Consider the following 230686-nt stretch of genomic DNA (forward strand, 5'->3'; position numbering starts at 1 on the left):
CGCCGCGATGCGCAGGGCGAAGACAACCTGTTGATGATCGCTCAGGGTTACCTGAGCAATCAGGGCGATGCATGGGAGTGGACGCAGAACAACCTCGAACGGGCGTTGCGCGATGAATTGGCAGACGCCATCTCCGAGCAGGAACAGCATTACAACGCCCTCGGCGAGCTGAAGGATTTTGCCGGGATGCTCGGTCAGCGTTTGGGGGAGATGCATCAGGTATTGGCAGCGCCTACCGATGACCCGGACTTCGCGCCGCAAGTGACCTCGCAGAAAGACGCCCTGGCGTCGGCCAAGGACGTCGCGGCGCAAATGGAGCACGCGTTGAAGTTGCTCAAGCAGCATCAAGGCGAACTGAATGCGGCGGACAAAACCCTGGTCACGCGTCTGCTGGACAACAAAAAAGCCATCCTCAGCCACGTTCAGGAACTGGGCAAGAAAGCCGCCGGCGGCCTGCGGATTCGCGTGCACGGCGACTTGCACCTCGGGCAAGTGCTGGTGATCAAGGGCGATGCCTACCTGATCGACTTCGAAGGCGAACCGGCGCGGCCATTGCCTGAGCGGCGCGGCAAGCACAGCCCGTACAAAGATGTGAGTGGCGTGTTGCGTTCGTTCGACTATGCGGCCGCGATGGCGATCAACGTGCACAACGTCGACCACACTGCCGAGGCCCAAGCGGCACGCCAGCGCGTTTCCGAGCGCTATTTAAATGAAGCGAAACAGGCATTTGTCGACGCTTATCGGCTGGCGGCAGCTAGTCTTGCTCATGCGTGGCAAGATCCGGAAGGCGAGGACGCCGCGCTGGCGTTGTTCGGTCTGGAGAAGGCGGCGTATGAGGTGGCCTATGAGGCAGAGAACCGGCCAACCTGGCTGCCCGTGCCTTTGCACGGTTTATATGGATTATTGAGTGGGCTTAAACCCTTTTCCGATCTTGGTGGAGAGTAGTCATGAGTTTCTCGAACAAGGAACAGGGTCACGCTAAAGAAGCGTTACTGCCCGGATCGCGGGACATCGACGCACTGGTGCGCGCCGAACACCCGGACCCCTTTGCAATTCTCGGCCCGCACGGCGACGACGCCGGCGGTCAATTCATCCGGGCGTATCTGCCCGACGCGTTAAGTGTGCAGGTGTTGGCCAAAGACTCCGGCGAAGAACTCGGCAGCCTTGAGGCGACTGAAACGCCTGGGCTGTTTGTCGGCCATTTCGATCGTGCGCAGCCGTATGTGTTGCGCACGCGCTGGGCGGGTGGCGAGCAAACGTCGGAAGACCCCTACAGCTTTGGTCCGTTACTCGGCGAGATGGATTTGTACCTGTTCGCCGAAGGCAATCACCGTGACCTGAGCAGTTGCCTCGGCGCGCAGCTGAAAAACGTCGATGGCATCGACGGCGTGCGTTTCGCCGTGTGGGCACCGAACGCCAAACGGGTGTCGGTGGTCGGTGATTTCAACAACTGGGACGGCCGTCGTCACCCAATGCGCCTGCGTCATCCGACCGGCGTCTGGGAATTGTTCATCCCGCGCCTGCAGGCGGGCGAAGCCTACAAATACGAGATCCTCGGCGCCCACGGCATTCTGCCGCTCAAGGCGGACCCGATGGCCCTCGCCACCACGTTGCCGCCGGACACAGCCTCGAAAGTCGCGTCGCCGCTGAACATCGATTGGCAGGATCAAGAGTGGATGGCGGCGCGGGTCGAGCGTTCGCAACCCAGCGCACCGCTGTCGATCTACGAATTGCACGCCGGTTCCTGGCAATGCGAGCTGGACGATCTGGGCGAAGTCGCTCGCCAGTACACCTGGCACGAGTTGGGCGAACGCTTGATTCCGTATGTGAAGGAACTGGGCTTCACCCACATCGAACTGATGCCGATCATGGAGCATCCGTTCGGCGGTTCGTGGGGTTACCAACTGCTCTCACAGTTTGCCCCCAGCGCCCGTTACGGTTCGCCGGATGACTTCGCTGCGTTCGTCAACGCCTGCCACCTGGCCGATATCGGCGTGATCCTTGATTGGGTGCCGGCGCATTTCCCGACCGATACCCACGGCCTGGCCCAATTCGACGGCACCGCGCTGTATGAATACGGCAACCCGCAGGAAGGCTTCCACCAGGATTGGGACACGCTGATCTACAACCTTGGCCGCACCGAAGTGCACGGCTACATGCTCGCGTCGGGGTTGCACTGGCTCAAGCATTTCCACATCGACGGCCTGCGTGTCGATGCGGTGGCGTCGATGCTGTATCGCGATTATTCGCGCAAAGCGGGTGAATGGGTGCCGAACCGTCACGGCGGTCGGGAAAACCTCGAAGCCATCGACTTCCTGCGCCACCTCAACGATGTGGTCAACCTCGAAGCGCCCGGCGCACTGGTGATCGCCGAAGAATCCACCGCGTGGCCCGGCGTCAGCCAGAGCACGCAACAGGGCGGCCTGGGTTTCGATTACAAATGGAACATGGGCTGGATGCACGATTCGCTGCATTACATCCAGCAAGACCCGGTCTACCGCGGGCATCACCACAACGAGTTGAGTTTCGGTCTGGTGTATGCCTGGTCCGAGCGCTTCATCCTGCCGATCTCTCACGACGAAGTGGTCCACGGCAAACACTCGCTGATCGACAAAATGCCCGGCGACCGCTGGCAGAAGTTTGCCAACCTGCGGGCGTACCTGAGCTTCATGTGGGCGCATCCGGGCAAGAAGCTGTTGTTCATGGGTTGCGAATTTGGTCAGTGGCGCGAGTGGAATCACGATCAGCAACTGGACTGGTATCTGTTGCAGTACTCGGAACACCAGGGCGTCAAGGCATTGGTCGGCGACCTCAACCGGCTGTACCGCGAAGAGCCGGCCTTGCACGATCAGGACGACAAACCGCAAGGCTTCCAGTGGTTGATTGGCGATGATGCAATCAACAGTGTTTACGCGTTCCTGCGCTGGAGCCGGGACGGGCGACCGGTGTTGGTCGTCGCCAACTTCACCCCGGTACCACGCGAGGCCTATCGCATCGGCGTGCCGTTCGCCGGGCGGTGGGAGGAGGTGGTGAACAGTGATGCGGAGAAATATGCGGGTTCCAATTACGGCAATGGCGGCGGGGCGCTTACGGAGGAAGAGCCGAGCCATGGGCAAGCGGATTCGCTGGTGTTGAATTTGCCGCCGTTGGCGGTGTTGATGTTGCGGCCGGCGGGGTGAGTTAGAAACCGAGTTGCTGCCATCGCGGGCAAGCCCGCTCCCACAGGTTCACGCCGAACTTGTGGGAGCGGGCTTGCCCGCGATGGCTTTCTATCGACACCGAATCTCTCACGGTAAAACGCTCACCACCGCATCCGCACACCCAGACTGCCAATCAACCCATTCAGATCATTGTCATCCACGTCACTGCTGTAATCGGCGCTGACATACAGGCTGACTGCGGGCGTTACCCTGGCGACCAGTCCCAACCCCACTTCGACGGTGGAGGAATTGCGGCTGCTGCTGATCTTGTCGACCTGATCCAGGGTCACGGTATTACCGGTGTACACCGTGTGCCACAAGTTGGTCCGCACATAGGGTTCGACCCCGAAGCCGTTGATGTCGTAACTACCTTTCAAGCGCGCACCGACCCGGCCGCTCCAGGACGTGAGGTCGCTGGACGATGCCCTGCCGGAACCGGCATACGGCGTGTCGAGGGTGATGCGCTGGTTGATCAACTGCGCCTGCGGTTCAACGACCCAGTTGTCACTCAAACCGATCGGGAAGCCACCTTCCACCGAGAACCTCACCGCGCTGCCTTCGGTTGCCTGCCGTGCACCCTGTTCGTTACGGCTGAAGCCGTTGACGCGTCCGCCGCTGGCCGACAGATCCACGTGCCAGCCTTGGGGCCCGGTCAGGCTCCAGTAGGCGCCGAGGCTCTGGCCTTGCAGGTTAAGGGTGTCGGTGGTGGGGTCGGCGAGGGCGCGACTGGTGAGCAAACCGTTGCTGTTGCCCTGAATCTGGCTGTAGCCGCCGATCAGGCCGACCTGCTGGGTGTGGCCGCTGCCACTTTGCAACGTGAGGATCGCCGGGCCCTTGTTCTGGTTGGCGTCAGGCAGGGTTGATCCCTGGGTTTGATAATCGGTTTGGGCCTGGCGCGATGCCTGCCCATAGAGTTGGTCCCAGGCCGACGGTGAGGCGTCTTCGATGGTCAGGCGCGAACTTCGTACATCAGACGCGGCGCTGAACCGGCCGGCATACGTTGTCGCGAGGGCCGGCAATGTCAGCACCGGGACCTCCTGGTCGTACCAGGGGGCTGTTTCTTCCTCGGCAGGCGAGGCCTGCAGTTCCATGGAGGAGCACAGCACGAGTGAACTCGAGACAGTGCAAAAAGTGACTTTGATCTCTTGTGGGGTGAAAGAAGTTTTCATGGAGGTCTACCTTGCAGTCGCATGCGGAATCTCGCTCTGGCGTCTCTCCTACCCCGATTGAGGGGCGACCGAATGGATTGGGGCAAGCCGCTGGCCTCCCGTTCTGACGGGTGTCTGGTGGGTTGCTCCGGGTGGTACTTCCGGGGGTAGTAAGGTGTAGCTAAGAAGACCGCAGCCCCTGCGTCAAGAAAATGGCCGATAAGTGGTCGTGCTATTTCAACAACTGCAAGTGACTGATTTGTCGGCGTGATCTAAGTGTTTGTTTGTGCGAAAAAACATCCACAAAACCCTGATCCAGAGGCTTTTGGGTAGCTGGCTATCGGCTTACCAACTCATGCGCAGGCCCAGATTGCCGACCACCCCACTCATTTCATTGCTGTCGATATTGCGGCTGTAGTCGACGCTGGCGTACACGCTGACGGAACGCGCGAGGGTCGCCACAACGCCGACGCCAACCTCTGCAGACGAGGATTTTTGCCGGGTGGTGATCGGGTCGTTATCGAATTTCACGGTGTCAGTGCCCGAAAGCGTGTGCCAGAGATTGGCGCGCAACCAGGGTTCGACTGGCAGCCCCTTGATCGCATAGTTGCCTTTGAGTCGAGCGCCCAGGCGACCCGTCCACGCACCGTCGGAATCGAAGGCGACGCGGGAGATGCCGTCGTCCTGAGTGTCGAGTTTTACTTTTTGATAGATCACTTGGGCCTGGGTTTCGATCACCCAATCATCGGTCAGCGAAAACGGCTTCCCGGTTTCCGCAGACAGGCTCAAGACCTGACCGTCGTTGTCGATTTTTAACCCGCGTTCCGAGCGATTTTCGCCGTCGAGCCAGGTTTGCATTGCCACGATATCGAGGTAGCCACCGGCGCGATCAGTCAAGGTCCAGTAGGCGCCGAGACTTTGCCCTTCGAGTTCTAGCTTGCCGGCGCGCTTGCCTTTGAAACCCTGATTGAAGCCGTCGACGTCACCTTTCAAACGGCTCTGGCCGATGAACAAACCGCTGCGCTGGGTTTGCCCGCTGTCCAATTGGGAACTGAACAGATCGTGGCCGACTTGAAAGCCCTTGAGTGAACCGTCGAGTTTCGGTGAAACGGTACCTTCCCAGGTCTGCTCGAAACGCTTGCCGTAGACCCGGCCCCAGCCGGCAGAAAAGGCTCCGGTTTCCGTGAGCAGGCGTTGGTCGCCCTGGCGGTCATGAAAGGTGCCGAGCGCATCCATGGCCAACCGCGCGGCGGCGGGCGGCAGCACCGACCAGGTAGGGACCTCGGGTCGATAGAGGGGGATTGGCGCAGCACCCGGTACCGCGGCGGGCAGTGCCGGTGTGCCAACGGCGGCGACCGGCGCAGCCACAAGGGGAACCAGAATCGGCGGCAGAGTCGGGTCGGGATTGGCCATCAGAACCAGCGGCGGGGCCACCACGGATGAGCGCAGGTACCAGCTGTTTTCGCTGCCGGCTGTGACGCCGCCCTTGAACAGCCGGTAATCGTAGGCCCCGGCGGATACCTGATTTTTCAGCGAAAACGCTGTGTTGTCGCTGACAGCCGAGCCCAGAGCCTGCACTAGTTGAATACCGTTTTGCTGAGTCAGGGCGCCCGCGCCGCCGACGTTGGTCACTGTGATTAGGGTGTTGCCGGTCAAGGTGCCATTTTCCACCACCAGCTTATCGCTGGCGGAGGCGTCATCAGCCACCGCCGTTTGCAGGAACAACTGGCCGCCGCTGCCCACGTAATTACCCTGCACGGTCAGAGTGTCATTGGTTCGCGAATTGCCGCTGGCGAGGTCGATCACGCCGCTGTTGTTCAGGGTCACAGACTGGCCGGGGGTGAACGCTGCGATGCTGCCCTGAACCGACGTCAGCGTGCTGCTGCCGTCGATATTGAACACGCCCGTGCCGGTGGTGCTGTCGCCCAGGCGGAACGTGCCGTCCAGGTCCAGGCGCGATCTGTTGTTCAGGTTGACCGTTTCCCAGCCGGTATAGCGGGCAGCGCCGGCCGAGGTGCTACCGTCGAAGGTCAGCAGGTCGGTGCCGTTTCCACCGTCGACGTTCGGCGTAATGCCCAGGGTGCTTTCGCCGAGATTGTCCAGGGTAGCAGTGTCGTTGCCGTCACCCATGAGGACCGCCGAGCGGAGTGAGCCGCCGCCATTCCAGACGAACGTGTCGTTGCCGGTGCTGGCGCGAATCTCACCGACGATTTCGCCGCCGGTCACGGTGATGCTGTCGTTGCCGCCGCTGACGCTGAGGTTGCCGCCAATTTTGCCGCCGGACACGATGATCGTGTCGCGGCCGAAGCCCGTCACCAGATTGCCCAGGATGGTGCCGCCAGACAGGTCGAATCGATTATCGTCGAGCTTCATGTCGACCCGGCCGATGGTGCCGGCGGTCATTGTGGCGGTGTCGCCATCCTCGAACGCATCGGTAATCGTGCCTCCGGTCATCAGAAAAAAGTCGCGGCTGTCACCTTGCGCCAATGACTTGAGGGTACCGCCGCTCATCCTGAAATTATCGACGCCGTTGCCCTGTTCGACCGCGCCCGTAATCTGGCCGGCGCTCATGCTGAAATGGTCGGCGCCATCACCCTGAATGACAGCGCCCACGATCGTGCCGGAACTTAGATTTACTGTGTCGGTGCCGGCGCCAAAGGTGACATTGCCATTGATGACGCCGCTGCCGTTACCAGGGAAAGTCAGGGTGTTGTTGCCTGACAAGTCGGTCAGCGGCCCACTGCTGCCGCTGTCACAGGTGAAGTTATCGTTGCCGGCGGTGGGTGCAAGCGAGCAGGCCGCCTGGGCGGTCTGGGACCAGCCCACACATAACCAAAGGGAGACGGCGCAGGCCGAATAACGATACTTGGGCAACTCTGCCGAAAATGTCATTGCTCGCCACCTCGCTGTTACGGTAGACGCACCGTAACAGCAGGGATTGAGCGAGTGTCCTGTCATAAGTGACAGGTAGAGCAACTATTTTTTTACATTGGGCGAAAGGAGTCTGGCTCGCAGGTGCGTCAAATATGCACCTCGACTGCCAACGGCAAGTGATCCGACAGGTGCGTCCACGGCTTGTTGCCCAGGATCTGCGGATCATGGCTAGTGGCGTTGCGCAGGTAGATTCGGTCCAGGCGCAGTAGCGGAAACCGCGCCGGATAGGTTTTCGCCGGACGACCGTGATGGCGTTCGAAGGCTTCATGCAGGTAATCGCGGCGGGCGAGGGCGGCGTTGCCTTGCAGCTGCCAGTCGTTGAAGTCGCCGGCGATGATCACCGGGGCATCGTCGGGCAGGGATTCGAGCAGTTGGCAGAGCAGTTGCAGCTGCAGTTGGCGATGGCTTTCCAGCAGGCTCAAGTGCACGCAGATCGCGTGGACTTCGGCGTGGCCCGGCACATCCAGCACGCAATGCAACAGCCCGCGACGCTCGGGGCCGGTGATCGAGACATCGAGGTTGCGGTACTCGCGGATCGGGTACTTCGACAGCAGAGCGTTGCCGTGGTGACCATGGGGATACACCGCGTTGCGGCCGTAGGCGAAATCGCTCCACATGCTGTCGGCCAGAAATTCGTATTGCGAGGTTTGCGGCCAATCGTTGAAGCGAGAGGAATGGCGTTCGTGTTCGCCGACGACTTCCTGCAGAAATACCAGATCCGCCGAGGTACTGCGCACCGCTTCACGCAATTCCGGGAGAATGAAACGCCGGTTGAAGGCGGTAAAACCCTTGTGGGTGTTAACCGTCAGCACACGAAGGCGGTGGATCGCCGGGGGCATGCTCAAGGGTACCGACGTGAGAGGTTGGCGTTTGGGATCACTGGTCACGTTTACTCCTCTGAATCGGGTTGCTTATGCATGCGACTGATGCGGCGGCGGGCAGTTCAGCGTGATTCGTCGTCAAGCGAAAAGATCGCAGCCTTCGGCAGCTCCTACAAAGTGCGAACCCGATTTCCACGTAGGAGCTGCCGAAGGCTGCGATCTTTTGATCTTTTGATCTTTCGATCTTCAAACAAACACAATTTCATACGGCAAGCGCATCCGCTCCAACAACACCCGGGGCAAAAGAGGAGCAAGGCCGATGGCAGGTTCGCCGTCGAGCTGGCTGGCGTAGGCATGGGTGGCGTGGCTTTTGCGCGCAACGGTCCAGCTGTCGAGGCGAACCTTGCGGGCGCGGTGCCAGGGGATCAGCGCCTGATCGCGCGACGGCCAGTGCCAGGCACAGACCGGCACTTCGGTGAATGCCGCCCCGATCAATGCGGCCGCTTTCGCGCTGGCGCGGCCGACCGTGTCGTGATCGACATTGCCGTCCTCGCACCAGGTACTGAACACCACGTCTCCCGGCCGCAGGTAACGGGCAATGAATTCAGTCAGTTGAAGCTCGCGTTCGGCCAGGGCGTTGTCGGTGAAACCGCCGCGAATCCACTTCAGGCTGTGCATCGGCAAACCGAGGCGGCGCAAGGCCTCGACGCTTTCCTGCGGACGAAACACGCTCAGGCGCTTTTCCGACCATTGCTGCGACCCCGGATGACTGGCGCTGCCATCGGTGATCGAGATCAATTGCAAGGGGTGGTCCAGCGCACTGAGCAGCTGCAGCAGACCGCCGCAGGTCACGACTTCATCGCCGGGATGCGGCGCGATCACCACGGCGCGCGCGCCCGCAGGGACCAGGGCCTGAGTGTTGATGACGGGGATATTGTCCAGCTGAAGCGCGCTGTTCCAGATCTGTGCCGACGGGCTGTGGTCGTTGATGGAAACGGATTTCATCGGGCTACGTCCTTGTGCTGATTGATAGCAGTGTGGCGCTCTCCAAACCCTGGATTGCCGCGAGCATGAGTATTGCTCAAGTCACGCTATTCGTCGCGTCGATGTTCCAACCAGTTCATTTTTATCCGGCTTGCACCAGCTCCCTTAGGTAATCACCGAAGCCGCCCCGCGCCCGACTGTCCAATCGGGCGCTGGTCAACACCTGAGGGCGATGACTCCAGGCAATCGTCGCGCCGCTGCGCTCCAGTTGCCGCACCAGTTGCACGTCTTCATCGCACGCCAGCGGTTCGAAACCGCCGGCACGCTGATACGCCTCGGCACTGATGCCCAGATTGGCGCCGTGTACATGCCGGTGGCCTTCACGCGCTTGGTAATGCTGGTGATAGCGGATCTGCGCCGACTCATCGAATGACTCATGCCACGCCTCCACGGTGACCGTGCCGCACACCGCGTCCGCCTCGAGTGACAGTTGCGCCACCAGCCAGTCATGGGCGACACGGCTGTCGGCGTCGGAGCAGGAAATCCAGCGCACCCCGCGCTCCAGCAGATACCGTGCCCCGGCGGCGCGGGCCTGACCGACATTGCGCGCATCGATCTCCAGGCAATGCACCGGGTAGCTACCGACGATGTCGGAGGAGCGGTCGGTGCAACTGTCGAGCACCACCAGCACTTCGACCGTTTCACCGCCGAGCAGCTCATGTTCGGCAGCGCGCAGTGCGGCTTGCAGGCAGTCTTCGAGTAAATCTTCTTCGTTGTGCGCCGGGATCAAAATGCCAATCATCGCAAGCCCTCCAGAGCCGCCACCGAGCGCGGTTCGCGGCTCCAGAGTTCGAGCAGAAAATCGGCCTCCTGATGCAGCACCAGGCGCGGCAGATGCAAATGCTCGTGCAGCAAGTCATGGACCTGGCGGGCGTTCAGCGGGCAGCCGTCAATCGGAGGGCGCCAATGACAGGCCAGCAGCTGGCCGTCGGCGGTGAGTGATTGGCTGGCTTGCAGGATCAATTGCTTGAGGTCATCGGCGTCCAGGTAGTAGCCGACTTCGCTGAGGACGATCAGGTCGAACTGTTCGTTGGGCCAGTCGCCGGGCAAGCGGCCCTGGCGCACTTCGGCATGGTTGAACGGACTCAGTCGCGTGCGCGCCAGAGTCACGGCAGCGGCCGCGGTGTCGCAGCACAACAGGCGGTCGCAGCGGGCGGCCAGTCCGGCACTCAGTTCGCCATTCGCGCAGCCGGGCTCGAACACCGAACGGTAGCGCGGGCGGGGCAATGCGGCGAGAGTGATCGCGCGTTTGCGCTGTTCGTACCAGCGCTGACGAAACGCCCAGGGATCGTCGCTGCCGGCGAACAATCCGTCGAAATAGCGATCCTCGACGCTCATAGAAACACCACCTCAAAAGGTTGCAACAAACGGTCGAGCACGTAGGGAGCGAGCACGGGCGCCAGGCCGATCTGTGGGTCGCCTTCCAGTTGGCTGGCGAAGGCATGGATCGCGTGGCGCTTGCGGGCAACCAGCGCCGGGGTCAGGTGGATCTTCCGCGCTCGGTGCCAAGGGATGAGACTGTCTTCGGGTGTTGCCCAGTGCCAGGTCCAGACCGGTAATTCGTGCAGTGTCGCGCCGACGCGATTCGCCGCTAATGCACTCGCCCGGCCCACCGCTTCGTGATCGCAATGACCGTCTTCGCGCCACGTGGTAAAGACCACATCGGTGGGGCGCAGGTAACGCTCAATGAACTGGGCTAATTCGCTTTCACGTGCCGCCACCTGACTGTCCGCGAAGCCGCCGCGCAACCATTTCAGGCTGTGCAGCGGCAAGCCGAGACGACGCAAGGCTTCGGCCGACTCTTGCGGGCGCACCGCGCTCAAGCGTTCCACCGGCCAGCGCCGGGAGCCGGGGTGGCTGGCACTGCCATCGGTGACCGAGATCAGTTGCAACGGCCGGCCAGCGGCGGCCAACACCTGAAGAAAACCGCCACAGCCCAGCACTTCATCGTCCGGATGCGGCGCAATGATCACGGCGCGAGCGCCTTCGGGGACCAGCGCCAGAATGTCGATCATCGGCAATTGCGTCAGGTGGCTGGAGGTCTGCCACACGTGCAACGGCGTACCTTGACCGACAATGGGGTTGGATTTCATAACGTCCATGTTCCGTTGGTAACGTGGCTGCCGAGGGCGGCGAGATCGCGCTCGGCGTGGCTTTGACGCAGGAAGACCGGCAGATCGGCGATCAGTCGGGCGAACTGCCGGTCCTTGCAATAGGGACCGGCACCGAGGGCATGGCCAACGTGCCGGATGACTTGTTCGACGGCGTTTTCCACCACCGCTCGGGCGCGCCGGGCGAGGCGTTCGGCATCGTCCTGGGGCGCGGCATCAATGCTCAGGGCGCTGAATCGCAGTACCGTGGCGGCGGCGTGCAACGCGCTGTCGACCGCGCCCAAATGGGCGAGGGCGTGAGGTTCGTCGCGCTGGGCGCAGTGACTGCGCAGGCGTTCGGCAAGGCTTTGCGCAGCGCCATACCAGCACGCCGCGATACCGATTCCGCCTTGCCAGAAACCCGGCCGTTGCAAGTAGTCACCGGGGTTGCCGATGGCCTGCGCCTCGGCAGCGTCGAACAGCACCTCGACGCTGCCGGTGGCGTTCATGCCCACCGCTTGCCAGCCGACATCGGTGACGGTCACGCCGGGTTGGTCCAGCGCCACCGCCACCAGTTGCTGTCGATCCTGCTCATCCCACGCCGTCAGCAGCGCGTGGCTCAATACCGCCGCCCCCGAGCACCAGGCTTTGCGTCCGTTCAGCACCACTAATTGACCGTGAGGACTGACCTGCACCCGAGCGTCCGGCGGCTCGGCGGCCCACATCCCCCAGGTGCTGGAAGGCGTGGGCGAACCACCGAGTTGCTGGATGATGGCCAAGGCGTCGGTATGCCCCTCGTACAATTTGCACAGACCCAGATCGTGCCCGCCGACCTCGGCCAGACGCTGAAACCGCTCCAGTGTCCGCCCGCTGCCCGGCAGCGGAAGTTGATCGAGACCCGCCTCGACCAACGCCCGCAGACACCGTCCTAACGCCTGAGTGTCGGCGTAATCCGGTGACTGTCGATCAAGAAAGGCCTGTAGCTCCATTTCACTCTTCTTCCTCATGCTGCAATTCGAACAGCAGCAACGAGCGGCCGGTGACCGAATATTCGTGGCCGAACTCAAACCGTTCCTGACCGCGAATCGACGGTTGGTTGGTGTCGATCATGCAGGTCCAGAAACCGCCGTCCGGGACTTCCGGCAAGGTGAAGTTGACGACGTCGTGGTGCGCGTTGACCACCAGCAGCAAAGTCGCGTCACCGCCCTTGCGGCGAATCCCGGTTTCCTGTGCGCGGCCATCGAGCAGCATGCCGAGGCATTTGCCGTGCGCTTCTTCCCATTGTTCGATGCTCATTTCACTGCCATCCGGCGCGAGCCAGGTGACGTCTTTGACGCCGATGTCTTCGTTGTAGTTACCCACCAGGAAGCGCCCGCGACGCAGGATCGGGTAGGTCAGGCGCAGCTTGATCAGGCGTTTGACGAATTTCAGCAAGGCCTTGCCGTCTTCGCTCAGGTCCCAATTGACCCAGCCGATCTCACTGTCCTGGCAATAGGCGTTGTTGTTGCCGTCCTGGGTGCGGGCAAACTCGTCACCGGCCACCAGCATCGGCGTGCCTTGGGACAGCAGCAGCGTGGCGAAGAAGTTGCGCATTTGTCGCTGGCGCAGTTCGTTGATCTCGGGATCGTCGGTCGGGCCTTCGACGCCGTGGTTCCAGGACAGGTTGTTGTTGCTGCCGTCCTGATTGTTCTCGTCGTTGGCTTCGTTGTGTTTGTCGTTGTACGACACCAGGTCATTGAGGGTGAAACCGTCGTGGGCGGTGATGAAATTCACCGACGCGTACGGACGGCGACCGCGCTGGTTGAACATCTCGCCCGAGGCCGTCATGCGGCTCGCAAAGTCGGCCAGTTGGCCTTCGTCACCTTTCCAGAAGGCGCGCACGGTGTCGCGGAATTTGTCGTTCCACTCGACCCAGCCCGGTGGAAAGCCACCGACCTGATAGCCACCGGGGCCGCAGTCCCATGGCTCGGCAATCATTTTCACCTGACGCAGCACCGGGTCCTGACGGCAGGCGACGAGGAAGCTGTGACGCTCGTCGAAGCCATCGTGATAACGCCCGAGAATGGTCGCCAGGTCGAAGCGGAAACCGTCCACGTGCATTTCCGTGGCCCAATAGCGCAGGGAGTCGGTGACCATTTGCAGCACGCACGGGTGACTCAGGTCCAGGGTGTTGCCGGTCCCGGAATCATTGATGTAGAAGCGCTTGTCGTCGGGCATCAAGCGGTAGTACGAGGCGTTGTCGATGCCGCGCATTGACAGGGTCGGGCCTTGTTCGTTGCCCTCGGCGGTGTGGTTGTAGACCACGTCGAGGATCACTTCCAGATTGGCCTCGTGCAGGTGCGCGACCATCTCCTTGAACTCGGCGATCTTGCCGCTGGCCAGGTAGCGCGGGTCCGGGGCGAAGAAGGCGATGCTGTTGTAGCCCCAATAATTGGTCATGCCTTTGTGCAGCAAATGCTGATCATTGACAAAGGCGTGAATCGGCAGCAATTCCACGGTCGAAACGCCCAGCTTGCGGATGTGTTCCAGCACGTCATCGACCATCAACCCGGCGAAGGTGCCGCGCACGTTTTCGGGGACGGAAGGGTGGCGCATGCTGATGCCGCGCACGTGGGTTTCATAAATGATTGTCTTGTCCCACGGCACGCTGACGCGATGGTCGTTGCCCCAGGTGTGCGCCGGGTCAATGACTTTGCATTTGGGCACAAACGGCGCGCTGTCACGTTCGTCGAAACTGAGGTCGGCGTCAGGATGGCCGATGGTGTAGCCAAACAGGGCTTCGGACCATTTCAATTCGCCGACCAATTGCTTGGCGTACGGGTCGATCAGCAGTTTGTTGTGGTTGAAGCGGTGGCCGTTCGCCGGGTCATAGGCACCGTAAACGCGGTAGCCGTAAATCATGCCGGGATGGGCGTCGGGCAAGTAGCCGTGGTAAATCTCGTCGGTGTATTCCGGCAGCTCGATGCGTTCCAGTTCGACTTCACCGGCATCGTCGAAGATGCACAGTTCGACCTTGGTCGCGTTGGCGGAAAACAAGGCAAAGTTGACCCCCAGGCCATCCCAGGTGGCGCCCAGCGGGAAGGGCAGGCCTTCGCGGATTCGCGAGGCCTCGGCGCGAGGTTCGGGCGCGGATTTGTTTGGACTGGTCATAGATGCTCCTGCAAAAAAGGGGATAACGATTTATTACCGGTGGGCCTCAAACGCTCGTGTCGGGTGAACCTCAATCGGTAGGAGCTGCCGAAGGCTGCGATCTTTTGATCTTGAACATCAAAAGATCGCAGCCTTCGGCAGCTCCTACCGGGACGACCGCATCGGCCGCGTTCAGGATTTCCGGACGAGCGCGTCCACAATGGCGAGGGGGCTCGCCACGGGTTCATTCTGGACAGTGCCGGGAAGCGTCAGACCGCAGGCGGCTTACGCGCTGCGCGAGGTTTCTTCTCGGCGGCTTTTTCGCCAGGCGGAATCACCGTCGCAGCAGCGGCCGGTTTAGCCTTGGCTTTGGTTTTTGGCTCGCCGGCCTTGCCATTGGCGGTCTTGCTCACGGCAGGTTTAGCGCCCGCCGTTTTGCTACCGGCCGCTTTCGGCGATTTACTCGGCGCCAGGGCTTCGGCTTCCGCCAGCTTGCGGGCCATCGCCCAGTGACGGGCTTCCTCGCCCTCGGGTTTTCCTTCCGATTCCCAGATCTGATAGGCAAATTCGCGAACGCGTTTTTCGTCGGTACTCATCGCTAGACTCCTGAACTGAACTCAAGCTTTTGTGCAGAGTTGGATAAAGAGATTGACCGGGAAATCCCCCAGCGCGGCGCTAATCATCAGCTCCATGTTTTCTGTGACTGCGACGCTGGAAAAAAGTCCCTTCAGATGTTCGTTGGGGGCGGTGAACGGTAATTTGATCCGCGTATCGCCCCACTGCAGCGCGCCGACCTGAGGTTCCGCAGCGTTATCCAGCAGCTCGGCGCAGCGTATCGGCACGATGACAATGGCCCGCTTTTCATTGTGCGAACGCACAAACGCCAACACGCGATGTGCCTCGCTGCCGAGCACTTCCAGCGCTTGATACGACCCTCGCTGAAACAGCTCGGCATGCTCGGCGCGCAGGTTCAAGGTGCGCGCGATCAAGGTCTGTTTGATGCGCCCGTCGTGCCAGTTTGCCAATAGGTCAGGCAGGTCCAGAGGGATTTGCAGGGCCTGCTGGCGATGGGCGTAATCCACCGGGCGGCGGTTGTCCGGGTCGACAAGCGTGAAGTCCCAATACTCGTCGCCCTGATACAAATCCGGAACGCCCGGTACGGTCATGCGCAGCAAGGTTTGCGCCAAGCCGTTGACCGCCCCTGGCGTGGCGATCGACATCGCGGCTTTGCCCAGCGCTACGCGCAGCTGTTCACCTTCGGGGCTCAGCAGCAGGCGTTCGAGGAATTGCCGCGCCGCCTGTTCGTAAGCGTCGTTGGGCGCGCTCCAGCTGCTTTGCAACTTGGCTTCGCGCAAGGCTTTTTGTTGCCACTGCCACACACGTTGAGTGTAGTGCTCGAGCGCGGCGTGATCGTCGCTGCGCAAGTCGAGTGGCCAGCTGCCGAGAAGCGCCTGATACAGAATCAGCTCGTCACCCGTGGACGGCATCTGGTCATCGACGCGCAGCGGCCGAGCCAGCGATTGCCACAACGGCACCTGTTCGGCAAACCAGGCGCTGCGCTCGCTGATCACCGCCAGACGGGCGCGGGTGTCTTCGCCACGCTTGTGGTCATGGGTCGCAGTTGCCAACAAATTGTCCGGAAACTCTTCGAGGCGATTCAGGCAAACCGCGTGAAAGTCAGCCACTGGCGCGCTGAAATGCTCCGTGTTGAACCCCACGTCATTGCGCGACAGCAACACCGCCGAGCGATAGAACGCAGTGTCTTCAACCGCTTTCGCTGCCGCCGGCGAGGTCAGTTGCTGGAAGCGCACGCAGGCATGCTTGAGAATCTTGCGCGCACGGCCCACAGGGCGCTTGCGCCACGGCTCGCCGCCGAGCCGTTTGGCCAGGCAATCGAGGACCGGCCAATCCGCCTCGCCGAGTGTTTGCCGCGCACCGTCCATGGCTTGCTGGAAAAACACATCGTCTTGCGCGGACCGCCCCCGAGGGCTGATGTAGGTGCGATACACCGGGAAATGCACGATCAGTTCCTGCAACGCCCGCCGAATCGCGCCGAGCGTCAGGTCGCGGGTCATCAGGTCATCCCGGGCCACTTGCAACAGCGCCTGGGCGACACTTTCGAAATCGCCGGCCAGCGAGCCGTTGAGGATTTGCTGACGCGCCAGTTGCGCTTCCTGACGGAAATCGGCCGGCCTTTCGCTGTAGCGGCTCCACAATTCACCGAGGGTTTGCGCACCGGCGGGATCATGTTGCAACAACGACAATTGATTCATGAATTCATAACCGGTGGTGCCATCCACCGACCAGTCACGGTGCAGGGTTTCACCTTCGCCGAGAATCTTCTCGACGTAGATTGGCAGGTGTCGGCCCGGTGCCAGGCTATCGACCCGACGGCGCAGTTTGCGGCAATAACCGCGCGGATCGGCCAGGCCATCGATGTGGTCGATGCGCAGGCCGTCGATCAGCCCTTCGGCCACCAGCTCGAAGATTTTCGCATGGGTCGCTTCGAACACCGCAGGACGCTCTACGCGAAGACCACCGAGTTCGTTGATATCGAAAAAGCGCCGCCAGTTGATGTCGTCTCCGGCCGTGCGCCAACTGGCGAGGCGATAGCTCTGACGTTCCAGCAGCTGGTGCAGACGCTCAAAGCCTTCTGGCATTTGCGAGTCATACGCCTTCAGATTCTGCTCGATGACGTGAAGCACGGCGGGATCGCTGGCCAATTCGCGCAGCTCGTCTTGCAACGGCTTCGCCAGTTGGTGGGCATCCTGCTGGTAATTCAAGGTGCGGAAACGATCCGCCAGGGCTTTCAGTGCATCAATGTCGCCCCTGAGCAATTCGCCGTAGTGCATCGGGCAAATCGGGAAGCGGTGATCGTAGTGCTGAACGTAGAACTCGCCATGCTGCGCATCGAAGTGCAGGGGCAGGGTGCCGTCCTGCAACGCGACGCCGTAGTCGCTGCCGAGGAACGGCAGCAGCAATTGGCCCTCCATCAGTGGATCCGGCGAGTGCCATTGAATGTCGAAAAACTCGCCGTACGGACTCAGGCGTCCCCACTCCAGCAAATCCAGCCACCAGGGATTGTCGCCACCGCCCACCGCCATGTGGTTGGAAACAATGTCGAGGATCAGCCCCATGTTCTGCTCGCGCAATGCGCCGACCAAACGGCGCAACGCCGCTTCGCCACCGAGTTCCGGGTTGACCGTGGTCGGGTCCACCACGTCATAGCCATGCATGGAGCCGGCGCGAGCGCTGAGCAATGGCGAGGCGTAAATGTGACTGATGCCGAGGCTGGCGAAATACGGCACCAGCGGCACCGCCTGATCCAGCGTGAAGTCTTTATGAAATTGCAGGCGCAGGGTCGCGCGCAGCGGTTGAATGAGGTGCTGATTCATCGGTCACGCTCGGTGGCCTGAAGTCGCGCGCAGGCGAGCAGTTCCAGGCGCCGCGCGGCATCCGGGTGATCGAGCAACGCTTCGGCATCGCCGGGCAAACGCCGCGACCAGTTGGGGTGCGCGTCGATGGTGCCGGGCAGGTTGGCCTGCTGTTCGATGCCCAAGGCATCCTCCAGCGGCAGCAACACCAGTGGCGCGCGGGTATGCCCGAGAAAGCGAATCGCCGCGTCGAGCACCTGATCGGTTTCGTGGGACTCTTCGCGGAAGTTCTGCGGGTCTTCGCTCAACACCCGGCGCAAGCCTTCGCGCTCGCGTTCGCGATGATGACGCCACTCGATTTCGCCGGTGGCGTCGACCAGGCCGAGGCGGGCGTTCCAGTCGATGTCACGGCCATGCCACCAGCCATTCAGCGTCGGCAAGTCGTGGGTGCTGGTGGTTGCCAGCGCGTTGTCCGGCCAGTCGAGAATCGGTTTGAAATGCGCGTTGTCCTGTTCGAACAGCATCACACGCATGCCGAGGATCGAGCGGGCGATGAGTTTTTCCCGCAGGCCTTCCGGCACGGTGCCGAGGTCTTCGCCGAGGACGATAGCCTGATGACGATGGGACTCGAGCGACAGCAAGCGCAGCATGTCGTCGATCGGGTAATAAAGGTAAGCGCCGTCAGCGGGTGAGGCGCCATTGGGGATCACCCACAGCCGTTGCAGGCCCATGACGTGATCGATGCGCAGGCCGCCGGCATGAGCGAAGTTGGCCCGGAGCATTTCAATAAAGGCGCGGAAGCCGTTGCGCACCAGCCCTTCGGGCGAGAACGCGGAAATCCCCCAGCCCTGACCCGTGCGATTGAGAATGTCCGGCGGCGCGCCCACGGTCAGCGAGGCCAGCAGTTCATCCTGACGGCTCCAGGCCTGGCTGCCGCCGCCGTCGGCACCGACGGCCAGATCCGCGATCAGGCCGATGCTCATGCCACTGCTGCGAGCGGCAGTTTGCGCACGCTCCAGGCAACGGGTGATCAGCCATTGGCAGAACGCAAAAAAGCCGATCCGGCCGGCGTTTTCTTCGGCAAATTCAGCCAATGCCGCGCTGCGCGGGTCGCGCCATTGCTCTGGCCATTCGCGCCAGTCGAGGTTTTCGCCCTTGGCGGCGCGAGCCTCTTGAATGGCCTCGAAACGGCAATGGTTTTCAAGGGCTTCGCCCGCAGCGTGGCGGAAGCTGCTGAAGTCGGCATGCAGCGGGTGTTCGCCCTGCACAAAGCCTTCGTACAACGCCTGCAACAAGCGGTGCTTGGCTTCGGCCGCGACGGGCCAGTCAATCAGGGGCTGTTCTTCGAGATGCTTGAGTTCAGCGGCAAGGCCGGTGGCGTCAATCGCCGTGCGCACCGCGCGCTCGCCAAGGATCGCGCCCGGCGCGGCATACAGGCTGTTGAGAAACAGACGGCTGGAGGGCGAATACGGGCTGTAGCGCTGGGAGTCGCTGCCGAACATCGCGTGCAGCGGGCTGATCGCCAGCGCTTCGGCGCCCCGTTCACCGGCGACCCGGGCGAGCTCTTCCAGCGCTTGGGTGTCGCCGAACCCACCGTCCCCGGGACGTCGCAATGAATACAGTTGCACGCTGAGCCCCCAGGCGCGGGGGATCGGGCTGTCCACGGCATCACCGACGCTGTAACAGCGGGTCGGTGCCACCGCCAGGGTAAAGGATTGTCCGTCGATGCTGACGTGCTGATAACCGACCGGAATCAGGCCGGGCAGCATGGCCTCGGCATCCAGTTTCAAGCTGAGTCGCGAACCGTCTTCGAGGTGAATCTCGCAAGGGGTCTCTGGTGCAAAATAATGCGCCAGGCTAAGGCCGATTCCGAAGTCTGCGGTCAGCAGTGGCGGCAAATGCCGGGTTTGCTGTACCTGCAGTAATTCCAGCAGGCTGGCGTCAATTTCCTGGGCGCTGCCGGCAGGGTGGCCGAGTCCGGTGAGGACGTTGCGCAGCACGGACGGAGCGACTTTCTGCGGGCGGCCGTTGGCGTCGATCCAGTCGACCGCCAGGCCTGCCCGGCTGGCCAGTATTTCAAGTTGCGCATCACTCATTGGCGCTCTCCATCCAGGGGTAGCAAAGGGGCTGCGGCCGTGAGGCTGACTAGCGCGCAATACGGGGCAAGCGTGCCCCGTTCCAGCAGGTCGGCGGACCCCGAGGGATGTTCGAACAACAACGAGGCGCCGGCCTGTGGGGAGTGGACCACTGGCGTGTCGCGGAGGTTCAGGTCAATGCGCAGCTGACTGCCATCGCCCAGTTGCCAGCGCGCCATTACCGCACCGTTGGCCAGTACGTCGGCACCCAGCGGAAGGGCGCCGGGCACGCGTGGAATGATCTGTTGATGGCGGATTTTCAACAGTTGGCGATACAACTCATAGATCCCGGATTGTTGACTCGTGGTCAGATCGGGGCGCGAATCCTCGAACGTCTGCTGCGCGTTCGGGTCGGGAATCCGTTCACGTCTTTCCGGATCGGCAAACGCATCGAACGCGGAAAACTCGTTGCGTCGACCTTCACGAACCAATTCCGCCAGCTCACCGTGATGGCTGGTGAAGAACAGGAACGGTTGTTCGGCGGCGAACTCGTCGCCCATAAACATCAGCGGGATCATCGGCGACAACAGCAACAGGACGGTCGCGGCTTTCAGTGCGTCCGGGTGGGTCAGTTGGTGCAGCCGTTCGCCAAATGCACGATTGCCGATCTGATCATGGTTTTGCAGGAACAGGACGAACGCGCTGGGCGGCAGGTGCCCGCTGGGCTCGCCCCGGGCTTCACCGTGCTGGTTAGTGTGGCCCTGAAACACAAAACCCTGGCTCAGGCAGCGCGCCAGTTTTTCCGTGGGATCGTCGGCGTAATCGGCGTAATAGGCATCAGTTTCGCCAGTCAGCAAAACGTGCAAGGCGTTATGGCCGTCGTCGTTCCACTGCGCGTCGTAACCTTCCTGGAGCAAGCTGGCCTGGTTGTGTTCGTTCTCGACGGTCAGCCAGACGTGTCGCGCAGGGTCAGTCTGCTCGCGGATACGTTGGGCCAGTTCCTGGAGAAAATCCGGACTTTTGATCGCGTGCACCGCGTCGAAACGCAACCCGTCGAAGCGGTATTCGAGCAACCACATCAGGGCATTGTCGATGAAGAAGTCACGCACCTCGCGTCGCTGGAAGTCGATGGCCGCACCCCATGGCGTGTGTTTGTCTTCATTGAAGAACGCCTTGGCATAACGATGCAGGTAATTGCCGTCCGGGCCGAAGTGGTTGTAGACCACGTCAAGCATCACCGCCAGGCCATGGCCGTGAGCGGTGTCGATCAAATGTTTGAGTTGTTCGGGGGTGCCATAAGAGGCCTGGGGCGCGTAGGGCAGCACGCCGTCGTAGCCCCAATTGCGCTCGCCGGGGAATTGCGCGATGGGCATCAGCTCGATGGCCGTGATGCCCAGGCCCGCGAGGCGCGCCAGTTGCTGTTCGACCTGGCTGAAACCGCCCAGCGCACCGACGTGCAATTCGTAGATCACCGCCTCGTGCCAGGGCCGCCCCAGCCATTCGCGGTGTCGCCAGGTGTAGGCGAGGGGATCGACCACGATGCTGTGCTGCTGAACGTCCCCGGCCTGTGCGCGGGACGCGGGATCGGGGACTTCGATTTCACCGTCGATGTTGTAGCGATATCGCGTGCCGGCGGGGCAGCGGGTGTTGATCACGAACCAGCCATCGGCCTGAGGCAGTAGCGGCAAGGATTGTCCATCTTCCAGTTCAACACTGACAAAAAACGCATCTGGCGCCCACAAGGCAAAACGCGTGTGCTCTGCGTCCAGCATGATTGCGCCGTGGGGCCAGGTCTCAAGGGTCCGTAACGGCATCTTCAAAAAAACTCCTTACTGATGTTTCGATTTCCCCAGCGCCTTGGCGACAAGCTGTTCGTAAAGTTCGGCGTAGGGTTCGACCGCTTTGCACCAGTTGAATGGCGCTGCCATGGCGCGGCAGCGCATGGCGTTGAGCAGGCCGGGAAAGGCGAATACCTTGAAGGCGCGACTCAGGGCTTCCTGATAGCTCTCGACCGTGGATTCGTTGAACAGGAAGCCGGTGACACCGTTCTCAATGGTGTCGGCCAGGCCGCCCGTATTGCGCGCCACCGGCAGCGAGCCAAAGCGCTGGGCATACATCTGGCTCAGGCCGCAGGGCTCGTAACGCGATGGCATCAGGAGGAAATCGCTGCCGGCAAACATGCGGCGGGCGTCGGTTTCGTTGAAGCCGATGCGCACACCGATCTGGCCCGGGAAGCGCAGGGCCAGTTCGCGCATGGCTTGCTCTTCCTCCGGCTCGCCACGACCGATGATCGCGATCTGGCCACCCGATTTCACGATGTACTCGGAGACGGCTTCGGTGAGGTCCAGGCCTTTCTGGTAGACCAGTCGCGACACCACGGCAAACAGCGGTCCTTCGCAATCGTCCAGGCCAAACAGGTCGCGGACGTGGGCCGCATTGACCGCTTTGCCTTCCCAGTCACCGATGCTGAACGGGCGGAACAGGTGCGGGTCAGTCGCCGCGTCCCAGCTCTCGTCGATGCCATTGGGAATCCCGCTGAGCAGGCCTTGCTGGGTCTTGGCGGCGAGAAAACCGTCGAGACCGCAGCCGAAGTCCGGCGTGGTGATTTCCTGAGCGTAAGTGGCGCTGACCGTGGTGATGTGGCTGGAATAGGCCATGCCGGCCTTGAGGAACGACATCTTCCCGTAGAACTCCATGCCTTCCTGTTGCAGGGCATGCGCAGGGATGCCCAGCTCCGGGCATGAGCCAAGACTGGTCACGCCTTGATAGGCAAGGTTGTGAATGGTGAACAGCGTCGGGGTGCGCATGCCGCGCCAGTGCATGTAGGCAGGCGCCAGGCCGGCGGGCCAGTCATGGGCGTGCACCAGGTCGGGCCGCCAGTGGATTTGCGCGAGGTTGGCGGCGATGTCGGCAGCCGCGAGGCCCAGACGGGCGAAACGAATATGGTTGTCCGGCCAGTCGCGACCATTGTTGGCGCCGTAAGGCGAACCTTCGCGCTCGTAGAGTTCAGGGCAAATCAACACGTAGATGACCAGACCGTCGGGCATGTCCATGCGCCCGATCTTGCACGGTGGCAATGCGGCATGACCGCCCAGCTCACCGACAATGTGAATTGGATTTTCGCTGTGCATCACCTGCGGGTAACCGGGAATCAGCACCCGCACATCGTGCAAGTGGGCCATGGCCCGGGGCAGCGCGGCAGAGACGTCGCCCAGACCGCCAGTCTTCACCAGGTCGGCGATTTCCGACGTCACGAACAACACTTTCTTTCGGTTGGGATTCTGGTTGGCCGCCGGTGTCAGCGTCTTGGTGCCCGGAACGCTGATGGATTGGGCACTTGGGGCACTCACGGCGCTCGATTCGCCGACCTGCTGATGAGCACGTTCTCCCTGAATATCTAAAGCCGCACTGATCATGTGAATCTCCCGTGTTTTTTAATCTAATTCTCAGGTCTGACAAACAGTGTTTCTTGACCAATTCCTGTGGCCGGGCGCAAACGCGCGACGCATAGACGAGCAAGCGCTGGCCATGCGCTGAGGCAGAATGGCTGGATGAGACATTGCAAGGATTGCACCAGTCGCAACGCACCTACCGTTCAGAGGACCGACCACGAACGACAAAAGTTTCGATTATTTTTGCGCTTTGTGACCGACCGGTTTTCCCCCGCGAAAATGAGTCTAGGCCAGAACTTAGAGCGGTGAGAGGCAGATAGCAAAATTGTTCGACAATCGGTCCAAAGAGGTACGGACGTGCCTGATTGCGACGAAAACGCCCCGACGAAGTGCATGTTTTTTTGCGATTCAGCGCCAAAATGTCACTCGGTGGTCACCTCAATGTGCGAGCGCTTGCACGTTGGCGCACCGTCGTGGTGCGCACACGGGTCCCGCTTTTGGCCGAACCGCTGCCTTACCGCCCGCAGGTGTGCCTTGTTATAGTTCGGGCCTCTTTTTTGCCCGGTAAAGGATCACTGCCATGTCTGAGTACACTGCGTTCACCGTCGAACTGAACGACAAAATTGCCCATGTGCAGATCAATCGCCCGGAGAAGATCAATTCGATGAACGCTGCGTTCTGGAGCGATATCATCGAGATTTTCCAGTGGATCGACGACACCGACGAAGTGCGCGTGGTGGTGCTCAGTGGCGCCGGCAAACATTTCTCTTCCGGCATTGATCTGATGATGCTCGCCGGCGTCGCCAACGAGCTGGGCAAGGATGTCGGCCGCAATGCGCGCCTGTTGCGCCGCAAGATTCTCGCGCTGCAGGCGTCTTTCAACGCTGTCGATAATTGCCGCAAACCGGTACTCGCAGCGATCCAGGGCTATTGCCTGGGTGGCGCGATTGACCTGATCGCCGCCTGCGACATGCGCTACGCGGCAGAGGATGCACAATTCTCGATCAAGGAAATCGATATCGGCATGGCTGCCGACGTCGGCACCCTGCAACGCTTGCCGCGGATCATCGGCGACGGCATGCTGCGTGAACTGGCTTACACTGGTCGCTCGTTCGGCGCTGATGAGGCACGCAGCATGGGGCTGGTCAATCGCGTCTACAGCGACGCCGCCAGCTTGCTCGACGGTGTCATGGGCATCGCCCGCGAGATCGCCGGCAAATCACCGATTGCGATCACCGGCACGAAAGAGATGATCAGCTACATGCGTGATCACCGCATCGACGACGGCCTCGAATATGTCGCCACCTGGAACGCCGCCATGCTGCAATCCACTGACTTGCGCGTGGCCATGGCCGCCCATATGAGCAAACAGAAACCCGAATTTCTGGATTGATTGAAAAATGACTTCACGCTGGACCACCGCAGTACTGGACACCGATCAACCGGGCGGCTGGGCCGTTGCGCGCAGCCCCGAAGGCTTTCTGTTCGATGACAATGGCGCGCTGTTCCCGCGCGAATGGCTCAAGCGTCAGGACCTGGCGATTCTCGCCGAGCATGGCATTGGTCATCTGGATGGCGAGCCGGTGTACCTGCTGGAACTGCGCAGTCACAGCGACGTGCCGGGCTGCAACTGGAAAGGCCTGCGGGCGTTCATGCTCGAGGGCGACCACACGGTGTATAAGGTGCTCGGTTATGCCGCGCAAATCGGCACCTGGGCTCGCGAACACCGTTTCTGCGGCCATTGCGGGCAGCCGGCCAGGCAGGTGCCGCGTGAGCGGGCGATGTATTGCGAACCGTGCGATTTGCGTGCTTACCCACGCATTTCGCCGAGCATGATCGTGCTGATCACTCGTGGCGATGAAATCCTTCTGGCGCGCTCACCGCGGTTTGTCACCGGGGTCTACAGCACGCTGGCGGGTTTTGCCGAGCCGGGCGAATCGGCCGAAGAGTGTCTGGTCCGCGAGGTGCGCGAAGAGGTGCAGATCGAAGTCAAAAACATCCAGTACCTGGGCAGTCAGTGCTGGCCGTTCCCGCACTCGATGATGCTGGGCTTTCACGCCGAGTACGCCGGTGGCGAGATTGTCTGCCAGGAAGACGAGATCGAAGACGCCCAGTGGTTCAATGTGCACGATCTGCCGCCGTTGCCGGCGTCACGCTCGATTGCCCGTTACCTGATCGACGTCTATGTGGCGCGGCGCTTAGGCCACGCTGAACCAGTGTTGCCAGGCTAGGCGCACGGTCAGGCCGAGCACCACGGTAATGAACACCGGGCGAATGAATTTGGCTCCGCCGCTGATGGCGGAGCGCGCGCCGAAGAAGGCGCCGACCATCACCGACAGGCCCATGCTCAGGCCGATGACCCAGTCTACTTGACCGGAAAAGATGAACACCGACAGCGCCGCAATGTTGCTGACGAAGTTCATGCTGCGGGCCACGCCGCTGGCCTTCACCAGATCGATGGGGTACATCAGCAGGCTGCTGACGGTCCAGAACGCACCCGTGCCGGGGCCGGCCACGCCGTCGTAGAAACCGAGGCTGAAGCCTTGCGTCGATTGCCACTTTTTCCTGATCGGTGCGTTGCTGTCCAGCGGCGCTTTGGGCGTGCCGCCGAACAACAGGTAAAGACCGCAGGCAAACACGATCACCGGCAGCATCTTATTCAACCATTCGGCGGGCAGATAATGCGCGACCACGGCACCGGTCAAGGCACCGATCAGCGTACCGACGATGGCGTGCACCCACTGCCGGGGATGGAACAGCTTGCGTCGGTAGAAGGTGAAACTGGCGGTGGCCGAGCCGAAGGTCGAGCTAAGTTTGTTGGTGCCGAGCACCAGGTGCGGCGGCAGGCCGGCGGTGAGCAACGCCGGCGTGGTCAACAGCCCGCCACCGCCAGCAATGGCGTCGATGAAACCGGCAACAAAGGCGACGACGGCCAGAATGGCCAAGGTGGTGAGGTCAACACTGAGTTCGAAAGGCATGGAATCGGCTTATTCGGCAGGGTGTGCGGGGAGGGCCGATATCTTACCTATATCCAACTTCAGCGGCGACCGATTGCTTTTCTACGCGGTGTCAGCGGCTGAAACAGCCCGCCGCAATCCACCCCCCCCCCGTAGGAGCTGCCGAAGGCTGCGATCTTTTGATCTTGAAAAACAAAAATCAAAAGATCGCAGCCTTCGGCAGCTCCTACGGGGGGATTGTGCCAGGTGGTTACAGGCCCAGGTCCGAAAGGCCCGGATGATCATCCGGCCGACGCCCCAGCGGCCAGTGGAATTTGCGTTCGCTTTCCTTGATGGGCAGGTCGTTGATGCAGGCGAAACGGTTGGCCATCAAACCGTTCTCGTCGAACTCCCAGTTTTCGTTGCCGTAGGAACGGAACCAGTTGCCCGAGTCGTCGTGCCATTCATAGGCGTAGCGCACGGCGATACGGTTATCGGTGAAGGCCCAGAGTTCCTTGATCAAGCGATAGTCGAGTTCCTTGGCCCATTTACGCGTGAGGAAACCTTTGGCCTCTTCACGGTTGTAGGCGAATTCGGCGCGGTTACGCCATTTGGTGTCCAGGGTGTAGGCCAGGGACACGCGCTGCGGGTCACGGGAGTTCCAGCCGTCCTCGGCCAGACGGACTTTTTCGATGGCCGATTCACGGGTGAACGGCGGCAACGGCGGACGAACTTCGGTATCAGACATTCAAGGTTCCCCTTTCAAGTTAACGTTCAAGCAAGTTGTCGGGCTTGGTTAAAGTGTTACAGGTCCAATAACTTTCGCGCCATGCATTGCGCATTATCGGCGGCACTGTGATCACCCATGACAAGCGCCACGGTAATAGCGCCATCGATCAGGATCAGCAGCTGTCTGGCCAGCGTCTCCGGATCGTCAGCGCCATATTCGCTGCAGAGCTCGCGCACGTAGTCGAGCAGCTTCTGTTTGTGTTCTTTCGCAACCAGGCGCACCGGGTCCTGCGGGTCGCCGGTTTCGCCGCTGGTGTTGATGAAGGCGCAGCCACGGAAGCCTTCGCTGGCAAACCAGGCCTTGAGCACGGTAAACAGGTTAAGCAGGCGATCGGCCGGGGTATCGGCCTGGTCGACAGCGCTTCGGTACCAGTGCATCCAGCGCTCGTCGCGCCGTTGCAAGGCAGCGACCACCAGCTCCTCCTTGTTGGCGAAGTAGCGGTAAACGCTTTTTCTGGAAACGCCGGCGGTTTTCACCAGAAGGTCCATGCCGGTGGCGGCGATGCCACTTTTGTAGATCAACTTTTCAGTGACGTCCAGAATGATGTCGCGTGTGAGTTCGTTCATGGGTCGTACAGTAGAACGATCGTTCTTCAATATCAAGTGGATGCTTGTGGTGTTTATAAAATCTATTTCGCGAGCAGGCTCGCTCCCACAGGGGAATGCATTTCAACTGTGGGAGCGAGCCTGCTCGCGAAGGGGTCATTACAGACACCAACAAGACCCAACCCTACCGATGGTGTAAGCTCTCAAACTCTTCGGATTCGACCCTTTGCGAGCCCTATGCCGTCGCTTTTCAAACGCTCTCTGCTGCCCAAACTGCGCAGTTTTCCGCTGACCGCCGATGCCGTCACCATCCTCTCTGGCGCTGCCGAGTTCCGCCGTTGCCTGCTGGAAAAAATTGCCGTAGCGACCCAGCGCATCTACATCGTCGCGCTGTACCTGCAACAGGACGAAGCCGGCCAGGAAATCCTCGATGCCTTGCACGCCGCCAAACTGGCGCGTCCACAGCTGGACGTGGTGGTGGTCGTCGACTGGTTGCGCGCCCAGCGCGGGTTGATCGGTGCCGGCAAGCAGCCGGGCAACTCGGCGTGGTATCAGGAAATGACCCGCACCCATGAAAGCGTGGTGCCGGTGTACGGGGTACCGGTGCAGACCCGCGAGCTGTTCGGTGTCCTGCATTTGAAGGGTTTCGTGATCGATGACTGCGTGATCTACAGCGGCGCGAGTCTCAATAACGTCTATTTGCACAAGTTCGACAAATACCGCTACGACCGTTATCACGTGCTGCAGAACGGCCCGTTGGCCGACTCGATGCAGCACCTGGTCCAGCACGGGCTGGTGGCTTCCAAAGCGGTGCATCGCCTCGACCTGCCGAACCTGCCGACCACCCGCAGTCTGCGCAATGACATCGGCGACCTGCGCAGCCGCCTGAAGCACGCGGCGTACGACACCACCACGGGCAGCACGGCCAAGGAGGGTTTGTCGGTCAGTCCGTTGCTCGGTGTCGGCAAGAACAACCCGCTGAGCCGGGTGATTTGTGAGTTGATCGCCAGCGCCCAGCATCAGCTGACCATCTGCACGCCGTATTTCAACCTGCCGCTGGCAGTGACCCGGGAAATCAACCGGGCACTGGCGCGGGGTGTAAAGATCGACATCGTGGTCGGCGACAAAACCGCTAACGACTTTTATATTCCGCCGAGCGAACCCTTCAAGGTGATCGCGGCGTTGCCGTACCTCTACGAGATCAGCTTGCGACGCTTCGCCAAACGCCATCATCGCAGCGTCGACAGCGGTCAGTTGAACCTGCACCTGTGGAAGGACGGCGACCACACCTATCACCTCAAAGGCATGTGGATCGATCAGCGTTACACCTTGCTCACCGGCAATAACCTCAATCCCCGCGCGTTCCGGCTCGATCTGGAAAATGCGCTGCTGATTGATGATCCGAAAGGGGAATTGCTGGAGCCGCGCAAGCGAGAATTGGCGGAGATTTTCCAGCACACCACGCGCATTGCGCGGTATCAGGATCTGGAAACCCTGCCGGATTACCCGGCCGGTGTGGCGAAATTTCTCAAGCGCGTGAGTCGTGTGCGGATTGAACGGTTGCTGTACCGCATCCTTTGATAGTGCCGCGCGGCCAGGGGATCTGTGGCAAACACAAATCCCCTGTGGGAGCGAGCCTGCTCGCGAATGCGGTGTATCAGGCGATTTTGATATTGACTGGTTTGGCCCCTTCGCGAGCAGGCTCGCTCCCACAGGGTTCTGCGGTAAGATTCCGACACTTAAAACTACAAAACGGCTTCCCTCGCGCAAATGTCGGAAAAAGACACCATTTCCATTCAACTGGTGCGTGAAGCGCTGTTGCAAAGTTGCGCGCCCGGTGCCGCCACCGACGAGGTGCTGAACAAAGTCGGCATCGATCCGGCGCAGCTGAAATTCTCCGACGCCCGCGTCCCGGCCACCGCGTACGCGCGACTCTGGCGGTTGCTGGCCCGGCGCCGGGACGATGAGTTTTTTGGCATGGACCCGCGCAAGCTCAAGTCTGGCAGCCTTGAGTTTCTGTGCCGTAGTTCGATGATCCAGCCAAGTCTCGCCGCTGGCCTGACCTCGGGGCTGGGGTTTCTGTCGCTGATGCTTGAACACCTGCCTGCGCAACTGGTTCGCCAGCAAAGCCTCGCGGAAATCGTCCTGCTCGAAGACGATCAGGACCCACGCCGCGCCTTCACCTATTTCACGTACTGGATGATCGTGCACGGCGTCGCCTGTTGGCTGGCGGGGCGGCGGATTCCCATCCTGGCCATTGAGCTGCGGTGCCCGGCACCGGACTTTTGTGATGACTATCGGGTGATGTTCTCGCAAAACCTGCGGTTCGACCGGCCACGCACGCGGATGATTTTCTCGGCCGAGTGCCTGGACCTGCCGATCAAGCGCAGCGCTGACGAACTCAAGCGCTTCCTGGCCCATGCGCCGGCGAACATTCTGGTCAAATACCGCGACCCGCAGAGCCTGGCCAGCCGCATCAAGCAGGACCTGCGGCAACTGCCCGCCGAACACTGGCCGGAGACCGAAGCGCTGGCGCAACAACTGTGCATGTCGGCGTCTACCTTGCGTCGGCGGCTGGCGGAAGAAGGGCAGACCTATCAAGGTCTCAAGGACAGCGTGCGCAAGGAATTGGCGATTGTCTGGCTGGCTGAGCCGAGTATCAGCTTTGCCGAGATCGCCACCCGTCTGGGCTTTGCCGATGCCAGTTCGTTCTACAAGGCGTTTCGCAAGTGGTCGGGGTCGAATCCGGGGCATTATCGGAGTTTGATTCTCAACGAAGCCCATTGACGAATGCGCCCCCCGTAGGAGCTGCCGAAGGCTGCGATCTTTTTATTTGAAGATCAAAAGATCGCAGCCTTCGGCAGCTCCTACGGGGGAGGCGTAAACAGTTCGATCTTGGCCAAACCAGTCAACCAACTTGATAGCTTTGACCATTGCCCCGCACCCCGAGTGGAGCGAGTATTTCCCTGTTAATTACGGTTCCCCCAACCTAATAAAAATACAGAGGGATTCTGGCAATGCGCGATTACTTGTCTGCCAAGTCACAATTCAATTATCAGCACACCGTCGATGCCGCACTTGCGGGCAATCTGACGGCGCTCAATGCCTGCGTCGAGTGTTGCGACCGGCACGCGTTGCCGGGTCGCATCGCGCTGTTCTGGGAAGGCCGCGACGGCGCCAGCGCGACGTACACCTTCAGCGACTTGCAGGACAAAGCGGCGCGTTTCGCCAATTTCCTTCTGGCCCAAGGTGTGGAGAAAGGCGACAAGGTCGCCGGCCTCCTGCCGCGCAATATCGAATTATTGATTACGGTGTTTGCCACCTGGCGCATCGGGGCGGTGTATCAGCCGCTGTTCACCGCGTTCGGTCCGAAAGCCATCGAACACCGTTTAGGCAGCTCCGGCGCCAAAGTGGTGGTCACCGACGCGGTCAACCGTTCCAAACTCGCCGAAGTGGCCGACTGCCCGACCATCGTTACCGTCGGCGGTGCCAAAGGTGAGGGCATCGTCCGTGGCGATTCCAGTTTCTGGGCGGAACTGGCCAATTATTCCGCCGAGTGCGAGCCGGTCCTGCTGACCGGCGAAGACCCGTTCCTGTTGATGTTCACCTCCGGCACCACCGGCCCGTCGAAAGCCCTGTCGGTGCCGCTCAAAGCCATCGTTGCTTTCCAGAGCTACACCCGCGACGCCGTGGACCTGCGCCCCGAAGACGCGTTCTGGAATGTCGCCGATCCGGGCTGGGCCTACGGCATCTATTTCGGTGTCACCGGGCCGATGGCGATGGGGCATCCGATCACGTTCTACGACGGCCCGTTCACCCTCGAAAGCACCTGCCGGGTGATCAACAAATACGGCATCACCAACCTCACGGGTTCGCCAACCGCCTATCGCCTGTTGATTGCCGGAGGCGAGGCGTTCGCCAAATCGATCAAAGGCAAGCTGCGCATCGTCAGCAGTGCCGGCGAGCCGTTGAACCCGGAAGTGATCCGCTGGTTCGCCGACAACCTCGGCGTGGTGATTCACGACCACTATGGCCAGACCGAATTGGGCATGGTCCTGTGCAACCACCATGGCATCGATCATCCGATCCACATGGGCGCCGCCGGTTTTGCCTCGCCGGGCCACCGCATCGTGGTGCTCGACGACGAGAACAAGGAACTCGGCGTCGGCCAGCCGGGCATTCTGGCCATCGACCGCACCCAGTCGCCGATGTGCTGGTTCAACGGCTACGAGGGCGCGCCGACCAAGGCCTTCGTCGGCAACTATTACCTGAGCGGCGACACCGTCGAGTGGAACCCGGACGGCAGCATCAGCTTCGTCGGGCGCAGCGATGACGTGATCACCACCTCCGGCTATCGCGTCGGGCCGTTTGATGTGGAAAGCGCCTTGATCGAACACCCGGCCGTGGTCGAAGCGGCCGTCGTCGGCAAGCCCGATGCGGAGCGCACCGAACTGGTCAAGGCCTTCGTCGTGCTCAGCGCGCAGTATCGCGCCGCTCCCGAGCTGGCCGAGGAACTGCGCCAGCACGTGCGCAAGCGTCTGGCCGCGCACTCATACCCCCGTGAAATCGAATTTGTCAGCGAATTGCCGAAAACCCCAAGCGGCAAATTGCAGCGCTTTATCTTGCGCAACCAGGAAATCGCCAAGGCTCAAGAGGCCGCCGCGAAGAACGTTTCAGCTTGAATCCAAGGAAACAATGATGCAGATCGAAAACAAGGTTTTTCTCGTCACCGGCGGGGCTTCCGGGCTGGGTGCAGCCACGGCGGAAATGCTGGTCGCGGCCGGCGCCAAAGTGATGCTGGTGGACATGAACGCCGAGGCGGTCGCGGCCCAGGCTGAACGTCTCGGTGCGCAGAGCGTGGTCGCGGACATCAGCAACGAAGCGGCGGCTGAAGCGGCGGTGCACGCCACGGTCAAAGCCTTCGGCGGCCTGAACGGCCTGGTCAACTGCGCCGGCATCGTGCGTGGCGAGAAGATCCTCGGCAAGAACGGCCCGCACGCGCTGGCCAGTTTCAGCCAGGTGATCAATGTCAACCTGATCGGCAGCTTCAACATGCTGCGTCTGGCGTCGGCCGCCATCGCCGAGACCGCGCCGGACGCCGATGGCGAGCGCGGCATCATCATCAACACAGCGTCTGCTGCGGCTTATGACGGCCAGATTGGCCAGGCCGCTTACGCCGCGTCGAAAGGCGCGATTGTCAGCCTGACCTTGCCTGCCGCCCGTGAACTGGCGCGCTTCGGCATCCGCGTGATGACCATCGCCCCCGGCATTTTTGAAACGCCGATGATGGCCGGCATGACCGCGGAAGTCCGCGAATCCCTGGCCGCCGGCGTACCGTTCCCGCCGCGACTGGGCAAACCGGGCGAGTACGCCTCGCTCGTCAGACATATCATTGAAAACAGCATGCTCAATGGCGAGGTGATCCGTCTCGACGGTGCCTTGCGCATGGCCGCCAAGTAAGGAGATTTTTGTCATGACCCTTTCCAACGATCCAATTGTCATCGTCAGCGCCGTTCGTACCCCGATGGGCGGCTTTCAGGGCGAACTGAAAAGCCTGACTGCGCCGCAACTCGGTGCAGCGGCCATTCGCGCCGCCGTTGAACGCGCCGGTGTCGCGCCCGACGCCATTGAAGAAGTGCTGTTCGGCTGCGTCCTGTCGGGTGGCCTTGGCCAAGCACCGGCACGACAAGCTGCACTGGGCGCCGGGCTGGACAAATCGACCCGCTGCACGACTCTGAACAAAATGTGCGGGTCGGGCATGGAAGCAACCATGCTCGCCCACGACATGCTGGTGGCCGGCAGCGCCGAGGTGGTGGTCGCCGGCGGCATGGAAAGCATGTCCAACGCGCCATACCTTCTGGACCGCGCCCGCAGCGGCTATCGCATGGGCCACGGTCGGGTGCTCGATTCGATGTTCTTTGACGGGCTCGAAGACGCTTACGACAAAGGCCGGCTGATGGGCACCTTCGCCGAGGATTGCGCTGAAACCAACGGGTTCAGCCGCGAAGCTCAGGATGCGTTTGCCATTGCCTCGACTACCCGCGCGCAGCAGGCGATCAAGGATGGCAGCTTCAAGGACGAGATCGTGCCGCTGACCGTGACCGTCGGCAAAGAGCAGGTGCTGATCAGCAATGACGAGCAGCCGCCGAAAGCCAGACTGGACAAGATTGCCGCGCTGAAACCGGCGTTCCGCGAGGGTGGCACGGTGACTGCGGCGAACTCCAGCTCGATTTCCGACGGCGCGGCGGCACTGGTGTTGATGCGCCGTTCCGAAGCGGAAAAACGCGGTCTGAAACCGCTGGCGGTGATTCATGGCCACGCGGCGTTTGCCGACACCCCGGGCCTGTTCCCGGTGGCGCCAGTGGGCGCGATCAAGAAACTGATGAAGAAAACCGGCTGGTCGCTGGATGAAGTCGATCTGGTGGAAGTAAACGAAGCCTTTGCCGTGGTCAGTCTGGTGACCATGACCAAACTGGAAATCCCCCACGAGAAGATCAACGTCCACGGCGGAGCTTGCGCCCTGGGTCACCCGATTGGTGCGTCGGGCGCGCGAATCCTCGTGACCCTGCTCTCGGCCCTGCGCCAGAAAGGCCTGAAACGCGGCGTTGCAGCGATCTGTATTGGCGGCGGTGAAGCCACGGCAATGGCGGTTGAGTGTCTGTACTAATGCGATTCCTGTAGGAGCAAGCTTGCTCGCGATGGACGTAAACGATGACGAGCGCTTCCTGGATGTGCGCGGTGCCCTCTCGTTTATCGCGAGCAAGCTCGCTCCTACAGTGAAGGCGATTCAATTTTAAGGATTTGCCATGATTCCCAATGACGAACAACTGCAGATCAGCGACGCCGCCCGGCAGTTTGCCCAGGAACGGCTGAAACCGTTTGCCGCCGAATGGGACCGTGAGCACCGCTTCCCCAAGGAAGCCATCGCCGAGATGGCCGGGCTGGGCTTTTTCGGCATGCTGGTGCCAGAGCAGTGGGGCGGTTGCGACACCGGTTACCTGGCCTACGCCATGGCGTTGGAAGAAATCGCCGCTGGCGACGGCGCCTGCTCGACGATCATGAGCGTGCACAACTCGGTCGGTTGCGTGCCGATCCTCAAGTACGGCAACGACGACCAGAAAGAACGTTTCCTCAAACCGTTGGCCAGCGGTGCGATGCTCGGCGCCTTTGCCCTGACCGAGCCTCAGGCCGGCTCCGATGCCAGCGGCTTGAAAACCCGTGCCCGGCTGGAGGGCGATCACTACGTGCTCAACGGCTGCAAACAATTCATCACCTCCGGACAGAACGCCGGGGTGGTCATCGTGTTTGCGGTGACCGACCCGAGCGCCGGCAAACGCGGAATCACGGCGCTGATCGTGCCCACCGATTCGCCCGGCTACAAAGTCGCACGGGTCGAAGACAAGCTCGGCCAGCACGCTTCCGACACCTGCCAGATCCTGTTTGAAGACGTGAAGGTGCCGGTCGCCAATCGGTTGGGTGAGGAGGGTGAAGGTTATCGAATCGCCTTGGCCAACCTCGAAGGCGGTCGCGTCGGCATCGCTTCGCAATCAGTGGGCATGGCCCGCGCCGCGTTCGAAGCGGCCCGCGACTACGCCCGTGAGCGCGAGAGTTTCGGCAAACCGATCATCGAACATCAGGCTGTCGCATTCCGTCTGGCGGACATGGCGACCCAGATCGCCGTGGCCCGGCAAATGGTGCATTACGCGGCGGCCTTGAGAGACAGCGGCAAGCCGGCACTGGTCGAAGCGTCGATGGCCAAGCTGTTCGCCTCGGAAATGGCCGAAAAGGTCTGCTCCTCGGCGTTGCAAACCCTTGGTGGTTACGGTTACCTGAACGACTTTCCGCTGGAGCGAATCTACCGCGACGTACGGGTGTGCCAGATTTACGAAGGCACCAGTGATATTCAGCGCATGGTTATCTCGCGCAATCTTTGAGAAGGACTGATTTATGAACAACAGCCTTGTGAATTACGAAACGATTTTGCTGGAAACCCATGGCCGCGTCGGCCTGATTACCCTGAACCGTCCGCAGGCACTGAACGCGTTGAACGCGCAGATCGTCAGCGAGCTTAACCACGCTCTGGATGGCCTGGAAGCCGACTCGAACATCGGCTGCATCGTGCTGACCGGCTCGAAAAAAGCCTTCGCCGCCGGTGCCGACATCAAGGAAATGGCCGAGCTGACCTACCCGCAGATCTACCTCGACGATCTGTTCAGCGACAGTGATCGCGTGGCCAACCGCCGCAAGCCGATCATCGCCGCCGTCAACGGCTTCGCCCTCGGTGGCGGCTGCGAGCTGGCGTTGATGTGCGACTTCATCCTGGCCGGCGACAACGCCCGATTCGGCCAACCGGAAATCAACCTCGGCGTGCTGCCGGGCATGGGCGGCACCCAGCGCCTGACCCGCGCCGTCGGCAAAGCCAAGGCCATGGAGATGTGCCTGAGCGGGCGTTTGATTGATGCGGTGGAAGCCGAGCGCTGCGGGATTGTCGCGCGGATCGTACCGGCGGATGAGTTGCTCGACGAAGCACTGAAAGTCGCGGCGCTGATCGCCAAGAAATCGTTGCCGATTGCGATGATGGTCAAGGAAAGCGTAAACCGCGCGTTTGAAGTGAGCCTGTCGGAGGGCGTGCGCTTTGAACGTCGGGTGTTCCATGCGGCGTTTGCGACGCAGGATCAGAAAGAAGGCATGGCGGCTTTCATTGCCAAGCGTGAGGCTGAATTCAAAGGGAAGTGATGCGGCGTTTTCAGTGACGCCATCGCTGGCAAGCCAGCTCCCACAGTTATCTCAGGTGTTCACAAATTATGTGCACACAGGAGAACCCTGTGGGAGCTGGCTTGCCAGCGATTTTCAATGGTTACACCAGATAGTTTTTCAGCTCGCGGGCAATCACCATGCGCTGGATCTCGCTCGACCCTTCATAAATCTGCGTGATCCGCGCATCCCGGTAGTAACGCTCCACCGGGTAATCCTCCAGATACCCATAGCCGCCATGAATCTGCATCGCCGATGAGCAGACTTTCTCGGCCATTTCCGAGGCAAACAGCTTGGCCTGCGAAGCCTCGGACAGACATGGCTTGCCGGCACTGCGCAAGCGCGCGGCATGCAGGATCAGTAACCGCGCCGCGTTCAGGCGGGTGTGCATGTCGGCGAGCAGGTTGGCGATGCTCTGGTGTTCGATGATCGGCTTGTCGAACTGCACGCGATCGCGCGAGTAGGCCAGCGCCGCTTCGAACGCTGCACGCGCAATACCAAGTGCCTGCGCAGCGATGCCGATGCGCCCGCCTTCAAGGTTGGACAGGGCGATGGCCAGGCCTTTGCCGCGTTCGCCGAGCAGATTGGCCTCAGGGATCGTGCAATTGCTCAGGGTCACCGCGCAAGTATCGGAGGCCCGGATGCCCATCTTGTGTTCGGTGCGGTCAACGATGAAACCCGCCGTCTCGGTCGGCACTAGAAACGCTGAAATACCGCGCTTGCCCAGGCCCGGATCGGTCATGGCGAAGACAATCGCCAATTTTGCCCGTTTGCCGTTGCTGACGAATTGCTTGGCGCCGTTGATCACCCATTGGCCATCGCGCAGTTCAGCGCGGGTGCGCAGGTTGTGCGCTTCGGAACCCGCCTGCGGCTCGGTCAGGCAGAAGCAGCCGATGGCCTGGCCGCTGGCCAGATCCGGCAACCAGGTCTGTTTCTGCTCTTCAGTGCCGTAATTCAACACCGGCCCGCAACCCACCGAGTTGTGGATACTCATCAGCGCGCCCGTGGCACCGTCGCCCGCGGAAATCTCTTCCACCGCCAAGGCGTAGGCGACGTAATCGACGTAAGTGCCGCCCCATTCTTCGGGCACCACCATGCCCAGCAGGCCGAGTTCGCCCATTTTCGCGACCAGACCGTCATCGATCCAGCCGGCCTTTTCCCAGGCTTGCGCGTGAGGGGCGATTTCGCCGCGGGCAAAATCCCGGGCCATGTCGCGGATCATCACTTGTTCTTCGCTCAATTCGATATCGTGCATGGCTCAGCTCCCGCTCCGGTCAAAACCACTGAAGAAACTCGCGACGTGCCCGGCGTCCAGCGCCTGCAGGGTCGGCGGATTCCAGCGCGGAGTTTTGTCTTTGTCGATCAGCAAGGCGCGTACGCCTTCGATCAGGTCGCCGCGCGCGAACCACTGACGGTCCAGGTGCAGCTCGAGCGCGAAGCAGTCTTCCAGGCTCAAGTGCCGACCGCGCCGCAACATTTCCAGAGTCGCTGCCATGGCCAGCGGCGAGCGGCTTGCCATCAGGTCAGCGGTGGTGACTGCCCATTCGTGACTGTCGGCCACGGTGACTTCGCGCAGTTGCTCAACAATACTCGGCACATCGGGCAGGGCGAAGAAATGATCGATGGCCGGGCGCAGTGCTTCCAGTGGCGCATCGGCCAGTTGCTGCACCGCGAGCCGGGCCAACAGACCTTGCAGGTCCTTCAGGGGCGTTTCGTGCCATTCCAGCTGATCAAGTTGGTCGTCGAGGGCGCTCAGCTTTTCACTGTCCAGGTACCAGTCGGCCAAGCCGCAATACAACGCATCGGCGGCGCGAATCTGCACGCCGGTGACGCCCAGGTAAATCCCCAGTTCGCCGGGGATGCGCGGCAGGAAGTAGCTGCCGCCAACGTCCGGGAAGTAACCGATGGCCACTTCCGGCATCGCCAGGCGGCTTTTCTCGGTGACCACCCGCAAATCTGCGCCTTGCACCAGGCCCATGCCGCCGCCGAGGACGAAACCGTCCATCAACGCCAGTACCGGTTTGCGGTAATGGTGGATGGCGAGGTCGAGGGCGTATTCCTCGACGAAGAAATCTTCGTGCAGCGTGTCGCCATTCTTGAAGCTGTCGTAGAGCGAACGAATGTCGCCGCCGGCACAGAAGGCTTTCTCGCCGGCACCACGCAAGACCACGGCGTGGACCTGCGGGTCTGTTGCCCAGGCGTCGAGTTGGCGATGCAGGAGGCGGACCATGTCCAGAGTGATTGCGTTGAGGCCGGCGGGGCGATTGAGGGTCAGGTGGCCGATGTGGTTGCGGACCTCGGCCAGCACGTCATTTTGCGTGGCCTCCATGGACTGAGTCCCCTGCGATAAAACCTGAGCAGTCATCACTAACTCCCTGCTTTTATTGTTCTTTATAGAGAAGCTCGCGCGCGAGCGATGCAGGATCGTACCAGTGCAAAATTGTGATGTACAACCGGGATATGTGCAGCGTTAATCTGCATTTATGCTTGGGGTGAATCAAAAGATCGCAGCCTTCGGCAGCTCCTACGGGAATCACATACCAATGTAGGAGCTGCCGAAGGCTGCGATCTTTTGATCTTCAAAGCCTGGGACTTAACACTTCACCAATACTGCGCCGCTTGGCCTGCAATTCGCTGGCATGTATCAGTTGCTCAAGGTCTTCCGGGGTGATGTCAATAAACGCCTCCATCTCCGCCAGCGCCAGTTTCAGGTCCTGAGCGGTAATGGCCTGGCGCTCGGGCGGCACCATCGGCGGCGCCTCACTCGCGCGTTTGGGGTAACGAATGCGCGTCAAGTTGTTGTAAGCCAGCGCGCTGAGCAGCAGGGTCGTGGCGCCGAGCATCACCGGGCCAAGCGCTTTCCAGTCCAGCGCAATGGTCGCCGGGTCGGCCAATACCATCAGCAACGCCAGGGCGCCGGCCGGTGGGTGCAGGCAACGCAACCAGCACATCAGGATCAGCGCCATGCCCGCTGCCAGGCAAGCACTGCCGAGGGTGCGGCCCAGCACGTGAGCGACCAGCAGCGCGATCACCCCGGCGCACAAGTAGCCGCCGATGATCGACCAGGGTTGCGCCAGTGCACCGGACGACACCGCGAACAGCAGCACAGCCGATGCGCCCAGCGGACCGATCAGGTGCTGCGCCACTTCGATGCCGAAGACCTGCGCACAGAGCCAGACACTGAGCAGGGTGCCGAGGCTCATGCCAATGGCGGCGCGGCTCCATTCCGAAGGGCGGGTGTTGATGGCGGCGGGGAACCAGCGAGCGAACATTGGGCAAACGATCCGTTGAAAAACCGAGGTAAAAAAAAGGCTTGTCTGGGAAACCCAGAAAGCCCTTGAAGGTGTTCCAACTATTGGGGGAGGAACGAGGCACAGTGTGCCGTTCCTGACCGATGCCGACAAATTCATATTAATGCAGCTTGAGTGCATTAATTTTGCTGCAAGGCGACTCGCCGACCACTCATGAAGCACAGAAACCCGCCCATGGCCGTCAGCGCGCTCAGGGCATAGAACATCGTCGGCGCCGGCGTGTGCATCAGCAGGAAACCGCAAATCACCGGGCTCAGCGCACCGCCTAGAGCAGCGAGGTTCTGCGCGCCGTAATAGCTGCCGCGCAGTTCTTCCGGCGCGAGGGTGTCGACGAAGAGGAATTCGGCGGGGTAAATAATCATTTCGCCGAGGGTGAAGATGAACATGGCGATGCACCACGACACCAGGCTATCGGCCAGGCTGAAACCGATCAGGCCGACGATGAACAGGCTGGTGCCGCCGGCAATCCAGTAGCGCAGTTGTTCGCGCTTGAGGAACCGGCCGATCTGGTATTGCAGCAGGATCACGCTGACGGCGTTGCAAGCAAGCAGCGCGGCCATGGTTTCCAGCGCGCGTTTGGCGTCGTGGGTCACCAGCAGGTATTGCGAGAGGTACAGAGTGAAGCGCCCGTGAACCACCGTGCTGAGCAGGCAGCCGCAGGTGAACATGATCAGCGTGCGGTCGTTTTTCAGGGTAATCAGGGTTTTCAGGAAGCTTTGCGGCTGGCCGATAGCGGGGGGCGGGGCAGCGTCTTTGGGGATTCCGCTCATCAGGAAGATGCTGAAAAACGCAATGCCGCCGGCAATCAGGAACGGTGCAATCGGGTACACCCCGGCAATCACCACGCCGAGCATCGGCCCGGTGGCGTAGCCGATATTGGTCAGGGTGTAGCGCAGGGAAAAAGCCTTGGCGCGCTGGCCCACGGGCAGGTTTTCGCTGAGGATTGCCTTTGAGCCGATCAGAAACAGCGCCGACGCCGTTTCGGTGATCACCAGGGTCAGGGTGGTCAGGTAGAGGTTTTCGGCGAAGGTCAGCAACACGAAACCGATGGCGCTGGAGAGCATGGCGAGGATCAGCAACCGACGTTTTTCCAGGCGGTCGATGATGTACCCGCCGTAGAGCGCGAGCAGGGTGGCGATAAACACCGCGATGCCCAGCAACAGGCCGACGTCCTGTTGGTTGAGGCCGAGTTTGTTGCTCAGGAACAGGGTGAGCAACGGACTGGTGATGGCGCGGCTGACGACGATAGTCAGCGAGACCATCATCAGGCGGCGGATGACAAGCGAGTAAGTGGCCACGGTGGGGCGGATGTCCTTATTCAGATTTTAGGGTATTCGACGGTGAACCGTGTCGCGGCCATTCGCGAGCAGGCTCGCTCCCACAGGGGAATGCATTTCAGATGTGAGAGCAGGCTCGCTTCCAGAGGCGCATGCATTTCAAAATGTGGGAGCGAGCCTGCTCGCGAAGAGGCCGGAGCAGACACCCTGGAAAGCCGCGATTGCCCGCAACAGTGCGTCATACGACTTAATCCCGATAATGCCGCTCATACACCGACGCCGGATGATCCTCGGTCACCTGCACCGCGCCATCCCTCCACCAACGAGCGACTTGCGCACCGGTGGCGATCCACACGTCCTCATGTTGTTGAATGCCCAGTAGCAACTCGCGCAACACGCCAATCCGCCCCGGCGTGCCAATGATCTCCGGGTGCAACCTCAGCACATAACACAGCGGCGACTTGATCACGGCTGGCCACAGCGTCGATGGAGTTTTCACAAACGCCGCTGTAGCCCATTTCCCAGGCCGACTGTTGCGGCATCCGTGCAATGGCGGAACCGGCCATGGACGATTCGTCGGTTTTCTACCGCAGCATTACGCTGCATCCATGGTCGCCCAAGGCCAAATTCGCGCAGTGCGACCGGACCTCATTCACATCAGCACGCCGTTCAATCTGATCCTGCGGCACAACACTGTGCGCAGTCCGCTGGTCAAGGCATTCGCCGAGGCATTGGGGGTGGATTTAAAGGTGCCGGTCCAAGGCTGAAGCGCATCGCACAACGTCGTTCGCCGGGTAAGCCGTGGGCGATTTCGTCGTTTAATACCTGGGTTAAACGCGGTTCTGTTTCAGCAGGGCTCAATGTTGCAAAGCCCATGCGCCGATAAAACAATTCATTCCACGGCAAGTCACGGAACGTGGTCAAAGTCAGACCCGCGAGTTCTTGCCCGCGAGCGTATGAAACTGCGGCTAACACCAACTTCCGGCCAATGCCCCGGCCCTGAAATGGCTGGCTGACCGACAGTTCCTGAATATGCAGTTGGTTGTCGATTTCCCCCGCAGCGAGAAACCCCGCAAGTGCACCTTCGGCGGACTGCGCAACCCAAACCTGCCCGGCCTCGATTGCCCATCGATGGTGTTCGGCTCCGGGCACCGGGCTGTCGGCCAGCCAGGCCAATGAAGGGTCGTCGCGAAACAGTTTCGCAGCGCAACGTTCGATGTCAGGGAGGGCGGGGGCGTCGGCAACCAGGGCGCGGCGCACAATAATCGTCATGTCTGTCACGGTACAGGAGCTGCCGAAGGCTGCGATCTTTTGATTTTAATCTTCAGCGATCTTTGAGGCACTGAAGAGCAAGGGCAAAAGATCGCAGCCTTCGACAGTTTCTACAAGGGTTGTGTGTGCCGGGGGATCAGGCTACATCCGAAGCCGCCGGCCATTGCTGATGCGGAATCGGTAACGTGCGCGATTCTCCGCGACCCATCGGGAAGTATTTGAACCCGCCGCGTGCCAGGCGCTCGGCGTCGTACAGGTTACGGCCATCAAAGATCACCGGGGCTTTGAGCCGTTGCTGGATCAAGTTGAAATCCGGCGCCTTGAACTGCTGCCATTCGGTGCAGATGATCAACGCATCGGCACCGGCCAGCACCGATTCCGGTGTGCCCATGAGCATCAACTTCGCTTCGTCCGGGTACAAATGCTGGGTTTCCTGCATGGCCTCCGGGTCGAATGCCCGCACGCTCGCGCCCGCGGCCCACAGCGATTCCAGCAGCACGCGACTCGGCGCGTCGCGCATGTCGTCGGTGTTGGGTTTGAACGCCAGGCCCCACACGGCAAACGTCCTGCCGCGCACATCGCCCTGATAGAACGCCTTGATGCGTTCGAACAATTTGTGTTTCTGGCGCTGGTTGATCGCTTCCACCGCTTGCAACAAGTCACTGGAGCAATGCGCCTGTTCGGCGCTGTGGATCAATGCGCGCATGTCTTTGGGGAAACATGAACCGCCATAACCGCAGCCGGGATAGATGAAGTGATAGCCGATGCGCGAGTCGGCGCCGATGCCCAGGCGCACCGATTCGATGTCGGCGCCGAGGTGTTCGGCCAGTTCGGCGATCTGGTTGATGAAGCTGATCTTGGTCGCCAGCATGCCGTTGGCCGCGTACTTGGTCAGTTCGGCGCTGCGCAGGTCCATGAACATGATCCGGTCATGGTTGCGGTTGAACGGCGCGTAGAGATCGCGCATCACATCGCGCACGTCATCGCTCTCGCAACCAATGATGATGCGGTCCGGGCGCCGGCAGTCGGCGACGGCCGAGCCTTCTTTCAAAAACTCCGGGTTGGAGACGATCTCGAACTGCAGCAACCGGCCGACCTTGATCAGGCATTTGTCGATGTGCGCGCGCAAGGTATCGCCGGTGCCCACGGGCACGGTGGATTTTTCCACCAGAATCACCGGGTGCTCGCGATGACGAGCGACCGCTTCGCCCACCGACAACACGTGACGCAGGTCTGCCGAGCCATCGTCCCGGGACGGCGTTCCCACCGCGATAAACAACACCTGGCCATGTTGCACCGCGCGTTTTTCATCGGTGGTGAACTGCAGTCGCCTGGCGTCGAGGCCTTCGCGCACCAGGCTGGCAAGCCCCGGCTCGAAAATGCTCACGTGGCCCTGTTGCAGCAGCTCGATTTTGCGCTCGTCGATGTCCATGCAGACCACGTCATGCCCGACTTCAGCCAGCACTGCGGCTTGTACCAGGCCCACGTAACCGCTACCAAATACACTGATTTTCATCGATCACTCCTGAGTGTGGGGTGCGTGAGCAGGTCGAGCGTTGATGAGGATGACGCCGAGCATGACCAGAGCCACCCCGAGGCTTTTGGTCAGGCTGAAGTCTTCGTTGAACACTGGCAGCGCGGCGGCGAGCAGGTACACCAGCGCGTAGCTGATGCTCAGAAGGGAATAAGCGCGGCCCAGCGGCACGTCGCGCAGGGCGGCGAGCCAGCTGAACATCGACAGGGCGTAAGCGAGAATGGCGGTCAGCACCACGGCAACGGCGGTTGGATCAAGAGTGGTGGCGAGCCATTGGTCGGGGGGCGGCAGGCGCATCATGCTCCAGCGCATGCCCAGTTGCGCAGCGCTGCCCAGCAGTACGCTGGCGAGGGCGAACGCGAGGCCACGGCGCAGGCTCATGCGTGCAGCCCCAGCAGGATGACGCCGGCAATCACCAGCGCCACACCCCAGCCGTGACGACAGTCGATGGTTTCGTGGAAAACAAAACGGGCGATCAGGGTGATCAGCACGAAATTCAGGCTGAGCATCGGGTAGGCGACGCCGACTTCAAGCCGTTGCAACACCAGCAGCCACACCAGCAAGCCGGCGCTTAACGCAGCAATCGCCAGCCACAGCCATCGCGAACCGAGTGTTGCGCGCCAGCCAGACGGCCCGGTGCGCCAGCTCTCCACGGCAAATTTCTGGGCAATCTGACCCACGCAGGTGAGCAGGCAGGCGGCCAACACCAGCAACAGGCTCATGGCGCAGCCCGAAGAAAAATCAACTTCACGAGGTTGCCCAGTCCATAGCGTTTCTCCTCACTCTGACCGTCGCGCATCCACTGTTGCAGGATAAACGAGGGCATATTTCAGTTCGGCTATCGTGTTTTGGACATCGTTGAACGACCGAACTTCGTTTGACTTTCGCCGCCATGGTCGGCAGGTTGGGACGCTGTTCAAACGTGCGTCGTTTAGCCGTCGCTTCGTCGAAAAGTCTTACGGAAGTGTCCTGCTTCATCTTGAAAATGTTTCAATCCCCCATTGTTTTAATGACCTCTTTCCACTCAAGGCCGTTTTGTTTTGACTGACTTACCCGTTGCCGATTCAAGTGCTGCAAAGCCCAATCCCATGACCCTCTACCTGGCGCGCCTGGCGCCGTCCAGCCAACTGACCATGCGCTACGTTTTGCAGGACGCCGCGGACCGCCTGGGCTTCGAAGACATGAACGTCGAGGAGATTCCCTGGCATCAGCTGCAGCCCGAGGATGTGATCGCGCTGGTCGCGGCATTGCGCACGGACGGCTACGCACCCAACTCCTCTTCGCTGTACGTCAACGCCGTGCGAGGGGTGATGAATGAAGCCTGGCGCATGAGCCTGATCAGCCAGGAACACTTGCTGAAGATGCGCTCGGTGAAGGCCATTGCCGGTACGCGGCTGTCTCAGGGGCGCAATCTTCGACGCTCGCTGATCCAGGAGATGATGGCGGTGTGCGCGGCAGACCCGCGGCCACAAGGTTTGCGCGACGCGGCAATCATCGGGATTTTGTATGGCTCGGGCATGCGCAAATCGGAGTCGGTGAACCTCGATCTGAATCAGGTGGATTTCACCGAACGCAGCCTGTTGGTGACCGCCAAAGGCAACAAGCAACTGATCAAATACGCACCGGCCTGGGCGTTCGCCAAACTCGATGCGTGGCTGGAACTGCGGCGCTCGCAGCTCAAGGAAGGCGAAGTTGACGACGCGTTCCTGTTCAACCGCATCCGCCGCGGCAGCCACATAACCCGTGAGCGCATCACCAAACACGCGATTTACTACATTGCCCGCCAGCGGGGTGCACAGGTGGGGGTGAAAATCATGCCCCATGATTTTCGGCGCTCGTTCATTACCCGGGTCATCGAGGAGCATGACTTGTCGATCGCGCAGAAACTGGCGCATCACAGCAACATCCAGACCACCGCCAACTACGACGTGCGCGATGACAACGAACGGCGACGCGCCGTGGACCGCTTCGATCTTTAAGGCTCGCTGAGCACATGGGCGTGGCCGATGGTCGAAACGTGAACCGCGCTGCCGGTCGGCGGCGCGTACAGGCCCGAACTGCGCACCATCAACGAGCGGCCAGGCTGGTGGCCGGATTTCAACGGCTCCAGCTCCACGGTCAAGGTGCAGGTGTTGCCGCTGAAATCGCGCTCGGTCACCACGGCGCGACATCCGGCGACCTGCGCCGTATCGGGGACGAAGCTGGCCAGTTGCAACTGCTCGGGCCGCAGCATGATCTGCGCGCAGCGGTTGTTGCGATGGTTGTTCACCGGGATCCGGCCCAGATCGCAATGGGCCCAACCGGCCTCGATTCTGGCCGGCATGACCACCGCCTCGCCGAGGAACAATGCGGTTTGTTCGTCGCCAGGGTAGCGGTAGAGGTCCAGCGGATGGCCTGACTGCACCAGTTCGCCCCCGCGCATGACCGCCAACTGATCGGCAAACGACAGCGCTTCACTCTGGTCATGGGTGACCAGCAGGGTGGTGACCCCCGCGTCTGCCAGCAACTGCGCAACCAGTTTGCGCATGGCGGTGCGCAGCCCGGTGTCGAGGGCGGAAAACGGCTCATCCAGCAACATCAGGCGCGGCTGTTGCGCCAGGGCCCGTGCCAGCGCCACCCGTTGCTGCTGGCCCCCGGACAGCTCGTGGGGCCAACGCTTGGCCATGCTCGCATCCAGCGCCACGCTGTCCATTAATTCAGCGATGCGCTGTTGTTTCCTTGCGCCCCTGATCGACAGTCCGAAACCGATATTGGCGGCCACGCTCATGTGCGGGAACAGCGCACCATCCTGCGGCACATAGCCGATCTGGCGCTGGTGCGCCGGGACCTCGTGGGTGGCGTCGACCAGGGTCTGGCCATTGAGCGTCACGCGGCCAGAATCCGGAAATTCGAAGCCGGCGATCATTCGCAGCAGCGTGGATTTACCCGAACCGGACGGGCCGACGATCACCGTACGGCTGCCTGCAGGTATCGACAGGCTGACGTTTTCCAGGGCCCGGTGTGCGCCGTAGGACTTGCTCAGCGAATGCAATTCAAGAGCGTTCATCGGCCCGCCGTTCGTCTGGATTGGTGATAGAGGAGCCCGGTCAGCGGGAGTGACAGCACAATCATCAGCAAGGCGTAAGGCGCTGCGGCGGCGTAGTCGATTTCGCTGGTCAACGCCCAGAATCCGGTGGCCAGGGTGCGGGTACCGTTGGGGGCGAGCAGCAGGGTGGCGGTCAACTCATTGGTGACCGCCAGGAAGACCAGCGCGGCGCCTGCGGCAGCCCCCGGCGCGGCCAGCCGCAGGGTGATCAGCCACAGCGCCCGACCCGGCGAACGGCCGAGGCTGCGGGCGATGTTCTCCAGCTCGATCGGCGCCTGGGCGATGCCCGCCCGCAAGCTCACCAGCGCGCGGGGCAAAAACATCAGCAGGTAGGCCAGCAGGACGGTGATCGTAGTCTGATAAATCGGCCGGGCGAACTGCACGGTGACCGTCACCAGCGCTAGCGCAACGACAATGCCCGGCAACGAGCTGGTGATGTAATTGCAGCTTTCGAGGATCCGTTGCAGTCGCCCCGGCGAGCGGATCGACAGCCAGGCAATCGGGATCGCGGCACAGGTAGTCAGTGCCGCACCGGCGATGGCGAGGAGTAAAGTTTGCTCCAGCGCCGGCATCAGCTCGGCCATCTGCCAGACCGTCGCGCCACCGGCGACCAGCCACTTGCCCAAGGTGAACAACGGCACACCCAGCGCGAGGGCGCACGTCACGACCAGCAAGGCCAGCGCGAGCGCCATTGCCCGGGGTTTCAAACACACGACGCGCTGTTCGCGGGCCGTTCCCGACCCGACCCGGGCGTAACGTGCCGTGCCCCGAGCTGCCGACTCCACGGTGAGCATCGCCAGGCAGCACAGCGCGAGCACGCCAGCGAGCATGTGCGCGGCGGGGCCATTGAAGGTGGATTTGAACTGATCGAAGATCGCGGTGGTAAAGGTGTCGAAGCGGATCATCGCGTACAGGCCATATTCGGCCAGCAGGTGCAGCCCGACCAGTAGAGCGCCGCCGCAGATGGCCAGGCGCAGTTGCGGCAACACCACCCGGAAAAACACCGCCCAAGGCTTGAGGCCCATGGATTGCGCGACATCTTCGATGGCCGGATCAAGCCGGCGCAGGGTCGCCGCAATCGGCAAGTAAAGAAACGGGAAGTAGGCGATCACCGAGATCAACACCCCGGCGAACAGCCCGTGAATGGGCGGCACCAGGCTGACCCAGGCGTAGCTGTGAACGAAGGCCGGGACGGCCAGCGGTGCGGTGGCCAGCAGCGACCACCCACGGCGTCCCGGCAGATTGCTGCGTTCGGTCAGCCACGCCAGCGTCACGCCCAGCGCGACGCACAAGGGAATCGTGATCAGCACCAGCAACAGGGTGTTGATCAGCAGCTCACCGACCCTTGGCCGCCAGACCAGCGTTGTCAGAGTGGTCCAGCCGGTCTCCAGGGCAACGCCAATGATGAAAGCAATTGGCAGCAGTGCCAGCAGGGAAACCAGCACCGACAGGCCGATGACCCACACACCGCCGCGGCCCGCAAACAATCGGCGGGCGCGGCGATGCAAATGTTCAGAGGGCGCCGCAGCGACGCCCGCCGGTAGCGTTTCAGGCATCACTTCAGAGCAGTCCGGCCTGTGTCATCAGCTCCACGGCTTTCTTGCTGTCGAGTCTGGACGCATCGACTTTCGGCGCGTCGAGCTGTTGCAGAGGCACCAGTTTGGGGTTGGATTCAGCGTTTTTGCCCACCGCATACTCGAACGAATTACCGGTCTTGAGGATGGCCTGGCCGTCTTTGCCGGTGACCCATTTGAGGAACGCCTGGGCTTGGTCCTTGTGTTGACTGGATGCCAGCACACCGCCACCGGAAATGCTGACAAAAGCGCCCGGATCCTGATGTTTGAAGTAGTGCAGGGCGGTGTTCTGGCTGTTTTCGCCGGTTTTGGCCTGATCGCCAAAGCGGTAATAGTGATAAATGACGCCGCTGTCGACCTGCCCGGCGTTGACCGCCTTGAGCACGGAACTGTTGCCCCGATACGCAGTGAAGTTGTTTTTCATGCCCTTCAACCACGCCAGGGTCGCGGTTTCGCCCTTGAGCGCCAGCACCGCCGCGACAATCGCCTGAAAGTCGGCGCCCGCCGGCGAGGCCGCCCAGCGTCCTTTCCATTTAGCCTCGGCGAGCTCCATCAGCGACTTCGGCAACTCGGCCTCCGGCAGCTTGCCCGGGTTGTAGACGAACACCGTGGAGCGCGCAGCGATGCCTACCCACTGGCCGTGGGCCGGACGGTACGCCGCGTCGACTTGTTCCAGCGTGGTGGGTGCCACCGGCGCAAACAGTCCGGCATTGTCCACCAGCACCATGGCCGGGGAGTTTTCGGTGAGGAACACGTCGGCCGGCGACGCCGGGCCTTCCTGGACGATCTGATTGCCCATTTCGGTGTCGTCGCCGTTGCGCACCGTGAACTTGATGCCCGTCTCCTTGGTGAAACCTTCGATCCAGGCTTTGGTCAGGCTTTCGTGCTGGGCGTTGTAGACCACGATACCGTCGGTGTCAGCAGCGTACAGCTGACCGGCGCTAAGCAAGGTAGTGGCGAGCAGGGCTTTTTTCAGGAACGAAGGGAGAGGGCAATTCATGCGGTGGCGGCTCCGGTTATTATTAGAATCGTGCACGCGGACAGACCAAAAGAGTCGTCACTGAGTGTAGGCCAATACGAATGATTTGCAGGCGCTAGGGCTCCGATGGGCAACCTTTTTGTGTGCTGCTCGCCGCCCGGCTGATCAAGGCGGCCAATCGCCTGACGTTGTTCTGTTGGGCAATCACCAAGTCATCGATTGAAGGCCCGGACGGCGTTTGCAAACGGCTGCGGCAGCTGACCAGCGCACTGTCGCCTTCGCCGGTGCCGCGCAGGCGCCATTTGACGTCCATCAGCGCGTACTGACCGGGAATCGAATCGAAACGCTGCACATCCACGCGCACCGACACCTTGCGTTGCGCAGGGCTGCTGGCCAGTTGGTCGACCAGAGCGCTACGCAATTCATCCACCAGGCTTGCGGCCCACCATTGGGTCTCAAGTATGGCCAGGCCGCTGTTGCCCTGACGGATGACAAGCTGCGGCCGATCAACCTGAGGCGGCACGCTCAGGCCCTCGATCTGGATCTCCCCGCCGTTACCCCGAGCCGTGCCACCGGGCTGCGCCGGGGTCAGGGTGTGAAACTGAATCGGCTCACTGCGACAGGCGGCGAGTAGCAGGAGCGTAGCGACCAACGTGATCTTCAACGAAACAGCCATGGGTGAAGCTCCTGTGGTCATTTGCGCGGTGGCGCCTTCAAGTCAATCGGCTCGGCATTGTCCGGGCGCCCGCGGATCAGCGATTCCGGATGCCGGCCCAGGTAATCCGAGAGCTCACGCAAGGAGCGCGACATGCGTCCGAGTTCGTCCAGGGTCTGGGTCAACTGTTCGCGTTGCGGCGAATCTTCGGCGAGGGTCGAGCTGGCCGATTGCAGGGTCTTGCTGACATCCGCCAGCGTGGTCTGCACGCCGGGCAGGGTCTTGGCATTGAATTGCGCGAGGCCTTTGCGCAGTTCGACCAGGTTGCTGTCGAGATTGCCGGCGATGCGACCGATTGGCAGATCGTTGATTTTGGTGACCATGGCTTCGAGTTTTTCCTGCAACTGCTCGAGGCTTCCGGGAACGGTCGGGATGGAGACGGGGCGGGCGGAGGGGTCGAACACGACCTTCTCGGCTTTGGGATAGAAGTCGAGCGCGATGTACAGCTGACCGGTCAACAGGTTGCCGCTGCGCGCCTGGGCCCGCAGGCCGTTTTCGATGAACGTGCCCATGAGCCTGACGCCGGCGGCTTCATCGTTGGGGTCATGTTTCAACACCTCAAGCATTTTGATGTGCGCCTGACCGAGCCGTTGCGGGTAGATCACGATGCCGACATTCACTGGAAAACTGCGTTTTTTTGCATCGAAATCCAGATTGACCGACACCACCCGGCCGAACTCGATGCCGAGAAATTCCACCGGTGCCCCGACCTTGAGCCCGCGCAAAGCCTGGTCGAAACGCAAGCTCAGGTATTGCCCCTTGCCGTTCGGTGGGGCAAGGGCGGTTTGCTGGTCTTCAAACAGCTCGAAGGTTTTTTCTTCGTTGGCCGCTACATCGTTGGGGCTGTATTCCGGCGCGCGGAAAGCGATGCCGCCGACCAAAATAGAGGACAACGATTCGGTCTTCACCGCAAACCCGTTGGCGCCGACATTCACGTCGATCCCGCTGGCGTTCCAGAATCGGGTGTTTTCGGTGACGTAGGCATCATTGGGCGAGTGAATGAACACTTCGATATTCACGCCTTTGCCGTCAGCGTCCAGGGCATACGCCACCACTTGTCCCACCGGTATCTTGCGGAAGTAGACGGGCGAGCCGATGTCCAGCGACCCCAGGTCCTCGGTGTGCAGCATGAAGCGTTTGCCGGGCTCGCCATACGTGATCGGCGGCGGGTTTTCCAGACCGATGAAGTTCTTGGCCCGGGCATTGGCCTGGCCGATGTCGGCGCCAATGTAGTCCCCGGACAACAGGGTATCGATGCCGGACACACCGCCGGCGCCGATACGCGGCCGCACCACCCAGAATTGCGAGTCTTCCCGGGTAAAGCTTTCCGCCTGCTTGGCGAGTTTGATCGTGGCGTTGACGCTCTTCTGGTCGTCGCTCAGCTCGACGTCGGACACATGCCCGATCACCACGTTGCGGTATTTGACCTCGGTCTTGTTGGCGGTCAGGCCGCTGCCGGTCTTGAAGGTTACGGTGATGGTGGGGCCTTCCTGCAGGATGCTGTGCACCACCAGCGAAATGCCCACCAATACGGCAACGATAGGCACGATCCATACCAGCGACACGCTGAATCGCCGCGTTTTGATCGGGGCCTGCCCGGGGACCAGCGGCCCGTCAGTGACTTGCGACTTCATCCATGACCTCCTCATTGTTCGAATGTTGTTGGTCCCAGATCAGACGCGGGTCGAAACTCATCGCCGAGAGCATGGTAAACACCACCACCAGTCCAAAAAACAGAATGCCCAGGCGCGGTTCGATATCGGCCAGGGCTTGAAATTTCACCAGCGACGCCACCAACGCGACGACGATGACGTCGAGCATTGACCAGTAGCCGATGACCTCGACGAACCGGTACATCTTCGAACGTTCCTCGCGCGCCCACAGGCTGCCGCGCTGTACGGTGACCAGCAACAGGGTCAGGGCGACGAACTTGATGCCGGGCACCGCGATGCTGGCGATGAAAATGATCAGGGCGATGTCCCAGGCGCCGTGCTGCCAGAAATCCAGCACACCGCCCATGATCGTGCTGTCGGCGCCGTTGCCGACCATTTTGGTGTTCATCACCGGCAACAGATTGGCCGGGATGTAGAACACCAGCGACGCCAGCAGGTAGGCCCAGGTGCGGGTCAGTGCGTTGGTTTTGCGCCGATGCAGCGGCTCACCGCAGCGCTCGCATTCGCTGGGTTCACCGGTCATGTCACAGGCCAGGCCGCAGCTGTGGCAGAGGCACAGGTTGAGTTCGCTCGCGACCGGAGGCGTTGTCATAAAACGTCCCATAGTTCACGGACATCGCGCCCGGCAATGCGGATCATCATCAGGCTGAGGATGGCCAGGGCGAACAGGCCGATGCCGGGCAACACGTCGAGCAATCCGGCGAGCTTGATCACGGCAACCATCGCCCCCAGCAGGCAGACCTCGAGCATGCTCCAGGGCCGCAGGGTTTCCAGCCAGCGCATACAGAATCTGAAACCCGGCGAGCGCCGCGAGGCGAGGGCGTAGCTCAGCACCCAGATCAGCAAGAGCAACTGGATAATTGGCGCGATGATCATCGAGATGGCCGCGACCATGGCGATGAACGTGATCGGGCCCAGACTCAGGGCCAGCACCGAATCCCAGAGCGTCGCACTGTTTTTCAGGCCCTTGAGACTGATGCTCATGACCGGATAGAAATTGGCGAAAACCCACAGCATCAAGGCGGTGACTGTCAACGCCAGCCGCTGCTGCACCGTCAGGCCGTTATAACGCTGAAGCACGCCGCCGCAGCGGGTACACAGGGTTTTCTGATGTTTGGCGAGCGTGACTTTTTGATACACACAGTCGCAGTGCTCGCAGATGATCAGTTGGTCAGTCGTAGCCATAGGCCGCACTCGCCAGGAGATGGGAAAGTCAGAGCACTCCCTCAATATAGAAGTGCATCGCGAATGAGCAAATCGAAAGACTCAAACGCCTGATCAATCGCGTGATCGTTGTTTGCGGCCACTGCGGCGCCAAACTGCCGGAGGCACTCTATTACTCTGGATTTGCACCGTTCCCATGTGGGAGCGAGCCTGCTCGCGAATGCGGTGGGTCAGCCAACAGCAATGCTGAATGTGCGGCCGCCTTCGCGAGCAGGCTCGCTCCCACCGCCAAACTGCCGGAGGCACTCTATTACTCTGGATTTGCACCGTTCCCCTGTGGGAGCGAGCCTGCTCGCGAATGCGGTGGGTCAGCCAACAGCAATGCTGAATGTGGGGCCGCCTTCGCGAGCAGGCTCGCTCCCACAGGGGAACGCGTCAGCCGAGGATTTCGCGCAATCGATACCAGGCCATGCCAAGCGCCAGCAACGGCGAGCGCAGCATCGGGCCGCCGGGGAAGGTCATGTGCGGCACGGCGCTGAATACGTCGAAACCCTGACTGTGCCCGGCATGAATCGCTTCGCCCAACAGTTTGGCGCACCAGTGCGTGACGTTCAGCCCGTGCCCGGAGTAACCCTGGGCGTAGAACACGTTGGGGTGCTGGCGCAAGCGGCCCACCTGTGGAAAGCGATTGGCGGTGATGCCGATCTTGCCGCCCCATTGGTAATCGATGCGCACGTTTGCCAGTTGCGGGAAGACTTTGAGCATCTGCGGGCGCATGTAAGCGCTGATGTCCGCCGGATCGCGCCCGGAGTAATGACAGGCACCGCCGAACAGCAAGCGCCGGTCCGCCGAGAGCCGGTAGTAATCCAGACCGACTTTTTGATCGCACAGCGCCAGGTTCTGCGGGATCAATTGCGCAGCAACCTCTGGCGCCAAAGGCTCGGTGGCGATGATGTAGCTGCCCGCCGGCAGTACCTTGCCACTGAGTTTCGGTTCGAGGTCGTCCAGATGCGCGTTGCACGCCAGCACCAGACTGCCGGCGCGGACCGTGCCACCGTCACAACGAATCTGCACCGTGCTGCCATGGATCAACTCCAGCACCGGGCTCTGCTCGAAAATCTGCACGCCGAGGGATTTCGCCACTCGCGCTTCGCCCAGCACCAGATTGAGCGGATGCAAATGACCCGAGCCCATATCGACCAGACCACCGGCGTACACGCCGGAATTGACCACTTGCTCGCGGATTTGCTCGGGCCTGACCAATCGCGTTTCATGGGCGTAACCCGACTCGGCAAGGCCTTGTTGCTCGGCCTTGAACGCCGCGAACTGCGCCTGAGTGTTGGCCAGTTCGCAGAAACCCCAGCGCAGGTCGCAGTCGATGTTGTGCTCTCGAATGCGCTGGCCCACCAGCTCCACCGACTCAATGCCCGCGTGCTCGAGGTAACGCACGCCGTCGTTGCCGACGTGTTTGGCGAAACCGCTGACGTCATGGCCGATGCCGCGAATCAGCTGCCCACCGTTGCGCCCGCTGGCGCCCCAGCCGATGCGCCGCGCTTCCAGCAGAACCACCGAAAGCCCGCGCTGCGCCAGTTCGATGGCGGTGTTGACCCCGGTAAACCCGCCGCCGATCACACAGACATCGGCCACCAAGTCTTCGGCCAGCGCCGGGAAGGGCGCCAGCGGGTTCGCCGACGCAGCGTAATAAGAGTTCGCGTGCTCGTTGGTCATTGGTTGGACTTCACTTTGCTCCAGGAACGGGTCATCAGACGCATGATCGCCTGGGGCGGGGTGGTTGAGATGTAGAGCTTGTCGAGGACTTCCTGCGGTGGGTAAACCTCTGGATTGTTCACCAGTTCAGCGTCCATGTATGGCTTGGCGGCCGGGTTCGGGTTGGCATAGCCGACCGAGGCGCTGACCTTGGCAATCACTTGCGGGTCGAGCAGGTAATTGATGAAGGCGTGGGCCTCTTTCGGGTGGCCGGCATCGGCGGGAATCGCCAGCAAGTCGAACCACAGGTTGCTGCCTTCCTTCGGGATCGCGTAGGCGATGTTCACGCCATTCTTGGCTTCCTTGGCGCGGTTGGCGGCCTGGAACACGTCACCCGAGTAACCGAAGGCCACGCAGATGTCGCCGTTGGCCAGGTCCGACACGTATTTGGACGAGTGGAAATAGGTGATGTACGGCCGGATGCTCAGCAGTTTGGCTTCGGCTTTTTTGAAGTCTTCCGGGTTTTCGCTGCGCGGGTCCAGCCCCATATAGTTGAGGATCGCCGGGAACACTTCGTCCGCCGAGTCCATCATCGAGACGCCGCACTGGCTGAGTTTCTTGATGTTTTCCGGTTCGAACAACACTGCCCAGGAATCGATGTGATCAAGGCCCAGCACTTGCTTGACCTTGTCGACGTTGTAACCGATGCCGTTGGTGCCCCACAGGTAAGGGACGGAATGTTCATTGCCCGGGTCGTTCTTCTCCAGCAGCGCCAGTAACTTGGGATCGAGGTTTTTGAAGTTGGGCAGCTGTGAACGGTCCAGTTTGAGGAACGCGCCGGCCTTCACCTGTCGGGCGAGGAAGTGGTTGGACGGCACCACCACGTCGTAACCGGTGCGACCGGCGAGCAGTTTGCCTTCGAGGGTTTCGTTGGAATCGAAGACGTCATAGGTCACCTTGATCCCCGATTGGGCCTGGAAATCGGCGAGGGTGGTTTCGCCGATGTAATCGGTCCAGTTGTAGACGCTGACGGTGGGCTGGGCCTGAGCGACGGCGCTGAACAGCAGGGTCAGGGCGAGCGGAACCATGGATTTCAATAGACGCATATCGACACCTCTTATAGTTGTTGGATTTTTGTGGGAGCGAGCTTGCTCGCGATGACGTCCGAACAGTCAAACAATGACGTTGAGGCTACTGGCCTCATCGCGAGCAAGCTCGCTCCCACAGGGTGTGTGAAACGCAGATGGTTTCAGACACTCAGCAGCAAAAACTCCCGCTCCCAGGAGCTGATCACGCGCTTGAAGTTTTCATGTTCAGCGCGCTTGACCGCGACATAACCACGGACGAATTTGCTGCCCAGATACCGGCCGATGGTTTCGCTTTCTTCCATCTGTGTCAGGGCGTCTTCGATGGTGATCGGCAGGCGCAGGTTGCGCCGCTCATAGGCGCGGCCCTGCACCGCAGCGCTTGGCTCGACCCGTTCGACCATGCCGAGGTAGCCGCACAACAAGCTCGCGGCAATTGCCAGATACGGGTTGGCATCGGCGCCGGGCAAGCGGTTTTCCACGCGCATCGCATCAGGGCTGGAGGTCGGCACACGCAGGCCGACGGTGCGGTTTTCTTCGCCCCATTCGACGTTCACCGGCGCCGAGGTGTCCGGCAGGAAGCGGCGGAACGAGTTGACGTTGGGGGCGAACATTGGCAGCACTTTCGGAATGTATTTCTGCAAGCCGCCGATGTGATGCAGGAACAGCTCGCTCATCTGCCCGTCGGCATTGACGAAAATCGGCTGACCGGTGGCGATGTCCACCACGCTCTGGTGAATGTGCATGGCGCTGCCCGGCTCGTCGCCAATCGGCTTCGCCATGAACGTCGCCGCGACGTTGTGCTTGAGCGCCGCTTCGCGCATCGTGCGTTTGAACACGGTGATCTGGTCGGCCAGGTCCAGCGCGTCGCCATGGCGGAAGTTGATTTCCATCTGCGCCGGGCCGTCTTCGTGGATCAGCGTATCGAGGTCCAGGCCTTGCAGCTCGCACCAGTCATAGACGTCTTCAAACAGCGGGTCGAACTCGTTGGCGGCGTCGATGGAAAACGACTGACGACCACTTTCCGCGCGGCCCGAGCGGCCCATCGGTGCCTTCAGCGGCAAGTCCGGGTCTTCACAGCGTTGGGTCAGGTAAAACTCCATCTCCGGCGCGACAATCGGCCGCCAGCCTTTGTCGGTGTACAGCTGCAGCACTTTCTTCAGCACGTTGCGTGGCGATAACTCGATCGGGTTGCCGAACTTGTCGAAGGTGTCGTGGATCACGATCGCAGTAGGTTCGATGGCCCATGGAATCACGTAGACCGCGTCGGAAACCGGTTTGCAGACCATGTCGATGTCGGCGGGGTCGAGCAGGTCGTAGTAGATGTCGTCGTCGACGAAGTCCCCGGTTACCGTTTGCAAAAGCACACTTTCCGGCAGGCGCATGCCTCGCTCATGCAGGAACTTGTTGGTGGGTGCAATCTTGCCGCGTGCAATGCCGGTCAGGTCACTGACGACGCACTCGACTTCGGTAATCTTGTGATCTTTCAGCCACGTCAGCAGCTGATCGAAAGGGACATTCATAAAGACCTCGTTATTGGTTTTATTAACGCCGGGGAGGGTGGTTTCATCCGCCACGCACTTCCCCTGGAACGCGTTGACGACTATCTTGGGCGAGCCTTGCCGATCCATCTATCCACTTTCAGCAGCACCAAAACGCACCAAACGAGTGCGTAAGGTCACCCATGACAGCGTTCAATCCCTTACACGTTCAAGCGTTCAACACCGCCGATGTCGCCGAGCAAATCCGCGCTACACCGGGGTGGGTCCAGCATTACCAGCAGATGTCCCCGGGGCATTTCGCCGGGCGAGTGCGCTATCTGGACTTGCAGGGCGTGGAGATTTACGAAGAACACATGAACACCCGCGTGGAGCAGAATTTCAGCGCGCCGGAGGGGTCGTTGGCGTTCTGTTTCGATCGCAGCGACAACGCGCTGTACGTGTTGAACGAAGAAAGCCGCAACATCTGGATCACGCCGGAGAACTATCAGGAAATCGCCGTGGTGTTCGGGCCGGCGTTCGTTCAGCGTCATGGTCTGAATGTCGCCCGGCTTGAGGGGCTGTTCATGGCGCCGCTGAATTCGCAGCAGAACGCGCTGTTCAGCCGCTGGCTCAGCGGAACCTTGACCCGCTTGGCCCAGACCCTCGATCCACCGAGTCGGGAAGCGTTGACCCAGCAGTTGCTCGAAGACTGCCTGTACATTCTCGACAACGCCTGTATCTGCCTCGATCGCGGCGGTTTGCAGCGCCGCGCTGAAGAACGGGCGGTGATGAAGCGCATCGGCGGATGGGCGGCGGATTCCCCGGAAGAAACCCTCAACCTGATGGAGCTGTCCCAGGTCGCCGGGGTGTCATTGCGGCAGTTGCAACATGCGTTCAAGGCCTATACCGGCATGACGCCCACCCATTGGTTACGCCTGCGCCGGCTCAACAGTGCTCACCGCGAATTGCTCAATCGCTCACCGATGGACACTACCGTGGCGCAAGTGGCGATGCAGTGGTCGTTCTGGCATCTGGGGCGTTTTTCCAGCAGCTACCGCGCGTTGTTCAAAGAGCTGCCGAGTGAAACGCTCAAGCGTACCCGCGCTTGACTCATTCCCCTGTGGAATTGCACAGCAATCCTGATGTGGGGCCACTGCGTGACCCGGCGGGAGCGAGCTCCCTCGCCACAGGGATTTTTGTGAACTGATGGCCGTCAGTCTTAAGTCGGGGGAGGGCGAGCGGGGCTGATCTACACTTTCTGATGGCTGAGCATTGACCGGAGGTCATCATGAACAGGTTGTCTACCCTTGGCTTGTGTGTCGCGCTGTCGATGGCCGCCACTCAGGTCCGGGCCGAAACGGTTGTCCCGATGCAGGGGCAGACTTCGCAACAAACCCAACTGGATATGGACGCTTGCCATAACATCGCGGCCAGTCAAAGTTCAACGACGGCGCCTGCCAGCGGCGGTCGCCTCAAAGGTGCGGCGGCGGGTGCCGCAGCCGGGGCCGCGGGAGCTCAGGTTCGCGGGCGTCAGCATGATGAGTTTTATGATCGTGTGGATGACGACGTGAAGCAGGACTATCGGCAGAACCGGGCGAAGGAAACGGCCGTCGCGGGCGCTGTCGTCGGTGGGTCACGTCAGCGCCAGGAGCGCCGGGCACAGCAGAAAACGTCGACCGCCACCGCCTCGACGGCCTACAGCAGCTGCCTGCAAGGCAAGGGTTATCAGGTCAATCCCTGAGCGGGTTTTGGTGGTCGCTGATCCAGCAGATAAACCATCAGGCAGGCATACAGCGTCACCAGGATAAACAAGCCCATGCGCACCGCGAATGCGGTGTAGACGTCTTTGCCCGCGAGGCTGTCCTGCACCGATTGGCCGAGCAGGATAATCATGGTGATCAGGCTGTTGAGCCAGAATCCCGGGCTCAACCGGGTCGGGCTCAGCGCGTACAGCTTGCGCGCCAAAATCAGACCGAACAGCAGCATCCACAGAAAAAACATCCATAAGTGCACAAACAGGCTGAGGGCACACCAGAACAGCACGGCCAGCACACCGCCGAGCAGGGTCGAACCGACCAGTTCGCGCGCGGCATGGTGCGACGATGGGGTTGAGCTCTGCTGCCCCAGGCTGACCGCCTTCAGGATGATCGGCAGGTAACGCGCCGGATCAATCATTACGAGCAAAAACGTCGGCATCACGATCAGGGTTGCCCGCAGCGCCACCCGGCTCACTTCCTCCGCTGGCAACAATGGCGCGGCGGGGGGCGACGGCGCATTGGGCGGATCGGGAAACAGCCAGTGACTGAGCGCAAGCACCATGACTGCAAGGAGCAACCCCTTCACCAGTGCCCCGATGACCATCGCCGCCAGGTCGAACTCGGCGACGCCGGCCGATGAAATCATGGTGAGGCCAATCACCAGAAAGGTGACGATCAGGTTGTTGCCGCCGCGCAGCCCAAAACGAAACACCAGAAACAGGCAAACCCCGACCAGCAGCACGCCGCTGACCGGGTAGTAACGCAGGATCGGGATCAACAGCAAGCCGACAGCGGTGGTCAGCATCGCCGCCACGGCCAGCACCAGTGCAGCCTTTAACGGCAGCGGACGATTGACGGTGGCGAGCAGCAACACTGCGAGCACCGGCGCGATAAAAGGGATCGGCAACCCCGCCCCGAAGCTGATCGCCAGACACAACGCGGTGCCGCTGGCCAGGCGCAACGCACGTTGCTCCCGGGGCGTGCGCTTAGTAGACATACGACAGCCAGCTCATCAAGCCAAGAAAAACCCGGCCGAGAGGGTTTAACGGATTGCTTTCGGTGGGGAACGCCATGACCTCAGCCTGGCCGCCGGCGCGAATCGCGCGACTGTCGCGCAGCTGCGCTCTCGACGCCTCGGAAAACTCGATGATCACCGGAAATCGCTGGGCAGGGCGCAGCCAGTCGCGGCTGTTCTGCACACTGGGCAAGGTACCCGGCGGCGGTGCCTGACCGACGCTGACGCCGTAGCCGACACTGCGCACGCGCCCGTCAAGCACTTCGCCGGGCAGCGCATCCAGAACAATCATCACCGGCGTATCGGGCTTGACCAGACCGAGGTTGTTTTCAGTCATGTCGGCGCTGATCCACACGTCGTGGATCGCGATCAGCGTCATGACCGGACTGCCAGCCGCGGCGAACTGCCCGGCGTCGGTGCGCAGGTCGGTGATCAACCCAGCCGAGCGTGCGCGAATCTGCGTGTTGGCCTGGTCCAGCTCGGCTTTCGACAGGGCGGTGGCGGCGCTGCGCAACAAGGCATTGTCTTCCGCACTACCACCCTCCTGTTCGCGGGCGCGCTGGACTTCGGCGCGGGCGGCGGCGACCTGGCTGACCGCCTGTTCGCGGTTGGCGCGGGACACTTCGAGCAAGCGCACGGAAATGGTGCCCGGGTCGGCGCGATATAACCCTTCGAGGCGGTTATTGTCCTGTCGCGCCTTGAGCTCATTAGCCTGGGCGGCGCGCAAGTTGGCTTGTGCCGACGCAATGCCGGCGGTGCTCGCACCGATCTGCCGGCGTGTGGATTCGAGGTCTGCCCGCGCCCGATCGACGGCAATCTGATAGGGCAGGGGATCGACTTCGAACAGCACGTCGCCGGCCTTGACGTCCTGATTGTTGCGCACGTTGACGCGAATTACCTGACCGGCCACTTCCGCCGCCACCGGTATGACAAAGGCGCCCACCCGCGCCTGTTGCGTATATGGCGTGAAGCGGTCAGCCGCGAGGTACCAGGCCAGGCTGAGGACGATCACCAGCAGCACCCATTTGATGCCTTTTTTAGCAGGGTCGGCAGGCGGCTCGGGCGGCTTTGGGGCGGGCAGCGGGGCTTCACTCATGGTCGTTCACCTTTTTTGTTTTGCGCCGCTGAAGGCTCGTCCAGCAGGTCGCCCCAGTCCGTGCGTTTTTCCATTTGCTCGCGGGTGGCCGAGTCGACTTTCGGCTCGGCGCTGTACCAGCCACCGCCCAAGGCTTTGTACAACGCAATCGCATTGCTCACGGCGTTGCTGCGGCTGACCAGGTAATTATCCTGTTGTTCCAGCAGCGCACGTTGCGCGTCAAGCACGCGCTGGAAATCCGAATAACCTTCGCGATATTGCGCGTTGGCGAGCACCAGTGAACGCTTGGCGGCGACTTCCGCCTCGCGCAGGATGCGTTCGCGCTCCAGAGATTTGATCAAGCCGCTGGCGGCATCATCGGCCTCGCGGGCCGCTTGGCGAACCTTGTCGCGGTAGGCCTCGATCAACTGCTGCAAGCGAGCGTCCTGCACGCGCACGTTATTGCTGATCTGGCCATGATCGAACAGGTTCCAGCGCAGGCTGGGGCCACCGATCAGATCCAGGCTTCTGGACGTGCCGTTCAGCGTGTCAGCCGACCAGACGATGCTGCCCAGCAAGGTCAGCGAGGGATAGAAATCGGTCACGGCCACGCCAATCAGCGCCGACTGGGCGGCAACATTCAGTTCGGCTGCGCGCACATCCGGCCGACGCAGCAGCAGATTGGCCGGCACATCCTGCAATACGGCGCGGTCGACCAGCGGGATCAATCCTTCATTTTCCAGCAATTGCGGCAGTGCGCCGGGGGGCTGGCCGATCAACACAGCCAGCGCATTACGGGTGCGCTGAACCTGGTCTTCGAAGTCGGGAATCGTACTCAACGTTCCGAGGTATTGGGTACGCGCCTGCTGCAGGTCGAGCTCGGCTTGCTGGCCGCTGATGAACAGCTTTTCAGTGATCTCGAAGTTGCGCTTTTGCTGCCTGGCGTTTTCCCGCGCCACGCGCAACCGCGCCTCGGTGGTGCGCAACGAAAAGTAAGTGTCGGCCACTTGCGCGCGCAGCAGCACGAGCGCGTCTTCATAGTTGGCCTGCGCGGCAAAGTAACCGGCATCGGCCGACTCGATGGCGCGACTGAAACGGCCCCAGAAATCCAGCTCCCAGCCGACATCGAAGCCGGCACTGTATTGCCAGAAATGACTGTCCTGGGGATTGATTCCGCCGGATTGCCTGCGGTTGAAGTACAGGCTGTCGGCGCTGGCTTGCTGCAATTGCGGGTAGCGTCCACTTTGCGCGATGCCCAGTTGGGCACGGGACTCCATCACGCGCAGACCGGCGATTTTCAGGTCGGAGTTGTGGGCATCCGCTTCCACAATCAACCGATCAAGGACCGGATCGCCGAAGACCTGCCACCACTGACGCAGATCCGGATGCTGGCTGCGTTGGCTGGATTGCTCGAGGGCAGGGGAGTTCCAGTGGTCAATCCACGTTGGCTTCGGCGACTGAAAGTCCGGCCCAAGACGCACGCAGCCACTCAAGCCGAGCACCCACATCAATAGCAATTGGCCGGATCGCGTCAGGAGCATGCGTCATTCCAGTCGAGAAAGATTACAGGAGCATAGACGGCCTGATGGGCAACTGACTGCTAAGCTTTTCGAGCGTCTTCACATTCGATACAAACTGTCAAAAAGGACGGTAGCCATGAATGCACCCCATACCGCTGGATGGCGTTTCAAACTGGGCATAGTGATCATCTGCTTGATGCTGGGTTCGTGGCTGATGGTGCCCATCGCCGCAGCGTTGGGGGTGCCGGGTTCGAAAGTTGCGGCACTGACAGGGGTGTTGTTTATCAGTAACAAAGTCCTGCTGATCCTGGTCATTGCCGTCATGGGCAAGTCGGGCTTCCAACAGTTGAAAAGCCGGGTGTTTGGTTACGTCTCCTCGCTCGCGCCTACCGCGGAAACCGAAGTGGGGCCATGGCGTCATCGAATCGGCGTGGTGATGTTTTGCCTGCCGCTGATCTCGGCGTTTCTGGAACCTTACGTGGACAGCATCTGGCCGGGGCTCAGGCCGAATATCTGGCAGCTGCAGTTGCTGGGCGACTTGATGCTCATCGGCAGTCTGTTCGTGCTGGGTGGCAATTTCTGGGAAAAAGTACGGGCCTTGTTTATCCGCAAGGCGCGGGTGGTGAACGAACCGTCGTGAGCGTTCGCAGCACGATGCTTTGCGGCGCCGTGGACGCGCCGCCGGACAAGCTAGGGGCGGCGTTCCGACGATGGACGATAAAGCGTTCCTCAGTCTTCTTTACGGACGGTGGCCACTTCATCGGCCTTGACCTTCACTTTGGCCCCGGAAATATCTTCGAACTCGTAAAAACCGTCCTCGGTATTGGCCTTCGGCATGTCCTTGGTCAAATACTGAGTGCCGTTCTGCAGTGTCACGACCGTTGGCGTCGAGCAGCCGGCCAGAGCCAGGAAAGCCAGTGCCGCCAAGGGTAAACCCAGAGTCTTGATATTCATAACCACCTCACTTGCTCCAAATAAACAGTGCGACTGCCTCGAATCCTTCAATCGTCACTGTACCTCTAACGCGGTTGGTGCGACGGATCGGCGGAAAGTTCGACAGGTGGCCGAAAAATTCCCGATTACGTCGCCGCTTATCCTTTTCCGTTTGCGCCGCATGGGGTGTAGCTGGTATCTGTACGCATAACCAGTACTCGCTCGCCATGGCCCTGTTTCCCTGTGACTTCCAATCCCCTCGATGATCCGTTCTATTACCTGAACAACTTCATGCAAGTCATTGATTGGCTTGAACATCGCTATGCCGATGTGTTGAATGAAGAAGAGCAGGCCTTCATGGCTGATTTCAATCGGCTACCCAGGGAGTCACGGGCGTTGCTGGTGCGGATGGTGATGCGCAAGGGCATTCATTTCCGTGCGAGTAAATTGCATTACCTCGAAATTGGCGACATCACGACCGCTGCCGCGCCATTGCTGACGCTGGGCTGGATCGATGAGCAATGTCCGTTGCCGCTGCCATCGTTGTTCGACGTGTTGCTCAAGGCTGAGATCCTCCAGTGCTTCGGCCACGCCATCGACCAGCCCAAAGGCAAGAAGACCGACTGGTTACCCACGCTGGGCGAGCAGTTTCCCGAGGCCCGCAGTTTTACTCAATGGTGCGGGCCGCTGGCGGATCGGTTATTCAGCCTGACCATCATGAGCCTGTGTGATCGTCTGCGTCTGATGTTTTTCGGCAATCTTTACCAGGACTGGTCAGAGTTCGTGCTGGCTGACCTCGGCATCTTTACCTATGAAAAAGTCGAGTTCTGCGCCGAGTCCCGGGGCTTGCGCAGCCGCGAGGACGTGGATGCCTGTCTGTTCCTGCACAACTGTCAGCAGCGGTTCGAGGCCGGAGAGGCGGTGGCGCAGATCGTCGAACAGATCAACGGGCTGACTCTGGCCAATCCCTGGCTGCACAAACGCCGGGGCAAGCTGTTGTTCCAGATCGGCCAGCATTGCGAGCGCCAGGCCGATTTCGCCAATGCCCTGAACATCTATCGCGAGTGCGCCTGGCCCGGAGCGCGAATTCGGCTGATTCGGGTGCTGGAACGCTGTGGCGAGTATCAACTGGCCCTGGACCTGGCCGTCGTCGCCGGGCAATCCCCGGAAAGCGCCGCCGAACACCAGCATTTGCTGCGAGTATTGCCCCGGCTGCGGCGCAAACTCGGTGGGCCGCCGATGAAACGTGCCTCTCCAAGGCAGATGCTGCGTCTGGACTTGCAACTGCCCAGGACCGATCCCGGGCTTTCGGTGGAATTTTACGTGCAGGCGCATCTGGCGCAGGCGTCGGCGCCGGTGCATTACGTCGAAAACAGTCTGATCAACTCGCTGTTCGGCTTGCTGTGCTGGCCAGCCATCTTTGCGCCGTTGCCGGGCGCATTTTTCCACCCGTTCCAGCGCGGGCCGGTGGATTTGCACCATGAGGATTTCCATGCGCGCCGGGCTGATCTGTTTCAGGCCTGCCTGGCGGAACTGGATGACGGTCGTTACGACCAGACCATCCGCGAGCGCTACGCCGCCAAGTGGGGTGTGCAATCGCCGTTTGTATTCTGGGGCGCCTTGAACGAGGAACTGCTTGAACAGGCACTCGATTGCCTGCCGGCCGAGCACCTCAAACACTGGTTCAACCGATTGCTGCTGGACGTCAAGGCCAACCGCGCCGGTATGCCCGACCTGATCCAGTTCTGGCCGCAGGAAAAGACCTACCGCATGATCGAGGTCAAAGGCCCCGGAGACCGCTTGCAGGACAACCAGTTGCGCTGGCTGGAGTTCTGCCATGAGCACCAGATGCCGATTGCCGTGTGTTACGTGCAATGGGCGGAGCAGAGCGCTTGAGCTACAGCATCGCGGTGCGGGCGTTGTGTGAGTTCACCGCCAAGGTCGGCGACCTTGACCTGCGCTTTACGCCGTCGCCGACCGCACTGGAAGGCATTGTCGGGCACCGCACAGTAGCGTCCCGCCGCAGCGACAGTTACCAGAGTGAAGTTGCGCTGGAAGGTCTGTTTGAAACGTTGAAAGTCAGGGGCAGGGCGGACGGGTACGATCCGGCGCAAAACTGTCTGGAAGAAGTCAAAACCTATCGCGGAGACCTCAACAGGCAACCGGCCAACCACCGTCAATTGCACTGGGCGCAGGCCAAGGTCTACGGCTGGTTGATGTGTCAGAAGCTGCAACTGGCGCAGATCAACGTGGCGCTGGTGTACTTCGACATCGTCAGTGAAAAGGAAACCTGTCTGGTCGAGGCCTTCAGCGCACCAGAGCTGGAGCAGTTTTTTGCACAGCATTGCCGCCTGTTCTTGCAGTGGGCCGAACAGGAAATGACCCACCGCGAGGCGCGCAATCTTGGCGCACAGCGGTTGGCGTTTCCCCACGCCGACTTCCGTCCGGGGCAACGGCATCTTGCGGAATCGGTGTTCAAGGCGGTCAGCACGGGCCGGTGCCTGATGGCTCAGGCACCGACCGGTATCGGCAAGACGGTGGGCACGTTGTTTCCGATGCTCAAGGCCCTGGCGCCGCAGCAACTGGACAAGGTGTTTTTCCTTACCGCGAAAACCCCCGGCCGCAAACTGGCGCTGGACGCGGCGCAGGTCATTCTGGACGACGCCAATGCGCCGCCGTTGCGCGTGCTGGAAATGATCGCCCGGGACAAGGCGTGCGAGCATCCCGACAAAGCCTGTCACGGTGAATCCTGCCCGCTGGCCCAGGGTTTCTATGATCGCTTGCCGGCCGCGCGGCAGGCGGCCAGCAAACTCACGTTACTGAACCAGACCGCCTTGCGTGAGGTGGCGCTGAATCACGCCGTTTGCCCTTATTACCTCAGCCAGGAAATGGCCCGATGGGCTGACGTGGTGGTCGCCGACTACAACTATTATTTCGATTTCAGCGCGCTGCTGTTCGGGCTGGCCCAGGCCAATAACTGGAAAGTCGCGGTGCTGGTGGACGAAGCCCACAATCTGGTGGAGCGCGGACGGCAGATGTACAGCGCCAGCCTCGACCAGGCGAAACTCAACGGCGTGCGCAAAACCGCTCCGGAGCCGTTGAAGAAGGCCCTGCAGCGGGTCAATCGTGAATGGAATGCGCTGCATAATCTGCAATCCGGTACGTATCAGGCCTACGACAAACCACCGGAAAAGCTGCTCCAGGCACTGTCCTCGTGCAGCGCCAGTATCGGCGACTACCTCAATGATCATCCTCAGGGCCTGGACAGCGCCCTGCAGAATTTTTACTTCGACATGCTGCAATTCTGCCGGGTCGCCGAGCTCTTCGACGAACAGTTCCTGTTTGACATCAGCAAGCGCGACCTCGACCGCAAACGCGCCTTGTCACAGCTGTGCCTGCGCAATGTGGTGCCCGCCGGTTTCATCCGCCCGCGCCTGACAGCGGCCCGCAGTACCGTGCTGTTTTCCGCCACCTTGAGCCCTCGTCATTACTACGCCGATCTGCTCGGGACGCCGGCGAACACGGTGTGGATTGACGTCGAATCACCGTTTCACGCCGACCAGCTGAAAGTCCATATCGTCAGCCAGATCTCGACGCGGTTTGTCCATCGGCACGCTTCTCTCGCGCCGATTGTCGAGCTGATTGCCGCGCAATTCAGCCAGCGCCCCGGCAACTACCTGGCATTTTTCAGCAGTTTCGATTACTTGCAGCAAGTGGCGCAGTTGCTGGCTCAAACACATCCGCACATCAATCTGTGGGCGCAAAGCCGAGGTATGGGAGAAGGGCAACGACAGGACTTTCTCGATCAGTTCACCGCACACAGTCAGGGTGTCGGCTTCGCCGTGCTGGGCGGGGCGTTCGGCGAAGGCATCGACTTGCCCGGAGCGCGGCTGATCGGTGCATTCATCGCGACGCTGGGACTGGCGCAACTGAACCCGGTCAACGAGCAACTGAAACACCGCATGGCGGCGATTTTCGGTGCCGGTTACGACTACACCTATCTGTTTCCGGGGGTTCAGAAAGTGGTGCAAGCGGCGGGGCGTGTGATCCGTACCCAACAGGACGAGGGGGTGGTGATGTTGATCGATGACCGTTTTGGCGACAGCAAGGTCAAGCAATTGCTACCGCGTTGGTGGTCGGTTGCTCCGCGGATTTAGCACTCCGTCGCGTAGGATCATTTACCTTGAAAATCATCGATATATCTTGAAAACCACCACCGTTTGCACAAACCGGTGATCGCCGCTTTATTGAGAGGACAAGCCATCACTTTCAAACCCGTCTTCGATAAGGAAATCAAGATATGTCGACACCGAAATACACGTACACCCCCGAGCAGGTCACAGCAGCATTCGATGAGATAAAAACGACGCTGTTTCGCAACATTACTGTCGAGGACCCACCAAAAATGCTGGTGGTTGCCGGGCTTCAGGCGTCGGGTAAAACCTACTTGCTGGAAAAGAACCTCTTACCTTCAAAGCGCTACGACAATTATGTGCGGTTGTACCTGCCCGGCTACCGGGAAAAACATCCTCAATACGCAGAGATGATCAAACTGGGCGTTTTGCATGCGTATGAGCACACAGATGCGTTTGTCAGGGAAGTCAGCACGAAGATTTATCTCCACGCATTTGCCAGCAAGTACAACATCATCATGGAGTGCGCGTTTGACAGCATCAGTTTCGCGACCTTCCCACTGGACGCAACAGCCAACGGTTATCAGTTCGAGAACCGGATTGTCGGCTGCACCCAAGAGTTCGCTCATGTCTCAAGCATCAAAAGAGCGCTGAAAGCCCTGGCAGATAAAGAACTGGAACGGTTCCTCCCTGTGTCGAAGCTGGAGATCAGCATGGGTTACGCGCAAGCGGTCATTCTTGCTCTGGATAACGCTGCGAAGACGATCAGCGGCGGGCAAACCTTCTTGTACGAGCGCGGTTTCGATGCCTTGAACGAGCGAGTGCTGGTCGCTCAGAGCGCCTACTTGAGGACTATCGGCGGCGCGGTCACCACGACGACCATCGAAAAGACATTTGCTTTCAGCGACTACTCCAACATCATCGACAACCATGTCTTCGCGATTCGTGAACGCGACCATGTCGTAAAGGAGTGCCACGTTGCGCTGCACACAACCCAGAGCCATGCGAAGGAGGTGCCTGATTTTGTATACAACGACCTGTATGGCTACATCGTCAAGTACGTACAGCGATAATACCTCTCGCCCGGGTGTGTTTTTTCGGCTTTCCAAAATCGCGGTTTGTCGCATACTCCAAAAAACGAGACTGATGTGAGGGCTCAATGAGCGAAGATCGAACCAAAGCCAGCACCATCGACGACAGCCGCTTTCGCCTGTTGATCGATGCTGTGGTTGACTATGCGATCTACATGATTGATCCCGATGGCATCATCAGCAGCTGGAACGCCGGCGCCAGGCGCTTCAAGGGTTACGAGGAAGCGGAGATTCTCGGCCAGCACTTTTCGCGTTTCTATACCGAAGAGGATCGCCTGCGCGGCATGCCGCAGCGGGCGCTGGACACGGCCATTCGCGAAGGACGTTTCGAGGGCGAAGGCTGGCGGGTTCGCAAGGACGGTACGCATTTCTGGTCCCACGTCGTGATCGACCCGATTATCGATCCTACGGGGAAACTGTTGGGGTTCGCCAAGATCACCCGCGACTTGACCGACCGCAAGATGGCCGAAGAAACCCTGAAGCAAAGCGAGCAACAGTTCCGGCTGCTGGTGCAAAGCGTTACGGACTACGCCATCTATATGCTCGCCCCGGATGGCCGCCTGACCAACTGGAACCCCGGTGCCCAACGCATCAAGGGTTATTTGCCCGAAGAAGTGATCGGCAAGCATTTTTCGATGTTCTACACCCCTGAAGATCGCGAGGCCGGTGAACCGCAACGCACGCTGAGTATTGCCACGCGTGAAGGGCGATTTGAAAACAAAGGCTGGAGAATGCGCAAGGACGGCACCCGGTTCATGGCGCATGTCGTGGTTGACCCGATCTGGGGCGACACTGGCACGTTGCTCGGTTTCGCCAAGATCACCCGAGACATCACCGAAGCGACCCACGCCCAGCAGGCGCTCGAACAAACCCGCGAGGCGCTGTTCCAGGCGCAGAAAATGCAAGCCATCGGGCAGCTCAGCGGGGGCATTGCCCATGACTTCAATAACTTGCTGACGGTCATCCTCGGCAATCTGGAAATCGTCCGCAAGCGCATAGGCGACGACCCGAAACTGACCCGGTTGCTGGACAACGCCACTCAGGGCGCGCAGCGCGGGGTTTCGCTGACTCAACGCATGCTGGCCTTCGCCAGGCGTCAGGAATTGAAGACCGAAACCGTCGAACTACCGGCGTTGATCGACGGAATCACCGGCCTGCTGCGCAGTTCCCTCGGGCCATCAGTTGTGCTGGAAACCCGTTTTGCGCAAGCGATCGAACCGGTGGTGGCCGACGTTAATCAGCTCGAGCTCGCAGTCCTGAACCTGGTGACCAATGCCCGCGACGCCATGCCCCACGGCGGTAAAATCGTTATCAGCGCGAGGGATGAAGAAGCGGGCGATCAAGCGTCGCTCAAGCCAATGACCGGCCCCTTCGTCTGCCTGAGCATCAGTGATTCGGGGGAGGGCATGGATGAAGCCACGCTCAAAGTGGCGATGGATCCGTTCTTTACCACCAAAGGGGTTGGCAAAGGAACGGGGCTGGGGCTGTCCATGGTTCACGGTTTCATCGAGCAACTGGGTGGGCGATTCGTGCTCAAGAGCCGGAAGGACGAGGGCACCACGGCCGAATTGTGGATACCGGTTGCCAAACGCGGTTCGGTAGCCAAGGCCATGCATGAAGAAATTGCACCGCCAGTGCCGCGTTTGTGTGTGCTGGTGGTCGACGACGACAGCCTGGTACTGACCAGTACCTGTCTGTTGCTCGAAGACCTCGGGCATCGGGTCATCAGCGCGGTGTCTGGAGCAGAGGCATTGCAAATGCTCGATGAGGACCGGACCATCGATCTGGTCATCACCGACATGGCCATGCCGAAAATGGACGGCGCACAACTGGCGCAGGCGATCCGCAATAAAAGGCTGAGCCTGCCAATCATTCTGGCCACGGGCTATGCCGAGCGGCTGGAAGGCTTCGCGACCGAGCTGCCGCGTCTGTCCAAGCCGTTTACTCAACTCAATCTGGTTGAAATTATTGCTTCGACGATGAAATGATCGGCGTTTGCCGTGGGATTGAGCTGAACTTGTGAGTGGACGTTTCTTCTAAACGTTTTCCATCCAGTGTGTGACGCCCGTGCCAAGAATACTGACAGACGCTTCAGCCGACGATGCCCTGACCGAACACAACGCAAAGATGTTTGGCTCGCCCAAGGAACGTCTGGATTTCTACCGTCGGGAGATCCAGTACGAAACCAGTATCCTGGCCAACCGCACCGACGCCTACCTGGCGGCGCAATCGTTTTTGGTGATTGCCTTTGCGTCGTGCATGGCCAACCTCAATCCCGAATGGGGCAAGCTTTTCACTTTGGTGGTGCCGCCATTTCTGGCGCTGTTGGGGTTGCTCAGTTCGCTGAATGCCTGGCCGGGCATACGCGCAGCCTATGACATCATTGATCATTGGCATTTCAAACAGAGTGAGTTACTGCGCAGCGAGCCGTTGATGGGGCTTGCTTATGACGAGTCGCCGTTGTTCAGTGAAATGGAGTCGTCGCACAAGGGCTACCGCAAGTCACTGTTGTTTTCGGTGCGAACGCCGTGGATTTTTGCCACGTTCTGGGTCGTGTTGGGGTGTTATGCGGTGTTTATCCAGGTGACCAATCCTGGGGGGTAAATCCTTCCGGTCAAACCAATAACATGTGGGAGCGAGCCTGCTCGCGAAGGCAGTGGATCAGGCACTGTAAATGTTGCCTGACCCGTCGCCTTCGCGAGCAGGCTCGCTCCCACAGGGGGTTCAAGCCGCCATATTCGCGCCCATTTCTTTCTTGTGCTGGGCTTTCATGGCCTCCATTTGCGCGCCCAACTCTTCCAGCTTCGCCTTACCCAGCAACTTCTTGGCCTGAGGAAACATCTCCGTTTCTTCCTCTTCGATATGGTGCTCCAACAGTTCCTTGACCACTTTCACGCGCCCGGCAAATTCCAGGCTGGACGGGTCAGTCACTTTCAAATCGGGCAGCACCAGCGAATCAACCGTACGATGCTCTTCCTTGGCCTCGTAATACATGACGTCCTGTTCCTTGCCGCCGGCTTCCTTGAACGCCGGGTACAGAATTTCTTCCTCGAGACGCGTATGGATAGTGATCTCCATTTCCAGCTTGGCCAGCAACTCAGTGCGTTTTTTCACACCCCGTTCGGTGGATTCACTCAGTTGGGTCAGGATGCCTTTTACGCGTTCATGGTCAGCTTGCAACAGGTCGATAGCGTTCATGGTCGAGTCTCTCAATTAATCACGGGGAAGTGCGCAAACGGTCTCAAGGCCGAAGGTCGCTCACAGTAAGAGAGCATTTGTCGTGCCGCTTTTTACGCGGTTGATAAAGTTATAAAAATCAATAAGTTGAAATAATTGATGGCGAAATGCGCTCGTGCAGGCTGCATGAAGGGTGCCTTTGATTCATGCAGTTCGCGGCTCTGCATTTCGCGGCGCTGTAAACCCGGTAATGCTGGCGTAACCACTGATCCGATTCGCTCCTGATGCAACTGAACTCGCCGCTCAACGTCGCTCCCTTAATACAGACAACCAACGTCTTTATTTCCCTCTCGAGGAAGCAGCCATGCGAGCAATGACCTACCACGGTGCCCATGACGTCAAAATCGAAACCGTGCCCGACCCCGTCATCGAAGCCCCCGACGACATCATCCTTAGGGTGACCGCCACTGCCATCTGCGGCTCGGATTTACACCTCTACCGAGGCAAGATTCCGACCGTCGAGCATGGCGATATCTTCGGCCATGAATTCATGGGCATCGTCGAAGAAACCGGCTCGGCCGTCACTGCCGTGCAGCGCGGTGACCGGGTGGTGATTCCGTTCGTGATCGCCTGTGGCGAATGCTTTTTTTGTCAGCAGGATTTGTTCGCGAGTTGTGAAACCACCAACAGCGGGCGTGGCGCGATCATCAATAAGAAAGCGATCCCGCCACCGGCCGCGTTGTTCGGTTTCAGCAAGTTGTACGGTGGCATCCCGGGCGGGCAAGCCGAACTGGTCAGGGTGCCCAAAGCCAACACCGGGCCGTTCAAGGTGCCGGGGACGCTGGCGGACGAAAAGGTGTTGTTCCTCTCGGACATTCTGCCGACCGCCTGGCAAGCCGTGTTGAACACCGGGATCGGGCCGGGTTCAAGCATTGCCATCTATGGCGCCGGGCCCGTGGGGTTGTTGAGCGCCGCTTGCGCGAAAATGCTCGGTGCCGAGCAGATCTTCATGGTGGATCATCACGACTATCGGCTGGCGTACGCCCAGCGTACCTACGGGGTGATTCCAATCAATTTTGATGACGACGATGACCCCGCTGACACGATCATTCGCCAGACCGCCGGCAGCCGCGGGGTGGACGGGGTGGTCGATGCGGTCGGATTCGAAGCCAAGGGCAGCACCACGGAAACTGTGCTGGCGACCTTGAAACTGGAAGGCAGCAGCGGCAAGGCACTGCGCCAATGTATTGCGGCCGTGCGACGCGGCGGTGTGGTCAGCGTGCCGGGGGTGTATTCCGGATTTATCCACGGATTCCTGTTCGGCGACGCGTTTGATAAGGGCCTGACCTTTAAAATGGGCCAGACCCATGTGCAGCGCTATCTGCCGGAGCTGCTTGGGCACATTGAAACCGGACGTTTGCAACCGGACGCGATCATCAGCCATCGGATGTCGCTGGAGCAGGTGGCCGAGGGTTACAAGATTTTCGACAAGAAACAGGAAGAGTGCCGCAAGGTCATTCTGACCCCGGGTTCAAGCGACGTGCCGATCACCGAAAACCTCGAATTCACCCCAATACCGGCTGTGTAGATCGGCTCTTGTGGGAGCGAGCCTGCTCGCGAATGCTTTACGCCCGTCGACATCATTGTTGACGGTAGATCCGCTTTCGCGAGCAGGCTCGCTCCCACACTGGATTAGGGTTCAGTGTCAGGCGCTCACTTCCAACTGCGACGACAGGCGCACAGACATCGGAATCGGTGGAAAATCCTCGTTAATCACCCGTAAATGCTCGATGGCTTCCTCGAACTTCAGATCGGCCTTTCTGCGCAGCGATTGATAACAATCGAACACTTCTCTATCAAGATCGCCGCCTTCCAGCAACTCGAAGGCATGGCGGCTCAGCGCCTGCGCCTCTTCGAACATCTGACGGTTACGCTCCAGGGCGAGGGTCCGGCAGGCTTTGATTTCATCGCGGGTGGAATAGTGGATCATGACCAACACCTCAAATGTCCAATACGTTTCGACGCCACGAGCAGAGAGCGGGCGAGATAATCTTGTGACTGGCCGGGTCACTAAAGGATTTCAAATTTATGAACGTGAAAAACTGATGGGTTTTGACGGAGATTCGGCGCTATCGAATCAGTTAATTTGTTTTTTGCGCCGCTCATACCAGGCCAGCATCGGTTGAGTGCTGATGCCATGGACGAGAATACTGAGCGCCACCACCGACAACGTCAGGTCGGTACACAACGCGGCAATTGAAGGGTTGAGCCCGTGGTTCAACGCGTAGAAAAGGTAATACAGGCTGCCGATGCCGCGGATGCCGAACCAGCCGATCAACAGCCGTTGATGCCCGTTGAGCACGCCACGCCAGGGCAGGGCGATGACGCTCAGCGGACGGATCAGGCAAAACAACGCAGCGCCAATCAACAGCGCGCGCCAGTCCCAGTGGCCGACCAGCACAACGCCGAGCAGTGTCACCAGAAACACCTCCATTGCCCGTTCCACGAGGCTGCCGAACGCGAGCATGTCGCCCATCATGATGCCGGCGGCGACCTGGGTGTCTTCGAGGCTTTCGGTGTCGCCATGTACCGCTTGGTGCGGCTCGACGTTTTGATGGCCGACCACCGGCTGGACCAGATGCTCGGCGGGCAGGGCGTCGTCGCCAGTGGATTTGACCTCCTCGTGGCGCAGGCCCAGCCCGGCGGCGAATACAGCCAGAAAACCGTAGCCATGGATCGCTTCGGCGCCGACGTACGCCAAGGCAATCAAGGCAAGCGCCAGGTAATCGTTGGGCGAGAGGGTGCTGTCGTCATTTTTGATTCTCAGGGTCAGTGTCACGCGCCCGATGCCGCGCCCCATGCAGTAGCCCATCAGTAATCCGGCAGGAACCGCCCATAGCAGGCTTTTCAGTACCCAGTCACCGAGCCAGCCGGGATTGCCGTCGTGCTGCAATAACAGCAGACCGAGAATCACAAATGGAAAGGCAATCCCGTCATTGAGCCCGGCCTCGCCGGACAGGCCGAAGCGCACACTGTCATCGTCCCGGGCGTCGTTGACTTGCACCAGGGCGGCAAGTACCGGGTCAGTGGGCGCCAGGATCGAACCGATCAACACAGACGCTCCCCAGGACAATCCGAGGGCGTAATGCAACAGCAGGCACACGCCGGCAATGGTTAGCACCATCACCGGGCCAGCCAGCCCGACGGCCACCCGCCAGTTTTTGTTCTTGAACGGCGAGCGCAATTTCAGACCGCAGACAAACAGCGAAAACAACACCGCCACTTCCGTCAGGTGCTCCATCCACGTGGAGGCATCGGCCATGTCCAGTTTCAACCAGCCGAGCGCCGCCGGGCCGATGGCGACACCCAGCGCAAGGCACACCGCCGACGTGGTCACCGGCATCCAGCGCAGGTACGAGGACGTCAGTGCCAACGTCAGCAGCACCGCCCCCAGCACGGCCACCCAGACTAGAAAGCTCATGCGCAGGGTTCGCCGGCTGTTGCCTGGAAGGCGATCAACCGACGGTCGCGCGCAAGTATTCAGGTGTCAGCACGTTGAACCACACCAGAATCATTTCCACCAGGATGGTGACCAACACCAACAGCCCGATACCCCAGACGCAGGCGGCATTGAGCAAGCCTTGTTCCTTGCGCTCATGCATGAAAGTCGGCAAGCCGACGAATAGCAGAAACGTCGAATACACCGAGGCGGCACCGAGCACGATGATCGCCAGCCAGCGACTGGGGTACAAACCGCCAAAGCCGGCGAGGAAAAACGGCGTCACGGTGTACGCAGCGAAACCGATGCATTGATTGAGGGTAGGGCGCGAGTCAAAGGTGCGCGACATCCATCGGATGAACCCGCCCATCAACGCCACACCGAGGATGATGCTCACGTAGAGCAATACACACAATTGCAGCGCGCTACTGCTGCTGAGTTTCACCGTTTCATTCTCGGCCAGGCTCCAGCCGACGTAGGTAGTCCCGATAAACAGGCAGACCGGTGGAATCAAGGCGAGCAGTAACAGATGCGCGAGGTAATGGCGGGGATGCGCTTCCTCTTTCTTGCGGATATCCGTCCAGGCGAAGTTGGGTTGGGTAAACAGTTTGACGATAGGTGCGGACATGGCGACCTCCTGATCTGGAGCGGCCCGTGACCGGGTCTCATAACGTTATGAGGGGCGACTTTTGTCGGGGGTTCCGTTTTTTTCCAGGTTGGATGTGGCGAGGGTAATCCTGTGGCGAGGGAGCTTGCTCCCGCTGGGCAGCGCAGCGGCCCTATAGGTTCAGGTGAGCGATGCGCACTAAAGCGCGAGCAAGCTCGCTCGCCACGGGTTTACAGCATTGGCTTGCCGCCGGTGATCCCGTAGCGCTGGCCGGTGATGTAGCTGGCTTCATCCGACGCCAGCAGCACATAAATAGGCGCCACTTCTACCGGTTGGCCGGGCCGTCCCAACGGCGTTTGCCCACCGAAATTCTCCACCTCGTCATCGGGCATGGTCGAGACGATCAGCGGCGTCCAGATCGGTCCCGGCGCCACGCAGTTCACCCGAATGTTTTGCGGACCGAGCATTTGCCCCAGGCCAGCGGTGAAGTTGGCAATCGCGCCTTTGGTCGTGGCATAGGCGAGCAGGGTCGGTTTGGGCATGTCCGAGTTGACCGAGCTGGTGTTGATGATCGAACTGCCGGGTTTCATGTGTTTCAGCGCGGCCTGGCAGATGCGGAAAATGGCCGTGATGTTGACATCGAAGGTCATCACCCATTCATCGTCCGGAATGTCCTCGAAGTTTTCGTGGGTCATCTGGAAAGCGGCGTTGTTGACCAGCACATCGATGCGGCCGAAGCGCTCGACGGTCTTGTCGACCAAGGCCTGGCATTGCGCTTTCTGCGCGATGTCACCGGGCAGCAACACGCATTGACGCCCGGCCTGTTCGACCCAGCGCGCAGTTTCCTGAGCGTCTTCGTGTTCATTCAGATAGGCAATGGCGACGTCCGCGCCTTCCCGGGCGAAGGCGATGGCAACCGCGCGGCCAATGCCGCTGTCGGCGCCGGTGATCAGTGCGATCTTGCCGTCCAGACGACCGGAGCCTTTGTAGCTCTGCTCGCCACAATCCGGGTACGGGTCCATTTTCTTTTGCGAGCCGGGGACTGGCTGGCCCTGTTTCTTGAAGGGTGGTTTTGGATAGTCGGTCATCGGGAAATCTCCGTTCTCAAGGCAAAGGCGTCAAAGGGTGGACCTTTGGCGTTTGGCGTGAGTTCGGTTGGATTTCGCAGGGTTGCGCTAACTTTCTGGCCTAGTGATATCCCTGTGGGAGCGGGCTTGCCCGCGATGACGTCGGCGCCCTCATGATAAAGGTGTCTGACACAGCGCTTTCGCGGGCAAGCCCGCTCCCACAGGGTTTTTGTCGTGTTGCGTGGTGGGGATCAGGCCTGGCGATTGCGCAGGCAGCGCTCCATCCGCGCAATGCCTTCTTCCAGCAATGCCCGTGGGCAGCCGAAGTTCAGGCGCACGAACTGTTGATGGTCATCACCGAAATCCAGGCCGGCACTCAAGCCGACTTTGGCCTGTTCCAGGAAGAACTGCTGCGGATTATCCAGGCCCAGCGCGGAGCAATCGAGCCAGGCCAGGTAGGTGCTTTGCGGCACGTTCATGCTGATGCCCGGCAGCCGCGTACGCACCGCATCGACCAGGTAATCGCGGTTGCTTTGCAGGTAACCCCGCAGCGCCGCCAACCAGGGACCGGCTTCGGCGTAAGCCACGCGAGTGGCCTCCATGCCCAGTGGGTTGACGCTGTCGACCAGGCCGCAACGGGCATGATTGACCCGCTCGCGAACGGCGCGGTCCTGAATGATCATGAACGAGGTCTTCAGCCCGGCAATGTTGTACGCCTTGCTCGCCGACATCAGCGTAATGGTGCGCCGGGCGATGTCCGCACTCAATGAGGCGACGGGAATGTGTTGACGGCCGTCGAAGCACAGCTCGGCGTGGATCTCGTCAGAGATGATCCAGGCATCCTGTTCCAGACAGATGTCGGCCACCGCTTGCAGTTCTTCCCGCGCGAATGCCTTGCCCAGCGGGTTGTGCGGATTGCTCAGCAACAGCGCACCGCCACCGGCCAGCGACTGGCGCAAGGTGTCGAGTGGCGTTGCGTAGGTGCCATCCGCCTGCGTGTCGAAATTCAGTTCTACCTTGTTCAACCCCCAATGCGCAGGCGCATGGCGCAGTGGCGGATAGTTGGGGACCTGGACCACAACGTTCTGTTGCGGCTGCACCAAAGCGTTCAGGGCCATGTTGAAACCGGACTCCACCCCCGGCAGGAAAATCAATTCCTGGGGTTCGACACGCCAGCCGTACTTCGCCCACAGATCGTCGACGATTGCATTGCGCAAATCGTCCGGAGCCAGGCTGTAGCCGAACAGCGGGTGTTCCAGACGTTTTTGCAGGGCCTGGATGATCACCGGCGGGGCGGCGAAGTCCATGTCGGCGATCCACATTGGCAATACCTCGGCCGGGTAACGGCTCCACTTGGTACTGCCGGTGTGGTGGCGGTCGAACACCTGATCAAAATCGAAAGTCATGCTCATCTCATAAAGGCCGGGATTAATCCGGCAGACATGATAAGCGCCAAGCCCGGTGGGAGCGAGACGAATTGTCCTGCCTTGGGACGCCCTGTCCTTACACCGTCGAGCATGCCGCCTGATGATGCAGCTTCACGACAAAAGGAGAGGATGCTGTGAACACACCCATCGGCTCGTTACTTCTGATCACGTCACTCGAGAAGTTCGCCACCTGTGCGCTGTATGGCCAGGCGCGAGCACTGGTGACCCAGCGTCAGCAAGACGCCAGTACCTTCATCGACGACCCCGCCACACGAACGTTGGTCAGTGGCCTGCAGGGTCGGCTGCAGGATTACGCCAGAGACTTCCTCGACAACCTGATGCCCGATTCCATTGCCAGCATCGTCGACGTGGAATCCCTCAGCCTGGTGATCAGCACTTTGCGCGCGTCTCGACAGACTGGCGGCGACGATGAAGTGGCCACGGCGGCTCAGCAGTTCTATCAAATGATCAGATCCGATATTTCCCGCGCCCAGCAGAACATCGCGGCACTGGTGGAGCGCACTGCTCAGTCGGCGGAAGAAACGGACAAGGTCATTAACCGGTTGCAAGCGAGTATCGACGCGCTGACCGACGAGCTGGCGGGTGATAAAGGCAAGATCGCCAGCATTCAGGCAGCGATTGAGAAAACCAGCCGCGACATGGATGAGGCCGTCAGCCAGATGCTCCTGGCCTCACAGTCGATAGGCGGTAATACCAAGGCCATCGCCACCTGGGTGTTTTCGCTGTTCGGGGTCAAGGATGAGCCGAAGAAGACCAACGATGAGCCTAAGAAGATCAAGGCTGGCGACAAAAAGCCACCCGCTTTAGATGACACGCCCGGCGAGACCCGCAAGACCGAGTCCTTTCCGGTCGAGACAATAGGCGAGATCGCGCGCGGCGCCACTGAAGTGGTGGATGCCATCAACAGTTTCAGCGCCTTCACCGATCTGCTTCAGGACCAATATCAACAACTTTACCGCCAGAAAGCCGCACTGTCGGTCGCGATCGTGATCAAGCAACAAGGCCTGGATCATCAGCTGGCCATCGAGCGATTCAGCGAGGCTGCCTCTTCCCTGAACGGAGCCTGGACTCAGCTCGATAACAGCTGGCAGCAGGCGCTCAAGGACAGCAGCGCTGTGGATGATCACCTGCTCGATGCCGGATGGGAGCGTATGGCCGAGCGGGTGGACAGAATCAAAAATTCCCTGACCGGCACCGAGGGCCAGATCCCTCGGTTGCAACGCAAGGCTGCACTCGCTGTTCTACCCCAAGGAGTTACAAAATGAACGACATCAACATTTCCACCCACGATGAAGACTACGGCCAGACAAGCATCGCGCTCAAGGGTCAGTCCTCCGCCGCTATGCTGGTTCAAGCCCATTGCCTGGGCGTCCAGAACCAGATGTTTTTGGACTTCGGCAAGCAGGACGGGCTCAAAACCCTCCAAAACGAAATCAACAGCGGCTTGGTCAAGGCGAAACAGAGTGCGGTCTACTACCTCGATGACCTGCAACCGCGGATTATCACCACGGTGACCAACATCGAAGCCTTCTTCGAACTGCACAACGTACTGCCTCAAATATTGCTGCCAGGCACAACGACCGCCGATGCCATCGCGATGCTGCGGGAAATGGAAAGCAGCGTCGAGGTGTACCGTCGCCAGGCGTCCGTCATCCAGACCGACTTGTCGAAAATTCGCACCGGATTTAGCGACGACAAGGCATTTTTCGATCGCTGCACCCTAGACCTCAGTGCGCTGCTCAATGGTGACAAAGGCGTGCTGGAAAGCATCAACAGCGAGCTGTCAGGCATCAACGGCAAGATAGCCGGAGTGGCAACCGGCATCGCCCTCAGCGGATTAGCGGCCATCGGCGGCGTCGTGTTGCTCTTGATCGGGGCGGTGGGTTCCGTCGTCACAGGGGGCCTCGCCACGGCTCTCTGCGTCGGTGGCAGCGCGTTGTTGATCGGTGGTGTGGCCGGAGCGGTGGGGTCTTCTATCGCGCTGGCAGGCCTGCTCAATCTGAAAACCGACTTGATCACTCGACGCGAACGGCTCAATGCCGAAGTCGCGGTCGCCACCGGCCTTGCTTCCGGCTTGGGCGAGCTGGCTGTCAGTGCCAGCCAGGCCCAGGAGAGCGCGCAATTGATGGCGAACGCCTGGGGCTTCATGGGCAGTCATCTGGAAATGCTGCGTGACCAACTCAAGCGCGGGCAGATCGACAGCCCGATGTTGCGTCAACTCTTGATCCGCGCAAGTCAGGGCGGCGTGCGCCTGATCCAGGCTGATACGGACACGATCAAACGGCAAATGACCACCCCGCGGGCCACCCTCGACCCTAAAAAACACATCGGTGATCTGATCACCGAACAAGCCGCGTCTCTGGAAGAAGCTGCCTGACAGCATCATTACGGAACACACAAGGAGTTCATCATGTGGCAAGAAATTACGGCTCACATTAATGACGTGGTGCAGGAAACCCGCTCTCTGCCAGCTCCCCCCGGTCAACTGGGCGAGGTCAAGACGCATATTGATCAGTTGCCTGCGGCCATGCAGCAGGTGGCGGACGTTCAACATCGCATCATCCAGCACATTGAACGCTCCACCGAACTGATCAACACAGCACTGTTGCAAAGTAGCCAAAGCACCACCGACAGCAACGATGCGCTGCAGTCCTACACCTCACAGGCCGGTGCCGAAATCGAGCTGGTCAGCGGTGAGTTGCAAAGCGTGATGCAGACGATTGCCAACTTCCGAAACCTGCTCGGCCAGGACTCCGGGGCCCTGAAGAGCGAGGCCATGCAGGCACGCGCACGAGTCAAGGCACTGGAGGAGCGTCAACGGGAATTAGCCGACAAGGCCCAGGAGTTGCGCAATCGATCGATCTGGACGTGGCTATTCCCGGCGGCCAAGGCAATCGATGAGTTGGTCAGCCTGTGCCAACACGGCAAGTCTACCGAGGCAGCTCTGGAGGATGCGATCCGGGACCTGGGTGACAAACGCCGTGAAGCAAGCAACCTGATCCGTATCAGCGATGTGTGCGAGCAAGTGCTTAGTCTGCTTACCGCCATGGCCGAGGGGTTGCAGGGGGTGATCAACCAGCAAGCGCTGCTCAAGGGTTACTTGAATAACGAGGACCGTCTGGCGTCGTTGACGACACCTGAAAACGCGCGCCTCTACCTGAACACTGTGCTCGGCATCCTGCGGATTATGAGAGCCCAGGCCAACTGATCTACTAGAAGAAGGAGTTTCATCATGATGTTATTTTTCGGCAAACCCAAAGGCAGTGCAAACGCCAGCGACGAAAACGCTTCCCGCGCAGGCCGCCTGCAAGCGCTGCGCAGCCATTTCTACGCATGGAAGCAGTGGAAGGAATTTGCACCGGACGCGTCGTTCCAGCCCCATGCCATCCAGCAAATGCTCAATGCTCTTGACGAAAAGCCCGCCAAGCACCTGAGCGACTACAGCGGTGACCCATCGAGACTGGTGCTCAATGCCCACGGCAACGACACCGTGTTCAACGGCTATAGCGGTCAAAAGGTAGCGACCATGCTCGAAAACCTGGGCATTCGCGAAGCCGGCACCCGGGAAATCTGGGTGGCCGCGTGCAGTGTGGCACTGCAGAAGCAGCAGCCAGGACCGACCGTGATCAGCCGCTTCGTCAATGACTTGCGCTTTCACTTGCTCCAGGCAGGGCTGAATATCAAGGTCTACGGGCCGCGCAATATCCTTTGGTACCGTGGCGGGCTAGTGCCCGTTGGTGATCAGCAGAAATACGAGTACAACGAGGTTTACATTGCACCTTTGCCGCCCGAGCTCGCTTCAGGCGAAGAACGCGAATACGCATTCAACGAGGGGTGGTTGCTCGCCCATCCTTGATTCGGGCATTGAGGGGCCGTCGGTTTCAATGCCGACGGCCCCGCTCAAGGATCAGCAAGCTCACGCAGCGCCTTCAGACTTTCGCCGATGCGTGTCTGGCGGTAGCGGCCGGCCGACATGCCAAAGACTTTGCTGAAGCAGCGGTTGAACGTCCTGACCTCCTCGAAGCCGCAGCGGTAGGCAACTGTCTCGATTGGAATGCTGTAGGGCGGTACGGCCAACATTTCGCTTGCACGTAACAGGCGCAGCATGCGAATTGTCTGGGCCACTGTCTGTCGGCGCTGTGCAAAGGCGCGGTACACAGTGGTGCGTGAACAATTGATCAACTGCGCGACAGCACTTACGTTCAACGACGTATCTGCCAGGTGCTGTTCGATCATCATGCACGCTGTCTGATAGATCCATTCATGCTCTGGCTTGACGCATGTCGTTGCCAATACCGAGGCAGGACGCGGCCTGAGACGTGCCCAGAAACAAGTACCCTGATCACTGCTCGCCCACACACACCGCAATTCGGACACGTCTGCTTTGACTTTAGTCTCCATTGTCTTCCCCTGTGCATCCTGCAAAACCTCCGTGTTCGTCTGGGGTAATCGTCCAGAATCCAGCCGATCGCTGTTAGCTCAGCTAATGACCTGCGAGCAGTTGTGCGACGTTTCTTGATCGTGCTGGGAGGTTGGCGTGGTTGGCGACGTCGGGCCAAGCGTAGACGCAGCGTGTATCGAGACTCACATTTGCGGTCTTTGTCGGATCGATTCATCCGGCATGGCACTGGTCAATCAGGCGGGCTGTGTCTTGGTTGAGCGAGGGGAGGAGCTTGGCGGCCACCCTCCGTAGAATCGAAGAACTCGCCTGCGCGAGTGATTACGCCGCTTGACCCACTCCACTCGGGTGGGGGGCGAGGACGTGATGGAGGATTAACCTGCAGACCTCATAAAACGCATCCGCCGCACGTTCTGCAAAGGTGGTGCGAATTCAAAGAGGTGTCTGTCGTGAACCGTTGTTTATCCACTCTGGCCGGTAATAGTCGCAAGCTTGATGGTGGCGTGATGTTCGGCAATACGCCGCGCCAGCGGTGGGCGGACTGGATCAAGCCCGACCAGGACAACCTGGTGGATCTTGCCTCGCGAGGGCTGTTGGTGCAGCAAGGCGGCAGGAACATCCTGGTTCTGGCGGGTGCCAGCGCTTTACTTGCGCCATTGCGTCGGACCTGTAGCTGCCAAAAACATTCCTCCGGGTTGCTGGACAGCCTGGCGCAATACGGACTCGCTGAAGGTGACATCAGCGCGGTGGTGCTGACGCACTTACATGCGCAACTGACGCCCGAACTGTGTGCGGCAATTGATGATGGCGATACACCTCGCTTGCTGTTTCCTGCTGCGCATTACATTACCGGTGAGCGTCACTGGTCCCGTGCGCTTCACAATCATCCCCATGATCGCGCCTTGTTCGTGCGGCAGATCGTGCGCAGGCTTGAAAGCAGTGGTCGACTGGTGCTGATCGATGGCGCCCGATGCAATGAGCTGGGCGACGGCTGGCAGTTCCACTACAGCGATGGTTACACCCCCGGGCAATTGATCCCGGAAATCACTATGCCAGGCGGGCCGGTGGTCTTTGCCGGTGACCTGATTCCGGGTACTCATTGGCTGCGTCTGGATGTCACCACTGCCAACGATCGCAATCCTGAAGGATTGGTCGGCGAGAAAGAACGGCTACTGGATCACCTGGTGGCCAATGGTGGTCGCCTGGTTTTTTCCAGTGACCCGGAGATCGCGATGATCAAGGTCATGCGTGATCGACAATCGCGTTACCTGCCATTCGATCCGCACGCCACGTTGAGCCGTTTCGATTCTTGAGCTGTTTCCCAATCCATGTCGTGGTGGGAGAGGTGCGCGAAGTGCACCGTTGTCTTACTGGAATTCATCGTACTGTTGAATGCAGTAGCGATAAACGGCCTAAAACTATAATCTCGGTAGATCAAAACTCTACAATAGCGGGCGCAGCATGGTACCTATCGATTCCTTCCAAGGCGTAATCACCTTCGTCGTGGCGGCGCGCTCGTCCAGCTTTACCCAGGCAGCCGATCGGTTGGGACTGTCGAAATCTGCCGTGGGCAAGGCCGTTGCGCGCCTGGAGGAGCGTTTGGGCACGCAGTTGTTTCATCGCACGACGCGGCGGATTTCCCTGACCGCCGATGGCGAGGCCTATTTCGCGGCGTGCTCCACAGCCTTGGAGGAAATCGGCACCGCTGAAAGCGGGCTGGGCCCCGGTGGTGGTGAGCCTTCTGGACGTTTGCGGGTTGATGTGCCGGTGGCTTTTGGACGCCGGGTCGTAGCGCCAATGTTGTTCGAGATCGCCAACAAATACCCATCACTGCAACTAAGCCTGACGTTTTCCGATTACCTAGTGGACCCATTCGAGGAAGGAATCGATTTGTTGGTACGGTTCGGCGAACTGCAGGACACCAGCGGCCTGGTAGCGCGGCGATTGACTCGCCAACGCTGGGCCGTCTGTGCCTCCCCTGAATACCTGGCGCGCTTTGGCACGCCACAAACTCTGGAAGACTTGAGCCAGCATCGTTGTATCGTCGGCCATCGACGCGGTCAGCCGCTCGCGTGGCGAGTCATGCAGGCGGGGCGGACAGTTCGTTACGCTCCCCCCTCAGCACATCAGATTGGCGATGGCGAAGCCATGATTCTTGCTGCAGTTGCAGGAACCGGCTTGTGTCAGATGCCGCGGAGCTTATTCCAGGATGATTTCGAAGCGAACAGGCTAGTTGAGGTGCTGCAAGCCTATGAGCCTGAGGCCGTTGATGTGCATGCAGTCTGGCCCAAGGTTTCGCATCTGCGTCCCAAGGTTCGGTATGTAGTCGACGAGCTGGTAAAGTTGTGTGCGCATTGGCAGTAAAACGCATGCAAACCCGGTTAGCACCGGACTGTCGATCACTGTCTGGCTAATTTTCAGAATCATCGCCGATGGTAGGCAACCGCCAACCGAAGTGAAGTGAAGCCATCCGCAGCACCGTACATCCTCCTGCGGTCAGCCACGAAATCACCACCGTATTTGCGCCGCTGTAACTGAGCAAAACTTCAACACCTGCGCCTGCCAAAGCGGCAGACGCGTAGATTTCCCGCTGCAGGATGCCTGGCACCCGCGATAGCAAAATATCTCTGAGTACTCCGCCTCCGACTGCGCTGACCATCCCCAGTAAAATCGCGACCTCGGCACCGGCCTGGACGGCCAATGCCTTTTTCGCGCCTGCCACTGCAAACAGCCCAAGGCCAATGGAGTCGAATAGTTGTACGGGGGATTTCATTCGACACACCATCGGGTAGGCACACACCACCCACGCTGCAGCGATCAGCGACACCACCAGATAGCGCCAGCTCGACAGCCCGGCCGGCGGCAGTGTGCCAAGACACAGATCCCGAAGAATCCCGCCACCGCACGCGACGATGAACGTGATGGTAGCGATGCCGAACAGATCCAATCGTTGCTGACGTGCGGCAACTGCGCCGCTTACACCAAATGCAAACGTGCCGAGCAGATCCAGGACGGTGTAAATCAGGTGAGTGTCCATTGCTGTGTCACTTAGCGGTCCCGAACCAGGCGAAGGCTGCGCAAAGCATCGTTTCGAGACCCGTACGCAAAGTAGGGTGCAGTAAAGGTGCGAACTGAGGCGAGTGATTGCTCGGGATGTTGTTTATTTTTCCCTTGGCCTTGGCCTGTTCGTACACTTGCGGGTCTGTACAACCTACAAACCAGAATACGTAGGGCACCTTCCATGCGCGGCCGAACACACTGAAATCCTCACTCGCCGCGGCCGGCGCCGTTTCATAGGCTCTGTCGCCAAACCAGGCTCCAAAGGCCTCAGCCAAACGGGTAGAGGCGCGCTCATCATTGACCGTCAACGGGTAGCGGTTGATTGTTGTGATCTCGGGGTCGCGTGGAGCATTGGATGCAGAGCATTCGGCGCAGCAGATCCGTTTGATGGCACCCAGCATGTGCTCGCGCACACCCTCGTCGTAGGTGCGCATATTGAGTTTCAACGTCGCATTGTCCGGGATGATGTTTTCCTTGGTGCCAGCCTGTAACGAGCCAACCGTCAGGACTGCCTGGTCCAGCGGGGAGATTTCTCTCGACACAATGGTTTGCAGGCGCAGCACCGTTGACGCCGCCATGATCACCGGATCTACCGAGGTTTGTGGCTGTGAGCCATGGGCGCCTCGGCCGAACATCTTGATTTTCAGGCTGTCACCGGCCGAAAGAATGGTGCCGCTGCGGTGCCCCACAGTACCGGCTGGCCCCACCATCACATGCTGACCCAGAATGATGTCCGGCTTGGGGAAGCGATCAAGCATGCCGTCGTCGATCATGTTCCGCGCGCCCACACCCACTTCTTCACCCGGTTGGAAAACAGCCAGGAGGGTACCCCGCCAGGTGCTGCGGTTTTCGGACAATACCCGAGCAACCCCCATCAACCAGGTGACATGCATGTCATGCCCACACGAGTGGCAGACAGAAACCTCCACACCATCTTCGTCGCGGGTGACCACGTCGCTGGCGTAGGGCAGGCCTGTCGCTTCGGCCATGGGCAACGCGTCCATGTCGGCGCGCAGCATCACCACCGGGCCTTCACCGTTGCGCAGCACGCCGACAACGCCGGTGACACCTATTTCGCGTGTCACCTCGTATCCGTAACGCACAAGGTAGTCGGCGGCGATTTTCGCGGTGCGATACTCATACATCGACAGTTCAGGATGACGGTGCAAGTCCTTGTAGACTTCTTCGAGCTCAGGCAACAAGGCATCAAGATCTGGAATCAACTTTTCGAGAGACGACATGGGGTACTCCTTAATGTAAAAGAGGGCGGAAAAAGTGGGGGAGGGACGGTGTCAGGAAGGCGGAAGCAGACTTTCCATCAGCTTTGAAAGCAGGCCATCCAGTGCTACGCGTTCCTTGGTCGAGAGCGCGCAAACCAGTTGATCTTCCAGTTCAGAACCAACGGCAGAGGATTCGTCAGCGATTCGTGAGCCCTCGGCAGTTGTGCGCAAACCAACGCTGCGGCGGTCGACAGGGTGAGGGGCGCGCGCGATCAGATCACGCGACTCCAGCAGCGCCAACGTTTTGGAGAGCAGTGTTTTTTCCAGAAAGGCGCGTGATGAAACTTCTTTTGGAGTGATGTCCGGGCAGGCCTGAATCAGACGCAACACCCGCAATCCCCGGACATCCAGATCCCAATGCTGACGGTACACGGTGTTCGCGTGATCCATCAGCAGCGCACTGGTCATGTCCAGTTTGAAATTCAGAAAGTCGGAATACATGGCAGGCTCCAGTCGAATGGCTGAAGTATAAATATATAGTTGAAATATTCAACTATTATTTCAGTGACTGGCCGCTCTCTGGCTTGAACCCTGGAGACGTGAATACACGTTGCCGGACAAGCCTAAAGCCGTCCGGCACATTGTTGCGTGCCAGGCAGAGTCAATCCGTTATCGGATCAACGGCACGCCACTGAGCGTTTGCAATGCCTCAAAGCTGATATCAGCGACAATCTCCCGGACCTTCAATCCTTTCGCAGTGACATCCAGAATAACCAGGTCGGTATAAATCCGAGTCACGCAGCCAATGCCGGTCAGCGGGTAGGTGCATTTTGGCACCAATTTGCTTTCGCCCGTCTTGGTCAGGTGATCCATCATGACGAACACTTGGCGTGCGCCTGTCGCGAGGTCCATCGCGCCACCCACTGCCGGAATGGAACCTTCGGCGCCGGTGTGCCAGTTGGCTAGGTCGCCGTTGACCGAGACCTGGAAGGCGCCGAGCACGGCAATATCGATGTGCCCGCCGCGCATCATCGAGAACGAATCGGCGTGGTGAAAATAGGCGCCACCGGGCAGCAGTGTTACATGCTGTTTGCCCGCGTTGATCAGGTCATCGTCTTCCTCACCCGGCGCAGGACTCGGGCCCATGCCCAGTACACCGTTTTCACTGTGCAGGAAGACTTCCTTTTCACCCAGGTAGTTGGCCACCAGCGTGGGCACGCCAATACCCAGGTTCACGTACGAACCTTCGATAATATCGTCGGCCACACGCTGGGCCATTTCGCTGCGCGATAGTTTTTTCATGACAGTCATGGCAGGCCTCAGTTGACGTTGGCTTTCGAGATAGGGGCGAGCGGCACGGCGACCACGCGCTGAACGAAGATCCCCGGCGTGACAATGTGTTCAGGGTCCAGATCTCCCAACTCGACGACCCGATTAACCTGGGCGATTGTCGTTGTCGCTGCCATCGCCATGATCGGTCCAAAATTACGCGCGGCTTTACGATAGGTGAGATTGCCCCAGCGATCACCTTTTTCCGCCTTGATCAGTGCGACATCGGCGCGCAACGGCATTTCAAGCACATAGTTGCGACCGTCGATCACCCGGGTCTCTTTGCCTTCGGCGAGCAACGTGCCATATCCGGTGGGCGAATAAAACGCACCGATTCCGGAGCCTGCCGCGCGAATACGTTCGGCCAGATTGCCTTGTGGCACGACCTCAAGTTGCACCTTTCCTGCCAGGTAGAGTTCATCGAAGACATAGGAATCGGATTGGCGTGGAAACGAACAGATGACCTTGGCAACGCGCCCGGCCTTGAGCAATGCAGCAAGACCGATTTCACCATTGCCGGCGTTGTTGCTAATGATGGTCAGTTCGCGAACGCCCGAAGCTATGACGCCATCTACCAACTCCGACGGCATCCCGGCAGTGCCGAAGCCACCCACCATGATGACCGAACCATCGGCAACGCCGTCTAGTGCGGCAGCGATAGATTCAAATGTTTTATTGATCAAGGCGTACTCCTGTCTTCATTTGGCTGAACAGAATGATCCGACGGCACAACCGCATGAATAACGATTAATGCAAGGTGTGCATAGCCTGCCAAACAACGAGTGAAGGAGGGTGTCCCGGCACGAGATGTCGTGCGATTAGCGAACGAAACCGTGAGTAGCCCCCCTAAAAATCCCGCCACACTGATAGGCCACATCCGCGCATAGATGACGCTATTCGCGAGCAACACAAATAATCGAACAACAAAAAAACCGGTCTGGCGCCGGCTTTCCTGTTTCTTTGAAGCTCCCCTGATCGAGAGTTCAGAGCGCAGCTTTCACCTGCAAACCGAGCACCAGCGCATTGTCGATGTCTTGCCCGGAAAACGCGCCTGGTTCGATGATGTATTGCACATTCGGGCGCAACGTCAGCCAAGGAGTGGCTTGGTAGCCATAGCCAAGCTCGATCAGTTGTTCGGCACTGTCCAAATTCGGGAGCGTTGGGCCATTGGCGAGCGCGGCGTCCTGCTGCACATCCCGGCTGCGTGGATTGGGCACGGCCCTGCCGTAGCCCAGAGCGACGGTGTCACGCGGCCGACCTTCAAACGGTTTGTACAGAACCACGCCGGTGCCGTACCACTTGCTGAACGGTGAAGCCGCTTCGCTGGCCGCCGAGTATTGGCCGAAGGCGTGCAGACTGCGACCGTCGGACGACTGCGAGTTCCACACGGCCTGATCAATCAGCAGGTAATGACCGCCGCGGCCGGCCACTTCCTCATCGCTGCCGATGCGTTTCACGTCGGAACTGTCGTAGTAGTAGCCAACCTTGTACTCGCCGGGCAACTCACCCGCATGCTTGTACACTAATTCGATCGGCACCACGGTGCCGGTCGTATGTTTCGGACCTAGGTGCCAGGCACGGCTGGAATTACCGTTGCTCTCAGGATCGACATTGAAGGCTGCAACACGCAGCTGCAAGGACGACGACAGGTCGTACTTCACGCGCACGCCCAGGTGAGCGTTGGGGTAGTTGGTCCAGCCACTACCGCCGGACATGTTCAGCGGATGGCCGCAGAAACCGGCGTTCATGAAGTTGCAGAGAATGCCACTGTCCAGGCCACCGAGGTCGTTGCCCATGGCCATATAACCCAGCTTCACGTTGAGCTCCGGGGTGAACAGGGTGCGCTCGTAACTCAGTTCAGTGAGGCGAGTGTAGAGACCGCCGTAGTTTTCCTGGATGGGCAGACGGTTGCCGACCAGATCCTCGGAAGCGCTATTGCCGCGTCGGTCGTTGATGGTCAGTTGGATCTTGCCGGCGTTATTCACGCGATACAGTTTGCTCAGGTCGAACTGCGCGCCGAGCTTGATGTTCTGCGAGTAACGGGCCGAACGGTGCAGGCCGCCATCGGCGTTGTAGGCGGTTTCGCCGCTGTAGTCGCCGGTGAATTTGATACCGCTTTCGTCCATCTGGTGGCGTAGACCGCCCCAATCGCCGGACAAGGTATTGCGGGTCAAAATGTTCAAATCGGTATCGGCGAAGGCGGGCAGGGTGGCGCTGCAGGTCAGGCCCAGTAGCAAACCGTTGAGCCAGCCTGCATAAGAAAAGCGAACAGCCAAAAACATGTGAGTCTTCCTGGTGGAATCTTGAATGATTTCGCAAAGCGGCGCGGCACCCGCAGGTGCCGCGCACAGAGAGATTGCCCGCCGGTTAGGCGGGCACAGCGGCTTACGGCAAGGCGTAAGCCATTACGGAGTCGCCGCGATCGGTCGACTGGCGCGCACCACCGGCGGTGATGACGATGTACTGCTTGCCGGTCTTTGGCGAGACGTAGGTCATCGGGCCGCCCTGACTGCCCACTGGCAGGCGTGACTTCCAGACTTCTTCGCCATTACCGCTATCGAAGGCGCGCAGGTAGAAGTCCTGAGTACCGGCAATGAAGATCAAGCCACCTTGAGTCGATAGGGTGCCGCCCTTTGGAAAGGTGTTTCGCTTGAGCCGGGTTCCGCTGTTGCTTTTTACATTGCGGTTAACCGTGCACAGCAGAAGGTAGCGATCATCGTAGAGCAGGCCGGGCGGGATTGAAATTTTTGCGCCCCGTTTAATAGCTCAATTAAATAGATGTTTAGTTGAGTTGAACTAAGACTAATAACGATACACCTTCGAGAAAACGAATGCGAGACAAGAAAACGAAGCTAAAAAGGCCGCTGATGAAAAGCAGTCGTGGATAATCGGAACAGGAGAAGTCGGCAATTCCCAATTGCGTTGTTGCCAGCTCGGAATACGCCGCAACGGCTTTAAACCGGGCATTCAGACTAAGCGAATCGACATTTCAAGACACGTTTAGACTGCTCACATAGTTGTATGTTTTCATAATGGCAAAAGCATTCTTCATCGTATCCACCACATGGGAGCCGTTGCCTTTACCTATTACATGAGGGTCCGCACACGTGAGCTCCAGGCATTTTGTTTGCTGTGTCAGGACTGAACCGAAAATCGCTTGGTATGGAATCGTTTTAGCTGGTGAAAAAGCATCAAATGAAGTCATGCTTCCAGGCGATTTTCCGATCCAGGAATGCTCAAGCAGTCAGATCAAGCAGTTCCGCTTGCCGGAAAAAGGCGCCTACATTGCCGACGGATTCATACTTAAATAGTGTTTCAGAGCAATGCTTGGTGCATGCGTCGCTAGGAGCGTAATTTTCGACGGCGTCGCCAGGCATTGGCCAATTCCGGTATGGCTGTCCTTGAAATCCGTGCACCAACACCATGCCGAAAGCCACAGATTTCACACAGCGTCGTGATTGGTGACATTCCTGGAAGCGTTGTTCATGCAGACCGATTAGGTGCGACGGATGCGGGAAGATCAGCTCTAGACCTTTGAGAAATCAAACGACTGCCTGGCAGGTGATCTGCAAACAGCTCCGGCAACGAAGGACTCTAGACTCGATTCACACGCTGACGTTTTAAGGATTTCCTATCCCGGTATGAAAGCTGATGCGCATATTTAAACAATATTTTTCTGGACGAAGCAGTGAGCAGATCTCACTAAGGGGCTGATTTTCAGGCCGTTTCATATTTAGCTGTTTATTCGCATATTTAAAAAATCTCGACAGCTCTCGACATGATCACAAGAGCCCCCAGCCCCGCATAGAATGATACGCATAATGTATATTATGTTAAATCATGTGTTATGTCAGATAGGCTCGTCCCTACCGAACTCGATATCGAAGCCTTGTCAGTGTCGTGAATTAACCGGAAAGCCCTGCTATCACCTATGTTATTGAAATTTCTGAGAAATATATTCTTTCGCATGGAGCACGGCCCCAGGTCGTCGTTAATTAGCCGGAAACCACGGCCTTAAATGGTGAGATGCACAACGCTGTTAACGTATTTCCGGTCAATTTCGGTCATTTTTCCGGTTAATTTATGGTTTTTTCCGGTTATCTAGATCCTCATTTATGAACATCAATTTCTCTCCAGCCCTTACGGGGAGGGGTTTGCAGCCAATTTCACTGGTGAAATATTCGATAAAAAAATGACGATGGTTTGCGCGTTTTTTCCGGTTAATTACTGCACGCCCCTCAATAACAGTTTTAAATGAGGATGGTTTGAGAGCTGGGATTTACGGTCCGACGTCCAGTGGTGGATTATGGCTATGTTTTTACACAGGAGCCTACTATGGCAGCGCATCGGGATACCGCCTTTCGGGAGCAGCAAATGCTCGAGGCCGCGAAGAAAGCCATCCTAGATAGTGGTGACTTTCTCTCTCTGGACCAAACGGCTCATCGGCTTGGTCTACCCCCTGGGAATCTGGATGATTGGAAAGCGGAGGGAAAGATTTTTTCAATTCAGCATGGCGGCTGCTCACTGTTTCCGAAGTATGCCTTCCTGGCCGACACTGGTCATGGGCCGGTACCTGGACTGAAGGTGATACTCGATGTTTTGAGAACGAAAAAAGGAGGATGGGGAATCGCATTTTGGTTTGCTTCTCCCAGCTGTTACCTCGGAGGCAGTCGACCCCAAAATGTGCTTTTTTCCGATGCAGATGAAGTGTTGCTTGCGGCCCAAGATGAGGTGTCAGGTGTCACCCACGGTTAGCCAAGAAGGGTTCGACACATGTGAAATAACCGATAACGCGCAGACCCGGTTGTTGCAGATTGCTAGGGCGTTGCTTAACATCACATCAAGCCGTTTCACTCTCTACCTTGGTTATCACATGCCTGCGTCTCCGATTCCTTTGTTTGACACCTACAATCGTTTTAGAGACCTGAATTTCAGTCGTGTGTCTGATGAGCAGCCTGTTGTCACTCAGTACCTTTTCTCCTTTCCGTCAGAGATAAAGGCTCAAGAGGGTTACTTGGCGGTTCGCGGATTCCTAAAGTCCTATTCAAACAACGAAGCCACGTTCAATTCATACCGTACCCATGTTGAACGTCTTCTGCTTTGGTCTCTCCTGATAGCCAAGAAGCCACTTCTCGAGCTCAGACGCCACGATTGTGAGAGTTTCCTGGAATTTTGCTTACAACCTCGCACTGAGTGGATCGGTCCTATCGTTAAATCGAGATTTTCCCGGGTTGGGGGTCGTAAGGCCGCTGAAACTGACACCTACGTTATCAACGACAAATGGCGGCCTTTTAACGTCAAGATCGATAAGCAGATTCGCAAGGTAGCTGCGGAGAACAGTAAAGATGTAGAAGACAAAGCGTATAAAATGTCTGCTGGGTCGATGGGCCAGGTGTTTGCCGTTTGTGGCAGTTTTTTTCAGTACACCATCGACGAAGGTCTTACCTCAGAAGCCAATCCAATTCGGTCAGTCAAACAAAAATCCAACTATAAACAGCGCAACACGGTGATGAGTTCCGGAAAGGCGCTGACTCCGCTCCAGTGGAATTATGTTATTGAAACCGCAGAAGTCATGGCCGCAGAGGATCCTAGGCACGAGCGAACGTTATTTATTGTGGCCACCCTCTTCTCTCTCTATCTCCGAATTTCTGATCTCGTCGGTCGGGACAATTGGAAACCTACAATGGGTTCGTTCGAATTCGACGGTGAGAATTGGTGGTTCAACGTCGTGGGTAAAGGTAATAAGTCTGCGAAAGTTAGCGTACGTGACGAATACATCGAAGACTACTTGAAGCGATATCGGACCACCCTCTCCCTTCCGCCGCTGCCGTCTTACAAGGAAAGTACACCACTGGTCACAACGGTCAGAGGTCGGGCTGGCCTGTCAGATCGTTACATTCGTGCCCTCATTCAAATGGTGTTTGATAAATCACTTCAGCGCATGAAGGATGAGGGTCAAACTGACTTAGAAATGGATAAACTTCGTTCTGCGTCCCTGCATTGGCTTCGCCACACTGCGGCTACATTTGACGCGCCGTTCCGCGATATCAAAGATCTTCAAGCAGACTTGCGCCACGAGAGTATGTCAACAACGCAGAACACGTATTACAACGCGCTGGATCAGAATCGTGCCAAATCGGTCAAGGGCCTCGGAATCAAAGACAGGGGTTAGGATTCTGGGATAGTACAAATTACGTTTCTAGGTCTCTCTCCATCTGCAGCTGAGTTTCTTGGATATAGGCCTCCTGCAGCCGTTGACGCTTTTTGAGACGTTTGTTCCCTTCTAGCGTCAAGACCCATGAGCAACCGCTGCGATGGCCAAGACCCGGGCCAATGGACACCTTGCGGAGTACCAGCCTACCTGCGCCAGTGCGTTGAACTTAGCCTGCGCCGACGTGGCGTCGATGCCATCGACATTTACCACCTGCACCGAATTGACCCAAACGTCCCGCTCGACGATCAGGTCGGAGAGCTGGAGCAAATGCGCACGGAGGCTAAAATCAAAGCGCTGGGACTTTCCAAGGCGACCATCGCGCAAGCGGTGGAAGTATCGAAAATTGCTCCAATAGCTGCCATCCAGAATTCTTTCAGTTTGATCAATACCGACTCGGATGACGTTGTGCGATGGTGCGAGAGCAACCACGTTGCCTTCGTGCCCTATGCCCCCTTGGGAACTGGTCGATGCTTGGCAGTAGAAGGCTCCAGGGAACCAGCGAGCCCGGCTCTAGCGCAGGACACCCTCCGGTGGCGGCTGGATTACTCGCCCGCAATGTTCCCCCTCCCAGGGACATCAAACGCCTCGCACCTGCTGGAGAACATGAGGGTCGCGGACGCAGACTAGACGACTAGTCACTCATCAACTGGGCTTGGATCAGCCTGAACAGTTCGGCCTGGTAAACCGCGTCATGGAGAGCGTCATGGTCACCTTTCTTGCGAGGGTTGACGATTTTGGCGATTTCACTGGAGCGGGTCTGCTCCCAGGTGCTGCGCGCGGCGCCGAAGTACATCGATTTGATATCCAGAGCCGCGATACCGAAAGGGTTTTCCCCCAGGAAGTAATGGAAGTAATGGTTCACGAATGCCCAGTCGAACGAGGCGTTGAAGCCGACAAATACGGCCCGCGTGCCCTCAGGTGCCACCTGTTCAACCCAAGCCTTGAATTGCTGCATGGCTTCGCGGGGATCTAGCCCTTCGGAACGAAGCTTCTCCAAAGACAACCCTGTAACCTCCAGCGCCTCCGGGACATATCGGTCACTGGTAGGTTTGAGGTAACAGGAGAACGTCTGGGTGTCATCAGATACAAGGCACGCCCCGATCGACAGCATGCTGTATTCCCCGGGGATAGGCCCTGACGCCTCGACATCCACGGAAATGAAAACTTCAGGTGTTGCAGTCATTAGCTACTCCTCGGCAATCAGTCATCGAGTCAGCCCGTTCGCAACTCGATTGCGGTGCGCGGCCGAGGTACATCAGCCGCGCAGGTGCAACAGCACTTACTTGTCTTCCATAACAGGCGAAGGACGCAGTGACTCAATGGAGTCCTTCAAGTCCTTGAACGTCAGCGCGCGATCCGGATAAGCCAGTGCGAGCGCTGCCGGATAGAGACGGGTGCGAAGGTCAGAGTACGTCCATGCCGGCCGCTCGCTACGCTCTCCGGTCAGCGCGGCCAGCTCTTGGAACTGCTTGTCCGTCAAGCGCAACCCCTGCAGATCCATCTCGAACAGGGCTTTGCGCTCATCAGCGTCGGGCCTGCGGAACTCTTCGACGATCGCTGCACGGCGCTGGAGCGCGGCGTCGACCACCGACAGTCGATTGGTACAGAGGAACACGACCACTCGCCCCTTGTACTTACGCATCTCGTCCACGCCTTGGATAAGCGTGTTCACCGCAACCTTGTCTTCATGATGGCTCTGGCTTTGAGAGCGGGATGCAGCGATGGAGTCACCCTCATCAATCAGCAGAATCGCTCGCCGGTTTTTACCGGCCGCGTCCGCGACCTCCGCCCAAACTTGAGTCAGCAACGTGCCCATTTCACCCACACGCCCGCTACCGCGGACACGGTTGCTCAGTTTGAGCAGCATCGAATCTTCCGCCCCGGATTCGCGCACGATGCGATTGGCGATGCACTCGGCCATGGCCGTTTTGCCCGTACCAACGTCACCGTGGAAGATGACCAGTGGGTACTGATCTGCAACCAGGCTGCAGATCGGCAAAACACTTTGGTGGTAATCCTTGCTCCAAGCCCCTAGTTGGCCGACATCGAGTAACAGCCGGAGCTGGTTATAAACCCGGTCGTATCGCTTGGCGAATCCCAGAAGGCCTGCCTCACGCGCAGACAGTTCACCATCGGGCAGCATCGTTTCGGTATCAAAAACACTCACTTTGCTCATTGGCCAAAATCCTTGCGCTGTACGCCGTAACCGTTGCTGGAATATTCGCGGCCTGGCTTAGAGGCCAGCGAGGCATGGCTGATGTCAGCCGTGGAGGGTGACCAGGTGCGCTTGAATTTAGGGGTCAGCTTCTCCTCAGCTGCAGAGTCGTAATGGCGGGTGTAGGACAACACAATACGCAGCCTTCCTTCTGGGCACCTTGGCCACAGGCTGTCACCAGGCCGCTCATTGCTCAACGTTCCCGACTCCGCGTCGATGGTGAAGCATGTTGCCTTCAACTCCTTTTTGTCGCTGGAGAGAATGGTAACGTCCACCGATTTCAAGTAGCCGCCTTTGGCCAGCAAGTCGATATCGTGAGCCCACTCCTTCGCGCGCTCCTCAGTGACGGCGCCAGTGCTGGATGCGATCATCATCAAATCCATCTTCACCCGCCGCATCACGGTCTCGATGTCTGCTACCGAGTAAGTTTCTGTCCGAGTAGCTGTCTGACTCATGCCGCATCCTCCACACTGAAGTTTTTGCCGAAAAGCTCTTTCCATACGTCAAAGTCATCGTCTACAGATGCCAGGTAGGCGGTTTCCCACGACGACTTAGCGAGCGCGACGATTTCCTGACGTTCCGCCTCGGTGATACGGCTGGCAACATTGTTGGCGTTGCACACCGGATCTAGGATGACGACCGCGTCATCGAAAGCAGGGATTACCCCAACGTTTTCGGGGAACTTGATCACCTCCTTCAGCTCGGACTGAGCGATGTAAAGGAGGAAAGCGCGGAACCTTTCTTCCAGCGACCCCTCCTTCCCGTTGACCTCCAGCACGTGAGCCATGATGAGCTCGATGGCGAACGATTTGAGGGTGCACTCCGTGTAGTTGCGCCACCGTTTGGCCAGGCGCACTAAGGTGCGGAAATCGGCGTCCTCGTTCTTACGATCAGCGACGAACTTGATCTGGCAGTAGGCGCATGTCTCGACCTTCGAGCCATCCACACGATCAAACTGCCAGCCGTAACCTTCTTTGTTCGGATTGGCGATTACCGGGACGATGTCTACATCAAGCCCCGTGCCCTTGAAGGTCACCGTCGCTGCCTTACGCTGGATGACAAAATCGTCAACCGCCTTGTTTGGGTACATCTCGATCAGCGCGGCGTGGATCAAGTCGCTCAGGCTTTTGTAGGTCTCCTGGCTAACGCTCTTACCCGAGATGTAGAAGACCACATCCACATCGACGGGGTTGTCGCTGCTTTTGCGCAAGATGGTGTGCTTAGCGAAGGAGCCAGCCTTGGAGGCAAAGGCGTTCTCGACCGTGCCCAACGCGCGCTCAAGCTTAAGCTTCCAGTTTTTCCTTTTGACATTGATGTCGGGGCATTCTGCGATGATGGCCCGGGTGCCCCCCTGCTCCACCGGCAGTTCACACAAAATCCAGCCGCCTACCTGCCTCATACCGGGGAGAGCGTTCGTCGCAAGATGCTTGGGCTATCAGCTCAACATACCCTGGGTGACCTCCAGCCACTGGCCGCCAAAACCATTCAGCTCTTCGTTGATGAATTTGCGGCGAAGGACGCGGCAGCGTCCCCGGATGTCCTGGTGCTGACCGCGTTGCCTGTCGAACTGGCCGCAGCTAAGCATGCCCTTGGCATCGATGAAGACGATTACGGTTTTCAGAGCGAGCACGGCATCCATGTCTGGCGAGTCAAGGTTGAAGGCCGGAACGGCCCTCTCACCTGTGTTGTAGCGTCGTTCAACGGTGCCGGGAATACCCAGGCATCAGCAGTGACATCAATGCTCATTTCCGAATTCCGACCCCATGCGGTGTTCATGATGGGCATCGCTGCCGGGATGCGATCGAAATTGAAGCTCGGCGATGTGATCTTGTCCGAGCGCGTAGTTGCTTATGAAGGTGCTGCCGCGCTTTCGGGCGGTGTCATGGTTGCGAGGCCAGACATGTCCAAGCCCGAGTTCAGAACCCAACAAGACATGGGGGCTTACCTTGCCAGCGGTTCCCGCTTAGCACGCCTAGCACGACACGCTGAGTCCGTGGGACTGGTGTTCCCGCTTTCATCAGCCGCCGGCGAAGTGTCAACGGCCCTGAACCCAACACTCACCACGATTGCGGCAGGCGAAAAGCTCGTACGCGATGAGCAGCTCTTCAAGAAAATGCAGGAGCTGCATGGCAAGGTGTGTGTCGCTGAGATGGAGGCCCACGGTGTATTTGAAGCCTGCTCTAGACATGAAGTCCCCGCTCTTGTGATTCGAGGGATCAGTGACCATGGTGACCACCTCAAGGACGATGCACTTCATGATGTGGCATCGATGGCCGCGGCAGTCGTGACTGCTGACTACATCGCTCATGGGCTTATCTTGCACCGCAAATAGGTCGATTTGCGATTGGCTGGAGATGCAGCAAGTCGTCACCAGCCACCTCGCTGCCACCGACCGACACGGACCTGACTACTCTTAGATAAGCCGATGCTCGCGCAGAAACCTCACCTCCCCGCTGAAATTTAGGAATGTGCATGACCGCTGCCATCAGTGATTCAACAGCCCAAATCGCGTTTTCAATGTTTGAGAACAAAGGCGTCTACGCAGTGCTTCTTGGCTCGGGCGTATCACGCTCGGCGGGCATACCGACCGGCTGGGAAATCACCATGGAGCTGGTGAAACGATGGGGCATAGCGTCTGGTGCCGGCGAACAGGAAGATTGGCTCGCGTGGTACGTAGGTCAAACAGGAGAGCAGCCCAATTACTCCACGTTGCTCGAACGCCTGGCGACAACCCAGACTGAACGGCGAGCGATCATTCAAGGCTTTCTGGAACCTAACGAAAACGAGTTAGAGGATGGCCTTAAACTGCCTACCCCCGCACATCGAGCGATCGCTGCGATGGTCAAAGCGGGTCATGTGCGCGTTATCATCACGACGAACTTCGATCGACTCATGGAAAATGCGCTGCGCGATGTCGGCGTTGAGCCAACTGTCGTCGGCTCAGAAGACACCCTCGCAGGAGCGGAGCCACTCACTCATGCGTCCTGCTACATCCTGAAGATCCATGGTGATTACAAGGATGCCAGGATCCTCAATACCGATGGGGAGCTGGGCAAGTACCCGCCAGCGTTCAATACGTTGCTTGACCGCATCATCGATGAGTTTGGGCTGATCGTCGCGGGCTGGTCAGGTGAGTGGGATCATGCGCTGAGGGCGGCGTTTTTGAGGGCGCCCTCCCGTCGCTACCCGACCTACTGGCTTTCGCGAGGAAAATTGAGCGAGCGTGGCCAAGAGCTCATCACTCAGCGGCGCGCCAACGTCGTGACGGGCCTGGATGCCGATACCTTCTTCGATGGGCTGAACCTCAAACTGGAAACCATCCAGCAATCCCGCCTGCAGAACCCAGCCGGCATCGAGCTGACTCTCGCTATGGCCAAACGCTTTATGGCCAGACCCGAACACAGGATTCAGCTCGATGATTTAGTGACCAGCCAGGCTCATCAAGCGATCAGCCATCTGGCTCCTCTCTTCGCACAACGACCTCAGGGCAGCACGCCCAAGGATTTTACCGACCTAGTTGAGATCTACGAAGCGGCCATCGAGCCACTAGCACGCCTTTGTGCAGTGTTAGGGCGATGGGGTGCAGGTGCTGAGCATACGATCGTTTTGGATGCAATCAAGGGCCTGCACGCTGCGTCTCAGGTCGAGCAGTCAGGGTGGGTAGCTGGACTTGCATTGAAGAGTTACCCGATAGCACTTGTTACTTATGCGTATGGCATGGGACTTGTGCGGGCCAATCGCCTGAGCGAGCTAAACGAGCTGTTTAACACGACACTTATCAACCGGCGCGAAATGCCTTTCCCTGTGGGACTTGATCTATCACCGTTCTACGTTGAGGGAGCCAATGGCCTGTTTGAATTATGGAAGAGCTTCGAAGACCAAAGTGGAGCTCTTACCCCCTTGTGCAACCGACTCCATGACCGTCTTACACCTCGGTGGGCGCCTGACTTCGCAGGTCTGCAGGATCACGGGCTGCTTTACGAACGGTTTGAGTTTTTCAGTTTCCTGTTCTTCTGCGAGCAACGCGGAGTCAGTGAAGAATCGCTCGCGGATGCGGTGAAAAACCACGGTTTCAAGAAAATCGCATTAGGCCGGGTTTCCTGGCATTCAGAGACCATCAACCGCTTCGCTCACGAATATGCGACCGAAGAGTACAGGGCCCCGTTGCTGGCAGCAGGGTTCGCACTTGGGTCGCAAAGCTACCTGGAGCAAATGCTTGAAGGACTGAAGCGGCTGTCCAGGTACTGACGCCTCACGCATTCCAATTAATGCAAATACGATTCAAATGGGGTGCATGCGTTTGCTGGTGAAAACCCAGGACAAGTTTGGATTCTGGCAGCGGGCATAGAGGGAGGTGATTTATGCGTTCTTCATCGGGTCACTGCTACTCCTGGCCACCACCTCACCAGAAGCGGTGAGCGTTTTGGTGACCGCGCTACTGACCGCACCCGAGCTCATGGCCAGCACAGATGCCTGGCGCGCGGTCATTACTTGGGTTAACCCAACGACAGACTGAGAAGCTCTGATGACCGAAAACCTCTGTCCCTGCAAGCCCGAGTTTTCGGCCAATGGCTACTGTTTGGCCTGCGACGGTACCAAAATCAAAAATGCTAACAGAGAGAAAACGCTGAATAGCAATCTGCTCCGGCGCATTCCTAGCTGGGAGGAATACCTGAGCTTTGTTGGCGCCCATTGCCACCGGCTATGGGCGAAGCTTAATGATCATTGGCGATGCCCGTGCTGCGAACGGACACGATACCAATTGCTACGTTGGACGATGCTTTACCCGAACAAACCGCATAGGCGAGAAGGCTGGGCTGTAGGTCTCCATATTCACCATGACCATGGAACCGGCCCTTACGTACGAAAACCGCTTCCTGGAGAACCTCATCGGATCGCCACATTTGCTCCCGTCATCATCTGCGAGCAATGCAACAGTGCTGACGGCACGGTTAAGAGACGCCTAGGCCTTCCACCTTCCTTTACATTTGCGCCACTTGAGATCCGTCAGTTTGTGTGGCCAACGCCTCACGGCAAGCACATCATTCATTACGAGCGAGCCCGAATGATCTACCACCATGCCACGACTCGAGCACCGTTGTTTTTTGGCTGACAGGTTCAACTGAAGGACATCCAATCAGCAGTCAAGCCAAGCCCACGTCTGTACTTTGCAGCCAAGCTGCCCGTAAGATCGACATCGCACCTATCCGAGTAGGAGTGACCCTTTTGCCGAACGTGTTCTTTTCTTATTGCCATGCTGACGAGGCGCTGCGCGACCAGTTGGAAAAGCAGCTTTCGATGCTCAAGCGCCAAGGCGTCATTGAGACTTGGCACGACCGCAGAATCGGAGCAGGCCAAGAGATCGATGCTGCCATTGATGATCACATCAACAGCGACGAAATTATCCTGTTGCTGGTAAGCCCCGATTTCATCGCTTCCGACTATTGCTACAACATCGAGATGGCTCGCGCGATGGAGCGCCATGCCGCTAAAGAAGCGACTGTCATTCCTGTAATTCTTCGCCCATGCGATTGGCATCATGCCCCCTTCGGCAAGCTGCTTGGCATGCCCCAAGATGGTAAGCCAGTGACCCTTTGGCCTGATCGGGACGAAGCATTCTTGCAGGTTGCGAAGGAGGTTCGGAAGGCCGCCGAGCGACGCAGCCGTGGCCAACCGAACACTGCTCCGGGAGCTGAACGCAACGATTTCAATGGAGGTTCAGCGCCCTCCCTTATCGCCCCGGCTGGCCCTAGGTCGAGTAACCTTCGAATGGCTAAGAGCTTCACCCAGCTGGACAAAGACCGCTTCTTGCTCGACAGCTTCGAGTACATCGCCCGCTATTTCGAGAACTCGTTGCTGGAGCTTCAAGCGCGCAACTCAGGGTATGAAGGGGTGTTCCGTCGGATAGATGCAAATCGCTTTTCTGCGAATATCTACAAGGACGGCCACGACGTTGCAAAAGCGGCAGTGTTCACTGGCGGCCAGATGGGCGCCGGTATCTACTACAGCCATGGAGACTCGTTTGGCGGCGGCTCGTACAACGAGGCGCTCACCGTAAATACGGACGACCAGTCCATGTACCTGAAAAACTTCGGCATGGCGTTCCACGCTCGGCAAGACCATAAGCTTTCCCAAGAAGGCGGTGCCGAGATGCTTTGGGGCCTTCTCATCGCACCGCTACAACGCAATCGGTAAATCATTGCTGGGTGCGAATTAGCCAGAACCCAGGGGGGGCACCAGGCCTTGACGCTGCCCCCTACTACAAAGAAGTAAGACTCACATAGAAGGTTCAGACCATGGAAGTAGTCCTGCTCGCCCACATCACATTTAACCGAATAGGCTCCGCCAGTGGTGGCGGAGGCTTTCAAAGCCAACGCCAGGTCAAGTTTTCCGCTGAGCTACCAGACACCGACCAATCGGCCTTAAGGGAGTTGGTGATCGAGATCGCCGAGGCACATGGTGAAGCGGCGGGAGCCTTGAGAGAATTGAGGTACGAGCGAAGGTACGGAGGGGAATTGGTACTCAACATCCAAGGCCCGAGCACCTCGTACGGCACCGCTTATGCCCAATGTCGCATCATCCATGCGCTGAAAGCCAGAGGGCAGTACTTCGAGCTTCAGGCGGTAGAAGACAGAGACGTCACACCATATGTCTCATTTCGGCAGGCTAAGTAGTTCGCATAAAAGGCACAGCTGCGGCGCTAGTAGTGTAACGGCATAACTCCCCCAGCGTGCTGAGGATGCGCTCAAACCATTGGGCTGGGATCTCCTGCACCACCTGCGCTTACAGGCCAATTTCTTCGCCATATTCCGCGTACGCTTGTATTGGGCCAAGCGACGGCCATTTTGATAAACCTCTACCTGACCGCGTCCGCTTGCATACATGGCCAGCCCACCAGCAAGGTATTCGACATCTAGCTTCGGTGTTGTTGAGGTACCCCTAACCAATACGCGCACGGTGGCGCCGCTCTCGATCCAAAACTCGCTGGATCGCGGCTCGATTACCAGCAGAATGCGCGACGGCGTACCTTTAATGAACTTGAGCTCCTGACTGTCATACATGAGTTGACTCTGATAGAGAACGCTCGAGAAAAGCACACATAAGCGAGTAATTCAGGCCTTCACTGCTGCGACGACGATGAGCTCCAGACGAATGTCTGCCTCATCAAATGTCACTTGAGATGTTGCTCGAGCTGGGGTTTCACCGGGGGTGAACCACTGACTCCAGACCTCGTTAATGCGATCAAAATCCGCCACCATGTCTTTCATCCATATCTGGGCACTCAGGATCCTGGAACGGTTGCTCCCTACGCCCTCGAGCAATTCATCCAGGCGAGCCAACACTTGCCGGGTTTGCCCTGCGATATCCTCACTCCAGTCGGTGGCGACGATGCCACTGAACCACGCCACCCCGTTATGAACTACAGCGCGACTCAGTTTCGGATTACTTTCAATACGGGTGATGGCGTTCATCATTACCTCACTGATACTTGATGCAGTGCTGGTCAATCAAAGGTGTACACCAGCCAGCCAACGGGCTGTCTGACTAGTTGGAGGCGCTCTCGTTGAACCGGCGGACAAACTGATCAAACCTGTCGCTGACGCCGCCCGCAAACAGTTTTTGTGGTGCACCCTGGGCTTCTATACGGCCTTCCTCAAGGAACAGAATTCGGCTGGATACATCACAAGCGAAGGCCATTTCGTAGGTCACGATCAGCATCGTTCGGCCTTCTGCAGCGAGATCGCGCATGACCTTGAGTACTTCGCCGACCAGTTCGGGATCGAGGGCGGACGTCGGTTCGTCGAACAACAGCACGCGAGGCTTCATCACCAGAGCGCGAGCGATGGCTGCTCGCTGTTGTTGACCGCCCGACAGCTGCGCCGGATAGGCGTCAACGCGATGAGTCAGTCCTACGCGCTCGAGCACAGTCAGTGCCTCTTCGCGTACTTGCACGCGATTACGCCCTTGAACGTGTACAGGTGCTTCCATCAGGTTTTCCAGAACTGTCATGTGGCTCCAAAGGCAGAAGTTCTGGAAGACCATGGCCACTTCGATTCGTAAATGATCTACCTGTTTGCGGTCAGCAATGCGCGGTTCGGACGCTCCCAACTTCAGTTTGACTTGCTCGCCAAAGATATCCAGCGAGCCGGCTGAAGGAAGTTCCAACAGGTTGAGGCAACGAAGGAACGTGGACTTTCCTGACCCCGAGGCACCGAGGATCGAGACGACCTCGCCCTCACGTGCAGTGAAATCGATGCCTTTCAACACCTCGATTTCACCGTAGCTTTTACGTAGACCCAGTGTCGCAATCGCAGATGCGCGGGTGCTCAACTCATGGACGACAACAGACATGACATGCTCCTTGGCAGTGCATTGGCAGGATTAGTGACGGCGATGAGCGAGATGCTGCTGCAGCCGTCGCTCGATGAGTGAAAACGCCAGACTGATAAGGAACGTCAAAGTCAGATAAAGCGCCCCGGTGACCGCAAAAACTTCCATGACCCGGTACGTGGAAGAAATCAGTTTGTAGGCGATCCCTGTCACCTCTGTCAGCGTGATGATGCTCGCCAGCGACGTGGCCTTGAGCATGAGGATGACTTCACTGCCATACACTGGCAGGCCCTGACGAAGCGCGATGGGCCAGGTCACCCTCCTGCGCAACAACAAGCCGGACATCTCGCAAGCTCGGCCAGCTTCGATTTCACTGGCCGGTACGGCCTGGATCGCACCTCTGATGATTTCAGCCGTGTATGCCGAAGTATTCAAAGCGAGTGCAAGGATCGCGCACCAATAGGGCTCGCGCAGATATGACCATAGAAACGACTCTCGCAACCCCGGAATCTGCCCCAGCCCGTAGTAGATTAGGAATACCTGTACGAGAAGCGGTGTGCCGCGAAAAACTTCTACATGCGCATTGGTTATCCAACGAAGTAACCGATAACGGCTGCTATGGGTCGATTAGCGACTACTACGCATTGCGACTGATCCACCCTTGTCTTCCCTCAACCTGAAGGACACGCCATGAACACTATTGCTTTACGTCGCCATCAGTCTTGGAACAAGGGAAAGCTTGTAGGCAGAAAGCCCCGCTCCGAGTCGGAGATATCTGGGCCATTCGGATCAGGCTTCAGCTTGCTGATAAGACACGGGATCTGGCTCTCTTCAACTTGGCCATCGACAGCAAACTGCGTGCCTGTGACTTAACAAAGCTGCGAGTACGAGACATTGCGCATGGGGAGCATGTTTCGTCACGGGCCATGGTGATGCAGCAGAAAACTCAGCATCCAGTGCAGTTTGAAATCACTTAGCAAACAGGACACTCCGTTGCTATCACAGAAGCCAAATTCAGTGACAGCTACCTGTAATCGCCCTAATCGTCACTGCCTCAAATTAGGGGCCCATCTGCCGCTCGACCAGGTGAATGCATCTGGCTAAAAATCCAAAGCAGCACCTCTGGATGGAGCAATCCGGCGACAAATATTGAGTACCAGGTGTTCTTACCTCGATACAGATCGTCGAGTAACGCGAGCTCTTCCTCGAGAGTCAGCTTAAGCGCCTGTGCGCTCTGTGGATTGCGCTTAAGTGCCCGTACTATGAGACATGGCTTGCGACAGAATTCAATCCAACGGTCTCGAAGGAAATTCACAATGGACGTTCGCTGCACTATAGAGCGTACGTGGAAATCGATGGCTGCATAATCGGGATGGGTGCTATCTACGCATAACTGCAGCCTTACGTCCGGTATCGCCCCCAGCTTCTCAAATTTGGCCGCGATCAGTCGTTCAGCCAAACAGTCGTCGAAATATGGGTGCAAGATACGCTCGCCGGGATTGGGCCCCTTCAACAGCTCTTTGCGCTTGCTGTTACATTTGCACGCTGGCACGAGATTAAGCGAGAAAACCGCGAACGCAGGGTAGTTTCCTTTCGGCAACAAATGATCGAGCGTTCCTCGGTGAGACGAACCGCACATAGGACACGCAAGATGCTCGGTTTCCGCACGCAAGTCAGTGATGTGTTTCAAATCTGCGGGTGGGCTTTTGTAGTGGGACTCGAGATGAGCCCCAATTTGCTGGGAAAGCAAAACGGGCATCACGGCGTGTGCATTCCCTCTCGCCGCAACATATTGGAGATAGCCCTGTTGGATGACAGCTCTGACTCCCTGTAAGTCCGGATAGCTGCCAAGCTTGGAGTTGTTAGAAACGGCCTGCAACGCCATGGCATCGTCGATCCTGGGCGATGGAATTTTATTCATCTACCTGGCCAGCCTCCATCGAATCCTTGATGATCCCTAAAATTTCCAACGACAATTCATGTTTGTAACGCTCGTACACCTCTTCCCACGTCTTGAAACGGCTGCGTAGCTTTGTCTCGACTCGGTGTGCAAGGACAGATGGCTCATCCTCACCGAATACAAAATAGGAGATGGCACCAATATCAGCCCCGAACGTCCTCAGCGTCGGAGTCTCGCTTCTGACGTAGCCATCGTCATCGTGACGCAACACCGTCACCTGGTCTTGAAATACTTCACGCACAAAATAGGCCGAATGAGTCGCAATAATGGCGGCAGAACCCGTTCGATGCAGGAGCTCGTCCAACAGAGCAACAAATTGGCTGATGAAATTGGGATGAAGATGGGTTTCTGGCTCATCCAGCAGAAGTAAGGAGCCATTTTCCACGTACAAGCTTGCGTGAGCAGCAAATCGGAGGAAAGAAATCTCTCCACTGCTAAGAGGATAACTGACGTCGTTGACCAGTCGAACCGGTTCCTTATGCAGGTTCACAGCGGCGAACGTGTCAATATTTTCTTTCTCGCCTTTCCCTTTCAAGCGGGACAATAGGATCGGTAATACAGTTGGCGCCTTGACCGGCAACGCGATCTGCTGCCAATTATCGATGGCCTTTAAAGCCTCAAAGAAGATCGCCCAACGAGATAATTCACCAATGTGCTCTTCAGATCGCGCAACCTGGAGAATATGATCCGCTAAACCGTCCTTTTTCCGGTTGGCAGCACCGCGATTCAGGGTAAAACGGCGGTACCATACTCGCGGGGTTTTTGTTGACTGCCTTGGAAACACGGTTCCTGCTTCGTTGGTTGGTGCAAAAGCCAAAATTCGGTTAAGCAGTACTCGGTTTCCGTCTTCACCTTCCGAGAAGCTATCGTCACCCTTCAGTGCCGCAGTCACGATACGACTCAATGCCTGACTTTTGCCGACTCCGTTTTTGCCAATAATCACGGCGATGCGTTTTGGAAGATCGGTATCGTGCTCGAATCGAAATTTGAGCATATGTTCGTTGGACCTGCCCGCAAGCTGGAAGCGAATTGCCAACGATCTTGGCAGCTCATGAAACTCCTCAAATTCGAGTCCCTTGAGCACAGCACCCGCTTTTTTGTAGGCAAAATAAGATTCCGAGCTCCTGATAAAAGATTTCAGGAACACGTCAGTGTTGACCGCCGATTCAACCCAGCTTGAATTCCCCCTGGTCTTATTGAAAGCAACGACATCCCTCATTGCCGTCAGCAACGCCACAGCGCGAGTCACACCGCATTTTTGCACCAGGCGCCGATAGCTTTCCATGTCAGGCAACATGGTGAAAAATCGCTGCGCATCCAGCGGGTGCAATGAATCACCCTCAGCCTCTTCGACCAAGCTATCCAATTTTTGTGAGCCATTGCGTTCATCGGCGCCGCCCATAAAACCGATGTACGCTTCAAAAACGAGCTCGAAATCGTCCTTTACCAGTCGAGCCCGTACTTCCACCCGTGTCTTGAAGCCATAATCGTCCTGATCACCAGCACTCGGCACAATCAGGACTGACCCATCGTTCATTCGGCTGTCGATAGAAGCTCGAGTGCCAAACCAAATAGAAATCTTACTCCCTGGGCTACTAACCCTAATCTTGCTCTCAGCCACTTCGCACCTTCACGGTTAATTTTTTTAGTTGCTCTGATCACGCTCAGGCTAGATCTACCTGATACTTCAGTAAGTGCTCGACGTTGTTCCCCTGATCGCATTTCATGGTAACGATCCACCGTCCTTGAGCGGTCGCTCGCAGCCTTTTTTCTTTGCGAAGGCGATAGCGTTATGTCATGAAATCCACACCATAACTACTCGCTCGCAGGAATCTTGCCAGCCAATTGGCAACGGTTGCATCTGCGATAGATCGGTAGCCGTTTCTACCCGAGGACGAGCATGGTTCGAGATGTGCAAAGCCGGAAATTAAGCACGTCTCTACAGTGATGCACGGTATGAATGACACCAACAACGAACTCAAGCATCTCATCGCCCCTGTGGCTTTTTTTGTTCAATGCCCTATCGATGACATTACCAACCACGAAGGATTGCCGTTGGCAGTGGCAGTACCTAGATACTTTAATCATCAGCCAGCGATCCGGACGCAGGTACGCTCACGAGGCATGAACTCGTGCCTGTTGATGTGACGACATTTACGTACGTGAACCAGGATTAGCGGCCCTGCCGTACACCTCTTTTATCTACCCGCAGCGATAGATTTCACCCGTTTTTTTTAAAACAATTCGAGCATTGCTCTCCCTCTCCAGCGACTTCTCACTACGTTCACACAATTCGCCTTTACCCAATTGGATCTGAGGAGGCGGGACTAACGACTGAATAAACTCGCCATGCTGATAGAATTGCACTCGCTGCTCATAACCTCCCCCTCTTGAGAATTGGCATGAATTCAGATTTAACTGAAGAAGAAATGCGCCGGGCGCTGTTCGGTGGTAGCGAGCATGCTCCGCAATGCTGTGAATCCCCAGCGCAGAAGCCCGTCTCGGATATCGTGATCAGGCAACCAGCAAAAGTGGCCGAGAAAAAGAAAGTCGCGAAAACATTTACACCCAGGTTGAGAGTCACGCTTCGAGTGTGCAACGAATTTGAAGGCGAGACGCACGAGATGGTCCATGAGGCCGATACGCTAAGTACCCTCCTAGCCGAGCAAGAAGCTACTAGGGCGGCCAAGAAAAAATTCCGATTTGTGAAAGTGGTTTCGATCAAGTCGATGTAAGAGAGTTTTCACGAGGCTTGCGGGCTGGGCGTGGAACGCCTTTCATTTGGTGGCGGACCCGAACGATCTCTCTAGGATGGGGGATCCAGGCCTGACGTCACTGGCGGAAATCGCCCCAGTACGGCCTGTCGCCGTCGCAATTTATGCCCGATTGCCATCGCTGATATGTGATGGTCGCTTACAGTTAAAGCGCTGTGCAAGCGAACGCGGAATGTGTACTTAGTATGCAACTCAAAACGATACCTAGAAATTCACAGCGGCGTTTCTTTACCCTTATACGCATCAAGACTCCCCCTGCTCATTTTGGGCGCCACCTTCTTCGCTTGAGACTTGAGTCGCCCGGCGCGCTTCAGTGGCCCCGAACAATCGTCCGAAAACCATCTGACTTAGGCGCTCATGCGCATATTTGAGGTCAAGAGTGCTTGCAAGCGAACCGCGGCACACCGCGTCAAATGTGATCAATTTAACTCTCCTCTGGCCTTATCTCGTGGAGCTTTCATTGTCAGTGTGCGGATGACCCGCGGCTTGTCGTAGCTGAGTGAGCTCCGCTGAATAGTGCAACGACAACCTCGTGGCTTCGACCAATTGCGCACTTGCCCGTGAAAGGCCCTCCTCTAACCGCTTGGATTCCGCGCGCGACATACTGAGCTGTTCCAGAAGCGCTTCTTTCGCACCGTCAGCCTTGGCGACTGCTGTCTTCATGGTGGCAATCTCACCGGACAATCGAACCGCCGCATCTTCATGCGTCGCCGCCGCTTTGGCCAGCTGCCGAGCCTCACTCAGCAAGCGCTCGTTATCTCTGTTGAGTCGAGTCAGTTCGTCCTGCTTGACCATCAACGTCTGCTGGAGTTGGCGCAGCTCAACCTGAACTTGCTGCACCTGCCCTTCGTGTCGTTGCTGTTCCTGGTCACGCTGTTCCTTGACCGCATTGCGGTAATGCTCTAGCGCCTCGCGGGAATGAAGGTGCTTTTCTTCCAGAGAACGGATCTGCTCATCCTTCTCCTGCACGCGAATTTCCAAGTCACCGCAATTTTGGCTCAGGCGTGCATTGCGGGTGAGCTCGGCTTGCAGGCTTGTCTGACAAATCTGCAACTCATCCGCTTGAAGCACTAACGCTCCTTTCTGACTATCTATTCACGCTGTAATGAGGTGAGTTCGGCACTCAAACCGTCGAGCTTTTGCTCCATCTCGCCGCGCTGCTCGTCGAAACGCGCCTGGGCGTACGCAAGAGCTTCGCCGCCCTCCTCCGTCATTCGCTCTAAGAGGCCGGCAACAAGCTCAGTCAATTCGTCACTCAGCCGCTCTCTGGAGGCCCGCGGTCGAGGGTCAAAATCTTCTATTTCCTTCAAATAACGGTGAATAGTTGTCTTTGAGCCGGTAGTTCCCAACTCGATGCGCACGGCGTCGATGCTCGGATTCTCTCCCCGAGCCAGCAGCGATTCCCGGGCTTTTTGGACAATCGCCTTATTAATTCCGCCGCGTGCCATTTTCTCTCCTACGATTTCGTACTGTTTTACATACCACGTATATACATAGCATTTTACCAACCAAAAAAGAACAAAACGAAAAGCGTTATTTGATAAAATAATGGAGCGTTATCGCATCATAAAGCCGGTTTTGCCTTGTCCGATTCTGGAATAGGTACGTTTGAAGTGGATGGGTCGACATGAGCAAGGCGGATCAGTACCTGCAAGCCGGCACCCGGGACAACACCCGGCGCAGCTACCGTGCGGCGGTGGAACATTTCGAAGTAACCTGGGGCGGGTTTTTGCCAGCGACCGGGGATGGCATCGTGCGCTACCTCGCCGAGTACGCGGACAAGCACACCATCAGCACGCTGAAGCAGCGCCTGGCCGCCTTGGCCCAATGGCACATTACGCAGGGATTTCCCGATCCGACCAAGACACCCACCGTGCGTCAGATGATCAAGGGCATCCGTGCATTGCATCCCGCCCAAGAGAAACAAGCGACTCCCCTGCTCCTGCAGCACCTGGAACAAGCTGTTCAGTGGTTGGAGCAAGACGCAGAGCAAGCCGCAGCCCGCCAGGATTTGGCAGCCGTGCTACGCAGCCGGCGTGACATGGCCTTGGTGCTGATCGGGTTCTGGCGCGGTTTTCGCGGGGATGAGTTATCGCGCCTGCAGGTTGAAAACACCCAGGCGCAAGCCGAAGTGGGTATCACCTTCTACCTACCGCACAGCAAGGGCGATCGCCAGCACCGCGGCACGACGTTTCGTACGCCCGCCCTGAAGAAGCTCTGTCCGGTGCAGGCTTACATCAACTGGATTACCGTCGCCGGCATCGCACAGGGGCCGGTCTTCAGAAAGCTCAATCGCTGGGGGCAACTGGCGGATGACGGTTTGAATGCCAACAGCCTGATTCCACTGCTGCGACGAATTTTCAATCGCGCGGGCGTGTCTGGTGATCTGTACACCAGTCACTCACTGCGTCGCGGCTTCGCCACTTGGGCGGCGGCGAATGGCTGGGACATTAAGGCGCTGATGACCTACGTCGGCTGGAAGGACATGAAGTCCGCCATGCGCTACATCGACACGACAGACTCATTTGGGGAGTTGGCGATGGGTCGGTCGGTCGCGGCGCTCCCCCGCGCCGCTAGGTTGCCGCTGACTGAAAACGCCGAGGACGCTGCACATAAACGCCCGGATGAGCTCCCGTCCGACAGGGGCGCGACATGACCAACATGTGTACTCATGCGACCGCTACAACTGATGGCCACAGCTATGCGTCACATTGCACAGGGTGATGGCGATCTCACCCAGCGCTTGGCCATTCAATCGCGAGAAGATTTTGGGGATTTGGGGACATCGTGGGGAAGGCATGGAGAACCTGCAGTCCACGCTGCGTTCCTGCGGAGATCTCGAGCAACAGGCTTCCCGTCTGACGCAACTGGTCAATGGCTTTCGTATTTGAGAAGCACCCTGGTATGGCGGGCTGATTAAAACAATCAGTCGCCGCTACCGTCAGCCTTTGCGAATCATGAACACCGAGTCTGCTCCGGGGATATTTGATGAGCGTGCCCCTAGAGCAACCTCACTTTTTCTACACGTCGGCTTTATATTGTTTGAGCTTTTTGTAAAGGGTCGGTCGGGTTATACCGAGTGCTAAAGCTGTTTGAGTGACGTTATTGTCAAACGCCCGAAGCGCACCAACGATCGTTCGACGCTCGCTCTCGGCAAGAGTGATCACGGACTCCGTAGCATCAGTAGTGAAGGACACAGGCATGTCAGACCTCTCGTCCGGTAGCCAGCCAGGCGGCATCTCTGCGACATGATCTCCATCCGTCATATTGACCAAGCGCTCGATAACATTCTGGAGTTGCCGGACATTTCCCGGCCAACTGTAGTGGCGCAACATATGGATGACGGCCGGGCCGAGCTCGATAAGTGAACGATGTAGCAACGTGCACGTTCTCTGAACGCACTGGTCGACAAGCAGCTCGATATCATCATGCCGATCTCTAAGGGACGGCAGGTCGATGCGAAGCACATTAAGGCGGTAAAACAAATCGTCCCGGAACGCCTTCTTGGCCACCATTTCAGTCAAATCACGGTTAGCGGCAGCGATGACTCGCACATCAAGTGCAATGCTCGTGGCGCCGCCGATCCGTGTCACCTGCCGCTCTTGAAGCACCCGGAGCAACTTGGCCTGCACATCGAGTGGCATCTCGGATATTTCATCAAGAAAAATTGTGCCACCTGCAGCGAGCTCAAACCGACCCAAGCGTCCAGCCTTGTCCGCCCCAGTGAAGCTTCCAGGACTGTAACCAAACAGTTCGCTCTCGATCAGGTCCCTCGGGAGCGCCGCGCAATTAACTGCTACGAAGGACGAGCCGGCTCGCTTACTCTCATTGTGAATCGACTGCGCGAACACTTCCTTACCCGTACCACTTTCTCCATACAGTAAAACGTTCGCATCCGAGTTGGCTGCTCGCTTTGCGATGGCGACTGCCTGAGTGAGGTTTGGAGAACGACCAATGATATCGGTGAAATGGTACCGAGCCAGGTCGCCGGCCATTCTGTTGGAAAGTCGTTTTGCCCGTGCGATCTCGTGAAATGTATTGACGATGGAAACGACTGTTCCTTCCTCGTCGATAATCGGTACTGCGGTATCAAGGATATGAAGATTCAGCCGGCTCGAACGAATTTCAAGTTCGCGATCGACGTAACCTTTTTTGGAAGAAAAAATGGGGGTGATAAAGGGTTCGAAGTCGATGACTTCACGTAATTCGCGACCAATGCTTTTTTTTGGGTCTACACCCAGCATTCGCCCCCCGGGGGCGTTAAGGTAACGCAGGACGCCGAATCGATCCAAAACCAGCAAGCCATCCGACATGTTGTCCATGATTGCTTTCTGCTCTCGGAAAAGCTGCTGCGAAGCACTTGCCTGATCAAGCAGGTCAAGCGTTCGGGCCACGAAAGCCGAACCCATATTGCATAACCGGACAAGAACCTCTTCAGAAATCGGTTCTGCCGCACACACCGCGAAGTAGATTGCCCCTTGATACGCCCCCGTCGCCATTCTGACCAGGGCCAGAACGCGGCCACTGCACTCTCCCATGACAGGAGTATCCCCCACCGGGCGCCTGCTTGTTGGCACCACGGCAGGAAACCTGATCAGACCCGCGGAGTTCCTTAATCGATAACTGTCATCGTAAATTGCGACACCCACCATTGCCTCAGGAAAAATGGAGCTATACAGATCGCATAGCTCGTTGAGATGGGCAACTAGTGGGTCCGCTTTCACCATTTCCATTGCTATCGCACTCTCAAGAATCGATCAACTCACTTACCATCACTGGCCTGTCAATGGAATCATGGCACTGCCATCCCTTCAAGATAAGCATTTCTAATCTCGGATTGGGAAGCCAAGACTTCAGCATCTCCAGAATGCACAACGCGCCCCGTCTGCAACACATAGGCGCGGTCTGCTATTGCGAGCGCCATTGCCGCATTTTGCTCGACGAGCAAGACGGTGATGCCATCCTCTTTATTGATTTTCTGGATAGCATCGAAGATCTGACGAATGACGAGCGGTGCCAATCCTAGTGATGGTTCGTCAAGCAATAGAAGTTTAGGCCGCTGCATCAACGCCCGTCCGATAGCGAGCATTTGCTGCTCACCGCCAGACATTGTCCCAGCGCGTTGCCATGCACGCTCCTCCAATCGAGGAAACAGGCGGAAAACCTTTTTCAAGTCATTCTGAAAGTGCTTCGGATCGCTCAAGAATGCACCGATCTGCAAATTCTCCAGAACGGTCATCTTGGGCATGATACGGCGCCCTTCTGGAGAATGCGCAATACCCAGGTCCGCCACACAGTGGGACTGCAAACCCTTCAACGGAGTACTACTGAACGATATCGCCCCCTCTTCAACAACTGGTGAGCCGAAAATGGACTTGAGCAATGTCGACTTGCCCGCGCCGTTAGCACCCAACAACGTGACAATCTCACCCTGTCGAACTTCCATGTTGATACCGTGCAGTACCTCAACCGCACCATAGCTGACATGGAGATTTTCAACGGCAAGAACTGGCGGTGCAAACGTGGTGGGGACCCGCCCGTCACGTGGCAGACGCTGCAGCGATGTCGAGCTGTCACTGTGGCCCAAATAAGCAGCGATTACACCGGGATGTTCCTTTATGTAATCGGGGGGGCCCTCAGCCAGCTTCTTGCCGTAATCAAGCACTACGATGCGGTCCGATACGTTCATCACGACGCTCATGTCGTGTTCAATCAACAGCACGCCGACGCCATCCTCCAGCTTTAGTCGTTGCAGATCCTCGCCCAGTTCTCCTGACTCTCTCGGGTTCAGCCCCGCAGCAGGCTCATCGAGGCAAAGAAACTCGGGGTCAAGGCACATTGCGCGTGCAATCTCCAGTCGACGTTGTTGGCCATATGAAAGATTGCCCGCGAGGTCATCTGCACGTGCGACAAGGTTCATCCGCCGGAGCCAGGTCAAGGCTTTCGCCACGGCTTCCTCCTCTTTGTCACGATAGGCCTTTAACCCGAACAAACCAGCGACTTGCAACAGTCCGCCACCGCTGAGCACTGTATGTTGGGCGACCAACAGATTTTCCAGAACAGTCATTCCTTTGAACAAACGTATATTCTGAAACGTACGCGCAATGCCCGCTTTCGTGACGATCTGATGGCCCGACAGGCTGTCGACCCTGATGCTGACCCCGCCTCCTTCAACAGTTATTTTTCCGGAAGTCGGTCTGTAAAAACCAGTAACGCAGTTGAAAGCCGTTGTTTTACCCGCACCGTTGGGGCCAATGACGGCGGTGATCTCACCACTGGCGGCTTTGAAATCAAGGTTCTGGATCGCCTTGATCCCACCGAAATGCATGTTCAAACCTTTTACAGACAGCAGTCTGGAATTCTGTGCCTGTTTCATCGCAGCGACTCCGAAACTTGAAGATGGGGTAATTTCGTGGGAGCTAAAATCGACGGCTTTCTTCCGGCAATCAGACCTTGTGGCCGCCAGATCATGATGAATACCATCGCAAGGCCGAACAAGACCATCCGATACTCAGCGAAATCGCGTCCTAGTTCTGGGAGGCCAACAAGTAAAATGGCTGCTAGAACGACTCCCAACTGGCTGCCCATTCCGCCCAGCACGACAATCGCAAGGATGATCGCGCTTTCTGTAAAGGTGAAACTCTCGGGGCTGATAAACCCCTGCCTCGCGGCGAAGAAGCAACCCGCGAACCCACCCAGCATTGCACCTACCGAGAACGCGCTCAGTTTCACAGATGTAGGATTGATACCCACCGCCTGACAGGCAGTTTCGTCTTCGCGCAAGGCTTCCCATGACCTGCCGATAGGCAAGCGACGCAGTCGTTCAGTGAAGAGAAGCGTGAGAGCTGCCAGGCCGAGAATGATGTAATAGAGCCACATGAAGCGATGGTCCGGCGAAAAGTCCAGGTGAAAAATATCGGCAAACGTCGATACTCCATCCTTTGCGGTAGCTGCGAACGGGTGGCCAAAAAAGGTTGGTCGGGCGATGCCCGCGATCCCGTTTGGTCCGCCGGTGATGTCCGTCAAGTTAATGATGAATATACGAATGATTTCTCCAAAGCCAAGCGTGACGATCGCGAGGTAATCACCCCTGAGCCGAAGCACCGGAAACCCGAGCAAAATGCCCAAAGATGCCGATACTAGTCCGCAGAGCGGTAACGCCACCCAGAAGCTGACGCCGTAATTGACGGAGAGGTAACCGAACGTATAGGCGCCTGCGGCATAGAACGCGACATAGCCGAGATCAAGCAGACCTGCCATACCAACGACTATATTCAGCCCCCATCCCAACATCACATAGATTAAAAACGTTGTTGCCAGATCAAGTTCGTAGCGACTTGTAAACGGCAACATCGGAAAGACCACCGCTACGATCCCGATCATCAAAAATAGGCGTGGTGAAACACGAGCGATATATGTCGATGCTCGTGATTGACGTGGAGCTTTAGGCTGGAGCTTATTTCGATCCCTCAGCAATTGCACAAGGCAATGGCCGATGAAGGCAATAATGGTTGGAACAATGACCCAAAGGGGTCTGATGTTCAGTCCATTCTTGCCGCCAAAATCTTGAAGCTGCAAACCCGCCAGGGGGAGTGCAAGCAGAGCCGTAATCAGCGCGGGGAGCACTGCACTCTTAAGGGTTTGGGCGATTGTTGTTTTCATTTCTGCCTCAGACTTTCTCTAAATGCGGGCGACCAAAGAGGCCGGAAGGCCGAATCGTCAGTACCAAGATCAGCACGGCGAACACCGAAACGTCCTTGTAGGCACCAGACACATAACCTCCCCAATAAGCCTCGACCAACCCGATGATGAGTCCGCCGATCATCGCGCCAGGAATGGACCCGATACCGCCGAGCACGGCAGCCGTAAACGCCTTCACGCCGGCAAGAAAACCGATGAAAAAATCCACTGAGCCGTAGTACAGAGTGGTCATCAATCCCGCGGCGGCTGCGAGCCCTGCCCCCACCATGAAAGTGACAGAAATAGTCCGACTCACATCAATGCCGACCATGCCAGCCATTTCCATATCCTGCTCACAAGCGCGTTGTGAACGCCCGAACCGGGTCTTCTCGACAGCGTGATATAGCAGCCCCATAAGGCAAAAGGTCAGTACAACGATGGAAATCTGGATGGCAGTGATCTGCACAGAAAAACCATCATGTTCCCAGAGCGAATAGCCTCCGGATAAGAGTTGCGGAAGCGTCCGAGTTCGTGCGCCTTGGACGATCTGGACATAGTTTTGCAGGAAAATTGACATGCCTATCGCTGAGATCAGCGGCGCGAGACGAAACGATCGACGAAGTGGGCGATAAGCGATGCGCTCAACCGCCCAGCCATAAATGGCAGTGAAGACCACAGCAATTATCAAGACCAAGAGAATTGCTAGAGGCACCCAAGTTATCCCTAACAACCCCAAAACGGTGAAGGCAATCAAAGAGATGAAAGCCCCGATCATATAAATCTCGCCGTGGGCGAAGTTAATCATTCCGACGATCCCGTAGACCATCGTATAACCGAGTGCGATCAACCCGTAAATAGCCCCCAGCGTAAGGCCGTTGATCGTCTGCTGAAGGAAGTAGCCCATTACAAACTCCAAAATTAAATTAATCGAAAGTCGGCTTATGTCAAACGCGACATAAGCCGATGGTCACAATCTTAATTAAGTGGTTTGTACTTGCCACCTTCCCACGCATAGATGATAAAAGGTTCGGTACTCGGGTCACCCTTTTTGTCAAACTTTATATCACCGAGGACAGTATTGAACGAATCAGTGTGCAACGATTTCGAAACCTTAGAGCCATCTGTCGATTTTGCATTATTCGCAGCGCTGGCATAAGCCTGGATAGCGGCATAGGTGTAAAGCGTATAGCCTTCTGGTTCATAGCCCGCGTCGCGGAATTTTTTGACGATATCAGCGGCTTTAGGGTTATTGCGCGGATCTGGATAGAACGTAAACAGGAAACCATCCCCGGCTGCCCCCGCGATAGAGGCAAACTCTGTCGACGCCATACCGTCACCACCCATAAAGGTTGCCTTCAATCCCTGTTCCCGTGCCTGCCTTACAAGAAGCCCCCCCTCTGCAAAGTAGCCACCGAAGAAAACAAGGTCGACGTTAGCCAACTTAAGTTTGGAAACCAGAGTCGAAAAATCCTTCTCGCCTTGCGTCAGCGTGTCATCGACGACCACTTGCAAGCCGGCAGCAGTGATACCGGCTTTAACATTCTCCGCCAGTCCACGTCCGTAAGTAGACTTGTCGTTAATGATGGCGATTCGGGTGCCTAGCTTGCGCTTGATAATTGCTTCATAGGCAACAACAGCGGACAGATCGTCACGCCCTGAAGTGCGGAACACGTTCTGCAAACCACGTTCAGTTATGATCGGACTACTGGCGGCTGAGGCAATCATTGGAATTTCAGCGTCAGCATATATTTCCGACGCCGGAATGGCAGATGACGAACAAAAGTGTCCAATAACGGCCGCAGTTTTTTGAGCAGCATATTTGTTGGCAACGGCAACTGCCTGCTTCGGATCGCACGCGTCATCTTGGATATCCAAAACTAGCTTGTCGCCGTTTACACCGCCATTAGCATTAATCGTCTCTACTACTGACTTTGCACCGTGGGTGATTTGGTCAAAAAATGATGCATATTGACCGGTGGCAGGCCCCACAACACCCAGAACCACATCCTTGGCTTGGACCAACGGTGTATTCAATGCCATGAGAACGGTAGATACTGTGAGAATTTGCTGGATTTTCATCTTGCTATTTCCCTTTTTATTTGACGTTTATACAACGTTAGGGTTTATTTCTTTCTTGCGATAAATCCTTGAACACGTTCAGATGCACCAGGCTGGCTAAAAGCCTCGATGGTAACTTCCTCTTCCAACTTCACCGCATTCCACAGCGAATCGCCCAAACCTTTATTAATAAGATTTTTCAGGCGAGAGACCGAGAAACGGGATTTCGTAGCAATTTTCGCCGCAATTTCGAATGCGACGTCATGCATGTCTTCAAGTTTGGTAACGCGGTTCACTAATCCCAGTTTCAGAAGTTGGTCGGCCGACTGCCGCTCACCGAGCAATAAAAGTTCCATTGCTCGCTGATAACCAATGGACTGGGGTAATAGATGTGTCACGCCACCTGTGACAAATTGGCCCCAATCCATCTCGGGAAAGAAGGCAACAAGGTTGTCAGCGGCAACAATAATGTCACAATTCAATAACCACTCGAAACCGCCGCCGACGGCAAAACCATGGAGAGCCCCGACAATGGGTTTGTCACAACCCATCATCAAATGGGTAATTTCCTGGATCGCACTAATATGTGCTTTGATTGATGCCGCATTTGCGCTCTGAAGACCGAATTCTTTCAGATCATCGCCGGAGCAGAATGCTCGACCCTCGCCGTGCAGTACGATAACCGCCGCTTTCGAGTCGACAATTGCTGCTTTCAGGGCTGCCGAAAACGCTGCCAACAACTCTCCACTGATGGCATTTAATCGTTCAGGCCGATTCAATTTCACGACACCAATAGCGTCACGTCGCTCGTACAATGTGTAACTCATGACGATTTCCTCTCGATCAATGCTGTCTTGCCATCAGTGCGGGGGAGACTGTCGATCGGCAGAATCATTACCTCAGCGGTTGCACCCGCAAATGTTCGAATGGCATCTTCGAGGGACTTTCTGGCGTATTCCCAGGACTCTTCGCCTACCCCTGCCGCCGCTTCTGCCTTGACCCGAATACGGTCCCAAGGACCTGAACCTTCCAATACGATTCGGAACTGCCCCGAGGCGAGATCTGGCCGGCTGAAAATCGCTTTCTGAACAGAGCTTGGAAAAACGTTGATCCCGCGAACATTGAACATATCGTCGGTACGGCCGGTTACCCGGAAACGGAAACCGGTACGGCCGCATTTACAAGGACCGGTACCAGTAACAGTGATGACATCGCGCGTCTTGAAGCGGACCAGCGGCTGGCATTCTTTTGCCAGATGGGTGCAGACGAGCTCCCCGGTGGTACCTCCGCGAATAGATTGACTGCGATCCTGCGCGTCCAAAACTTCGATGAAAAGCGCGTCAGCACCATGAAAATGAAGGTCATTGGAGTGATCGCATTGGCTCGCGAAGTTGCTCAGTACTTCGGACATGCCATAGTTGGCGTTTCGAACACTGAAGCCCCAGATATCTTCCATCGCCGCGCGGAATTCGATGTTATCGAGACCGGCTTCACCGCCGAACAACCCTAAACGCAGCTTGAGGTCCCGAGGGTTACGACCCTCTGCACGCAAAAGTTTTTCAAGCAAAGCTGGATATGAAGGAGTGCAGGAAATTGCGGTGACACCAAGATCGGTAATGGTGTCCAGGAGCAGTTTTGTATTGCCAACGCCAAACGGCACGACTGCCGCCCCAGCCTCTTCAAGTGTCATATGGTCGGTCACACCACCCGTCCACTGACAGTAATTCAAACAATGTACGACGCGATCGGATGGTCTCAGACCTGCGGAGTACTGAGCACGGCCACCAACAAGAGCAATAAGATCGACGTCACGCCGACTATTTGCCAGTTGCAACGGTTTTCCTGTTGTGCCCGAAGTTCTGTGAACACGAACAACTTTGTCTTTGCTGCAAGCAATGTAAGTGCCGAATGGGTAACTCAGTTCCTGGCTACGCCTAACTTCTTCTTTTCCTGTAAAAGGCAGGGTCTGCAAATCATCAAGACTGATCTTCTGACCGACTGTCGCCCCAAACTTTTCTTTATAAAAAGCTGACGTGCGACATACATAATCCCACTGGTGTTCCCACAGACCATCCTGGAGATTGCGGATGGCATGTTCCGGCAGTGTTTCGAATTCCGGGTGCAACAATTCGGGCTGCATGAAAGTCTCCTTATTTTTGAGTTGTTGAGGAACTGCGTGAGGCAGCACGTGTTTCAATAGCCGAGAGATCGACAATGGCTCGAGCATGTTTCCCACGTCCGATCGACCCTGCTGGGTCTTCGGACCAAACTTCAAACCAATAAAGTTTTCCTTCTTGCCCGATAAAGCGCGCGTGAGAACGGATATTCAAACCCACAGGGGTCGGTGCCAAATGCTCGATAGCTACAGAAACACCCACCGATACTTTGCCCTCACCCAGCAATGGCACGAGCATGTCCGCAGCAACACGCTCAAGTTCACTTACCAAAAAGGGCGTGCTCAACACCGCGGGATACTTTTCTCCTAGGCGGGTAGCGAATGAACTGGCGGTCATACTCGGCGTAACCTGAGTATCCACGTGATGTGTTGAATCCTTTGCAATCCCCATGAAACACCTCTCTTGTTGATGTAATTTACATTTAGCAAAGAGGGTGCCAAACAAGGCGATAGCTGCAAGCGATTGATATATAATTATTTTTCTGCGAACTTGAATTGTAAATTTAAACTACCGTAAAAATTTTAATCGATTAATATTTTTACACTGTAAATATTTTGTGCAGCTAAATAGGCTACGAAATGATCCGCGATGCCGAAGTCAAAGCCCAATCATTGAGCTAACAAAACAACGACCTAAAAGTTTGATGCTGGAAAATCCGTCCATCCTTGCCCTACCACATCAAATGCTTTCGCAATACTTCACCCCACCTAAAAAAGCCAAAAAAAAGGCGCTGCAGCGGCCAGGCGATACTGCTCCATGTCCACTGCAACGCGAACTCACACCACACTCAAACGGAAAATATGGAGAGCACAACGCACTCACGAAAATTAAAAAAGCTCACCCTTACCAAGCAGCCTCAATCACGTCGCGCAACCCCAAGAGATTTCTGAACTCGTAGAGTGGAGCGGGTGTAAATCGACCTCTTGGTTCGCCATACCGATTGATCCAGGCGACTTGCATGCCCATCGGCATGGCACCTTCAAGATCTGCGAACTGAGACAGAGATATGTGTAGGGTCTGATCCGCGGGCACTCCAAGCTTTTCAATTGCATGCTTGAAAATCAATGCCGAAGGCTTGAATGCCTTCGCTTCTTCGGCGGTTGTCGCCAGGGAGAACTCAGCCCTGAAAGGATTCAAATCAAAAAACCGATTATCCATATTGGTGATCGGCATCAGCGGATAGTGCCGCTTCAGGACGGAGATGATTTCGCGCACCTCTGTATGGGGCTTCGCATCCCGCGTCATCGTTGATAGCAATATCTCGGTGAGTTGACGCCAACGCTCTGCTCCAGCTTCAAATCCCAAAGGCTCCAACACGTCCCGAAGCCCAAGCAGAGCGTAGTTAAAGTAAGGCTGCCAGACCCCGGAGCGATAACGCCGTACGGTTGCGTCATCCCATTTCAAATAGAATTCTTGCGCATCGAAACCAGCCAAGCCACATTCGCCGAGAACTTCAGCCACACCGGCTTGACCGCTCGTATCAACATCGACCAGCGTTCCCCAGAAATCGAAGGTAATAGCCTTGAATGCTCGCATGTCATTGACCCTTGTTTAGAATTTAATTAAAGTTCAACGTCACTACAATGATTAACAACACATTGATTGACTGCCAAACTTTCTCAACCACCCATAAAACCTAATACAGACGACACCACAACCTTCACCTCAATGGGGTGCCACGTGTCGATCGCAGAGCCACTCAAGCAGCAATTGTGCCACAACTCCATTTTTTACGAGTTTTCACGCCCTGGAGACTAGTGATCCTCCAGTCCGTATTAAATTTTCCAATTATTTCTGTCTTATAAATTTACAGTGTAAGATTTTCTTACGTAAATTTTTCATTCTAAACAGCACTGCTTTGGTGTGATTGAGCCCTCATCAGCTACACCGAGCAGAATGCAGTCATTTCATCAGGGGATTGTCTTTTGAAGCCTGGCGCTGCGACGTAATGTTGTATTTTTTCATCTTAGAATAAAGTGTCGATCTTGACATGCCCAACACTTCTGCGGTTAGTGTCAGATTAAAATTCATTGATTGTAGGGCGAGGAATACAGCTTGTCGCTCAGCATCGAATGAACCAATTTCAGTAAACTCATGATGGGTAAATGGAGTGAATTCGCCCGTGGATGAACTCTGCGCGTTAAGGACCTCCATCATTACCTCATCCTCCCATCGACTCATATCAGTGCCGGATAATCGATCATTGACGCCCCTCAACTGAGAGATATTTCCTGGCTATGGTTGGCTTGTTAGAAACCTGAAAAATACTGGGAGGCTTTTTATTAGGATGAGCTCTGGAGAAAAAATGTCGTGCAATCAGATCGATATCGTTGATTCTTTTCAGCAACGTGGAAGCGCAATAGAGCATTCGCTGAAAAATGCATGTAACCCTTTGTAAATCGCTGCTCCCTCAATATCTTCGGAAGGTCACTAGTAGTTGATGCTACGAATCGAAAACGCGTGCCCCCCCCCTCACTCAAGGGCCGCCTATGCTTCCGCAAGGCAGCCAGAGATTCGCTGCGCCGGCACGGGAAGCGCGTCGATGCTTTCAAAGAAACTGTGCCCCTTACGTCGACGGGTACACATGCTCTAAGCAGGTGGCTGAGGGGTTCAATCAGCAGCTAACAAATGTTAGAGGATGAAATTCTCAAACTCACTCATTGAAAAGGTGGCGCACATGTAAAAGCCACCTAAGCCCCAGGGCCAACGGGGGCTTTTTTGCATAAGCGGTTTAAACGTAACCGTTGAACGGGCGCGCATGTGCTGGTTGGTTGCCTTCCGACATGCAACTACCCTATTTGAACGGGCACCTCTATTGACGGAAGGAGGTTCGATCCATGAGCGAAAGCGGACAGTGGATCGCCTCTCTGCCTCCTCACTACACCAAGCGCCACAGATGGACCAGTCATGCTCTTGTTATTTTCTGAGGTGGACACCAGTGACAGCGCGTGCTGTCTGAGGGAACGTGATGTCCAGGCGTTTTGCGCTACAAGCTGGTTCCTACAGGGCGCCCGCGTCCGCGATTACCTTCTACCACTCTCCAGGTCAAGCGTTAGCTCGCCTACAGCGCTTGATCTTGATGTTGCGACCCTCCAGAGGCCGAACGCAGGTTCTGCGGAGAGGGCAATCCGGCATGATAGCCGGGTAACCGCGCACCTCCAAGGATGGCCGCTCGCGGCGGACCCACGGAACAGGGCAGAGCGAGGCACTGAAGAAAGGGGCAAAATCCCTTTTATATTTGCGGCTCTTCCAAGTGACTCTCCAAACAGCGAAACCTATAGCAGCCACAACCACAAGACCGACTATGTATCCAATCACTGAAACGTCGAATGTTACATTTGCTGCAGCGCAGAATGGGAGTTGCCCACTTTAAGCACCGGCCGTATCGCAGCAGGCATAAGGTCTCCAAAACGAATACCGCATTAGTAGTTCTTCCGCAGATCGAGTCCTGCATATAGAGAAGAGACTTCATCCGAGTAACCATTGAACATCTGTGTGTCACGCACGTTGGGCTTGAACAACCCGCTCGGCAAGCGCCGCTCCCGCGCCTGCGTCCAGCGAGGATGATCAACCGTTGGGTTCACATTGGCGTAAAAACCGTATTCATTCGCAGCAATAGTTTGCCATGTGGTTTTTGGTTGCTCATTGACGAGACTAATCCGCACGATGGATTTGACGCTCTTGAAACCATACTTCCATGGCACAATAAGCCGCAGGGGCGCGCCGTTCTGGTTAGGCAGTTCGCGTCCGTACATACCCACTGCAAGAATCGCCAATGGATTCATCGCCTCATCCAGACGCAGTCCCTCTACATAAGGCCAGTCGAGCAAGGCAAAACCCGATCGTTGCCCAGGCATGGTCTTGGGATCCTGCAACGTTTCGAATCGGATGAACTTGGCGTTGGACGTCGGCTCCACTTCCTTGAGCAGTGCAGCGATGGGAAAACCGATCCACGGAATCACCATCGACCAGGCCTCTACGCAGCGAAGCCGATAAATACGCTCTTCCAATTGATAAGGCTTCATGAAATCTTCCAGCGCATAGCGTCCCGGCTTGTTCACCTCCCCGTCTACGACCACGCTCCACGGTTCGGTTTTGAGCGAGCCAGCATAGGCTGCTGGGTCACCTTTGTCAGTGCCGAACTCATAGAAGTTGTTGTAGTGGGTCGCATCTTTGAAGGGCGTGTTCGCTTCATCCTTTACGTTCACCACTCCCCACTTGATAGAAGGATGTTTCTCGGCGAACCAAACCTGCGCATGGCCCGGCTCGACATCGGCATAGCGCGCCGCATCCGCAGCACTGACCCAGCGCGGTAAGCTGCTGACCGCCAATCCAGCGGCGGCGAGACCCAAAACACTGCGACGCGATATATAGAGGGATTCAGGCGTGACGTCCGACTCGTGACAGTCAGACGCTTTGGCAATTTTGATGAGCATGGCAACTCCGCAGCATTGAAGAATAGATAACTATGACGGAAGTTAAGCGTTTTGAGACGACGAAAACGTATCAGTCATTGCACCGGACCTGAGGTTGTGTAGGCAAGAAAACACCAACAGCAGTATCCGTGACGTCGTACCGGCGGCCATGGTAAATCGAGCATCAGGATCAGCCCCATCGCGTGATATACCAGGTCATGGACAACTGTATGAGCAACCTGTAACACGGGCACTTACATAATCATTCGGTTCGCCTGCAGCGCCAGCTCATGCAAACCGACCAGACGCGCCATGATTCGCTCGACCACCTCTACCCTGGTCACCGCGCCGCTTTGCACTTCCTCCATCGAGTGCATGGCCACTCCAGCCTTTTCCAAACCCAGACGGGTTGAACAGGCCAATTGCTGAAGCCCTTTGCGCGCCTGCTCCGCGGACTGTTCCAGCCCCGTGGCGATTTGCCGAATTTGCGCACTGGAATCCGCCGCCTGACGCGAAAGATTGCGTACCTCATCGGCGACCACCGCAAACCCTCGGCCATGGCTGCCCGCCCTCGCCGCCTCGATCGCCGCGTTCAGCGCCAACAGGTTGGTCTGACGGGAAATGTCCTGAATGCTCCCGACAATCGCACCAATGCGCATAGACTGACGGCCAAGCTCGTCGAACACTTGATCCAGACGCTGCATGTAGAGGTTCAGATCCTCCAACACACCGGCCGAAGACTGCATGCACCTCGCACTCGCCTCGACCTGTTCTCCGGCCGTACGCGCCAGTTGATTGGCAAAATGCATGTCTTTCTCGGTCTGTTGTACGGAGTCAGACAACTTATCCAGCGTAACCTGCAGTCCAGTTTTATATGTGTGTTGTTGCTTTTCGGTAGTCATAGCAGCGTCCAGGTGTAACTGAGGATCAGGCGGTTTTCGTCGATATCACTGCGGTAGTTGGAGCGGGCCATCACGTTGCGAACGCGTATTCCGAGGCCTTTGAGGCGACCACTCTGCACCGCGTAGCCAAGGTCCAGGTCACGCTCGCGGTCCTTGCCCTCGAACCCTTGGCCGGTGTCGACGTTATTACCGGAGATATAACGCACAGTGGTGGTGAGTCCCTGAATGCCAAGGGCTGCGAAGTCGTAGTCATAACGCGCCTGCCAGGAACGCTCATCGGCGTAGGCGAACTCGTAGGTCGGCACCTCGTTGCCCAGCGGCGAGATATTGGCAAAGACTCTCGGGAAGGCGCTGTCGCCGAACATACCCTGATAACCGACATAAAACGTATGGCCGCCACGCTTGGCCGACAGCAGGGAAAAGAACGCCTGGTTGTCGATGTTACCCAGCAGCTTTTTGCCATCTTCGCGCGAATCGTAATAGCCAAGGTTGGCGCCCAGTACCCAGTCGCTCATTGGTTGACTGTGTTTGAGGCCGAGAAAACGCTGGTTGTAGATATCCTCCAGTTGCCCAAACCAGGCGCTGACCGAACTGCGTTTATCGTTAAAGGCGTAATCGGCACCGGCAAAATTGAAGCCGTCGCTGCTGACCTGGCGCTGCGGCACATGACCCAGCAAGGCTTGCATTTTTTCGTCCCCGGCCTCGTTGCGCAGGCTGGTTGAACTCAAGTGACCACCCTGCAACGTCAAGCCGTTGATCTCATTCGAGCTGATGCTTGCGCCTTGATAGCTGGGCGGCAACAGACGGATATCGCTAAACGCCAGCACCGGCAGGTTGGGTTGAAGTTCACCCACCTTCAACTCGGTTTTTGAGTAACGCACCTTCACCGCGCCTTCCAGTCGGCTGTAATTATTCGCCGCGCGCCCGTCCTCCTTTACCGGGAGCAAACCGGTATTAACCCGGTCCGGACTGCTGTCGAGTTTGAGACCGAGCAGGCCGATCACATCCACGCCAAAACCCACGGGCCCCTGGGTGTAACCGGATTTGACGTTGAGAATGAAGCCCTGCGCCCACTCTTCTGCCTTCGACTGTTTGCTGGTCCCGACGATGTCGGAGAAGTTACGGCTGAAGTAGTAATTGCGCGCTTGCAAAGTGGCGGTGGTGTCTTCGATAAAGCCGCCCTCGGCCGCCATCGTACCGGCGGAGAAACTCGAGACGAGCGCCGTGGACAACACTGAGCCGGTTGTTAGAAAAATCTGTTTCATCGTTTTTTCTCTTGTTTTTATTGATCGACAGTGGGAAGTGCTTCAGCCGCTACGCTTTCGCGGCGGGCGTGCAACAACAGGTGGGTGGCCATGCCGAAAAACAGGCCCCAAAATCCAGACCCACGACAACAGCACTTCTCGCGAAAGGTTTGCGTTTTCTGTGGCCTGGAAAATGATCACCAGCGGGCCGGCGTAGAAAATCACCGTGGCGATGAATCCGGCTACGAAAAGTCCCGCAGCAACGACTTCATTACGCGCCGCCTGCCGCCTCGCCAGGAGAACGGTGGCGAAAAGGCTGAGCTTGTCTGGCGCTGCGCTGATGGCTGATGGCAAACACAGTCATGGCAATTGCAGCCACCGCGCCGGGCAAGGCAAATGCCATGAAATTCAGTTGCAGCGGCAGGCTGACTCCCAGTAAGGCACCGCCTAGCAACGGACCGACAATCGCGCCGTTGCGCCCGATGCCCGAGGCCCAACCCAAACCGGTGGAGCGAATGGTCATCGAGTAGAACTGCGCAGCGCAGGCATACAGCAAAATCTGCGAGCCGATGGTCGTGGCGCCGGCGATAGCGATCAGCAGGTACAACATCGGTGTGGGACTGTTAAAACCGAGTAGGGTGATCGATACGGCCGCCACGGTGAAGAACACCGCCAACACTCGCGGCAGGTTGAGCCTGTCACCCAGTACGCCGCCGCCGACCGCGCCGAAAATCGCGCCAAAATTGAGCACCAACAGGAACGACAGGCTCGAACCCAAGCTGTAACCGGCGTTGGTCATCAGTTTCGGCAGCCACGAACTTAGCGCGTAGACCATCAGCAAGCAGCAGAAAAATGCCAGCCACAGCATCAGCGTGCGCAGTGCCCGGCCCTCGCGAAATAATTGCAACACCGGGGCGCCGGCCCCCTTCACCTCGCTCATATCGAGTTGATCGCTGGATTGCGCGACATAGGTCGGCTCCACCCGCTGCAGAATGTGGCGCGCCTCCTCAGTGCGTCCCTGGCGCAGCATGAAACCCACCGACTCAGGCATGAAATACATGATCAGCGGCAACAACAGCAGCGGGAGCACCGCAACGTAGAACACCGGCTGCCAACCGAAACTCGGGATCAGCACGATACCCAGCCCCGCCGAGAGCATGCCGCCCACCGAGTAGCCACTGAACATGATCGCCACCAGCGTGCTGCGGATTTTCTTCGGCGCGTACTCGTTCATCAATGCCACGACGTTGGGCATCACCCCGCCGATGCCCAGGCCGGCAATGAAGCGGCAAATCCCGAATTCCGTGGGGTTGCGCGCGAATCCGTTGAGCACGGTAAAGCCACTAAAGAGCATCACGCAGATAGTGATGGCTTTCTTGCGGCCAATCCTGTCCGAGAGCGGGCCGAAAAACAGCGCGCCGAACATCATTCCGAACAAGGCGTAGCTGCCCAGTGCACCGGCCTGCAAGGGACTGAGCCCCCACTCTTTCATCAGCATCGGCAGCACCACGCCGTAAATCACCAGATCGTAACCGTCGAAGATGATGATCAAGGCACACCAGAACAGCACCATCCAGTGGAAGCGGTTGAATCGTGCGTTGTCGATAACCTCATGTACGTCAATTTTGCGCATGGCATTTATCTCTTGTTGTTGTTTTGTCGGAGCGTCGACAAAGCGGCTAACGTCCCGTAAAGCCGAGGGTAAAGTTCCTAGGCGTTAGGTAATATCCGCTGTGCGCAGATTGCTATCCGTTTTGTGCATGGGCCTGAACGGCTCGTGGGGGAGAGGTTTCGCGAGAAGCCTCTGTCCCTCTGCGACAAACTGTCTTTTGCGAACGCATTTGAGCGCTAAGCGTTGGCATATGAAGGACTCTGATTACGGTCGAGCAAGCCAAAGCGTTTCTTTCTAACGCGCGTCAACGGGAGCGCGGGCATTAGGTGTGCCAGCGCCTGCTGCAGGCTCGAACGTTTGTCCCCGCCGGAGAGTCGTTGGACGTACTGTTTTTGAGGTGCCAATTTCAACGGATTTGTCCTAAGTTTATTGATCAGGTTCCGCCCGATATCTGTGGGCCCTGTCTTGCCTAATTGGGCCGCACTTTTGGGCTTCAACGAACTAGCGCGGAGCATCTACCTAGCACCTAACCGCTCAACCCGGCCGGCGCGTCCAGCGCGATGTAACCGGCGTAACCATCAGTCATGACGTAGCCGCGATTGCCATCGAGCAGGCGCCTCAGTACGCCCCGTGCTCGTCTGCATGGAAGAGTCAAAAAGCATCACCGCTTGGTCTGCCCGGCCGCCGATCGGCACCCACATCTCCGATTGACCGCTTCGCTCCCGGTAAGCCCCTTTCAACACCTGCAGCGTGTTGCGTCGCCGTGGTTGACGCGGCAAGCCAGTAGCCTATTGCGCGTTGAAATCGTCAGCGGCTGCGAGTGTTGGCCGCGCTAGATAACCCAGTGCGCCAGGGTCGGGCGCGGGATATCGAGGTCATGGCAGCCCGGTACTTTTTCAAAACGGTGATGCGGTAAACACACACGAACTTCGTTCGTCAGTAGCATCCCCGGAACACCTAGGCTAACCATGCTTTTTTCAATCATTAAGCCGGCTTGTCCGCGATAACGGACCGCACCCGTCGCAATGCAGTCCATTTAAGAAGACTTTCGAGCATGCTGAAAATCTGTGGCGAGTCCATTTATCTCTGTTCGGCTGCGTAGCAGTCGCGAATCCAAGTAACTTAATCAGCAAAGTCGACCCTAGGGGTCGCTTCCGCGACCCCTAGGGATATCCTGTCATCACACCGTCAGTGCTATCGCTTAAATGAACAGCGTTGCGACCCCCATTCGGGGTTTATAATCGGGTTTTAACATTCAATCGATGTTCAGAAGATGTTAATCGGGTAATCCACGAACACACGCACTTCGTTGCCGCTGACGTTGTACTCGCTCGACTTCTGCGATACCCGCAGGATCGAGCTGCGCAGTTTCACGCTGAGGTCTTTGGCTGGGCCGCTTTGGACGACGTATTTGAACTGGTTGAAGATTTCGCGCTCGGTACCGCCTTCGCTGGTGGAAGTGGTGATGTTGTCGCCGCGCACGTAGGCGAAGTTGTAGCTCAGGCCAGGCACGCCGAAGGTGCCGAAGTCGAGGCCGTAGCCCAACTGCCAGCTGCGTTCGTCTTCAGCGTTGAAGTCGGACCAGTAGGAGTTCGCCAGGTAGATGGTGTTGCCGCCGTCACCCACACGACCTTGGCCGCGCTGATAGCCGCCGTAGGCGTAGCCCAGGTTGCTGTCGCCGGTGCTGCGCTGGTGGGCGATGGTGAACGAGTGCGGGCCGGTGGCGAAGGTGGCCGCCAGGCTCCAGATCTTGTTGTCGTCGCCGGTGGCGCCGCTGTCACGGACGTAGGAGTCTTCCAGCTTGGTGCGATAGCCGTTGAAGTCCAGGGTCAGGGACTGATCCTTGTCGATCGGGAACACGTAGTTGGCGTTGAGGTACTGTTTCTTCAACACGTCTTCAACGTCGGAAGCGTAGACCGCAGCCTTGAATTGCTCGGTGAACTGGTAGCTGCCGCCCAGTACGTTGATCGACTTCAGGCCACCGCTGTCACGGCCTTCAGCGCTCTTGCGCGATTCGGCGGTAAAACGACCGGCGTTCAGCTCCAGGCCCTTGATCTCCTTGGAGGTTATCAGGGTGCCGGTGTAGCTTTCCGGCAGCAGGCGCGAGTTGTCGTAGCTCAGTACCGGCAGGGCCGGCATCTGGTCGCCGTAGGTCAGCGTGGTGCTAGAGAGTCGGAATTTGACCGCTGCGCCGGCCTTCGATAGGTCGTCAGCCGCGTTCCCGCTGTCGCCTTTTTTGAAGAAGTCGATACCTTGAGCACCAGTACGACCTTTGCCACCATCCAGACGCAGTGCGTACAGACCGAAAGCGTCCACGCCCACACCGACGGTGCCTTGGGTGAAACCGGACGAAAACGTACCGATGGCCGCTTGGCCCCACTCGACTTTGTCAGGATTGCCGTCTTTGTAGTCACGATTCATGTAAGCATTGCGAAGGAGCACATTGAGGCTGCTGTCTTCAACAAAACCCTTGGATGCGGCCTGGTCGTTAGCTATGGCCTGTGTGGCGCTCAACATCCCCAGAGCAATCAGGCTGATTCGATAATTCAACATTTTGGTCTTTTCCTTATTATGCTTGGTAAGTGCTGTATCGAACGGCTCGAACGGTCTATCGCTTTTTTTCCGTTGATATAACGAGTCCGGCCATCAGGACACCATGGCGAGCCTTATTATTGTTTTATTAGTAATGGCGGTTGGCCACAGGCGTTAGGTCAGCTGTTCAGCGCTCATCGGCAAGTCGAAGACTGGGTCCTGGCCGGGGTGATCATTGTGGCGCGAGCTACCCTATCCGCCGGATCCGCCTCCCCCCAGCGAAGCCTAAATTGCCCTGTTCTTCGGATCTGGATCATGCCATTCATCAAAAATCTTGCGGTCCATCGAGTGAGTCTTGGCCAAACACACGGTGTCAATTTCGCTAAAAAAAACGCATAGCAGATCGTAGCGCATGAGCAGATGGAGCAATGTTTGCAGATGCTCACTTTCATAGTGATGCCTTCTTGCCTCATCGCTGTTCCAGACTCCGCAGATGGACCAATCATACTGGTGTGTTTTTTTTTCACAAAGCGTGTAGCTCAAACAATCAGGCATAGCATTTAGAGTATCCATGACGCACTGAATTTCGTGCAGTTCGAAAGGTGGCGCTGCCCGGAATGAAATTTTGATCACGTTGGAATGTTGTATTAATTCCATACCACTGGATGAATTAATCATTATCTGACACCTCGACTCCTGCCTTGTCTTTTGCTACTAGACGTCTTCAACTAGCAGCAGGGTATGGAGAGAATGAAGGTCAACTCCAATGTTCTAGATTTTTTAAGCTCAAGAATGAAACCGCTCTACCCTGTAACAGGACTAATTCTTCGACTGCCCCACCTATTCTGCAGATTGCTCGATAACAGGGATTACGCGTTACTTAATGCGCTTGACTACGTTGCTGATCTCTTACGCTGAAGCTTACTTCGGCGTTTCGACGTGGCGCTAAAACAAGCGCGCGAAGGCTCATCTACTCACATAGTACATCTCCTCTGTGCATACACCCCAAATCACGCATCGGATGTAGCGTGACAATGGCAATATCCGGGTTGGTACCATAGGTGTATGTGCTCCAGGTTTGGCATGTCTTTGGTCCCAGAGTTACCTGTGACTGCGATGTTTCGAAACGACAAGGTTGATTTAGGGCAATGGTTTCGAGAATGAGTTGGTGTACGCTTTGTTTCTCTTTAGCTCGTATGACGCAGACGAGAACAGGTTATTCCATGGCTAACTGACAAATTTATGAAACGCGTAGGTATTGATGCGCGATAGCTGCCAGGAGCAACAATCCAGGGAGGCTGTCGAACCATAAAATGGGTTTCCTGGTTCACGGGGGGACACCACCAGCGGCAGGTCCATAGAAAGAGATTTGACGTATTCGGTTACAACGCTCATTGGACTCCGTTGGGCATGCGACCTTGAGAGCATGCGCGAGTCGTCGTCAATACAGAATGTCCTAGCACCAACCGACGTAGGTCTTTCGACCGAGCAATCGAGCTAGCAGCCCCGCGAGCCAACCCCGTCGTATCTTAATTTAGGTGTAGATACTTGTAGCCCTAAGTTCCAAAGCAGGCTTCGTGTGTGACCCTGGGCATCTTAAGGTGGAGAAGCGGACAAAGGCTATGTCAGAGAACGGGTATCCAATGCCAGAGGATCCTTCACTGACGAAGGCTGTGAACGAGCCACTTGAAAGACAGGGCACCGTTTCCCCCTTAACATTAGGGATAGGCAAACGATTGTGTTTATGACTAATAGAAACGACAAGAATGTAGAACTACTTGGCCAGGAGCGGCGCCGCCGCTGGAGTCCGGAGCAAAAACTGACGATGGTTCGCGAGAGTCTTCAACCGGGACAAAGTGTTTCGGTGGTGGCTCGGCAGAACGGCGCTAATGCCAACCAGCTATCAGTGGCGCAAGCTCTATCAGAGCGGCAGTCTCTCGGCCGTCAGTGCCGGAGAGACCGTGGTGCCGGCTTCTGAGTTGTAATCTGCGTGACCTGACCATCGGGGGCCACGGCATTAAGACGGGCCACCAGTTGCCCGCAGGTGGTATCGCTGGCCACTCGCAGGCTCAAACGCACGTCGCCCAGCAGAGCCAGCGGCTCGGTCAGCGGCAGGAAGTCTAAGAACAGGGAGTGAGCATCGTCGCGGCGCTGATCCGACGGGCGGTAGGGACCCAACCGTGGCGCCATAATCATCGAGGGTCTGGTGTTGCAGCCAGGTCTTGGCCAGCAGCGGTATGGCGTCCAGGCGCTCTTGCCACATGGCTTTCCCGTCTTCGCCCACCAGCGAAGGATCGGGCACCGCAGCGCTGAAGTTGAGCATGGTGGCGGCCCAGCCGAAATTCTCCATCAGCAGGTTGCCACCCTTGGATCATCCCCGGCAGCCGCCGAGGTTAGAGAGTATCTTCACTTCGTCGATGCCGACAAAGGCCACCATCACCCAAGACACGGTGCCGATGATTACGCCCCAGACGATCTTGAGCGCCGCGTTGCCGTCCAGATCGGAATCGGCGGTGACGCCCTTGCTGCAGGTTGGCAATGACATCGGTGCTGGAGTCGGGGGGTGACGAACGAATTAAAGGCGACAACAACAGGAACGCGATCATCAGGCCACTGGCCGGCAACTGGTGAAACATCTGGTACAGCGCATGCTCGATGCCCAGCACATCGAAATACAGGCTGCACCCGGAGAAGATGCAGATCCACGCTGCGGTGAACAACGCCGGGTATAGCATGTTGACATGGATAAATTCGCGCACCGTGTAGCCCCGGCCGATCTTGCCGAGGAACAGCGCGCTCACCGACGCCCAAGCGAACCACACTGACCAGTAGAACATCGTCCAGCTTTGCGGCCAAGTGTCGCTACTGGCGGCACCGGTAAACAGGCTGCGTCTTAAGAAATTGTCGAGGTGAACACCCAGGATTCGACGCCGAAACTGATCATGTACAGAGTCGGTCCACAAAACAGCACGAGCAACCCCAGGGCCAGCTTGATCCAGGTATTGAACGAAGACAGCATGACGATCCCGCGTTGCAAACCAATGGCGGCCGAGGCGACGAAGGTGATGAAGATCAAGGCGATGATCAGCCCCGGAGAAAGGGCATGGTTTCGCCGCCGATGTGCTGGCTCAGGCCGCCGGACAACGTCAGTGCGCCGGTGCCCAGGAACAAGGCCGTGGCGGCCACCAGGGCAAACATCGCCAGGGTATCGATCAGCCCCGCGTAGCGTTTGACCCGCTGCTCGCCGAGCAATGGTTGCAGCATGGCGCCAATGGAAACATTGCTGCGCAGGTTGTAGAACACCGACGAACGCCAAGGATGGCACCACGTAAATGGTATAGGGGGGATGGTTCAGTGCAGGAACATCGTTGACATCGCAAAGCTCTTGGCAGCCGCGCTACCGGCCTCGATCGGCAGGCTGGTGGGGGGCGAATACAGGCGATAGAGCGGCTCGGCCGTGGTCCAGATCAACACCCCCACTGCCAACGTGGTACACAGCGCGACCATGAACCAGCGCCATTTACTCAGCATGGGCTTGGCGTTTTCACCGCCGATGCGCACCTTGCCCAGTTGCAACAGGTAGACGATGCCCGTCAGCACCACCATGGCAAACGAGCCAGCGCTGAACAGCCAGGAGAAGTTATCGAGAATCGTCGTATTGAGCTGTTTGCTGACCGCAAGGAACGCATTCAGGTCGACATAACTGGCAATTACCGCCGCCAGCAAAATCAGAAAGGTTGGCCAGAAGACCAACGGACGCAATGGGTATTTCATGTTGTGCGATTCCCCAGACAGACTATTTTTATTGCCTTTGCAGGCCATTTTTAGAGGGCGAACGCCGCGCATCCCGCGTCGGGTGGCTCGCCTTGAAGTCTTCGCGCGGGTATAGATAACCGTTTATGCACAACCGCAATCGATCAATGCGTATGGGGAGCATTCCCTCAGGTCATGACGCACCCATACAGATCAAAGTGACGTTGGGGGCACAGTTGCAGTGCCATCACGAATGGAAGTGCAACGATCAGGTCAAGACTGGGGCTCGAAATACCGCGTAAAGAACGCATATAAAAAGGCTATTGGCCATAACGATTACGTCACCTCTATTGAACCACCGCCAACAACCCCACTACCGTGACTTTCTGCACACTCATCTATACGCCGTCTTAATACCCGCACCCGCAATCAGTGCCTGAGCTTGATACCCCGTCCCTTAACCTCCCCGCGTCCGCTATTGCGGCTTATTAACAAGGGGAGCTTTGCCGTGTTGACACTCACATTCATATATATCGCCAGCGGCTTATGTGCCGTGGGCCTGTTCGCTTATCTGGGTTATGCCCTTATTCGCGCCGAAAAATTCTAGGGAGTTCGCCATGTACGACTTGATCTTTGTAGGCATCTCCCTGGTGTTTTTTGCTGCGACTGCCATGGCCATTGTTGCCATGGGCAAGATTTGAACGGAGGCTCAATATGTTAAGCACTTTGCTGGAATTTGCGCTGGTCTTGGGGTTGATGACCGGGCTCGCCGTGCTGATGGGCAAGTGGCTGGCCCGGGTATTTACCGGGACCCACCACGCCCTGCCGGAACGCGCGACGTTTCGCCTGCTGGGCATTGATCCCCTGGAGACCATGGGCTGGGCCCGTTATGGCTCGGCGCTGGTGTTGTCGAACGCGGCGATGATGCTGCTGGGTTATTTCATCCTGCGCCTGCAAGCAGTCATGCCGATCAACCCCCTGGGGTTGGCGGCGCAGGCACCGGACCTGGCGTTCAACACCGCCGCGTCCTTTATTACCAACACCAACTGGCAGGCGTACTCGGGCGAAACCAGCCTGTCTAACTTCAGCCAGATGGCGGTCATTACCTTTCTGATGTTTGTCGGCGCCACCTCCGGCGTGGTGGCTGCGGCCGCGTTTATTCGCGGACTGAGTCGCGCCAGTTCGGCGGACATCGGCAACTTTTGGGTCGACTTCACCCGCACCCTCTACCGGGTGATGCTGCCGCTGTGCGTGGGCATGGCGCTGGTGTATGTCTGGCAAGGCATGCCGCAGACCTTCGCGTCTCAAGCCCTGGCTACGACGCTGGAAGGCGCGCAACAACAGTTGATCGTCGGCGCAGTTGCCAGCTTTGAATCGATCAAGCACGTCGGCACCAATGGCGGTGGCTTTTTCAGCATGAACGCCGCGCACCCGTTCGAAAACCCGACGCCGCTGACCAACATCCTGCACATCCTCAGCATGTTGCTGATCCCATCGGCACTGACCTACACCTTCGGCAGCATGCTGGCACGTCGGCGTCAGGGCTGGGTGTTTTTCGGCACGTTCCTGGTGATGTTCATCGGCTTTTTGGCCCTGGTCTACGGTTCGGAGCAGAACGGCAACCCATTTCTGACCCAGGCCGGCGCCAATCAGACACTGTCGATAGAGCAGAGCGGCGGCAATATGGAAGGCAAGGAACTGCGCTTCGGCGTCGCCGACAGCAGCTTGTTCATTGCGACTACCACGGCTGCAACCACCGGTTCCGTCAACACCATGCACGACTCGTTGACGCCCATGGGCGGCTTCGTGCCACTGGCGCAGATGATGCTCAACTGCGTGTTTGGCGGCGACGGCGTGGGCTTTATCAACCTGATCCAGTACGCACTGCTGACGGTGTTCCTGGTGGGCATGATGATCGGCCGCAGTCCCGAATTCCTCGGCAAGAAGATCGAGGCCCGGGAGATGAAACTGGTGATGCTCTCGGTACTGGCGCACCCCATCAGCATCCTTGGTTTCACCGCCCTCGCCTCGGTGTGGCCCGACACCATGGCCAGCCTCAACAACCTCGGCCCCCACGGTTTCAGCGAGGTGCTGTACGCCTACACCTCGGGTACCGCCAACAACGGTTCGGCCTTTGCTGGCTTAAACGCCAACACGCCGTTTTTCAACACCACCATTGGCCTGGCGATGCTGATCGGACGCTTCTTTACCATGCTGCCCATGCTGGCAGTGGCCGGTTCCCTGGCGATGAAGAAAACCGTACCTGCCGGTGCTGGCACCATCCCCACCGCCACACCGCTGTTCATGTTGCTGGTGGTGTTCGTGGTGCTGGTGGTCGGCGGTCTGACTTTCCTGCCGGCGCTCGCGCTTGGCCCGCTGGTGGAGCAACTGCAGTTGCTGTCCGGCCAGACGTACAAATAAGGACACGTTGATGACGACTCAATCGATATTCAAAGGGCTGTTGCGTCCGGTGCTGGTCTCGGCAGTGTTTTTCATGGCCCTTACGGGCCTGGCATACCCGATATTCACCACCTTTGCCGCACAACTGTTGTTCCCATTCCAGGCCCAGGGTTCGCTGCTCGAGCGCGACGGCCTGGTAATCGGCTCGGCCCTGATCGGCCAGTACTTCACCCGCCCGGAGTATTTCCACGGCCGCCCAAGCATGACCCTCGGCGCTGACCCGCAAGACCCGAGCAAAAGCGTGTCGCAGCCCTACAATGCCGGTTCCAGCGGCGCCAGCAACCTGGGGCCGACCAACCAGAAACTGATCGACCAGGTCAGTGCGCGGGTTTTGGCGTATCGCCAGGAGAACGCCCTCGCCGCCGATGCGCAAGTGCCGGTGGATGCCGTCACTGCCTCTGCCTCCGGTCTGGACCCACATATCTCAGTGGCCAACGCACGGATCCAACTGGCACGGGTGGCCCTGCTGCGGCAGATGCCCGAAGCCGAATTGCTGCAACTGGTGAGCGACCACACCGCTGCCCGCACCCTCGCCCTGCTCGGCGAGCCACGGGTCAATGTGCTGCAACTCAACCTCGCGCTGGACGCTCGTCTGCCCCTGCGTCAGCCCCCTATCGCGGCCAGTGAGTAAGAGATTCCCCTCATGATCAAGAATGCTCGTTTACCTCTGTTTGATCGGCGCATTGTGCTCACCGCCTGCATCGACGCTTTTAAGAAACTGCTGCCCCAGGCCCAGTGGAAAAATCCGGTGATGTTCGTGGTGTACCTGGGCAGCATTCTCACCACGCTGCTTTGGTTCCAGTCCCTGGGCGGAGCGGGTGAAGCCCCCAGCGGCTTTATATTAGGCATCACCCTGTGGCTGTGGTTCACCGTACTGTTCGCCAACTTCGCCGAGGCCCTGGCCGAGGGACGCAGCCGCGCCCAGGCAGCATGCCTGCGCAGCATGAAGCGCCAGACCCTGGCCAAATTGCTGCAACAACCCCGGCACGGTGCGGCCTGGTTGCCCACTGAAGCCAGTCTGTTGCGCAAGGACAGCGTGGTGCTGATCGAAGCCGGCGACCTGGTGCCCCTGGACGGTGTGGTAATCGAAGGCGTGGCCTCGGTGGATGAGAGCGCGATCACCGGCGAATCGGCTCCGGTGATTCGCGAAGCGGGTGGCGACTTTTCCTCGGTCACCGGCGGCACGCGGGTGCTGTCGGACTGGCTGGTGGTGCGCATCAGCGTCAACCCCGGTGAGTCGTTTCTCGATCGCATGATCTCCATGGTCGAGTCCGCCAAGCGCCAGAAGACGCCCAACGAGGTAGCCCTGAACATTTTGCTGGTGGGGCTGACCCTGTTGTTTCTGCTGGTGATCGCCACCCTGAGCCCCTATTCGATTTTCGCCGTAGCCATGAGCGGCACCGGCAGCGTGATCAGTGCCACAGTGCTGGTGGCGTTGCTGGTGTGCCTGATCCCCACCACCATCGGCGGCCTGCTCTCAGCCATTGGCGTGGCGGGGATGAGCCGGATGATGTCGGCCAATGTAATCGCCACTTCAGGCCGGGCCGTCGAGGCGGCTGGCGATGTCGACGTGTTGTTGCTGGACAAGACCGGCACCATCACCCTGGGTAATCGCCAGGCCAGCAGTTTCCTGCCGGCACCAGGCATCAAGGAAGCCGAGTTGGCGGACGCCGCGCAACTGGCGTCCCTGGCCGATGAAACCCCTGAAGGTCGCAGCATTGTGGTGCTGGCAAAACAGAAGTTCGACCTGCGGGCGCGAGACATCAACGCCCTGGGTGCCAGCTTTGTCCACTTCACCGCACAAACCCGCATGAGCGGCGTCGACCTACCCGAGGGCCGGACCATTCGCAAGGGTGCGGCGGATGCTATTCGCAGTCATATCGAAGCCTTGGGTGGGAGCTTTCCGGCGGCGTTACAGGCCAAGGTCGATGAAGTCTCACGGCGCGGCAGCACGCCGCTGGTGGTGTCCGACGGTTCCAAGGCACTGGGCGTGGTAGAGCTCAAAGACGTGGTAAAGGGCGGTATCAAGGAGCGCTTCGTGGAACTGCGGCGCATGGGCATCAAGACGGTGATGATCACCGGCGACAACCGCCTGACCGCAGCGGCGATTGCCGTGGAGGCTGGTGTCGACGACTTCCTCGCCGAGGCTCGCCCGGAGGACAAGCTGCAACTGATCCGCGACTACCAGGCCCAGGGCAAGCTCGTCGCCATGACCGGCGACGGCACCAACGACGCTCCTGCACTGGCCCAGGCCGACGTGGCGGTAGCAATGAACAGCGGCACCCAGGCAGCGAAAGAGGCCGGCAACATGGTCGACTTGGACAGCAACCCGACCAAGCTGATCGAAGTGGTCGAGGTCGGCAAACAGATGCTGATGACCCGTGGCGCCCTGACCACCTTCAGCGTCGCCAACGACGTGGCGAAGTATTTCGCTATCATCCCGGCGGCATTCGTGGCGACCTATCCGCAGCTCGGTGCCTTGAACGTCATGCACCTGACCAGCCCCAACTCGGCGATTCTCAGTGCGGTGATTTTCAACGCGCTGATCATTGTCGCGTTGATTCCACTGGCGCTGCGCGGCGTGACCTATCGGGCCATTGGTGCGGCGGCGTTGCTTAACCGCAACTTGCTGATCTATGGCGTGGGTGGGGTGCTGGTGCCATTTGCCGGGATCAAGGTAATTGACATGGTGTTGACTGGACTAGGTCTGGTGTAACGGACCAACTCCCCTGTAGGAGCAAGCTTGCTCGCGAAGGTCGTTAACGATTACGCGGGAAACCTGACACCCAACGGCGCTCTCAGGTTTTGCGCGAGCAAACTCGCTCCTACAGACTCTCTTGAGGAATGACATGCCCGCATTAAACGAAGATCGCCCCGACCCCGACGCCTTGCTGGCCCGACTCCAGCAGGAAGAACAAGCCTCCTTGCGCGGCAAATTGCGTATCTACTTGGGCTCCAACGCCGGCGTGGGCAAGACCTGCGCCATGCTCGCGTCAGCGCAACGAGAAGTCGCCCTGGGCCGCGACCTGCTCGCGGGCGTCGTGGAAACCCACGGTCGCAAGGAAACCACCGACCTGCTCCATGGTCTGGAACAACTGCCCCGCACCGCCCTGTTACACCGCGAAGTCTCCCTTACCGAATTCGACCTCGACGCCGCCCTGCTCAGGCATCCGTCGGTGCTGCTGGTCGACGAACTGGCCCACAGCAACGCGCCTGGCTCGCGCCACCCCAAACGCTGGCAAGATGTTGAAGAACTGCTCAGCGCCGGCATCGACGTATGGACCACCCTCAACGTCCAGCACCTGGAAAGCCTTAACGATCTTGTCAGTGGGATCATTGGTATCCGCGTGCGGGAAACCGTACCCGACCACGTGTTCGACAATGCTCACGAAGTGGTGGTGGTCGACCTGCCGCCCGATGACCTGTTGCAGCGCCTGAAGGACGGCAAGGTCTACCTGGAGCCTCAGGCCAAGCGTGCGTCACGGCATTTTTTCCGCAAGGGCAACCTGCTGGCCCTGCGCGAGCTGGCACTGCGCCGCACGGCCGACCGGGTCGACACGCAGATGCGGGTGTATCGTCGGGAACGCTCAATCAAAGCCTTGTGGCCAGCCCGCGAGCGTCTGCTGGTCGGCGTGGCGGGCGACGCCGGTGATGAACGCCTAGTGCGTGAAGCGGCGCGGCTGGCGCAGAAGCTTGAGGCAGACTGGATCGTCGTGCATGTGGCTTCGGCCCAAGGTCGCGGTGCCGAGCGCTATCTGACGGCCATGAAAACCCTGGCCCTGGCCACCGAGTTTGGCGCCGATACCGCAACGCTGCCAGGCATGGACGTCGCCGAGGCGCTGGCAGCCTGTGCCCGTGAGCACAACGCCAACCGGCTGGTGCTTGGCCATCATCCCCGCCAGGCCTGGCGGTTCTGGCACCAGTCAGTCAGTGATCGAATCAGCCGTCACCATCCGCAGATTGATCAGGTCGTTATTGCCCACGGTGTATTACCCGCCAGCGTCCCAGTCAAAAATCTTCAAAACCCACCACCTGCGCCGGGTCGCACCTTGGCCTATGTCTGGGCTAGCCTGGCCTGCTTCACCGCCAGCGCCATCGCCGCGCTGCTGCTTCAGGTGTTCGACCTGGCCAACGTGGTCATGGTGTTTTTGCTCACCGTGGTGCTGGTGGCCCTGCGCTATGGGCGCGGTCCCGGCGTCTGGGCGGCGATGCTCGCGGTGCTGTGTTTTGACTTCTTTTTCGTGCAGCCGCGCTATTCCTTCACCGTCAATGACACCCAGTATTTCTTCACCTTTGCCTTGATGCTCGGCATCGCCTTGATCACCGGGCAACTCACCGCCCGCCTACGCCATGAAGCACGCACCGCCGCGGCCCGGGAACGGCGTGCAACGTCGTTGGCGCGACTGGCCCGCGACCTGTCGGCGGCGTTGACCGTGGAGCAGATCAGCGAAGTGGCACTGCGCACCTTCAGCGGCGTGTTCGAGGCGCGGGTGGGCCTGGCGTTGCCAGATGCGCAAGACCGTCTCCGTAGCGTTGGCGCGGACGTGCTGCCCATCGATGAAGGCATCGCCCAATGGAGCTACGACCATGGCCGCCCGGCGGGCCAGGGCACCGACACCCTCGCGGCCGCCAAAGGTTGCTACCTGCCATTGAAGGCACCGATGCGCGTACGCGGTGTGCTGGTGCTGGAACTGGCCCAGCGCGAACGCCTCAGCGAACCGCAAGAGCGCCGGTTGCTGGAAGCCTGCATGAGCCAGTTGGCGATCGCCCTGGAGCGTGTGCATTTCGTCGAAGTGGCGCAAAGCACACTGGTGCAGATGGAAGGCGAGAAAATGCGCAACACCCTGCTCGCCGCCATTTCCCACGATTTGCGCACGCCCTTGACCACGTTGATCGGCGCCGCCGACACCGCACTGCCCCACGCCCCACCCGGGCCGCTGACTGACCTGCTGCACGACATCCACGAACAAGCCACTTCCATGCAACGGCTGATTGAAAACCTGCTGGACATGGCCCGCATGCAAGAACACGGAGTGCGACTCAATCGGCAATGGCACTCCCTGGAAGAAATCGTCGGCAGCGCCCTGCGCCAGTTGCGCGGACCGCTGGCCCGGCACGTCGTGCACACCGCCATGGACGCGCAGTTGCCACTGGTGGAGGTCGATGGAGTATTGATCGAACGGGTGCTGGTCAACCTGCTGGACAACGCCGCCAAGTACACCCCCGACGGCACCTGCATTACTGTTGGCGCCCGCCAGGCTGGGGACAAGATCCTGCTGGAAGTCAACGACACCGGGCCGGGCTGTGCTGCTCACAACCTGTTCGAACCCTTCACTCGCGGCCAGCAGGAGTCCGCCGTCGCGGGCATCGGCCTGGGGCTGGCACTGGTCAAGCGCATTATCGAAGCCCATGGCGGTCGCATTGAGGCCAACCCCGGTACCGAGTGCGGCATGCATTTCGTCATCACTTTACCGGCGGGCACCCCGCCATCCATGGAAACCCTATGAGCACTGCGCGCATTCTGATTGTTGAAGACGAGGCCAATATCCGCCGTTTTGTCGGTATCGCCCTGCAAGATGAAGGCTTCCAGGTCTTCGAGGCCGACAGCGTCAAGCGTGCCTTGATCCATGCCGCCAGCCGCCAGCCAGACCTGGTGATCGTCGATCTCGGCTTGCCGGATGGCGACGGCAAACAGTTGATCAGCGAATTGCGGGGATGGCTGGCGGTGCCGATCCTGGTGTTGTCGGCGCGGGATCGCGAAGAGGAAAAAGTCGCCGCCCTGGATGCTGGTGCCGATGACTACCTGACCAAACCTTTCAGCGTGCCCGAGCTGCTGGCACGTATCCGCGCACAACTGCGTCGACATGGGCAAACCGGCACCGTAACAGCCACCAGCAAAGTGGCGTTTGGCGAGATTGAAGTCGACCTGGCCACCCATGAGGTATGTCGCCAAGGCCAGCCGGTACACCTGACGCCCATCGAGTACCGCCTGTTGTGCGCGATGATTCGCGGGCAGAGCCGAGTGCTGACGCACAGGCAGTTATTGCTGGAAGTCTGGGGTCTGGATTACGTAGAACGCGCCCATTATCTACGCGTACATATGGCCCATCTGCGCCAGAAGCTGGAGGCGAATCCCGCACAACCGCAGTACTTTATTACCGAGTTGCAGGTGGGGTATCGACTGGTAGGGCTCTAAATTCCAGGATCGAGTAGGAGGCATTTACAGCCGGCGTCCTCTCACATTCATGGACGCCCCCAGTTTGCCTAGCGCTCAATTCGTGAGAACACTGACGGGGTTGAGATTGCAGCCGTACATCCGGACTTTATGTGTAGCTCTGCTTCTGTCCCTGATGGAATTCGCTGATCGGGATCTTATCACCACCACGCGCTCGAAGCGCCTGTGAGAGGGCAGAGTTACCCGATCCCGGTCCTACTTGTCTTGCCATCCCGTCATGATTGCCGGGGCAACCTTGGAAGTACTCCTTCTAATAACGCATCATCACCTGACTCCGCCGCCTCGATTAAACCCCTGTGACGACAGGGGTGTAATCGGAGCGGAATCTGCGATCGTGAGTCAACAGCCCCAAGGCAGTCCGAGCTTTTTTGTTGGCCTGACCAACTACTGCCACATTCGTGTTGTGGCGTCCCAGCAAACCCTTCAACAATCCGCCGAGGGATCAGTTTTACTTTCGGCGTAGCGAACCACAGCTCCTGCGCTATGAACCATCAAGGTGCGCAAATAACAGTCACCCCGCTTGCTAATACCCAACAGCGTGGACTTGCCTCCAGTTGAATGCTGTCGTGGCACCAGCCCCAGCCATGCCACCATCTGTAGACCATTGGCAAAGCTCTTTGAATCACCTACGGATGCCACTAGGGCGCTCACTGTGATCGGTCCAACGCCTGGTATCTGCGTAAGCCGACAACTGCCTTCGTTTCCGCGATGCCACTGTTGAATTTCCCGTTCAAGCTGCACTACCTGTCGGTCCAACTCTTTTAGATGATCACCCAAGCGCTGTATCAGCTGCCGAAAAGCTCCGGGCCGGCCGCTTTCTCCATTCTTCAGAATGCCCGGCAGAGCACTGGATTACAGCCTGAAACGCTGGGCAGCGCTGTCGCGCTACCTCGATGACGGGGCCGTACACATTGACAACAATTGGGCGGAGAACCAGATCCGGCCGTGGGCACTGGTGCGCAAGAACTGGCTCTTCGCAGATTCGCTGCGCAGCGGCAAACGGGCGGCTGCGATCATGAGCTTGATCCAGCCGGCGCAGTTGAATGGTTATGATCCGTATGCCTATCTGAAGGATATTCTCACGCGCCTGCCGACGCAGCGGGCGAGTGAAATCGACCAGCTACTGCCGCATAAGTGGCAACCAGTTTAGTTACGCAAGGCGTGATGGCCGGAGGCATACGCTCAAACAACCAGGCGTAGCATTTAGCATTTCCATAACGCACTGAAATTAGTGCAGCACGAACGGTGGCACTGCCCGGAATGAAATTTTTATCTCGTTGGAATGGTGTATTAATTCCATAACGCTGGGTGAATCAGTCATTATCTGACATCTCGACTCCTGCCTTGTCTTTTGCTACTAGACGTCTTCAATTAGCAACAGGTTATGTCGATAATGAATGATCAACTCCAACGTCCTAGATTTTTAAACGCAAGAATATAACCGTTCTACACTGTAACAGGAGTATCTCTTCGACCGCTCCACCAGTTCTGCAGATTGCTCGATAATAGGGATTTCGCGTTACTTAATGCGCGCGACTATGTAGTTGATCACTTACGCGGAAGCTTACTTCGGCGTTTTGGCGCTGCGTTAAAAAAAGCGCACGAAGTCTGGCGCCAGCATTGGCGAAGGGGCAATCGAAAGGCCCGTCATACGCCTAGCGAACGTTTGGGTCAAGACAGCCGATGCCGAGGACTTCCCAACACCTCGCTTGATGCTTTGCTCGTTTGCTCGTTTGCTCAAATAGCACTTCTCCTCTGTGCAGACACCTCAAATCCCGCATCGGATGTAGCGTGACAATGGCAGTCTCCGGGTTGGTACCATGGGTGTATGTGCTTCAGGTCTGGCATGTTTTTGATCCCGCGAAACAACAAGGTCGAGTTAGGGGTGTGGTTTCCAGAATGATTTGGTGTTCGGTTGTCTCTCTTAAGCCCCTAAGACGTAGACGAAGACAGGTTATTCCATGGCCACTGACAATTTTATCGAACCCCGTAGACATTGGCGCGCAATAGCTGCCAGAAGTAACAATCTAGGGATGCTGTCGAACCATTAAAAAGGGTCTGTTGGTTCACGGTGGACGCCACAAATGACAGGTCCGTAGAAAGAAATTTGGCGTATTCGGTTACAACGGTCATTGGACTCCGCTTGGCATTCGACTTAGAGAGCATTTCACGGGTCGTCATCAATACAGAATGTCCTGGCACCGACCGACGAAGGGCTTTCGGCAGAGCAATCTCGCTAGTACTACCCATAGCCAACCCCGTCGTACCTGATTTTAGCTGTAAAAGTTTAGGAATAAATACGGCCCCGCATCGTCTCCCTCTTATGCGCTGACCTGAGAACACTTGCAGACAGGGTACCGCTGGCCATCACTGATGGCGTAATAATCCTCTGCCCTGCGGAATTTGAAATGATTAATCTGCCCCCTAGTGATTACGCGCTGAACGCCTATATCGATCATCAACTCAACGATGTTGACCGAGTGATGTTGGGAGCGTGGCTTGCCGGACATCCAGATGTAGCCTATCAGGTCAAGGATTGGCAAACAGACGCCTATTTTTTACGTGCCGCATTAACCGGTAACCTTCTGCGCGGGGTAAATGCTGCGCTAGATCCCGCTTTCATCCGGACAGGCATCCGCCACAACCGCTACAGGCGTTTCGTTATGGCTTTTGTATTGGTCATAGCCACCGCCGTCGGGGGCATGAGCGGCTGGCAGAGCCGCGAATCGTCTATTACAAGTGCCGTCCCGCCCATGGCGGATGCGGTGCAGGCGTACCGGATGTTTGCGCTAAAAGATCAGTTTTCCGGAGATTGGAACGCAGGAAATGCAAGCAACGCACAGCAATGGCTGGACCGAAACTTCTCCAGAGCGGAGCGTTTGCCTGACATGGAGCTTGCCGGATTTAAACCAGTGAGCGGGCGTATGAACAGTACTGAACAAGGAGCGGCAGCGATGATTATTTACAAAGATCAGAAAGGCCGCACCCTGAGCTTTTACATCCGCCCTTCGGGTGAGAATGTCCGTATGCTTCCACGGGGCAGTCGCCAAGACGGAGATCTGCAGGCAGATTATTGGTCAAGCGCTGGCTACAACTACGCGATTGTGGGACCTCTCCACGATGAAGCAATTCAACGCGTTCGTCGGAAACTACGTGCGTCTATTTGATCCAATGCTTGGACGAGCCCAGTTGCTCAAACAGCGCCGTTTTTCGACCTTAGTGCGAGTGCACTGTTGGGTCGGTTTAAAGTTCGGCTAACTAACGACCGCGCGGTAATAAGCGGTTTACCATAGTAAACCGCGAATTCCCTAGCACCAAACAAGTGTCTAAAAACGGACGTCTTGCTATATCCGAAGGACGAAATGGAAACTGCCTCATGAATGGTCTGGATGAACAATTGCGTGAACTGCTGCCGCGCATGCGGCGGTTTGCTTTGTCATTGACGCGAGATGCCCCCAGTGCAGATGATTTAGTGCAATCGAGCCTAGAGAAAGCGTTGACGTCGTGGGGTGGTAAACGACCAGAGGGTGATCTGCGTGCATGGCTGTTCGCCATCCTATACAGACAATTTCTCGACGCCCACCGGCGCTCACGCCGGTACAGCCGCATGCTTGAACTCTTCACACGCAGCAAGGAAGATGATTTCGAGCCTTCCGTGGAGCGCACTGTCGTAGCCAGGTCGACTTTGGATGCGTTCCAGCGGCTCAATACCGAACAGCGGGCTTTATTGCTTTGGGTCTCAGTCGAAGGGTTGAGTTACAATGACTGCGCGGAAATCCTTGGTGTGCCAGTGGGAACGGTGATGTCGAGACTTTCTCGCGCACGCCAGGCGCTGCGCCTGCTTAGTGATGGTGAAATTAACACTACAATGTTGGGGATAGTGAAGTGATTACGTTGCCCCCTTCCGAATGCGATTTGCACAGTTACGTCGATGGTCATCTCAGCGAAACCGATCGGCAGGCCCTTGAAATATATCTGGCGTCCAATTCGGTTTTATATGCACAGGTTCAGGCCTGGCAACTGGACGCGCAACGCTTGCGCGCGTTGATGAGGGATGAGTTACATTTGGCACCAAACCCCACGCTTGATCCAGCTTTCATACGCAAACGCCTTCTGCCTAACCGCGCCAGACAATATGCAACTGCCGCGGTGGTACTGATGGCTGTGAGTGTCGGGGGGCTTTGCGGCTGGCAAATGAGAGGAATGAGCATGTCAGGCACGCCTCCTATGGCGGACGCCGTTCAAGCCTATCGTATGTTTGCACTCAAAGACGATGTGGCATCCGACTGGAAACCCTCGGAAAGCAGTGACGTTCAAGACTGGATTGATGCCAATTTCGCTTCGGCCAATCGACTTCCTGATCTTCTGGCAGCTGGTTTCAAGCCAGTCAAAGGGCGGTTGGTGTCAACCGAACAAGGCGCAGCCGCAACGGTGATATATAAGGACGCATCGGGGCGAACGGTGAGCTTCTTCATTCGACCACCTGTCAGCCGCCGCCACCCGCTCCCCCATGGAACCCGGCGAGACGGTGAGCTCCAGACTGACTATTGGTCGGGAAATGGCTATAACTATGCAGTTGTGGGATTGGCGGACGACCGGGCTACCCAAGCAGCACTACGGTCGCTCTCCCCTCCCATATAATGGGCCTTCACACTCTTAGTGCACTGGCGGCCAAGCCGCCCACATTTGAGTGCTCCGAGTTACATACTATCCCATTCGGTTATCGTGCTTCGCAGCAGGCCGAATCCTAACAAGTCCACGCCTATCGCGAACGGATTGGCATATTTACATCCGCCGCTCTCATACAGCAGGTGCTGTCCAAGGCGGCTCAATGGCAATGCGTACGGCATGGCAACGACGACTCATAGGCGTGCATGGTGTGAAAGTAAATTTAGACAACAGACTTACACGAGCCAGACAGTTTGGCACGCTTATCCAAAAAACATCGGATGAATAAATTATGTTCAACTGGGTTATAGCCTTAGTCGTTGCCCCTGCTGTCTCCGTCCGAATTCTTCCAGTCTGACGATCAGACTTTGAGGCAGTGTGATGTGGGTGTGATGGTTGCTCCGGGCGGCATAACGACGCTCACTGGGCAATCGCACGCCCTCTTGGGCCAGCATTGCCTTGAACAAGGCTTCAACATGCCCGGGATAACCGGGGCCGAAAAATGGCGGGTCAATGATCAGCATCAGGTGCGCGACATTCGGCGCGTCACCTTCGGCATCGAAAAAGGAACTGGCTTGATAGCCGAAATGACAACCGGTCAGTCCGGCGGTCAGCAACTCAACCATCAGCGCCAGGGCTGCGCCCTTGGCCTCTGCGGCCGGGACCATGCTTCCTGCCAGCGCAGCGTCCGGATCGGTGGTCGGATGTCCATCCGAATCGATGGCCCAGCCTTCGGGAATGGAGGTGCCGGCTTTTTTTGCCAACATGATTTTTCCGCGTGCGACTTTTGATAACGAAAGGTCGATGACGACGGGTTCTGCATCCTGGCGTGGCGATGCAAAAGCAATGGGATTGGTGCCAAACAGCGGAGTGCTACCGCCCCATGGCGCCATGGCCGAGGGGGCATTGCTGAAGGCCAGCGCAAGCAGCCCCTGTCGCGCCACCTGCTCCACATGATAGCCAGCCACACCAAAGTGATGAGAATGAGCAATCGAGACCGCCACCAACCCAAGCTCACGGGCTAGGGGTATCGCCTTTTCAAGACCGGCGCTGACCGCAGGAAAAGCCAGCCCGTGCTGGGCATCGACCCGTACAACGGCTCCGCGAACACTGACCTGCGCCTGCGCCTTCGGATTAACTTTGCCGCTCAATGCCTGCTCCAGATAAAAAGGCAGGCGCGCCAAACCGTGCGATGACAATTCGTCACGCTCAGCCGCTACCAATGCCCGGGCAGTAATCTGCGCCGCTTCTTCAGGCATTCCCACACCGCGCAACGCCTCAAAGGCCAACTCATGCGCATCTTCCACTCTGATGATTTTATTCATGGCGATCACCCGACAATTGCACTCGATACATTGGTTTTGCGGCTGACAGCGACCCTGCCCAACAAGCAGGCGGTGTCGCTTCCAGCCAAGACGCTGTTGCCAAGGGCTCAACTCTTGGCGGCAAGCTCAAGTTCGGCTTGAGGATCGGAGTCGATCAAACCCGCAGCGCATTTCTCTGCCGCCAACTGATCTTCTCGAGAGGAACTCAAGACTTTCCTGGCCATCTCGATATCGAATTTACCTTCCCAGCGCGCAACGACAATGGTCGCAACCACATTGCCAAGCATGTTCACCAGCGCCCGAACCTCATTGAGAATCCGGTCGATACCCAAGATAAGCGTAATGCCTGCGACCGGGATGATGCTATGCGAGGCCAGGGTCGCGGTGAGTGCAATCAGCGCGGCACCGGCAACTCCCGCACCGCCTTTTGAAGTGATCAAAAGAATCGCCAACAAGCCCAATTGCTGAGTCCAGGTCAGATCGATATTCATTGCCTGAGCGATGAACATCGAAGTCATCGTCAGATAAATAGCGGCGCCATCCAGGTTGAAGGAATAACCGGTCGGAATCACCAGCCCGACGACTGATCTGTTACAGCCCAAGCGTTCAAGCTTGTTCATGAGCCGTGGCAACACTGATTCCGTCGTGGAGGTGCCCAACACGATAAGCAGCTCATCACGGAAATACTTGATCAACCCCCACAAACTCACCCCGGCATACCGGCTGATGCCACCCAGGACAATCACCACAAAAAGAATGCTGGTGACATACAGGCAGATAATCAACATGCCCAGCTGCTGGAGGGTTCCGATACCGAATTTGCCGACCGTGAATGCCATTGCGCCAAAAGCACCCAAAGGCGCGAGACGCATGATCATTTCGACGATACGCATCAAAGCATCGCCAAATTGCTCGACGACTTTGGAAATGATCTGACTGCGTGTGGACATGATCGACAGGGCCACACCAAACAATACCGAGAACAGCAATACCGGCAGCAAGTCGCCATTGGCGAAGGCGCCGACTACGGAGTTCGGCACTATCTGATCCAGGAAACTGACCGACCCAATGGAATGAGCCTTGTTGACCAGGTCCGCCACGGAATGGGGATCAAGTGACGCAGGGGCTATGTTCAGGCCGGCGCCAGGTTTGACCAGATTGGCAACCACCAGACCCAGCACCAGGGCCACGGTCGTGATCACCTCGAAATACACAATCGTTTTGAACCCGACTTGACCTACTTCTTTGAGGCTCTCCATACGGGCAATGCCAACCGACACCGTACAAAAGATCACCATCGTGATCAGCATCTTGATCAAACGAATGAACGTGTCACCCAAGGGCTTCATCTGAACGCCGAACGTGGGTGCCAGATAGCCCACGAGAATGCCAGCAAACAGCCCGATGAGGACCTGGATGTACAGATTTTTGAGAAAGCGCAAGACGGTATCTCCTGTTCAGGAGCTACCCTGGGCCCATACCGAGTACCGATTCGCGGTACATGCCAGCCGTACGGAAAAGGGCAGCGTTATTTTTATTATTCCGTAGCTCTTCAGCCGAACCTGCAACGACTGAGTCTTGTCGATGACAACGACTCAATGTCGACTGATCCAACGTGGTACCTGACTCAAAATCACAGCGATTGTGTGCATCGAGCGGTGCGACTCACTGCCGTCACACCGCTCAAGACAAAGCACTGGCTGTTTACTTCAACGACTGGCGTGTCACGCGCTTTCGAAAAGGCGAGTCAGTACGAACTCGCGATGCCCGAGCGCTTCGGCACAGGTGTTTCTGCCGTTGGCGGTGCGCAGTGTCATTTCCAGCAGCTTGTTACCGGCTTCATCCATGTTGATTTCCCGACGCAACAACCCAGACACATCGACGTCGATATGCTCACCCATGGTGCGGAAGGTCCGTGGGTTTGCGCAAATCTTGATGACAGGAAGAATCGGATTGCCGATCACGTTGCCTTGTCCGGTCGGGAACAGGTGAACGACATAACCCGCAGCAGCGCACAAGGTCACCATCTCGGCGGCAGCGGATGATGAGTCCATGAACCACAATCCCGATCCGGTCGGCGCTTCGGCTTTATCCAATACACCATCGACCCGGCACTGCTTGCCGATCTTCTGGATATTGCCCAGGGCTTTTTCCTCGATGGTCGTCAGCCCTCCTTCGATATTGCCCTTGGTCGGCTGCGACTCGGACAGGTCGCTGGTTTTCCAGCGATCGATCATGGCGGCGTAGCGATCGAACATGAACTGAAACTTCTCACGTACCGCCGGTGTGCTGCAGCGCTCGGCGACCAAATGCTCGCCGCCGGTCAGTTCGGATGTCTCGCCAAATACCAGCGTGCAGCCTTGCGCATAAAGCTTGTCGAAAGCGTTGCCGACCGTGGGGTTGGCGCCGCAGCCGGAGGTGGTATCAGACTCGCCGCACTTGGTGGATACCCACAACTCGCTGATATCGCATTCTTCGCGCTGCAGTTCGGTAGCGTTCTGGACAAATTCCCGAGCCTTGCGTGAAGCCGAGCAGATGGTGTTGTGATCGCCATTCTGTTCGATCCAGAACCCCTCGACCGGTTTTCCGGAAGCGCGAATGCCGTCCACGACGCGACCGGTCCAGCCGGGCTCGATACCGATGACAATCACAGCCGCGACATTTGGGTTGCAGCCGGTTCCGATCAATGTCCGGAAATGCAGCTCAAGGTCCTCGCCAAATTGCAGGCGGCCATAAGGGTGAGGCAGCGCGATGGCGCCTTTGATGTTATTGGCCACGGCTTCGGCGGCGGCATTGGAAATATCATCCACGGGCAAGACGATGACGTGGTTGCGGACCCCGACGCGTCCGTTTTCACGACGATACCCCATGAACTTGCGGTCTTTGATTTCCATGCTCACCACCTCTTGGTTTTTACGTTGTGGACATGCAGGTGTTCACCCTTGCGAATGGGCTTCACTACACGACCAATGTCCACGCCATATTTGATGACCGCGTCGCCTTCCTGAAGATCACGGATCGCCAGTTTGTGGCCGATCGGAATAGCCCCAAGCACGACAAAATCTGCCAGCGTCTTGTCTTGATCCATGATCCAGCCGGTCAGTTTCTGCCCCGCCGTAACCCCCTCCACCACCACAACCCCGACGGCATCGTCAGCGTCGTGAACCACAAAATCGATACTCATGATTCTCTCCTGTTTGACATCATTAGCTCACGCCAAGTCATGTATAAGACATAAGACATATGATAGTCAACGAGATATTCTTCATGCGGGATCACCGGTATACTTTGCGACACCTCTACATCTCGCCGCGCTCAAGCACAGGACACGCTATCCATGGAAGCCCTCAAGGGACCCACTTTTCGGCCTTTGTACCAACAGATCAAAGAGTTGCTGCTTGAACGCATCGCGTCAGGCGAATGGTCTCCAGGGACTTTTATCCCCAGCGAAGCAGCCTTGGCCGCCAGCTACAACGTGAGCGTGGGCACGTTACGCAAGGCCCTGAACGAGCTGGTCGCAGAGAGCATCGTGATCCGGCAGCAGGGCAAAGGCACAGCAGTGGCCACCCATGACGCCGACAGCGCGCTGTTCCGTTTCTTCAACATCAGACGTCATGACGGCAGTCGCTGCCTGCCCGTTTCACTGGTGCTCAGTCGTGTATTGCGCAAGGCGAACGCCGACGAAATTCGCGAACTGAATCTGGAGTCGGGCGCCAAAGTCATCTACATCCAGCGGGTGCGTGAACTGGACGATAAGCCGGCGGTATTGGAGAGCATCGCACTGGATGCCAAACGTTTTGGCGAACTGCGCACGCAGCCCGAAGTGTTGCCTAACACGCTGTATCACCTCTATCAGCAACGTTTCGGAGCGACAGTGGCGCATGCCGACGAGACCCTCGTGGCAATCAAGGCCAACGATACGGAGGTGAAGTACTTAGGCGCCGAGCCCGGCGAACCCTTGCTGGAGATACGACGAATCGCGCGCGACTATCAGGATCAGCCCATCGAACGGCGGATTTCAGTTGTCCTGACTCGCGATTACTCATACTCCAACAGGGTGTGACGTACGGACGGCCCTCAGGCCGTCTCGCGTAGAAACACCTTGAATGCCTGCCAGACCGGGCTGCGATAGCGGTCAGGGTGCCAGATCAGGGAAAATGTACGACTCAGGTGCAGGTCGTTTTCCAGACTGACCAACTCACCCCTTTGCAGCTCGCCCGCCACGGTCAGGCGTGACATGCAGCCCAATCCGAACCCGGCACGAACCGCCTGCTTGATAGCTTCGTGCTGGCTCAATTCCATGCGCACCCTTAACCGCGCGGCGCGATGCAGGATTGCCGCTTCAAACATGGCCCGGGTACCTGAGCCAGGCTCGCGCAACACCCAGTGCTCGCTGCTCAAATCTTCATCGTTGAGCTGGCCTCGTTCCGCGAGTCGATGATCGGGGGAACAGATGACCACCATTTCATCTTGCCGCCACACCTCAGACGCCAGGCGAGACTCGGTGCACTGCCCTTCGATCATCCCCAGGTCCGCCTCGAAACGCATGATCTCGCCCACCACCTCATCGGTATTGAGCAAACGCATGTGCAGATCCACCTGTGGATAACGCTCCACGAACCGTCCAACGAGCGGAGGCAAAAGGTAGTTACCGATGGTCGCGCTGGCGGCGACATTCAGACTGCCCTGCAAGTGGCCTTCGGGCTCAACCGCTGCGTCGACAAACTGATCCAGATCACTCAGCAGCGCTTCGGCACGCGGCAATAAACGACGTCCGGCGTCGTTGAGCAGCAGCCGTCGTCCCAGTCGTTCGAAGAGCATCAGGCCCAATTGCCGCTCCAGATCGGACAACGACTGGCTTGTGGCCGACTGTGACAAATTGAGTTTTTGCGCCGCTGCGCCGAGGCTTCCCTCCCGGACCACCGCGACGAAAACCTGCAACTGCCGGAAGCTTATGTTCGTGTGCATTTCAGTTTTTCCGATTGGTTATATCGTTATAACCGTTTACTCATTCCCTTCTATCTGCCCATACCCTGAGTCCATTCGCAAGCTCAGGAGAATATTTTTATGTGGCAGGGTCTGGTGTTATGCGCGGTGCTTACGGCCGCCGGATATGTGCTCAAGCAGCTCCCCATGCTGGCCAACAGTGGTTTCAGCGCCCTGGTATTCGCCTTGTTGCTGGGGCTGGCAGTGGGCAATCTGCCATTGGCAAACCACCTGACATCCGCGCAACCAGGACTGCGCTTTTCCATGCGCTGGCTGTTGCGTGGAGGGATTGTCTTGTTCGGCCTGTCTCTGACCCTGCAACAGATCTTTGCCCTTGGCCCGGCGGTTCTACTACTGGACATGTCGGTCATCACCACTGTGCTGGTGGTGGGTTATCTGTTCGGCACTCGCGTACTCAAACTGGACCGGGAAACGACACTCCTGACCTGCGCAGGCAGTGCCATTTGCGGTGCCGCAGCGGTGCTGGCAGCAGAGGCCACGATTCGCTCGCGCCCGGCAGCCACCTCGATGGCGGTGGCGACGGTGGTGTTATTCGGCAGTCTCTCGATGTTGGTTTATCCCCTGCTCTATCCGCTGACCGGCCTGAATGAAAGCACCTTCGGCATCTACATTGGCGCGACGGTGCACGAGGTGGCTCAAGTGGTGGCCGCAGGGGATGCGGTCGGTCCACATGCGCTGGCCAATGCGGTCATCGTCAAGCTGGTCCGGGTGATGTTGCTGATTCCCTTCCTGCTGATCCTCAGCCAATGGTGGAACGTTCGCAGGTCTGGCGAGCAGAAAACCAAAGGCGGGATCGTGATCCCCTGGTTCGCTTTCGGTTTTTTGGCACTGGTGATTTTCAACAGCTTTATCACTCTGCCCGTCGACCTGCATCACGCTCTGGTATTGATCGGACAAATCGCATTGGCCATGTCGATGGCCGCGCTAGGTTATGAAACCCGCCTGGAAAAATTGACCGCCTTGGGTATCAAACCTTTTGTTCTCGCGTTGTTCCTCTTCATCCTGCTGATGGGCGGGGGGTTACTGTCAGTGCATTTGTTGCCTACGGATGTGAATTAACAGCTGATCTCACAACTTTTCTCGTGCCCGCTCAGGAGTTCTGTTCTATGACGTCAGACAGGCTGTTGATGGCGGCTAGATCGAGCACGTTTAGTACGGCTGAGCGCGTTAATCATAAAGGTCTAGTAAGGCCATAGACAAAAATCACGTAACCCAAGAAAAAATTTCGCATGAGTGGACCAGGATGATCATTGCCGTCGCCTGTTGCACTTCCCGGGGTAAGCTTTGCGCTGCCGCCCTTCCATCTCGAGGCTCGCCGACGTATGGAGCTTTGCACTTATGTATATGTTCATCGTTATTAATAGTTGTTGTCTAGAAATAAAAAATCGGATGATTAGTTCTTACCAACCGCCAAAGGCTCCTCGGTTCGTTTGATTCTTAACTAAAAATCTTCCCAAATTAAACCCGCGGAGGGGCAGAATCATCGCAAGTCAGTAAAGGCTGGATTTTTTTTAGCCGGCTACGTCTATGCCGCATCCGCCGCCAACTGAGCACGATGCCCGTCACGCTAATGGCTAGACCACCCAAGCTGAAGATGATGATCAATACCTCTCTTAATACCGAGCGCTCCAGTAGCGGTAACCAGTCCCAGCTATGCAGTAGATTGAACACCCAGCGACCGACGCGTCCTCGTTGGTCGAGCAGTTCGATCAGTGCGCCGTTATTTGGGTCTATGTGGACCCAGGTTCCAGCAGGGTCATCGAAACGAAGACGTAGTATCGGCAAACGCTTGTTTTTGTTTCCAGACATACTCTGTTGGGTGCGTGCGTAATAATAAAAATCATAGTTAGTCAGCCATTCGTGTACCACCCTCGTTCCTGGCGACATTGCTTCAGCGGAGGGGATGAGCAAAGTTGCTGGTAGTCGAGCCTTTGGCCCGGCATTGCCGTCGATTGACATTAATAGGCTGTTCCCCGCACCGTCGTAAGCCACTAGGAAACCTTTGCCACCAACAAACCGCCATTCCAGCTCCCTGGGCTTTATACCGGCTTGCTCAAATCGTGAGATCGCTTCCGCAATCGGCAGCGCCGCCTCACCTGCGTGCATTTCGGCTCCGTAATAGGCAGCCCGCGACAACTCCGACTGGCTGTCCAACAAATGCCAAGGACGCATCGACATTAATCCACTGAATATCCACGCAATCAGTACCATACCGAATATTAAACCAGTGATATGGTGCCAATGGTAGAAGCCTGTGGGATAAGGTGATCTTGAGCCGCTGCGATAGCGTTTGGAGAAGCGCCAGCGCAGAAAACCGATCGCCTGACCAAGAATTGCTAATGCAGTCCCCGCCAGCGATAGGTAAATGACGACATCCGCTGCCCAAGTATCAAATACACCTCCGCGCAGCGGATAAAGCCAATGCAGCCAAGCACCCAGCCAATTCCAGATCCTTTCGGTCCGTGTGACATCGAGCATTACGCGGCCGTTGTGTTGTGATACATACAATCGCTGTTGTTGTAGATCATCTACTTGTACAACATGGAACGGTCGCTCTTGCTTCAAGCCCCTTGAATGGCTCCACATGTCCTCCTGCACCAATCCCAGATAACTGACTTGAGCATCTCCTGCAAAAGCGTTCGCAACAGCTATAGCGGCATTTTCGTCGACAGGTCCAACGACTTGTCCATTACGAGCGTTGATCGCTACTTGCGCTTTACCGGGGAAATCCAGCAGATAGCGCGGCTCGTTGCCGACTGAAACTAGCTTTATACTCCGTGGCGCCGACAACTCTGTACTGGCTGCAAGCGCGGTTTCGAGGCTGACACAGCAGTTTGCAGTCGAGAGTTTTGGCAACCCGGCGAGATGTTCCTCGTGTGTTAGTTTGGGATAGCCGACATACAGCATGACCATCCCCGATACCAACCAAAGCGTCATAAACAAGCATAACGCAATACCGAGCCAGCGGTGCCAAAGGTATAAGTAACGTTTCATGGCTGTCCCTTGCTCAGAACCGAGTGTCCAAAGTTAATTCAAAGGTTCGCGGTGCACCTTGGTAATACATAGTGCCATAGGCCTGCTTGGCATAAATTTCGTCGGTTAAGTTACGCACACGGGCTGTAACCGCCGTGCGCTCGTCCAGTTTGACGCGAGCGAAGGCGCCGTAAAGCGTGTAAGCGGAGGCCTCCAAAGCGTTGGCATTGTCGGCATAGACCGAAGCAACATTACGCGCGTCTAGTCCCACCTGCACCGCCGGCAAGATTTCATAGGTTAACCAGAAGTTGCTAACATGCTCGGGAACGTTCGTCGGTGTGTTGCCTTTGCGCGAGACTGCCCTTCCGCCAACGTTCTCTGTAAAGTCGTCATACTGAGCATCGACGTAAGCGAAGTTAGCCTCAGCCATCAACTTCGACGTGATTTGTAACTTGCCGGCCAGTTCTATTCCCTTCGAAGTCTGTTGGCCAGCCTGAGTAGTATTGTTGATATTGTCAGGATCAGTAACTAAAAAATTTTTGCGAACGATCTGATAGGCAGCGATGGTCGCCGCGCCCCGACCATCGAGAAAGTCAAATTTGCTGCCAACCTCTATCTGTGCTCCAGTGGTTAGGTCGGTGTTCTGCGATTGAGTAAAGTTCGCCGAGGCCAGGGAGCCGGCAGGCGGATCAGCCGCTGTACTGTATTGCACATAAACATTGACAGCGGGAGTGAAGCTATAAACCAACCCTACACGTCCAGTGATAGGGTTCCAAGTCCGCTCGAAAACAGCTGGGCTGGTGGGAGTGACTACGCCGTAGTTGTTAACCTCCAAGTGCAGGTAGTCGTAGCGCAGGCCCGTCAGCAGCGCTAATCGATCCGTTAATTCAAGCCGATTTTCCAAGAATCCAGCGAAAGTGGTGACTTCATTTTTTCGGACTTTCTGTAACCCTGTATTGACCCCAGGAATGTCATAAAAGCTGCCTGAATCAAAAGTGTCAGGATCAACCGCGTCATAAGAATAATTCGTAAATTTGCTGTTCGGATGCAGCGTCTGCTGGTTCAGCGAATAGTCAACGCCGGCTGACCACTGATTGCTTAAACCAAACAAGGTATTGTCGTGCCGCAGCTCAAAGCGATTACCGTCGACTTGCTGATCGTGCCGTTGTAGAACGGCCGAGCCGCGCATCACACGAGTGTTATCGGCATTGTAACGGTAGTTTTCCAGGTTGCGGTAGTCGCGTTGGGCGTCGTAGTGATACAAGGTATTTTGCCAGCTGGTGCTGTCATTGACTTGGTAATCAAGGATCGAACGGACCCAGCGCACGCGCTGTTCGTAACGACCATCCGCCACATTGTAGTTTTCAAAGCGTCGACTTTTATCGATCTTCAGAGTATTGCCGACTGGGTTCAGAGTCGGTGACCCCCAATAAGGGCTATCCTCTGTATCTACTTGGTATTCAAACGCAAGGGTGTGGGACAGTTGTGGTGTTAAGTCGCTAAGGATGGAGAACGCCGTAGTCGTCGACTCTCGCTTGTTGCGGTCTATGAAACCATTGCCGGATGTGCGGCTAATATCCAGACGAGCGAAATGATGTGGGTCCTTACTATCACTTAGGGCATGATTAACCCCAAGGGATACCTCCGAGTAATCATAGCTCCCGTAGCGTACGCGGCCTTCTACTGTCTGAGTCTCACGGGTGGCCAATTTAGTGATGTAGTTGATTGATCCGCCAACGGCTCCAGCGCCGTAGAGGAAAGTGGATGGCCCCCCGATCAGTTCCACACGATCGTAAATCCAAGCATCCATCGGACGGGCGGCGTTGCCGTAGCTCATACCTATGCCGTTATAAAGTTGAGTAATCTGGTTAGACGTAAAGCCCCGGTATGCTACGAAACCGCCATGACCTGGATTTGCCGAAGCGTTGATGCCAGTCATGGAGTTGATTATGTCCTGGGTATCCTTGGCTCCACGCTCTTCAATGATTTCACGGTTGGCAACACTCACCGATGCAGGCGTTTCGCGAGCGGTTAGACCTAGACGTGAACCCGTTTTGATCGGTTGGTCGAGGATCACGCCTGATGGCTGTTCCAGGCGAGCTGAAATTGTAGTGACCGGGAGGTTGAGCGCATTTTCTTCAGCCCAGGTCAAATCGCACGCACCGACCAGCAGCATAAACAAAGGGCGTTTCATATTCATGAATAGCTTCCACGCAAAAAAAGTGAAGATCGATCCTGAAAGCCATACGACTGTGCAATTCCATCGGTAGGCAATATCAAGACGAGAGGGTCATTGCGGGTAAAGTGTTAGGGGAAGCGCGAGGATTTAAAGCAGGCCGCAAATAGCGTGGTGGTGGCTGTGCAAAGCTATCTACAATGAATGCGCTCACAGTCACGCGCAATAAATAGCCAAGCGCACACGGCAATCTGCTGACGGCCGCTACTAGGGTACAGGACGAACATAAAGGGCAAGAGAGTATAGCCAATGACGGCGCTGGATCAGCTGCATCACTGGTACCTACACAATGCCGCGCACTGCTGTCATTGCAAAATTCGCAGTGAAGCCCGCTCAAGTTTAGAGCGTTCATCTGACCGTGATGAACTCCGCATACATGCAAAGCGAACTGTGAACAGTTTTCATAAGCAGCCACTCTAAAAAATAAAATTTGAATGGAGGATAGTGGGGAGACGACCGACTAACTGGCAAGATAATGAAACTTATGAAACGCTTTTTTGCTGATAGAAATAAGTGATATCAACTGCAATGAAAATCTCTAATTTATCTGTGCAGCAAAATACACGCTGTTATTTATTAATCGTGCTGAGACAGGTAAATGCGCCGCATGTATATTTATTTAGATCATAACGTCCTACCTAAGGTACTGAAGCACGGTGCCTCACCCTTCCTGCAAGGCACCGCGCAATCCAACGCGTTATTTGGTCTGAATCTGAACCACCGATCCCAGCTGATCAGGCTTACCAGCCGCAATCACCAAATAACGGCGTTGTTCCACAGCATCGCTCTGCACAATCTGACGGATAGGGCCGATAGTGTTGACAATGGCCGCCCCTGCTGGGTTGGACATGAAGCCAGCCAGCGGTTGCAGCGCGCCGGTACCATCAGGTTTTTCTGCCAGCGCCAGCGTGTAGGGCTGTTTAGCTTCCAGTCCAGTAACAGATGCTTGTAGTACCTGCGTCAGGCCTTGATTAAATAGTGTTACGTTGGTAGGTACCTGATCACCTGATTTGCCCGCGACCTGCAATTTAAAGTTAACAGCCTGCCCCGCGAGGCCTAGTGGTTTGAGATTGTCCGTCCCCGGTCCCTTCGTAACAGCATTAGGCACGTAAGCGACCGCCTGGGGCCCTTGACCGATAGGTATATTGGCGATGACTTTATTGCTCATCGTATCAATCACGTCAAAGGCGTCTGCGTTTTCCAAGCCAACATAGATACGGCTACCATCACCCGACGGCCATATGCCGTGGGGAAGATTGCCGACGGGAATCGTCGTAACCTTTTCAAATGTATCGGTGCGGTAAACTTGTACCTCGTTCAAACCGCCAACTGTAATGTAAGCGAACGAGCCATTTGTGTTAGTAACCATGTTTACATGGTTAGCAATAGGACCAATATCGAGCGTCTTGATCAGCTTAAACGGTGGAGTTGCCTCGAACACTTGAGCTTTGCCAATGTCTTTTAAAGTGAACCATACTTGTTTGCCGTCAGCGGAAGCAGCGATGTTGGGACAGAAAGGGCTGGCTTGCTTGACGCGTCCAACGATCTTATGGTCGGCAACGGAAATTACAACTGTTTCTGGGTTGAATGATGAGCACACGTAACCGTATTTACCGTCGGGAGAAAAAATCTGCATACCCGGTCCGGCTGGTGTTTTGATCCTCGTTTTTTCCTCATAAGTAGTGGCATCAATTACCGACACATAGTCCTCTCCGCGGACGGTGACCCAGACCTCTTTGCCATCAGGCGTAAAGAACGCCTCGTGAGGCGCGCGACCGAGGTAAGTCTTGTGTTTAACAGTGTTAGTTTCGGTGTCGATAAAAGAAACCGAATTGGTCCCGATGGATACCGCCGCTAAGGTTTTGTGATCGGGGGAGAACCCCAATCCGTGGACCAGTACTTCGCCTCGATAAAGTGGAGTCAGATTACCCGGTTGCGGATCGCCCAGACTAATAACCCCGAGCAACTTGTTATCCACTGGGTCGGTGACCGATATAGTATTTGAGAACTGTTCTGCCGCATACAACCGATCTTGATGGGAAATCGGAATATTTTTGTCAGATATTTTGCCAGGAATCTGCCCGGCGTAACTTGCAGTCGCACTGGCGAGTAAGGCCAACGAGAGGATGGTCAGAGGAAAGTTTAGTCGCATCATAAAAATGTCCTATATCTGTCGGTGAATCACGTTAGTTTGGGGTTACAGCGAAAATCCGGTAGGGGGGCGGCCGAGGGATGCCGTGTTTCGGATTCCCTGCGGATAGGAATAGAAACAATCCAGCCCCCGCCACAAGCAGCGAGGCGCGGTGTGAGCTGGAAAAGGGATTTGTGAAAGCTCGGTTTCGGCATTTTTTTCTACTTAATGATGGTATTGAGAGAGAGACGCAGTGAGAAAATCTTTATTCCATCCACTGCGCATAAAATCTCAAATATTTTCGGACGCACACGCGCTATTCGTTTGAGGTTGACGCATATGGTGATCAAGCCTATTTTTGTGTGGTTGGTGCAGCGCCCTAATCGGCCCAGGTCTAAGACTCTGCATCTCAACCATGAAGTAAATACCCCGGCCTTGTGCCGGGGTTTTCTTTGCCACCCGAAAGCACCGCGTTAAAAGCCCGAGATCGTGTGGCTATCAAACGATCGGAGAAATGTGTAAGGCGAAAAATCTAAATTTTCGTTTTGGGAATAAATCGTTTAGTCATTCGTCTAAAAATGGGTGCATGAGCACGCTGTGCGAACGCCCACCCTAATTCGGCTTGATAAAGATGATGGAGCTATCCCATGCAAAAAAAATATTCTTCGGCCCTCGCTGCTTTGGCGATTGGAATCTCCACGGTGATTTCCATGTCTGCCGTAGGCGCGGACGAAAAATGGACCTTCGACGGCAATATCCAAAACAATTCACTGGCGATCAGCCCTGATGAGTCCACAGCTGTAGTGTCATACAGTCAGCGATCTGACGTGGTGGTATACGACCTAAAATCTGGGAAGGTTCGAAAAGTCTTGAGTGGCTATGTCACTCCGCGAAACATCGTGTTTGCGCCATCAGGAGATGTTTTCTACCTCTCCGACAGTAGCTTAGGTATTGTCCGGAAAATCGATACAAACTCTCTAGAAACTCTGGCTGATCTTCCGTTGGGCGCTGGCGCGTTTGGTACGGCATTGAGTAAGGGTGGCCGCTTGTTATACGTCAACAACCAAGCGGCGAGCACCCTCTCGATTATCGATTTAGAACACCAGCGCCCAATCGCTGTAGTTCCTGGCTTCGCTCAGCCACGGCAAGGCATTCGTGTCAGCCCGGATGGCGATACTGTTTACGTCACAAATTTTTTGGGAGACAAAATTACTTTGGTCGATAGCAAGACCAACAAAATAAAAGGTGAAATAAACGGTTTCAACAAATTGCGGGCTATCTCCATTTCGGCTGATGGCAATACCCTTTATGCCGCTAACAGTGGCAGTAATACCATTGCTGTTGTCGACACGCAAAAGCGCGCGATTACCAATACGGTCAACGTGGGTAAAAACCCCTACGGAGCCGCGTTGTCGCCGGATGGCGCGCATGTGTATTCGGGAAACCTCGGCGACAATACCCTTTCTGTTATCGACACAAAAACGATGAAAGTGACATCGACCGTCGTCGGGCTAAAAGAGCCGCGACAAGCCATTGTATTTACCAAGGACCAAAACAAGGCATACGTCCTGAATAAGGATCTAAGCATAGCCACTGTGGATCTGAAGAGTAATAAAGTAATAGCCACGATTAACGCCGACAATGAATAGCCTGCACCCAACGTGTTAAATGTGCTTAAGTCGTAAAAAAGAACTTACCCATGGCACTTGTTCACCGCAGGATCATCACAGAGGCGACGAGGATCAACTTTTCCTTACTGGGGTTGGAGTTCAAGAGTTTAGCGTTTGCGGCTATTTCAAAATTATAGAAAGCTAAGCGCACTCACTGTTAAAGCATTTCACTCGATCCCCCCCGTAGTTGTACTCACTTTAAACCATTAGAGATCCATCATGAAAAAGATTATGTTCGGTTTCGCCGCTTTCCTATTTATTGGCTCGGCCTCTGCTGACACTCCGCCAGCGACGCCGATCATCCACGACCAAGCTGGATTTTTTATGCATTTGGATATAGCTAAGGTGCTGTTTAGCACCGACATTTCGCAAGAGTGCGGCATCATCCCGGCAAGATTAAATTATCTCGACCATCAAGGGCGAGAGCATGTGTTGGACTATCAGGTCCAGGGTTCGGGTTGCACCAACCAAAGCTAATAGCTTACGACAGGGATGGTAACTAAAGTTACCTCCCACCCCGTAAGTCGTAGTCGCACTGACATTGTATTAATGGCTTAGCCCATGATTCCCTACCGTTTTTCGATAGCGTCGATTGACGAACCTGACGACAATCAAAAAACTGGGGGAGATATTAGGCTCTATTCACTGCGTTTGGGACTCCAAAATCAATCTGGTAACGGTGCAATGTGCAGAGAATGTAATTAACCAGCAGCATGCTGTGTTAAATCGTGTAGCGCAACGAAAATACAGAAACTTCGAACACTGAATTCTGTAATGTTTCACCGCGATTAGAGAGATAAAGTCTCGCACGCATACTCAATCGTACGCTGTTACTGGAGTCTATCGATTCTGGTGTATGCTGTACTATTAAAAGTATAATCAGACACACGATATATATTTCAGGGCGCGTTGTCGGAATAACGTATGTGCGAAGTTTTAATTTTCGATATGTTTTACCCGGCTCGGGGAATGATATAGCTTCAAATATTCACTGTGCTCTGGCCTCTATCTAAAACACAACCGGTTATGACACGCGCTATTTCCAAATGTTTCGGCCTGGTCTCGAAAGAGCAGGATCTGCTCCAAGCCATAAGCAACATCGGACTAGCCGATTCGCAGCGTCGCCTTCCGTGCAATGGTGAAGAGCATGGTCGGCCCAATTTAGGGACCTACGCCGGTATTCGTGAGGAAATAGGGTCAAGTGTAAAACTCGTTCAGAGCGTAATCTGCGATGAGGGCAGTTTGATTCATTACTGGCCCCACAGCAAAATGATTAAGCCATAAGGAGCTTAGGGCTCCAATTTCGAAGGAGATTGCACAGGAACAACCATTGTAGCGGGAAGCGGATCACCAACAGCCAGTCGCATGGCAGCGATTTCTTGCTGCTGAATAACCACTATTTCCTGCGCTAAACGCTTAAGTCGTTCGTTGTGACCATACTTTAGGAATGCTATGGCCATATCGATACCACCTTGATGATGGGGAATCATCATCTCCACAAAATCACGATCTACATCACCAGAAGGCTTCGAATGCATGTCGGCCATCATTTTTTCCATGGCGACTTCATTTTCTTCCAGGAACAACGCTTCTTCTGTGGCAGCTTGCGTCCCAGTCGATACGGATGCTGAAGCCGACGTCAAATGTGAAGCCGATGCGTCATGTTCGGTCAGCTCATGAGCCGATGCGCCGGACGCGACTGTCAACATTGTCAAACACATAATAAGTCCAGCCCGATGCAACCTGCCAGCTTTTGTTATTCCACTCATCTTTGATTCCTCTGCAGATAATGTACTGAAGGATGACGTTCGGGTGTAGAAATTATTCCTTTTGGCAATAGAAAAACTGATCGAAAATTATGAAGCAGCGACGAATATTTTATAGATCCGATAGATAAACCCAGCATTTAGGGTGTGGGGCGCCACCAGCATGACAAGGAATGTACGCCTGAATTAGCCGTTTCTACCTCATCAAGTGGGCAGTTCAAGTGAGTCTAAATCTACGCAGGCGGCGCCCAACTGAAGCGGCATAGTGCGTGCGCGTAACGTGCGACCGAATCAATTAATCTTTAACAATCATTGTTTCCTTCGATAGACATGCGTGATTCATCGTTTACACTGAATCGTTTTTGATAGTCACTAGGACTAACTCCAATTGATCGCAAAAATGCTCGCCTCATTATTTCAGCAGAGGTAAATCCACAATGATCGGCAATGACCTTGGCCTTTAATTTTCTCGACTCAAGCAGTGAACAAGCTTTTTCCACTCGCATCCGCTCTAATGCACGTGCGGGAGTCCCCCCGGTTTGCTTTAAAAAGTAACGATTAAACGTACGAGGAGTCATATTCGAATATTCTGCCAAATCCTGTACGCTGAAAGAATGCACATGTAACCGTGCACGCGCCCATTTATATAAATTGGTAATCCTTTCGTCAGAAAGGCACTGCCCTAACAGCTCACCACTGAACTGAGACTGACCGCCCGGTCGCTTATAGAAAACGACAAGCTTTCTCGCCACTGCCATAGTGATTTCAGTGCCTAGATCATTTTGGACGAGAGCCAAGGCGAGATCTATACCTGCGGTAACACCTGCTGAAGTCCAGACGTCTCCGTCTCTAACATAAATCGCGTTTTGATCAACATTAATGTCGGAACTGAATAGTCGCAAAGAGTCATACGCCAACCAGTGCGTGACTACTTTTCGACCGTCCAACAGGCCAGTAAACGCTAGAAGAAAAGCGCCTGTGCAAACCGAACACAAGTTTCTAATTTGCGGTGAAGCCTTTCGAACCCAATCTACTAAATTCTGTGTAGACGAATTCAATCTAGGACCAGATTGCGTCCAGAGCCCACATCCTCCCGGCGCTATGACTATGTCAATGTGTGTCTCGACATTATCCGGTAGCCGAGAAACGCTCAGGGAAACGCCACTGGAACTACCTATAAAACCATTTTTTGTACTATAGAGCTGTGTGTCATAAGCTGAATGTTTCCCGCGCGCACGCAGTTCATCATTGGCGCTCGCGAATACTTGCAATGGGCCGCAAACATCTAACAACTGAAAATCTTCGTAAAGGAGGAACCAAACAGATTTCATCTTTCTACGCCTTGTCTAAAAAAGTGGGCTTTTTGTCTATCGTGGCGTCTGTCTTGAGGTTAAAGTTGCCACGCAAACGCGTTGAATGGGCGATTACAATATCGTTCAGCGCACTAAAACATAACAGCAGAATCCTCACTGAATGGGAGTTGTTTAAATGAAACGTAGGCAGGTCGTCGCGAGTTTAGCTGCTAGCGGATTAGGGCTCGCCCTATTTTCTTTTCAGACTCATGGTAGCGTCCGCGCGCCTGCTGTGAAGAACAAGCTTGAAATACCGAATAATTTATCCGGAAGCACCCCTCCCCTTATACGCATAGGAATGATTGTATACAATGAACTAACTCAGCTCGACTTCACGGGTCCATTCGAAATATTTGCGAGAATTCCGGAGGTGGAGGTTCTTGTGGTATCACAAACGCTAGATCTTGTAACTTCAGACGTAGGGCTGCGTCTAGTACCGACCCACACATTCGAAACTGCTGGTAAAATTGATGTTCTTTTTGTACCCGGAGGGCCTGGACAAAGCGCACAGATGGATAATTCTGTTCTTCTTGATTATCTGAGACGAACTGCAAGTCAGGCAAAATATGTGACATCTGTTTGTACAGGTTCTTTGTTACTTGCAGCAGCGGGTTTGTTGACTGGATACAAAGCTACCTGTCACTGGCTTCTGATGGATCAACTGGCGATATTTGACGTCCAAGTAACGCCACAGCGCATTGTGATAGACCGTAATCGTATTACCGGCGCGGGGATAACCTCAGGTATGGATTTCGCGCTCACGGTTGCAGCCTTACTTAGGGGTGGAAACGTTGCTAAACTTATAGAGCTCATACTTGAGTACGATCCAGCGCCGCCTTTCGGGACGGGAACACCTACTTTGGCCGGGCCTGAATTAGTCGCGAAGGTAAAGCAGTTGTCAGGTCCCATGCTGGTAGAAAGGCGTGCCCAGTCTTTGGCTGCATACAAACGACTACACTCGGAAAATCGGTGAAACTTCATTGTATTGAAAACGTATTGTTTTCAGGATTGATTTCGTAAATAGGAGTTTGACGGGTTTACAATAGTGATTAATTGGTTCATTCGCGCCGTGCCCCCTCAACTAACAGCGCGCCGGTACTACCTCTCGTCAGTCCTTCGATGTCCGATGCCTGTGGCGCCGGCTGTCTAAACGGAATTTCGAGCGACCTGCAATTTAGAGATTGATGGTTTACCGCGCGCAACACACGCTGTGATTATTAGTGCTTGACCTTTCGGGGAGGGCTGTCGAAACAACGATCTTCCGCAGCGGTGGGCAATACCTTGATCTCGCAGGTCGTGGATCATTTTTAGGCGTCACTTTTTCTCCACTTGGCCGTAAATTGAGTCTTCACTCAGATGAACTGGTGACGTCAGTTTACTTAGCTACCTGTTCGTTGTCGTAAGTGTAGCATCGCCGCCTCTGATTTGGTTTACCGCACGATTTTTTATGCTACACCGCATCAATAATACAAAGCCTGCGTATGTGACACTCTGGCGCGCCGTATAACCGCAACGCTTGCCATGTGGCCGCCCAAGTGGAACGTCACCGCCGAGAGGATCCTCAATGCTATTGTTTGAAGCGCGCAATATGTGACAGTGGGATTATCCAGCAATCAGCACAATCCAGTTAACGTCCGCTAATTTGATATCCTGATGAGGCTCCACTCCACCGGTTAATCAATGGTCAGACCTCTCGCTAATCAAAGAATATTTTACAGGAACGTCCTCCTTCTAAAAAATCCTCCCAGTAAGCGCCTTACTGTACCCGGAGCTAGTCGAATTCATCCCGCAGTCGATGTTTTTCCCGAAAGCGCTTTATCAAAACCAAGTTCTCCCGGTGCATCCTCGTGCTGGGATTGTGTGACAACCGCAGGCAACGTACTGTGGTGGTTCATCTCATAGGCAAATACCGCGGCTACAAATGCCAGCCTTATTAAATTTTTAACCCACACCGAATCGCGCCGTCCAATCACTGTCAAGCATTCAGTCACTTTTGATTCCTCGATATGATAAGTGAGTAAGCAAGACGTCCCGTAACTCAAAATATTCCGTTATGATATGAAAAAAGACAATTGATAAGGATGAATGAGCCCCATGAAAGACAGGACACCGTTTCCCCCTTACGATAAGGGATAGGCAAACGGTTATGTTTATGACTAACAGCAACGATATTAGTGGGGAGCTTTTGGGCCAGGAGCCGTGGCGCCGCTGGAGCCCAGAGCAAAAATTGGCCATGGTTCGCGAGAGTCTTGAGCCAAGGCAAAGCGTTTCGGTGGTGGCTCGGCGTAACGGCATCAATGCCAACCAGTTGTTCCTGTGGCGAAAGCTTTACCAGGACGGCAGGCTGTCGGCGGTTCAGTGCTGGCGAGCCGTGGCTGAGCGATGCGCTTAAGAAAATTTGTGAGCTGCAACGGATGCGGGGCAAGAAAACGATGGAAGCGGAAATACTCAAAGAGGCCGTGGAGATCGCCCGGTCGCGTAAATGGATTGCGCACTCACCCTTGTTGCCGGGGGACGACCAGTGAAACTGGTCAGCGAATGTCTCAGTGTGGCGCGCTCACAATTAACGGTTCGAATCAAACAATCGGCATCGCCAAAAGTACGGCGAAGCAGGCCTGTGGACGATGCTGAACTGGTGGTTGAAATCCAGCAGCTAGTCAGCGAGCTGCCCACCTACGACTACCGTCGTGTCTGGGGATTACTACGTCGCCCCCGTGAAACCCAGTCGCTACCGGCGATCAACGTGAAGCGGGTTTACCGGTCATGCGGGATCACAACTTACTGCTGGAGCGGCGCATCAACAGCCCGGGGTGCCGCTTCGGCACGAAGGCCGTATTCCGGTGCAAACCAATGATACACGTTGGTGCTCGGACGGCTTTGAGTTCCGCAGCGAGGACGGCGCGAAATTGAGCGTGACCTTCGCCCTGGACTACTGTGATCGCGAAGCCATCGGTTGGGTCGCGAGCCTGACCGGGTACAGTGGCGATGACATCTGGGACTTGATGCTGGAAAGCGTTGAGAAGCGTTTTGGTGACCAACTGCCGCCAACGCCGGTGCAATGGCTAAGCGACAACGGCTCGGCCTATACCGCCGAACAGACGCGCCTGTTTGCTCGGTAGATCGGCTTGCAACCGGTGACCTCCGCAGTGCGCAGCCCGCAGAGCAACGACATGGCCGAGAGCTTCGCGAAGACGATCAAGCGTGATTACGTGGCGCATATGCCCAAGCCGGATCGCGAAACGGCGCTGCGCAACCTGCCAAGTGCCTCCGAGCATTACAACGAGCAGCATCCGCACAGCGCCTTGAACTATCGCTCGCCGAGGGAGTTCAGGCGCTTGGCAGTAGCATCAATTTAACGGGGAGTTGGTGTCCGGTTTTGTAGGGGCAAATCCAAAGGAAAGGCTCCCCTCATATTGAATGAATAACTGGTGGGCGGCTATGCGTAGATAAGCGAGAAGCGCGCACTGTGCCTGATCCCTCTTTGCCCTGCCCCTCGAACAGAAGAAACCACGATGAACGCTATCGCGACATCTAGCCATCAGCCCGGGAACACCTTTGAGGCATAGCGCAGATACCTCCGGCCGATCTGACAGGCCTTCGACGCAAAACGACTCAAATCGCCGGGGCTCCATAGTGCTAACCAAGGAAACGGCTGATCTATAAGCGTCTCTTCGTTGGCATCTACGATCTCAGTGCAAGGATAGCCGTCGGTTATAAATCTGATCAGAAATTGGTGTTTGTCACTGATTACCCCATGCCTTCCTTTATAATTGACGTTTTTTCATCTTCTAGCCCTGCCGTCACGCCTGAGCTTTTCTACGGGATCGCTTTTCTCTCTGCGCGGCGAATGTCGGGCAGCAGCCATCGGAAACTCCACACCGAACGATCATGGAAAATGCGGGAGTTGTACGGCCCTCGGGTCAGTCATGTTCGTCGATCTTAGAGTCACCACCGCGGCACTCAGTAACTGTAAGTGACTTCTTGATGATCCAAATGAGCAACCCCTCGCACAGCGCTGTGTCCGCCTGCCTAACTGTGCTAACGAAGGTTCAGAAAAATCGGAACGTCCGCACGTATCGCGATACAACCCGCGTAAAGCCTGCAAGCCTTGACGCCGGCCGACTCGGGGGGCTCCGATAACTGAACGGTCAACAACAGCAAAAACAGGATAAACAGAGGAACGGAGTAGCCGAGAAGACCTTTTATTTTCATTGTCTGTGCTCTCATCACTGTTAGAACGGACCAGCATTACTGCCATTCATCGAAGGTTGCAGTGTCTTTGCAAGAGGCGCCTTCGGCCGACAAAATGCCTGTCTCTCGAAAGCGCCGGCATCTTGGTCAGCCCTCGTGAACGGTAATGAACTCGCGACGCTGCGCCATGAACTCGGGCACGCTGTCTTCATCGGTGAAGAATTGCTCGTACCATTCGCGCAACTGGTAGACCGGGCCGTCGGTTTCCGCCAGCACCGGCTTGTCGATTCGAATCTTGTGCTTCCAGATCACCACGTCCTGATAAAACGAATCGCGGTTGCCCTGGACATACGCCCTGGCCACTTCCATGTTCTGTTCTTCAGTCCAGCCGGGCACGCGCTTGACCATGCACCCAAAGCGCAGGTCGAAACTGTTGGGTGTCACCGGAACGTGGCTGTTGAGCAGGATGGCGTGGATGCGTGCGTCGCCGAACATCGAGCTGATGTGGGTGAAATGGGTGGCAGGCCCGTAGTAAGCCGACGGCGCGATCAGGTCGCCGCCCAGGCGCTCGGAGTCACCGTGGAAAATCTGATGCCCGATATGGCCTTCGAACACGTTGGCGAAGTACTTGGTCGGCGTACCGTGCACAGGCCCGAAATGCTGGGCATCCACCAGGTTATCGACCAGCTCCCGCGGGTTGGTTTCGATATGCATGGTGTCGATGTTCCAGTCGTGGATCCAGTCCGCATCGTCCATCTCCGGCAGGTGCGGGATGATCACGTTGTCTTTCGGCGGGCGGCCTTCAGGGTTGTTCCAGACGAACAGCAGATTGTTCTCTTCGCAGGTCAGCCAGCTGCGGGTCTTGGCCTTGGGCGGAATGCGCTTGCAGTAAGGAATCTCCACGCATTTGCCGCCGGTGTCGTACTTCCAATGGTGGAACGGGCACACCAGCCGGTCGTTCTCGATGGTGCCCTGGGACAGATCGGCGCCCATGTGCGGGCAATAGGCATCCAGGATACTGATGGCGCCCTTGCTGTCGGCAAAGGCCACCAGGCGCGTGCCAAAAACTTCCAGGGTATGTGGCTTGCCATCGCGGTAATCGTTGGCATTACCCAGGCAATGCCAGCCGCGGGCGTAACGGTGGGTACGCTGGGCATTCTCGATATTGATTTCAGCGAGTTTCGTCATTGTTATTGTTCCTCGATTGCAGACTTCGGGGGCCGGCTCTAACCCAAGAAATACAGGGGCCAAAAAATACAGGCCCTAGGAAATACAGGGCGATCCCATGTCAAACATCATTGGTCAGCCGCGCAAGATCCGCATCATTCACTTGGACTAGATCAAACGCGAGCCGCTCTCAGCCGCAGATCTACTGGCCGAAACGGCGAGCGGCTTCCGGGCCGAAATCCTTCGGACTAAAACCGGGTTTGTTCAACATGTAGCCGTTGCGCTGCTCATTGATCAGGTTGAACGCCAGGTAACTGCCGGCATTGAGGTCGTAGTACAGGCCCACGCCGGCTTGCAGTCGCTGGGTTTCATAGGCGTAGAAGAAGTTGAGCATCGAGGTGCGCCACAGCTCGCCACGGTTGTCGTAGTTGTCCGCGAGCATCGGGTACCAGGTGTCTTCGTCGATGTACAACTTGCGCTTGCCGTAGAGGTGGCGATAGCCCGGTTTGAGGGTGCCTTCCAGCTCCCAGACCCGATGACGTTCGAAGCGCAGGGCATCCGGGTTGATATGCCCCGGGATCAACAGGTCGGCGTATTTGAGATTGGGCGAATGCAGGCGATAGGTGTTGTAGGGAATGAACATCTCGCGCTTGCCGACGATCTTCCAGTCGTAGCGCTGGCCCGAACCGTTGAACAGACGCACCTCATCTACGGTGAGCGAACCGCCGCTGCCGGGGAACGACATGTCGAAGCCATAACCCGGCGACTGCCGCACCCGCCGCGTACCCGGATCGTAACGCCAGGACTGGCGCGGCTCGGTCTTGTCGTTCCAGAATTCGGTGCCGGTATTGATTTCGCCCTTGTCCCGTTGCGGTAAGAGGGTTTCGTTGAGGTAGAACGACGAGTTGCCGGTCGTTTCGCCGATCTTGCCCGGTTCCAGCGCCGGCGCCAGGTTACGCGAATGCACCCGCCCCCAGTTGATGTTGCCGTCCTTGAGCACGTAGGCGTTGTCGGAGGTGTATTCCTCAGTCCAGGCGCGCAAGGTGAAAGTCGAGGCATTCTTCAACAATTCCAGACCGCTGCGCGGTACCGGGAACGGTGTGCCACCGGTTTTTCCCACCACCCCTTCCCCCTCGTCCACCAGACGCGCGACGCTGGCATTTTCGCGGGTGGCTTTGCACACCGTGTCGTCCATGCGGAAATCGCGGTGCGAAGGATAGACCGGCATTTTGTAGGTGTTCGGGTACAACTTAAACAAGGCTTTTTGCCCGTCGGACAGCTGATCGGCGTATTGCGCCATGTTTTGCGCGGTTATCACGAACAGCGGTTTTTCGTCCGGGTACGGATCCAGCGGGTGGTTGCCGGTGCCCTTGAAATCAACATGGGGCGGTACGCCCAGCCATTTGCCGCTGAACGCCGGGATGCTGCCGTCGGCATTGCCAGCCTTCTGCGCGCCCATGCAGGTCAAGGCGCTGCCCAAGCGTTCAACGTCTTCCGGTGCCGCATTTGCCATGCCCATGGCACAGCATCCCACCAACAACGCCAGGGCCCGGCCAGGGAGCTCATTACTGCCGATCATTCTTATTCTCCTTATCAAGGTTCGACATCGGTTTCCCAGTATCGACAGGCCATGATCCCGGCAGCATCGTCCGCACGGACTAACGCATTTTGGCGCCGATCGCCGTCACACTCGTGACACCGCAGGTGGCTGCGGCGCGCCCAGTGCTACCACGCTGTTGAGCATGATCCGCACCAGTTCGGTCTGGCGCCGCACACCGGTCTTGGAAAAGATCGAACGCAAGTGGGCACGGGCGGTATTGCGGCGGATATTGAGGATCTGCGAGGCCTCCTCCAGCGAGAGGCCGTTCGCCAGTTCCAGCGCAAGGCCGGTTTCCGCCGGGGTCAGGTTGTACAGTTGCGATGTCAGTACCGAGCTCACCAGGGACTTGCCCACCGCATCGCGCACATACACCACCACCGTGGGCTTGCCGTTGCCTTCGAGCAGTTCTTGTGACGGAATCAGCTCTACCACTACGCCCAGGCTGACCTGGCCCGAAGGTCGGGAAATCGAGGTTGCCTCGGCGATCTGGACACCGTGTTCCGCGCCTTGCCTGGAACGTTGGAAGGCGTTACGCACCAGGCGCGAAAGCTCGCGATTGTCACTGGGGTACGTCGCCTCCAGTCGACCACCCACCACTTTGAGGCCGTCCTGGCTGTCGAGAATTTCCCGGGCCACAGGATTGAGCTGCACCACGGTGCCGTTTTCATCGAGGACGATGGTCGCCACCGCGAGGCGATTGATCGTCTGCGAATACAGGCTGCCCAGGGACTCGCTGCGGTCGAGCAACGCATGCATGTGCAGGGCCCGGCGCAAGTGCGGCAACAACATCGCACACATGGCGCGCTCGGTGTCGCTGAAACGCGGGTGACTCTGTGGTCGGTTGATGCGAAACCGTACAGTGCCGCCATCCGGCATGCGGATGTCGGCACCGAGCATGTGGTAACAACCGTAGGGCTCGCAATACAGCAGATAGAACGCTGAACGGCCCCATTCTTCATCGCTCATCAGTTCGTCGATGGTGAAGACCTTGTCGGTGACCAGGCCGTCGAACAGCGAGGATTTGGGGTAGTAGGCGTAATGGTTGATCCCGCCCTCCCCCAACTCGACATCGCCGGCGACGATCATTGGCGAGAGCAGCGGCTCTTGCTGCTCGCGCAGAATCAAGGTGACGAAATTGGCCTTGAACAACGACCGCATCTGGTGCAACGAATCGTTCAGGCAGCGGGTATCCATCGCCGAGTCATAGATGTTGCCGATGATCAGTTCGTACTCGGCCAGTTCCAGGCCCATTTGCGCCAGGACCTGTGCGTTGGGCAGACTACTTTGCATAACCATTCCCCAGCAGAGGGCCCGACCGCCAGGCCCCCATGGTTTCAGTTGAAGGTGCGATGCTTCACGGCAATTCGAACAACCCGGCGGCTCCCATGCCCCCCCCGATGCACATGGCAATCACCACATAACGCACGCCCCGACGGCGCCCTTCGAGCAAGGCGTGGCCGACCATCCGCGCGCCGGACATGCCAAACGGATGACCGATGGCGATCGCCCCGCCATTGACGTTCAGGCGCTCGGCGGGGATCTGCAGGGCATCGCGGCAATGCAACACCTGGCTGGCGAAGGCTTCGTTGATTTCCCACAGTCCGATATCCGCCACGCTCAGGCCAAATCGCTTGAGCAACCTGGGAATCGCGATGACCGGACCGATGCCCATTTCTTCCGGCGCGCAACCGCCCACGGCAATACCGCGGTAAATGCCCAACGGCGTCAGGCCACGGCGTTTGGCCTCGCCACGACTCATCAACAGGCTGGCCGCGGCACCGTCGGAGAACTGCGAAGCGTTGCCAGCGGTGACGAATTCACCCTGCTCGATCCACTTGCCGTCCTTCCATACCGGTTTCAGTGCCGCCAGATCTTCCATGCGCGTGTTGGGCCGGTTGCATTCGTCACGCACCACCTGCACGCGCTCATGACCGTTGGGCTGGCCATCGGCGGCGAACAGCAGCTTGTCCACGCTCAGCCCGACAATTTCCTCGTCGAACAGACCGTCCCGCTGTGCGGCGGCAGTACGCAGCTGGCTTAGCAGGGAATACTCATCCTGGGCAGCACGGCTGATGCCATAACGACGCGCTACGATCTCGGCGGTTTCGATCATCGGAATATAGGCGCTGGGCATTACCTGCAGCACCGCTTCGGACTGGGAGCGGAAGATGTTCTTGTGCTTGGTCTGGGTCAGCGACAACGACTCCACTCCGCCGCCGATGGCGATGTTCATTTCGCCGGTCATGATGCCCTTGGCGGCCACGCCGATGCTCATCAATCCCGAGGCGCACATCCGGTCCAGGGCCATGCCCGGCACGCTGTCGGGCAGGCCACCCGTATAGGCGCAGAGCCGGCCGATGTTGTAGGCCTGGGTGCCCTGCTGCACCGCCGCGCCCATGATCACATCCTCTACGTCAGCGGGGTCGATATTGGCGCGCTCGACCACCGCGCGTACTACATGGCCGCCGAGGACCGGAGCTTCGGTATCGTTGAACGATCCGCGAAACGACTTGGCCAGCGCGGTACGGGCGGTGGCGACGATAACGACTTCATTCAGGTCCATGGTTCACTCACTTGGAAATTGGATTGAAGGTGTAGCGGCTGATGGTGTCGATCACACAGCCAGGACGGGCCTGGCCCTCGACTTCCATGGTCATGCGCAGCACCAGTTGTACGGCGTCCCCCAGTTGTTCGGCGCGCAGGATCTGGCCGCTGCCGCGCACCCGCGAGTCGACCCTGACCGGCGCCGGGAAGCGCACCCGGTCGCTGCCGTAATTGACGCCCATCGCCATGTTTTCGAGGATCAACAACTGCGGCATGAACAGATTCGCCAGGGACTGCGTCAGGTAGCCATGAGCAATGCAGGCGCCAAACGGGCCGCTGGCAGCGCGCACCGGGTCGACATGAATCCACTGGTGATCACTGGTGGCTTCGGCGAACAGGTCGATGCGCTGCTGGTCAATGGTCAACCAGTCGGTATGGCCCAGGTCCAGGCCTTCGGCAGCCAGTAGATCCTGGGCGGTGCGGAACACGTGACTCATGATTGAACCCTCACGCCTGCTGTGAACTGACGGACAGCACTTCGCCCACCATGTAGGAGGCGTAGTCGCTGGCGAGGAACATCATCACGTTGGCCACTTCCCAGACTTCGGCGGCGCGACCGAACGCCTCGCGCCCCGCCAGGCTGGCGAGCAGTTCTTCACTCGAGGCTTTCTTGAGAAAATCGTGCAACGCAATCGATGGCGAGACCGCGTTGATGCGCACCCCGAACTCGGCAGCTTCCAGGGCACTGCAGCGGGTCAGCGCCATGACTCCGGCCTTGGCGGCGGCGTAATGTGCCTGTTCCTTCTGCGCGCGCCAGCCGAGCACCGAAGCATTGTTGACGATGGCTCCGGCACCACGCTGCTGCATGTGCGGCAACATCGCACGGGTCATGCGGAACGTACCGGTAAGGGTGACGTCCAGCACCCGCAGCCATTCTTCGTCGGTCATGTCCACCACGCGTTTCTGACCGCCAAGGCCGGCGTTGTTGATCAGCACATCGACCCCGTCCAACACCTCTTCAGCTGCCGCCACCAACGCTTGGACTTCGTCCTCGACGGTGACATTGCACAACTGGCCATAAATCGCCTGCAGGCCGGTCTCGGCCTTGAGGCGCTCCACCGCTTCTTCCAGCCGGCGCGGATGGACGTCGGAAATCATCAGCGCCCGGCAACCCTCCTCGGCACTGCGCCGGGCCGCCGAATAACCGATGCCGGCACCGGCGGCAGCGGTAATCAACACCGACTTGCCGGCCAGCAATTGATGTCCAGGAACATAAGGGGGGGCGTGTTTCACAGCGTCTACCTCCGAAGAAATGTATACGCTGCATTTGTACGGACGAGGCCGGTCGGGCGCATCGTCAAAATGGGGTAGAAAGGCTCAGCTCCCCCAGACCTTCTGGGCCTTTGGTGCTTCGGCGAGGATTGCATCCACCACGGGGCCGATTTCTTCGACCTGCCACATCGCGCCCTTGTCGCGAGTGACGCCCGTACGCCAGCCGTCACCGAGGGAGATTCTGCCGCCCTGGCTCTCAAAGATATGGCCGGTGACGTGAGCCGACGCCGGGCTGCCCAGCCACACCACCAGCGGGGCGACGTTTTCTGCGGCCCAGGCATCGAAGCTGCCGTCTTCGGGTTTCTTGACCATGTCGGGCATCGCGCTTTCGGTCATCGAGGTCCGTGCAGCCGGCGCCAGGGCGTTGGCGGTAACGCCATAGCGCGCCAGTTCCGCCGCTTGCACCAGGGTCAACGCCGCGATGCCGCCCTTGGCCGCCGAATAATTGGACTGCCCCACCGAGCCCTGCAGCCCAGCGCCGGAGCTGGTGTTTATGATGCGCGCATCAACCGGCGTGCCGGCCTTGGCTAGGTCGCGCCAGCGCCGACCGAGGATGTTGGCAATGCAGTAATGCCCCTTGAGGTGCACGCGCATGACCATGTCCCAGTCTTCTTCGCTGAGACTGATGAACATGCGGTCGCGCAACACACCGGCGTTGTTGATCAACACATGCACTTCACCAAACCTCGCCAGCGCCGCATCGACGATGCGCTGGGCGGTGGCAAGGGTGGTAATGTCATCGCTGTTAGCGATGGCCTGGCCACCCTTGGCGCGGATATCCCCCGCCACATCTTCGGCGGCTTCGGCGCGAATATCGTTGACCACCACATTGGCCCCTTGCGCGGCGAATGCCAGGGCGTAAGCGCGACCGAGGCCGCCACCGGCCCCGGTGATGATCACGGTGCGGTCTGCACACATCGTCATGTTTGACTCCTCAGATTTTTTAGTCGGCCGCTCACTTGAAACGGCGGCCCGCAGCAAAACTACAAGCGTTCGATGATTGTCACGTTGGCCTGGCCGCCGCCTTCGCACATGGTCTGCAGGCCATAACGACCGCCGCTGCATTCCAGCTCGTTGAGCAGCGTGGTCATCAAGCGTGCCCCAGTCGCGCCCAACGGATGCCCCAGGGCAATCGCGCCGCCGTTGACGTTGGTGCGCGCCGGGTCGTAATCCAGCTCCTTGGCCCAGGCCATCACCACCGAGGCGAAAGCTTCGTTGATCTCGACCCGGTCGATGTCGGCCATGCTCAGGCCACTTTTGGCCAAGGCGCGGCGGGTGGCGGCTATCGGCGCGGTGAGGTGCCAGATCGGATCGTCACCGAGCACGGTCAAATGATGAATCCGCGCCCGCGGCGTCAGGTCATAGCGCTTGAGGGCGGCTTCCGACACCACCAACAGCGCGGCCGAGGCGTCGCAGGTCTGGCTCGACACCGCTGCGGTGATCGAGGGGAACTGCGGGTCCACCGGTTGCAACTCGGCCATCTTCGCCAGGCTGCTGTGACGCGGCGTTTCATCCACCGCCAGCCCTTGGCACGTGACGATTTCCCGGGCGAAGCGGCCACTGGCGATAGCGGCCAACGCCTTTTCATGGCTTTGCAAGGCAAACTCCTCCATTTGCTCGCGGCTGATTTGCCAGTGGTCGGCAATCCGTTGCGCGGCGTAGAACTGGTTGACCTGTTGCTGACCGAACCGCGCCTGCCAGCCGACGCTGCCCGAGAATGGATCGGCAAATCCCAAGGGCTGACCGGCAAGCATCGCCGAGGAAATCGGGATCTGGGTCATGGTTTGCACCCCGCCCACCGCGACCACATCCTGGGTCCCGCTCATCACCGCCTGCGCGGCAAAATGCAGCGCCTGTTGCGACGAGCCGCACTGGCGATCCACGGTGGTACCGGGCACCGTCAGCGGCAACCCGGCGGCCAGCCAACTGGTGCGGGCGATGTCGCCGGCCTGTGAACCAATGGTGTCGACGCAACCGAATATCACATCATCGTAATCCTCGGCGGGGATCACATTGCGCTCCACCAGCGCCTTGAGCACGTGGGCACCGAGGTCAATGGCGTGGATCTGGCTCAACGAGCCCTTGCGCCGGCCGGTCGGGCTGCGCAGTGCATCAACGATATAGGCTTGGGCCATGGGTCATTCCTCGAAAGTGTGCCCCGGCCCCAGGCCGGTGGTGTCGGCGAACAGGTAGTCGCTGACACGGGTTTTGTGAAAGCCGCGATCACCCCAGGATGGATCGAGGGCCCAGGCGCGCTTCATGAACATCTGCAGATCCACTTCCCAGGTGTAGCCCATCGCGCCATGCACCTGAATGCCCTTGCGCGCAGCAATCCAGCTCGCTTCGTTGGCTGCCAGGCGCGCCTGGGACACCCACACGCCGGCGTTCACATCGCCCCGGGCGATGGCATGGGCGGCGCGGTACAACACGGGCTTGGCCTGTTCGATGTAGCGCGCTACATCGGCCAGGTGGTGCTTGACCGCCTGGAAGCTGCCGATCGGCTTGCCGAACTGTTTGCGCTGGGCCACATAGTCCACCGACAGGTCGAGCATGCGCTGCGCCAGCCCGAGCAATTGCCCGGCCACCGACAGCGCACCACGGTCCAGAACGCACGCCAACAACGCACGCCCCTGTTCACCACTGGCGATGCAGGTGACCGGCCCAGGGTTCCAGGTCACCTGGCCCAGACGCCGCGAGGCATCGATGCTCGGCTGGTTTTGCACATCCACGTGGGCGCGCGGCACCACGTGGATGTCATCGCCGTCGCTAAGGATCAGCACTTCAGCCGAATGCGCATCGCTGACCAGGGGATTGACCGGATGACTGATCGCCAGACGCAGGCTGCCATCGGCAATCCGTGGCAACAGCGCGGCGCGGGCCGGATGCTGCGCCGGCAGGGCCGCGAGCAGGCCACAGGCAACATAAGCCGTATCGGCCAATGAATCGGGAATGGCGTAGTAGCCCAGCTCCTGGCTCATCAACGCCCAGGTCACGTCATCCATGCCCAGGCCACCTTCCGCCTCAGGCACCGATAGGGCCGTCAGCCCCTGCTCGGCAATTTTGTTGCGCAGATCGCGGGAACGCCCGACATCGGTTTCCCAGATTTCCCGGAGCATTTCAGGGGCGGCTTCGGTCATCAGGAAGCGACTGATGGCTTCGCGGAACGCCAACTGGTCGTCGTTGAAAGTGAAGTCCATGGCGGTTCCTTATTTCGGCAAACCGAGCATGCGCTCGGCGATGATGTTGCGCTGGATTTCGTTGGTCCCGGCGTAGATCGGCCCGGCCTGGGCAAACAGGAAGCCCTCCAGCCAGCCCGCCGCATCGCCCGCTTGCGCACCTTTTGCCAACAGCTCGCCACGGGTGCCGAGAATGCGCATGGCAGTCTCGTGCAGCTTCAGGTCCAGCTCCGACCAGATGATTTTGTTGATGCTTGATTCGGCACCGATTTGCTCACCGCGGCTCAAGCGCCCCACCGTGTGATAGGCCGACAGCGCATAAGCTTCGGCCGTCATCCAGGTGTCCAGCACGGCATCGCGCAGGCCGGGATCACGGTCGGCACTGGCGCGATTGGCTTTGTACAGCTCGACCAGTTTGCGCGCCGGAGCCAGGAAGCGGGCGGGCGAACGCAGCAGCAACCCGCGCTCGAAACCGGCGGTGGCCATCGCCACATGCCAACCCTGCCCTTCGCCGCCAATGCGGTTGGCGACCGGCACGCGCACGTCGTCGAAAAATACCTCGGCGAAGGATTCCTTGCCGTTAAGCGCCTTGATCGGGCGAATGCTGACCCCCGGCGTATCCAGCGGCACCATGACAAACGACAAGCCATGGTGACGGGTCGATCCCGGCTCGCTGCGGAACAGGCCAAACAGCCAGTCAGCAAAAGTCGCCCGGCTCGACCAGGTTTTCTGCCCATTGATCACGTAGTGGTCGCCATCGAGCACAGCCTTGCTGGTAATCGCCGCCATGTCGGACCCGGCATTAGGCTCCGACCAGCCTTGCGCCCACATGTCCAGGCTGGCGGCCATGCGCGGCAGAAATCGCTGCTTCTGCTCCTCGGTGCCAAACTCCATCAGGGTCGGCCCTAGCAGCAACTGGCCATTTTGGTTGATGCGCATCGGCGCGCCCGCACCGTAATACTCTTCTTCGAAAATCAGCCACTCGATCAGGTCGCAACCACGACCGCCGAGATCGGCCGGCCACATCACCATCGACCAGCGGCTCTCGAACAGCTTGGCCTCCCAGGCGCGGTGCTGTTCAAAACCCTCGCGGGTGTCGTAACTGGCCAGCGGTTCGTGTGGCAGGTTGGCTGCCAGCCAGGCGCGGACTTCGGCGCGGAAGGCGGTTTGCTTGGGGGTGTAAGTCAGGTCCATGGCGTTATCTCAGAACTTGGCGTCGCGTTTTTCGACGAAGGCCCGGCGCGTTTCCGCAGAGTCCGGGCTGCTATAGGCCTGCATGGTGAAACCCTGCTCCCAGCGGTATTTGTCTTCCAGGTTGCCGTCTTCGATGCCGTTCAAGGCTTCCTTGGCGATGCGGATCATGCCCGGGCTTTTTTCAGCGATTTTCGCCGCGATGGCCAACGCGGTTTCGCGCAGTTGGTCCCTGGGCACGATGCGTTCGATAAAGCCGTATTGCAGGGCATCCGGTGCGCTGATGCTGTCGCCGGTAAAAAACAGGTAGCGGACTTTTTGCACCGGGAACAACCGCTGCAGGTGCGCACCGCCGCCCATGGCACCGCGGTCGACTTCCGGCAGGGCAAAGGTCGCGCACTCCGAGGCGACGACAATATCTGCCGCACCGGTGATGCCAATGCCACCGCCGAGGACAAAACCATGCACCGCGACAATCACCGGCACCGGGTTGCGGTGCACGGCCTTGAACGTGGCGTAGTTACCCGAATTGACCTGGACGATGCGCTCCGGGTATTTGTCCAGTTCCTTGATGTCGACCCCGGCGCAAAAACCGCGACCTTCAGCGCGAATCACGATCACCCGCACTTCGGGGTTGGCACCCAGAGCTTCTATCTGTTGCGCCAGGGCGTGCCATTCGCCGCTGTCGAGGGCGTTGACCGGAGGTTTGGCGATCACCAGTTCAGCGATCCCCTGATTGAGTTGCGTGGTAAATGCCTGGTTCACAGGAGTTCTCCGAGACTGGCGGGATGAATTGAGGTGGGCGATTGGCTGCGTGCCAGTAGCGCATCCAGGCATTGCCGGGCTTCGACGGCGATGCTTTCGATGACTTCGCCACAGGTGAGTAACTCACCAATGGCCGCCGCGACCTGGCCGCTGGACAAGATGCCTTCGTCCGGGACGCCATCGACCATCGAGCGCTGCAACAGCACCGGCTGGTTTGCCGCCATGACGACCTGCGACAGTTGCGAGGGGTCTTCACGCAAGGCCCGGATAAACACTGAAGCCATGTGACTCAGGCTCATGCCGGTCTGCTGCTTCCATTGCCAGGCGCTGCCCAGGGCAATGCGCAGGCGCCCGAATGAGCCGGCCCGCTCCAGATGATTGATGAAGCGGTTTTCGATCATGCGGTGGCGCATGCCATCCACTGCGGTGGTCACGCGGACATGCTGCGGATCGTTGACCTTCAGGTAGCGTTCCAGGGTCGCAGCCGGTGTCGGCGATTCGCGGGTCATGAGAAACCGCGTACCCATGGCAATCCCGGCCCCCCCGGCGGCCAGCACCGAAGCGAGGCCGCGGCCGGTGGAGAAACCGCCCGCTGCGATCACTGGCACCTTGACTGCCGCCAGCACCTGGGGCAGCAGGATCGAACTGGGCACACCGCCGGTATGACCGCCACCTTCGCCGCCCTGCACGGTGATCATGTCGGCGCCCAGTTCGACGGCCTTGAGCGCGTGTTTCAAGGCACCCACAGTCGGGATGCACAACACATTGGCCGCCTTGAACCGCGCGATGGTCTGTTTGTCGGGGCCACGGCCGTAGCTCACGGCACGCAGGCGGTATTGAATCGCCAGGTCGACGCACTGGGCGGCGTTGTCCTGGAACATATGAAAGTTGAGACCAAAATTGCTGCCGCCGGTGGCGTCGATCACCTTGCGGATTTCGCCTTCCAGTTCATCGGCGGCAATGGTCGCCCCGGCCAGGAAACCGAAGCCTCCGGCTTGCGTGGTACCAATCACCAGGTTGGCATCGGCGACCCAGCCCATGGCAGTTTGAATGATCGGGTAACGGCAACCTAGGGCTTCGGTCAGCGGCGTCTGCAGCCAGCGGTTCATTGGCTTTTGTCCTCGGCCTGCTTGTTGGCGCGGGCCATGCCCTTGGCGTCGAAGCCGCCCAGCTTGTCGCCGGACAACAGCTCGTTATGAGCGTGGGCAAAGTGGTGCCAGGCGAACACCGCATCCATCGCCGTGCGCTTGCCTTGCAGGTCTTCGACGTGGTTGATCGCCTGCTTGGTCAGGGCCAGCCCCATACGTGGCTGACGGGCAATGCCGGCGGCCAGGTCGTAAGTCGCCTGCTCCAGCTCTTCGCGCGGGACCATGCGGTTGACCATGCCCACTTGCCAGGCGCGGCTGGCGCTCATGCGGTCGCCGGTGAAGAGAAACTCCTTGGCGATACGCGGGTTCATTTCATAGGGATGGGCAAAATATTCCACCCCCGGAATGCCCATGCGCACCACCGGATCCTGGAAAAACGCATCGTCGCTGGCGACGATCAGGTCGCAGACCCAGGCCAGCATCAGCCCGCCGGCGATGCACGCACCATGGACCATCGCGATGGTCGGCTTGGGCAGTTCGCGCCAGCGCCGGCACATGCCCAGGTACACCTCTTGCTCGCGAGCATACAGTTGCTCGCCACCGGGCTTGTTGGTGTGATCCCACCACAGGTGTGCGCGCTCGAATGGTTTGTCGATATCCCGTCCTGGCGTGCCGATATCGTGGCCCGCCGAGAAGTGTTTACCGTTGCCACGCAGGACGATGACCTTGACGTTGTCATCGTTCACCGCCTCGCGGAACGCGGCGTCGAGGGCGTAGGTCATCTGCGAGTTTTGCGCATTGTTGAAGGTCGGCCGGTTCAGCGTCAGCGTGGCGATGCCCTCGGCCACGCTGTAGAGCACCGGGGTGTCCGTCTCGTAGACGGCGTTGTCCGGGCGGACGATGAACTCACTGTCGCTGCTGTGCATGCGCGCCTCCTTGGGTCAGGCCGTACGGATGCCGGGCGGGTTGCCCTTGATCGCCGTGGCCCGATAATCGTGGGGGTCGAGTCGACGGATAAGCGCCAACTGTTCGTGGGTCGGTTGCACGGTTTCATGCAGCTGTGCCGACTTGAGCAACGGGAAACCGGTGTTGTCCTGGACCTGGTCGAACGTCACGCCGGGGTGCAGCGAGCGCACTTGTACAGCCCGCTCCGGTCCGTCGAAGTCGAGAACACAGAGGTCGCTGACCACGCAACGGATGTCCATCAAGTCTCGGCGAGCGCCTGCTGGCCAACGGTCGGCCTTGAAGCCGACGCCGGAGACCATGTCCACTTCGCCGCTGACAAACACCCGGGTGTTGTGGCTGGGCACGAAGAAGGAGTTAAGGTGGTTGATGCTGTTGCCGGGCAAGCCGCGCACACCGAGGATCGCGGTCCTGGGTTTTAGATAGTCACCGACACACGACAGGTTGGTCTGGCCCCAGCGGTCGATCTGGGTCGGCCCGATCATCGCGTGACGGCGGCCGCCCCACACGCATTCGAAGACCCGCTCGAACGACATGTAGCCGGAATAACGCGGCACATAGTCGCCACGTGGCCCCAAGGGGATAGGCTCTTCGATCAGGAACGCCTCGCTGTCGGTCATCAACAGTTCCGGGCTGTGGGTCAGTTTGGCCAGGCTGGCACCCAGGCGCGGAATCACGCCCAGGCCGGAAGCAATCACTTCACCGTTACCGCGCCAGGCTTCAGAAGCGGCAACGATCATCAGTTCAGCCAGGGTGAAATCACAGGTTGCAGTCATAATCGCTATTCCTCAGAACACGGGAAGGGGCAAAGCGCCCATGGAATCGGCACCGCCGTTCTGCGCCTGATAGGCCTGCTCGCCACTGGCGATGTAGGTCTGCACATAGTCGTGCCAGCCGTTTTCAGCTTGGCTGCTGGCGACGTAGTTCTTGAGGTGCTTGATGTCCCAGCCGTAATCCGGGGCGCAGAGCGTCGGGTGTGCACCCAGAGGCGCGTGCACTACACCACTCACCAGGTAACGCTCGAACGTGTTAAAGCGGGCCATGTCGGCACTCAGCGCCAGGCGATCTTCCAGACGTTCGCAAGAAACGAAACATTGGTTGGCAGCACGAGCGAACAGGTGATCGAAATACGGGTCCGGCCCGGTCACCAGGCAGTTGCCCAAGCGGTCGGCCACGTTCACATGCAGGAATGCCACATCGAGGTTAAGTGCCGGCATCGCCAGCAGCACTTCGCCATCGGCATAGGGCGACTGGATGGTTTTTATTTGCGGATTGAGGCGCGCCACATCGGTGGCCAGGCCGCACCGGGTTGGCAGGAATGGCAAGCGCATACCTGCAGCCCGCAGGCCCCACTGGAACATGCCTTCATCGAGTTCCATCAGCTCCAGCTCACCGGCTTCGCGGGCCATGCGGTAGTAAGGTTCCAGCGGTATCGCGTCGAGGGTGGCGAAGCCGAACACAAGTTTTTTGACCTTGCCGGCGGCACACAGCATGCCCACTTCAGGACCGCCATAGGCCACCACGGTCAGGTCCTTGACCGGCGACCGGAGGATCTCGCGCACGATGGCCATCGGCTTGCGCCGCGGACCCCAGCCGCCGAAACCGATGGTCATGCCGTCACGTAGTTGGGCGACCGCATCGGCCGCCGTCAGTTGTTTATTCATCATGACAATTCCTTACTGTTGGCCGACCGAAAAGTCGTGCCCCCAAATGCTCACGCGGGTGAACTCGAATGCCGAGTGCTCGGACCAGTCGACCTGCAACCCGCCGAAGCCGTATTCCAGATCGAAACCGGACGGCGTCTTCATGTAGAAGCTGGTTATGCGGTCGTTGAGGTGTTGCCCGAGGGTCGCCGAGAGGCTTACGTCATGGGCGTGCAGACGGTCGTGGGCACGCCCGACCTCAGTCATCGAATCGACCTCGACCATGACGTGCACGCAGCCCGACGGCACCGGGTATTCGGCCAGCGCGAGGCTGTGATGGCGGGCGTTCTGGCAATGCAGGAAGTGGATCCGGATCGGCGGCGCCGACGGGTCGGGGCGAAAGTTGAAAATGTCCGACAGTTCGAAGCCGAGCACATCCTTGGCGAACGCTAGTGTGGCGTCGAAATTCGGCGCCGGCAGCACGGTGTGGCCCAGGCCCATGTCGCCGGTGATAAAGCGCGGCACGCCTTGCGGCGAAATGAACGGCAGGCAATCGGAGCGATGCCCCCAGCTCAACTCATGGGTGTTGCCCGACGGATCGGTGAGTTTGACCAGTGCCTGCACGCCGCGCTGGTCGATCTCCGCGGCGGTACCCGATTGCCACTCGATACCGGCAGCGCGCAAGTGCTCAAGCGCCGCCTGGAATGCCCGCTCACTCGCCAGCTCCCAACCGGACGCCAGGTACTTGGCCTCGCTGCCTTCGACGACGAGCATACGGAACGGACGCTCGTCCATTTTCACGTACAAGCCACCGCCCGGTGCCGGCTGCACTTGCATACCCAGCACATCTTCGGCGTAACGCTGCCAATGGCTGAGGTTCTCGATCTGCGAGACGAAATAGCTCAAACCGCGAATGTCGATCATGCCTTGGTCCTCGTTGGCTGAAAGGCTTACGTGGCTGGCATTGTGCAAAGCGCTGCCCAAGGCTTCATCGTCCGTTGAGACTAAGCAGCTGCAGGAACGACGGCGCGCCGCTTCTAGTCCGTTTTAGTGATTCGAACACCGCCCCCCAGCCCCAGACTTTGCGCACACATCCGCCTTGCAGAGAAAGCCCCCCATGGAGTTCGCTTTTACCGAAGAGCACCTGATGATTCGCGACAGTGCCGAGCGTTTTCTCGCCCAGGTCAGCGACACACATGCCGTGCGCGCCGCAATGATCCTTCCGGACGCCCATGACCCCGAAGTCTGGCGCCGGATCAGCCAAGAACTCTACTGGCCAGCCCTGATGGTGCCCGAGCGTTTTGGCGGCATGGGCCTGGGATTCGTCGAGCTGGCGATCCTGCTGGAACAGAGCGGTCGCTACCTGCTCGGTTCGCCACTGTTTGCCACGGCGTGCCTGGCCACACCGGCCCTGCTGCTGGGCCACAACGAGGCGGTGCAGGAACACTGGCTGGGGGCGATTGCCGCTGGCCAAACTCGCGCCACCCTGGCCTTCGCCAGTGTTCCCGGATTACAGGCCAGCAGCGTGCAAACCGTCGCCGAACCGCAGTCGGGAGGCTGGACGCTTGACGGCCAGTACGCCCAGGTTATCGATGGCGCCTCGGCCGACCTGTTGATCGTCGCCGCCCGCGCCCCCGGCTCCCGGGACGAACAAGGCATCAGCCTGTTTGTCTTGCCGGCTGATTCGCCAGGCGTGATGCGCACTCCGCTGGCCACCCTGGACCAGACCCGGCGCCTGGCTCGCATCGAATTGCATCGGGTGCAGGTTAGCGACGCCCAACAACTCTGCGGCCCTGTTCACGGTTGGGCGGTGCTGCGCGAGACCCTGCTGATAGCGGCCATCGGCCTCGCCGCCGAGCAGACTGGTGGGGCCCAACAGGCTCTCGACCTGACCCTGGCGTACATTGCCGAGCGCCGCCAGTTCAAACGCACCATCGCCAGTTTCCAGGCCATCAAACACCGCTGCGCCGACATGATGCTGCAAGTCGAATGCGCCCGATCGGCAGCGTACTACGCGGCCTGCGTGGCTCAGGAACATCTGCACCCGCAAGGCGATGCAACGGTGGCCCAAGAGCTTGAGCAAGCCGCAGCCACCGCAAAGATCCATGCCAGTGAAGCGTTTTTTCACTGCGCCGCCGAGTCGATCCAGCTGCATGGCGGCGTCGGTTTCACCTGGGAATACGATCCACACCTGTACTTCAAACGCGCTCGCGCCAGCGAGCATCTGCTGGGGAGCCCGGCGCTGCACCGCGAGCGTCTGGCCGCGTATCTTTTAGGAGAGCAAGCATGAAAATCGGTTTCAGTCGTGCCGACGAAGCATTCCGCGAAGAGGTCGCCCAGTGGATGGCCGAGCACCTTTGCGGCGCGTTTGCGCCCTTGCGTTTTCGCGGCGGTCCGGGGGATGAGCACAGCTTTCCCGAAGAACGCAAAGCCTGGGAACGCGAGTTGGCCGCCGGTGCCTGGATCGGCGTTGGCTGGTCCAAAGAACACGGCGGCCGCGGACTGTCGATCAGCCAGCAAGTCATTTTTCACGAGGAATATGCCCGCGCCGGAGGTCCCGGACGCATGGGCCATATCGGCGAAGGTCTGGTCGGCCCGACGCTTGCCGCGTTCGGCACGCCAGCTCAGCAGCGGTGCCTGTTACCCGGCATTCTCGACGGCAGCCATTTCTGGTGCCAGGGCTATTCGGAGCCGGGGGCCGGTTCCGACCTGGCCAATGTGCAAACCCGGGCGAAACTGGCTGAAAGTGGCGATCACTGGCTGATCACCGGGCAGAAAGTCTGGACATCCCTGGCCCACGAGGCTGACTGGTGTTTCGTATTGGCGCGAACCGAGCCTGGCAGCCAGGGCCATCACGGTCTGTCGTTCCTGCTGGTGCCAATGGCCCAGGACAGCATCCGCGTGCAACCAATCCAGCAACTGACCGGCACCAGCGAGTTCAACGAAGTGTTCTTCGAGCAGACCGTCACCCACGCCGACAACCTGATCGGTCAACCGGGCGACGGCTGGAAGATCGCCATGGCACTGCTGGGTTTCGAGCGCGGCGTATCGACGCTGGGCCAACAGATGCAGTTTCACAACGAACTCGATGAAGTCATTCGCATCGCCCGCGCCAATGGTGCCGCCCGTGACCCGCTATTGCGCCAGCGCATCGCCCAGGCCTGGGCCGGGCTCAAGGTGCTGCGCTACAACTCGCTGCGCATGCTTTCCGGTCCGCAGGACGGTAACCTGGGGCGCGAGGCGATGATCTATAAACTGGCCTGGTCTACCTGGCACAGCGACCTGGGTAAGCTGGCCATGGATGTGCTGGGCGATGACGCGGAAATTCTCGACGCGGCGCCGTATCAGCTCAATCGCCTGCAGTCGCTGTTTCTGTTTACCCGCGCCGATACCATCTACGGCGGCAGTAATGAAATCCAGCGCAACGTGATTGCCGAGAGAGCGTTGGGGATGCCGCGCGAACCGCGCATCACGAATTAAACACCGCCCTTTGTAGGAGCCAGCCTGCTGGCGATGGATTATTTAACGCCGCGTTCATTCAGGAAATACGCATCTTCGTTAACGTCCATCCCGAGCAGGCTCACTTCTACAGACAGGTGTTCAGCGCACGCGGATTTTCGGGGTGTCCGCTCCACGCCGCAAAGTGTTGAGAAAGCCCTCCAGCGGTGCCGGTTCGGCGATTTGCGGCAAGGTGTCCTTGTCCGGCCGTTGTGCCCAGAACGCATCCCACGACGGGAACAGCTCATGAAAGCTGCCCGCATAGGGCTCACGCCCCGGCCAGCGCATTTTCCGACCGCCAATCGGTGGCTTGTTCAGGTCCGTCGCATACCAGTAGCACGGCAGGCGCCGGCGGAAGCACCAGCGCCCGTCGATGCGTTCGTAGTCGTCCCAATACAGCATCTGCATGATCACCCACTCGGGACCGGTCTCATGCTCGTTCTTCGAATAGACCACGCCGGTGGCGTGATCGGCATCGCTGAATTCGATGATGTGTTGGCCCAGGTGATGAGCCGTACCGTGGAACTGCTTGCGCATGGTTTCGTCCAGCCAGGCCTTGAGGTGCGCGCGACCGCTCTTGTCGCGACCCACACGCACGTCCGGGGCAAAGCAGTTGGCCATGGCATCCATGTCGCGCATGTCCAGGGCCAGGGCGTATTTGCCGGCCAGTTGGCGGATCGCGTCCAGCGACTCCAGGCGGTCGATACGCCCCAGAAAGGCGTTGCTGTCCTCGCCCATCACTCGAACACCGTGTACAGGTCGGAACCGCGTCCACCGTCCACCGCGAGGCTCGCGCCGGTGACATACGAAGCTTCGTCGCTGGCCAGGAACAGAATCGCGTTGGCCAGCTCCACCGGCAGGCCGACCCGTTTCATCGGGATGACTTTTTCCGTGTTGGCGCGCGCCTTCGCATCCCCGAGCATGCCCGCAGTGGCCGGGGTGTCGACCACGCCCGGGATGATCACGTTGCAGCGGATGTTGTGGGGTGCGCCTTCACTGGCCGCCGCCCGACTGAAGTTGATCACCGCAGCCTTGGCCGCCGAGTAACCGGCCATCGACGCTGTGCCGAACAAGCCGCAGATGGACGCGATGTTGACGATCGAACCGCCACCCTGCGCCTTCATCAACTGCATCGCCGTGCGGGTGCCCCAGAAGGTACCGTCGACGGTGGTAGCGAAGTTGGCGTGCCAGTCAGCGGTGGTCATCGAGTCAATGCCCCCCCAGGTGTAAGCCATCGCATTGTTGACCAGGATGTCCAGGCGTCCATGACGCTGCGCGGTGGCTTGCAGGGCCTCGACGTAGGCTTGCTCATCGCTGACATCGGCCACGGTGATCTCGGCCTGAGCACCCAAGGCGTGGATCTTTTCCTGCACACCTTGCAGCGGTTCGATGCGACGACCACAGAGCACCACCGTGGCGCCCTCTTCGGCGAATCGCAGGGCCGTGGCTTCCCCGATGCCGGAACCGGCGCCGGTGACGAAGGCGATTTTTCCTTGCAGACGTTTGCTCATACGTTTCTCCCTGATCAGATAAAGGCCATGCCGCCGTTGACGGCAATGTTCTGCCCGGTCATGAAGCTGGCGTCTTCGCTGGCCAGGAATACCGCAACCCTGGCGATCTCGTCGGTTTCGCACATGCGGCCCAGGGGCACGTTTTTCAGCAGCGCTTGCATGTAGTCATCCGGAATGCCAGCCATCATCGGCGTGTTGGTCGGCCCCGGCACCAAGGTGTTGACGCGAATGCCGCTGGCGGCCAGTTCGCGGGCAATCGAACGGGTCAGGCCCATGACGCCGGCTTTCGAAGCGCAGTAATGGCTCGGGCCTTCGCCCGTGAGCGCGGCGGTGCTGGACAGGTTGATGATTGCGCCTTTGCGCCCGCCCTTGACCATCAGCTTGGCGCCTTCGCGGCAGCACAGGAATGTGCCGCCCAGGTTCACGCCGATCACTCGCGCCCAGCTCTCGTCCGGTGTTTCGAGAAAGCTGTCCAGCGCCCCCACGCCCGCGTTATTAACCAGGATGTCGAGGCCACCGAAGTGCTGCTCGGCCTGGCCCATGGCATCGGCCACAGAAGCTCCGTCACCGACATTGCAGGCCACGGCCAGGACCTTGTCGCCCAGGTCTGCGAGGCTCTTGGCCAAGGTGTCCTGGTCCAGGTCGACCGCCACGACCCTAGCGCCTTCGGCAACGAAACCGCGGACGATAGCCTGACCCATGCCCTGCGCTGCGCCGGTCACAAACGCCACTTTGTTGAGTAACTTCATTAGTAATCTCCAAATGAGCCAATACGTTGCGACCTGCTGCCCATGCAGTAGCGCCGCTTCCTGAATGATTAGCGGCAAGTGCCCTGGCACACATCGTCCGATGGGACTATCGCCACGTGGTCTGAACGGACGATGCAGGCATCCCCCCGCACGCCCAGCATTGGCAAGTGCACGCCCCGTCAGGTGCAGCGTTCCCCTTCAACCCGCTGGCGCGCCTGACGTGGCTGTGCCTTACGAATCCGCAGAACATGGAGAACCTCATGAACCAACCCGTAGACTTGCCATTGCCGGTAGGCCATTACGCAACGCTGCCCAACAACGGTTTGCGCCTGCACTATCTGGATGAGGGCACCGGCCCCGTGGTGCTATGGCTGCACGGCAGCGGCCCGGGCGCCAGTGGCTTCAGCAACTTCAAGGGCAACTACCCGCAGTTTGTCGCCGCCGGGTATCGCAACATCGTGCTGGACCTGCCGGGGTTCGGCCGTTCAGACAAGCCCGAAGACGTGCAGTACAACCTGGATTTTTTCGTCGATTGCGTGGCGGCGTTCCTCGAGTCCATCGGCGTGCGCCGTTGCACGATCCTCGGTAACTCGCTGGGTGGAGCGATTGCCCTGGGCCTGGCCCTGCGTCTGCCGCAACTGCCGCAGAGCCTGATCCTGCTGGCACCGGGCGGTGTCGAGGAGCGGGAAACCTACTTCAAGATGGAAGGCATCGTGCGCATGGTCAGCCTGTTCGCCGCCGGCCCTATCGGCATGAACGAAATGCGCAGCATGATGAGCCTGCAATTGTTCGACCCCTCGATCCTGCCGGAAAGCCTGCTGCAGGAACGCGTGGCGGTGGCAGTTCTGCAGCCGCAGACCCTGTTCAGCACGATGAGGGTGCAGAACATGGAAGCACGCCTGGGTGAGATCCAGTGTCCAATTCTTGGCTTCTGGGGCAACGACGATCACTTCAATCCAATCAGCGGTGCCCAGCGCATCATCGACGGGGCAGCGAATGCGCGGTTTATTATCTTGAACCGTTGCGGGCACTGGGTGCAGGTCGAGCATCGCGAGTTGTTCAACCGTAGTTGTGTCGAGTTTCTGCAACACGGGTGATCGGCAAACACTGCGCCCCCCCTTTGTAGGAGCGAGCTTGCTCGCGATGGGCTCAAGAACAACGCGCTCATGCAGAAAACACGCGCTATCGTTAACGACCTTCGCGAGCAAGTTCGCTCCTACAGAGAGGTTAGCGCCCAGCCGCCGGTTGGCTGTTCAACTGTGCATCCCCTGGCTTGCCCAACACGCAAGACGTTCCACCAGGCGTGTACATCATTGCCACACAGCGGTTGCAAGCCGTGCAGATCGAATCACGACTGGCACCACTGGCCAGCTTGTTGACGTAGTCGTTTTCCGCCAGCAGCACCCGCCCCATGGCGACCAGGTCAAAACCTTCGGCCATTATCTGCTCGATGCTCGCCAGGCTCTTCGCACCGCCCAGATAGGCCAGCGGCATCTTCACCGCCGCACGCACCTTGCGCGCATGCTCCAGCAGATACAGCTCGCGAAACTCTACGGTCGGCTCCTTGCGGCGCTGAATGGCCATGGCCAGGGCGATGATCTTGTTCTTCTGCTGCACGCGGTTTTCCTTGGGAAAGGACGAACCAAACATGGTGGTGATCGACTCGGCATTCATCCCGGCGCTGAGCACCAGCAGATGCGCGCCCTCCTCCTCCAGCATGCGCGCAATCTGCGCCCCGTCCTCGGCGCTGTTGCCGGCTCTCACGCCCTCCGTGACGCTGTATTTGCAGATCACCGCCATTTCCTGGCCGACTGCATCGAGCACTGCGCGAAGCACCCAGCGCGGGAAGCGCAGACGGTTTTCCAGGCTGCCGCCGTACTGGTCGCGGCGCTTGTTGTACATCGGCGAAATGAACTGGCTGAGCAGATAGCCGTGGCCCATGTGTATTTCCACCGCATCGAAACCGGCCTGGCGGGCCAGCCGCGCGCCCTGCGCGAAATCGCGCACCACCTGTTGCATGTCGGCTTCGTTCATCGCCTGCTTGAGCAACATGCCGCTCATCAGGCCGATCTTGTTAAAGCCACCGCTGGCGGACAACGGTCGCTTGGTAGAACGCTCGCGAATAAACGTGAAGCAGCCACCATGGGTGATCTGCGCACTGGCCAGGCCACCGGCCTGATGTACGCCGTCGGTCAGGGCCTTGAAGTGTGGCAGGCTGGACGGGTTCAGGGTCAGCTGATTGGGCAGCGTGCGCCCATCATTGCTGACCGCACAGTAGGCGACAGTGGTCAGGGCGATACCCCCAGCCACCAGGTCCGAATGCAGCTTGACCAGTTGCCTGGAAGGCACGCCCTGCACACTCATGCCCTCGTTGGTGGCGGCCTTGATAAATCGGTTTTTCAGGGTCAGCGGGCCAATCGCGACCGGGCTGAACGGCGACGGGGTCGGACAAGGATTCATGAAAGGCCTCTCTTTATTGTTATCAGGCTACAAAGGGCGGCTGCGTCGCCACATCGCCACGCAACCAGGTTCATCAGAAGGTGTACTTGGCGTTGAACGACAGGTAATCGCGATCCGCCAGCAAGCGGCCCTGGGCGACATCCGGCGAGCTCAGGTAGGCGACATAGGTCATGCCGACCTGGAAGTTGCCCAGGTACTTGAAGTCGCCACCCACAGTCAGGCGTTTCTCGTCGCGACCCAGACCCTGATAGGCACTGCCGTCGACGTTCTGCGTCCACACCACTTTGGTGCTCAGGTCCACACCAGTGGCGATGGACGGATAGTCCATGTAGGCGCCGATGCCCAGCAGTGTCGAGCCACGGGTCTGGGTTCTCGACTCGAAATCATCGAACGTGCCGTCTACGCCAGGCCCGCCGCCGGTGATCGTCACGCTGTCCACGCCGGCAATGTGTTGATGCACCACTTCGCCCATGAACGTGGTCTGCTGGGCGAGGATGCTTGGGCCAAGGATGTAGGAGGCGTTGAGGTTGCCTTGCCAGATTTGCCCGGTGGTCGGTGCGCCGTTGTCCAGGTAGACCGAGGCACCGTCGCGGTAGCTCAGGTCACCGGCGTACTGCACCGAGTCACCGACTTTCGAGCTGAAACTGACGCCGGTCAACTCGACGTCTTCGAAGTAACCCATGCGGTAAGACAGCGCCTGGCCGGTGTGGCCGATACTCTTCATTGAAGAATATTGGGTGGCACCGCTGAAGTCGAAAAACAGCGAGCCGACACGCTCGTTGTAGCGATAATGGAACAGCCCGACTTCGGTGTTTTCAGTGATCCGGTAGCGCACGCCCAAACCCCACTGACCGCTGTCGCTGGCGTCTGTCTCACCGGCATAGGCAACCGCAGCACCATTGGGCAGGCTGCTGACCTGGCCGCTGCCGAGACGGAAGAACTCCGCGCCCGGACCGAAGGTGTCACTGCCGAAATAATCACCCACCGGGTTGAGCTGGGTCTTGTCCCACTCGTATTGGTAGTAGCCCACCAGCGCGAGATCTTCATTCAACGACCACGACGCCGAAACCTGGCCCACCGGCAGATACGAATCCTTGGCCTCGGTACCCGGCACGTTGAACTTGGTGGCATCGACCGGTGCCTGGCCCTGGCTGATGTTGGACCAGAACAGGCTCTCGCCCCAGGCCACCAGATGCCGTCCGGCCTTGAGCGACAGGTACTGGGTTTCGCCTACATCAAAATTGCCATACACATAGGCATCGAGCAGCCGTGCAGTGCCGCCGCTGAGCTGGCGGGTCTTGTCGCTGAAACCGTCGTTGTGCCCGAGCTTGTTCACCGTGTCCGGCGAGTCGTTGGCGTTGGGCTGGTGATAGGCGTCGTCATAGAAGTCACTGCCGCGCAGCACCGCCCCGAGATTGTCGTGCTTGAGCTGCAGTTCGCCGAACAGGCTCAGGCGGTTGTTGATCAACGAGCCGCGCTTGAAGTTACGGGTGCCGTCGTCGTTGTTGAGGTCGCCGAGGTACTGGTTCGCCTGCTTGGAGGTACGCATAGAGGCGGTGTAGTTGACCGTCAGCGACGAGTCCAGCGTGGTGTTTTCCCCCAGCTGAATGGTCGGCGCGGCGTAGGCCGTGGCACTGCCGAGGGTGATGGCCGTGGCCAACAGTTTGCGACGGGCGATCAGGCGCCCCGAATGGCGCGCAACAGTGTTTCGCATAAACATGCTCCTCTCCTTTTTTGTTGTTTTTCACGGGTGCCGTTCATTGGCCACTGCAGCACGCAGTTCGTTTTTTGCCACCTTGCTCGACGGGTTCAGCGGCAAGGCGTTGAAGAAGCGCACCTGGCGCGGCACTTTGTAATTGGCCATCTGCTCGCGGCTCCAGGCGATCAATTGCGCCTCGTCGAGCACTTCACCTTCGCGCAACACCACGCAGGCACAGCCGACCTCACCCATGCGTTCATCGGCGATGCCGATCACCGCCACCTGGGCAATGGCCCGATGCCTGATCAGCGCGGCTTCGATTTCCGCCGGATAGCAGTTGAAACCGCCGACGATGAACATGTCTTTCAGGCGATCGGTGATGATCAGGTTGCCGGCCTCGTCCAGGCGTCCGACATCGCCGGTGTGCAGCCAGCCTTCGCTGTCAATCGCCTCGCGAGTCGCTTCCGGGTTCTGGAAATAGCCCTGCATGACGTGAAAGCCACGCAGGCAGATTTCGCCGGTCTGCCCGGCGTGCAGTGCCTGGTTTTGCGGATTGCGGATGCTCACCTCGGTGCCTGCGATCGGCCGCCCGCTGGTGCCGGCGATCACCTGCGCCGAGTCTTGCGGATCGCAGATCGTCGCCAGGCCGCCGCACTCGGTCAGCCCATAGGCGGTGGTCACCACGGCAAAACCCAACTCGTTGCGCATGCGCTCGATCAGGCTCGGCGGAATGCTTGCCGAGCCTGTCACCGCGATGCGCAGGCTCGACAGGTCAGTCTGCTTGAGCTGCGGATGGGCCAGCAGTGACAGGTACAGCGTCGGCGCGCCGGGCAGCACGCTGATGCGCTCGCGGGCGATGCGCTGGTACACCTGTTCGGCATCGAACACGGCGTGAGGGAGGATGGTCGCGCCGCCGATCAGGCACGTCAGCCAGCCGGCCTTGTAGCCGAAGGCATGGAAAAACGGATTGACGATCAGGTAACGGTCGCCCGGCACCAGGCCGATGATCTTGACGTATTCGCTGAAGGCCCGCAGGTTCTGACCATGCCCGCTCATCACGCCTTTGGGTTTGCCGGTGGTGCCGGAAGTGAATAACAGATCGCACATGGCTTCTGGACCGATCGCCATGGCGCGGCGTTTTGCGCTCTCTCCATCGATGGTTGCGGCGCCTTGCAGGAACCGGGCTAGCGTCAAATCTGCGGGCAATACGGGAGCGTCGCCACCGAGAATCACCAGATGTTCCAGGCAGGCCGGGCGATGCGCAGCGAGCAGTGCCGGATAGTCGGTGTCGAGAAAACGCTGTTGGATAAACAGCAGTCGGCAGCCGCTGCGCTCCAGAACATCGGCGGCCTCAACGCCTTTCATGCGCGTGTTGATCGGCACCAGCACCGCCCCGGCGCACTGAATACCCAGCGCCGCGAGAATCCACTCGCCACTGTTCGGAGCCCAGACACCGATGCGGTCGCCAGCCTGGATTCCCAGGGCCATCAAGCCGCGGGTGAACGCCATGACACGTTCGGGCAACTGCGCGAAATCGAGGCGTTCGCCGTTTTCCTCGATGGCCGTGCGCCCGGCAAAACGCTCGGCGCTGCTGAAGACCAATTGGGCCAGGGTGACAGGCGCGGCGCTCAGTGGCGCGGCAAGGTTCAAGCTCTGATTCATCGTGGGCTCGTGCTCATCATTCAGGAAAACGGATACGCAGTTGTGCGCTGGTGGGCACCGCCTGACACGCCAGAATCCAGCCCTCGGCCAGTTCGCCCGCATCCAGCGCGTCGTTGTGCAGCAACTCGACATCGCCGCTTTCTAGCGTGCACATGCACGAGGCGCAACCGCCGACCCGACAGGCGCTGGGCGGGTTGAGGCCGGCGCGTTCCATGGCCGCCAGCACGGTTTCGCCGCTGTCGCAGGACAATTCGAATTCTTCGCCATCCAGGCGCACCGCCAGCTGCGCAGCCATCGCCGCCTCGCTGCTGGTCACCAATGACTGCTCGCCTTCGCCGGGCAGCGAGACGAACCGCTCGACGTGCACCCGCCGATCCGGCATGCCGAGGCTCTTGAGGGCGCTGACGGTCGCGTCCATGAACGAACCCGGCCCGCAAATGAATGCCTGGGCATCCATGAATGGACGTGCCAGCTCGGCCAGTTGCCCGACACTCGGAATGCCTTGCACCGAGTCGAGCCAATGGACGATCTGCAAACGTTGCGGATGAGCGCTGGCCAGGGCCTTGAGTTCATCCTTGAAAATCACCGAGCCTTCATCGCGGTTGGCGTAGATCAACAAGACCCGACCGGTGCCGGCGAGCAACGCCGAACGCAGGATCGACAGCACCGGGGTCACGCCACTGCCAGCGCCGAACAGCAGCAAATCGCTGTCCAGACTGCGCGGTACAAATACCCCAGCCGGGGGCAGCACCTCCAGGAACTGGCCGGCCTGTAACTCTTCGCATAGCCAGTTCGAGGCTCGTCCGCCGTGCACGCGCTTGATCGTTACCCGCAGTGGCTCAGCCAGCAGCGGTGTGCTGGACAACGAATAACAACGGGGCAGCCAGCCACCCTCGAACGGCACGCGCAGGGTCAGGAACTGCCCGGGTTGATAGCGAAAGCGTTCGCCCAGATGCTCCGGCACGTCGAACACCAGGGAGCGCGCATCGGCGGTCTCCTCGATCACTCGCGCCACGCGCAGGGCAAGATAATTGTTCATAGGTCAGGTACTCATGACCCCCTGCCCGTGCATCACGGGCAGGGGTAAATCCAGGGGCATCGAAATGGGCACCATGGCCTTAGACATACGGGTCCGGGTTGGGCAGACCGAGCATCACCGCGCCGTAGCTGCGTCCGTAGGCCATATAGTTATTGGCGATGTGGCCGCGTGCCTGATGCAGGTCGCGGAACAGTCGGGCCACCGGGTTGGTGTTGTACAAGCCCGAGGCCGCCATGCTGCGCAACAGGTCGTTGGCCCGTTCGGCGCAGACGTTGGTGACATAGGCCGATTGGTAGCGATATAGCAGACGGGTCTCGGTATCCGGGTATTCGCCGGCACGCGCCAGGCTCATGAGGTGTTCGTAGTTGCGCTCCAGCACCAGGCGCAGGCTGTCGACCGTGATCATCGCTTCGGCAATCGCGGTCTGGGCGACCGGGTCTTCAGCGGTGCGCGCACCGTGCTTGCCGATGTGTTTGGCGGCGTTGTCACGGAACTCGTTGATCGCACCTTGCAAGGCACCGATCGCCGAGGTCGAGACAGCGCGCGAGAACACCTGGGCGAATGGAATGGCGTAGATCGGGTTGGTGTTGACCTGCCGCCCCGGTGTCGCTTCAAGGGTGAAGTTATTGGTGCGCTGCACCCGGTGGGCCGGGACGAACACGTTCTCGACCACGATGTCGTGGCTGCCGGTGCCGCGCAGGCCCAGCACGTCCCAATTACGTTCGATCTGATAGTCGCTGCGGGGCAGCAGGAAGGTGCCGTGTTCGGCAGCCAGGTCGCCATCGGGTGGCAGGATGCCGCCGAGAAACGCCCAATGGCAGTGTTCGCTGCCACTGGAGAAACCCCAGCGCCCGCTGATGAGGTAACCGCCCTCCACCACCGTGACCTTGGCCGCCGGCATATAGGTCGAGCAGATCAATGCGCTGTGATCATCAGCCCAGACGTCGCGCTGCGCTTCGATCGGGTAACGCGCCAATTGCCAGGGGTGAACCCCCATGACGCCGTAGATCCACGCCGTGGACATGCAACCTTCGGCGAGGATGGTCTGGATTTCAAAGAAGGTCCGCGGATCGACTTCATAGCCACCGAACGCCCTGGGCTGCAAAGCACGCAACAGGCCGGCGGACTGCAACTCGACGATACTCTCTACGGGCACTTTCAAGTCTCTGTCGGCCTGCGCGGTACGCGCCTTGAGTGCCGGTACCAGGCGCTGTGCACGTTCCAGCAGATCACGCTCGTCCTGGGTCTTTTCTCGCATGCTGTGCATCACTCAATTCTCCCGATCTCACTGCGCCACTGCGCGAGGTGTGATGAATCATCGGTTTGGGCGAGCAATCATTCATCGTCAAAGCGGACTAGGGGGCGCTAGTCCGTTGAGACGATGCTGGCGGCAACCCTTGCGGCGATATTGAGTGCATCGACATTCGACCCCACGGAGCAAGGGCCCATGAGTATTTTGCAGCGTTTCCAGATGCACGGCAGCGTCGCCATCGTCACCGGCAGCGGACGTGGCATTGGTCGGGCGATTGCCTTGGCCTATGCCGAGGCCGGCGCCGATGTAGTGTGCTCGGCGCGCGGGCTCGACGACGTACAGGCAGTGGCCGAAGAGATTCGCGCGCTGGGACGGCGCGCCGTGGCCATCGCCTGTGACGTCAACGAAGCCGAGCAGCGCCAGGCGCTGGTTCTTCATGGCCTTGAACAGATGGGCCGTATCACTCATCTGGTGAACAACGTCGGCGGTGGCGGGCCCAACGATCCGCTAACCATGACACCTGAACAATTCGCCCAGGTGCTGAACTTCAATGTCGCCACCAGCTATGCCTTCTGCCAGTTGTGCGTGCCGCTGATGCGCGCGGCCGGTGGCGGCAACATCATCAATATCAGTTCGGTGGCCGCGCGTTATGCCCAGCGCCACTTCAGCGCCTACGGTGCGGCCAAGGCCGCCCTCAGCCATCTGACCCGCTTGCTGGCCCAGGACTTCGCGCCCCAGATCCGGGTCAACGCCGTCGCACCCGGCCCGACCCTGACCGAAGCGCTTAATGGCGTGATGCCCGCCGCCATGCGTGAAGTCATGGAAGCCAACACCCCGCTCAGATGCCTGGGCACCCCGCAGGATATCGCCGCCGCTGCACTGTATCTGGCAAGCCCCGCCTCGGCCTGGGTCACCGGCAAGATCATCGATGTCGATGGCGGCGCCGACTCATCGGTATGGCCTGGCTGACCGCCCCCTTCAGGCTCGCCCCTGATGATGTTCGGGCGGGCCTTTTTTCTTCCCATATGCTTTGCGATCCACTTGGAGCCCTCGCCATGGACACCCACTTGATCAATGCGCTCGGCGACGAACTGTTCAACGCCCTGCGCAACCGCAAGACACTGACGCCCCTGACCCGCCGCTACCCTGAGATCACGCTGCAGCAGGCCTACCAGATTTCCCTGCAATTCCTGCAACGCCGTGAAGCGCTCGGCGAACAGGTTATCGGCAAGAAAATCGGAGTCACCAGCCGCGCCGTGCAGGAGATGCTCGATGTCCACCAGCCCGACTTCGGCTTTCTCACCAACGCCATGCAGGTAGAGGACGGCAGCGATGTCAGCTTGGCTCGCTACCACCTGATCCAGCCGCGGGCCGAAGGCGAAATTGCGTTTATCCTCGGCGAAGACTTGCACGGTCCGGGCATCAGTGCCGAGGACGTACTCTCTGCCAGCGAATGGGTGGTGCCGTGTTTCGAAATCGTCGATTCGCGGATCGATGACTGGCAGATCCGCATCCAGGACACCGTGGCGGACAACGCGTCTTGTGGCGTGTTCGCCCTCGGCACCCATTGCACCGATCCACGATCCCTGGACCTCGCCGCCGTGCATATGCAATTGCTCAAAAACGGCCAGCCGGCAGGCTCGGGCCTGGGCTCGGCGGTGCAAGGTCATCCCTGCGCGGCGGTGGCGTGGCTGGCCAACACCCTGGGCGAGCTGGGCATCCCGTTTCGCCGCGGCGAAATCATTCTCTCAGGAGCCCTGGCACCACTGGTGCCCGTGGTCGCAGGCGACCGCATCAGCCTGTCCATGAGCGGGCTCGGTGCAGCCAGCCTGCGCTTTGTCCCTTGATTCCCCCTTCTCCCCTGGAGCCAAAGAGCATGAGCAAAAAGATCAAATGCGCGCTGATCGGGCCGGGCAACATCGGCACCGATCTGCTGTACAAACTGATGCGCAGCGAAGTGCTGGAACCGGTGTGGATGGTCGGCATCGATGCGACCTCCGAAGGGCTGGCGCGCGCGCGCGAACTGGGCCTAAAAACCACAGCCGATGGAGTTGACGGCTTGTTGCCCCACGTACTCGCTGACGAGATCCAGATCGCTTTCGACGCCACTTCCGCCTACGTGCACGCGCAGAACTCGCGCAAGCTCAATGCCCTGGGCGTGTTGATGATCGACCTGACCCCGGCAGCTATCGGCCCGTATTGCGTGCCCCCGGTCAACCTCAAGGCGCAACTGGGCCTTGGCGTCATGAACGTCAACATGGTCACCTGCGGTGGCCAGGCGACCATTCCGTTGGTGGCAGCGGTGTCCAGCGTGCAACCCGTGGAGTACGCCGAAATCATTGCCACTGCGGCCTCCAAATCGGTCGGCCCCGGCACCCGCAAGAACATCGACGAATTCACCCGCACCACCTCCCGCGCCGTGGAAAAAGTCGGCGGCGCGAAGAAGGGCAAGGCAATCATCATCATCAACCCTGCCGAGCCGCCGCTGATCATGCGCGACACCGTGCATTGCCTGACCGCCAGTGAACCCGACCAGCCGGCGATCACCGCCGCCATCGAGGCCATGATCGAGCAAGTGCAGCGCTACGTGCCCGGCTACAAGCTGGTCAACGGCCCGGTCTTCGACGGCAATCGCGTGTCGATTTTCATGGAAGTCGAAGGCCTGGGCGACTACCTGCCCAAGTACGCCGGCAACCTTGACATCATGACCGCCGCCGCAGCACGTACCGCCGAGATGTTCGCCGAGGAAATCCTCAAGGGCGAGCTGGTGCTGCAAGCCACTGCCCAAACCGCCCACGCATAAGGAGCCGACCATGGATCTTCGCGGCAAAAGCATCACCGTTCACGACATGTGCCTGCGCGATGGCATGCACCCCAAGCGGCACCAGATCAGCCTGCAGCAGATGAAAGACATCGCCTGCGGCCTCGACGCCGCCGGCGTGCCGTTGATCGAAGTGACCCACGGCGATGGCCTGGGTGGCAGCTCGGTGAACTATGGCTTTCCGGCGCACACCGATGAGGAATACCTGTCGGCAGTGATCCCGCTGATGAAAAAAGCCAAGGTCTCGGCGCTGCTGCTGCCGGGTATCGGCACGGTTGACCATCTGCAGATGGCCCATGAGCTGGGGGTCAATACCATTCGCGTCGCCACCCATTGCACCGAGGCCGACGTCAGCGAACAGCACATCTCTCACGCCCGTGGCCTGGGCATGGACACCGTCGGCTTCCTGATGATGGCCCACATGAACAGCCCCGAAGGCCTGGTCAAGCAAGGCCTGCTGATGGAAAGCTACGGCGCCAATTGCATTTACCTGACTGACTCGGCAGGCTACATGCTGCCCCACGACGTCAGTGCCCGGGTGGAAGCGATGCGTGCAGCCCTGAAGCCGGAAACCGAGATCGGTTTTCATGGCCACCACAACCTGTCGATGGGCGTGTCTAATTCGATCGCCGCGATTGCCGCCGGGGCCAACCGTATCGACGCCGCGTGTGCGGGCCTGGGTGCCGGCGCCGGTAACACGCCGATGGAAGTGCTCGTAGCGGTGTGCGACCGCATGGGCATCGACACGGGTGTCAGCGTATTCGGCATCCAGGATGTGGCTGAAGACCTGGTGGTGCCGATCATGGACTTCCCGATCCGCAGCGACCGCGATGCGCTGACCATGGGTTATGCCGGGGTCTATGGCTCGTTCCTGTTGTTCGCCAAACGCGCAGAGAAAAAGTACGGCGTCTCGGCCCGGGAGATCCTCGTGGAAATGGGACGCCGCGGCATGGTCGGCGGCCAGGAAGACATGATCGAAGACACCGCCATGACCCTCGCCCGCCAGCGGCGCCAGGCGTAAAGATCCCGGCGCCAGTTCCGACGCCTTCGCGGGCAAGCCCGCTCCCACAGGTTCCGTGATGTACGCACGTTTTGAGTACGGTACGGAAACTGTGGGAGCGGGCTTGCCCGCGAAGGGCAATGTCAGTCACCTTCATCAGCGGCTGGCACACTGCGTCGCAAGTAAATCCCGCCCGACAAAATGTCAGCGCCAGTCCGCGACAATCCCGTGTTCCAGCGCAAACGGCTGTGCCGCAATGGTCCGGCGTTGAAACGCTGGCGCCTGTTCGGCAGTCGCGAGCCACAACATCACAGCCGCCGGAACATGCGGTGGCGCGCTGCCGGCACGCAAAGCGATCAGGCCTTTGTCACCGATAGTTGCCTTCAGCGCCTCGGTGGTGACGACTCCCGGATTCAGGGTATAAGCCCGTACGCCGTCCGCGCCCAGTTCCGTGGTCAGCACCCCGGACAGTCGCGACACCGCCGCCTTGCCCGCACCGTAGGCGTACCCCCAGCCACCCTTGCCCGCTGCCACCGGTGGATCACTTTCGCCAGCGCCGGAGGTGACATTGATCACCACCCCGCCCCCGCGCTCCACCATGTGTTCGACCACTGCCCGGGTCAGAAGGAATGGCGTGAGGATGTAACCCTGGAACATCCGCTCCAAGGTTTGCGCCTGCAGGTCCATGAACCCGGCATTAAGGTCGCTGCCCTGGTAAATCGCATTGTTGATCAACACGTCGATGCGCCCGTATTCGGCCAGCACTGCTGCGCAGGCGGCCAACGCCGAGTCACTGTCGAGCAGGTCCATCGGCACCACGAGCACCCGACAACCGAGTTCACGCAACGCCTGCGCCGTACCGTTGAGACTGCCAGCCAACGGCGCCCCGGTCGCGTCGCGCAGGGCATGCTCGTGTTGCTCACCCTCATTGAGCGTACGGGCGCTGATCGCCACGTCAAAACCGGCGCGGGCAAATGCCAGCGCCGCCTCGCGACCAATCCCACGGCTGGCGCCGGTGATGAATGCCACTTTGTTCATGCTGATTTCCTTCAAAAACGCGCGGCGCGAACCATGGCGTCGATGCCACCGTCGACGAACACCACGCTGCCATGGACGAAAGATGCTTGTGGTGACTGCAGGAAAGCGACCACTGCAGCGATCTCGTCTGGACGCCCGGAGCGCCCCAGAGGCGCAACAAAGTCGCGGGTCGCCTGACCAAACCGCGCATCGTCCAGCGACGCCTGGTGCAACGGTGTTTCCACCGCGCCGGGCGCCACCACGTTCAAGCGCAGGCCCTGCTTGCCCCAGCTCACCGCCAGAGTGCGGGCCTGCTGGCTGATGGCGTATTTTGAGGCTGCATAGGCTACGTGCGGTTGACCCAGGGCATTGGCCAACGCCAGCGCCTGGGCTTCATCGCCCTCGAGCATCGCCTCGACCATGGCTTGGCCGTCCGGCCCGGAATGCGTCGCCGCCACCGAGCCGATCACCAGCGCCGCCGCTTGTTTGCCCCGGGCCAACGCCCCTTGCAGGCCTTCGAGCAACTGGCTGACACCAAAGTAATTGACGGCCAGGACCAGGCCGCAGTTTGGCGCCGTGACTCCGACCCCGGCGCAGCAGACCAGTCCGTCAAGAACCCCGCCGCTGAGCTCCAGCACTTGCCTGATGGCCGCGTCCCGACCTTGCGGGCTGGACAAGTCGGCGATGACTTCGGCGTTGCTGCGATCGATACCGATGACCTGGTGCCCGGCGTCACGCAGGGAGTCGCGAACAGCAGCGCCAATTCCCGAGGCACTGCCGGTGATGGCTGTAATAGGCATTATTATTCTCCGTGGATGGTCCGCGCAGTATCGGCAGAGCGATAACGCGACGGCATCGTCTGAGCGGACTAAAACTATGGCGAAGGCGTGGTGCTGGTTCCTGATATACGGCGTTATTGTTGATCGCCAGCAAGCCGGCTCCTACAGTGACCCGTGAATGCAGGGGGCGTGGCCACGCCGATACTGTAGGAGCCGGCTTGCTGGCGTTGGCGTCCGAATGATCGCCTTCTCCCGCAACCAAATATCAGGCGTGGCCATACACCGGGACGGCCAGTCGCGGCGGTGGGATTCTGATTTTATCGGACACTTTCATGGCCATTTTCGGTTTCCCCAGGGCTACCACGCTGTTGAGCATGATGCGCACCAGTTCGGTCTGGCGGCGCACACCGGTCTTCGAGAAGATCGAGCGCAAATGCGCGCGCGCCGTGTTACGCCGGATGTTCAAGACCTCCGCGGCTTCTTCCAGGGACAAGCCGTTGGCCAGTTCCATGGCCAACGCCGTTTCCGCCTTGGTCAGGTTGAACAGCTGCTTGGTCACCACCTCACTGGCCAGAGATTTGCTCGACGCATCGCGGATATAGACCAGTGCAGCTGGTTGGCCCTTCTCTTCCGCCCAGTCCAGGGAGGGAATCGATTCGACGACCACGCCCAGATTGACCAGCCCGGATGGCCGCGTCACCGACATGGCCTCGGCGCTCTTCGGCGCATCGGGGTCGAATGCGCTGCGGATCAGGCGTTGCAGCTCGCGGTTGTCGCTGGGATAAGTCGCCTCGAGGCGCCCGCCCACCAGCTTCAAACCATCGGAACGGGCCAGGATCTCCTCGGCCACTGGGTTGATTCGCAACACGCTGCCGCTCTCATCGAGCACCAGAGTAGCGACCGACAACCGGCTGATGGCCTGCGAATACAGATCGCTCAGGGATTCGCTGCGGTCCAGCAGGTTGTGCAGCTGCGAGGCACGCCGCAGGTGCGGCAGGAAACTGGCACACAGCGCCCGCTCGTGGGCATTAAAATTAGCGGCGTGTTTTGGTCGAGTTATACGAAAGCGCAGCTTGCCGCCGTCCGGGGTGGAAATGTCGGCGCCCATCAGGTGATACACGTCAAAAGGGCCGCAGAACATCTTGAAGTACGCGTGATGCTCCCACTCGCGGGAGCTCATGATGTCGTCCACGGTGAATACCTGGTCCAACGGCTGGTTGGCGAACGGCGTATTGGTTTGCGGGTAGGTCATGTAATTGACGTCCCCGGCGCCTTCGATATCGCCGACGAGAATCATCACCCCCGTGTCCGGTTCGTCCGGCACCCGCAAAATCAGGGTGACAAAATTGGCCTCGTAGAGCTTGAGAAAGCTTCTGAGGGCGCGAGCCATCAGCTTCGGATCGAGCGCACCTTCATAGATCTCGCCTACCAACTCACTGTAACGCGTAAGGTCCAGGCCAACGCTGGCCAAGGTTTCCTGGTTCAAGACAACATCTTGCATAGTCTTCTCCTGGCGCGGGTAAGGACTGAGTCCTTCCCTTATTATTTTTATAATTTCGGCTGGGGCGAGCCCCGAGGCTCGCCCTTTTTGACCGCTACCTGCCAGTGCAATCCAGCATCTGGACCGGCTTCAGTTTCTCCATCACCTGCGCACTCCACAATAGGCCCGGCAGGTTTATTTTTAGCTACCTTGAATCACGTGCAGCCGGGCTGTTTTTCAGGTGGAACTGGCCTTGCGCTGGCGACGGCTGGCGGGCCCGTTCGGTGACCAGCGGGCGTCCGCGGTTGAACCAGGCCGCCAGTGCCGGCAGGAGAAAAATGGCCCCTAGCACGTTGACCAGGAACATGAACGACAGCAATACGCCCATGTCGGCCTGAAATTTCAGCGGTGCGAATGCCCAGGTGCACACGCCAATCGACATGGTCACGGCCGTGAACACCGCCGCAGTGCCGCGTTGGCACATGGCTTCGTAAAACGCTTCGCGCAGGTCCGCACCGCGCAGCATTTCATGCTGGATCCGTTCGTAAAGGTAAATGCCGTAGTCGACACCTACGCCGACACCTAACGCCATCACCGGCAACGTAGCGACTTTCAGGCCGATCCCGAGCATCGTCATCAACGCGTTGCACAGGATCGCCACGATCGCCAACGGCACCAGAATGCACAGTACCGCGCGGATCGACATGAAGGTCAGCCAGCAAAACAGCGCCACTGAACCGAACAGCGCACCGAGCATGATCACTTCTGCGCGCTTGACCGCCTCGTTCGAAGCCGCCATCACCCCAACGTTGCCGCCCGCCAGAAGGAATTCAACCTGCGGTGTGCTGACTTCAGCAATTATCCGCTTGGCTTGTTCGATGGCATGGCTGACAGTGCTGCCCTCGTGGTTGGCAAGAAACACCAGGATCTGCATCTGCTGACAACCGTCGGTAACCAGCCCATCATCCGGCATGTAGGCCCGTGCGCCCTGGCTCAAGCCGCGGGGCGAACCCGGGATAGCTGCCCAGCGCGGATTGCCTTCGTTGTTGCCGGCGATCACCCGCTTGCCCATGTCCGCCACACTCTGGATCGACTGAACGCTTGCGACGGTGCGCATGCGGAAGTCAAAGGCTTCCACCGCCCGCATCACCGCCGGCGACAGGCAACCTTCGTCGACACCCTTGACCTGGACGAACACCGACATCACATCGAGGCCGATGGAGTAGCTGTTGATGATCTTTTCGTTGTCCTGGTTGTAGCGTGAATCGGCCCGCAGTTCCGGCGCACCGGCGCCGATATCGCCCACCGCCAGGTCGCGAGCCTTGTAGGCCCCGGCCGCCAGCAGCAATAGACTGACCACGAACACGCCGATGGCTGGCCCCGGTTCGGCCAGCGCCGACAGCCGCCACCACAGGCGGTGCCTGCCCGCCGGCCGGGATTGCGCCCGACGCAACAGCGCAGGCTCCAGGCGCAGGTAGGAGATGATGATCGGCAACATCAATTTGTTGGTGATGATCATCAGCATCACGCCGATGCAGGCAGTCACCCCCAGTTCGTGGACGATCGGGATGTCGATCATCATGATCACCGCAAACCCCAAGGCGTTCATCAGCAAGGCCAGGGAGCCGGGGATGAAGATCTTGCAGAATGCCGAGCGCGCCGCTTGCATCGAAGAGCTGCCGGCCAGCACGTCCTGTTTCCAGGCATTGGTCATCTGCACCGCATGGGACACGCCGATCGAGAAGATCAGGAACGGCACCAGAATCGACATCGGGTCGATGCCCAGCCCCAGCAGAGGCAGCAGCCCCAGCAACCAGACCACCGGCAGCAATGCCACCAGCAGCGCCACCACGGTCAGGCGCAATGAGCGCGAATACAGCCACAACAGCAAACCGGTGATGACGAAGGCCACGACGAAGAAGCCGATCACGGTGTTCAGCCCCTCGACCACGTCGCCCACCAGTTTGGCGAAGCCGACGATGTTGATCTCGATGTCAGGGCTGTTGTACTTGCCGCGGATGTCTTCCAGGCGCTTGGCAATGTCGACATAGGACACCGGTTGGCCGGTCTTAGGATCCGTGTCCTGAAGGTCGGCACGCACCATCGCCGATTTCAGGTCGTTGGCCACCAGCCGGCCGACCTGGCCGGACGCCGCGGTGTTGCTGCGCACCTGCGCCAGGTCTTCGGCGGTGCCACTGAAGCGTGGCGGCACCACTACATCGCCAAAGAAGCCTTCCTCGGTGATCTCGATGTAGCGCACGTTGGCGGTGAACAGCGACGTTACGCTTGGACGGCTAACACCGGAGATGAAAAACACGTCGTCGGTGACCTTGCGCAAGGTCTCGAGGTACTCGGTGTTATAGATGTCGCCCTCGCCCTTCCAGCGCACGCTGACCAGGAAACGGTTGGCGCCAGTGAAGTAGCGACTGAACTTGAGAAAGTTGACCATGTAGTCATGACGCACCGGGATCTGTTTATTGAACCCCGGATCGAGCTGCGTATGGGTGGCGCTGTAGCCCAGGCCCAGCGTCACCAGCACGAACAGCAACAACAGTCCCCTGCGCCATGCCATCAGCAGGTCTGCGGATGTTTCGACGCAGCGCGTCACCCAGTGTTTAGCTTGATTCATTGCCTGCCTCTCATTTACTGGGTGGCCTGTGTGGCCGCTAGGGCAGCCACGCTGCCACTTGAACCTTGCAACACACCACGCTCACCTCCTACCAGCAGGCGCGAGCCGACCATGGTTGCCGAGGTCAACGTGCCGAGCCCGGCCAGGCGCCCGACACCGACCAGTTGACCTTGCGTGTCCAGACGTACCACCGAGCTGCCGGCACCGACAATCACCAGCCCCGTTTGGTCCGGCAGCACTACGTGGCCGTACAGCGGCAGATGATTGCCGACCTGGATCTGGGCCCAGGTGTCGCCGAAGTCATGGCTGATGAATACATGCCCGCGCATGCCGTAAGTCACCCAGTTGTCAGCGCTCAGGCGCACGATGCCGAACAGCGAGCCGCTGTAGAACGCCGGCAAGGTGTGCCAGTGCTGGCCGCCGTCGGTGGTGCGCAACACCAGCCCCTGCTCGCCCACCAGCATGCGCCGGCCATCGTTGCCGCCGTCCATGCTGTTGAGGTGTGCGCTGTCGATATCCAGGGTTCGCGGCGACCAGGTCTTGCCGGCATCGACGGACTGGTAAAACTTGCCAAAGCTGCCAAAGGCCATGACGTTGTCGCCGCCACTGGTCCAGATCCCCAGCAGGGGTTCGCCAAGATCGCTGTCGTAACGAATTTCCTGCCAGCTGCTGCCGGCATCATCGGAACTCAGGATCCAGCCGTCATGCCCCACGGTCAGCAAGCGTTTGTCATCGAGTGCAACCACAGCCGTCAGGGTGGCGTTGCGCTGAGTGGCGACGCTGGCTGGCTGCCAGCTGACGCCCTGATCATCGCTAAGCAGAATGCTGCCCCGCTCGCCCACCGCGACCACGCGTGAGCCGAGATTTAGCAGGCCGTTGATCTGTACCCGGTCCGGGCGAGTGGCAACCACTTCGGCTGGGGGGAGAGTTTTCGGCGAGAAGGTGTAGCCAATGGTCAAGGCGACCACCAGGCAGACTGCGTAGCCGATCACAGAGCGCATACACAATGCTCCTGTTCAGGACACGCGTGCATAGGGCAGGTCATAGGGCCAATCCTCTTGTTCTTGTCAGGCACCAAGGCAGGTGAAGCAATCGAAACGAGCGTTGCTGAAGAGATATTCAGCGCAAGGCCGGGGGTACACATCGTCCAAACGGCTTATGCATTGGCAGGAATGGCATCTCGGAGGGGGTTTCGCGGGGAATGCGGGCGGATGGCGGCCTATCCGTTGAAGCCGGCTTGCTCCCTCTGTGGGAGCGAGCCTGCTCGGGATAGCGGCCTCACCGCCACCCCATCAACCATCAAGCGATATAAAGAATCACCAGGTCATTGATCACCGACGGCCGATCCTGCCCGACCACATGGGTGTTGAGCTCCAGGGTCAACTGGGTCCCTCGGGGCATGATCTCCACCTTTTTTACCCGTGCCCGCGAATGAATACGCGACCCCGCCGGTACCGGCGCCGGGAAGCGCAGGCGATCGGAGCCGTAGTTGATCTGGGTGGTGAAACCGCTGATCTCATAACCCAGGTCCAGCTTCATTCGCGACTGCAGTACCTGCACCAATGCACCATGGGCGATGGTGCCGCCGAACGGACTTTGCAGGCGCGCCCGTTCCGGATCTGTATGAATCCAGTAATCGTCACCCGATAACAGGGCGAACGCATCGATCAGCCCCTGGTCGACGACAACGACATTACTCCAGCCGCTGTACTCCTCGCTGACCAGCGCCTGCAGCGCCGGCCCATCATTAAGGTCAATCTGCCGCACAGGCACTGAGCCGGAGGCAGCGGGTGCCGGTTCGCTGACCTGCGCAGGCAGCGATTCGAGGCTCAGCGCATCCTTGTCCACGCCGGTAAAGCGCAGCAGACGGTTACCCTTGGCGTCGACTTCAGCAAATACCGCCTGCAACGGCATGCCGATGCTGATTTCATTTTCTTCCAGGCCGACCAGATTGGTATTGATGCGCACACCCTGAGCCAACTCGACCACCGCCAGCTTCTGCGGCATCTCGTCGATAAAGTCGGGCAGGGTCGCGATGCGCGTCACGGTGTAGCTGTACAGCGTTGCGCTACCGTCGACTTCGCGCCAGGCCAGGTCGTGTTCAAGGCATGCGGTGCAATGGCGGCGTGGATAGAAATTCCAGTGCTCACAGGGGTTGCATTGCTGGATCAGCAGGCGCCGGGCCTTAAGGCCTTCCCAAAATGGCGCGGATATCTGCGTCGGGACCGGCATCGGTTTGTTGTTGGACATGTGCTTATGCTCCCTGAAGTATCAATGCGCCCTGCTCGCTCATCACGCCGCCGGTACCGGAGACATAGACGTTGTCGCAAAGCCCCAATTGACGTTCACCGGCGGCGCCGGCGATCTGCGCCACCGCCTCGATCACCTGGCTCATGCCACCGGCAGAGGCCGACTGGCCGAAGCTGAGTTGCCCGCCGTGGGTGTTCATCGGGAAATCGCCACGCCAGGTCAGGTCGTGTTCGCGCACGAACGCCATGCCCTCACCCTTGCCACAGAAACCGGCATCTTCCAGGGTCAGCAAGGTCGTGATGGTGTAGCAGTCGTAGATTTGCGCAGCGTGGACGTCCGCCGGTTTTAGCCCGGCCATGGCGAAGGCACGTTGGGACGCAGGACCGATCGGCGTGTTGAGCATGTCCTCGGCATAGGACGGCGACTTGAACGCCAGATGCTCGCCAAAACCAGTGATGAACGCCGGACGCTTGCGCGAGCGCGCCGCCACATCCTTGTTGGTAATGATCATCGCCGCGCCACCGGCCACCGGCATGACGATCTCCAGAACGTGCAACGGATCGGCGACCATTTTGCTCGCCAGGACCTGTTCGATGGTCAACGGCTGGCCGTAGAACATCGCCTGAGGGTTGGCCAGGGCGTTGGTGCGCTGATCGACGGCGATCTTGGCCATCGCTCGCTGGTCATAGTCGTACTGCGCGGCATAACGCTGGGCGATCATCGCGTAGCCGGTGTTCTGGCCCATGTGCCCGTAAGGCAGGTCGAACTCGGCTTCAGGCGCACCGAATGCCGTGCTATGGCCACCGAAGCGCATGGACCGGGCCATCCAGCCCGGATCCTCGTCCGGACCGAACGGCGCCATACGCGCGGGAATCACACACAGCACTGCCTGGCACAGCCCCAGTTCGATGGCCGCGGCGGCACGCCAGACCATGCCCACCGAGGTGCAGCCGCCCAGGTCCACCACTTCTGCAAAGTTCAGGCGCAGGCCCAGGTACTCGGCGGCCATCGCCGGTACGAATACCGAAGCTTCGTGAAAGTGCGGACCGTTGATGACCAGTCCGTCGAGGTCCGAGGCCTTGAGCCCGGCATCGCGCAGGGCCTGGGCCGCCAGATCGGCGACTTGCTCAAGATGGAACATCCTGGGCGCGGTGGCGTACTTTTCCGGTTTGTATTGTGCGGTGCCAACAATGGCCGCATGCCCTTTGAGCCCCATAGTGCCTCCATGTCGAAGCGTTGGGCTTCGAACGTTTTCAGTGTGTGTTGAAAGGCCCGGCACCGTACTGGACGGCCCGGACCTATGGCGTCGATCAGAAGGTGTATTTCATCGAGAACGTGGCGTAGTCGCGGTCGGCGAACGGACGATCAACAGGCTCCGCCTCGCCCAGGTAGGCGATGTATTTCAAGCCGACTTCCAGGTTGCCCAAGTACTTGAATGTGGTGCCCATGCTCAGGCGTCGGTCGCCGGCGACGCCGGAGATGCTTCCGGCCATGGGCGTCGATCCGCTGAAGACGTTGGAGAAACTGAAGGGCACTTCCAGATCCCAGCCTTGGAAAACTCCCGGATAACTGAACGATGCGCCCACGGTGTAGGCGCTGGATGATTTGGTGCGATAGCCTGCGGCGGTGCTGTAGGTGAAGTCATCGGAAGAGGCCACTAGAGGTGCCACGGAAGGCAACAGGTTCAAACCTTGCAGGTTCGGCGCCGCCGAAGTGGATTCGACGCTGTCGACCTGCACGCGGATGACTTCGGCTGTCAGCGAAGTCTGACTGGCCCAGGGACGGTCCCCCAGAATACGCACTGCCGACAATTGCATTTGCTGACCCTTGCCCTTGGCCGGTACCGCACCAAGTCCGGTATTGACCATGACCGGCGCACCATCGCGATACGACCATTCGGCGCCGACCTGGGTGTCACCAATTTTGGTCGTGGCACTGATGCCGGTGAGCTTGATGTCCTCGAAATACTTGATCCGGTAACCATTGAGGGCGAAGGCGTTAAGGCCACCGCCCACCGGCAGCGGGTCGTAGCCAACCAGGGCGGTGGCCGGGTTCTTGTCGTGATAGTTGACGTGAAACAGGGACAATTCGATCGCGGGTACCGGGCGGTAGCGCATTTGCACGCCCCACTGGCCACCATCGCGCGGCTCGTCGGTGCCCAGGTATTGGACCCTGCGACCGTTGGCGTAGATGAACTCGCGCCCCGGTCCGACCACGTCGCTGCTCGACAGGTAGCTGCCCACTGGCGGCAGTTCGGTGCCCTTCCATTCGTATTGCACGTAGGCACCGAAGGTCAGCTGAGGGTTCAGTCGGAATGAGCCGGAGAACTGCCCCACCGGCAAGAGTATTTCCTTGACCTCGACACCCGGCTGCGAGGCTTTTACCGCGTCAGACGGGTTCTGTACGCCGTTAACACCTGGGTAAAACAGGCTCTCGCCCCAGGATTCGATGTGCCGCCCGGCCTTGACGTCCAGCATGGTGTCGTTGTCGAAGCGCCAGCCGCTAAACACGTAGGCATCGAGCAGTTTGCTGCGACCGCCGCTGTAGTAACGGGTGTCACTGGTGAACTCGTCGTTGCTGCCGTTCTTGTTCACGGTGGCGGGCGAATCGTTATCGTTTTTGCGGTGATAGACATCGTCGTAGAAGGTACTGCCCCGCACCACCGCGCCGTAGTTGTCCTTGCGCAGGATCATTTCCGCCAGCGCGCCCACGCGGTTGGTGGTCAGGCTGCCACGATCGAAGTTGCGGTTGGCATCGTCGGCGTTGATCGTCAGCAGGCGATCGCTCTGGCTGCCGGTGCGCACGCCGATGCCATAGCTGGTGGTCACCGACCAGTCGATGGTCGCTCCGTTGTCGAATTCGAAGGTCTCACCGGCCCATACCGGTGTAGACACCAGTGCTATCGCCGCCAGGCTGCTGACCTGAAATGTGCTCGAAGCCATGACCGTAGCGTTATTTTTGTTGTTGTTGTTGATCACACAGACTCTCCTGAAGGGCAACCGGTTGGCTGCCTGGAATGTTCAACACTGCTGCCGTGTCGTCCGCTCAAAACACCTTGAGCGGATCAACTCCGCACGCTCCCCTTACAGCGCACCGGTAGCGATATCGCCCCCGGTCCTCTTCTCGCTCCAGCGACCCTTGAGCCACGAGGTAATTGGCATGGGCCAACGTTTCGCCAAGCGCCATCAATTCGTCGAAACGCCCCGACAACCTGGGAAATAACACGGCCATCAGTTCGAGCACGGTGCACGGCTCGTGACAGCTGGCCAGCATCAGCGCCAGATGCCCTTTGTGGTGGGCTTCCAGCTGATCCAGGCGATGATGCAGATTGAAGAACGGGCGCTCGTGCGCTGGCAGCACCAGCACGCTGTCCGGCAATGAGCGCAGGTGTTCGATGGAGTCCAGCCAGTCACCCAACGGATTGGCCATGGGCTCGGTGGCATGTACGCCGACGGTCGAAGTGATGCGCGGTAACACCTGGTCGCCGGAGATCAGCAAGCCGTCTTCGGCGGCATACAGACAGGCATGCTCCGGCGAGTGACCGCGACCGATGACTACCTGCCAAGTGCGACCCCCGATATCCAGCACGCTGCCTTCGTGTAAACGGCGGTGGTGATTGAGTGGCGCCGGCAGGAAGTGGGCGTTACTCATCACCGCAAACATCTCGCGGCTCTGCTCGTCAGCCACGCCGGCCTTGCGGTAGAAATCGAGGAAGTCCCAGCCCGGAAGCTGATCGGCGGGAAACTTGACGTGCAGCGACTGGAACTCACTGGCAGTCATGTACACCGGGCACTGAAATCGCTCGCTAAGCCAGGCGGCCACCCCGGCATGGTCGGAGTGAAAGTGGGTGCACACCACCGCCACCACCGGCAAGTCAGCGCACACTTCACTCAACACCCGATCCCATACTTCGCGGGTCTGCTCGGTGTTCATGCCGGTGTCGACCACCACCCAGCCATCGGTGTGACGTAACAGGTACAGGTTGATGTGGTCCAGGCGAAACGGCAGCGGCATGCGCAACCACCACACGCCCGGCGCCACTTCGCGAACCTGCCCGGCATCCGGCGCCTGCGGCCAGGGATAACGCAGGCCGCTGCGCAGCTCGTGACCGTTGGTATCGAGATCGGTCATGACTGGGTCACCGCGAAAGGCGCGAGGCCGACACGCGTCAGGACCAGCGCCGAATAGGGCACATACGTCCCAGCCTGTTCGTCGCGGATAAACAGTGGATCGCTGCACCGTGTCGGGCAATAACCTTGACGTTGCAGATCGACCTTGCGCAGCTTGTAGCTGGCCGTCAGGTCCGCCGCCTGCGTGACCCTCACAAATACCGGTGCGGCATAGCGCGGCAACCGCGCTTCGGTCAGCGCGAACAGCGTCTGTGGATCGAACGCCCGGCCTTCCTGCATCAGGACCGCAGCCATCCCGGCGCGGCCTTCATGGCCCGGGACCTGGACGCCATAGACGTTGATCAGTTCCAGGCCTGGCAGATCTCCCAGCGCGTTGGCCACTTCCAGGGTCGAAACGTTCTCGCTCTTCCAGCGATAGGTATCGCCGATGCGATCGATGAAATAGCAGTAGCCGTCGGCGTCCACACGCAGCAAGTCACCGGAGCTCCAGTAGGCGTCGCCCTCGCGGAACACGTTGCGGCGGATTTTGCTCTCGGTGGCTTCGGCCGAGGTGTAGCCTTCGAAACGCCCACCGCCAATGTCCGGATGGTCGACGATAAAGCCCATGACTTCGCCGATCTCACCGACTTCGCAGAGCTGATAAAAACCGTTTTCGTCCCGTGGATGGCAGTCGTTTTCAACGTCGTAGCGCACCAGGCGCACATTGGTCTTGTTCCAGTCCGGCACTCGCCCGCAGGAACCGAGATAGTTGTCGACGTTAATGATTGCGGCGTTGGCTTCGGTGGCACCCCAGCCTTCGAATACCTGGATCGGACCGAAGCGGTCCAGCCAGCGTCGCCAGGAATCCGCTGACAACCCGGCGCCGAGCATGCAGCGCAAACTGTGCTCACGCTCGCCTTGCCGCACCGGTTGATTGAGCAGATAACGGCAGATTTCGCCGATGTACTGGAAGATGCTGATCTGGTGACGCGCCACGTCGTTCCAGAACTCGCGCACACTGAACTTGCGCCGCACCACGATGGCCGCACCCGCGGTCAGCGCAGTCGAGGTGACCGAAGTAGCGGCGGCGCCGTGGTACAGCGGCAAGCAGCAATAGAACACATCGTCGCGAGTGACAGGCAGGGTCACTTCCATAGCGTCGCCTGAAGACATCCAGCGCATGTGGCTGTAGCGCGCAGCCTTGGGTAAACCCGTGGTGCCCGAGGTAAAAATCAACAGAGTGGTGGTCTGGGCATCGATGTGCGCACGGATATCCCGAGGGAATGGCGTGCGCGGGGCCTTCTCCAGGCGCGCAGCGAAATGTCCGTCGATGCCTTTGGGCAGAGGTCCGGTCCAGGTATTTTCCGCATCGCGGATCAGCCAGCACGGCAGGTCCGGGAAGCCTTCGGTATCCTGCACATTGGCCAGGCATTCTTCGCCAATGACCAGCGCCCTGGCGTCGGTGGTTTGCAGCGCATGCAGCAACGGGCGACCGCTGACTTGGGTGTTGATGAACGCCACCACCACCCCGAGTTTGACAAGGCCGAACCAGGTGCAGAAGAACTCGGGGCGATTTTCCATGGCCAGGGCACAGACATCGCCGGCACGCAGGCCATTGGCGTAGAACGTGTGGGCCATTTGATTGGCCCGGGCATCGACCTCCGAGTAGCTGAAGGTCTGCTCGCCATAGATCAGAAACGGCCGTTCGCCTAGCTCACGCGCCTGATGTTCCAGGCGATCGGCCATGGTGTAGAGGTCACGCGGCTTGATCTTCGCGACGGCAACGGAGCGCCGGTCGAGCAGCGCCTGGGTCTGTTCGCGAGCTACCGGCTGAGAGGGCAGGACATTCGGCAAGTCGTTAAGGTTCATGGCGCCACCTCCTGGGCACTGGTTCGATAGGTGGGATAGTCCGAGTAGCCGGTCGCACCCGGCGTATAGAGGGTCTTGCGATCAAAGCGGCTCAGTGCCAGGCCATGCCTGAGGCGTTCCACCAGATCAGGGTTGGCAATAAAGTGACGGCCAAACGACACGGCAGCCCCCTCGCCCGACGCGAGAGCAGCACTGGCCGAAGGGCCGTCGAAACCATCGTTGAGGATCAACGCATGCGGGCTGTGCCGACGCGCCAGGGCAAAGGCATCGAGCCCCTCCAGCGGCGAGCGCATAATGTGCAGGTAGGCCAGGGGCAGTGGCGCCACGGCCTCACACAACGCAGCTGCCGTGGCCGCCGGGTCGTGGTCTTCGATATCGTTGAAGGGGTTGCCAGGACACTGGCGAAAACCGACCCGACCGGCGCCGATTGCGCTGGCCATTGCCTCGATTGCTTCCTTGGCGAAACGCACACGCCCGGTCACGTCGCCACCGTAGGCATCAGTGCGCAGGTTGCTGCCTGACGCCATGAACTGCATTGGCAGATAACCGCTGGTGCAGTGCAGCTCAACGCCGTCAAAACCGGCCTGGCGCGCGTTGATGGCGGCCTGGCGATAGTCCTCGATGGCGCTGCTGATGCCTTGCAAGGTCAGCGCTTGTGGCTCGTCGGTGTCCACCAGGCCATGGCTGTCGCTGAACACTTGCGTGCGCGCCCGCAATGCCGAAGGTGCAACCGTGGCCGCGCCCGCCGGTTTGTTATAACGGCTGGCGGCACGGCCGACATGCATCAGTTGCAGGACGATGCGCCCGCCCTCGGCGTGCACCGCCTCGGTAACCCGCTGCCAGCCGGCCATTTGTTCGGCACTGTAAATTGCTGGGGTGCGGCAATAGCCCAGGCCACTGGCGGAGGGTGCGGTGCCTTCGGCGACGATCAGCCCGGCACCGGCTCGCTGGCGGTAGTACTCGACCATGTCGCTGCCGGGTATCGCATCGACGAGCGCACGGCTGCGGGTCATGGGCGCCATGACAATACGGTTGGCCAACTGCAGCTCGCCCAGGGCGACCGGCTCGAACAATGCGCTCATTGCAATTCCTCAGCTTCTTATTGTTTTCAGGCTGCCGTCGGTTTGCCGTTGTATGGGCAAGTGCCGGGGCCTGCGAATATGGGCTGGATGATTGACCTTGAGCGCGAGCGAAACATCGTCCGACAAGACTAGGTCGGCTATCGTGCGTTCAGTCCGCTGACGACGCAAAATGGTCTGAACGGACGATGAGAAAAACCCATGGCGGGCTGAGCATCAGATAACCAGAACAAAAACGGGAGCACCCGCAGTGAATCAATCCAACCCCGTCACATGGCGTACGCACTACGCGCTGTTCATGCTTGCCACGATCTATGTCTTCAACTACATCGACCGTCAGTTGATGGCGATTCTGATCGAGCCGGTAAAGCTCGAATTTGGCATTTCCGATACGCAGATCGGCTTGCTGTCGGGGGTGACCTTCGCGGTGTTCTACACCGTGTTCGGCTTCCCGCTGGGGCGTCTGTCAGATCGCATCGGGCGCAAGCCGGTCATCGCGTTCAGTTGCATTGCCTGGAGCTTGATGACGATGCTTTGCGGCATGGCCGGCAATTTCCTGACGCTGGTGCTGGCGCGTATTGGCGTCGCCGTCGGCGAGGCAGGCGGCACGGCGCCCTCGGTGGCCATGGTCTCGGATCTGTACCCGGCTAACCGCCGCTCCACGGCCCTGTCGGTGCTGATGCTCGGTTCCAGCCTGGGCGCAATTGTCGGCCTCGGCCTGGGTGGCTGGATCGCCCAGCACCACGGCTGGCGCTTCGCCTTCTTGCTGATCGGCGCACCTGGAATTGTGCTTGGGCTGATATTGCTGCTGACCGTGCGTACCCCCAAGGCGGTAGTGCCGCTGAGCAGCGTTGCGCTGCTACAGGATGGTTGGCTCAAGACGCTCGTCGAGCTGTTTCGCATGCCCTCGTTCGTCTGGCTGGTGCTGACCGGCGGCGTGGCGGCGATTGCCGGGTACGCCATCGGCACCTGGAGCCCGAGCTTCCTGATCCGTTCCCACGGCCTCAATATGCAAGAGGCCGGTTTCCTGGTGGGGGTGGTAGGTGGCAGCGGCGCGACTATTGGCACGTTGTTGTGCGGCATGCTCACCGACCGCCTGGCGCGTCGTGATGTTGCCTGGCAAATTGGCGTCCCACTGCTGGGCACGCTGATCAGTATCCCTTTTGCCCTCACCTATTTCCTGTGGCCCCAGGGCACGGCATTCCATATCGGCAGCATCGCCGTGCCGCAGGCGTTTCTGTTCTACAGCGCGTTCTCCTTCTTTGGCGTGTGGTGGGCAACACCGTGCCTGAGCGCGATTACCCACCTGTTCCCGGCAACCCGACTGGCTCAGGCCACGGCGATCTTCGTCATGTCCATGACGCTGCTGGGCGTTGGCGTCGGGCCATTGTTCGTGGGCATGCTCAGTGACTTTTTCGTACCCACGCTGGGCAGTGAATCCCTGCGTTATGCCCTCGCCTCATCCGTGTCGATGCTGGTGCTGGCCAGCGTATTCCTGACCCTGGCACTGCCCCGTTACCGCCAGCAGATGAAGTGCCCTGCCCCACTTGCCACAACGGTCCGCGCAGCCACGGCGTGACCTGTTTCATAGTTTGAGCACCAAAAAAAAGCCTCGCCGTGAACCGGCGAGGCTTTTGCTTTTGGTGAGTCCTGAAAGCGCTTAACGCCCTATCGCACGCGCCGCATCCGCGGTGTACTGATCGGGAGTGAACTTGCCTTCGTTGAGGATCGGACCTTTCTTAGATTCATTGGACATGCCATAACCGGTGTACTGCCCGGAGTTCAAGTCCAGGAAGAATTGGGAACCGGCCTGCCAGCCGCTCATGTCCGGGTGGTAGTAGTAATTGACCATGGCGTGCTTCCACAGCTGCCCGCGAGCGTCGTAGTTGTCGGACATGACTGCGTTCCAGGTGTCTTCGTCGATGAACAGTACACGCTTGCCATACACATGGCGATAGCCTTCCTTGAGGTCGGCCTCGAGCACCCACACCCGACGCAGTTCATAGCGCATCACATCAGGATTGGGGTGGTTAGGCGTCAGTATGTCGGCATACTTGATGCTCGCGCTGTTGGGTTTGAAGGCGTTGGCAGGGCTGTAGATCTCGCGCTTGCCGACGAGCTTCCAGGTGAAACGCTCAGGTGAACCGTTGAACAGGCGGTCTTCATCGACGGTCATGGTACCGTTGGTGCCGATCATGGGTTGGTCGTAGCCATAGCCCGGGAGTTGCCGCACACGTCGGGTTGACGGGCTGTAGGACCAGGCCTGGCGCGCGTCGGTACCGAAGTTGTAGGGTTCATGGGAAATGCTGAGGGTGCCGTTGTCGCGGGCCGGTTTGAGGGTCATGTTGTTGCTCATTGCCGAAATCTTGTCTTCGGTCCTCGAATCGACCGTCGGCGAATTGCCCAGCGACAGGTTACGGGCGTAGGCACGTCCCCAACCGATACTGCCATTAGGCAACACCGAAGCCAGGTCGGTGGTTTTTTCCTCGGTAAAGGCACGTGCTGGCTGCTGGTGGTTCCACAGCACTTCCATGCCGTTCTTGGGAATCGGGAACGGCACCTGGCCCAGGCCTGTGAACCCCGCACCGTCATTCACCAGCTTGGCGTTTAAAGCATTGTCCATCGCGCGGCGGCACACATAATCCGGATAGCGGAAATCCCGATGCCCTGGGTAAATATTCATCTTGTAGGTGGTCGGATATTTTTTCAGCAGCGCTTTCTGACCTTCGGTCAGGTGCGACTCGTACTGGCTCATGTTGGCCGCAGTGATGACCAGGATCGGCTTCTCTGCCGCGTAGGGGTCCACCGGCTGGTCGCCGGAAAACTTCACGTGCTTCCAGCCCGGCACTTCTCCCAGATACTTGCCCGTATACGGTGGGATGGTGCCCGCAGCGTTACCGGCCTGCTCGGCGCCGACACAGGTCAGCTCCTTGCTCAGTTTGGCGGCTTCCTCCGGTGACACCGCAGCGTGCGCATAACCCATCAGCCCACTATTGGCTGTGACTGCGACCGTGAGCATGAGACCTGTTCTTGTTATTTTCATGTAATGCCTCCTTCGCTGATAAGGCTTTGTGGTTTGGACCCATTGTTCGTGTTCTGCCGGCCCCGACATCGTCCGGAGAGACTACCCAGAGTTTATGCCCCCAACTTTTCCTGCAGCTGTGCCTTGAGCACTTTGCCGGTGGCATTGCGTGGCAGGGGTTCGAGTGAGCGATAAACCCGCGCAGGCACTTTGTAGCCCGCGAGGCGCTCGGCGATGAACGCGCAGACTTGCGCCTCCTGGGGCAGCGACGAAGCCTGGCCATGCACGGCCAGCCCCACTACCTCACCCAGCAGCGGGTCGGCAATGGCGAACACGGCCGCCTCAAGGACGCCGGGCATATCAAGGACGCAGGTTTCGATTTCAGCGGCGGAAATCTTCTCGCCACCGCGGTTGATCAGCTCTTTGATCCGGCCGGTGATGCTGAGGAACCCTTCGTCGTCCAGGTAACCGATATCGCCGGTGTCGAGCCAGCCGTCGCGCAGGCTTTGCGCGGTGGCATCGGGCAGGTTCCAATAAGCGCTCATCAAGGTCGGCGAGCGCAGCCAGATCAACCCGCGAGTGCCCGCCGGCTGTGGCTGGTCGGGGCTGTCGCCGATGCAGATATCGACGATTGGCAACGCCCATCCGCAGGTCGCGGGCTTGTAGGCAAACTGATCGCCACCCTGCGCCGCACCGATGCCGTTGGATTCAGTCAAGCCGTAGCCGACGCCGCCAATGGCCTCGGGTTTCAGCCGAAGCATGGTGTCGAGCACCCCGGCGGACGACGCTCCGCCGCCCAACCCCAAGCCGGACAGGCTGGCGGTCTGCTCAGTGGCAAATCGCGGCGAGGCGAGCAATTGCTGCATCATTACCGGTGCGCCGTTGAACTGGGTACAGCGCTCGTCGCGAATCAGATCGATCGCCTGTTCGACATCCCACTTGTACATCAACATTAAACGCCGCCCCCCGCGCAACGCCGACAGAAACTGCGCATGCAGGCCGCTGACATGGAACAGCGGAACAGCCGCGAGGGTGGTTGGCGCAAAGCCGCTGTTGATCACCACAGCAATGCGTTCGGGTGAACTCATGGCGCAAAACGCGCTCTGGAATTCCAGGGCAAACAGCGCCTGGCAGATGGCCCGGTGCGACGATACTGCACCTTTGGCGCGATGGGTGGTGCCCGAGGTGTAAAGGATCATTGCTGGTCCGTTCGGGTCGATGTCCAAAGCAGGAAACGGACTTGCCAGGGCGCTGATCAAGTCTTCGTAACGCAGGCAATACTCAGGCAACGATGCGTGCTGGCTGCCGACGACAATCGTCGCCTGCTGCTCACGGGCCAGGTCTTCGCGTAGGGAGTCGAGACGCGCTTCGTCACACAGCAGCAGGCACGCACCACTGTCCTGCAGCGCGTATTGCAACTCGTCGCGCAGCCCCCAGCTGTTGAGCGGCACACACACCGCGCCGCAGCGCAGGATCGCCGCGAAGGCCACCAGCCACGCCGGCTGGTTGCGCATGGCGATCGCCACCCGCTCGCCGGGTTTCAGGCCGAAACGGACGACCATCTGCTCGGCGAGCCGATCAACCTGTTCGTAGTATTGGTTGAAGGTCAGGCGCTGCGTTTGCCAGACCAAAAATTCGCGCTCGCCATGGACACGCCCGGCGTCCAGCACCTGCAGCAGGTCGTGGGCAGCGTGACGAAAATAGCGTGGTTGGCCGTCATCAGGCGTCACCATTTCAAACGGCGCACCGGGGGCGATCAAATCGCGCCACGCGGTTTGCCAGCGTTCAATGCTCATTATTGTTCTCTCCAGGACAGCCGGTGTAGCGGCCTCTCTGTAGGAGCGAGCCTGCTCGCGATGGTGGCGTGTCAGTCAACATTGATGTCGACTGACACGCCGCCATCGCGAGCAGGCTCGCTCCCACAGGACCGCTGCAGTGCTTTTACGCGTTGGCCGAATAGCGTTCGCAGTGGAAATCCCGGTCACCCAGGCAGCTTTGTGCGACGCGCACCCGCTTGAGGTACAAGCCAACATCCAGTTCGTCGGTGACCCCAATTCCGCCGTGCATCTGCACCGCCTCGTTGGCCACTTTGATGGCCGTGTCACCGGCCTTCCATTTCGCCAGGCTGACCAGTCGGGCACGGGTGCTGGCATCCTGCTCAGCCTGATCGAGCGTCGCCAGCGCAGCCATCAGCGCACTGCGACTCAGTGCCAGGTCGATGTAAAGCTTTGCGGCTCGATGCTGCAGGGCCTGGAAGGTGCCAATCTGCGTGTCGAACTGCACGCGGGTCTTGAGGTACTCCAGCGTGGTCTCGAACAGCTGCTCGGCCATCCCCAGCAGTTCCGCTGCCAGGCAGGTGCGGCCACGATCCAGCGCGGTTTCGAGTGCAGCCCAGCCGTTGCCCAAGGTGCCGAGCAAGGCTTCGCCGCCCAATTGCACCTGATCCAGTTGCAGGCGTGCGCAATTGCGCGAATCTATCAGCGGCAAGGCACTGACCGTCAAACCCGGCGCATTGGCCGGCACCAGGAACAGGCTGATACCTTGCGTGTCACCGGCTTGCCCGCGGGTGCGTGCGGCCACCACATAGGCATCGGCCCCGAGGCCATCGACCACCCAGAATTTGTCACCCTGCAGGCGATAACCGTCACCGCTGACCACCGCCTCAAGCGCAACCCGACTCGGGTCGTGACGGGCTCGCTCGTCTACTGCCAGGGCCAGGCGCCGTTTGCCGGTGATGATCGCTTGCAACCAATGCGCCTGCTGCGTCGGGTTGCCCGAAAGGTGCACCAGCGAACCGCCCAGCACTACGCTGGACAACAACGGCGTGGCCGACAGATTACGCCCCATGGACTCGAAGATCGGACCGAGGCCCTGGCAACCGAAATCCAGGCCGCCGAAGTCTTCGGGAAAAGGAATCGCGCTCCAACCCAACTCCACGGCGTCACGCCACACTTGTGGATCGAAGCCTGGGGCCGCAGGCTCATCACGCAGGCGACGCTGGGCGCTGACCGGGCTGCGGGCAGCCAGGAAGTCCCGAGCGCTGTCGGCCAGCAAACGCTGTTCATCGCTATACCGCAGACTCATGGGTTGACTCCTTTTTTTGCGTCGGACAAGCCCAGCACGCGCTTGGCAATGACGTTCAACTGGACTTCCGAGGACCCTCCGGAAATGGTCAGCGCATAGCTGTTGAGCCAGGAACGGGACACCGTCATCTGCTGTTCGCTGAATACTTCGCTGTCCCAGCCGAGAGCATGCCCGGCCATGGCATCGATCAGCACTTCGAACTTGTCGCGCTCCTGTTCGGTATGCACATACTTCATGATCGCCATCAGGCCACTGATGTCATCGCCGGCCCGTGCCTCTTCTCCCATGCGCTGCACGGTCAGGTTGTAGGCATGCTCGTTCATTGCGCAGGTCGCGGCCCGCGCGTGCAATGCGTGTTCGCTCCTGCTCTGTGGCGCCGGTACGTACTCGCGCATCAGCCCTGGCAGATCGACGTGCGATGGCAGGCTGAACTCGCCAAATTTCGACATCGCCTTGCGTTCGTGCTGCAACAGGTACTTGGCCAGGTTCCAGCCACCGTTCAACGGCCCGATCAACTGGCTCTTGGGCACTTTCACGGCGTCGAAGAACACCTGGCAGAACGCCGATTTGCCGCTGATCAGATCGATCGGCTGCGGCTTTACCCCAGGGCTGCGCATGTCCAGCACGATCAGACTGATGCCTTCGTGTTTCGGCACACTGAAGTCAGTCCGTACCAAGGCATACATCCAGTCGGATTTGTCGCCGTAGGAGGTCCAGATCTTGCTGCCGTCCACCACGAAATGATCGCCGGCATCGCGGGCAGCCATTTTCAGGCTGGCCAGGTCGGAGCCAGCGTTTGGCTCGGAGAACCCCTGGCACCAGCGCACTTCACCGCGTGCGATAGGTGGCAGCAGATCACGTTTCTGCTGCTCGCTGCCGTAGGCCAGCAAGACCGGCCCGAGCATCCAGACACCGAGGCTGATCTGCGGCGGGCGGCACTTGATGCGGCGCATTTCGCTTTCCAGTACGGCCACCTGTTGCTCATTCAGTCCGGCGCCGCCGTACTCCTCGGGCCACTCGGGGCAGAACCAGCGCTTGTCGCGCATGCGTTCAAACCACAGGCGTGCGTCCTCACAGGGAAACTGCGGGTTCTGGCTGCCCCACACCACATCGCCTTCAGCCATGCCAGTGCGCATCGACGGCGGGCAATTAGCTTCCAGCCAGGCACGGGTGTCCTGGCGGAATTGCTCGATAGTGCTCATGAATGTCCCCTTCGACTCGCCCCGGAGCCGGGGCGAGTGCGTTGTTGTTTTTGATGGACGAACTTCAGCGCTGGGTGCGCGGCATGCCAAGGCCGAACTGGGCGATCAGCTCGCGCTGGATTTCATTGGTGCCGCCTCCAAAGGTCAGGGTCGTGGCCGAGCGCGTTTCGTACTCCAGGTCACCCTGCAACAGCGTCGCCGCCGAACCACTGCGCATCGCGCCATTGGCACCGACGATCGCCGACAGCTTGCGCAGGATCTCGATAGCCGACTCGGAGCCATAGACCTTGGTGGTCGAGCTCAGCGCGACACTCATGCGGTCGAGCTCGAGGTCGGCGGCGATGCGCATGTTGATCAGGCGCATTGTTTCCAGGCGTGCATAACACTCGGCCAGAGCGCTGCGCACCCAGGCCTTGTCCATCGCTCGACGGCCCTGTTCATCCCTGGCCCGCGCCCACAGGTAGACTCGGCGAAACAGCGCTACGACCTTGTCCGACCAGGTGCCCAGGCCGAGGCGCTCGTGGTTCAATTGCGAGGTGATCAGCTTCCAGCCACCGTGCAACTCACCCACCAGCATTTTATTGGGCACGCGCACGTTGTCGTAGTAAGTCGCCGCAGTCGGAGTGCCGACAGTACGAATCAGCGTGTGGGAGAAGCCAGGCGTCGTGGTGTCGACGATCATCACTGAAATGCCCTTGTGCCGCGCCTGGCTCGGGTCGGTACGGGCGGCCAGCCAGATGAAGTCAGCAGATTCGGCACCCGAGGTCCACAGCTTGTTGCCGTTGACCAAAAAGCCATCGGCGTCCTGGCGAGCGCTGGTTTTCAACACCGCCAGATCGCTGCCCGCCCCCGGTTCGGAGTAGCCGATGGCAAACATGATCTCGCCCGCGGCGATGCCCGGCAGGAAGCGTTCCTTCTGGAACTCGCTGCCGTGCGTCATCAAGGCCGGGCCGACGGTGCTGATGGTCACAAACGGCAGCGGCGCCCCGGCAATGTTGGCCTCTTCAAAGAAGATCAACTGTTCGGTAGCGGCATAACCCTGACCGCCATGGGCCTTGGGCCAGCCGACCGCGAGCCAGCCATCACGACCCATCTGGCGGATGGTCTGGCGAAACAGCTCGCCGCCCTCCTTGCCGCGCAACTCGTCGCGCTTGTCCGGGGTCATCAAAGCCTGGAAGTAATCCCGCACCTTGAGGCGCAAGGCATGTTGTTCGGGAGTGAGGTCAACGAACATGGTCTGCTCCTTAGGCTGCGCCGAGTATCAGGCCGCTGGTGGGTACGCCGGTACCGGCGGTAACCAGTACATTCTCTACATCCGCCACCTGGTTGACCGCGGTACCGCGCACCTGGCGCACCGCTTCGGCGATGCCGTTCATGCCGTGGATATAGGCTTCGCCCAGTTGCCCGCCATGGGTGTTGATCGGCAGTTTGCCGCCGCGGGCGTGGTGGCCGGCGCGGATGAATTCCTTGGCTTCGCCGCGTTTGACGAAGCCGAATTCTTCCAGCTGCGGCAGCACAAACGGAGTGAAGTGGTCATAGATCACAGCGGTCTGGAAGGACTCGGGGCCGAGTCCGGACTGACGATAGAGCTCGCGAGCAACCACGCCCATTTCCGGTAGCCCGGTGATGTCCTCGCGGTAAAACGAAGTCATGCTTTGCTGGCCATGACTGATGCCCTGGGAGCCCGCCTTGATGGTCACCGGTTTTTGCCGCAAGTCACGCGCACGCTCGGCCGAGGTGATGACCAGCGCCACAGCGCCATCGGACTCCTGGCAGCAATCGAGCAGGTGCAACGGCTCGCAGATCCAGCGCGAGGCCTGGTGCTCTTCAAGGGTAATGGGCTTGCCGTGGAAAAACGCCTGGGGGTTGGTCGCGGCAAAATCCCGCGCGGCCACGGCAATCCGGCCGAAGTCTTCACTGGTCGCGCCATAGGTGTGCATGTAGCGCTGGGCGAACATCCCGACCCAGGCGGCCGGCGTATGAAAACCGTGGGGCATGTACCAGCCGTAGTTGACGTTATCGAAGGTCGGCGTCGAGGCGAAGCCATAGGCTCCGGTGCCGAAGCGATACCACGAGCGCTCGTTCATCGCGCGATAGACCACGACCACCTTCGCCACGCCGGTCGCCACTGCCATGGCCGCGTGCATCACCGGCCCGCATGCAGCGCCACCGCCATGGGGCACTTGCGAGAAAAACTTCACGTCCTTGCAACCGAGCAGGCGGGCAATTTCGTATTCCGGCACCTTGTCCACCGAGTAGGAACTGAAACCCTCGACCTCACTCGGATCGATGCCGGCATCCTTGAGCGCGCTCAGGGTGGCCTCCAGGGCCAGGCGCAATTCGGTGCGTCCGGAGTTTTTGGAAAATTCGGTCGCGCCCAGACCAACGATCGCGGCACGCCCGGAAATCGATGAATCAGTCATCTGTGTCTCTCCGGCTGTCAGGGCAGGACCAGCGCGACCGTACCGGTCACGTGGTTGCCCATGGAATTTTTACCGCTCAAGGTGATTTCCACCGAGCGGGTGTCCGCATCAACACCGGTGACGCTGCCATTGAAGGTCATGCAATCGCCGGGATAATTCGGCGCACCGAGCTTGATTTTCAGCGCGGTGAACTGCGCCAGCGGTCCGGCCCATTGCTCGATGAAGCGCTGCACCAGCCCGTTGGTGGTGAGGATGTTCATGAACACATGGGGCGAGCCCAGGG

General features: G+C 58.6%; 190 protein-coding genes and 14 pseudogenes (2 of these 204 cut by a window edge). 64 read left to right on the plus strand and 140 right to left on the minus strand.

What is annotated here, in order from left to right:
* Positions 1-945: the 3' end of a maltose alpha-D-glucosyltransferase gene (gene treS, locus F8N62_RS07495; RefSeq protein ID WP_150710350.1), read on the plus strand. It extends 2397 nt beyond the left edge of the window; 945 of the gene's 3342 nt are visible here — the last part of the coding sequence; the start codon falls outside the window, past its left edge; the stop codon is at positions 943-945.
* 2 nt (positions 946-947) lie between these two features.
* Positions 948-3179, plus strand: coding sequence for a 1,4-alpha-glucan branching protein GlgB (gene glgB, locus F8N62_RS07500; protein ID WP_150710351.1), 2232 nt, complete (start codon positions 948-950; stop codon positions 3177-3179).
* 122 nt (positions 3180-3301) lie between these two features.
* Here glgB and F8N62_RS07505 read toward each other — a convergent pair whose 3' ends face one another.
* The 14 genes from F8N62_RS07505 to glgA all read right to left on the minus strand — a co-directional run bounded on the left by F8N62_RS07505 (position 3302) and on the right by glgA (position 23231).
* Positions 3302-4369 carry an autotransporter outer membrane beta-barrel domain-containing protein gene (locus tag F8N62_RS07505; RefSeq protein ID WP_150710352.1) on the minus strand — a complete coding sequence of 356 codons (1068 nt, stop codon included), beginning with the start codon at positions 4367-4369 and terminating at the stop codon, positions 3302-3304.
* 324 nt (positions 4370-4693) lie between these two features.
* Positions 4694-7240 carry an autotransporter domain-containing protein gene (locus tag F8N62_RS07510; protein ID WP_150710353.1) on the minus strand — a complete coding sequence of 849 codons (2547 nt, stop codon included), beginning with the start codon at positions 7238-7240 and terminating at the stop codon, positions 4694-4696.
* Positions 7241-7368: 128 nt separating this feature from the next.
* Positions 7369-8169, minus strand: coding sequence for an endonuclease/exonuclease/phosphatase family protein (locus tag F8N62_RS07515; protein WP_150710354.1), 801 nt, complete (start codon positions 8167-8169; stop codon positions 7369-7371).
* A gap of 180 nt (positions 8170-8349) precedes the next feature.
* On the minus strand, positions 8350-9108 hold the full coding sequence (locus tag F8N62_RS07520) for a PIG-L deacetylase family protein (RefSeq protein ID WP_150710355.1): 759 nt from the start codon (positions 9106-9108) through the stop codon (positions 8350-8352).
* 121 nt (positions 9109-9229) lie between these two features.
* Positions 9230-9889: a glycosyltransferase gene (locus F8N62_RS07525; protein WP_150710356.1), complete on the minus strand. Its 660-nt coding sequence runs from the start codon at positions 9887-9889 to the stop codon at positions 9230-9232.
* Positions 9886-10485, minus strand: a complete 600-nt coding sequence (locus F8N62_RS07530) for an SAM-dependent methyltransferase (RefSeq protein WP_150710357.1) — start codon at positions 10483-10485, stop codon at positions 9886-9888. Before F8N62_RS07530 ends, F8N62_RS07525 begins: the two co-directional genes overlap by 4 nt.
* Positions 10482-11240, minus strand: coding sequence for a PIG-L deacetylase family protein (locus tag F8N62_RS07535; RefSeq protein ID WP_150710358.1), 759 nt, complete (start codon positions 11238-11240; stop codon positions 10482-10484). Before F8N62_RS07535 ends, F8N62_RS07530 begins: the two co-directional genes overlap by 4 nt.
* Positions 11237-12226: an acyl-CoA dehydrogenase family protein gene (locus F8N62_RS07540; RefSeq protein ID WP_150710359.1), complete on the minus strand. Its 990-nt coding sequence runs from the start codon at positions 12224-12226 to the stop codon at positions 11237-11239. Before F8N62_RS07540 ends, F8N62_RS07535 begins: the two co-directional genes overlap by 4 nt.
* Position 12227: 1 nt before the next feature.
* Positions 12228-14387 carry a glycogen debranching protein GlgX gene (gene glgX / locus F8N62_RS07545; protein WP_150710360.1) on the minus strand — a complete coding sequence of 720 codons (2160 nt, stop codon included), beginning with the start codon at positions 14385-14387 and terminating at the stop codon, positions 12228-12230.
* Positions 14388-14635: 248 nt separating this feature from the next.
* Positions 14636-14962, minus strand: a complete 327-nt coding sequence (locus F8N62_RS07550) for a DUF2934 domain-containing protein (RefSeq protein WP_150710361.1) — start codon at positions 14960-14962, stop codon at positions 14636-14638.
* A gap of 21 nt (positions 14963-14983) precedes the next feature.
* Entirely contained in the window at positions 14984-17761 is a 2778-nt protein-coding gene (locus F8N62_RS07555; RefSeq protein WP_150710362.1) for a malto-oligosyltrehalose synthase, read from the minus strand.
* The gene (gene malQ / locus F8N62_RS07560; RefSeq protein ID WP_150710363.1) at positions 17758-19836 is read right to left on the minus strand and encodes a 4-alpha-glucanotransferase; all 2079 of its coding nucleotides are present in this window, start codon (positions 19834-19836) and stop codon (positions 17758-17760) included. Before malQ ends, F8N62_RS07555 begins: the two co-directional genes overlap by 4 nt.
* Positions 19833-21629, minus strand: a complete 1797-nt coding sequence (gene treZ / locus F8N62_RS07565) for a malto-oligosyltrehalose trehalohydrolase (protein ID WP_150710542.1) — start codon at positions 21627-21629, stop codon at positions 19833-19835. Before treZ ends, malQ begins: the two co-directional genes overlap by 4 nt.
* Positions 21630-21644: 15 nt before the next feature.
* A complete protein-coding gene (gene glgA / locus F8N62_RS07570) occupies positions 21645-23231 on the minus strand; it encodes a glycogen synthase GlgA (RefSeq protein WP_150710364.1) in 1587 nt (528 codons plus the stop codon).
* 556 nt (positions 23232-23787) lie between these two features.
* On the opposite strand from glgA, the gene F8N62_RS07575 reads away from it, so the two are divergent.
* Together F8N62_RS07575 and nudC are read left to right on the plus strand one after the other, a co-directional pair.
* Complete coding sequence (locus F8N62_RS07575) at positions 23788-24600, plus strand: crotonase/enoyl-CoA hydratase family protein (RefSeq protein ID WP_150710365.1); 813 nt, start codon at positions 23788-23790, stop codon at positions 24598-24600.
* Positions 24601-24607: 7 nt separating this feature from the next.
* The gene (nudC, locus tag F8N62_RS07580) at positions 24608-25438 is read left to right on the plus strand and encodes an NAD(+) diphosphatase (RefSeq protein ID WP_150710366.1); all 831 of its coding nucleotides are present in this window, start codon (positions 24608-24610) and stop codon (positions 25436-25438) included.
* Here nudC and F8N62_RS07585 read toward each other — a convergent pair.
* From F8N62_RS07585 to F8N62_RS07595, 3 genes are all read right to left on the minus strand, one after another.
* Positions 25406-26185, minus strand: a complete 780-nt coding sequence (locus F8N62_RS07585) for a TSUP family transporter (protein ID WP_150710367.1) — start codon at positions 26183-26185, stop codon at positions 25406-25408. The genes nudC and F8N62_RS07585 overlap by 33 nt on opposite strands.
* Positions 26186-26414: 229 nt before the next feature.
* Positions 26415-26891 (minus strand): DUF1348 family protein, encoded by a 477-nt coding sequence (locus F8N62_RS07590; RefSeq protein ID WP_150710368.1) that lies wholly within the window; start codon positions 26889-26891, stop codon positions 26415-26417.
* Positions 26892-26947: 56 nt separating this feature from the next.
* On the minus strand, positions 26948-27499 hold the full coding sequence (locus F8N62_RS07595; protein ID WP_150710369.1) for a TetR/AcrR family transcriptional regulator: 552 nt from the start codon (positions 27497-27499) through the stop codon (positions 26948-26950).
* 216 nt (positions 27500-27715) lie between these two features.
* On the opposite strand from F8N62_RS07595, the gene pssA reads away from it, so the two are divergent.
* The 7 genes from pssA (at position 27716) to F8N62_RS07635 (ending at position 36214) form a co-directional block, all read left to right on the plus strand.
* The gene (gene pssA / locus F8N62_RS07600) at positions 27716-29059 is read left to right on the plus strand and encodes a CDP-diacylglycerol--serine O-phosphatidyltransferase (protein WP_150710370.1); all 1344 of its coding nucleotides are present in this window, start codon (positions 27716-27718) and stop codon (positions 29057-29059) included.
* Positions 29060-29248: 189 nt separating this feature from the next.
* Positions 29249-30265, plus strand: a complete 1017-nt coding sequence (locus F8N62_RS07610; protein ID WP_150710371.1) for an AraC family transcriptional regulator — start codon at positions 29249-29251, stop codon at positions 30263-30265.
* 230 nt (positions 30266-30495) lie between these two features.
* The gene (locus F8N62_RS07615; protein ID WP_150710372.1) at positions 30496-32160 is read left to right on the plus strand and encodes an AMP-binding protein; all 1665 of its coding nucleotides are present in this window, start codon (positions 30496-30498) and stop codon (positions 32158-32160) included.
* A gap of 16 nt (positions 32161-32176) precedes the next feature.
* On the plus strand, positions 32177-32938 hold the full coding sequence (locus tag F8N62_RS07620) for an SDR family NAD(P)-dependent oxidoreductase (protein ID WP_150710373.1): 762 nt from the start codon (positions 32177-32179) through the stop codon (positions 32936-32938).
* 13 nt (positions 32939-32951) lie between these two features.
* Positions 32952-34145 (plus strand): acetyl-CoA C-acyltransferase, encoded by a 1194-nt coding sequence (locus F8N62_RS07625; RefSeq protein WP_150710374.1) that lies wholly within the window; start codon positions 32952-32954, stop codon positions 34143-34145.
* A gap of 139 nt (positions 34146-34284) precedes the next feature.
* Complete coding sequence (locus tag F8N62_RS07630) at positions 34285-35412, plus strand: acyl-CoA dehydrogenase (RefSeq protein ID WP_150710375.1); 1128 nt, start codon at positions 34285-34287, stop codon at positions 35410-35412.
* A gap of 28 nt (positions 35413-35440) precedes the next feature.
* Entirely contained in the window at positions 35441-36214 is a 774-nt protein-coding gene (locus tag F8N62_RS07635; protein WP_150710543.1) for an enoyl-CoA hydratase, read from the plus strand.
* Positions 36215-36335: 121 nt separating this feature from the next.
* On the opposite strand, the gene F8N62_RS07640 is transcribed toward F8N62_RS07635, so the two are convergent.
* From F8N62_RS07640 to F8N62_RS07660, 5 genes and pseudogenes are all read right to left on the minus strand, one after another.
* Positions 36336-37487 (minus strand): acyl-CoA dehydrogenase family protein, encoded by a 1152-nt coding sequence (locus F8N62_RS07640; RefSeq protein WP_150710376.1) that lies wholly within the window; start codon positions 37485-37487, stop codon positions 36336-36338.
* A 3-nt stretch (positions 37488-37490) separates the two neighbouring features.
* The gene (locus F8N62_RS07645) at positions 37491-38597 is read right to left on the minus strand and encodes an enoyl-CoA hydratase/isomerase family protein (protein ID WP_150710377.1); all 1107 of its coding nucleotides are present in this window, start codon (positions 38595-38597) and stop codon (positions 37491-37493) included.
* A 214-nt stretch (positions 38598-38811) separates the two neighbouring features.
* A complete protein-coding gene (locus F8N62_RS07650) occupies positions 38812-39504 on the minus strand; it encodes an HPP family protein (protein WP_150710378.1) in 693 nt (230 codons plus the stop codon).
* Between the two features lie 158 nt (positions 39505-39662).
* A complete protein-coding gene (locus F8N62_RS07655) occupies positions 39663-40841 on the minus strand; it encodes an MFS transporter (protein ID WP_150710379.1) in 1179 nt (392 codons plus the stop codon).
* A gap of 226 nt (positions 40842-41067) precedes the next feature.
* A pseudogene (locus F8N62_RS07660) lies at positions 41068-41274 on the minus strand (polysaccharide deacetylase); the annotation flags it as partial.
* A gap of 112 nt (positions 41275-41386) precedes the next feature.
* Here F8N62_RS07660 and F8N62_RS31770 point away from each other — a divergent pair.
* Positions 41387-41587: pseudogene (locus tag F8N62_RS31770) on the plus strand (LysR family transcriptional regulator); the annotation flags it as partial.
* On the opposite strand, the gene F8N62_RS07670 reads toward F8N62_RS31770, so the two are convergent.
* The 4 genes from F8N62_RS07670 to arnE all read right to left on the minus strand — a co-directional run bounded on the left by F8N62_RS07670 (position 41532) and on the right by arnE (position 44348).
* A complete protein-coding gene (locus F8N62_RS07670; protein WP_150710380.1) occupies positions 41532-42092 on the minus strand; it encodes a GNAT family N-acetyltransferase in 561 nt (186 codons plus the stop codon). The pseudogene F8N62_RS31770 and the gene F8N62_RS07670 overlap by 56 nt on opposite strands.
* 136 nt (positions 42093-42228) lie before the next feature.
* Complete coding sequence (locus F8N62_RS07675) at positions 42229-43608, minus strand: UDP-glucose dehydrogenase family protein (protein WP_150710381.1); 1380 nt, start codon at positions 43606-43608, stop codon at positions 42229-42231.
* Between the two features lie 3 nt (positions 43609-43611).
* The gene (gene arnF / locus F8N62_RS07680) at positions 43612-44007 is read right to left on the minus strand and encodes a 4-amino-4-deoxy-L-arabinose-phosphoundecaprenol flippase subunit ArnF (protein WP_150710382.1); all 396 of its coding nucleotides are present in this window, start codon (positions 44005-44007) and stop codon (positions 43612-43614) included.
* Positions 44004-44348, minus strand: coding sequence for a 4-amino-4-deoxy-L-arabinose-phosphoundecaprenol flippase subunit ArnE (gene arnE / locus F8N62_RS07685; RefSeq protein ID WP_150710383.1), 345 nt, complete (start codon positions 44346-44348; stop codon positions 44004-44006). The genes arnF and arnE overlap by 4 nt, the downstream gene beginning before the upstream one ends.
* A gap of 366 nt (positions 44349-44714) precedes the next feature.
* On the opposite strand from arnE, the gene xerC reads away from it, so the two are divergent.
* Complete coding sequence (gene xerC, locus F8N62_RS07690; protein WP_150710384.1) at positions 44715-45605, plus strand: tyrosine recombinase XerC; 891 nt, start codon at positions 44715-44717, stop codon at positions 45603-45605.
* Here the strand turns inward: xerC and F8N62_RS07695 are convergent.
* The 10 genes from F8N62_RS07695 to F8N62_RS07740 all read right to left on the minus strand — a co-directional run bounded on the left by F8N62_RS07695 (position 45602) and on the right by F8N62_RS07740 (position 57131).
* Positions 45602-46672: an ABC transporter ATP-binding protein gene (locus tag F8N62_RS07695; RefSeq protein WP_150710385.1), complete on the minus strand. Its 1071-nt coding sequence runs from the start codon at positions 46670-46672 to the stop codon at positions 45602-45604. The genes xerC and F8N62_RS07695 overlap by 4 nt on opposite strands.
* Positions 46669-48267, minus strand: a complete 1599-nt coding sequence (locus F8N62_RS07700) for an ABC transporter permease (protein WP_150710386.1) — start codon at positions 48265-48267, stop codon at positions 46669-46671. The genes F8N62_RS07695 and F8N62_RS07700 overlap by 4 nt, the downstream gene beginning before the upstream one ends.
* Before the next feature lie 4 nt (positions 48268-48271).
* A complete protein-coding gene (locus tag F8N62_RS07705) occupies positions 48272-49285 on the minus strand; it encodes an iron ABC transporter substrate-binding protein (protein WP_150710387.1) in 1014 nt (337 codons plus the stop codon).
* A 94-nt stretch (positions 49286-49379) separates the two neighbouring features.
* Entirely contained in the window at positions 49380-49940 is a 561-nt protein-coding gene (locus F8N62_RS07710) for a membrane integrity-associated transporter subunit PqiC (RefSeq protein WP_150710388.1), read from the minus strand.
* Between the two features lie 17 nt (positions 49941-49957).
* Positions 49958-51613, minus strand: coding sequence for an intermembrane transport protein PqiB (locus tag F8N62_RS07715; RefSeq protein ID WP_150710389.1), 1656 nt, complete (start codon positions 51611-51613; stop codon positions 49958-49960).
* Entirely contained in the window at positions 51594-52244 is a 651-nt protein-coding gene (locus F8N62_RS07720; RefSeq protein WP_150710390.1) for a paraquat-inducible protein A, read from the minus strand. The genes F8N62_RS07715 and F8N62_RS07720 overlap by 20 nt, the downstream gene beginning before the upstream one ends.
* Positions 52241-52837: a paraquat-inducible protein A gene (locus F8N62_RS07725; RefSeq protein ID WP_150710391.1), complete on the minus strand. Its 597-nt coding sequence runs from the start codon at positions 52835-52837 to the stop codon at positions 52241-52243. Before F8N62_RS07725 ends, F8N62_RS07720 begins: the two co-directional genes overlap by 4 nt.
* 414 nt (positions 52838-53251) lie before the next feature.
* A complete protein-coding gene (locus F8N62_RS07730) occupies positions 53252-54544 on the minus strand; it encodes an NAD(P)/FAD-dependent oxidoreductase (RefSeq protein WP_150710392.1) in 1293 nt (430 codons plus the stop codon).
* Positions 54541-55629, minus strand: coding sequence for a polyamine ABC transporter substrate-binding protein (locus F8N62_RS07735; RefSeq protein ID WP_150710393.1), 1089 nt, complete (start codon positions 55627-55629; stop codon positions 54541-54543). The genes F8N62_RS07730 and F8N62_RS07735 overlap by 4 nt, the downstream gene beginning before the upstream one ends.
* 143 nt (positions 55630-55772) lie before the next feature.
* A complete protein-coding gene (locus F8N62_RS07740) occupies positions 55773-57131 on the minus strand; it encodes a glutamine synthetase family protein (RefSeq protein WP_150710394.1) in 1359 nt (452 codons plus the stop codon).
* Between the two features lie 161 nt (positions 57132-57292).
* Between F8N62_RS07740 and F8N62_RS07745 the strand changes: the two genes are divergently transcribed.
* Positions 57293-58198 carry a helix-turn-helix domain-containing protein gene (locus F8N62_RS07745; protein WP_150710395.1) on the plus strand — a complete coding sequence of 302 codons (906 nt, stop codon included), beginning with the start codon at positions 57293-57295 and terminating at the stop codon, positions 58196-58198.
* Positions 58199-58377: 179 nt separating this feature from the next.
* A complete protein-coding gene (locus F8N62_RS07750; protein ID WP_150710396.1) occupies positions 58378-58830 on the plus strand; it encodes a YMGG-like glycine zipper-containing protein in 453 nt (150 codons plus the stop codon).
* Here F8N62_RS07750 and F8N62_RS07755 read toward each other — a convergent pair.
* The 3 genes from F8N62_RS07755 to F8N62_RS07765 are packed head-to-tail and all read right to left on the minus strand — an operon-like array spanning position 58815 to position 62477.
* Positions 58815-59843, minus strand: coding sequence for a DUF2955 domain-containing protein (locus tag F8N62_RS07755; protein WP_150710397.1), 1029 nt, complete (start codon positions 59841-59843; stop codon positions 58815-58817). The genes F8N62_RS07750 and F8N62_RS07755 overlap by 16 nt on opposite strands.
* Entirely contained in the window at positions 59833-60957 is a 1125-nt protein-coding gene (locus tag F8N62_RS07760) for an HlyD family secretion protein (RefSeq protein ID WP_150710398.1), read from the minus strand. Before F8N62_RS07760 ends, F8N62_RS07755 begins: the two co-directional genes overlap by 11 nt.
* Positions 60954-62477 carry an efflux transporter outer membrane subunit gene (locus F8N62_RS07765; protein WP_150710399.1) on the minus strand — a complete coding sequence of 508 codons (1524 nt, stop codon included), beginning with the start codon at positions 62475-62477 and terminating at the stop codon, positions 60954-60956. The genes F8N62_RS07760 and F8N62_RS07765 overlap by 4 nt, the downstream gene beginning before the upstream one ends.
* A 115-nt stretch (positions 62478-62592) precedes the next feature.
* Here F8N62_RS07765 and F8N62_RS07770 point away from each other — a divergent pair, with 115 nt between their 5' ends.
* Positions 62593-63096: a transporter suffix domain-containing protein gene (locus F8N62_RS07770; RefSeq protein ID WP_150710400.1), complete on the plus strand. Its 504-nt coding sequence runs from the start codon at positions 62593-62595 to the stop codon at positions 63094-63096.
* Between the two features lie 89 nt (positions 63097-63185).
* Here F8N62_RS07770 and F8N62_RS07775 read toward each other — a convergent pair whose 3' ends face one another.
* On the minus strand, positions 63186-63410 hold the full coding sequence (locus F8N62_RS07775; RefSeq protein WP_150710401.1) for a YgdI/YgdR family lipoprotein: 225 nt from the start codon (positions 63408-63410) through the stop codon (positions 63186-63188).
* 222 nt (positions 63411-63632) lie between these two features.
* Here F8N62_RS07775 and F8N62_RS07780 point away from each other — a divergent pair, with 222 nt between their 5' ends.
* From F8N62_RS07780 to F8N62_RS07800, 5 genes are all read left to right on the plus strand, one after another.
* Positions 63633-65285, plus strand: coding sequence for a VRR-NUC domain-containing protein (locus F8N62_RS07780; RefSeq protein WP_412071966.1), 1653 nt, complete (start codon positions 63633-63635; stop codon positions 65283-65285).
* Positions 65282-67546, plus strand: coding sequence for an ATP-dependent DNA helicase (locus tag F8N62_RS07785; protein WP_150710402.1), 2265 nt, complete (start codon positions 65282-65284; stop codon positions 67544-67546). The genes F8N62_RS07780 and F8N62_RS07785 overlap by 4 nt, the downstream gene beginning before the upstream one ends.
* A 143-nt stretch (positions 67547-67689) precedes the next feature.
* On the plus strand, positions 67690-68595 hold the full coding sequence (locus F8N62_RS07790) for a zeta toxin family protein (protein ID WP_150710403.1): 906 nt from the start codon (positions 67690-67692) through the stop codon (positions 68593-68595).
* Positions 68596-68681: 86 nt separating this feature from the next.
* The gene (locus tag F8N62_RS07795; RefSeq protein WP_150710404.1) at positions 68682-70601 is read left to right on the plus strand and encodes a PAS domain-containing sensor histidine kinase; all 1920 of its coding nucleotides are present in this window, start codon (positions 68682-68684) and stop codon (positions 70599-70601) included.
* 79 nt (positions 70602-70680) lie between these two features.
* The gene (locus tag F8N62_RS07800) at positions 70681-71217 is read left to right on the plus strand and encodes a hypothetical protein (RefSeq protein WP_150710405.1); all 537 of its coding nucleotides are present in this window, start codon (positions 70681-70683) and stop codon (positions 71215-71217) included.
* 120 nt (positions 71218-71337) lie between these two features.
* On the opposite strand, the gene F8N62_RS07805 is transcribed toward F8N62_RS07800, so the two are convergent.
* Positions 71338-71811, minus strand: coding sequence for a hemerythrin domain-containing protein (locus F8N62_RS07805; RefSeq protein ID WP_150710406.1), 474 nt, complete (start codon positions 71809-71811; stop codon positions 71338-71340).
* A 343-nt stretch (positions 71812-72154) separates the two neighbouring features.
* On the opposite strand from F8N62_RS07805, the gene F8N62_RS07810 reads away from it, so the two are divergent.
* The gene (locus F8N62_RS07810; RefSeq protein ID WP_150710407.1) at positions 72155-73378 is read left to right on the plus strand and encodes a zinc-dependent alcohol dehydrogenase; all 1224 of its coding nucleotides are present in this window, start codon (positions 72155-72157) and stop codon (positions 73376-73378) included.
* A 117-nt stretch (positions 73379-73495) separates the two neighbouring features.
* Here the strand turns inward: F8N62_RS07810 and F8N62_RS07815 are convergent, their stop codons facing one another.
* The 5 genes from F8N62_RS07815 to F8N62_RS07835 all read right to left on the minus strand — a co-directional run bounded on the left by F8N62_RS07815 (position 73496) and on the right by F8N62_RS07835 (position 78369).
* On the minus strand, positions 73496-73780 hold the full coding sequence (locus F8N62_RS07815) for a hypothetical protein (protein WP_150710408.1): 285 nt from the start codon (positions 73778-73780) through the stop codon (positions 73496-73498).
* A gap of 147 nt (positions 73781-73927) precedes the next feature.
* The gene (locus F8N62_RS07820) at positions 73928-75271 is read right to left on the minus strand and encodes a cation:proton antiporter (protein ID WP_150710409.1); all 1344 of its coding nucleotides are present in this window, start codon (positions 75269-75271) and stop codon (positions 73928-73930) included.
* 34 nt (positions 75272-75305) lie between these two features.
* Positions 75306-75917, minus strand: coding sequence for a Yip1 family protein (locus F8N62_RS07825; protein ID WP_150710410.1), 612 nt, complete (start codon positions 75915-75917; stop codon positions 75306-75308).
* A 209-nt stretch (positions 75918-76126) separates the two neighbouring features.
* Entirely contained in the window at positions 76127-76984 is an 858-nt protein-coding gene (locus F8N62_RS07830; RefSeq protein WP_150710411.1) for an SDR family oxidoreductase, read from the minus strand.
* 230 nt (positions 76985-77214) lie between these two features.
* On the minus strand, positions 77215-78369 hold the full coding sequence (locus tag F8N62_RS07835) for a MalY/PatB family protein (RefSeq protein ID WP_150710412.1): 1155 nt from the start codon (positions 78367-78369) through the stop codon (positions 77215-77217).
* A 155-nt stretch (positions 78370-78524) separates the two neighbouring features.
* Here F8N62_RS07835 and F8N62_RS31480 point away from each other — a divergent pair, with 155 nt between their 5' ends.
* Genes F8N62_RS31480 through F8N62_RS07850 form a run of 4 tightly spaced genes read left to right on the plus strand, consistent with a single transcriptional unit; the run spans position 78525 to position 82267 of the window.
* Positions 78525-79676: a hypothetical protein gene (locus F8N62_RS31480; protein ID WP_191632356.1), complete on the plus strand. Its 1152-nt coding sequence runs from the start codon at positions 78525-78527 to the stop codon at positions 79674-79676.
* Positions 79673-80788 carry an HBL/NHE enterotoxin family protein gene (locus tag F8N62_RS07840; RefSeq protein ID WP_191632357.1) on the plus strand — a complete coding sequence of 372 codons (1116 nt, stop codon included), beginning with the start codon at positions 79673-79675 and terminating at the stop codon, positions 80786-80788. The genes F8N62_RS31480 and F8N62_RS07840 overlap by 4 nt, the downstream gene beginning before the upstream one ends.
* A 33-nt stretch (positions 80789-80821) precedes the next feature.
* Positions 80822-81619, plus strand: coding sequence for a hypothetical protein (locus F8N62_RS07845; protein ID WP_150710414.1), 798 nt, complete (start codon positions 80822-80824; stop codon positions 81617-81619).
* 24 nt (positions 81620-81643) lie between these two features.
* Positions 81644-82267, plus strand: a complete 624-nt coding sequence (locus tag F8N62_RS07850) for a hypothetical protein (protein ID WP_150710415.1) — start codon at positions 81644-81646, stop codon at positions 82265-82267.
* A gap of 44 nt (positions 82268-82311) precedes the next feature.
* Here the strand turns inward: F8N62_RS07850 and F8N62_RS07855 are convergent, their stop codons facing one another.
* Positions 82312-82812, minus strand: a complete 501-nt coding sequence (locus tag F8N62_RS07855; RefSeq protein ID WP_150710416.1) for a helix-turn-helix domain-containing protein — start codon at positions 82810-82812, stop codon at positions 82312-82314.
* A gap of 447 nt (positions 82813-83259) precedes the next feature.
* Here F8N62_RS07855 and F8N62_RS07860 point away from each other — a divergent pair, with 447 nt between their 5' ends.
* Positions 83260-84123 (plus strand): MBL fold metallo-hydrolase, encoded by an 864-nt coding sequence (locus F8N62_RS07860; protein WP_150710417.1) that lies wholly within the window; start codon positions 83260-83262, stop codon positions 84121-84123.
* 148 nt (positions 84124-84271) lie between these two features.
* Positions 84272-85174: a LysR family transcriptional regulator gene (locus F8N62_RS07865; RefSeq protein ID WP_150710418.1), complete on the plus strand. Its 903-nt coding sequence runs from the start codon at positions 84272-84274 to the stop codon at positions 85172-85174.
* A gap of 46 nt (positions 85175-85220) precedes the next feature.
* Here F8N62_RS07865 and F8N62_RS07870 read toward each other — a convergent pair whose 3' ends face one another.
* From F8N62_RS07870 to F8N62_RS07900, 7 genes and pseudogenes are all read right to left on the minus strand, one after another.
* The gene (locus F8N62_RS07870) at positions 85221-85847 is read right to left on the minus strand and encodes a trimeric intracellular cation channel family protein (RefSeq protein ID WP_150710419.1); all 627 of its coding nucleotides are present in this window, start codon (positions 85845-85847) and stop codon (positions 85221-85223) included.
* Between the two features lie 7 nt (positions 85848-85854).
* The gene (locus F8N62_RS07875; protein WP_150710420.1) at positions 85855-87111 is read right to left on the minus strand and encodes a M20 family metallopeptidase; all 1257 of its coding nucleotides are present in this window, start codon (positions 87109-87111) and stop codon (positions 85855-85857) included.
* A gap of 51 nt (positions 87112-87162) precedes the next feature.
* On the minus strand, positions 87163-87591 hold the full coding sequence (locus F8N62_RS07880) for a MarR family winged helix-turn-helix transcriptional regulator (protein ID WP_150710421.1): 429 nt from the start codon (positions 87589-87591) through the stop codon (positions 87163-87165).
* A 168-nt stretch (positions 87592-87759) separates the two neighbouring features.
* Entirely contained in the window at positions 87760-88401 is a 642-nt protein-coding gene (locus F8N62_RS07885; RefSeq protein ID WP_150710422.1) for a 3-oxoacid CoA-transferase subunit B, read from the minus strand.
* An 8-nt stretch (positions 88402-88409) separates the two neighbouring features.
* Positions 88410-89102: a 3-oxoacid CoA-transferase subunit A gene (locus tag F8N62_RS07890; protein WP_150710423.1), complete on the minus strand. Its 693-nt coding sequence runs from the start codon at positions 89100-89102 to the stop codon at positions 88410-88412.
* Between the two features lie 300 nt (positions 89103-89402).
* Entirely contained in the window at positions 89403-90545 is a 1143-nt protein-coding gene (locus F8N62_RS07895; protein ID WP_412071969.1) for a carbohydrate porin, read from the minus strand.
* Between the two features lie 259 nt (positions 90546-90804).
* Positions 90805-91050, minus strand: a pseudogene (locus F8N62_RS07900) (membrane-bound PQQ-dependent dehydrogenase, glucose/quinate/shikimate family); the annotation flags it as partial.
* A gap of 1704 nt (positions 91051-92754) precedes the next feature.
* Between F8N62_RS07900 and F8N62_RS07905 the strand changes: the two are divergent.
* From F8N62_RS07905 to F8N62_RS07915, 3 genes are all read left to right on the plus strand, one after another.
* Positions 92755-93174: a hypothetical protein gene (locus F8N62_RS07905; RefSeq protein ID WP_224791345.1), complete on the plus strand. Its 420-nt coding sequence runs from the start codon at positions 92755-92757 to the stop codon at positions 93172-93174.
* Between the two features lie 118 nt (positions 93175-93292).
* Complete coding sequence (locus F8N62_RS07910; protein WP_150710546.1) at positions 93293-94591, plus strand: tyrosine-type recombinase/integrase; 1299 nt, start codon at positions 93293-93295, stop codon at positions 94589-94591.
* Positions 94592-94717: 126 nt separating this feature from the next.
* Positions 94718-95260: an aldo/keto reductase gene (locus tag F8N62_RS07915; protein ID WP_150710425.1), complete on the plus strand. Its 543-nt coding sequence runs from the start codon at positions 94718-94720 to the stop codon at positions 95258-95260.
* A 4-nt stretch (positions 95261-95264) separates the two neighbouring features.
* Here F8N62_RS07915 and F8N62_RS07920 read toward each other — a convergent pair whose 3' ends face one another.
* The 4 genes from F8N62_RS07920 to F8N62_RS07935 form a co-directional block, all read right to left on the minus strand.
* Positions 95265-95816 carry a 3'-5' exonuclease gene (locus tag F8N62_RS07920; RefSeq protein WP_150710426.1) on the minus strand — a complete coding sequence of 184 codons (552 nt, stop codon included), beginning with the start codon at positions 95814-95816 and terminating at the stop codon, positions 95265-95267.
* A 96-nt stretch (positions 95817-95912) separates the two neighbouring features.
* Complete coding sequence (locus F8N62_RS07925; protein ID WP_150710427.1) at positions 95913-96809, minus strand: AAA family ATPase; 897 nt, start codon at positions 96807-96809, stop codon at positions 95913-95915.
* Positions 96806-97303 carry a hypothetical protein gene (locus F8N62_RS07930; protein WP_150710428.1) on the minus strand — a complete coding sequence of 166 codons (498 nt, stop codon included), beginning with the start codon at positions 97301-97303 and terminating at the stop codon, positions 96806-96808. The genes F8N62_RS07925 and F8N62_RS07930 overlap by 4 nt, the downstream gene beginning before the upstream one ends.
* Entirely contained in the window at positions 97300-98184 is an 885-nt protein-coding gene (locus tag F8N62_RS07935) for a CBASS oligonucleotide cyclase (protein WP_412071970.1), read from the minus strand. Before F8N62_RS07935 ends, F8N62_RS07930 begins: the two co-directional genes overlap by 4 nt.
* Here F8N62_RS07935 and F8N62_RS07940 point away from each other — a divergent pair.
* From F8N62_RS07940 to F8N62_RS07960, 4 genes are all read left to right on the plus strand, one after another.
* The gene (locus tag F8N62_RS07940; RefSeq protein ID WP_412071967.1) at positions 98065-99180 is read left to right on the plus strand and encodes a purine phosphorylase; all 1116 of its coding nucleotides are present in this window, start codon (positions 98065-98067) and stop codon (positions 99178-99180) included. The genes F8N62_RS07935 and F8N62_RS07940 overlap by 120 nt on opposite strands.
* Before the next feature lie 140 nt (positions 99181-99320).
* The gene (locus tag F8N62_RS07945; protein ID WP_150710430.1) at positions 99321-101096 is read left to right on the plus strand and encodes an SIR2 family protein; all 1776 of its coding nucleotides are present in this window, start codon (positions 99321-99323) and stop codon (positions 101094-101096) included.
* A gap of 978 nt (positions 101097-102074) precedes the next feature.
* Entirely contained in the window at positions 102075-103043 is a 969-nt protein-coding gene (locus F8N62_RS07955; RefSeq protein ID WP_150710431.1) for a toll/interleukin-1 receptor domain-containing protein, read from the plus strand.
* Between the two features lie 101 nt (positions 103044-103144).
* Positions 103145-103522 carry a hypothetical protein gene (locus F8N62_RS07960; RefSeq protein WP_150710432.1) on the plus strand — a complete coding sequence of 126 codons (378 nt, stop codon included), beginning with the start codon at positions 103145-103147 and terminating at the stop codon, positions 103520-103522.
* A 438-nt stretch (positions 103523-103960) separates the two neighbouring features.
* Here F8N62_RS07960 and F8N62_RS07970 read toward each other — a convergent pair whose 3' ends face one another.
* The 3 genes and pseudogenes from F8N62_RS07970 to F8N62_RS07980 form a co-directional block, all read right to left on the minus strand.
* Entirely contained in the window at positions 103961-104320 is a 360-nt protein-coding gene (locus F8N62_RS07970) for a RidA family protein (RefSeq protein WP_150710433.1), read from the minus strand.
* A gap of 73 nt (positions 104321-104393) precedes the next feature.
* Positions 104394-105200 (minus strand): ATP-binding cassette domain-containing protein, encoded by an 807-nt coding sequence (locus F8N62_RS07975; protein ID WP_150710434.1) that lies wholly within the window; start codon positions 105198-105200, stop codon positions 104394-104396.
* A 30-nt stretch (positions 105201-105230) separates the two neighbouring features.
* A pseudogene (locus F8N62_RS07980) lies at positions 105231-105785 on the minus strand (ABC transporter permease); the annotation flags it as partial.
* A gap of 84 nt (positions 105786-105869) precedes the next feature.
* On the opposite strand from F8N62_RS07980, the pseudogene F8N62_RS31775 reads away from it, so the two are divergent.
* Positions 105870-106153: pseudogene (locus F8N62_RS31775) on the plus strand (integrase); the annotation flags it as partial.
* A gap of 80 nt (positions 106154-106233) precedes the next feature.
* Here F8N62_RS31775 and F8N62_RS07990 read toward each other — a convergent pair.
* Together F8N62_RS07990 and F8N62_RS07995 are read right to left on the minus strand one after the other, a co-directional pair.
* Positions 106234-107100 carry a hypothetical protein gene (locus F8N62_RS07990; RefSeq protein ID WP_150710436.1) on the minus strand — a complete coding sequence of 289 codons (867 nt, stop codon included), beginning with the start codon at positions 107098-107100 and terminating at the stop codon, positions 106234-106236.
* Positions 107093-108676: an AAA family ATPase gene (locus F8N62_RS07995; protein WP_150710437.1), complete on the minus strand. Its 1584-nt coding sequence runs from the start codon at positions 108674-108676 to the stop codon at positions 107093-107095. The genes F8N62_RS07990 and F8N62_RS07995 overlap by 8 nt, the downstream gene beginning before the upstream one ends.
* Positions 108677-109541: 865 nt before the next feature.
* Between F8N62_RS07995 and F8N62_RS08000 the strand changes: the two genes are divergently transcribed.
* Entirely contained in the window at positions 109542-109874 is a 333-nt protein-coding gene (locus F8N62_RS08000; RefSeq protein ID WP_150710438.1) for a hypothetical protein, read from the plus strand.
* Positions 109875-110354: 480 nt separating this feature from the next.
* On the opposite strand, the gene F8N62_RS32135 is transcribed toward F8N62_RS08000, so the two are convergent.
* Both F8N62_RS32135 and F8N62_RS32140 read right to left on the minus strand, forming a co-directional pair.
* Positions 110355-110984 carry a hypothetical protein gene (locus F8N62_RS32135; protein WP_318181471.1) on the minus strand — a complete coding sequence of 210 codons (630 nt, stop codon included), beginning with the start codon at positions 110982-110984 and terminating at the stop codon, positions 110355-110357.
* A 20-nt stretch (positions 110985-111004) separates the two neighbouring features.
* Positions 111005-111361: a DNA-binding protein gene (locus tag F8N62_RS32140; RefSeq protein ID WP_318181472.1), complete on the minus strand. Its 357-nt coding sequence runs from the start codon at positions 111359-111361 to the stop codon at positions 111005-111007.
* A 179-nt stretch (positions 111362-111540) separates the two neighbouring features.
* Between F8N62_RS32140 and F8N62_RS08010 the strand changes: the two genes are divergently transcribed.
* Both F8N62_RS08010 and F8N62_RS31780 read left to right on the plus strand, forming a co-directional pair.
* Positions 111541-112569: a site-specific integrase gene (locus F8N62_RS08010; RefSeq protein ID WP_150710439.1), complete on the plus strand. Its 1029-nt coding sequence runs from the start codon at positions 111541-111543 to the stop codon at positions 112567-112569.
* A gap of 15 nt (positions 112570-112584) precedes the next feature.
* Positions 112585-112686 (plus strand): annotated as a pseudogene (locus F8N62_RS31780) (HAMP domain-containing protein); the annotation flags it as partial.
* A gap of 247 nt (positions 112687-112933) precedes the next feature.
* Here the strand turns inward: F8N62_RS31780 and F8N62_RS08015 are convergent.
* From F8N62_RS08015 to F8N62_RS08100, 18 genes and pseudogenes are all read right to left on the minus strand, one after another.
* Entirely contained in the window at positions 112934-114646 is a 1713-nt protein-coding gene (locus F8N62_RS08015; protein WP_150710440.1) for a sigma-54 interaction domain-containing protein, read from the minus strand.
* Positions 114647-114705: 59 nt separating this feature from the next.
* The gene (locus F8N62_RS31785) at positions 114706-115464 is read right to left on the minus strand and encodes an ABC transporter ATP-binding protein (RefSeq protein ID WP_224791353.1); all 759 of its coding nucleotides are present in this window, start codon (positions 115462-115464) and stop codon (positions 114706-114708) included.
* A 9-nt stretch (positions 115465-115473) separates the two neighbouring features.
* Positions 115474-116289: pseudogene (locus tag F8N62_RS31790) on the minus strand (ABC transporter ATP-binding protein); the annotation flags it as partial.
* The gene (gene livM, locus F8N62_RS08025) at positions 116286-117563 is read right to left on the minus strand and encodes a high-affinity branched-chain amino acid ABC transporter permease LivM (protein WP_318181475.1); all 1278 of its coding nucleotides are present in this window, start codon (positions 117561-117563) and stop codon (positions 116286-116288) included. The pseudogene F8N62_RS31790 and the gene livM, both read right to left, overlap by 4 nt.
* 19 nt (positions 117564-117582) lie before the next feature.
* Positions 117583-118497: an ABC transporter permease subunit gene (locus F8N62_RS08030; protein ID WP_150710443.1), complete on the minus strand. Its 915-nt coding sequence runs from the start codon at positions 118495-118497 to the stop codon at positions 117583-117585.
* A gap of 71 nt (positions 118498-118568) precedes the next feature.
* Complete coding sequence (locus F8N62_RS08035; protein ID WP_150710444.1) at positions 118569-119672, minus strand: branched-chain amino acid ABC transporter substrate-binding protein; 1104 nt, start codon at positions 119670-119672, stop codon at positions 118569-118571.
* Between the two features lie 44 nt (positions 119673-119716).
* Entirely contained in the window at positions 119717-120478 is a 762-nt protein-coding gene (locus tag F8N62_RS08040) for an enoyl-CoA hydratase/isomerase family protein (RefSeq protein ID WP_150710445.1), read from the minus strand.
* The gene (locus F8N62_RS08045) at positions 120475-121791 is read right to left on the minus strand and encodes a phenylacetate--CoA ligase family protein (protein WP_150710446.1); all 1317 of its coding nucleotides are present in this window, start codon (positions 121789-121791) and stop codon (positions 120475-120477) included. The genes F8N62_RS08040 and F8N62_RS08045 overlap by 4 nt, the downstream gene beginning before the upstream one ends.
* Before the next feature lie 10 nt (positions 121792-121801).
* A complete protein-coding gene (locus tag F8N62_RS08050) occupies positions 121802-122218 on the minus strand; it encodes a thioesterase family protein (protein WP_150710447.1) in 417 nt (138 codons plus the stop codon).
* A gap of 453 nt (positions 122219-122671) precedes the next feature.
* The gene (locus F8N62_RS08055) at positions 122672-123364 is read right to left on the minus strand and encodes an HAD family hydrolase (RefSeq protein ID WP_150710448.1); all 693 of its coding nucleotides are present in this window, start codon (positions 123362-123364) and stop codon (positions 122672-122674) included.
* Between the two features lie 366 nt (positions 123365-123730).
* Complete coding sequence (locus tag F8N62_RS08060) at positions 123731-123985, minus strand: helix-turn-helix domain-containing protein (protein WP_191632359.1); 255 nt, start codon at positions 123983-123985, stop codon at positions 123731-123733.
* Positions 123986-125250: 1265 nt separating this feature from the next.
* The gene (gene msrP / locus F8N62_RS08065; protein WP_150710450.1) at positions 125251-126264 is read right to left on the minus strand and encodes a protein-methionine-sulfoxide reductase catalytic subunit MsrP; all 1014 of its coding nucleotides are present in this window, start codon (positions 126262-126264) and stop codon (positions 125251-125253) included.
* Positions 126265-126497: 233 nt separating this feature from the next.
* A pseudogene (locus tag F8N62_RS31795) lies at positions 126498-126875 on the minus strand (methyl-accepting chemotaxis protein); the annotation flags it as partial.
* A gap of 266 nt (positions 126876-127141) precedes the next feature.
* A complete protein-coding gene (locus F8N62_RS08080; RefSeq protein WP_150710452.1) occupies positions 127142-128410 on the minus strand; it encodes an OprD family porin in 1269 nt (422 codons plus the stop codon).
* A gap of 108 nt (positions 128411-128518) precedes the next feature.
* Positions 128519-128686: pseudogene (locus F8N62_RS08085) on the minus strand (benzoate/H(+) symporter BenE family transporter); the annotation flags it as partial.
* Positions 128661-130022, minus strand: a complete 1362-nt coding sequence (locus F8N62_RS08090; RefSeq protein ID WP_150710453.1) for an aromatic acid/H+ symport family MFS transporter — start codon at positions 130020-130022, stop codon at positions 128661-128663. The pseudogene F8N62_RS08085 and the gene F8N62_RS08090, both read right to left, overlap by 26 nt.
* A gap of 1245 nt (positions 130023-131267) precedes the next feature.
* Positions 131268-132554, minus strand: coding sequence for an OprD family porin (locus F8N62_RS08095; RefSeq protein WP_150710454.1), 1287 nt, complete (start codon positions 132552-132554; stop codon positions 131268-131270).
* A gap of 264 nt (positions 132555-132818) precedes the next feature.
* Positions 132819-133211, minus strand: a complete 393-nt coding sequence (locus F8N62_RS08100) for an antibiotic biosynthesis monooxygenase (protein ID WP_150710455.1) — start codon at positions 133209-133211, stop codon at positions 132819-132821.
* Positions 133212-134277: 1066 nt separating this feature from the next.
* Here F8N62_RS08100 and F8N62_RS08105 point away from each other — a divergent pair.
* Positions 134278-134515 (plus strand): annotated as a pseudogene (locus F8N62_RS08105) (transposase); the annotation flags it as partial.
* Here F8N62_RS08105 and F8N62_RS31800 read toward each other — a convergent pair.
* The 3 genes and pseudogenes from F8N62_RS31800 to F8N62_RS32060 all read right to left on the minus strand — a co-directional run bounded on the left by F8N62_RS31800 (position 134478) and on the right by F8N62_RS32060 (position 136379).
* The gene (locus tag F8N62_RS31800) at positions 134478-134729 is read right to left on the minus strand and encodes a CocE/NonD family hydrolase C-terminal non-catalytic domain-containing protein (RefSeq protein WP_318181474.1); all 252 of its coding nucleotides are present in this window, start codon (positions 134727-134729) and stop codon (positions 134478-134480) included. The pseudogene F8N62_RS08105 and the gene F8N62_RS31800 overlap by 38 nt on opposite strands.
* Positions 134730-134926: 197 nt before the next feature.
* A pseudogene (locus F8N62_RS31805) lies at positions 134927-135609 on the minus strand (BCCT family transporter).
* 8 nt (positions 135610-135617) lie between these two features.
* A pseudogene (locus F8N62_RS32060) lies at positions 135618-136379 on the minus strand (BCCT family transporter).
* A gap of 415 nt (positions 136380-136794) precedes the next feature.
* Here F8N62_RS32060 and kdpF point away from each other — a divergent pair.
* The 6 genes from kdpF (at position 136795) to F8N62_RS08145 (ending at position 144942) form a co-directional block, all read left to right on the plus strand.
* Entirely contained in the window at positions 136795-136893 is a 99-nt protein-coding gene (gene kdpF / locus F8N62_RS08120) for a K(+)-transporting ATPase subunit F (RefSeq protein ID WP_074851717.1), read from the plus strand.
* Between the two features lie 107 nt (positions 136894-137000).
* On the plus strand, positions 137001-138707 hold the full coding sequence (gene kdpA, locus F8N62_RS08125) for a potassium-transporting ATPase subunit KdpA (protein ID WP_150710456.1): 1707 nt from the start codon (positions 137001-137003) through the stop codon (positions 138705-138707).
* 10 nt (positions 138708-138717) lie between these two features.
* A complete protein-coding gene (gene kdpC / locus F8N62_RS08130; RefSeq protein ID WP_150710457.1) occupies positions 138718-139377 on the plus strand; it encodes a K(+)-transporting ATPase subunit C in 660 nt (219 codons plus the stop codon).
* A 12-nt stretch (positions 139378-139389) separates the two neighbouring features.
* Complete coding sequence (kdpB, locus tag F8N62_RS08135; RefSeq protein ID WP_150710458.1) at positions 139390-141462, plus strand: potassium-transporting ATPase subunit KdpB; 2073 nt, start codon at positions 139390-139392, stop codon at positions 141460-141462.
* Positions 141463-141595: 133 nt separating this feature from the next.
* Positions 141596-144253 (plus strand): sensor histidine kinase, encoded by a 2658-nt coding sequence (locus F8N62_RS08140; RefSeq protein WP_150710459.1) that lies wholly within the window; start codon positions 141596-141598, stop codon positions 144251-144253.
* Positions 144250-144942, plus strand: coding sequence for a response regulator (locus F8N62_RS08145; protein ID WP_150710460.1), 693 nt, complete (start codon positions 144250-144252; stop codon positions 144940-144942). Before F8N62_RS08140 ends, F8N62_RS08145 begins: the two co-directional genes overlap by 4 nt.
* A gap of 462 nt (positions 144943-145404) precedes the next feature.
* On the opposite strand, the gene F8N62_RS31820 is transcribed toward F8N62_RS08145, so the two are convergent.
* Entirely contained in the window at positions 145405-145722 is a 318-nt protein-coding gene (locus tag F8N62_RS31820; RefSeq protein ID WP_412071971.1) for a transposase, read from the minus strand.
* Between the two features lie 100 nt (positions 145723-145822).
* On the opposite strand from F8N62_RS31820, the pseudogene F8N62_RS08155 reads away from it, so the two are divergent.
* The 4 genes and pseudogenes from F8N62_RS08155 to F8N62_RS08170 form a co-directional block, all read left to right on the plus strand.
* A pseudogene (locus F8N62_RS08155) lies at positions 145823-146131 on the plus strand (IS66 family transposase); the annotation flags it as partial.
* Between the two features lie 1258 nt (positions 146132-147389).
* Positions 147390-148148: an anti-sigma factor family protein gene (locus F8N62_RS08160; protein WP_150710461.1), complete on the plus strand. Its 759-nt coding sequence runs from the start codon at positions 147390-147392 to the stop codon at positions 148146-148148.
* 209 nt (positions 148149-148357) lie between these two features.
* On the plus strand, positions 148358-148870 hold the full coding sequence (locus F8N62_RS08165) for a sigma-70 family RNA polymerase sigma factor (protein ID WP_150710462.1): 513 nt from the start codon (positions 148358-148360) through the stop codon (positions 148868-148870).
* The gene (locus F8N62_RS08170) at positions 148867-149622 is read left to right on the plus strand and encodes an anti-sigma factor family protein (RefSeq protein WP_150710463.1); all 756 of its coding nucleotides are present in this window, start codon (positions 148867-148869) and stop codon (positions 149620-149622) included. Before F8N62_RS08165 ends, F8N62_RS08170 begins: the two co-directional genes overlap by 4 nt.
* Before the next feature lie 332 nt (positions 149623-149954).
* Here the strand turns inward: F8N62_RS08170 and F8N62_RS08175 are convergent, their stop codons facing one another.
* From F8N62_RS08175 to F8N62_RS08190, 4 genes are all read right to left on the minus strand, one after another.
* A complete protein-coding gene (locus tag F8N62_RS08175) occupies positions 149955-150974 on the minus strand; it encodes an Ldh family oxidoreductase (protein ID WP_150710464.1) in 1020 nt (339 codons plus the stop codon).
* 107 nt (positions 150975-151081) lie between these two features.
* Positions 151082-152416 carry a C4-dicarboxylate transporter DctA gene (gene dctA, locus F8N62_RS08180; RefSeq protein WP_150710465.1) on the minus strand — a complete coding sequence of 445 codons (1335 nt, stop codon included), beginning with the start codon at positions 152414-152416 and terminating at the stop codon, positions 151082-151084.
* A 282-nt stretch (positions 152417-152698) separates the two neighbouring features.
* The gene (locus F8N62_RS08185) at positions 152699-153868 is read right to left on the minus strand and encodes a UxaA family hydrolase (RefSeq protein WP_150710466.1); all 1170 of its coding nucleotides are present in this window, start codon (positions 153866-153868) and stop codon (positions 152699-152701) included.
* A gap of 2 nt (positions 153869-153870) precedes the next feature.
* On the minus strand, positions 153871-154158 hold the full coding sequence (locus tag F8N62_RS08190) for a UxaA family hydrolase (protein WP_150710467.1): 288 nt from the start codon (positions 154156-154158) through the stop codon (positions 153871-153873).
* 153 nt (positions 154159-154311) lie between these two features.
* On the opposite strand from F8N62_RS08190, the gene F8N62_RS08195 reads away from it, so the two are divergent.
* A complete protein-coding gene (locus tag F8N62_RS08195; RefSeq protein WP_150710468.1) occupies positions 154312-155037 on the plus strand; it encodes a GntR family transcriptional regulator in 726 nt (241 codons plus the stop codon).
* A gap of 14 nt (positions 155038-155051) precedes the next feature.
* Here F8N62_RS08195 and F8N62_RS08200 read toward each other — a convergent pair whose 3' ends face one another.
* Positions 155052-155942 (minus strand): LysR substrate-binding domain-containing protein, encoded by an 891-nt coding sequence (locus F8N62_RS08200; protein WP_150710469.1) that lies wholly within the window; start codon positions 155940-155942, stop codon positions 155052-155054.
* Between the two features lie 99 nt (positions 155943-156041).
* Here F8N62_RS08200 and F8N62_RS08205 point away from each other — a divergent pair, with 99 nt between their 5' ends.
* A complete protein-coding gene (locus F8N62_RS08205; RefSeq protein WP_150710470.1) occupies positions 156042-157040 on the plus strand; it encodes a YeiH family protein in 999 nt (332 codons plus the stop codon).
* A 399-nt stretch (positions 157041-157439) separates the two neighbouring features.
* Here F8N62_RS08205 and F8N62_RS08210 read toward each other — a convergent pair whose 3' ends face one another.
* The 3 genes from F8N62_RS08210 to F8N62_RS08220 all read right to left on the minus strand — a co-directional run bounded on the left by F8N62_RS08210 (position 157440) and on the right by F8N62_RS08220 (position 163345).
* Positions 157440-158975: a PepSY domain-containing protein gene (locus F8N62_RS08210; protein ID WP_150710471.1), complete on the minus strand. Its 1536-nt coding sequence runs from the start codon at positions 158973-158975 to the stop codon at positions 157440-157442.
* A 13-nt stretch (positions 158976-158988) separates the two neighbouring features.
* Positions 158989-161148: a TonB-dependent receptor gene (locus F8N62_RS08215; protein ID WP_150710549.1), complete on the minus strand. Its 2160-nt coding sequence runs from the start codon at positions 161146-161148 to the stop codon at positions 158989-158991.
* 739 nt (positions 161149-161887) lie between these two features.
* Positions 161888-163345: a YncE family protein gene (locus F8N62_RS08220; protein ID WP_224791348.1), complete on the minus strand. Its 1458-nt coding sequence runs from the start codon at positions 163343-163345 to the stop codon at positions 161888-161890.
* Positions 163346-163968: 623 nt separating this feature from the next.
* On the opposite strand from F8N62_RS08220, the gene F8N62_RS08225 reads away from it, so the two are divergent.
* Together F8N62_RS08225 and F8N62_RS08230 are read left to right on the plus strand one after the other, a co-directional pair.
* Positions 163969-164970: a YncE family protein gene (locus tag F8N62_RS08225; RefSeq protein ID WP_150710472.1), complete on the plus strand. Its 1002-nt coding sequence runs from the start codon at positions 163969-163971 to the stop codon at positions 164968-164970.
* A 240-nt stretch (positions 164971-165210) separates the two neighbouring features.
* A complete protein-coding gene (locus F8N62_RS08230; RefSeq protein ID WP_150710473.1) occupies positions 165211-165468 on the plus strand; it encodes a DUF2790 domain-containing protein in 258 nt (85 codons plus the stop codon).
* A gap of 812 nt (positions 165469-166280) precedes the next feature.
* Here the strand turns inward: F8N62_RS08230 and F8N62_RS08235 are convergent.
* Complete coding sequence (locus F8N62_RS08235; protein WP_224791349.1) at positions 166281-166760, minus strand: DUF305 domain-containing protein; 480 nt, start codon at positions 166758-166760, stop codon at positions 166281-166283.
* Between the two features lie 299 nt (positions 166761-167059).
* Positions 167060-168088, minus strand: a complete 1029-nt coding sequence (locus F8N62_RS08240; RefSeq protein WP_150710474.1) for a GlxA family transcriptional regulator — start codon at positions 168086-168088, stop codon at positions 167060-167062.
* A gap of 157 nt (positions 168089-168245) precedes the next feature.
* Between F8N62_RS08240 and F8N62_RS08245 the strand changes: the two genes are divergently transcribed.
* Complete coding sequence (locus tag F8N62_RS08245; protein WP_150710475.1) at positions 168246-169082, plus strand: DJ-1/PfpI family protein; 837 nt, start codon at positions 168246-168248, stop codon at positions 169080-169082.
* Positions 169083-169890: 808 nt separating this feature from the next.
* Here the strand turns inward: F8N62_RS08245 and F8N62_RS08250 are convergent.
* Positions 169891-170100 (minus strand): hypothetical protein, encoded by a 210-nt coding sequence (locus F8N62_RS08250; protein WP_150710476.1) that lies wholly within the window; start codon positions 170098-170100, stop codon positions 169891-169893.
* 161 nt (positions 170101-170261) lie between these two features.
* On the opposite strand from F8N62_RS08250, the pseudogene F8N62_RS08255 reads away from it, so the two are divergent.
* A pseudogene (locus tag F8N62_RS08255) lies at positions 170262-171465 on the plus strand (IS3 family transposase).
* Positions 171466-172447: 982 nt separating this feature from the next.
* Here F8N62_RS08255 and F8N62_RS08260 read toward each other — a convergent pair.
* The 16 genes from F8N62_RS08260 to F8N62_RS08335 form a co-directional block, all read right to left on the minus strand.
* Positions 172448-173488 carry a Rieske 2Fe-2S domain-containing protein gene (locus F8N62_RS08260; RefSeq protein WP_150710477.1) on the minus strand — a complete coding sequence of 347 codons (1041 nt, stop codon included), beginning with the start codon at positions 173486-173488 and terminating at the stop codon, positions 172448-172450.
* 181 nt (positions 173489-173669) lie between these two features.
* Positions 173670-175046, minus strand: coding sequence for a DUF1329 domain-containing protein (locus tag F8N62_RS08265; RefSeq protein ID WP_150710478.1), 1377 nt, complete (start codon positions 175044-175046; stop codon positions 173670-173672).
* A gap of 105 nt (positions 175047-175151) precedes the next feature.
* Positions 175152-176357 carry a helix-turn-helix transcriptional regulator gene (locus F8N62_RS08270; RefSeq protein ID WP_150710479.1) on the minus strand — a complete coding sequence of 402 codons (1206 nt, stop codon included), beginning with the start codon at positions 176355-176357 and terminating at the stop codon, positions 175152-175154.
* A gap of 64 nt (positions 176358-176421) precedes the next feature.
* Positions 176422-177630: an acetyl-CoA C-acyltransferase gene (locus tag F8N62_RS08275; RefSeq protein WP_150710480.1), complete on the minus strand. Its 1209-nt coding sequence runs from the start codon at positions 177628-177630 to the stop codon at positions 176422-176424.
* A gap of 7 nt (positions 177631-177637) precedes the next feature.
* On the minus strand, positions 177638-178108 hold the full coding sequence (locus F8N62_RS08280) for a MaoC family dehydratase (protein ID WP_150710481.1): 471 nt from the start codon (positions 178106-178108) through the stop codon (positions 177638-177640).
* A gap of 10 nt (positions 178109-178118) precedes the next feature.
* Positions 178119-178904, minus strand: coding sequence for an SDR family oxidoreductase (locus tag F8N62_RS08285; RefSeq protein WP_150710482.1), 786 nt, complete (start codon positions 178902-178904; stop codon positions 178119-178121).
* Between the two features lie 84 nt (positions 178905-178988).
* Positions 178989-179867, minus strand: a complete 879-nt coding sequence (locus tag F8N62_RS08290) for an SDR family oxidoreductase (protein WP_150710483.1) — start codon at positions 179865-179867, stop codon at positions 178989-178991.
* A 59-nt stretch (positions 179868-179926) separates the two neighbouring features.
* Positions 179927-181078, minus strand: coding sequence for an acetyl-CoA C-acetyltransferase (locus F8N62_RS08295; RefSeq protein ID WP_150710484.1), 1152 nt, complete (start codon positions 181076-181078; stop codon positions 179927-179929).
* A 3-nt stretch (positions 181079-181081) separates the two neighbouring features.
* Positions 181082-182140 carry an acyl-CoA dehydrogenase family protein gene (locus F8N62_RS08300; protein ID WP_150710485.1) on the minus strand — a complete coding sequence of 353 codons (1059 nt, stop codon included), beginning with the start codon at positions 182138-182140 and terminating at the stop codon, positions 181082-181084.
* Positions 182141-182149: 9 nt separating this feature from the next.
* Positions 182150-183313 carry an acyl-CoA dehydrogenase family protein gene (locus tag F8N62_RS08305; protein ID WP_150710486.1) on the minus strand — a complete coding sequence of 388 codons (1164 nt, stop codon included), beginning with the start codon at positions 183311-183313 and terminating at the stop codon, positions 182150-182152.
* A 9-nt stretch (positions 183314-183322) separates the two neighbouring features.
* Positions 183323-184075 (minus strand): enoyl-CoA hydratase family protein, encoded by a 753-nt coding sequence (locus F8N62_RS08310; protein ID WP_150710487.1) that lies wholly within the window; start codon positions 184073-184075, stop codon positions 183323-183325.
* On the minus strand, positions 184072-185184 hold the full coding sequence (locus F8N62_RS08315) for an NAD(P)H-dependent flavin oxidoreductase (protein ID WP_150710488.1): 1113 nt from the start codon (positions 185182-185184) through the stop codon (positions 184072-184074). The genes F8N62_RS08310 and F8N62_RS08315 overlap by 4 nt, the downstream gene beginning before the upstream one ends.
* Complete coding sequence (locus F8N62_RS08320; protein ID WP_150710489.1) at positions 185181-186089, minus strand: enoyl-CoA hydratase; 909 nt, start codon at positions 186087-186089, stop codon at positions 185181-185183. Before F8N62_RS08320 ends, F8N62_RS08315 begins: the two co-directional genes overlap by 4 nt.
* Positions 186090-186104: 15 nt before the next feature.
* Complete coding sequence (locus F8N62_RS08325; RefSeq protein ID WP_150710490.1) at positions 186105-186902, minus strand: CoA-transferase subunit beta; 798 nt, start codon at positions 186900-186902, stop codon at positions 186105-186107.
* 12 nt (positions 186903-186914) lie between these two features.
* A complete protein-coding gene (locus F8N62_RS08330) occupies positions 186915-187790 on the minus strand; it encodes a CoA transferase subunit A (RefSeq protein ID WP_150710552.1) in 876 nt (291 codons plus the stop codon).
* A 12-nt stretch (positions 187791-187802) separates the two neighbouring features.
* Positions 187803-188693: a VOC family protein gene (locus F8N62_RS08335; protein WP_150710491.1), complete on the minus strand. Its 891-nt coding sequence runs from the start codon at positions 188691-188693 to the stop codon at positions 187803-187805.
* Positions 188694-188886: 193 nt separating this feature from the next.
* Between F8N62_RS08335 and F8N62_RS08340 the strand changes: the two genes are divergently transcribed.
* Entirely contained in the window at positions 188887-190059 is a 1173-nt protein-coding gene (locus F8N62_RS08340) for an acyl-CoA dehydrogenase family protein (RefSeq protein ID WP_150710492.1), read from the plus strand.
* On the plus strand, positions 190056-191249 hold the full coding sequence (locus tag F8N62_RS08345; RefSeq protein ID WP_150710493.1) for an acyl-CoA dehydrogenase family protein: 1194 nt from the start codon (positions 190056-190058) through the stop codon (positions 191247-191249). The genes F8N62_RS08340 and F8N62_RS08345 overlap by 4 nt, the downstream gene beginning before the upstream one ends.
* 120 nt (positions 191250-191369) lie before the next feature.
* Here the strand turns inward: F8N62_RS08345 and F8N62_RS08350 are convergent, their stop codons facing one another.
* From F8N62_RS08350 to F8N62_RS08360, 3 genes are read right to left on the minus strand one after another with little or no spacing between them, the layout of a single operon-like run.
* Positions 191370-192005, minus strand: coding sequence for a nuclear transport factor 2 family protein (locus tag F8N62_RS08350; protein WP_150710494.1), 636 nt, complete (start codon positions 192003-192005; stop codon positions 191370-191372).
* Positions 192005-192778, minus strand: a complete 774-nt coding sequence (locus F8N62_RS08355) for an SDR family NAD(P)-dependent oxidoreductase (RefSeq protein ID WP_150710495.1) — start codon at positions 192776-192778, stop codon at positions 192005-192007. Before F8N62_RS08355 ends, F8N62_RS08350 begins: the two co-directional genes overlap by 1 nt.
* Positions 192779-192792: 14 nt before the next feature.
* Positions 192793-193527 (minus strand): SDR family NAD(P)-dependent oxidoreductase, encoded by a 735-nt coding sequence (locus F8N62_RS08360; protein ID WP_150710496.1) that lies wholly within the window; start codon positions 193525-193527, stop codon positions 192793-192795.
* 260 nt (positions 193528-193787) lie between these two features.
* Here F8N62_RS08360 and F8N62_RS08365 point away from each other — a divergent pair, with 260 nt between their 5' ends.
* Positions 193788-194624 carry an alpha/beta fold hydrolase gene (locus tag F8N62_RS08365; RefSeq protein ID WP_150710497.1) on the plus strand — a complete coding sequence of 279 codons (837 nt, stop codon included), beginning with the start codon at positions 193788-193790 and terminating at the stop codon, positions 194622-194624.
* Between the two features lie 130 nt (positions 194625-194754).
* Here the strand turns inward: F8N62_RS08365 and F8N62_RS08370 are convergent, their stop codons facing one another.
* The 5 genes from F8N62_RS08370 to F8N62_RS08390 all read right to left on the minus strand — a co-directional run bounded on the left by F8N62_RS08370 (position 194755) and on the right by F8N62_RS08390 (position 201654).
* Entirely contained in the window at positions 194755-195987 is a 1233-nt protein-coding gene (locus F8N62_RS08370; protein WP_150710498.1) for an NADH:flavin oxidoreductase, read from the minus strand.
* Between the two features lie 73 nt (positions 195988-196060).
* Positions 196061-197707 carry a DUF1302 domain-containing protein gene (locus F8N62_RS08375; protein ID WP_150710499.1) on the minus strand — a complete coding sequence of 549 codons (1647 nt, stop codon included), beginning with the start codon at positions 197705-197707 and terminating at the stop codon, positions 196061-196063.
* Positions 197708-197731: 24 nt separating this feature from the next.
* Complete coding sequence (locus F8N62_RS08380; protein WP_150710500.1) at positions 197732-199348, minus strand: FadD3 family acyl-CoA ligase; 1617 nt, start codon at positions 199346-199348, stop codon at positions 197732-197734.
* Positions 199349-199364: 16 nt separating this feature from the next.
* On the minus strand, positions 199365-200387 hold the full coding sequence (locus tag F8N62_RS08385) for a ferredoxin--NADP reductase (protein WP_150710501.1): 1023 nt from the start codon (positions 200385-200387) through the stop codon (positions 199365-199367).
* 79 nt (positions 200388-200466) lie between these two features.
* The gene (locus tag F8N62_RS08390; RefSeq protein WP_150710502.1) at positions 200467-201654 is read right to left on the minus strand and encodes an acyl-CoA dehydrogenase family protein; all 1188 of its coding nucleotides are present in this window, start codon (positions 201652-201654) and stop codon (positions 200467-200469) included.
* 180 nt (positions 201655-201834) lie between these two features.
* Here F8N62_RS08390 and F8N62_RS08395 point away from each other — a divergent pair, with 180 nt between their 5' ends.
* From F8N62_RS08395 to dmpG, 4 genes are all read left to right on the plus strand, one after another.
* Complete coding sequence (locus F8N62_RS08395) at positions 201835-202608, plus strand: glucose 1-dehydrogenase (protein ID WP_150710503.1); 774 nt, start codon at positions 201835-201837, stop codon at positions 202606-202608.
* Between the two features lie 86 nt (positions 202609-202694).
* The gene (locus F8N62_RS08400) at positions 202695-203486 is read left to right on the plus strand and encodes a fumarylacetoacetate hydrolase family protein (protein WP_150710504.1); all 792 of its coding nucleotides are present in this window, start codon (positions 202695-202697) and stop codon (positions 203484-203486) included.
* A 29-nt stretch (positions 203487-203515) separates the two neighbouring features.
* Positions 203516-204442 carry an acetaldehyde dehydrogenase (acetylating) gene (locus tag F8N62_RS08405; protein ID WP_150710505.1) on the plus strand — a complete coding sequence of 309 codons (927 nt, stop codon included), beginning with the start codon at positions 203516-203518 and terminating at the stop codon, positions 204440-204442.
* A 10-nt stretch (positions 204443-204452) separates the two neighbouring features.
* Positions 204453-205481 (plus strand): 4-hydroxy-2-oxovalerate aldolase, encoded by a 1029-nt coding sequence (dmpG, locus tag F8N62_RS08410; RefSeq protein WP_150710506.1) that lies wholly within the window; start codon positions 204453-204455, stop codon positions 205479-205481.
* A gap of 183 nt (positions 205482-205664) precedes the next feature.
* Here dmpG and F8N62_RS08415 read toward each other — a convergent pair whose 3' ends face one another.
* The 11 genes from F8N62_RS08415 to F8N62_RS08465 all read right to left on the minus strand — a co-directional run bounded on the left by F8N62_RS08415 (position 205665) and on the right by F8N62_RS08465 (position 220675).
* On the minus strand, positions 205665-206498 hold the full coding sequence (locus F8N62_RS08415) for an SDR family NAD(P)-dependent oxidoreductase (RefSeq protein WP_150710507.1): 834 nt from the start codon (positions 206496-206498) through the stop codon (positions 205665-205667).
* A gap of 11 nt (positions 206499-206509) precedes the next feature.
* Positions 206510-207277, minus strand: coding sequence for an SDR family oxidoreductase (locus tag F8N62_RS08420; RefSeq protein WP_150710508.1), 768 nt, complete (start codon positions 207275-207277; stop codon positions 206510-206512).
* 244 nt (positions 207278-207521) lie between these two features.
* Positions 207522-208757 carry a helix-turn-helix transcriptional regulator gene (locus F8N62_RS08425; protein ID WP_150710509.1) on the minus strand — a complete coding sequence of 412 codons (1236 nt, stop codon included), beginning with the start codon at positions 208755-208757 and terminating at the stop codon, positions 207522-207524.
* Positions 208758-208941: 184 nt separating this feature from the next.
* Positions 208942-211365 (minus strand): efflux RND transporter permease subunit, encoded by a 2424-nt coding sequence (locus F8N62_RS08430; RefSeq protein WP_150710510.1) that lies wholly within the window; start codon positions 211363-211365, stop codon positions 208942-208944.
* 14 nt (positions 211366-211379) lie between these two features.
* Positions 211380-212366, minus strand: coding sequence for a WD40/YVTN/BNR-like repeat-containing protein (locus F8N62_RS08435; RefSeq protein WP_150710511.1), 987 nt, complete (start codon positions 212364-212366; stop codon positions 211380-211382).
* Between the two features lie 298 nt (positions 212367-212664).
* Complete coding sequence (locus F8N62_RS08440) at positions 212665-213615, minus strand: OB-fold domain-containing protein (protein WP_150710512.1); 951 nt, start codon at positions 213613-213615, stop codon at positions 212665-212667.
* 4 nt (positions 213616-213619) lie between these two features.
* Positions 213620-214831 carry a thiolase family protein gene (locus tag F8N62_RS08445; protein ID WP_150710513.1) on the minus strand — a complete coding sequence of 404 codons (1212 nt, stop codon included), beginning with the start codon at positions 214829-214831 and terminating at the stop codon, positions 213620-213622.
* Positions 214832-214925: 94 nt separating this feature from the next.
* Positions 214926-216593, minus strand: coding sequence for a DUF1302 domain-containing protein (locus F8N62_RS08450; RefSeq protein WP_191632362.1), 1668 nt, complete (start codon positions 216591-216593; stop codon positions 214926-214928).
* A gap of 67 nt (positions 216594-216660) precedes the next feature.
* On the minus strand, positions 216661-217746 hold the full coding sequence (locus F8N62_RS08455; RefSeq protein WP_150710514.1) for an MBL fold metallo-hydrolase: 1086 nt from the start codon (positions 217744-217746) through the stop codon (positions 216661-216663).
* On the minus strand, positions 217743-219593 hold the full coding sequence (locus tag F8N62_RS08460) for a long-chain-acyl-CoA synthetase (RefSeq protein WP_150710515.1): 1851 nt from the start codon (positions 219591-219593) through the stop codon (positions 217743-217745). Before F8N62_RS08460 ends, F8N62_RS08455 begins: the two co-directional genes overlap by 4 nt.
* On the minus strand, positions 219590-220675 hold the full coding sequence (locus tag F8N62_RS08465) for an alkene reductase (protein ID WP_150710516.1): 1086 nt from the start codon (positions 220673-220675) through the stop codon (positions 219590-219592). Before F8N62_RS08465 ends, F8N62_RS08460 begins: the two co-directional genes overlap by 4 nt.
* Before the next feature lie 247 nt (positions 220676-220922).
* Here F8N62_RS08465 and F8N62_RS08470 point away from each other — a divergent pair, with 247 nt between their 5' ends.
* A complete protein-coding gene (locus F8N62_RS08470; protein WP_191632363.1) occupies positions 220923-222251 on the plus strand; it encodes a spinster family MFS transporter in 1329 nt (442 codons plus the stop codon).
* A gap of 81 nt (positions 222252-222332) precedes the next feature.
* On the opposite strand, the gene F8N62_RS08475 is transcribed toward F8N62_RS08470, so the two are convergent.
* The 7 genes from F8N62_RS08475 to F8N62_RS08505 form a co-directional block, all read right to left on the minus strand.
* Positions 222333-223691: a DUF1329 domain-containing protein gene (locus F8N62_RS08475; RefSeq protein ID WP_412071968.1), complete on the minus strand. Its 1359-nt coding sequence runs from the start codon at positions 223689-223691 to the stop codon at positions 222333-222335.
* A gap of 116 nt (positions 223692-223807) precedes the next feature.
* Complete coding sequence (locus F8N62_RS08480) at positions 223808-225490, minus strand: class I adenylate-forming enzyme family protein (protein WP_150710518.1); 1683 nt, start codon at positions 225488-225490, stop codon at positions 223808-223810.
* A gap of 145 nt (positions 225491-225635) precedes the next feature.
* On the minus strand, positions 225636-226778 hold the full coding sequence (locus F8N62_RS08485; protein WP_150710519.1) for an acyl-CoA dehydrogenase family protein: 1143 nt from the start codon (positions 226776-226778) through the stop codon (positions 225636-225638).
* Positions 226775-227980 (minus strand): acyl-CoA dehydrogenase family protein, encoded by a 1206-nt coding sequence (locus F8N62_RS08490; RefSeq protein ID WP_150710520.1) that lies wholly within the window; start codon positions 227978-227980, stop codon positions 226775-226777. The genes F8N62_RS08485 and F8N62_RS08490 overlap by 4 nt, the downstream gene beginning before the upstream one ends.
* Positions 227981-228044: 64 nt before the next feature.
* The gene (locus F8N62_RS08495) at positions 228045-229214 is read right to left on the minus strand and encodes an acyl-CoA dehydrogenase family protein (protein ID WP_150710521.1); all 1170 of its coding nucleotides are present in this window, start codon (positions 229212-229214) and stop codon (positions 228045-228047) included.
* Positions 229215-229224: 10 nt separating this feature from the next.
* A complete protein-coding gene (locus tag F8N62_RS08500) occupies positions 229225-230403 on the minus strand; it encodes a lipid-transfer protein (RefSeq protein WP_150710522.1) in 1179 nt (392 codons plus the stop codon).
* Positions 230404-230420: 17 nt separating this feature from the next.
* A protein-coding gene (locus F8N62_RS08505; protein ID WP_150710523.1) for a MaoC family dehydratase crosses the window boundary here: on the minus strand, positions 230421-230686 show its 3' portion. Its footprint extends 154 nt past the window's final position; 266 of the gene's 420 nt are visible here — the last part of the coding sequence; its start codon lies beyond the right edge, outside the window — the gene reads right to left on this strand; its stop codon occupies positions 230421-230423.

Origin of the sequence: Pseudomonas fluorescens (assembly GCF_902497785.1) — a bacterium.
GTDB classification, from domain to species: Bacteria; Pseudomonadota; Gammaproteobacteria; order Pseudomonadales; family Pseudomonadaceae; genus Aquipseudomonas; species Aquipseudomonas fluorescens_BO.

Coding starts and splice junctions, on each gene's coding strand:
- F8N62_RS07595 (WP_150710369.1), bottom strand. CDS start 27,499: ATGAACGAACTCACACGCGACATCATTCTGGACGTCACTGAAAAGTTG.
- F8N62_RS07915 (WP_150710425.1), top strand. CDS start 94,718: ATGAGCAACCGCTGCGATGGCCAAGACCCGGGCCAATGGACACCTTGC.
- F8N62_RS07615 (WP_150710372.1), top strand. CDS start 30,496: ATGCGCGATTACTTGTCTGCCAAGTCACAATTCAATTATCAGCACACC.
- F8N62_RS07910 (WP_150710546.1), top strand. CDS start 93,293: ATGCCTGCGTCTCCGATTCCTTTGTTTGACACCTACAATCGTTTTAGA.
- F8N62_RS08375 (WP_150710499.1), bottom strand. CDS start 197,707: ATGTTTATGCGAAACACTGTTGCGCGCCATTCGGGGCGCCTGATCGCC.
- F8N62_RS08335 (WP_150710491.1), bottom strand. CDS start 188,693: ATGATCGACATTCGCGGTTTGAGCTATTTCGTCTCGCAGATCGAGAAC.
- F8N62_RS08265 (WP_150710478.1), bottom strand. CDS start 175,046: ATGATCGGCAGTAATGAGCTCCCTGGCCGGGCCCTGGCGTTGTTGGTG.
- F8N62_RS07790 (WP_150710403.1), top strand. CDS start 67,690: ATGTCGACACCGAAATACACGTACACCCCCGAGCAGGTCACAGCAGCA.
- F8N62_RS08440 (WP_150710512.1), bottom strand. CDS start 213,615: ATGTCCAACAACAAACCGATGCCGGTCCCGACGCAGATATCCGCGCCA.
- F8N62_RS31800 (WP_318181474.1), bottom strand. CDS start 134,729: ATGATTATGGCGCCACGGTTGGGTCCCTACCGCCCGTCGGATCAGCGC.
- malQ (WP_150710363.1), bottom strand. CDS start 19,836: ATGAGTGATGCGCAACTTGAAATACTGGCCAGCCGGGCAGGCCTGGCG.
- F8N62_RS08485 (WP_150710519.1), bottom strand. CDS start 226,778: ATGAGTCTGCGGTATAGCGATGAACAGCGTTTGCTGGCCGACAGCGCT.
- F8N62_RS08490 (WP_150710520.1), bottom strand. CDS start 227,980: ATGAGCACTATCGAGCAATTCCGCCAGGACACCCGTGCCTGGCTGGAA.
- F8N62_RS08245 (WP_150710475.1), top strand. CDS start 168,246: ATGAAACGTAGGCAGGTCGTCGCGAGTTTAGCTGCTAGCGGATTAGGG.
- F8N62_RS08260 (WP_150710477.1), bottom strand. CDS start 173,488: ATGACGAAACTCGCTGAAATCAATATCGAGAATGCCCAGCGTACCCAC.
- F8N62_RS08445 (WP_150710513.1), bottom strand. CDS start 214,831: ATGGGGCTCAAAGGGCATGCGGCCATTGTTGGCACCGCACAATACAAA.
- F8N62_RS07505 (WP_150710352.1), bottom strand. CDS start 4,369: ATGAAAACTTCTTTCACCCCACAAGAGATCAAAGTCACTTTTTGCACT.
- F8N62_RS08040 (WP_150710445.1), bottom strand. CDS start 120,478: ATGAGTTACACATTGTACGAGCGACGTGACGCTATTGGTGTCGTGAAA.
- F8N62_RS08320 (WP_150710489.1), bottom strand. CDS start 186,089: ATGCACAGCAGCGACAGTGAGTTCATCGTCCGCCCGGACAACGCCGTC.
- F8N62_RS07705 (WP_150710387.1), bottom strand. CDS start 49,285: ATGAATTGCCCTCTCCCTTCGTTCCTGAAAAAAGCCCTGCTCGCCACT.
- F8N62_RS07640 (WP_150710376.1), bottom strand. CDS start 37,487: ATGCACGATATCGAATTGAGCGAAGAACAAGTGATGATCCGCGACATG.
- F8N62_RS08395 (WP_150710503.1), top strand. CDS start 201,835: ATGAGTATTTTGCAGCGTTTCCAGATGCACGGCAGCGTCGCCATCGTC.
- F8N62_RS08190 (WP_150710467.1), bottom strand. CDS start 154,158: ATGAGTATCGATTTTGTGGTTCACGACGCTGACGATGCCGTCGGGGTT.
- F8N62_RS08350 (WP_150710494.1), bottom strand. CDS start 192,005: ATGGGCGAGGACAGCAACGCCTTTCTGGGGCGTATCGACCGCCTGGAG.
- F8N62_RS07970 (WP_150710433.1), bottom strand. CDS start 104,320: ATGAACGCCATCACCCGTATTGAAAGTAATCCGAAACTGAGTCGCGCT.
- F8N62_RS07875 (WP_150710420.1), bottom strand. CDS start 87,111: ATGTCGTCTCTCGAAAAGTTGATTCCAGATCTTGATGCCTTGTTGCCT.
- F8N62_RS07700 (WP_150710386.1), bottom strand. CDS start 48,267: ATGCCTGAAACGCTACCGGCGGGCGTCGCTGCGGCGCCCTCTGAACAT.
- F8N62_RS08030 (WP_150710443.1), bottom strand. CDS start 118,497: ATGGGCTACTTCCTTCAGCAGACGATCAACGGCCTTACGCTGGGGGCT.
- F8N62_RS08235 (WP_224791349.1), bottom strand. CDS start 166,760: ATGAGTGGAATAACAAAAGCTGGCAGGTTGCATCGGGCTGGACTTATT.
- F8N62_RS08210 (WP_150710471.1), bottom strand. CDS start 158,975: ATGAAACGTTACTTATACCTTTGGCACCGCTGGCTCGGTATTGCGTTA.
- F8N62_RS07750 (WP_150710396.1), top strand. CDS start 58,378: ATGAACAGGTTGTCTACCCTTGGCTTGTGTGTCGCGCTGTCGATGGCC.
- F8N62_RS08435 (WP_150710511.1), bottom strand. CDS start 212,366: ATGCGCTCTGTGATCGGCTACGCAGTCTGCCTGGTGGTCGCCTTGACC.
- F8N62_RS08200 (WP_150710469.1), bottom strand. CDS start 155,942: ATGCACACGAACATAAGCTTCCGGCAGTTGCAGGTTTTCGTCGCGGTG.
- F8N62_RS08175 (WP_150710464.1), bottom strand. CDS start 150,974: ATGAATAAAATCATCAGAGTGGAAGATGCGCATGAGTTGGCCTTTGAG.
- F8N62_RS07610 (WP_150710371.1), top strand. CDS start 29,249: ATGTCGGAAAAAGACACCATTTCCATTCAACTGGTGCGTGAAGCGCTG.
- F8N62_RS07930 (WP_150710428.1), bottom strand. CDS start 97,303: ATGAGTCAGACAGCTACTCGGACAGAAACTTACTCGGTAGCAGACATC.
- F8N62_RS07870 (WP_150710419.1), bottom strand. CDS start 85,847: ATGGACACTCACCTGATTTACACCGTCCTGGATCTGCTCGGCACGTTT.
- F8N62_RS07850 (WP_150710415.1), top strand. CDS start 81,644: ATGATGTTATTTTTCGGCAAACCCAAAGGCAGTGCAAACGCCAGCGAC.
- F8N62_RS07715 (WP_150710389.1), bottom strand. CDS start 51,613: ATGAAGTCGCAAGTCACTGACGGGCCGCTGGTCCCCGGGCAGGCCCCG.
- F8N62_RS08420 (WP_150710508.1), bottom strand. CDS start 207,277: ATGCCTATTACAGCCATCACCGGCAGTGCCTCGGGAATTGGCGCTGCT.
- F8N62_RS08100 (WP_150710455.1), bottom strand. CDS start 133,211: ATGATTAATTCATCCAGTGGTATGGAATTAATACAACATTCCAACGTG.
- F8N62_RS07540 (WP_150710359.1), bottom strand. CDS start 12,226: ATGGAGCTACAGGCCTTTCTTGATCGACAGTCACCGGATTACGCCGAC.
- F8N62_RS07670 (WP_150710380.1), bottom strand. CDS start 42,092: ATGACGATTATTGTGCGCCGCGCCCTGGTTGCCGACGCCCCCGCCCTC.
- F8N62_RS07520 (WP_150710355.1), bottom strand. CDS start 9,108: ATGAAATCCGTTTCCATCAACGACCACAGCCCGTCGGCACAGATCTGG.
- F8N62_RS08495 (WP_150710521.1), bottom strand. CDS start 229,214: ATGTTCGTTGACCTCACTCCCGAACAACATGCCTTGCGCCTCAAGGTG.
- F8N62_RS07530 (WP_150710357.1), bottom strand. CDS start 10,485: ATGAGCGTCGAGGATCGCTATTTCGACGGATTGTTCGCCGGCAGCGAC.
- F8N62_RS07855 (WP_150710416.1), bottom strand. CDS start 82,812: ATGGAGACTAAAGTCAAAGCAGACGTGTCCGAATTGCGGTGTGTGTGG.
- arnE (WP_150710383.1), bottom strand. CDS start 44,348: ATGAGCCTGTTGCTGGTGTTGGCCGCCTGCCTGCTCACCTGCGTGGGT.
- F8N62_RS32140 (WP_318181472.1), bottom strand. CDS start 111,361: ATGGCACGCGGCGGAATTAATAAGGCGATTGTCCAAAAAGCCCGGGAA.
- F8N62_RS08275 (WP_150710480.1), bottom strand. CDS start 177,630: ATGGACCTGAATGAAGTCGTTATCGTCGCCACCGCCCGTACCGCGCTG.
- glgB (WP_150710351.1), top strand. CDS start 948: ATGAGTTTCTCGAACAAGGAACAGGGTCACGCTAAAGAAGCGTTACTG.
- F8N62_RS07675 (WP_150710381.1), bottom strand. CDS start 43,608: ATGAAAATCAGTGTATTTGGTAGCGGTTACGTGGGCCTGGTACAAGCC.
- msrP (WP_150710450.1), bottom strand. CDS start 126,264: ATGCTCATCAAAATTGCCAAAGCGTCTGACTGTCACGAGTCGGACGTC.
- F8N62_RS08465 (WP_150710516.1), bottom strand. CDS start 220,675: ATGAGCGCATTGTTCGAGCCGGTCGCCCTGGGCGAGCTGCAGTTGGCC.
- F8N62_RS08050 (WP_150710447.1), bottom strand. CDS start 122,218: ATGGGGATTGCAAAGGATTCAACACATCACGTGGATACTCAGGTTACG.
- F8N62_RS07835 (WP_150710412.1), bottom strand. CDS start 78,369: ATGACTTTCGATTTTGATCAGGTGTTCGACCGCCACCACACCGGCAGT.
- F8N62_RS08430 (WP_150710510.1), bottom strand. CDS start 211,365: ATGAATCAAGCTAAACACTGGGTGACGCGCTGCGTCGAAACATCCGCA.
- F8N62_RS07590 (WP_150710368.1), bottom strand. CDS start 26,891: ATGTCTGATACCGAAGTTCGTCCGCCGTTGCCGCCGTTCACCCGTGAA.
- F8N62_RS08270 (WP_150710479.1), bottom strand. CDS start 176,357: ATGCAAAGTAGTCTGCCCAACGCACAGGTCCTGGCGCAAATGGGCCTG.
- F8N62_RS08305 (WP_150710486.1), bottom strand. CDS start 183,313: ATGGACCTGACTTACACCCCCAAGCAAACCGCCTTCCGCGCCGAAGTC.
- F8N62_RS07775 (WP_150710401.1), bottom strand. CDS start 63,410: ATGAATATCAAGACTCTGGGTTTACCCTTGGCGGCACTGGCTTTCCTG.
- F8N62_RS08095 (WP_150710454.1), bottom strand. CDS start 132,554: ATGTTGAATTATCGAATCAGCCTGATTGCTCTGGGGATGTTGAGCGCC.
- F8N62_RS08360 (WP_150710496.1), bottom strand. CDS start 193,527: ATGAAGTTACTCAACAAAGTGGCGTTTGTGACCGGCGCAGCGCAGGGC.
- F8N62_RS08280 (WP_150710481.1), bottom strand. CDS start 178,108: ATGAGTCACGTGTTCCGCACCGCCCAGGATCTACTGGCTGCCGAAGGC.
- F8N62_RS08315 (WP_150710488.1), bottom strand. CDS start 185,184: ATGAACCGCTGGCTGCAGACGCCGCTGACCGAAGCCCTAGGTTGCCGT.
- F8N62_RS08220 (WP_224791348.1), bottom strand. CDS start 163,345: ATGATGCGACTAAACTTTCCTCTGACCATCCTCTCGTTGGCCTTACTC.
- F8N62_RS07555 (WP_150710362.1), bottom strand. CDS start 17,761: ATGAATCAGCACCTCATTCAACCGCTGCGCGCGACCCTGCGCCTGCAA.
- treZ (WP_150710542.1), bottom strand. CDS start 21,629: ATGCCGTTACGGACCCTTGAGACCTGGCCCCACGGCGCAATCATGCTG.
- F8N62_RS08475 (WP_412071968.1), bottom strand. CDS start 223,691: ATGCTCACGGTCGCAGTCACAGCCAATAGTGGGCTGATGGGTTATGCG.
- F8N62_RS08345 (WP_150710493.1), top strand. CDS start 190,056: ATGAAAATCGGTTTCAGTCGTGCCGACGAAGCATTCCGCGAAGAGGTC.
- F8N62_RS08325 (WP_150710490.1), bottom strand. CDS start 186,902: ATGACTGCAACCTGTGATTTCACCCTGGCTGAACTGATGATCGTTGCC.
- F8N62_RS07625 (WP_150710374.1), top strand. CDS start 32,952: ATGACCCTTTCCAACGATCCAATTGTCATCGTCAGCGCCGTTCGTACC.
- F8N62_RS08385 (WP_150710501.1), bottom strand. CDS start 200,387: ATGAACAATTATCTTGCCCTGCGCGTGGCGCGAGTGATCGAGGAGACC.
- F8N62_RS07765 (WP_150710399.1), bottom strand. CDS start 62,477: ATGCTCCTGACGCGATCCGGCCAATTGCTATTGATGTGGGTGCTCGGC.
- F8N62_RS07905 (WP_224791345.1), top strand. CDS start 92,755: ATGGCAGCGCATCGGGATACCGCCTTTCGGGAGCAGCAAATGCTCGAG.
- F8N62_RS08370 (WP_150710498.1), bottom strand. CDS start 195,987: ATGAATCCTTGTCCGACCCCGTCGCCGTTCAGCCCGGTCGCGATTGGC.
- F8N62_RS07925 (WP_150710427.1), bottom strand. CDS start 96,809: ATGAGCAAAGTGAGTGTTTTTGATACCGAAACGATGCTGCCCGATGGT.
- F8N62_RS08205 (WP_150710470.1), top strand. CDS start 156,042: ATGTGGCAGGGTCTGGTGTTATGCGCGGTGCTTACGGCCGCCGGATAT.
- F8N62_RS08080 (WP_150710452.1), bottom strand. CDS start 128,410: ATGAAACAGATTTTTCTAACAACCGGCTCAGTGTTGTCCACGGCGCTC.
- F8N62_RS08140 (WP_150710459.1), top strand. CDS start 141,596: ATGCCCGCATTAAACGAAGATCGCCCCGACCCCGACGCCTTGCTGGCC.
- F8N62_RS07975 (WP_150710434.1), bottom strand. CDS start 105,200: ATGTCTGTTGTCGTCCATGAGTTGAGCACCCGCGCATCTGCGATTGCG.
- F8N62_RS07995 (WP_150710437.1), bottom strand. CDS start 108,676: ATGAACGATGGGTCAGTCCTGATTGTGCCGAGTGCTGGTGATCAGGAC.
- F8N62_RS07755 (WP_150710397.1), bottom strand. CDS start 59,843: ATGTCTACTAAGCGCACGCCCCGGGAGCAACGTGCGTTGCGCCTGGCC.
- F8N62_RS08165 (WP_150710462.1), top strand. CDS start 148,358: ATGAATGGTCTGGATGAACAATTGCGTGAACTGCTGCCGCGCATGCGG.
- F8N62_RS07865 (WP_150710418.1), top strand. CDS start 84,272: ATGGTACCTATCGATTCCTTCCAAGGCGTAATCACCTTCGTCGTGGCG.
- F8N62_RS07585 (WP_150710367.1), bottom strand. CDS start 26,185: ATGCCTTTCGAACTCAGTGTTGACCTCACCACCTTGGCCATTCTGGCC.
- F8N62_RS07795 (WP_150710404.1), top strand. CDS start 68,682: ATGAGCGAAGATCGAACCAAAGCCAGCACCATCGACGACAGCCGCTTT.
- F8N62_RS07885 (WP_150710422.1), bottom strand. CDS start 88,401: ATGACTGTCATGAAAAAACTATCGCGCAGCGAAATGGCCCAGCGTGTG.
- F8N62_RS07510 (WP_150710353.1), bottom strand. CDS start 7,240: ATGACATTTTCGGCAGAGTTGCCCAAGTATCGTTATTCGGCCTGCGCC.
- F8N62_RS07710 (WP_150710388.1), bottom strand. CDS start 49,940: ATGGCTGTTTCGTTGAAGATCACGTTGGTCGCTACGCTCCTGCTACTC.
- F8N62_RS08340 (WP_150710492.1), top strand. CDS start 188,887: ATGGAGTTCGCTTTTACCGAAGAGCACCTGATGATTCGCGACAGTGCC.
- F8N62_RS07825 (WP_150710410.1), bottom strand. CDS start 75,917: ATGTCCGCACCTATCGTCAAACTGTTTACCCAACCCAACTTCGCCTGG.
- F8N62_RS08380 (WP_150710500.1), bottom strand. CDS start 199,348: ATGAATCAGAGCTTGAACCTTGCCGCGCCACTGAGCGCCGCGCCTGTC.
- F8N62_RS08355 (WP_150710495.1), bottom strand. CDS start 192,778: ATGAGCAAACGTCTGCAAGGAAAAATCGCCTTCGTCACCGGCGCCGGT.
- F8N62_RS08185 (WP_150710466.1), bottom strand. CDS start 153,868: ATGGAAATCAAAGACCGCAAGTTCATGGGGTATCGTCGTGAAAACGGA.
- F8N62_RS07745 (WP_150710395.1), top strand. CDS start 57,293: ATGACAGCGTTCAATCCCTTACACGTTCAAGCGTTCAACACCGCCGAT.
- F8N62_RS08415 (WP_150710507.1), bottom strand. CDS start 206,498: ATGAACAAAGTGGCATTCATCACCGGCGCCAGCCGTGGGATTGGTCGC.
- F8N62_RS08045 (WP_150710446.1), bottom strand. CDS start 121,791: ATGCAGCCCGAATTGTTGCACCCGGAATTCGAAACACTGCCGGAACAT.
- F8N62_RS07550 (WP_150710361.1), bottom strand. CDS start 14,962: ATGAGTACCGACGAAAAACGCGTTCGCGAATTTGCCTATCAGATCTGG.
- xerC (WP_150710384.1), top strand. CDS start 44,715: ATGACCCTCTACCTGGCGCGCCTGGCGCCGTCCAGCCAACTGACCATG.
- F8N62_RS08010 (WP_150710439.1), top strand. CDS start 111,541: ATGAGCAAGGCGGATCAGTACCTGCAAGCCGGCACCCGGGACAACACC.
- F8N62_RS08500 (WP_150710522.1), bottom strand. CDS start 230,403: ATGACTGATTCATCGATTTCCGGGCGTGCCGCGATCGTTGGTCTGGGC.
- F8N62_RS07695 (WP_150710385.1), bottom strand. CDS start 46,672: ATGAACGCTCTTGAATTGCATTCGCTGAGCAAGTCCTACGGCGCACAC.
- F8N62_RS07945 (WP_150710430.1), top strand. CDS start 99,321: ATGACCGCTGCCATCAGTGATTCAACAGCCCAAATCGCGTTTTCAATG.
- glgA (WP_150710364.1), bottom strand. CDS start 23,231: ATGATCAGTGCGGCTTTAGATATTCAGGGAGAACGTGCTCATCAGCAG.
- F8N62_RS08405 (WP_150710505.1), top strand. CDS start 203,516: ATGAGCAAAAAGATCAAATGCGCGCTGATCGGGCCGGGCAACATCGGC.
- F8N62_RS08425 (WP_150710509.1), bottom strand. CDS start 208,757: ATGCAAGATGTTGTCTTGAACCAGGAAACCTTGGCCAGCGTTGGCCTG.
- kdpC (WP_150710457.1), top strand. CDS start 138,718: ATGACGACTCAATCGATATTCAAAGGGCTGTTGCGTCCGGTGCTGGTC.
- F8N62_RS08000 (WP_150710438.1), top strand. CDS start 109,542: ATGAATTCAGATTTAACTGAAGAAGAAATGCGCCGGGCGCTGTTCGGT.
- F8N62_RS07630 (WP_150710375.1), top strand. CDS start 34,285: ATGATTCCCAATGACGAACAACTGCAGATCAGCGACGCCGCCCGGCAG.
- F8N62_RS08460 (WP_150710515.1), bottom strand. CDS start 219,593: ATGAACCTTAACGACTTGCCGAATGTCCTGCCCTCTCAGCCGGTAGCT.
- F8N62_RS07730 (WP_150710392.1), bottom strand. CDS start 54,544: ATGACCAACGAGCACGCGAACTCTTATTACGCTGCGTCGGCGAACCCG.
- F8N62_RS07720 (WP_150710390.1), bottom strand. CDS start 52,244: ATGACAACGCCTCCGGTCGCGAGCGAACTCAACCTGTGCCTCTGCCAC.
- kdpB (WP_150710458.1), top strand. CDS start 139,390: ATGATCAAGAATGCTCGTTTACCTCTGTTTGATCGGCGCATTGTGCTC.
- F8N62_RS07650 (WP_150710378.1), bottom strand. CDS start 39,504: ATGTTCGCTCGCTGGTTCCCCGCCGCCATCAACACCCGCCCTTCGGAA.
- F8N62_RS07960 (WP_150710432.1), top strand. CDS start 103,145: ATGGAAGTAGTCCTGCTCGCCCACATCACATTTAACCGAATAGGCTCC.
- F8N62_RS07525 (WP_150710356.1), bottom strand. CDS start 9,889: ATGATTGGCATTTTGATCCCGGCGCACAACGAAGAAGATTTACTCGAA.
- F8N62_RS07895 (WP_412071969.1), bottom strand. CDS start 90,545: ATGGACGAAAGCGGTATCAAATTCACCGGCGACTACAGCGGCGAAACC.
- arnF (WP_150710382.1), bottom strand. CDS start 44,007: ATGAGCCTGCGCCGTGGCCTCGCGTTCGCCCTCGCCAGCGTACTGCTG.
- F8N62_RS08455 (WP_150710514.1), bottom strand. CDS start 217,746: ATGACCGATCTCGATACCAACGGTCACGAGCTGCGCAGCGGCCTGCGT.
- F8N62_RS07735 (WP_150710393.1), bottom strand. CDS start 55,629: ATGCGTCTATTGAAATCCATGGTTCCGCTCGCCCTGACCCTGCTGTTC.
- F8N62_RS08060 (WP_191632359.1), bottom strand. CDS start 123,985: ATGATGGAGGTCCTTAACGCGCAGAGTTCATCCACGGGCGAATTCACT.
- F8N62_RS08055 (WP_150710448.1), bottom strand. CDS start 123,364: ATGCGAGCATTCAAGGCTATTACCTTCGATTTCTGGGGAACGCTGGTC.
- F8N62_RS07845 (WP_150710414.1), top strand. CDS start 80,822: ATGTGGCAAGAAATTACGGCTCACATTAATGACGTGGTGCAGGAAACC.
- F8N62_RS08015 (WP_150710440.1), bottom strand. CDS start 114,646: ATGGAAATGGTGAAAGCGGACCCACTAGTTGCCCATCTCAACGAGCTA.
- F8N62_RS08195 (WP_150710468.1), top strand. CDS start 154,312: ATGGAAGCCCTCAAGGGACCCACTTTTCGGCCTTTGTACCAACAGATC.
- F8N62_RS07620 (WP_150710373.1), top strand. CDS start 32,177: ATGCAGATCGAAAACAAGGTTTTTCTCGTCACCGGCGGGGCTTCCGGG.
- glgX (WP_150710360.1), bottom strand. CDS start 14,387: ATGACCAGTCCAAACAAATCCGCGCCCGAACCTCGCGCCGAGGCCTCG.
- F8N62_RS08290 (WP_150710483.1), bottom strand. CDS start 179,867: ATGACGATGTGTGCAGACCGCACCGTGATCATCACCGGGGCCGGTGGC.
- F8N62_RS08240 (WP_150710474.1), bottom strand. CDS start 168,088: ATGAAATCTGTTTGGTTCCTCCTTTACGAAGATTTTCAGTTGTTAGAT.
- F8N62_RS08300 (WP_150710485.1), bottom strand. CDS start 182,140: ATGGACTTCACTTTCAACGACGACCAGTTGGCGTTCCGCGAAGCCATC.
- F8N62_RS07830 (WP_150710411.1), bottom strand. CDS start 76,984: ATGACCGACTATCCAAAACCACCCTTCAAGAAACAGGGCCAGCCAGTC.
- F8N62_RS07645 (WP_150710377.1), bottom strand. CDS start 38,597: ATGACTGCTCAGGTTTTATCGCAGGGGACTCAGTCCATGGAGGCCACG.
- F8N62_RS08330 (WP_150710552.1), bottom strand. CDS start 187,790: ATGAATAAACAACTGACGGCGGCCGATGCGGTCGCCCAACTACGTGAC.
- F8N62_RS08230 (WP_150710473.1), top strand. CDS start 165,211: ATGAAAAAGATTATGTTCGGTTTCGCCGCTTTCCTATTTATTGGCTCG.
- F8N62_RS08400 (WP_150710504.1), top strand. CDS start 202,695: ATGGACACCCACTTGATCAATGCGCTCGGCGACGAACTGTTCAACGCC.
- F8N62_RS08480 (WP_150710518.1), bottom strand. CDS start 225,490: ATGAGCATTGAACGCTGGCAAACCGCGTGGCGCGATTTGATCGCCCCC.
- F8N62_RS07535 (WP_150710358.1), bottom strand. CDS start 11,240: ATGAAATCCAACCCCATTGTCGGTCAAGGTACGCCGTTGCACGTGTGG.
- F8N62_RS07805 (WP_150710406.1), bottom strand. CDS start 71,811: ATGAACGCTATCGACCTGTTGCAAGCTGACCATGAACGCGTAAAAGGC.
- dmpG (WP_150710506.1), top strand. CDS start 204,453: ATGGATCTTCGCGGCAAAAGCATCACCGTTCACGACATGTGCCTGCGC.
- F8N62_RS08215 (WP_150710549.1), bottom strand. CDS start 161,148: ATGAAACGCCCTTTGTTTATGCTGCTGGTCGGTGCGTGCGATTTGACC.
- F8N62_RS07575 (WP_150710365.1), top strand. CDS start 23,788: ATGTCTGAGTACACTGCGTTCACCGTCGAACTGAACGACAAAATTGCC.
- F8N62_RS07840 (WP_191632357.1), top strand. CDS start 79,673: ATGAACGACATCAACATTTCCACCCACGATGAAGACTACGGCCAGACA.
- F8N62_RS08035 (WP_150710444.1), bottom strand. CDS start 119,672: ATGAAAATCCAGCAAATTCTCACAGTATCTACCGTTCTCATGGCATTG.
- F8N62_RS08090 (WP_150710453.1), bottom strand. CDS start 130,022: ATGCGCAAAATTGACGTACATGAGGTTATCGACAACGCACGATTCAAC.
- F8N62_RS07920 (WP_150710426.1), bottom strand. CDS start 95,816: ATGACTGCAACACCTGAAGTTTTCATTTCCGTGGATGTCGAGGCGTCA.
- F8N62_RS07725 (WP_150710391.1), bottom strand. CDS start 52,837: ATGGCTACGACTGACCAACTGATCATCTGCGAGCACTGCGACTGTGTG.
- F8N62_RS08390 (WP_150710502.1), bottom strand. CDS start 201,654: ATGCACAGCATGCGAGAAAAGACCCAGGACGAGCGTGATCTGCTGGAA.
- F8N62_RS07760 (WP_150710398.1), bottom strand. CDS start 60,957: ATGAGTGAAGCCCCGCTGCCCGCCCCAAAGCCGCCCGAGCCGCCTGCC.
- F8N62_RS07770 (WP_150710400.1), top strand. CDS start 62,593: ATGAATGCACCCCATACCGCTGGATGGCGTTTCAAACTGGGCATAGTG.
- kdpA (WP_150710456.1), top strand. CDS start 137,001: ATGTTAAGCACTTTGCTGGAATTTGCGCTGGTCTTGGGGTTGATGACC.
- F8N62_RS08365 (WP_150710497.1), top strand. CDS start 193,788: ATGAACCAACCCGTAGACTTGCCATTGCCGGTAGGCCATTACGCAACG.
- F8N62_RS07740 (WP_150710394.1), bottom strand. CDS start 57,131: ATGAATGTCCCTTTCGATCAGCTGCTGACGTGGCTGAAAGATCACAAG.
- F8N62_RS07880 (WP_150710421.1), bottom strand. CDS start 87,591: ATGTATTCCGACTTTCTGAATTTCAAACTGGACATGACCAGTGCGCTG.
- F8N62_RS08145 (WP_150710460.1), top strand. CDS start 144,250: ATGAGCACTGCGCGCATTCTGATTGTTGAAGACGAGGCCAATATCCGC.
- pssA (WP_150710370.1), top strand. CDS start 27,716: ATGCCGTCGCTTTTCAAACGCTCTCTGCTGCCCAAACTGCGCAGTTTT.
- F8N62_RS08225 (WP_150710472.1), top strand. CDS start 163,969: ATGCAAAAAAAATATTCTTCGGCCCTCGCTGCTTTGGCGATTGGAATC.
- nudC (WP_150710366.1), top strand. CDS start 24,608: ATGACTTCACGCTGGACCACCGCAGTACTGGACACCGATCAACCGGGC.
- F8N62_RS07815 (WP_150710408.1), bottom strand. CDS start 73,780: ATGATCCACTATTCCACCCGCGATGAAATCAAAGCCTGCCGGACCCTC.
- F8N62_RS07810 (WP_150710407.1), top strand. CDS start 72,155: ATGCGAGCAATGACCTACCACGGTGCCCATGACGTCAAAATCGAAACC.
- F8N62_RS08295 (WP_150710484.1), bottom strand. CDS start 181,078: ATGGCCCAAGCCTATATCGTTGATGCACTGCGCAGCCCGACCGGCCGG.
- F8N62_RS07990 (WP_150710436.1), bottom strand. CDS start 107,100: ATGAATAAAATTCCATCGCCCAGGATCGACGATGCCATGGCGTTGCAG.
- F8N62_RS08160 (WP_150710461.1), top strand. CDS start 147,390: ATGATTAATCTGCCCCCTAGTGATTACGCGCTGAACGCCTATATCGAT.
- F8N62_RS07820 (WP_150710409.1), bottom strand. CDS start 75,271: ATGAGCTTTCTAGTCTGGGTGGCCGTGCTGGGGGCGGTGCTGCTGACG.